Annotated in this window: 212 protein-coding genes, 1 pseudogene and 1 riboswitch (1 of these 214 running past the window's edge); of the genes and pseudogenes, 115 read left to right on the forward strand and 98 right to left on the reverse strand. The window is 68.5% G+C overall.

The window, feature by feature from the left end; translation table 11 throughout:
* The 3 genes from ACIQF0_RS34895 to ACIQF0_RS34905 form a co-directional block, all read left to right on the forward strand.
* Window positions 1-333 (forward strand): adenosylhomocysteinase (locus ACIQF0_RS34895; protein WP_401036823.1); only part of this gene is annotated, 333 nt, incomplete at its 5' end.
* 63 nt (window positions 334-396) lie between these two features.
* Complete coding sequence (locus ACIQF0_RS34900) at window positions 397-1005, forward strand: hypothetical protein (RefSeq protein WP_401036826.1); 609 nt, start codon at window positions 397-399, stop codon at window positions 1003-1005.
* A gap of 10 nt (window positions 1006-1015) precedes the next feature.
* Entirely contained in the window at window positions 1016-1477 is a 462-nt protein-coding gene (locus ACIQF0_RS34905; RefSeq protein WP_401036827.1) for a hypothetical protein, read from the forward strand.
* Here the strand turns inward: ACIQF0_RS34905 and ACIQF0_RS34910 are convergent.
* Both ACIQF0_RS34910 and ACIQF0_RS34915 read right to left on the reverse strand, forming a co-directional pair.
* Window positions 1467-1637, reverse strand: a complete 171-nt coding sequence (locus ACIQF0_RS34910; RefSeq protein WP_401036829.1) for a DUF397 domain-containing protein — start codon at window positions 1635-1637, stop codon at window positions 1467-1469. The two genes, ACIQF0_RS34905 and ACIQF0_RS34910, sit on opposite strands and share 11 nt — an antisense overlap.
* Window positions 1612-2466, reverse strand: coding sequence for a DUF5753 domain-containing protein (locus ACIQF0_RS34915; protein WP_401036831.1), 855 nt, complete (start codon window positions 2464-2466; stop codon window positions 1612-1614). The genes ACIQF0_RS34910 and ACIQF0_RS34915 overlap by 26 nt, the downstream gene beginning before the upstream one ends.
* A gap of 68 nt (window positions 2467-2534) precedes the next feature.
* Here ACIQF0_RS34915 and ACIQF0_RS34920 point away from each other — a divergent pair, with 68 nt between their 5' ends.
* Both ACIQF0_RS34920 and ACIQF0_RS34925 read left to right on the forward strand, forming a co-directional pair.
* Complete coding sequence (locus ACIQF0_RS34920; protein WP_401036833.1) at window positions 2535-2912, forward strand: hypothetical protein; 378 nt, start codon at window positions 2535-2537, stop codon at window positions 2910-2912.
* A gap of 21 nt (window positions 2913-2933) precedes the next feature.
* Window positions 2934-4976, forward strand: a complete 2043-nt coding sequence (locus ACIQF0_RS34925) for a hypothetical protein (protein WP_401036835.1) — start codon at window positions 2934-2936, stop codon at window positions 4974-4976.
* A 193-nt stretch (window positions 4977-5169) separates the two neighbouring features.
* Here the strand turns inward: ACIQF0_RS34925 and ACIQF0_RS34930 are convergent, their stop codons facing one another.
* Window positions 5170-6138 (reverse strand): hypothetical protein, encoded by a 969-nt coding sequence (locus tag ACIQF0_RS34930; RefSeq protein ID WP_360047207.1) that lies wholly within the window; start codon window positions 6136-6138, stop codon window positions 5170-5172.
* A 142-nt stretch (window positions 6139-6280) separates the two neighbouring features.
* Here ACIQF0_RS34930 and ACIQF0_RS34935 point away from each other — a divergent pair, with 142 nt between their 5' ends.
* From ACIQF0_RS34935 to ACIQF0_RS34955, 5 genes are all read left to right on the forward strand, one after another.
* Complete coding sequence (locus tag ACIQF0_RS34935) at window positions 6281-6925, forward strand: dTMP kinase (RefSeq protein WP_401036838.1); 645 nt, start codon at window positions 6281-6283, stop codon at window positions 6923-6925.
* Between the two features lie 76 nt (window positions 6926-7001).
* A complete protein-coding gene (locus ACIQF0_RS34940) occupies window positions 7002-7832 on the forward strand; it encodes an SAM-dependent methyltransferase (protein ID WP_401036841.1) in 831 nt (276 codons plus the stop codon).
* 185 nt (window positions 7833-8017) lie between these two features.
* A complete protein-coding gene (mtrA, locus tag ACIQF0_RS34945) occupies window positions 8018-8695 on the forward strand; it encodes an MtrAB system response regulator MtrA (protein ID WP_030471262.1) in 678 nt (225 codons plus the stop codon).
* Window positions 8696-8705: 10 nt separating this feature from the next.
* Entirely contained in the window at window positions 8706-10466 is a 1761-nt protein-coding gene (gene mtrB / locus ACIQF0_RS34950; RefSeq protein ID WP_401036844.1) for an MtrAB system histidine kinase MtrB, read from the forward strand.
* Entirely contained in the window at window positions 10463-12190 is a 1728-nt protein-coding gene (locus tag ACIQF0_RS34955; protein WP_401036847.1) for an LpqB family beta-propeller domain-containing protein, read from the forward strand. Before mtrB ends, ACIQF0_RS34955 begins: the two co-directional genes overlap by 4 nt.
* Window positions 12191-12351: 161 nt before the next feature.
* On the opposite strand, the gene ACIQF0_RS34960 is transcribed toward ACIQF0_RS34955, so the two are convergent.
* Window positions 12352-12969: a ComF family protein gene (locus ACIQF0_RS34960; RefSeq protein WP_401036850.1), complete on the reverse strand. Its 618-nt coding sequence runs from the start codon at window positions 12967-12969 to the stop codon at window positions 12352-12354.
* A 999-nt stretch (window positions 12970-13968) separates the two neighbouring features.
* Here ACIQF0_RS34960 and hpf point away from each other — a divergent pair.
* Together hpf and secA are read left to right on the forward strand one after the other, a co-directional pair.
* Window positions 13969-14634 (forward strand): ribosome hibernation-promoting factor, HPF/YfiA family, encoded by a 666-nt coding sequence (hpf, locus tag ACIQF0_RS34965; protein WP_360047213.1) that lies wholly within the window; start codon window positions 13969-13971, stop codon window positions 14632-14634.
* Window positions 14635-14994: 360 nt separating this feature from the next.
* Window positions 14995-17940 carry a preprotein translocase subunit SecA gene (gene secA / locus ACIQF0_RS34970; RefSeq protein WP_360047215.1) on the forward strand — a complete coding sequence of 982 codons (2946 nt, stop codon included), beginning with the start codon at window positions 14995-14997 and terminating at the stop codon, window positions 17938-17940.
* A 64-nt stretch (window positions 17941-18004) separates the two neighbouring features.
* Here the strand turns inward: secA and ACIQF0_RS34975 are convergent, their stop codons facing one another.
* Window positions 18005-18418, reverse strand: coding sequence for an Rv3235 family protein (locus tag ACIQF0_RS34975; RefSeq protein ID WP_401036854.1), 414 nt, complete (start codon window positions 18416-18418; stop codon window positions 18005-18007).
* Between the two features lie 67 nt (window positions 18419-18485).
* Between ACIQF0_RS34975 and ACIQF0_RS34980 the strand changes: the two genes are divergently transcribed.
* Both ACIQF0_RS34980 and ACIQF0_RS34985 read left to right on the forward strand, forming a co-directional pair.
* A complete protein-coding gene (locus ACIQF0_RS34980) occupies window positions 18486-18896 on the forward strand; it encodes an HAD-IA family hydrolase (protein ID WP_401036858.1) in 411 nt (136 codons plus the stop codon).
* A gap of 84 nt (window positions 18897-18980) precedes the next feature.
* Window positions 18981-19280 carry a hypothetical protein gene (locus ACIQF0_RS34985; RefSeq protein ID WP_360047218.1) on the forward strand — a complete coding sequence of 100 codons (300 nt, stop codon included), beginning with the start codon at window positions 18981-18983 and terminating at the stop codon, window positions 19278-19280.
* A gap of 5 nt (window positions 19281-19285) precedes the next feature.
* Here ACIQF0_RS34985 and ACIQF0_RS34990 read toward each other — a convergent pair whose 3' ends face one another.
* On the reverse strand, window positions 19286-20032 hold the full coding sequence (locus tag ACIQF0_RS34990; RefSeq protein WP_401036861.1) for a TrmH family RNA methyltransferase: 747 nt from the start codon (window positions 20030-20032) through the stop codon (window positions 19286-19288).
* Window positions 20033-20137: 105 nt separating this feature from the next.
* Between ACIQF0_RS34990 and ACIQF0_RS34995 the strand changes: the two genes are divergently transcribed.
* Genes ACIQF0_RS34995 through ACIQF0_RS35005 form a run of 3 tightly spaced genes read left to right on the forward strand, consistent with a single transcriptional unit; the run spans window position 20138 to window position 22693 of the window.
* Window positions 20138-20803 carry a phosphotransferase gene (locus ACIQF0_RS34995; protein ID WP_360047220.1) on the forward strand — a complete coding sequence of 222 codons (666 nt, stop codon included), beginning with the start codon at window positions 20138-20140 and terminating at the stop codon, window positions 20801-20803.
* 10 nt (window positions 20804-20813) lie between these two features.
* The gene (locus ACIQF0_RS35000; RefSeq protein WP_319975217.1) at window positions 20814-22205 is read left to right on the forward strand and encodes a wax ester/triacylglycerol synthase family O-acyltransferase; all 1392 of its coding nucleotides are present in this window, start codon (window positions 20814-20816) and stop codon (window positions 22203-22205) included.
* Window positions 22202-22693, forward strand: coding sequence for a DUF6912 family protein (locus ACIQF0_RS35005; protein WP_401036866.1), 492 nt, complete (start codon window positions 22202-22204; stop codon window positions 22691-22693). The genes ACIQF0_RS35000 and ACIQF0_RS35005 overlap by 4 nt, the downstream gene beginning before the upstream one ends.
* Here the strand turns inward: ACIQF0_RS35005 and ACIQF0_RS35010 are convergent.
* Together ACIQF0_RS35010 and ACIQF0_RS35015 are read right to left on the reverse strand one after the other, a co-directional pair.
* Window positions 22690-23517, reverse strand: a complete 828-nt coding sequence (locus ACIQF0_RS35010) for a GNAT family N-acetyltransferase (RefSeq protein ID WP_401036869.1) — start codon at window positions 23515-23517, stop codon at window positions 22690-22692. The two genes, ACIQF0_RS35005 and ACIQF0_RS35010, sit on opposite strands and share 4 nt — an antisense overlap.
* Window positions 23518-23519: 2 nt before the next feature.
* Complete coding sequence (locus tag ACIQF0_RS35015) at window positions 23520-23855, reverse strand: VOC family protein (RefSeq protein ID WP_401036872.1); 336 nt, start codon at window positions 23853-23855, stop codon at window positions 23520-23522.
* Between the two features lie 87 nt (window positions 23856-23942).
* Between ACIQF0_RS35015 and pruA the strand changes: the two genes are divergently transcribed.
* The gene (pruA, locus tag ACIQF0_RS35020; RefSeq protein ID WP_401036875.1) at window positions 23943-25571 is read left to right on the forward strand and encodes an L-glutamate gamma-semialdehyde dehydrogenase; all 1629 of its coding nucleotides are present in this window, start codon (window positions 23943-23945) and stop codon (window positions 25569-25571) included.
* A gap of 3 nt (window positions 25572-25574) precedes the next feature.
* Here the strand turns inward: pruA and ACIQF0_RS35025 are convergent, their stop codons facing one another.
* From ACIQF0_RS35025 to aroA, 5 genes are read right to left on the reverse strand one after another with little or no spacing between them, the layout of a single operon-like run.
* Window positions 25575-26048, reverse strand: a complete 474-nt coding sequence (locus tag ACIQF0_RS35025; protein ID WP_401036877.1) for a hypothetical protein — start codon at window positions 26046-26048, stop codon at window positions 25575-25577.
* Window positions 26045-26536, reverse strand: coding sequence for a hypothetical protein (locus ACIQF0_RS35030; protein ID WP_401036878.1), 492 nt, complete (start codon window positions 26534-26536; stop codon window positions 26045-26047). Before ACIQF0_RS35030 ends, ACIQF0_RS35025 begins: the two co-directional genes overlap by 4 nt.
* Before the next feature lie 14 nt (window positions 26537-26550).
* Window positions 26551-27084 carry a DUF3558 family protein gene (locus ACIQF0_RS35035; protein ID WP_401036880.1) on the reverse strand — a complete coding sequence of 178 codons (534 nt, stop codon included), beginning with the start codon at window positions 27082-27084 and terminating at the stop codon, window positions 26551-26553.
* 28 nt (window positions 27085-27112) lie between these two features.
* A complete protein-coding gene (rsgA, locus tag ACIQF0_RS35040; protein WP_360047228.1) occupies window positions 27113-28111 on the reverse strand; it encodes a ribosome small subunit-dependent GTPase A in 999 nt (332 codons plus the stop codon).
* 2 nt (window positions 28112-28113) lie between these two features.
* A complete protein-coding gene (aroA, locus tag ACIQF0_RS35045) occupies window positions 28114-29382 on the reverse strand; it encodes a 3-phosphoshikimate 1-carboxyvinyltransferase (RefSeq protein WP_401036882.1) in 1269 nt (422 codons plus the stop codon).
* A gap of 85 nt (window positions 29383-29467) precedes the next feature.
* Here aroA and ACIQF0_RS35050 point away from each other — a divergent pair, with 85 nt between their 5' ends.
* Both ACIQF0_RS35050 and ACIQF0_RS35055 read left to right on the forward strand, forming a co-directional pair.
* Window positions 29468-30157 carry an SOS response-associated peptidase gene (locus ACIQF0_RS35050; RefSeq protein ID WP_401036884.1) on the forward strand — a complete coding sequence of 230 codons (690 nt, stop codon included), beginning with the start codon at window positions 29468-29470 and terminating at the stop codon, window positions 30155-30157.
* The gene (locus ACIQF0_RS35055) at window positions 30154-30765 is read left to right on the forward strand and encodes an alpha/beta family hydrolase (RefSeq protein ID WP_401036886.1); all 612 of its coding nucleotides are present in this window, start codon (window positions 30154-30156) and stop codon (window positions 30763-30765) included. The genes ACIQF0_RS35050 and ACIQF0_RS35055 overlap by 4 nt, the downstream gene beginning before the upstream one ends.
* Here the strand turns inward: ACIQF0_RS35055 and ACIQF0_RS35060 are convergent.
* Window positions 30762-31619: a hypothetical protein gene (locus tag ACIQF0_RS35060; RefSeq protein WP_401036888.1), complete on the reverse strand. Its 858-nt coding sequence runs from the start codon at window positions 31617-31619 to the stop codon at window positions 30762-30764. The two genes, ACIQF0_RS35055 and ACIQF0_RS35060, sit on opposite strands and share 4 nt — an antisense overlap.
* Window positions 31620-31684: 65 nt before the next feature.
* On the opposite strand from ACIQF0_RS35060, the gene ACIQF0_RS35065 reads away from it, so the two are divergent.
* Window positions 31685-32227: a DinB family protein gene (locus tag ACIQF0_RS35065; RefSeq protein WP_401036891.1), complete on the forward strand. Its 543-nt coding sequence runs from the start codon at window positions 31685-31687 to the stop codon at window positions 32225-32227.
* Window positions 32228-32360: 133 nt separating this feature from the next.
* On the forward strand, window positions 32361-32870 hold the full coding sequence (locus tag ACIQF0_RS35070) for a hypothetical protein (RefSeq protein WP_401036893.1): 510 nt from the start codon (window positions 32361-32363) through the stop codon (window positions 32868-32870).
* Here the strand turns inward: ACIQF0_RS35070 and ybaK are convergent.
* Complete coding sequence (ybaK, locus tag ACIQF0_RS35075; RefSeq protein ID WP_360047235.1) at window positions 32867-33343, reverse strand: Cys-tRNA(Pro) deacylase; 477 nt, start codon at window positions 33341-33343, stop codon at window positions 32867-32869. The two genes, ACIQF0_RS35070 and ybaK, sit on opposite strands and share 4 nt — an antisense overlap.
* A gap of 50 nt (window positions 33344-33393) precedes the next feature.
* On the opposite strand from ybaK, the gene ACIQF0_RS35080 reads away from it, so the two are divergent.
* Complete coding sequence (locus ACIQF0_RS35080; protein WP_360047236.1) at window positions 33394-34068, forward strand: sigma-70 family RNA polymerase sigma factor; 675 nt, start codon at window positions 33394-33396, stop codon at window positions 34066-34068.
* Window positions 34065-34325 carry a mycothiol system anti-sigma-R factor gene (rsrA, locus tag ACIQF0_RS35085; protein ID WP_360047237.1) on the forward strand — a complete coding sequence of 87 codons (261 nt, stop codon included), beginning with the start codon at window positions 34065-34067 and terminating at the stop codon, window positions 34323-34325. The genes ACIQF0_RS35080 and rsrA overlap by 4 nt, the downstream gene beginning before the upstream one ends.
* A gap of 63 nt (window positions 34326-34388) precedes the next feature.
* On the opposite strand, the gene ACIQF0_RS35090 is transcribed toward rsrA, so the two are convergent.
* Complete coding sequence (locus ACIQF0_RS35090; protein ID WP_369809028.1) at window positions 34389-34463, reverse strand: 50S ribosomal protein bL37; 75 nt, start codon at window positions 34461-34463, stop codon at window positions 34389-34391.
* 54 nt (window positions 34464-34517) lie between these two features.
* On the opposite strand from ACIQF0_RS35090, the gene ACIQF0_RS35095 reads away from it, so the two are divergent.
* Complete coding sequence (locus ACIQF0_RS35095) at window positions 34518-35996, forward strand: histidine kinase N-terminal domain-containing protein (protein WP_360047297.1); 1479 nt, start codon at window positions 34518-34520, stop codon at window positions 35994-35996.
* 152 nt (window positions 35997-36148) lie between these two features.
* Here ACIQF0_RS35095 and ACIQF0_RS35100 read toward each other — a convergent pair whose 3' ends face one another.
* Together ACIQF0_RS35100 and ACIQF0_RS35105 are read right to left on the reverse strand one after the other, a co-directional pair.
* Window positions 36149-36403, reverse strand: coding sequence for a WhiB family transcriptional regulator (locus ACIQF0_RS35100; RefSeq protein ID WP_015104912.1), 255 nt, complete (start codon window positions 36401-36403; stop codon window positions 36149-36151).
* Window positions 36404-36650: 247 nt separating this feature from the next.
* Complete coding sequence (locus ACIQF0_RS35105; RefSeq protein WP_401036900.1) at window positions 36651-37586, reverse strand: diacylglycerol/lipid kinase family protein; 936 nt, start codon at window positions 37584-37586, stop codon at window positions 36651-36653.
* Between the two features lie 251 nt (window positions 37587-37837).
* Here ACIQF0_RS35105 and ACIQF0_RS35110 point away from each other — a divergent pair, with 251 nt between their 5' ends.
* The 3 genes from ACIQF0_RS35110 to ACIQF0_RS35120 all read left to right on the forward strand — a co-directional run bounded on the left by ACIQF0_RS35110 (window position 37838) and on the right by ACIQF0_RS35120 (window position 40009).
* Window positions 37838-38257: a hypothetical protein gene (locus tag ACIQF0_RS35110; RefSeq protein WP_360047239.1), complete on the forward strand. Its 420-nt coding sequence runs from the start codon at window positions 37838-37840 to the stop codon at window positions 38255-38257.
* 83 nt (window positions 38258-38340) lie between these two features.
* Entirely contained in the window at window positions 38341-39051 is a 711-nt protein-coding gene (locus ACIQF0_RS35115) for a S1 family peptidase (protein ID WP_401036903.1), read from the forward strand.
* A gap of 142 nt (window positions 39052-39193) precedes the next feature.
* On the forward strand, window positions 39194-40009 hold the full coding sequence (locus ACIQF0_RS35120) for an SAM-dependent methyltransferase (protein WP_401036905.1): 816 nt from the start codon (window positions 39194-39196) through the stop codon (window positions 40007-40009).
* On the opposite strand, the gene ACIQF0_RS35125 is transcribed toward ACIQF0_RS35120, so the two are convergent.
* Window positions 40006-41478 (reverse strand): glycoside hydrolase family 28 protein, encoded by a 1473-nt coding sequence (locus tag ACIQF0_RS35125; RefSeq protein WP_401036907.1) that lies wholly within the window; start codon window positions 41476-41478, stop codon window positions 40006-40008. The two genes, ACIQF0_RS35120 and ACIQF0_RS35125, sit on opposite strands and share 4 nt — an antisense overlap.
* Window positions 41479-41638: 160 nt before the next feature.
* On the opposite strand from ACIQF0_RS35125, the gene ACIQF0_RS35130 reads away from it, so the two are divergent.
* Window positions 41639-42181 (forward strand): hypothetical protein, encoded by a 543-nt coding sequence (locus tag ACIQF0_RS35130; protein WP_401036910.1) that lies wholly within the window; start codon window positions 41639-41641, stop codon window positions 42179-42181.
* A gap of 59 nt (window positions 42182-42240) precedes the next feature.
* Here the strand turns inward: ACIQF0_RS35130 and ACIQF0_RS35135 are convergent, their stop codons facing one another.
* The 3 genes from ACIQF0_RS35135 to ACIQF0_RS35145 form a co-directional block, all read right to left on the reverse strand.
* Complete coding sequence (locus tag ACIQF0_RS35135) at window positions 42241-42657, reverse strand: DUF5684 domain-containing protein (protein ID WP_360047244.1); 417 nt, start codon at window positions 42655-42657, stop codon at window positions 42241-42243.
* A gap of 126 nt (window positions 42658-42783) precedes the next feature.
* A complete protein-coding gene (locus tag ACIQF0_RS35140; protein WP_360047245.1) occupies window positions 42784-43257 on the reverse strand; it encodes a GNAT family N-acetyltransferase in 474 nt (157 codons plus the stop codon).
* Complete coding sequence (locus ACIQF0_RS35145) at window positions 43257-43853, reverse strand: histidine phosphatase family protein (RefSeq protein WP_401036913.1); 597 nt, start codon at window positions 43851-43853, stop codon at window positions 43257-43259. The genes ACIQF0_RS35140 and ACIQF0_RS35145 overlap by 1 nt, the downstream gene beginning before the upstream one ends.
* Before the next feature lie 68 nt (window positions 43854-43921).
* Between ACIQF0_RS35145 and ACIQF0_RS35150 the strand changes: the two genes are divergently transcribed.
* Together ACIQF0_RS35150 and ACIQF0_RS35155 are read left to right on the forward strand one after the other, a co-directional pair.
* Window positions 43922-44083 (forward strand): hypothetical protein, encoded by a 162-nt coding sequence (locus ACIQF0_RS35150; protein ID WP_360047247.1) that lies wholly within the window; start codon window positions 43922-43924, stop codon window positions 44081-44083.
* 186 nt (window positions 44084-44269) lie between these two features.
* Window positions 44270-46936, forward strand: coding sequence for an alpha/beta hydrolase family protein (locus ACIQF0_RS35155; RefSeq protein WP_401036915.1), 2667 nt, complete (start codon window positions 44270-44272; stop codon window positions 46934-46936).
* Here ACIQF0_RS35155 and ACIQF0_RS35160 read toward each other — a convergent pair.
* Window positions 46920-47795, reverse strand: coding sequence for a helix-turn-helix transcriptional regulator (locus tag ACIQF0_RS35160; RefSeq protein ID WP_401036917.1), 876 nt, complete (start codon window positions 47793-47795; stop codon window positions 46920-46922). The genes ACIQF0_RS35155 and ACIQF0_RS35160 overlap by 17 nt on opposite strands.
* Window positions 47796-47946: 151 nt before the next feature.
* Here ACIQF0_RS35160 and ACIQF0_RS35165 point away from each other — a divergent pair, with 151 nt between their 5' ends.
* Window positions 47947-48783: an oxidoreductase gene (locus ACIQF0_RS35165; RefSeq protein ID WP_401036920.1), complete on the forward strand. Its 837-nt coding sequence runs from the start codon at window positions 47947-47949 to the stop codon at window positions 48781-48783.
* 27 nt (window positions 48784-48810) lie between these two features.
* Here the strand turns inward: ACIQF0_RS35165 and ACIQF0_RS35170 are convergent, their stop codons facing one another.
* A complete protein-coding gene (locus tag ACIQF0_RS35170) occupies window positions 48811-49065 on the reverse strand; it encodes a hypothetical protein (RefSeq protein ID WP_401036923.1) in 255 nt (84 codons plus the stop codon).
* 174 nt (window positions 49066-49239) lie between these two features.
* Between ACIQF0_RS35170 and ACIQF0_RS35175 the strand changes: the two genes are divergently transcribed.
* The gene (locus ACIQF0_RS35175; RefSeq protein WP_401036925.1) at window positions 49240-49587 is read left to right on the forward strand and encodes a DUF4333 domain-containing protein; all 348 of its coding nucleotides are present in this window, start codon (window positions 49240-49242) and stop codon (window positions 49585-49587) included.
* Window positions 49588-49735: 148 nt separating this feature from the next.
* Here ACIQF0_RS35175 and sodN read toward each other — a convergent pair whose 3' ends face one another.
* Complete coding sequence (sodN, locus tag ACIQF0_RS35180; protein WP_093592081.1) at window positions 49736-50143, reverse strand: superoxide dismutase, Ni; 408 nt, start codon at window positions 50141-50143, stop codon at window positions 49736-49738.
* Between the two features lie 101 nt (window positions 50144-50244).
* On the opposite strand from sodN, the gene ACIQF0_RS35185 reads away from it, so the two are divergent.
* Window positions 50245-50520 (forward strand): S24 family peptidase, encoded by a 276-nt coding sequence (locus ACIQF0_RS35185; protein WP_401037549.1) that lies wholly within the window; start codon window positions 50245-50247, stop codon window positions 50518-50520.
* Here ACIQF0_RS35185 and ACIQF0_RS35190 read toward each other — a convergent pair.
* The gene (locus tag ACIQF0_RS35190) at window positions 50510-51109 is read right to left on the reverse strand and encodes a dTDP-4-dehydrorhamnose 3,5-epimerase family protein (protein ID WP_401036927.1); all 600 of its coding nucleotides are present in this window, start codon (window positions 51107-51109) and stop codon (window positions 50510-50512) included. The two genes, ACIQF0_RS35185 and ACIQF0_RS35190, sit on opposite strands and share 11 nt — an antisense overlap.
* A gap of 333 nt (window positions 51110-51442) precedes the next feature.
* On the opposite strand from ACIQF0_RS35190, the gene ACIQF0_RS35195 reads away from it, so the two are divergent.
* Both ACIQF0_RS35195 and ACIQF0_RS35200 read left to right on the forward strand, forming a co-directional pair.
* On the forward strand, window positions 51443-52639 hold the full coding sequence (locus ACIQF0_RS35195; RefSeq protein ID WP_401036930.1) for an NADP-dependent malic enzyme: 1197 nt from the start codon (window positions 51443-51445) through the stop codon (window positions 52637-52639).
* Window positions 52640-52864: 225 nt separating this feature from the next.
* Window positions 52865-56041, forward strand: coding sequence for an EAL domain-containing protein (locus ACIQF0_RS35200; protein WP_401036932.1), 3177 nt, complete (start codon window positions 52865-52867; stop codon window positions 56039-56041).
* On the opposite strand, the gene ACIQF0_RS35205 is transcribed toward ACIQF0_RS35200, so the two are convergent.
* Complete coding sequence (locus tag ACIQF0_RS35205) at window positions 56003-57553, reverse strand: bis-aminopropyl spermidine synthase family protein (RefSeq protein ID WP_401036934.1); 1551 nt, start codon at window positions 57551-57553, stop codon at window positions 56003-56005. The two genes, ACIQF0_RS35200 and ACIQF0_RS35205, sit on opposite strands and share 39 nt — an antisense overlap.
* 132 nt (window positions 57554-57685) lie before the next feature.
* On the opposite strand from ACIQF0_RS35205, the gene ACIQF0_RS35210 reads away from it, so the two are divergent.
* The 4 genes from ACIQF0_RS35210 to ACIQF0_RS35225 are packed head-to-tail and all read left to right on the forward strand — an operon-like array spanning window position 57686 to window position 60970.
* A complete protein-coding gene (locus tag ACIQF0_RS35210; RefSeq protein WP_360047257.1) occupies window positions 57686-58768 on the forward strand; it encodes an ABC transporter ATP-binding protein in 1083 nt (360 codons plus the stop codon).
* Entirely contained in the window at window positions 58765-59403 is a 639-nt protein-coding gene (locus ACIQF0_RS35215) for an ABC transporter permease (RefSeq protein WP_360047258.1), read from the forward strand. Before ACIQF0_RS35210 ends, ACIQF0_RS35215 begins: the two co-directional genes overlap by 4 nt.
* A gap of 5 nt (window positions 59404-59408) precedes the next feature.
* Window positions 59409-60074, forward strand: coding sequence for an ABC transporter permease (locus tag ACIQF0_RS35220; RefSeq protein ID WP_093592096.1), 666 nt, complete (start codon window positions 59409-59411; stop codon window positions 60072-60074).
* 29 nt (window positions 60075-60103) lie between these two features.
* Window positions 60104-60970 (forward strand): ABC transporter substrate-binding protein, encoded by an 867-nt coding sequence (locus ACIQF0_RS35225; RefSeq protein ID WP_360047259.1) that lies wholly within the window; start codon window positions 60104-60106, stop codon window positions 60968-60970.
* A gap of 54 nt (window positions 60971-61024) precedes the next feature.
* On the opposite strand, the gene ACIQF0_RS35230 is transcribed toward ACIQF0_RS35225, so the two are convergent.
* The 4 genes from ACIQF0_RS35230 to ACIQF0_RS35245 are packed head-to-tail and all read right to left on the reverse strand — an operon-like array spanning window position 61025 to window position 64112.
* Window positions 61025-61993, reverse strand: a complete 969-nt coding sequence (locus ACIQF0_RS35230; protein WP_401036938.1) for a GNAT family N-acetyltransferase — start codon at window positions 61991-61993, stop codon at window positions 61025-61027.
* Window positions 61994-62002: 9 nt separating this feature from the next.
* Window positions 62003-62845, reverse strand: a complete 843-nt coding sequence (locus ACIQF0_RS35235; RefSeq protein WP_401036941.1) for a haloalkane dehalogenase — start codon at window positions 62843-62845, stop codon at window positions 62003-62005.
* Window positions 62846-62855: 10 nt separating this feature from the next.
* Complete coding sequence (locus ACIQF0_RS35240; protein WP_401036943.1) at window positions 62856-63290, reverse strand: MarR family winged helix-turn-helix transcriptional regulator; 435 nt, start codon at window positions 63288-63290, stop codon at window positions 62856-62858.
* Window positions 63291-63326: 36 nt separating this feature from the next.
* Window positions 63327-64112, reverse strand: a complete 786-nt coding sequence (locus ACIQF0_RS35245; protein ID WP_401036946.1) for an IclR family transcriptional regulator — start codon at window positions 64110-64112, stop codon at window positions 63327-63329.
* Window positions 64113-64225: 113 nt separating this feature from the next.
* Here ACIQF0_RS35245 and ACIQF0_RS35250 point away from each other — a divergent pair, with 113 nt between their 5' ends.
* The 8 genes from ACIQF0_RS35250 to ACIQF0_RS35285 all read left to right on the forward strand — a co-directional run bounded on the left by ACIQF0_RS35250 (window position 64226) and on the right by ACIQF0_RS35285 (window position 73401).
* Window positions 64226-64753, forward strand: coding sequence for a SigE family RNA polymerase sigma factor (locus ACIQF0_RS35250; protein ID WP_093592114.1), 528 nt, complete (start codon window positions 64226-64228; stop codon window positions 64751-64753).
* Complete coding sequence (locus ACIQF0_RS35255; RefSeq protein WP_401036949.1) at window positions 64750-65661, forward strand: hypothetical protein; 912 nt, start codon at window positions 64750-64752, stop codon at window positions 65659-65661. The genes ACIQF0_RS35250 and ACIQF0_RS35255 overlap by 4 nt, the downstream gene beginning before the upstream one ends.
* 76 nt (window positions 65662-65737) lie before the next feature.
* Window positions 65738-67243 (forward strand): histidine ammonia-lyase, encoded by a 1506-nt coding sequence (hutH, locus tag ACIQF0_RS35260; RefSeq protein ID WP_401036952.1) that lies wholly within the window; start codon window positions 65738-65740, stop codon window positions 67241-67243.
* Window positions 67243-68883: a urocanate hydratase gene (gene hutU, locus ACIQF0_RS35265; protein ID WP_401036954.1), complete on the forward strand. Its 1641-nt coding sequence runs from the start codon at window positions 67243-67245 to the stop codon at window positions 68881-68883. The genes hutH and hutU overlap by 1 nt, the downstream gene beginning before the upstream one ends.
* Window positions 68883-70052, forward strand: a complete 1170-nt coding sequence (locus tag ACIQF0_RS35270) for an allantoate amidohydrolase (protein WP_401036956.1) — start codon at window positions 68883-68885, stop codon at window positions 70050-70052. Before hutU ends, ACIQF0_RS35270 begins: the two co-directional genes overlap by 1 nt.
* Window positions 70049-71323, forward strand: coding sequence for a formimidoylglutamate deiminase (locus ACIQF0_RS35275; RefSeq protein WP_401036959.1), 1275 nt, complete (start codon window positions 70049-70051; stop codon window positions 71321-71323). The genes ACIQF0_RS35270 and ACIQF0_RS35275 overlap by 4 nt, the downstream gene beginning before the upstream one ends.
* Entirely contained in the window at window positions 71320-72453 is a 1134-nt protein-coding gene (gene hutI / locus ACIQF0_RS35280; protein ID WP_360047269.1) for an imidazolonepropionase, read from the forward strand. The genes ACIQF0_RS35275 and hutI overlap by 4 nt, the downstream gene beginning before the upstream one ends.
* Window positions 72454-72519: 66 nt before the next feature.
* On the forward strand, window positions 72520-73401 hold the full coding sequence (locus tag ACIQF0_RS35285) for a hypothetical protein (RefSeq protein ID WP_360047270.1): 882 nt from the start codon (window positions 72520-72522) through the stop codon (window positions 73399-73401).
* A gap of 131 nt (window positions 73402-73532) precedes the next feature.
* Here ACIQF0_RS35285 and ACIQF0_RS35290 read toward each other — a convergent pair whose 3' ends face one another.
* On the reverse strand, window positions 73533-74705 hold the full coding sequence (locus ACIQF0_RS35290) for a S8 family peptidase (RefSeq protein WP_401036961.1): 1173 nt from the start codon (window positions 74703-74705) through the stop codon (window positions 73533-73535).
* A gap of 178 nt (window positions 74706-74883) precedes the next feature.
* Here ACIQF0_RS35290 and ACIQF0_RS35295 point away from each other — a divergent pair, with 178 nt between their 5' ends.
* Together ACIQF0_RS35295 and ACIQF0_RS35300 are read left to right on the forward strand one after the other, a co-directional pair.
* Window positions 74884-75768, forward strand: coding sequence for a hypothetical protein (locus tag ACIQF0_RS35295; RefSeq protein WP_401036963.1), 885 nt, complete (start codon window positions 74884-74886; stop codon window positions 75766-75768).
* A gap of 52 nt (window positions 75769-75820) precedes the next feature.
* Window positions 75821-76813, forward strand: coding sequence for an aldo/keto reductase (locus ACIQF0_RS35300; RefSeq protein WP_360047273.1), 993 nt, complete (start codon window positions 75821-75823; stop codon window positions 76811-76813).
* A gap of 35 nt (window positions 76814-76848) precedes the next feature.
* On the opposite strand, the gene ACIQF0_RS35305 is transcribed toward ACIQF0_RS35300, so the two are convergent.
* The 8 genes from ACIQF0_RS35305 to ACIQF0_RS35340 all read right to left on the reverse strand — a co-directional run bounded on the left by ACIQF0_RS35305 (window position 76849) and on the right by ACIQF0_RS35340 (window position 88501).
* Entirely contained in the window at window positions 76849-77028 is a 180-nt protein-coding gene (locus ACIQF0_RS35305; protein WP_030471325.1) for a DUF6104 family protein, read from the reverse strand.
* A 79-nt stretch (window positions 77029-77107) separates the two neighbouring features.
* Window positions 77108-80803 (reverse strand): multifunctional oxoglutarate decarboxylase/oxoglutarate dehydrogenase thiamine pyrophosphate-binding subunit/dihydrolipoyllysine-residue succinyltransferase subunit, encoded by a 3696-nt coding sequence (locus ACIQF0_RS35310; protein WP_360047275.1) that lies wholly within the window; start codon window positions 80801-80803, stop codon window positions 77108-77110.
* A gap of 305 nt (window positions 80804-81108) precedes the next feature.
* Window positions 81109-81927, reverse strand: a complete 819-nt coding sequence (locus tag ACIQF0_RS35315; protein WP_401036968.1) for a hypothetical protein — start codon at window positions 81925-81927, stop codon at window positions 81109-81111.
* A gap of 339 nt (window positions 81928-82266) precedes the next feature.
* The gene (locus ACIQF0_RS35320) at window positions 82267-86004 is read right to left on the reverse strand and encodes an ABC transporter ATP-binding protein (protein ID WP_401036970.1); all 3738 of its coding nucleotides are present in this window, start codon (window positions 86002-86004) and stop codon (window positions 82267-82269) included.
* A gap of 26 nt (window positions 86005-86030) precedes the next feature.
* Window positions 86031-86903, reverse strand: a complete 873-nt coding sequence (locus tag ACIQF0_RS35325) for a hypothetical protein (RefSeq protein WP_360047278.1) — start codon at window positions 86901-86903, stop codon at window positions 86031-86033.
* Complete coding sequence (locus tag ACIQF0_RS35330; protein ID WP_401036973.1) at window positions 86903-87859, reverse strand: ABC transporter ATP-binding protein; 957 nt, start codon at window positions 87857-87859, stop codon at window positions 86903-86905. The genes ACIQF0_RS35325 and ACIQF0_RS35330 overlap by 1 nt, the downstream gene beginning before the upstream one ends.
* A 22-nt stretch (window positions 87860-87881) precedes the next feature.
* Window positions 87882-88319, reverse strand: a complete 438-nt coding sequence (locus ACIQF0_RS35335; protein WP_360047280.1) for a hypothetical protein — start codon at window positions 88317-88319, stop codon at window positions 87882-87884.
* Window positions 88319-88501, reverse strand: coding sequence for a hypothetical protein (locus ACIQF0_RS35340; protein WP_045312139.1), 183 nt, complete (start codon window positions 88499-88501; stop codon window positions 88319-88321). The genes ACIQF0_RS35335 and ACIQF0_RS35340 overlap by 1 nt, the downstream gene beginning before the upstream one ends.
* Before the next feature lie 449 nt (window positions 88502-88950).
* On the opposite strand from ACIQF0_RS35340, the gene ACIQF0_RS35345 reads away from it, so the two are divergent.
* On the forward strand, window positions 88951-90399 hold the full coding sequence (locus ACIQF0_RS35345) for an MFS transporter (RefSeq protein ID WP_401036976.1): 1449 nt from the start codon (window positions 88951-88953) through the stop codon (window positions 90397-90399).
* Between the two features lie 9 nt (window positions 90400-90408).
* A complete protein-coding gene (locus ACIQF0_RS35350) occupies window positions 90409-91089 on the forward strand; it encodes a TetR/AcrR family transcriptional regulator (RefSeq protein ID WP_401036978.1) in 681 nt (226 codons plus the stop codon).
* Between the two features lie 54 nt (window positions 91090-91143).
* Here ACIQF0_RS35350 and ald read toward each other — a convergent pair whose 3' ends face one another.
* Window positions 91144-92256 (reverse strand): alanine dehydrogenase, encoded by a 1113-nt coding sequence (gene ald / locus ACIQF0_RS35355; RefSeq protein WP_401036981.1) that lies wholly within the window; start codon window positions 92254-92256, stop codon window positions 91144-91146.
* A 225-nt stretch (window positions 92257-92481) separates the two neighbouring features.
* A riboswitch (glycine riboswitch) is annotated at window positions 92482-92574 on the forward strand.
* A 64-nt stretch (window positions 92575-92638) separates the two neighbouring features.
* Between ald and gcvH the strand changes: the two genes are divergently transcribed.
* A complete protein-coding gene (gene gcvH, locus ACIQF0_RS35360) occupies window positions 92639-93022 on the forward strand; it encodes a glycine cleavage system protein GcvH (protein ID WP_401036983.1) in 384 nt (127 codons plus the stop codon).
* Window positions 93023-93050: 28 nt separating this feature from the next.
* A complete protein-coding gene (locus ACIQF0_RS35365; protein WP_401036986.1) occupies window positions 93051-94415 on the forward strand; it encodes an L-serine ammonia-lyase in 1365 nt (454 codons plus the stop codon).
* Here the strand turns inward: ACIQF0_RS35365 and ACIQF0_RS35370 are convergent.
* From ACIQF0_RS35370 to ACIQF0_RS35390, 5 genes are all read right to left on the reverse strand, one after another.
* Window positions 94402-95010 (reverse strand): hypothetical protein, encoded by a 609-nt coding sequence (locus ACIQF0_RS35370; protein WP_401036988.1) that lies wholly within the window; start codon window positions 95008-95010, stop codon window positions 94402-94404. The genes ACIQF0_RS35365 and ACIQF0_RS35370 overlap by 14 nt on opposite strands.
* A gap of 59 nt (window positions 95011-95069) precedes the next feature.
* Window positions 95070-95663, reverse strand: a complete 594-nt coding sequence (locus ACIQF0_RS35375; RefSeq protein WP_401036990.1) for a hypothetical protein — start codon at window positions 95661-95663, stop codon at window positions 95070-95072.
* 4 nt (window positions 95664-95667) lie between these two features.
* The gene (locus tag ACIQF0_RS35380; RefSeq protein WP_319975280.1) at window positions 95668-96021 is read right to left on the reverse strand and encodes a helix-turn-helix domain-containing protein; all 354 of its coding nucleotides are present in this window, start codon (window positions 96019-96021) and stop codon (window positions 95668-95670) included.
* A 76-nt stretch (window positions 96022-96097) separates the two neighbouring features.
* Window positions 96098-97687 carry a TROVE domain-containing protein gene (locus ACIQF0_RS35385; protein ID WP_401036992.1) on the reverse strand — a complete coding sequence of 530 codons (1590 nt, stop codon included), beginning with the start codon at window positions 97685-97687 and terminating at the stop codon, window positions 96098-96100.
* Window positions 97688-98177: 490 nt separating this feature from the next.
* On the reverse strand, window positions 98178-98828 hold the full coding sequence (locus ACIQF0_RS35390; RefSeq protein WP_319975282.1) for a VTT domain-containing protein: 651 nt from the start codon (window positions 98826-98828) through the stop codon (window positions 98178-98180).
* A 70-nt stretch (window positions 98829-98898) separates the two neighbouring features.
* On the opposite strand from ACIQF0_RS35390, the gene ACIQF0_RS35395 reads away from it, so the two are divergent.
* On the forward strand, window positions 98899-99303 hold the full coding sequence (locus ACIQF0_RS35395; RefSeq protein ID WP_093592189.1) for a hypothetical protein: 405 nt from the start codon (window positions 98899-98901) through the stop codon (window positions 99301-99303).
* Between the two features lie 12 nt (window positions 99304-99315).
* Here the strand turns inward: ACIQF0_RS35395 and ACIQF0_RS35400 are convergent, their stop codons facing one another.
* Window positions 99316-101190 (reverse strand): ABC1 kinase family protein, encoded by a 1875-nt coding sequence (locus tag ACIQF0_RS35400; protein WP_401036996.1) that lies wholly within the window; start codon window positions 101188-101190, stop codon window positions 99316-99318.
* Between the two features lie 105 nt (window positions 101191-101295).
* On the opposite strand from ACIQF0_RS35400, the gene ACIQF0_RS35405 reads away from it, so the two are divergent.
* Entirely contained in the window at window positions 101296-103563 is a 2268-nt protein-coding gene (locus ACIQF0_RS35405; RefSeq protein ID WP_401036999.1) for a glycosyl hydrolase family 95 catalytic domain-containing protein, read from the forward strand.
* 59 nt (window positions 103564-103622) lie between these two features.
* Here the strand turns inward: ACIQF0_RS35405 and ACIQF0_RS35410 are convergent, their stop codons facing one another.
* Both ACIQF0_RS35410 and ACIQF0_RS35415 read right to left on the reverse strand, forming a co-directional pair.
* The gene (locus ACIQF0_RS35410) at window positions 103623-104006 is read right to left on the reverse strand and encodes an SSI family serine proteinase inhibitor (RefSeq protein ID WP_360047291.1); all 384 of its coding nucleotides are present in this window, start codon (window positions 104004-104006) and stop codon (window positions 103623-103625) included.
* A gap of 87 nt (window positions 104007-104093) precedes the next feature.
* Window positions 104094-104963, reverse strand: a complete 870-nt coding sequence (locus ACIQF0_RS35415; protein WP_401037001.1) for an SGNH/GDSL hydrolase family protein — start codon at window positions 104961-104963, stop codon at window positions 104094-104096.
* 111 nt (window positions 104964-105074) lie between these two features.
* Between ACIQF0_RS35415 and ACIQF0_RS35420 the strand changes: the two genes are divergently transcribed.
* The gene (locus ACIQF0_RS35420; protein WP_401037004.1) at window positions 105075-106328 is read left to right on the forward strand and encodes an MFS transporter; all 1254 of its coding nucleotides are present in this window, start codon (window positions 105075-105077) and stop codon (window positions 106326-106328) included.
* Here ACIQF0_RS35420 and ACIQF0_RS35425 read toward each other — a convergent pair.
* Both ACIQF0_RS35425 and ACIQF0_RS35430 read right to left on the reverse strand, forming a co-directional pair.
* Window positions 106260-107111 carry a hypothetical protein gene (locus ACIQF0_RS35425; protein ID WP_401037006.1) on the reverse strand — a complete coding sequence of 284 codons (852 nt, stop codon included), beginning with the start codon at window positions 107109-107111 and terminating at the stop codon, window positions 106260-106262. The two genes, ACIQF0_RS35420 and ACIQF0_RS35425, sit on opposite strands and share 69 nt — an antisense overlap.
* Window positions 107108-108055 carry an SPFH domain-containing protein gene (locus ACIQF0_RS35430; RefSeq protein ID WP_401037009.1) on the reverse strand — a complete coding sequence of 316 codons (948 nt, stop codon included), beginning with the start codon at window positions 108053-108055 and terminating at the stop codon, window positions 107108-107110. The genes ACIQF0_RS35425 and ACIQF0_RS35430 overlap by 4 nt, the downstream gene beginning before the upstream one ends.
* Window positions 108056-108116: 61 nt before the next feature.
* Between ACIQF0_RS35430 and ACIQF0_RS35435 the strand changes: the two genes are divergently transcribed.
* Window positions 108117-108803, forward strand: coding sequence for an NUDIX domain-containing protein (locus ACIQF0_RS35435; RefSeq protein ID WP_401037011.1), 687 nt, complete (start codon window positions 108117-108119; stop codon window positions 108801-108803).
* A gap of 347 nt (window positions 108804-109150) precedes the next feature.
* Here ACIQF0_RS35435 and ACIQF0_RS35440 read toward each other — a convergent pair whose 3' ends face one another.
* Window positions 109151-110158 (reverse strand): Gfo/Idh/MocA family oxidoreductase, encoded by a 1008-nt coding sequence (locus tag ACIQF0_RS35440; RefSeq protein ID WP_401037014.1) that lies wholly within the window; start codon window positions 110156-110158, stop codon window positions 109151-109153.
* A gap of 191 nt (window positions 110159-110349) precedes the next feature.
* On the opposite strand from ACIQF0_RS35440, the gene ACIQF0_RS35445 reads away from it, so the two are divergent.
* The 3 genes from ACIQF0_RS35445 to ACIQF0_RS35455 all read left to right on the forward strand — a co-directional run bounded on the left by ACIQF0_RS35445 (window position 110350) and on the right by ACIQF0_RS35455 (window position 114131).
* The gene (locus tag ACIQF0_RS35445) at window positions 110350-111636 is read left to right on the forward strand and encodes a bifunctional o-acetylhomoserine/o-acetylserine sulfhydrylase (RefSeq protein WP_360043576.1); all 1287 of its coding nucleotides are present in this window, start codon (window positions 110350-110352) and stop codon (window positions 111634-111636) included.
* Window positions 111636-112646: a homoserine O-acetyltransferase gene (locus ACIQF0_RS35450; protein WP_401037018.1), complete on the forward strand. Its 1011-nt coding sequence runs from the start codon at window positions 111636-111638 to the stop codon at window positions 112644-112646. The genes ACIQF0_RS35445 and ACIQF0_RS35450 overlap by 1 nt, the downstream gene beginning before the upstream one ends.
* A 318-nt stretch (window positions 112647-112964) precedes the next feature.
* A complete protein-coding gene (locus ACIQF0_RS35455; protein WP_401037021.1) occupies window positions 112965-114131 on the forward strand; it encodes an RNA-guided endonuclease InsQ/TnpB family protein in 1167 nt (388 codons plus the stop codon).
* Between the two features lie 63 nt (window positions 114132-114194).
* Here the strand turns inward: ACIQF0_RS35455 and ACIQF0_RS35460 are convergent, their stop codons facing one another.
* Window positions 114195-114887 carry a TioE family transcriptional regulator gene (locus ACIQF0_RS35460; RefSeq protein ID WP_401037024.1) on the reverse strand — a complete coding sequence of 231 codons (693 nt, stop codon included), beginning with the start codon at window positions 114885-114887 and terminating at the stop codon, window positions 114195-114197.
* 79 nt (window positions 114888-114966) lie between these two features.
* Between ACIQF0_RS35460 and ACIQF0_RS35465 the strand changes: the two genes are divergently transcribed.
* Window positions 114967-116082 carry an erythromycin esterase family protein gene (locus ACIQF0_RS35465; RefSeq protein WP_401037026.1) on the forward strand — a complete coding sequence of 372 codons (1116 nt, stop codon included), beginning with the start codon at window positions 114967-114969 and terminating at the stop codon, window positions 116080-116082.
* Here the strand turns inward: ACIQF0_RS35465 and ACIQF0_RS35470 are convergent.
* On the reverse strand, window positions 116054-116560 hold the full coding sequence (locus ACIQF0_RS35470) for a hypothetical protein (protein ID WP_093592223.1): 507 nt from the start codon (window positions 116558-116560) through the stop codon (window positions 116054-116056). The genes ACIQF0_RS35465 and ACIQF0_RS35470 overlap by 29 nt on opposite strands.
* Before the next feature lie 120 nt (window positions 116561-116680).
* Between ACIQF0_RS35470 and ACIQF0_RS35475 the strand changes: the two genes are divergently transcribed.
* The 4 genes from ACIQF0_RS35475 (at window position 116681) to ACIQF0_RS35490 (ending at window position 120235) form a co-directional block, all read left to right on the forward strand.
* Window positions 116681-117799: a sensor histidine kinase gene (locus ACIQF0_RS35475; RefSeq protein WP_401037030.1), complete on the forward strand. Its 1119-nt coding sequence runs from the start codon at window positions 116681-116683 to the stop codon at window positions 117797-117799.
* The gene (locus ACIQF0_RS35480; protein WP_360043591.1) at window positions 117796-118449 is read left to right on the forward strand and encodes a response regulator transcription factor; all 654 of its coding nucleotides are present in this window, start codon (window positions 117796-117798) and stop codon (window positions 118447-118449) included. Before ACIQF0_RS35475 ends, ACIQF0_RS35480 begins: the two co-directional genes overlap by 4 nt.
* Window positions 118450-118511: 62 nt before the next feature.
* Window positions 118512-119216, forward strand: a complete 705-nt coding sequence (locus ACIQF0_RS35485; RefSeq protein ID WP_401037033.1) for an alpha/beta hydrolase — start codon at window positions 118512-118514, stop codon at window positions 119214-119216.
* A complete protein-coding gene (locus ACIQF0_RS35490; RefSeq protein ID WP_401037035.1) occupies window positions 119213-120235 on the forward strand; it encodes an acyltransferase family protein in 1023 nt (340 codons plus the stop codon). The genes ACIQF0_RS35485 and ACIQF0_RS35490 overlap by 4 nt, the downstream gene beginning before the upstream one ends.
* A gap of 1360 nt (window positions 120236-121595) precedes the next feature.
* Here ACIQF0_RS35490 and ACIQF0_RS35495 read toward each other — a convergent pair.
* Both ACIQF0_RS35495 and ACIQF0_RS35500 read right to left on the reverse strand, forming a co-directional pair.
* Window positions 121596-122057, reverse strand: a pseudogene (locus tag ACIQF0_RS35495) (hypothetical protein); the annotation flags it as partial.
* Window positions 122058-122106: 49 nt separating this feature from the next.
* The gene (locus ACIQF0_RS35500; protein WP_401037037.1) at window positions 122107-122679 is read right to left on the reverse strand and encodes a TetR/AcrR family transcriptional regulator; all 573 of its coding nucleotides are present in this window, start codon (window positions 122677-122679) and stop codon (window positions 122107-122109) included.
* Window positions 122680-122843: 164 nt separating this feature from the next.
* Here ACIQF0_RS35500 and ACIQF0_RS35505 point away from each other — a divergent pair, with 164 nt between their 5' ends.
* From ACIQF0_RS35505 to ACIQF0_RS35525, 5 genes are all read left to right on the forward strand, one after another.
* Window positions 122844-123629 carry an SGNH/GDSL hydrolase family protein gene (locus ACIQF0_RS35505; protein WP_401037039.1) on the forward strand — a complete coding sequence of 262 codons (786 nt, stop codon included), beginning with the start codon at window positions 122844-122846 and terminating at the stop codon, window positions 123627-123629.
* A 138-nt stretch (window positions 123630-123767) separates the two neighbouring features.
* Window positions 123768-125357: a carboxyl transferase domain-containing protein gene (locus ACIQF0_RS35510; protein ID WP_401037041.1), complete on the forward strand. Its 1590-nt coding sequence runs from the start codon at window positions 123768-123770 to the stop codon at window positions 125355-125357.
* Between the two features lie 2 nt (window positions 125358-125359).
* Window positions 125360-127273 (forward strand): acetyl/propionyl/methylcrotonyl-CoA carboxylase subunit alpha, encoded by a 1914-nt coding sequence (locus ACIQF0_RS35515; protein ID WP_401037044.1) that lies wholly within the window; start codon window positions 125360-125362, stop codon window positions 127271-127273.
* Between the two features lie 5 nt (window positions 127274-127278).
* The gene (locus ACIQF0_RS35520; protein ID WP_360043611.1) at window positions 127279-128430 is read left to right on the forward strand and encodes an acyl-CoA dehydrogenase family protein; all 1152 of its coding nucleotides are present in this window, start codon (window positions 127279-127281) and stop codon (window positions 128428-128430) included.
* A gap of 182 nt (window positions 128431-128612) precedes the next feature.
* Entirely contained in the window at window positions 128613-131339 is a 2727-nt protein-coding gene (locus ACIQF0_RS35525; RefSeq protein ID WP_401037047.1) for a hypothetical protein, read from the forward strand.
* On the opposite strand, the gene ACIQF0_RS35530 is transcribed toward ACIQF0_RS35525, so the two are convergent.
* Window positions 131336-132871, reverse strand: a complete 1536-nt coding sequence (locus ACIQF0_RS35530; protein WP_401037049.1) for an acyl-CoA dehydrogenase family protein — start codon at window positions 132869-132871, stop codon at window positions 131336-131338. The genes ACIQF0_RS35525 and ACIQF0_RS35530 overlap by 4 nt on opposite strands.
* Window positions 132872-132942: 71 nt before the next feature.
* Between ACIQF0_RS35530 and ACIQF0_RS35535 the strand changes: the two genes are divergently transcribed.
* Window positions 132943-134292 (forward strand): FAD-binding oxidoreductase, encoded by a 1350-nt coding sequence (locus ACIQF0_RS35535; RefSeq protein ID WP_396425555.1) that lies wholly within the window; start codon window positions 132943-132945, stop codon window positions 134290-134292.
* Complete coding sequence (locus tag ACIQF0_RS35540) at window positions 134293-135525, forward strand: class I SAM-dependent methyltransferase (protein WP_401037051.1); 1233 nt, start codon at window positions 134293-134295, stop codon at window positions 135523-135525.
* Window positions 135526-135576: 51 nt separating this feature from the next.
* On the opposite strand, the gene ACIQF0_RS35545 is transcribed toward ACIQF0_RS35540, so the two are convergent.
* From ACIQF0_RS35545 to ACIQF0_RS35560, 4 genes are all read right to left on the reverse strand, one after another.
* Window positions 135577-136407, reverse strand: a complete 831-nt coding sequence (locus ACIQF0_RS35545) for a S1C family serine protease (protein ID WP_401037053.1) — start codon at window positions 136405-136407, stop codon at window positions 135577-135579.
* Between the two features lie 66 nt (window positions 136408-136473).
* Window positions 136474-138507 (reverse strand): EAL domain-containing protein, encoded by a 2034-nt coding sequence (locus tag ACIQF0_RS35550; RefSeq protein WP_401037056.1) that lies wholly within the window; start codon window positions 138505-138507, stop codon window positions 136474-136476.
* A gap of 174 nt (window positions 138508-138681) precedes the next feature.
* Complete coding sequence (locus tag ACIQF0_RS35555; protein WP_360043627.1) at window positions 138682-139149, reverse strand: GNAT family N-acetyltransferase; 468 nt, start codon at window positions 139147-139149, stop codon at window positions 138682-138684.
* Entirely contained in the window at window positions 139146-140246 is a 1101-nt protein-coding gene (locus ACIQF0_RS35560) for an LLM class flavin-dependent oxidoreductase (protein ID WP_401037060.1), read from the reverse strand. Before ACIQF0_RS35560 ends, ACIQF0_RS35555 begins: the two co-directional genes overlap by 4 nt.
* 191 nt (window positions 140247-140437) lie before the next feature.
* On the opposite strand from ACIQF0_RS35560, the gene ACIQF0_RS35565 reads away from it, so the two are divergent.
* Entirely contained in the window at window positions 140438-142132 is a 1695-nt protein-coding gene (locus ACIQF0_RS35565; RefSeq protein ID WP_401037063.1) for an FAD/NAD(P)-binding protein, read from the forward strand.
* Here the strand turns inward: ACIQF0_RS35565 and ACIQF0_RS35570 are convergent.
* From ACIQF0_RS35570 to ACIQF0_RS35580, 3 genes are read right to left on the reverse strand one after another with little or no spacing between them, the layout of a single operon-like run.
* Window positions 142121-142588, reverse strand: a complete 468-nt coding sequence (locus ACIQF0_RS35570; protein WP_401037065.1) for a flavin reductase family protein — start codon at window positions 142586-142588, stop codon at window positions 142121-142123. The genes ACIQF0_RS35565 and ACIQF0_RS35570 overlap by 12 nt on opposite strands.
* Window positions 142585-143064 carry an NADPH-dependent FMN reductase gene (locus ACIQF0_RS35575; protein ID WP_401037068.1) on the reverse strand — a complete coding sequence of 160 codons (480 nt, stop codon included), beginning with the start codon at window positions 143062-143064 and terminating at the stop codon, window positions 142585-142587. Before ACIQF0_RS35575 ends, ACIQF0_RS35570 begins: the two co-directional genes overlap by 4 nt.
* Window positions 143065-143120: 56 nt before the next feature.
* Window positions 143121-144776: an FAD-binding dehydrogenase gene (locus ACIQF0_RS35580; protein ID WP_401037071.1), complete on the reverse strand. Its 1656-nt coding sequence runs from the start codon at window positions 144774-144776 to the stop codon at window positions 143121-143123.
* Between the two features lie 72 nt (window positions 144777-144848).
* On the opposite strand from ACIQF0_RS35580, the gene ACIQF0_RS35585 reads away from it, so the two are divergent.
* The gene (locus ACIQF0_RS35585; RefSeq protein WP_401037073.1) at window positions 144849-145268 is read left to right on the forward strand and encodes a cupin domain-containing protein; all 420 of its coding nucleotides are present in this window, start codon (window positions 144849-144851) and stop codon (window positions 145266-145268) included.
* A 289-nt stretch (window positions 145269-145557) separates the two neighbouring features.
* On the opposite strand, the gene ACIQF0_RS35590 is transcribed toward ACIQF0_RS35585, so the two are convergent.
* Window positions 145558-146244, reverse strand: a complete 687-nt coding sequence (locus tag ACIQF0_RS35590) for a hypothetical protein (protein ID WP_360043645.1) — start codon at window positions 146242-146244, stop codon at window positions 145558-145560.
* A 27-nt stretch (window positions 146245-146271) separates the two neighbouring features.
* Window positions 146272-148107, reverse strand: a complete 1836-nt coding sequence (locus ACIQF0_RS35595) for a tetratricopeptide repeat protein (RefSeq protein WP_401037077.1) — start codon at window positions 148105-148107, stop codon at window positions 146272-146274.
* An 88-nt stretch (window positions 148108-148195) separates the two neighbouring features.
* Here ACIQF0_RS35595 and ACIQF0_RS35600 point away from each other — a divergent pair, with 88 nt between their 5' ends.
* On the forward strand, window positions 148196-148690 hold the full coding sequence (locus ACIQF0_RS35600) for a hypothetical protein (RefSeq protein WP_401037080.1): 495 nt from the start codon (window positions 148196-148198) through the stop codon (window positions 148688-148690).
* Window positions 148691-148944: 254 nt separating this feature from the next.
* On the forward strand, window positions 148945-152178 hold the full coding sequence (locus ACIQF0_RS35605) for a S8 family serine peptidase (RefSeq protein ID WP_401037083.1): 3234 nt from the start codon (window positions 148945-148947) through the stop codon (window positions 152176-152178).
* A gap of 51 nt (window positions 152179-152229) precedes the next feature.
* Here the strand turns inward: ACIQF0_RS35605 and ACIQF0_RS35610 are convergent, their stop codons facing one another.
* Together ACIQF0_RS35610 and ACIQF0_RS35615 are read right to left on the reverse strand one after the other, a co-directional pair.
* The gene (locus ACIQF0_RS35610) at window positions 152230-152505 is read right to left on the reverse strand and encodes a hypothetical protein (protein WP_401037086.1); all 276 of its coding nucleotides are present in this window, start codon (window positions 152503-152505) and stop codon (window positions 152230-152232) included.
* 115 nt (window positions 152506-152620) lie between these two features.
* Complete coding sequence (locus ACIQF0_RS35615) at window positions 152621-153286, reverse strand: alpha/beta fold hydrolase (RefSeq protein WP_401037089.1); 666 nt, start codon at window positions 153284-153286, stop codon at window positions 152621-152623.
* Window positions 153287-153328: 42 nt separating this feature from the next.
* Here ACIQF0_RS35615 and ACIQF0_RS35620 point away from each other — a divergent pair, with 42 nt between their 5' ends.
* Window positions 153329-153679 (forward strand): MerR family transcriptional regulator, encoded by a 351-nt coding sequence (locus ACIQF0_RS35620; RefSeq protein ID WP_401037091.1) that lies wholly within the window; start codon window positions 153329-153331, stop codon window positions 153677-153679.
* On the opposite strand, the gene ACIQF0_RS35625 is transcribed toward ACIQF0_RS35620, so the two are convergent.
* Window positions 153669-154751 (reverse strand): mechanosensitive ion channel family protein, encoded by a 1083-nt coding sequence (locus tag ACIQF0_RS35625; RefSeq protein ID WP_401037094.1) that lies wholly within the window; start codon window positions 154749-154751, stop codon window positions 153669-153671. The two genes, ACIQF0_RS35620 and ACIQF0_RS35625, sit on opposite strands and share 11 nt — an antisense overlap.
* Before the next feature lie 125 nt (window positions 154752-154876).
* Between ACIQF0_RS35625 and ACIQF0_RS35630 the strand changes: the two genes are divergently transcribed.
* The 5 genes from ACIQF0_RS35630 (at window position 154877) to ACIQF0_RS35650 (ending at window position 158995) form a co-directional block, all read left to right on the forward strand.
* Window positions 154877-155113 (forward strand): hypothetical protein, encoded by a 237-nt coding sequence (locus tag ACIQF0_RS35630; protein WP_401037097.1) that lies wholly within the window; start codon window positions 154877-154879, stop codon window positions 155111-155113.
* 80 nt (window positions 155114-155193) lie between these two features.
* On the forward strand, window positions 155194-156198 hold the full coding sequence (locus tag ACIQF0_RS35635; protein ID WP_401037099.1) for an adenylate cyclase: 1005 nt from the start codon (window positions 155194-155196) through the stop codon (window positions 156196-156198).
* Between the two features lie 2 nt (window positions 156199-156200).
* Entirely contained in the window at window positions 156201-157181 is a 981-nt protein-coding gene (locus ACIQF0_RS35640) for a hypothetical protein (RefSeq protein WP_401037101.1), read from the forward strand.
* A gap of 1 nt (window position 157182) precedes the next feature.
* Complete coding sequence (locus ACIQF0_RS35645) at window positions 157183-158400, forward strand: adenylosuccinate synthetase (protein ID WP_401037103.1); 1218 nt, start codon at window positions 157183-157185, stop codon at window positions 158398-158400.
* Entirely contained in the window at window positions 158351-158995 is a 645-nt protein-coding gene (locus ACIQF0_RS35650) for an NUDIX hydrolase (protein ID WP_401037106.1), read from the forward strand. Before ACIQF0_RS35645 ends, ACIQF0_RS35650 begins: the two co-directional genes overlap by 50 nt.
* On the opposite strand, the gene ACIQF0_RS35655 is transcribed toward ACIQF0_RS35650, so the two are convergent.
* From ACIQF0_RS35655 to ACIQF0_RS35675, 5 genes are all read right to left on the reverse strand, one after another.
* Window positions 158970-160169, reverse strand: a complete 1200-nt coding sequence (locus ACIQF0_RS35655; RefSeq protein WP_401037108.1) for a M1 family metallopeptidase — start codon at window positions 160167-160169, stop codon at window positions 158970-158972. The genes ACIQF0_RS35650 and ACIQF0_RS35655 overlap by 26 nt on opposite strands.
* Window positions 160166-163903 carry a Pls/PosA family non-ribosomal peptide synthetase gene (locus ACIQF0_RS35660; protein ID WP_401037109.1) on the reverse strand — a complete coding sequence of 1246 codons (3738 nt, stop codon included), beginning with the start codon at window positions 163901-163903 and terminating at the stop codon, window positions 160166-160168. Before ACIQF0_RS35660 ends, ACIQF0_RS35655 begins: the two co-directional genes overlap by 4 nt.
* Before the next feature lie 100 nt (window positions 163904-164003).
* Window positions 164004-165806 (reverse strand): DUF4153 domain-containing protein, encoded by a 1803-nt coding sequence (locus ACIQF0_RS35665; protein ID WP_401037112.1) that lies wholly within the window; start codon window positions 165804-165806, stop codon window positions 164004-164006.
* A gap of 91 nt (window positions 165807-165897) precedes the next feature.
* Window positions 165898-166896: an ATP-binding protein gene (locus ACIQF0_RS35670; protein ID WP_401037115.1), complete on the reverse strand. Its 999-nt coding sequence runs from the start codon at window positions 166894-166896 to the stop codon at window positions 165898-165900.
* Window positions 166893-167582, reverse strand: coding sequence for a response regulator transcription factor (locus tag ACIQF0_RS35675; protein WP_401037118.1), 690 nt, complete (start codon window positions 167580-167582; stop codon window positions 166893-166895). The genes ACIQF0_RS35670 and ACIQF0_RS35675 overlap by 4 nt, the downstream gene beginning before the upstream one ends.
* A gap of 84 nt (window positions 167583-167666) precedes the next feature.
* Between ACIQF0_RS35675 and ACIQF0_RS35680 the strand changes: the two genes are divergently transcribed.
* Window positions 167667-169847: an ATP-dependent RecD-like DNA helicase gene (locus tag ACIQF0_RS35680; protein ID WP_401037120.1), complete on the forward strand. Its 2181-nt coding sequence runs from the start codon at window positions 167667-167669 to the stop codon at window positions 169845-169847.
* Here the strand turns inward: ACIQF0_RS35680 and ACIQF0_RS35685 are convergent.
* On the reverse strand, window positions 169822-170586 hold the full coding sequence (locus ACIQF0_RS35685) for an alpha/beta fold hydrolase (RefSeq protein WP_360043700.1): 765 nt from the start codon (window positions 170584-170586) through the stop codon (window positions 169822-169824). The genes ACIQF0_RS35680 and ACIQF0_RS35685 overlap by 26 nt on opposite strands.
* 370 nt (window positions 170587-170956) lie before the next feature.
* Between ACIQF0_RS35685 and ACIQF0_RS35690 the strand changes: the two genes are divergently transcribed.
* The 3 genes from ACIQF0_RS35690 to ACIQF0_RS35700 all read left to right on the forward strand — a co-directional run bounded on the left by ACIQF0_RS35690 (window position 170957) and on the right by ACIQF0_RS35700 (window position 174510).
* Window positions 170957-172234, forward strand: a complete 1278-nt coding sequence (locus ACIQF0_RS35690) for a M14 family zinc carboxypeptidase (protein WP_401037123.1) — start codon at window positions 170957-170959, stop codon at window positions 172232-172234.
* An 87-nt stretch (window positions 172235-172321) separates the two neighbouring features.
* Entirely contained in the window at window positions 172322-173443 is a 1122-nt protein-coding gene (locus ACIQF0_RS35695) for a serine hydrolase domain-containing protein (RefSeq protein WP_401037126.1), read from the forward strand.
* A gap of 2 nt (window positions 173444-173445) precedes the next feature.
* Entirely contained in the window at window positions 173446-174510 is a 1065-nt protein-coding gene (locus ACIQF0_RS35700) for a serine hydrolase domain-containing protein (RefSeq protein ID WP_401037127.1), read from the forward strand.
* A gap of 62 nt (window positions 174511-174572) precedes the next feature.
* Here the strand turns inward: ACIQF0_RS35700 and ACIQF0_RS35705 are convergent, their stop codons facing one another.
* Window positions 174573-176201, reverse strand: a complete 1629-nt coding sequence (locus ACIQF0_RS35705) for a glycosyl hydrolase family 18 protein (RefSeq protein WP_401037129.1) — start codon at window positions 176199-176201, stop codon at window positions 174573-174575.
* A 336-nt stretch (window positions 176202-176537) separates the two neighbouring features.
* On the opposite strand from ACIQF0_RS35705, the gene ribB reads away from it, so the two are divergent.
* Together ribB and ACIQF0_RS35715 are read left to right on the forward strand one after the other, a co-directional pair.
* Window positions 176538-177194, forward strand: a complete 657-nt coding sequence (gene ribB / locus ACIQF0_RS35710) for a 3,4-dihydroxy-2-butanone-4-phosphate synthase (protein ID WP_401037132.1) — start codon at window positions 176538-176540, stop codon at window positions 177192-177194.
* Entirely contained in the window at window positions 177191-177868 is a 678-nt protein-coding gene (locus ACIQF0_RS35715; RefSeq protein WP_360043717.1) for an HAD family phosphatase, read from the forward strand. The genes ribB and ACIQF0_RS35715 overlap by 4 nt, the downstream gene beginning before the upstream one ends.
* Here the strand turns inward: ACIQF0_RS35715 and ACIQF0_RS35720 are convergent.
* On the reverse strand, window positions 177858-180263 hold the full coding sequence (locus ACIQF0_RS35720) for a LuxR C-terminal-related transcriptional regulator (protein WP_360043720.1): 2406 nt from the start codon (window positions 180261-180263) through the stop codon (window positions 177858-177860). The genes ACIQF0_RS35715 and ACIQF0_RS35720 overlap by 11 nt on opposite strands.
* Window positions 180264-180467: 204 nt before the next feature.
* Here ACIQF0_RS35720 and ACIQF0_RS35725 point away from each other — a divergent pair, with 204 nt between their 5' ends.
* Both ACIQF0_RS35725 and ACIQF0_RS35730 read left to right on the forward strand, forming a co-directional pair.
* A complete protein-coding gene (locus tag ACIQF0_RS35725) occupies window positions 180468-181181 on the forward strand; it encodes a response regulator transcription factor (protein ID WP_360043723.1) in 714 nt (237 codons plus the stop codon).
* Window positions 181182-181311: 130 nt separating this feature from the next.
* Window positions 181312-182184 carry a DNA-3-methyladenine glycosylase family protein gene (locus tag ACIQF0_RS35730; RefSeq protein WP_401037135.1) on the forward strand — a complete coding sequence of 291 codons (873 nt, stop codon included), beginning with the start codon at window positions 181312-181314 and terminating at the stop codon, window positions 182182-182184.
* Here ACIQF0_RS35730 and ACIQF0_RS35735 read toward each other — a convergent pair.
* Together ACIQF0_RS35735 and ACIQF0_RS35740 are read right to left on the reverse strand one after the other, a co-directional pair.
* Window positions 182090-183037 carry a serine/threonine-protein kinase gene (locus tag ACIQF0_RS35735; RefSeq protein ID WP_401037137.1) on the reverse strand — a complete coding sequence of 316 codons (948 nt, stop codon included), beginning with the start codon at window positions 183035-183037 and terminating at the stop codon, window positions 182090-182092. The two genes, ACIQF0_RS35730 and ACIQF0_RS35735, sit on opposite strands and share 95 nt — an antisense overlap.
* 107 nt (window positions 183038-183144) lie before the next feature.
* A complete protein-coding gene (locus ACIQF0_RS35740; RefSeq protein ID WP_401037139.1) occupies window positions 183145-184527 on the reverse strand; it encodes an N-6 DNA methylase in 1383 nt (460 codons plus the stop codon).
* A gap of 52 nt (window positions 184528-184579) precedes the next feature.
* Between ACIQF0_RS35740 and ACIQF0_RS35745 the strand changes: the two genes are divergently transcribed.
* Together ACIQF0_RS35745 and ACIQF0_RS35750 are read left to right on the forward strand one after the other, a co-directional pair.
* Window positions 184580-185275 carry a PP2C family protein-serine/threonine phosphatase gene (locus tag ACIQF0_RS35745; protein WP_401037141.1) on the forward strand — a complete coding sequence of 232 codons (696 nt, stop codon included), beginning with the start codon at window positions 184580-184582 and terminating at the stop codon, window positions 185273-185275.
* A 22-nt stretch (window positions 185276-185297) separates the two neighbouring features.
* Window positions 185298-185915 carry a hypothetical protein gene (locus tag ACIQF0_RS35750; RefSeq protein ID WP_401037143.1) on the forward strand — a complete coding sequence of 206 codons (618 nt, stop codon included), beginning with the start codon at window positions 185298-185300 and terminating at the stop codon, window positions 185913-185915.
* Window positions 185916-185975: 60 nt separating this feature from the next.
* On the opposite strand, the gene ACIQF0_RS35755 is transcribed toward ACIQF0_RS35750, so the two are convergent.
* The 3 genes from ACIQF0_RS35755 to ACIQF0_RS35765 form a co-directional block, all read right to left on the reverse strand.
* Window positions 185976-187748, reverse strand: coding sequence for an alpha/beta hydrolase (locus ACIQF0_RS35755; RefSeq protein WP_360043735.1), 1773 nt, complete (start codon window positions 187746-187748; stop codon window positions 185976-185978).
* 176 nt (window positions 187749-187924) lie between these two features.
* Complete coding sequence (locus tag ACIQF0_RS35760; protein ID WP_401037145.1) at window positions 187925-188818, reverse strand: helix-turn-helix domain-containing protein; 894 nt, start codon at window positions 188816-188818, stop codon at window positions 187925-187927.
* A gap of 58 nt (window positions 188819-188876) precedes the next feature.
* A complete protein-coding gene (locus ACIQF0_RS35765; protein WP_401037146.1) occupies window positions 188877-189692 on the reverse strand; it encodes an oxidoreductase in 816 nt (271 codons plus the stop codon).
* A gap of 135 nt (window positions 189693-189827) precedes the next feature.
* Here ACIQF0_RS35765 and ACIQF0_RS35770 point away from each other — a divergent pair, with 135 nt between their 5' ends.
* The 3 genes from ACIQF0_RS35770 to ACIQF0_RS35780 are packed head-to-tail and all read left to right on the forward strand — an operon-like array spanning window position 189828 to window position 191443.
* Window positions 189828-190352: a TetR family transcriptional regulator gene (locus tag ACIQF0_RS35770; protein WP_401037148.1), complete on the forward strand. Its 525-nt coding sequence runs from the start codon at window positions 189828-189830 to the stop codon at window positions 190350-190352.
* Between the two features lie 45 nt (window positions 190353-190397).
* Complete coding sequence (locus ACIQF0_RS35775; protein WP_401037151.1) at window positions 190398-190580, forward strand: hypothetical protein; 183 nt, start codon at window positions 190398-190400, stop codon at window positions 190578-190580.
* Window positions 190580-191443 carry a 2OG-Fe(II) oxygenase gene (locus ACIQF0_RS35780; RefSeq protein WP_401037154.1) on the forward strand — a complete coding sequence of 288 codons (864 nt, stop codon included), beginning with the start codon at window positions 190580-190582 and terminating at the stop codon, window positions 191441-191443. Before ACIQF0_RS35775 ends, ACIQF0_RS35780 begins: the two co-directional genes overlap by 1 nt.
* Here the strand turns inward: ACIQF0_RS35780 and cobF are convergent, their stop codons facing one another.
* From cobF to ACIQF0_RS35815, 7 genes are all read right to left on the reverse strand, one after another.
* Window positions 191444-192187, reverse strand: a complete 744-nt coding sequence (cobF, locus tag ACIQF0_RS35785; protein WP_401037157.1) for a precorrin-6A synthase (deacetylating) — start codon at window positions 192185-192187, stop codon at window positions 191444-191446. It abuts the gene before it with no gap.
* A 9-nt stretch (window positions 192188-192196) separates the two neighbouring features.
* Window positions 192197-193417, reverse strand: coding sequence for a phenylacetate--CoA ligase family protein (locus tag ACIQF0_RS35790; RefSeq protein ID WP_401037159.1), 1221 nt, complete (start codon window positions 193415-193417; stop codon window positions 192197-192199).
* A 3-nt stretch (window positions 193418-193420) separates the two neighbouring features.
* Window positions 193421-195892, reverse strand: a complete 2472-nt coding sequence (locus ACIQF0_RS35795; protein ID WP_401037161.1) for an acyl-CoA reductase — start codon at window positions 195890-195892, stop codon at window positions 193421-193423.
* Window positions 195889-197025: a hypothetical protein gene (locus ACIQF0_RS35800; protein WP_401037163.1), complete on the reverse strand. Its 1137-nt coding sequence runs from the start codon at window positions 197023-197025 to the stop codon at window positions 195889-195891. Before ACIQF0_RS35800 ends, ACIQF0_RS35795 begins: the two co-directional genes overlap by 4 nt.
* Window positions 197022-198143 carry a GNAT family N-acetyltransferase gene (locus tag ACIQF0_RS35805; RefSeq protein WP_401037166.1) on the reverse strand — a complete coding sequence of 374 codons (1122 nt, stop codon included), beginning with the start codon at window positions 198141-198143 and terminating at the stop codon, window positions 197022-197024. The genes ACIQF0_RS35800 and ACIQF0_RS35805 overlap by 4 nt, the downstream gene beginning before the upstream one ends.
* Before the next feature lie 312 nt (window positions 198144-198455).
* Window positions 198456-199094, reverse strand: coding sequence for a peptidylprolyl isomerase (locus ACIQF0_RS35810; protein WP_401037169.1), 639 nt, complete (start codon window positions 199092-199094; stop codon window positions 198456-198458).
* A gap of 26 nt (window positions 199095-199120) precedes the next feature.
* Window positions 199121-199783, reverse strand: a complete 663-nt coding sequence (locus ACIQF0_RS35815; protein WP_401037171.1) for a DUF2306 domain-containing protein — start codon at window positions 199781-199783, stop codon at window positions 199121-199123.
* A 130-nt stretch (window positions 199784-199913) separates the two neighbouring features.
* Between ACIQF0_RS35815 and ACIQF0_RS35820 the strand changes: the two genes are divergently transcribed.
* The 4 genes from ACIQF0_RS35820 to ACIQF0_RS35835 all read left to right on the forward strand — a co-directional run bounded on the left by ACIQF0_RS35820 (window position 199914) and on the right by ACIQF0_RS35835 (window position 203017).
* Window positions 199914-200333 carry a DUF2690 domain-containing protein gene (locus ACIQF0_RS35820; protein WP_401037174.1) on the forward strand — a complete coding sequence of 140 codons (420 nt, stop codon included), beginning with the start codon at window positions 199914-199916 and terminating at the stop codon, window positions 200331-200333.
* Between the two features lie 68 nt (window positions 200334-200401).
* The gene (locus ACIQF0_RS35825; protein WP_401037177.1) at window positions 200402-200827 is read left to right on the forward strand and encodes a hypothetical protein; all 426 of its coding nucleotides are present in this window, start codon (window positions 200402-200404) and stop codon (window positions 200825-200827) included.
* A gap of 92 nt (window positions 200828-200919) precedes the next feature.
* The gene (locus tag ACIQF0_RS35830) at window positions 200920-201774 is read left to right on the forward strand and encodes a M23 family metallopeptidase (protein ID WP_401037180.1); all 855 of its coding nucleotides are present in this window, start codon (window positions 200920-200922) and stop codon (window positions 201772-201774) included.
* A gap of 34 nt (window positions 201775-201808) precedes the next feature.
* Window positions 201809-203017 carry a peptidase inhibitor family I36 protein gene (locus ACIQF0_RS35835; protein WP_401037182.1) on the forward strand — a complete coding sequence of 403 codons (1209 nt, stop codon included), beginning with the start codon at window positions 201809-201811 and terminating at the stop codon, window positions 203015-203017.
* Here the strand turns inward: ACIQF0_RS35835 and ACIQF0_RS35840 are convergent, their stop codons facing one another.
* Entirely contained in the window at window positions 203018-205687 is a 2670-nt protein-coding gene (locus ACIQF0_RS35840; RefSeq protein WP_401037184.1) for a BTAD domain-containing putative transcriptional regulator, read from the reverse strand.
* A 335-nt stretch (window positions 205688-206022) separates the two neighbouring features.
* Between ACIQF0_RS35840 and ACIQF0_RS35845 the strand changes: the two genes are divergently transcribed.
* From ACIQF0_RS35845 to ACIQF0_RS35855, 3 genes are read left to right on the forward strand one after another with little or no spacing between them, the layout of a single operon-like run.
* Complete coding sequence (locus tag ACIQF0_RS35845) at window positions 206023-208152, forward strand: diguanylate cyclase (RefSeq protein ID WP_360043787.1); 2130 nt, start codon at window positions 206023-206025, stop codon at window positions 208150-208152.
* Between the two features lie 27 nt (window positions 208153-208179).
* A complete protein-coding gene (locus tag ACIQF0_RS35850; protein WP_401037188.1) occupies window positions 208180-210153 on the forward strand; it encodes an amino acid transporter in 1974 nt (657 codons plus the stop codon).
* A 45-nt stretch (window positions 210154-210198) separates the two neighbouring features.
* Window positions 210199-211743, forward strand: coding sequence for a tannase/feruloyl esterase family alpha/beta hydrolase (locus ACIQF0_RS35855; RefSeq protein ID WP_401037189.1), 1545 nt, complete (start codon window positions 210199-210201; stop codon window positions 211741-211743).
* Here the strand turns inward: ACIQF0_RS35855 and pip are convergent.
* The 3 genes from pip to ACIQF0_RS35870 all read right to left on the reverse strand — a co-directional run bounded on the left by pip (window position 211740) and on the right by ACIQF0_RS35870 (window position 213865).
* Window positions 211740-212687: a prolyl aminopeptidase gene (gene pip / locus ACIQF0_RS35860; protein ID WP_401037191.1), complete on the reverse strand. Its 948-nt coding sequence runs from the start codon at window positions 212685-212687 to the stop codon at window positions 211740-211742. The two genes, ACIQF0_RS35855 and pip, sit on opposite strands and share 4 nt — an antisense overlap.
* A gap of 85 nt (window positions 212688-212772) precedes the next feature.
* Window positions 212773-213315 carry a DUF305 domain-containing protein gene (locus ACIQF0_RS35865; RefSeq protein ID WP_360043799.1) on the reverse strand — a complete coding sequence of 181 codons (543 nt, stop codon included), beginning with the start codon at window positions 213313-213315 and terminating at the stop codon, window positions 212773-212775.
* Between the two features lie 76 nt (window positions 213316-213391).
* Entirely contained in the window at window positions 213392-213865 is a 474-nt protein-coding gene (locus tag ACIQF0_RS35870) for a hypothetical protein (protein WP_401037195.1), read from the reverse strand.
* 283 nt (window positions 213866-214148) lie between these two features.
* On the opposite strand from ACIQF0_RS35870, the gene ACIQF0_RS35875 reads away from it, so the two are divergent.
* The gene (locus tag ACIQF0_RS35875; protein WP_401037198.1) at window positions 214149-214898 is read left to right on the forward strand and encodes a lytic polysaccharide monooxygenase; all 750 of its coding nucleotides are present in this window, start codon (window positions 214149-214151) and stop codon (window positions 214896-214898) included.
* A 4-nt stretch (window positions 214899-214902) separates the two neighbouring features.
* Complete coding sequence (locus ACIQF0_RS35880) at window positions 214903-215496, forward strand: DUF305 domain-containing protein (RefSeq protein ID WP_360043808.1); 594 nt, start codon at window positions 214903-214905, stop codon at window positions 215494-215496.
* Window positions 215497-215606: 110 nt separating this feature from the next.
* Here ACIQF0_RS35880 and ACIQF0_RS35885 read toward each other — a convergent pair whose 3' ends face one another.
* Together ACIQF0_RS35885 and ACIQF0_RS35890 are read right to left on the reverse strand one after the other, a co-directional pair.
* On the reverse strand, window positions 215607-218198 hold the full coding sequence (locus tag ACIQF0_RS35885; protein ID WP_401037201.1) for a BTAD domain-containing putative transcriptional regulator: 2592 nt from the start codon (window positions 218196-218198) through the stop codon (window positions 215607-215609).
* 4 nt (window positions 218199-218202) lie between these two features.
* Window positions 218203-218964, reverse strand: coding sequence for an AraC family transcriptional regulator (locus ACIQF0_RS35890; protein WP_401037204.1), 762 nt, complete (start codon window positions 218962-218964; stop codon window positions 218203-218205).
* A 50-nt stretch (window positions 218965-219014) separates the two neighbouring features.
* Between ACIQF0_RS35890 and ACIQF0_RS35895 the strand changes: the two genes are divergently transcribed.
* Genes ACIQF0_RS35895 through ACIQF0_RS35905 form a run of 3 tightly spaced genes read left to right on the forward strand, consistent with a single transcriptional unit; the run spans window position 219015 to window position 221250 of the window.
* Window positions 219015-219413, forward strand: a complete 399-nt coding sequence (locus ACIQF0_RS35895; RefSeq protein WP_401037207.1) for a DUF2000 family protein — start codon at window positions 219015-219017, stop codon at window positions 219411-219413.
* A gap of 24 nt (window positions 219414-219437) precedes the next feature.
* Window positions 219438-220025 carry a Pr6Pr family membrane protein gene (locus ACIQF0_RS35900; protein WP_401037210.1) on the forward strand — a complete coding sequence of 196 codons (588 nt, stop codon included), beginning with the start codon at window positions 219438-219440 and terminating at the stop codon, window positions 220023-220025.
* 19 nt (window positions 220026-220044) lie between these two features.
* Window positions 220045-221250 (forward strand): MFS transporter, encoded by a 1206-nt coding sequence (locus ACIQF0_RS35905; RefSeq protein ID WP_401037212.1) that lies wholly within the window; start codon window positions 220045-220047, stop codon window positions 221248-221250.
* Here ACIQF0_RS35905 and ACIQF0_RS35910 read toward each other — a convergent pair.
* Window positions 221160-221987 (reverse strand): alpha/beta fold hydrolase, encoded by an 828-nt coding sequence (locus ACIQF0_RS35910; protein WP_401037214.1) that lies wholly within the window; start codon window positions 221985-221987, stop codon window positions 221160-221162. The genes ACIQF0_RS35905 and ACIQF0_RS35910 overlap by 91 nt on opposite strands.
* On the reverse strand, window positions 221984-222667 hold the full coding sequence (locus ACIQF0_RS35915) for an SRPBCC domain-containing protein (RefSeq protein ID WP_401037217.1): 684 nt from the start codon (window positions 222665-222667) through the stop codon (window positions 221984-221986). Before ACIQF0_RS35915 ends, ACIQF0_RS35910 begins: the two co-directional genes overlap by 4 nt.
* A gap of 137 nt (window positions 222668-222804) precedes the next feature.
* On the opposite strand from ACIQF0_RS35915, the gene ACIQF0_RS35920 reads away from it, so the two are divergent.
* Window positions 222805-223389 carry a DUF998 domain-containing protein gene (locus ACIQF0_RS35920; RefSeq protein ID WP_401037219.1) on the forward strand — a complete coding sequence of 195 codons (585 nt, stop codon included), beginning with the start codon at window positions 222805-222807 and terminating at the stop codon, window positions 223387-223389.
* 58 nt (window positions 223390-223447) lie between these two features.
* Here ACIQF0_RS35920 and ACIQF0_RS35925 read toward each other — a convergent pair whose 3' ends face one another.
* Window positions 223448-223672, reverse strand: a complete 225-nt coding sequence (locus tag ACIQF0_RS35925) for a zinc-ribbon domain-containing protein (protein ID WP_360043835.1) — start codon at window positions 223670-223672, stop codon at window positions 223448-223450.
* 85 nt (window positions 223673-223757) lie between these two features.
* Between ACIQF0_RS35925 and ACIQF0_RS35930 the strand changes: the two genes are divergently transcribed.
* The 6 genes in view from ACIQF0_RS35930 to ACIQF0_RS35955 are tightly spaced (at most 37 nt apart) and all read left to right on the forward strand, a layout consistent with a single transcriptional unit that may run on beyond the window.
* Window positions 223758-224258, forward strand: a complete 501-nt coding sequence (locus ACIQF0_RS35930) for a GNAT family N-acetyltransferase (protein WP_360043838.1) — start codon at window positions 223758-223760, stop codon at window positions 224256-224258.
* Between the two features lie 37 nt (window positions 224259-224295).
* Complete coding sequence (locus tag ACIQF0_RS35935) at window positions 224296-224886, forward strand: nucleotidyltransferase family protein (RefSeq protein WP_401037221.1); 591 nt, start codon at window positions 224296-224298, stop codon at window positions 224884-224886.
* Window positions 224849-225097 carry a BON domain-containing protein gene (locus ACIQF0_RS35940; protein WP_093592439.1) on the forward strand — a complete coding sequence of 83 codons (249 nt, stop codon included), beginning with the start codon at window positions 224849-224851 and terminating at the stop codon, window positions 225095-225097. Before ACIQF0_RS35935 ends, ACIQF0_RS35940 begins: the two co-directional genes overlap by 38 nt.
* Window positions 225094-225816 (forward strand): metallophosphoesterase, encoded by a 723-nt coding sequence (locus tag ACIQF0_RS35945; RefSeq protein ID WP_360043843.1) that lies wholly within the window; start codon window positions 225094-225096, stop codon window positions 225814-225816. Before ACIQF0_RS35940 ends, ACIQF0_RS35945 begins: the two co-directional genes overlap by 4 nt.
* Complete coding sequence (locus tag ACIQF0_RS35950) at window positions 225813-227570, forward strand: thiamine pyrophosphate-requiring protein (protein WP_401037225.1); 1758 nt, start codon at window positions 225813-225815, stop codon at window positions 227568-227570. Before ACIQF0_RS35945 ends, ACIQF0_RS35950 begins: the two co-directional genes overlap by 4 nt.
* Window positions 227567-228221, forward strand: the 5' portion of a protein-coding gene (locus ACIQF0_RS35955; RefSeq protein ID WP_401037228.1) for a TIGR03557 family F420-dependent LLM class oxidoreductase. Its footprint extends 296 nt past the window's final position; 655 of the gene's 951 nt are visible here — the first part of the coding sequence; it begins with the start codon at window positions 227567-227569; its stop codon lies beyond the right edge, outside the window. Before ACIQF0_RS35950 ends, ACIQF0_RS35955 begins: the two co-directional genes overlap by 4 nt.

A 228221-nucleotide genomic window follows, 5' to 3' on the forward strand; every position in this document is an offset into this window, starting at 1 on the left:
CCGCAGGTCGACGAGTGGATCTTCCCGTCGGGCCGCACGATCATCGTGCTGTCCGAGGGCCGCCTGATGAACCTGGGCAACGCCACCGGCCACCCCTCGTTCGTCATGTCGAACTCCTTCTCCAACCAGGTGATCGCCCAGATCGAGCTGTTCACCAAGTTCAAGGAGTACGACAACGAGGTCTACCGCCTCCCGAAGGTGCTGGACGAGAAGGTCGCCCGCATCCACCTCGAGGCCCTGGGTGGCGAGCTGACCAAGCTCACCAAGGACCAGGCCGAGTACATCGACGTGGACGTCGAGGGCCCGTTCAAGGCGGACCACTACCGCTACTGATTTCTGCTCCGACGAGCCCTCGCCTTCACAGGCGGGGGCTCGTCGTCGTTGGAGGGAACGAAGTTGTTCGAACGCTTCACCGGCGCCTACCCGCTCGACGCGGGCGAGGCGTCGCCACCAGAGAACATCGCGCCTTTGCGTCAGGTCCCCGGTCTGGCCGAACTGGTCACGCTGGCCGCGGGACTCTCGTTCGGCAACGGCGTCCTCCGCGTGTTCACCGACGATGAGGCCCGCCGCGCACAGGGACTGGCGAACCTGATGTGGCCGGAGCGGGCACCGCAGATCCGCCCGTTCGCCCAGGACTGGACGGGCCGCCTGTACGCGCTCGACCTGCACCGCGGCGCGATGGTGCTCCTGATGGACCCCGCAACAGGCAACGTGTACTCCCTCGACGGCACGATCCCCGACCTGTTCGACGAGTACGTGCTCGAAGACCCGAACACCTTCCTCGCCCAGCACCTCTTCACCGGCTGGCGCGCCCTGCACCCGGAACGCGAAGCGCCCGGCACATTCGTGGGGTTCAAGCATCCGCTGTTCCTGGGCGGCGCGGAGACCGTGGAGAATCTGGAGGTGATCGACGAGGAGGTCTACTGGTCGATCCACGGACAGCTCTGGGCTCAGGTCAAGGACCTCCCGGAAGGCACGTCGATCAGCGGCGTCGAGATCAGCTAAGGATTGACCAGTGGGATTCTTCGGCACCTTTGCCTACGAGCACGGCTCCTGGAAGACGCTGTCCGAGGGCGAGCTTCCGCCGCTCGCGGAGCCGTTCCTGTGGATCGACATCCACGACAGCGACATCACCTCGGTCGTCTACGCCCCCGCCGGACCCGGCGCCGGCGTCGCCTACCTGGGCCTGACGCCGCGCACCTACTTCGAGAACCCCAACGCGTCCGACCCGACCGACGTCCTGCGCGAGGCCGCCGGACTGGCCGCGTGGTGGGCGCTGTCGAACTCCGGGGACGCTCCGGCCAAGCAGGCCGAACTCCTGGCGTTCCTCGCCGAGGACGAGGATCCGAACGGGTTCGAGTGGGACGAGTCGGAGGACGTCGACGAGATCGACGACGGAGAGGTGTTCGTCGAGGTCAAGACTCGGCGGTTCCTCGCGGCGCTCGACCTGCCCCTGCCCGATGGGCTCAGCGGATGAACGCCTGCCAGGCCTCGACGCTGAACTTCAGCTCGGGGCCCGCGGTGTTCTTGGAGTCACGCACGCGCACAGCCTGGGCGAACGCCACCTCGACGCAGTCACTCTCGACGGAGTCGCCGCCGCTGTAGCTGCTCTTACGCCAGATGCAGTTTCCGGCCACTGAGGTCCTCCCGCGATCGACTGGCGAGATCCGCCACCATCGACCGCGATTGTTCCTCATTCAGCGCGAGGGCATCCAGCCGCGCGAAGATCGACTTGCAGCGCTTGATGCCCAGGTCGTCCTGCACGAACACCATCGCGAGGTCGGACTCCGTGAAGGCCACGTCGCTGCGCTTCTCGTACTGCCAGTGCACGTAGTGAGCCAGCAGCACGCCCGCCGGACCGCTTGCCGCAGGCACGATCCGAATGGTGTGCGTGTGGAAAAGCAGCCTCATGAGCTGGTCTTCCATGACCTCATCACTGCCGACCTTCAGCCGCAGGGCGCTTTCGTGGATGTAGAAGGTGCAGTCCGGGCGGTTGTGCCGCCGCACGATCGCTTGCCGCTCCATCCGAAAGCGGATGGCGGCCTCGATCAGATCGGGAGTGAGAACGCCGCGAGCCTCATACAGCGCCCGTGCGTACTCCTCGGACTGGAGCAGACCTGGAATGTTCGCCAGGTCGTATGTGGTGATCTTGTCCGCCACCGACTCGGACATGGTCATCGTGCGCAGGTTGTCGGGCACCTGCACGAAGTAGAGGTCGAACGCTGAGCGGTACCGCCTCAGGAAGTCCTCGATGAAGTTCTGGGGCCGCCCGCACCTGCCCAGGTACTGGATGATGTCGATCTCGGTGGCGCGCACCTTGCCGTGCTCGATGTTCGAGACCTTGCCGGGGTCCCAACCGAGCATTCGGGCGATTCGCCGCCCGCGGAAGGTCGTGAAGCGCTCGCGCACCTGCCGCAGTTCATCGCCCAGGTCACGGCTGTATGGAGTGGACGGATCGCCGTTCATGAGAATCGACGTTAGGCGATGGAGGAAAAACAACAGCGTGCCCAAACGGGTGGAATTACGCTGCGACCGTGAACGAGTTCGGCTTCGCCTTCGAAGAGCACGACGCCGTTGTGCCGATGATCGACGGCACCCTGCTCACCGAGTGGGTCGACATCTTCGAGACGATCGAAGACATGGAACCCGCCGGTGAGATGTACGGCGGTCTCTCCAGGGACGACCGGGGCGCCAAGCCGTTCCAACCCGGCAAGAAGCCGCAACTGGTGCTCGGCTGCTCGTGTGGGCACGCGGACTGTTGGCCGCTCTACGCGCGCATCACCGAGGACAAGCACACGGTCGTCTGGGACGAGTTCAGCCAGCCTCGGCGCAAGGGTCGCGACTACAGCGCGTTCGGGCCGTTCCGGTTCGACCGGGCGCAGTACGGGAAAGTGCTGCTGGAACTCGGTTGACGTGCGGGTTTTACTGACGTGGTGCGGACGACCATCATCAAGAAGACCCTGCGCGTGCCGGCCTCGGACGGTGCGCCGGGTGACGGTGCCGCGGTCGCGAGGCAGTTGGACGCCGCGCTGATCAGTTCGGGTTTCAAGGCTTCGCGGGAGCTGCTGGAGCACGTCGGCGGGCTGGCCGGGGCCGAGGACTTCGCTGCGGAGATCGTGCGCGCGGTCAAGGAGCTCATCGGTGCGCGGGGGCAGCACAACCCGTACTTCAAGGAGTTTCCGCACAACGTGCCGGACACGCTCGCGTTCTGGTGGGAGTGTCTGCGGGACGCGTTGGAGCAGGGCGTCGCGCCGACGTCCAACCTTCTCGACCTGCCGAAGTACGGCCGGGTGCAGCACTCGTACGAGGAGATGCTGCGGGCGCACGACGAGCTGATCCCGTCGTTGAAGGACCGCATCACGATCGTGCACCTCGGTGGCACGCTCGACGACGAGGTGCGGCGTCTGTTCGAGGAACTCGCCTCGAGCCCGATTCCGTTGGCGGAGAACGACAGGGCGTTGCTCGGTGAGTTGGCCGTGCTTTGCGTCGACGCCGAAGTGGATGTTCCTGTTCGGGAGAACCGCGCGATCCTCAACGCCGCGCGGCTCGTCGCGCAGCGGCCGCTCCGGGACGTCGACACCGTCACCGACGTGCTGCGCCTTGCGGCCGAAGCGTCCGGGGGAGACGTCACGCTCAAGGAAGCGACGCGCTTTCGGTCGTTTCGCCGGCCTGAGCGCAGGGCGTTGCTCGGCGCGTTGAACGAGGTGGCGGAGAGCAAGCTCGGTGACGTCAACTCCAACCGTGAGGCGTGGAAGCGTCTTGGCGAGCGGTTGCACCCGCACGAGTACCCGTTCGAGCGCGCGCAGGACGTGTTCGCGGTGGCGCGTGGGGAGAAGGTCGCGCGGTCGTTCGCCGGGCAGGTCGAGATGGCGTTCGCCGAGAACGACACCGAGCGTGCCGTCGGCGTCCTGGCCAAGGCGCCGGGCATGTTGTTGCGGCAGCTCGACAGGCTGCTCCGACGTGGCGCGGAGAACCTCGCTGAGCACGTTGAAGTCGCCGTGCCCGAGGTGTCGAGCAGGGTCCTCATCTCGGTGCTGGAACACCTGTCGAACCGCACGACGCCGGACACCGCGCGGGTCTTCGCCAGCCGCGCCCGCAGGGTGTGGATCGCCGACGACGACCGCGAGGCGCTCGATCCCCACGCCGTCGAGGCGATCGTCGAGGTGGTCGAGAACGAGTTGATCCGCAGGCTGCCGGAGTACTCCGCGCTGGTCGTGGACGATGAGGTGCTCGACGTCGTGGTGCCGGTTTCCGGTACCGAGGAAGGCTTCGGCGTGCTTCCGCGCGGGTCGAAGCTCTGGTTCGGCGGCGACGTGCTGCGGTTCTTCGTGCACTGGCGGCAGCACGCCAAGCGGACCGACTACGACCTGTCCGCGGTGCTGCTCAACGAGAACTTCGAGTACAAGGGGCAGGTCTCGTGGACGAACCTCAAGCAGGCCGGTGCCTACTACTCGGGTGACCTCACGGACGCCTCGGACGGCGCGACGGAGTTCATCGACCTGCACCGCGACGCGATGAAGGCGAAGTACGTGGTGCCGCAGGTGAACATCTACTCGGGCGAGGGCTTCGACGAGGTCGCCGAGTCGATGTTCGGGTTCATGAGCCGCGACCTCGACCAGATGGGCAAGCCGTTCGAGCCGAGCACGGTTCGCACGCGTTCTTCCATGCGTGGCAAGGGAAAGGTCGCGCTGCCGGTGATGTTCGAACGGGAGGGCGACTCCTGGTTCGGCACGTGGCTGCACCTCTACCTGCGCGGTGCGTCGTGGGGCAACCGGGTCGAGGAGAACCGCGACGTCGTGAAGCTGATCGCGTCGGCGGCCTTGCGGCGCAAGTACTTCACCGTGGCGCGCCTGCGGGATCTGTTCGCGCGCAAAGGGTCTACAAAGGACGCTCGTGCGATCCGCATCGGGTTGACGCAGGACGAGACCGGAAGCGTCACGACCGTGGCAGAACTCGGGAAACTGCTGTCGGACTGACCCGTATCGCTGCTAACGTGGCAAACGCGAGGCCATGAGGGAGCTTCCTTCTAAATCCGGAACCGGTCTGGTCCTCGGACCGCCGGTCTTTAGCCCCCTCGCTTTCCTCGCGCTCACTCAGGGGACGTGTGTCCGCGGAACGCGCGGACCGCGTCGCTCGCAGTGTCCTCCGGGGACACCCCGGACCCCGGGCTCAGCTCCACTCGACGGCGATGCCCGCGATTCCCGGCCCGACGTCGCCGAAGTACGCGCTGACGACGCCGCCGAGCCCGCACACGAGCTCGTCGACGTCGACCGGCGTGGCGTCGGCGGAGGCCAGGAACTGCTTCATGCAGCGCGCGGGCATCGCTCGTCGGTGGAACGAGAGCTGCACGAGGTACGAGCCGCACGTGTCGCGGAACGTCCGGTGGTGGCCCGGCGTCGCGCTGCCGGTGTCGTCGGCGATCGTGAAGCTGAAGACGTGCTCCTCGCCCGCCGCGAGCCGCCGGTCGAACAGCATCTCCACGGCCAGGTTGCGGGAAGCGCTTTCCCGGCGCAGCCGCCCCTGCCGGCACCCTTCGCCGGATCTCACCAGCGCGTTCTCGATCAACGAGCCTTCGTCGCCGTGGTGCATCGCCAGGTACCGGTCCGGTCCCTGCCGCACCGCGCGCACGACCAGCCGTGTGGTGATCGAGCGCTGCTCGCGGTGCATGCCTATCTGGACGGTGTCGTGCACGGAGAGCACTTCGAGGTCGGCATTGCCTCGTGCCGCTTCCGGTACGGAGTCGAACGTCGCGAGCAACGGCGCGGGCTCCGGCCAGGTCGCGACAGGACGCGGCGCGTAGGTGTTCGCGTTGCGCGGGCCGATGAGGTCCAACAAGGACGATGGCGGCAGGCGCAGCACGGTCTCCAGTGCGCGCACCGTGCTGATGGCGCGGGGCACCTCGGGATGACGCAGGCCGCGTTGCCAGTACGAGAGTGTCGACTGGCCCACTTGGACACCCAGTTGCTCAAGATGAGCGCGCAGCCGTGCGAGCGAGAGGCCACGGTGGGCGATCGCCTCGCGCAAAGCGCGGTGGAACGGCCCGTAGCGCAGCGTCTCGGCGAGAGGGGTCGGTAAACCCCCGGTCGGGAGCCCGATCGGTTCGTCGACCGACCCGGCGTGCCCGGAATCCGCGGCCACCGCGGCACCTACCCTTCACACGCGCCGTGTGACTGTTCACCGTAGTCACTCGTTCTGGTGATCGAAAGCACGGATTTCGCCCGTGTGGGGGACGTGCTGCGGCCGTGTGAGTGGCTGGGACCGCTCCCGTTAGGGTTTTGCCGTGGGAAAGCTCGTAGTGATCGAAGGTCTGGACGGCGCCGGCAAGCGCACCCTCGCCAACGGATTGACCGAGGCGTTGGTCGCTCAGGGCAGGACCGTGGCCGGCCACGCGTTCCCGCGCTACGGCCAGAGCGTGCACGCGGACCTCGTCCGCGACGGCCTCTACGGCCGGCTCGGCGACCTCAGCGACTCGGTCTACGGGATGGCCGTCCTCTACGCACTGGACCGGCGCGGTGCGGCCGACCAGATCCGCAAGGACCTCGAAGAGCACGACGTCGTGCTGCTCGACCGGTACGTGGCGTCGAGTGCCGCGTACAGCGCCGCGCGCCTGCACCAGGACGAGCACGGCGAGTTCGTGCGGTGGGTGCGCGAGTTGGAGATCGACCGCTTCGGGCTCCCCGTTCCCGACCTCCACCTGCTGCTGCGCGTGCCCGTCGAGGTCGCGGCCGAGCGGGCGGCCAAGCGCGAACAGGACGACGACTCGCGGGCCCGCGACATTTACGAATCCGATGGCTCCCTGCAGGCCCGGTGCGGTGTCGTTTACGACGGATTGGCGAACATCGGCTGGCTCGCCCCGTGGCAAGTGGTCGACGGGCGGTCAAACGTGAACTTTCATTCGCTTCTGGAACCACTCTTCACTCCTTGAGTGGTCGCTCACGTGCGTACCGATTGACACGATCGAGTGCCCGGTACGTCACTCTGAGTGCATAGGAGATTGCAATTTGAAGCGTGTCCTGCAGCGCCCACCTGTCGGTGTCGCCCGGACGGCGGTCCTGATCGCCGCCGCCCGCGCCAACGAGCGACGTCAGCTCCGCCCGCTCTTCGACGACCCACTGGCCGCAGGACTCGTGGAGGCCGCCGGCTCCGCGAGCGACCTGAACGGCGTGCGCACCCTCGCGGGCGATCACTTCGTCCTGCGCACCCGGTACTTCGACGACGAGCTCCTCGCCTCGGCCGCCCCCCAGGTGGTGATCATGGCGGCGGGCCTCGACACAAGAGCGTTCCGGCTGCGGTGGCCACCGGGCACAACACTCTTCGAACTCGACCTGCCCGAGCTGATCGAGTTCAAGGAGGACGCGCTGCGCGACCAGCTCGCCCAGCCCGCCTGCGAACGCGTCGTCGTCCCGTGCGACCTGCGGGACGACTGGGCGACGGCACTCATACGTGCCGGGTTCGACCCGAAGAGGCCCACGGCGTGGTTGCTGGAGGGCCTCTTCATGTTTCTGCCGCCGGACGCCGGTGAGCAGATCCTGTACTGGGTGAGCGCGATGTCCGCCCGCGGCAGCACGCTCGCGCTCGAACACGTCAACCGCGCGTTCCGCGAGTTGCCGCAGATGAAGGCCGTGCATCAGCGGTTCGACGCGCTGGACGCCCGCTGGCATTCCGACGTGGAGGACCCCGTCGAGTGGCTCGGTGGCTACGGCTGGCACGCCACCGTGACGCACCAGGTCGACCTGGCCGCGCGCCACGACCGCGCGGTGCCGGCGATCACCGACCCGCGAAAAGTCGGTGACGCGCGCATCTGGTTGGCTTCGGCCGTTCGCACAACCTGAGAACACCTGGTAACAAAAGGTGATCCTCGCGCGGATACTCCCGCGACGAACAGGTCAAACGGGGCGAGGTGGGGTACGTGGAACGACAGTTCCGGCCGGTTACCGAACGAGCGCACATCGCCACCAGCAGCAACGGAACGTGGGCGGTGCGCGAACGTGCGACCGGGAGTGCGACGATGTTGAGCATGAAGGCACGCGTGCTCGTCGTCGATGACGACCCCGCCCTGGCGGAGATGCTGACGATCGTGTTGCGCGGGGAGGGCTTCGACACCGCGGTGGTCGCCGACGGTGCCCGTGCCCTGCCCGCGCTGCGCGAGCTCAAGCCCGACCTCGTGCTGCTCGACCTGATGTTGCCGGGAATGAACGGCATCGACGTCTGCAAGGCGATCAGGTCCGAGTCGGGCGTGCCGATCGTGATGCTCACGGCGAAGAGCGACACGGTCGACGTGGTGCTGGGTCTCGAGTCCGGCGCGGACGACTACGTCGTCAAGCCGTTCAAGCCCAAGGAGCTGGTGGCCCGCATCCGGGCTCGCCTGCGGCGCACCGAGGCCGAGCCGTCCGAGGTGCTGCAGATCGGCGACCTCACGATCGACGTCCCCGGCCACGAGGTGTTGCGCGAGGGCAGGCCGATCCAGCTCACGCCGCTGGAGTTCGACCTCCTCGTCGCGCTGGCCCGCAAGCCGCGCCAGGTGTTCACCCGCGAGGTGCTGCTCGAGCAGGTGTGGGGCTACCGCCACGCCGCCGACACGCGCCTGGTGAACGTCCACGTGCAGCGGCTGCGTTCCAAGGTCGAACGGGACCCGGAACACCCCGAGGTGGTGTTGACTGTCCGCGGTGTCGGGTACAAGGCCGGCCCTCCGTGACAGGTGGCGTATGAAGTTCGTTCGGCCGGCCATCGCGAAGGCGCAGTTCCTCGTCGAGGAAGCGCGTAAGCGATGGTCCGCGTTTGGTGACCTCTGGCGTCGTTCGCTGCAGCTGCGCGTCGTCGTGTCGACGCTCGCGCTCTCGTCGGCCGTGGTGTTCGTGCTGGGAATGGTGCTGCAGATGCAGATCACCAACCAGCTGCTGAACACCAAGGACGAGGCCGCGGTGCGCCAGGCCATGGCCTCGCGCAACCTGATCCAGTCCGATCTGGTCGGTCTGAATCCGGGGCCGGACAGCGTGCAGACGCGGTTCACCAGCGCGATCAACAAGCTCGCTGTCGGTGGCGCCGGTACGGACGCCACCACGGCGGGTGCCGGCGCGTTCGAACCGGTCCTGGCCGACGGGCTGGGTTCCGCCGGCGCCGGGCGAGTGCCTTCCGTCGGCAAGCTCGACGACGTGCCGCGCGGCCTGCGCGAGATGGTCGAGGACGGCGGTTCCGGCACCCAGATCCACACCGTGCAGCGCGACGGCGCGCAGACCACGTTGTTCGTCGTGGGCCTGCCGATCAGCACGTCCGCGCGGTCGATGCAGCTGTACCTGATCTTCCCGCTGACCGCCGAGCAGCGCACGGCCGAGGTCGTGCAGTCGACGCTCGCGGTCGGCGGCATCGTCCTGCTGGTCCTGCTCGCGCTCATCGCGAACCTGGTGACGCGCCAGGTGGTGCGGCCGGTGCGGCAGGCCGCCGAGGTCGCGGAACGGTTCGCGGACGGCACTTTGCACGAACGCATGCACGTCGTCGGTGAGGACGACGTGGCGCGCCTGGCCGAGTCGTTCAACGAGATGGCCGAGTCGATCCAGGCGCAGTTCAAGCAGCTGGAGGAGTTCGGCCAGCTGCAGCGCCGGTTCACCTCGGACGTCTCGCACGAGCTGCGCACGCCGTTGACGACGGTGCGCATGGCCGCGGACGTCCTGCACGCCTCGCGTGAACAGTTCCCCGCGGGGCTCGCCCGTTCCACCGAACTCCTGGTCGACGAGCTCGACCGGTTCGAGTCGCTGCTGGGCGACCTGCTGGAGATCTCCCGTCTGGACGCCGGCGTCGAGGAACTCACCGCCGACCAGGTCGACATCCGCGTGCTGGCGCGCCGGGCGCACGACTCGGTGCGCGCGATCTCGACGAGCGCCGGTTCGCCGGTGGTGCTGGACCTGCCGGACGACGAACTCGTCGCCGAGCTCGATTCCCGCCGCGTGGAACGGATTCTGCGCAACCTGCTCGCGAACGCCATCGACCACGGCGAGGGCCAGCCGGTCGAACTCACCATGCGCGGCAACGCCGACGCCGTCGCGATCACCGTGCGGGACCACGGCGTCGGCCTGCGCCAGGGTGAGGCCGACCTGGTGTTCAGCCGCTTCTGGCGCGCCGACCCGTCGCGCAACCGCCGCACCGGCGGCACCGGTCTCGGCCTGTCGATCTCGCTGGAGGACGCCCGGCTGCACGGCGGCTGGCTGGAGGCGTGGGGCGAGCCCGGCCACGGTGCCGTGTTCCGGTTGACGTTGCCCCGCAGACACGGCGAGGAACTGCGCGAGAGCCCGTTGCCGCTGGCGCCCGCGATCGCGCTGGAGCCCGTCCTGGTGGTGGAGGAGCCGATCGCCGACGACGAACCCGGTGAGATCGAGCTGCGGCCCGAGGAGATCACCTGGCAGCCCGCGGAGCCCGTCGACGGGACTCCCGCGGACAAGGCGTCGGACGAGGTTTCGGAGGAAGTGCGGTGAAGCGGCTGTCGTTGCTGGTGCTCGTCCTCGTGACCCTGACCGGGTGCGCCGCGATCCCGACGAACACCCAGCCGAAACCGATCGGGTCGAAGGACAGCAAGGCGTCCAACACCCCCGCCGCGCCCGAACCGCGCCAGAACATCGACCCGTTCATGCTCGTGCGCGACTTCTTGAACGCGACGGCGAACCCGGACAGCGACTACGCGGCGGCCCGCGCGTTCATGACGCCCGAGGCCAACAAGAACTGGGACACCAAGAACCCCACGATCATCGAGACCGGCTTCTCCACCGTGCCGACCTCGCAGGCGCCGCAGGACAAGACGCAGACCGTTCTCCTGCAGGGCAACTACGTCGGCCGGCTGGGCAGCGACAACGCGTTCGTGCCGCAGCTCGGCGAGTTCCGCATCCCGGTGAAGGTCGAGCGCACCAGCGACAACCAGTGGCGGATCTCCGAGCCGCCGCTCGGCGTGTACATGCCGCAGAACCTGTTCAACACCACCTACCGCCGGGTGACGCTGTACTTCTACAACCCCGAGTTCACCGTGCTGGTGCCGGATCCGCGCTACGTCGTGATCCCGCCGGCGACGAGCATCCCGACCCGCGTCACCGAGCTGCTGATCGCGGGCCCCGGTGACGCGGTGCGCGACACGCTGGTGAGCGCGCTCGGCACGGAGACCGAGAAGTTCTCGGACACCAAGGAGTCCGACGACGGCGCGTTGGAGGTGAACCTCACCAACGTGGGCAAGGACCTGACGCCGGAGAAGCGCAAGCAGATCGTGGCGCAGGTCGTGAAGTCGTACTCGGGTGTCACCTCGTCGCGGGTGCGCGTGCTCGTCGACGGCCAGCAGATCCTGCCGGACCAGCGCGACTACCGGCCGTCCGACGTGTCGGCGACCGCGGGTGAGGCGTTGCTGGCGCTGAACGCGAACCTCCAGGGCATGCTCGTGACGGACGGGTCGATCCGCTCCCTCACCGACGGCAACCCGATCAAGGGCCCCGCCGGCGCGGGTGCTTATGGCGCCGTGTCGGCCGCACAGTCCCTCGACGGCTCACGGCTGGCCGTCGTGTCGCGTGCGGGCGGCGGAATGCGTTTGCGCGTGGGTGAGCTGGAACAGGACCTGTCCGAAGTGGACCAGCGCGCGACCACGCTCTCCAGACCGACCTGGCAGCTCTCGACCGGCCAGGGCACCGAGGTCTGGACGGCCGTCGACGGCACCTCGGTGGCCCGCGTGACCCGCGCCGACAACGGCAGCTGGACCGCCAAGGGCGTCAACATCACCGACATCGTGCCGTTCGGCTCGATCAGCGAACTGCGCCTCTCCCGCGACGGCACGAGGGCCGCGCTGGTGATCGCCGGCAAGCTCTACATCGCGTCGGTGGTGCGCAACAACCAGGACGTGGCCCTGCGCTCACCCCGGCAACTGCAGCCGTCGATCCTGGACGGGTCCGTGCAGTCGATCGACTGGCTCTCCCAGGACGTGCTGGTGGTCTCCTCCTCTCTGCCCGCGTGGCCGGTCACGAAGGTCTACAGCGACGGCTACAAGATGGACCGCTACAGCCAGTCGAACCTCACCGTGCCGGTGGGTTCGGTGGCGGCGGCCGCGGCGCGTCAGGTGCAGGTGATCGATCCTTCCGGGCTGTGGTCGGCATCGGACATCACCGATGTGTGGAAGTCGAGCGCGATCCGGGTGCCGTCGGGCGCGCTGGTGTTCTACCCGGGCTGACCGGGCGGGTTTCGGGTTCGCGCGGTAGGGCTGACGTTGGCTGAGTTCGGGTGGCTGGGCTGATGCGGTCGTGTTTGCTGGATTGGGGGACTCGGTCCGGCCAGCGGCAGCGAACGCGACGAGTTGGTGCGCGTTCTCAAGGCGTGCGGAAGCGCGTCCCTCTACTGCCCTGGCCGCGGCGGCCGGGCCGAGGTCAGCACGAGAACCGCGTTCGTGCGCACGCCCGCCTGCCGTAAGGCGCGCACGCAAGCCGATGCCGTGGCGCCGGTGGTGATCACGTCGTCCAGCAGCACCGTGGTGCCCGGCGGCGACGGACCGCAGACCTCCACCCGGCCCGCGAGGTTGCGTCTGCGCGCGATCGCGGTCAGGCCCACGGAATCGGCCACGCCCGGCGCGAGGCGGAGGACCGGTGCGACGGTGGCGATGTCCGTCTCCCTGGCGATGCGGAGCATGTGGTCGCCGCCGCGGTCCCGTGCGGCGCTGCGGCGGGAGGGTGCGGGGATGAGCGTCCACGGTGGAGGGCCGATCGCGGTCAGGGTGACGGCCACGAGGGCGCCGAACCACGCTGCAAGGGCCCGTGCGCCGCGTTCCTTGAAGGCGAGCACCAGTTCCCTCGCGGAGCCGTGATAGGCCGCCAGCGTCCACACAGGCGGCCCCACACCGGGCACCTGGAGTCGTGCGGGCGGGCCGAAGCCGTCGAGACACGGGGAACAGCAAGGGGTGCCGGGGCGGCCGCAGCCGGAGCAGGCCATCGGCAGGAGCAGATCGAGAGCTGTCATGGGATCAGGATGGCGGCGGGGTCTGACAGAAAATCGTGGCCGGGACCGGGGAACCGCGAAATGAGATCCGGAACGGGGTCGGCGGGGACTTTCGGCACCGCCCACAAGGGTGAAGTTGCGGCGGCGATGTCGATCTCCGGCGCGGTCGTGGCGGACGAAAACCCCCAGCTCGGCGCGCGTTCTGTGACGACGTCCCAAGATCTTGTAACTCGTTTCGCCCCGTTTGTCCCAACCTCTGTTGAGCGGACGTTTCAGAACTGAGGAGTCCGCACCTCGCGGCGTTGATCAAGGCCTCGAGCGCGGCGGCGGTCACCTCCCCGGGTGACCCCGAGACGGGCCCGCCACACCCGCCGTTAGTTAACGATTATTCACGTATGGAGCTGACCAGCGGTTATTCATTGGAATGCCGGTACGTCCCGTCGCGATGGTGATCGACTGCCTTGTCCGGCATTGGGCGAAATCCGCCGTTCAGCCGGGCGTGACTGGCCCGTGATCGGGTATCGGGGCCCCTCAGTTCGCTTGGAAGAAGTGCGGCAGGCGTCCACGGAGTGGTTCGGAATCGATCTCTTCCAGGTTTCGGGAACATGACGCGGGGGTCGCCCGTTGGCTGGGTATGAGGCCGCGACTGGACCCGTTCGACGCAGCGAGACTGCCGTCGAGTGCCGGTCCGGCTGTGCGCCGTTCGGGTGAGCGAGGTGCGGTCGGGTTTGGTTCGGAGCACGCTCGGGAAACGCTTGGCAACGCACTGTCGTCGCGCTGCGTAGTCACCGAAAAATCTCGTTGTTCCCCCGGCAAGGGGGCTTACGCGACGGTGAATCCCAAGCTAACGTGCACCGCTATCAGCGTTCCCGGCCCGCGGGGAGGAGGCGAACAGCCCATGATCCTGGCGCCGTGAGAGCTGAGGGAGACGACCCTCTGCGACACATCTGCGATCCAAGATCGCCACGGCGCTTTAAAGCAGTCCAGCCATAGCTCGCAGCAAAGCGAGGGAGGTCGTGTATGGACATCGTCGTTAAGGGCCGCAACGTCGAGGTGCCCGAGCACTACAGGGTTCACGTCGCCGAAAAGCTGGCCCGGCTTGAGCGCTACGACCGCAAGGTCATCCGCTTCGACGTGGAGCTTTTCCACGAACCGAACCGCCGCCAGTCGAAGAACTGCCAGCGGGTCGAAATCACCGGCAAGGGACGTGGACCAGTGGTCCGTTCCGAAGCCTGCGCGGGTGACTTCTACGCCGCGCTCGATTCTGCGGTCGCGAAGCTCGAGAACCGTCTGCGTCGGTCACACGACCGCAGGCGCGTCCACCACGGGGCCCGCGCCCCGATCTCGGTGGCCGAAGCGACAAGCGGACTGGCTGACCAGTCCGCCGGCGAAAGCATGACGTCGCGCCGCGCCAAGACCGCGGTGCTCGACGCACCCGAGGCCGACTACGAGGGCATGGCGGAAGTGCCCACGCAGCGTTGGGACGACGGCCTCGATGACAAGTTGCCCGGACGCGTCGTACGCGAGAAGGAGCACGCCGCCAAACCGATGACCGTCGACCAGGCCCTCTACGAGATGGAACTGGTCGGACACGACTTCTACCTGTTCGCCGACACCGAGTGCGGACGCCCGAGTGTCGTCTACCGCCGGAAGGGATTCGACTACGGCGTGATCAGGCTGGCCTGACCGCCCACCCCGTTCCTTCGAACCGCCGCCGCCCCGCACCCCTCGCGTGCGGGGCGGCGGCGTGCGTCTACCGCCGGTCGGACTCATCTCGTGCCGTGACGTTCACCGTCAAGGTGAAATACGCCGGACCAGGAACCTTTACGCCGCCCTCATGCGTTCTCCACATCAGTAGCCGAGGTGGGGGCACCGGCGACAGGTGGCTTGGGAAGATCGCCGAAACGGCACCTGACCTGCGCAGACCAGGTCAGGCCAGTCAATCCGCCTGTGTCCGTGCACACATCTTGGCGACTTGCCTACGATGGGCAGGGGAAAGGCGTCCGACGTGGGCGCGCCGCGATACAGGTGATGAGGTCTATCCAGATGGTGCTGTCCCGACTGCTCCGCTCCGGCGAGGGCAAGATGCTCAAGCGCCTCCGCAACATCGCACAGCACATCAACCACCTGGAAGACGAGGTGGTGGACCTCTCCGACGCCGAGTTGCGGGGCAAGACCGAGGAGTTCCGGAAGCGCTACGCCGAGGGCGAGTCGCTGGACGAGCTGCTGCCGGAGACGTTCGCCGTGGCCCGCGAGGCCGCGAAGCGCACCCTCGGCCAGCGCCCCTACGACGTTCAGCTCATGGGTGGCGCGGCGCTGCACCTCGGTCAGATCTCCGAGATGCGCACGGGTGAGGGCAAGACGCTGACCTCGGTCATGCCCGTCTACCTCAACGCCATCGCCGGCAAGGGCGTCCACGTCATCACCACGAACGACTACCTGGCCAAGCGCGACGCGGACTGGATGGGCCGCGTTCACCGCTTCCTGGGCATGTCCGTCGGCGCGATCCTCTCCGAGATGACTCCGGAGCAGCGGCGCGCGTCGTACAACTCGGACATCACCTACGGCACGAACAACGAGTTCGGCTTCGACTACCTGCGCGACAACATGGCGTGGAGCCTGGACGAGTGCGTGCAGCGCGGCCACTACTTCGCGATCGTCGACGAGGTCGACTCGATCCTCATCGACGAGGCCCGCACGCCGCTGATCATCTCCGGCCCTGCCGAGCAGTCGGCCCGCTGGTACACGGAGTTCGCGCGGCTGGCCCCGCGGATGCGCGGCATCGACGTCACCCAGCTCTCCCAGAAGGACCGCATCGAGGTCATCGAGGAGAAGTCGAAGTCGTTCCACTACCAGTACGACGAGAAGAAGCGCACGGTCGCCGTCACCGAGCTCGGTGTGGAGTTCATCGAGGACCAGCTCGGCATCGAGAACCTGTACGAGGCGGCGAACACGCCGTTGGTGGGCTACCTGAACAACGCCCTCAAGGCCAAGGAGCTCTACAACCGCGACAAGGACTACATCCTCCGCAACGGTGAAGTCATGATCGTCGACGAGTTCACGGGTCGTGTGCTCTCCGGTCGCCGTTACAACGAGGGCATGCACCAGGCCATCGAGGCCAAGGAGAACGTCGAGATCAAGGCGGAGAACCAGACTCTCGCCACGATCACGCTGCAGAACTACTTCCGCCTGTACGAGAAGCTCGGCGGCATGACCGGTACCGCCGAGACCGAGGCGGCCGAGTTCCACCAGACCTACAAGCTGGGCGTCGTCCCGATCCCGACGAACCGCCCGCCGCAGCGCAAGGACCAGCCCGACCTCGTCTACAAGAGCGAGGAGGCGAAGTTCGAGGCCGTTGCCGACGACATCGCCGAGAAGCACGAGAACGGCCAGCCGGTCCTGATCGGCACGACGAGCGTCGAGCGCTCCGAGTACCTGTCGAAGCTGCTGGTGCGCAAGGGCATCCCGCACGAGGTGCTGAACGCGAAGCACCACGACCGCGAAGCGCTGATCATCGCGAAGGCGGGCCGCAAGGGCGCCGTCACCGTCGCGACGAACATGGCCGGTCGCGGTACGGACATCGTGCTGGGCGGCAACCCGGACATCATCGCCGACCACGAGCTGCGCGACCGCGGCCTCGACCCGGTGGAGACGCCGGAGGAGTACGAGGCCGAGTGGGCCAAGGTCGTCGAGGAACTGACGACCCAGGGCAAGGCCGAGGCCGACGAGGTCCGCGAGGCCGGCGGTCTCTACGTGCTCGGCACCGAGCGCCACGAGTCGCGCCGCATCGACAACCAGCTCCGCGGCCGCACCGGCCGTCAGGGCGACCCCGGTGAGTCGCGCTTCTACCTGTCCCTGCAGGACGAACTGATGCGCCGCTTCAACGCGTCCATGGTCGAGATGGTCATGACGCGCCTGAACGTGCCGGACGACGTGCCGATCGAGCACAAGATGGTCACCCGCGCGATCCGCAGCGCGCAGACCCAGGTCGAGCAGCAGAACTTCGAGATCCGCAAGAACGTCCTCAAGTACGACGAGGTCATGAACCGCCAGCGCACGGTGATCTACGCCGAGCGTCACCGCGTTCTCGCCGGTGAGGACCTGCGCGACCAGGTCGAGCACATGATCGTGAGCGTCGTCGAGGAGTACGTCAACGGCGCCACCGCCGACGGGTACGCCGAGGACTGGGACTTCGAGAAGCTCTGGACCGCCCTCAAGACCCTCTACCCGGTCTCGCTGGACGCGAAGGAGATCCTCGAGTCCGATGAGGACGTGACGCGCGAGTACCTGCGCGACCTCCTCGTCGAGGACGCGATGAACGCCTACCGCGCCCGCGAGGCCGACATCGACAGCCGGGTCGGCGAAGGCGCCATCCGCGAACTGGAGCGTCGCGTCCTGCTGTCCGTCCTGGACCGCAAGTGGCGTGAGCACCTGTACGAGATGGACTACTTGAAGGAGGGCATCGGCCTGCGCGCGATGGCGCAGCGCGACCCCCTCATCGAGTACCAGCGCGAGGGCTTCGAGATGTTCAACGCGATGCTCGACGCGTTGCGCGAGGAGACCGTCGGCTTCCTGTTCAACCTCCAGGTCGAGGCGGCCGAGCCGGAACCCGTCGCCGAGCCCCAGGTCCCCGTGGCCCTGGGCGCGGCCCCGCAGGCTCTCCCGCAGGTCTCCGGCAACGGCGGTGGCGGCGGTGCCCGCGCTCGTGCCCGCGCCGCGGCGGCCGCACAGGCGCAGGCGCAGCGGGAGCCCGAGGCTCCCGCCGGCCCGGCCATGGCCCAGCTGGCCAGCGGCAACGCGATCCCGCCCGCCCTGCGCGGCAAGGGTCTCGGTGGCCCCGGCCAGCAGAACCTGAACTACAGCGGCCCGGCCGAGGACGGCGGCGTCGAAGAGCACGCCGAGGCGAACGGCGCGGCCGGCCAGCAGGGCGGCACCCGCAAGGAGCGCCGCGAGGCGGCCCGTCAGGCGGCGAAGAACCAGCGCAAGCGCTGACCGCACCACCACCGCGTGGGCCGTGTTCCTCAGGGGACGCGGCCCACGCGGCTTTTCCGGACCCTCACTCCAGCACCGTGAACGAGGTGAACCGCCACCTCCCGTCCCGGTGCTCGGCCCGGCCGGCCACGGCCAGCACCCGCCCCTCCCTGCGCACGGTCACCGAGACCTCGGCCGCGAACCGGGACGGATGGCAGACCCTGGGCGCGCGAACCATCCGCGTGGTCCGAGGACGAATCAGCCCGCCCAGCCGTGCGGCCAGCACGGGCACCGCCACCTCCCGCAGCAGCCGGGTGGCACGCCGCCCGTCCAGCACCTCCAGCACGACCGCGACGAGCCGGGAGGCGTCGAAGGCGGGCGAGGGCGGTTCCGGCACCGGCACCCAGACGGGCTTGGGCCGCGGCCGGGGAATCACGAAGCCACCGGAGACTCCGACCGGGGGCTCGTAGGCGGGCAGGCGACGAACAACTGGGGGCATGCCGAACCTGGCGCGCCGACAACGACTTCAGGACACCGGGCACCCGAAAGTGGGTACCGTCCTCAAGGTGCTGAAAGCCCTGGTGCTCGACTACGGCGGCGTCCTGACCGACCCCGGCGAGGACAACCCCGCCGAACCTCCGCTGCTCACCGCGCTGCGCAGAGCGAAGGCGCACGGCCTCAAGACCGCGCTGCTGTCCAACGCGGACGGCTGGTGGCATCCGCCGACCGTCTACACCGGCCTGTTCGACGCCGCGATCGTCTCCGGCGAGGTCGGGCTCGCGAAGCCGGACACCGAGATCTACCTGCTCACGGCCCGGAAGCTGGGTCTCCAGCCGGAGGAGTGCGTCTTCGTGGACGACCTCGCGGTCAACATCCGCGGCGCCGCGGAGGCGGGCATGGTCGGCGTCCACCATCGGTCGACACGGTCCACCCTCGAGGAGCTGGAAATCCTGCTAGCGATCGCGCTCCGCGATTGAGGGTTCACCCCGCAGCGCATTGCCCCATATTCGGCAACGCACTACCGTCGATTTGGTCAGCAGTCGGAATGCTTAGGGGAGAAAATGCGAAGAATTGTCGCTTGTGTTGCAGTCGCCATTGCAGCCACGGCAATTGCATCACCCGCGCAGGCGCAGGAACGCGGTTGCTACGAGGATTACCTGCGAGACGGGCGCACCGTCGAGGTCTTCTGCGACGAGGGCAGGCCGGGCCGCTTCCGGGCCGTCGCGCACTGCACGAACGGCTTGGGCGTCTGGGACCAGTACGGGACGATCGGCCGGGTCAGGGGCGAGCCGTCGGTCGCGGCCTGCACGTCACTGCTGGGCTACCCGCGGGTCAACGGGTACCACGTCGACTGGCTCTGAGCGGGTCACTGGGCCCGGCGCACGAGTTCGAAGCAGAGCACGGCCGCCGCTGACGCGACATTCAGCGATTCCACGCCCGCCGCCATCGGAATCGAGAGCCACGACGTGATGTGCGGACGCACGTCGTCGGTGATTCCGGACGTTTCGCTGCCGAGCACGAATGCGGAGCGCGACGAAAAAGAGGCGGAATAAATCGTGTCGGACGCGTGGGAATCCAGCGCGTAAAGCGGAAAGCCGGACGCGCGCAACAAAGCCGAGGCCTCCGCCGAGGTGCCGCAGCGCAGCACGGGCGCTCGGAAAGCCACTCCGGCGGAGGCCTTCACCACGAGCGGGTCGATCGAGGCGACGCCCCGGCGCGGCACCACGATGCCGTCGATGCCCGCGGCGGTCGCGGTGCGCAGGATCATGCCGACGTTCGCGGGCGTGGTGATGCCGTCCAGCACCAGCACGGACTTCAGCCCGCCCTCTTCGAGTGCCAGCGCCAACGGCTTCATGCGCGGCGCCACGACGTCGGCGAGCACGCCCTGGTCCTGCTTGCCGTTGCCGGCCAGCACCTTCACGCGCTGCGCGGTCGCCCGCTGCACCTGGACCCCACGCATGCGGGCCGCGTCGATGATCTCGTGCGCGGCCGCGCCTCGGGCCGTGTCGGCGAGCACCACCTTGTCCACCGTGAGCGCCGGGTCGTCCAGCGCTTCCAGCACTGGCTTGCGGCCGTAGACGGTGACGAAGCGGTCCTTGGGCGAGATCTCCACTGGAAGAGAGTGCCAGAGCCCGGCACACGGGGCTCAAACGGGTGAAGAGCTCCACTAGAGCCGTTCGGCCCTTGTGTTTCGGATCATATCGATGATGATCGTCACATGACGGCAGGTATGCGCAGCGTCGCGCAACGTCAACATCTCGCGAGCGGTCAGGACTCGGATGTGTTCATCCGGTCGGACGGGCTGCTCGTCAAACGCACGCGCACCGGCCGTGACCTGCGGCGCGAGGCCGAGATGATGTCGTACCTGAGCGGCTTCGGCATCCCCGTGCCGCGCGTGCACGACGCCACCGCCGACGAACTCGTGATGCAGTACGTGCCCGGCCCGCGGATGTCCGAGGAGATCGGCCGCAAGCCGTGGCTCGCGGGCAGCCTCGGCGCGGAGCTCGCGGACCTGCACCACCGCCTCGACGTCATCCCGGCACCGGACTTCCTGAGCGGCGAGGGCAACCTCCTGCACCTCGACCTGCACCCCGGCAACGTCGTGCTCGGCCCGGAAGGGCCCGTAGTCCTGGACTGGGCGAGTGCGACCAAGGGTGACCGCAGGCTCGACGTCGCGCTGAGCTGGGTCTCGCTCGCCGTCGCCCACCTCGCACCGGTCATGAAGGTCACGCGCTGGCGGTTCCTGCGGTCGTTCATGGCCAACGTGGACCCGGAGGCGAAGAACGCGATCCCGGAGGCCGCGCGCATCCGGCTGGAGCGGCACGACCGTGATCCGCGCGAACGTGCCGCGCTTCAGAAGTTGATGGACCGCGAACGCCACTAGGCTGGGTGGTATGCCGGACCGACTGTCAGCGCTGGACGCCTCGTTCCTGTACCTGGAGGACTCCACGACGCCGATGCACGTCGGCGGCGTGGCGGTGTTCCGCCGGCCCAAGGCCGGTTTCGACTACGACAAGCTCGTCGACCTCATCGAGCAACGCCTCAGCCTCGTGCCGCGCTACCGGCAGAAGGTCGTGCAGGTCCCTGGACGCATCGCACGGCCTGTCTGGGTGGACGACCCGGACTTCGACGTCACCTACCACGTGCGCCGAAGTGCCCTGCCCAAGCCGGGCAACGAGACGCAGCTGGACGACCTGGTCGCGCGCCTGATGTCGCGCCCGCTCGACCACTCCCGCCCGCTGTGGGAGATCTACCTGGTCGAGGGCCTGGAGAAGAACCAGACCGCGGTCATCACCAAGACCCACCAGGCGATGATCGACGGCATCGCGTCGCTGGAGATCGGCCAGGTCATGCTGGACGTGTCGCCGACGCCGCGCACGAACGTCGAGAACCTCTGGATGCCGCAGCCGGAGCCCAGCTCGCTGCAGCTCGTGGCCGACGCCGTCACCGACATCGTGCAGCGCCCCGGCGAGCTCGTGGAGAACGTCCGCAGCGCGGCTCTCGACACCGTCAACACGGTCGAGAAGGTCTTCAACGCGTTCGGCGTGCTCGCGAGTGCCGTCCGCACCGTCGCGACGCCCGCGTCCGGCAGTCCGCTGAACGTCCGGATCACCTCGCCGCAGCGCCGGTTCGCCGTCGCCCGCGCCCAGCTCGACGACCTGCGCGCCATCCGCAAGCAGCACGGCGGCACCGTCAACGACGTGGTGCTCGCGGCGCTGAGCGGGGCCCTGCGCAACTGGCTGCTCAGCCGTGGCGAGAACGTCACCGGCAGCACCACGATCCGTGCGATGGCGCCGCTGTCCGTCCGCGAGGCCGACCCGGACTCGGGCAACAACGTGAGCGCCTACCTGGTCGATCTGCCGGTCGGCGAACCGAACCCGGTCGTGCGCCTGCACCACGTGAGCCACGCGATGCGCGCGCACCAGGAGTCCGGCCAGTCCGTCGCCGCCGACGCGCTGGTGAAGGTCTCCGGCTTCGCACCGCCTACGCTGCACGCACTCGGCGCACGCGCCGCCAGTTCGTTCAGCCGCCGGCTGTTCAACGTGATCGTCACCAACGTTCCCGGCCCGCAGGTTCCCCTGTACGCGGCAGGCGCGAGAATGACCGAGATCTTCCCGGTCGTCCCGCTCGCCAAGAACCAGGCGCTGGCCATCGGGGTGACGTCGTACGACGGCGGTGTTTACTTCGGGTTGAACGGCGACCGCGACGCCATGTCCGATGTGGACGTTCTCGCGACCATGGTCGAGGAGTCGGTGGAGGAACTGATGGGGACGGCGAGCGCATGAGGGTCTACATCCCGGCCACGGTGCCGATGCTGCGCGCGTTCGTCGACAGCGGCGAACTGGCTCCGGTCACCGGCACGGCCTTCGCGCTGACGCCGGCGCTGCGCGAGTCCTACGCGGCGGGCGACACCGAGGAGCTGGAGTACGCGGCCATGCTCGACGCCGCACGGGCTTCCCTGCGGCTGCTGGCCGCCGACGAGAAGGCGGAGCCGCGTCGTGCGGTGCTCGCGGTGGACATGGACGACGTGACGCTGCGTCCGGACCTCGACTTCTCGGTCGTGAAGGTCGGGGGTTCGTTCACGACGAAGGACGTCGCCGCCGTCCACCTCGACACCGCGGAGGCCGAGCAGGACGTGCGCGCGGCCGCGGACGTCATCGACGCCGCCGACCTCGGCGACCCGGACGCGGAGTTCGCTCTGGGCAGCGCCGAGGACCACGAACTGGCCTGGTACGCGGCGCAGGAACTCCCGTTCGTGCTGGAGCTGCTCTAGTCCCGGCGCTGGTCGTGCACCTCGGGCAGTGCTTCGAAACCGGCTGCCCGATAGGTGGCGACGGCGCCGACGTTCGAACTCGGCGTGCAGACGAGCGCGCTCGACGAGCCGAGTTCGCGCAACGCCGCCGCTCCGGCGATGGTGATCGCCGTGCCGAAACCTTTGCCGCGGTGATCGCGGTGCACGCCCATCGGTTCGATCAGCCCCGGCCTGCCAGGACCCGCCGACCAGACGGTGATCGCCGCCACCGCGACGCCCCGGTCGAACGCGACCAGGCTCCGGGCGTCGGCGTACGGCGAGCCGACCGCCATCGCGTGCCAGCGCTCCTCGGTGAACGTCGACTTCTCGAACGACGCCCGGATCACGGCCGCGTGCACATCGGCGTGGTCATGTCCGATGACCTCGATCGGCACATCGGGATCCAGCAGCTGGGCACCGAGACGAAGGCGCAGCGGCGTCCACGGCACGTCGGACTGCCAGCCGCGCTCGAACATCAGCTCCTGGAACCGCGTGCCCCGCGGGGACTCGACGTACACCGTCCCGGCGGGCAGGACACCGCGTTCGGGAGCGCAGACGTCGTCGGCCAGGCGCCGCGCCAGTTCCTCGTCCTGCCGGGCGTCCGGCGCGATCGTGAACCGCAGCAGGTCGGCGCCGTCCAGCAGCCCGACGGCGACGATCTGCCCGTCAGCACGCCAGATCCGGACCGCCGCGGCCGCCTCCTGGTTGCCGAAACGCCGATACCAGCCCAGATCTCCCGGATGGAGCTGGAACGGCAGGTCGTCGCGCTGCCACTCGCGCAGCGCCCGCACGGCCTCGTCGAACACGATCACATTCCTTCCGCGGGCTCCCACAGCTCGATCCGGTTGCCCTCGGGGTCGACGCACCACCCGAACCGGCCGAACTCCGAGTCCTCGGTGTCGGGCAGGACCTCGACGCCGCGCGCCTTCAGCTTCGCCATCAACGACACCAGGTCGTCCACGCGCAGGTTCAGCATCGTGCGCTGGTGGGGTTCGCCGATGTAGGGCGTGTCCTGGGCGAACAACGCCATCGTCGTGGTGCCCGGGAACTCGTTCGTCGCCGTGTCGAGCCAGTGGAAGGTGACGGTGCCCTTCTCGCTCATCGGCACGCCCAGGTTGTCGCGGTACCAGGCCGCTAAACGCACAGGGTCTCTTGAACGCAGGAAAACCCCGCCGATGCCAGTCACCCGCGCCACCCGACGGACCCTACTACCGCGTGCCACGATGGGGGAATGGACGCCGTCACGTCTGCACCCGAACCGGTCAACGAGCCCGTGCGCTCCTATGCACCCGGCAGCGCCGAACGGGCGAGTCTGCAGGCGCGCATCGCCGAGCTTGAAGGCACGTCGCACGAGCTGACGATGACCATCGGCGGTCAGCAGCGCATGGGCGGTGGCGACCACATCAACGTCGTTCAGCCGCACGACCACAAGCACGTTCTCGGTGTGACGGCGCAGGCCACGAACTCCGACGTCGCGGACGCCATGCGCGCCGCCCAGCACGCCGCGCCGGGGTGGCAGGAGCTGCCGTTCGACGAACGCGCTGCCGTGATGCTGCGGGCGGCCGACCTGCTCGCCGGTCCGTGGCGCGACACGCTCAACGCCGCCACGATCCTCGGCCAGTCGAAGTCCGTGCAGCAGGCCGAGATCGACGCGGCGTGCGAGCTGATCGACTTCCTGCGGTTCAACGTCCACTTCGGCCGACGGATCCTGCAGGAGCAGCCGATCTCGTCGCCGGGCGGGTGGAACCGGATGGACCACCGGCCGCTCGACGGGTTCGTCGTGGCGATCACGCCGTTCAACTTCACCGCCATCGCGGGAAACCTGCCGCTCGCGCCCGCCCTGATGGGCAACGCCGTGGTGTGGAAGCCGTCGCCGACGCAGCAGCTGGCCGCGCACTTCACCATGCGGCTGCTGGAGGAGGCCGGTCTGCCGCCGGGCGTGATCAACCTCGTCACCGGTGACGGCCAGGCGGTGAGCCAGGTGGCGTTGCGGGACAGGTTCTTCGCCGGCCTGCACTTCACCGGGTCCACGCGCACGTTCAAGGCGTTGTGGCAGACCATGGCGGGCAACCTCGACAACTACCGCGCCTACCCGCGCGTCGTCGGCGAGACCGGCGGCAAGGACTTCGTGCTGGCACACGCTTCCGCCGATCCTCGTGCGCTCGTCACGGGGCTGGTGCGCGGCGCTTTCGAGTACCAGGGCCAGAAGTGCTCCGCGGCCTCACGTGCGTACATCGCGCGTTCGTTGTGGGAGGGCGGCGTCCGCGAACAGCTGCTCGACATCACGAAGTCGTTGTCCTACGGCGATGTCACGGACCTGTCGGCTTTCGGTGGCGCCGTGATTGACCACCGCGCGTTCGCCAAGCACAAGGAAGCGTTGCTGATGGCGTCCGCGTCCACTTCGGTCGAGGTGCTGGCCGGCGGCTCGTGCGACGACTCGGTGGGCTACTTCGTCGACCCCGCGGTGCTGCTCGGCACCGACCCGCACCACGACATCTTCACCACGGAGTACTTCGGCCCGATCCTCGCCGTGCACGTCTACGAGGACGGGGACTTCCCGAAGATGATGGAGACCATCGACACCTCCACGCCGTACGCGCTGACCGGCGCCATCTTCGCGCGCGACCGAGTGGCCATCGACCAGGCACATCGCGCCCTGCGGTTCGCCGCGGGCAACTTCTACGTCAACGACAAGCCGACCGGGGCCGTCGTCGGGCAGCAGCCGTTCGGCGGGTCGCGCGGGTCCGGCACCAACGACAAGGCGGGCTCGATCTACAACCTGCAGCGGTGGACGAGCCCGCGCGCCATCAAGGAAACCCTGGTGCCGCCGACCGATCACCGGTATCCGCACATGGGGTAGCGGTCACTTCGGCAGCCGTCCGAAGGCCTTCGCCGCCAGTCCCTGCGTGACCTGCCCGACCACGTTGAGGTCGTGGCTGCGCTGCAGGACCTTCAGCCCGATGAGCTGCCCGTCCCGCACCTCGACGACGGCGTCGCACGTCACCTCGCCAGAGGAGTCGACGCACTTGCTGGTCACCGGGCGGTCGTCGCTCTCGCCGACCTGGCCGCCGTCGATCACGCCCCCGTAGCCGCCGTCGGACAACAGCTTCTGCGACTCGTCCGCGTACTTCGCGCTCAGCAGCGTCAGCCGCACGGTCAGCGAGTCGAACGGGAAGTCGCACGACCGGTCGGTCCTGGTGGGGGAGCCGCTGAGCTGCCCGGCGTCACCGGACGCGAGCAGCGCGCAGGGGTCGGCGTCCTCGAACTTCGGGCCGGACGGCTGCCCGGTCGAGCACGCGGTCAGGGCGAGGAGCAGTACCGGAACCAGTCGGATCATGAGAACAACCTTTGCACCACCGCGACGGACCGGGTGCGGGCGACCATCCCGATGTCGTAGTTCGGCGGGGTTCGCTCCGCGGTCAGCACCAGCACGCGGTCGGCGGCCAGTTCGGTCACGACGACACCCAGGCTCGTCTGCGGCACGCTGGAACGGTCGTGCGTCACGCCCCACCACGCCTTGTGGCCCTCGACCGTGAGCTCGGAGCCGTCGCGCACGCGGACCTTCGCCTGGTCCAGCGACTCGTTCTCGACGCTCATCCAGACGGACTGGCTCTCGATCGTCCACCGGCAGGTCGCCGGCTCGTTGAGCGGTTCCGGTGCCTTGGTGAACGGCTTCGCGAAGTCCGACTCGACGAGCAGCGTGCAGGCGTCGACCGTGGCCAGGTCACGCAGTTTCGGTGCGGGTGCGGGAGCGGGTGGTGGCGTGGGCGTCGAGCACGCGGTCAGCGCAACGAGCAGTGCCACAGCCCCCAGGCGTGTGTTCATGCGGGAAGTGTGACTCATGACGATTTCGGGAGACGGTCGAGCACGTACTGCACCAACGTGGTGCGGTGGCTCAGCAACCAGGCCTCGTTCGCACCGGGGGACTGCGTCCTGATGGTCAGCGTGCGCGCGTAGCCGACCGCTGCCCACACGCCGCAGTCCAGCGTCGAAGCGTCCGTGTCGCACGCGAACCACACGGTGTGCCCGTCGATCTCGCCCTGGTGGCCGCTCGGGTTGTTCCGCTTCGCCTCGTCGTACTCGAACTCCTCCAGTCCGACCTGGACGGTCAGCGGGCCCTTCGGATAACCGAAGGAGTACCTGCAGAACCTCGGGTTCTTCTCGTCGGGCGCGGGTGGAGCGGTGGCCGCGTTCAGGTACCAGTTGGCGCCGTCCGTCGGCAGCGCCTTGCACGCGTCGAACGCGGACACGTCGCGGGGCTTGTCGATGCGCGGTGACGTGGTCGGCACCGGCTTCGGCGGTGGTCCGGGGATCTCGGCCGTGCACGCGGTGAGGGCAGCGCACAGCACGGCGACCCCCAGAAGTCTCCTCATGGGGAGAGTGTGAACGACCGGCGCAACCTCAATCCGTGTAGTCGTCCATGCCGGCCCGGGACGCGAGCAGCCGCCGCAACGACGTGAGGCGGCCCGGCGCGTCCGGTACGAGTTCGTCCAGCATGCAGCCGGGATCCTCGGGCGAGCCCAGGTGACCGCAGCCGGGCGGGCACTCCTCGGCGGCCTCGGCGAAGTCCGGGAAGGCCTTCACGATGTCGTCCGGCGTGATGTGCGCGAGGCCGAACGAGCGGATGCCCGGCGTGTCCACGACCCAGCCGCCCTCCGGCAGGCGCAGTGCCACGGCCTGGGTGGAGGTGTGACGGCCCTTGCCGACGCCGGACACCACGCCCACCGCGCGGTTCGCGTCCGGCACGAGCTTGTTGACCAGAGTGGACTTGCCGACGCCGGAGTGGCCGATCAGGCACGACACCGTGTTCGCGAGCCTCGCGCGCAACGCGGCCGGTTCCTCGTCGGAGCGCGTCACGATCACCGGCACGTCGAGCTCGGTGTAGAGCGCCAGCAGCGAGTCCGGCGAGGCGAGGTCGGACTTCGTCAGGCACAGCACCGGTTCCAGGCCGCCCGCGTACGAGGCGACCAGGCACCGGTCGATGAAACCCGTGCGCGGCGGGGGATCCGCCAGCGCGACGACCATGATGAGCTGGGAGGCGTTCGCGACGACGACGCGTTCGAACGGGTCCGTGTCGTCCGCGGTCCGGCGCAGCACCGAGGTCCGTTCCCCGATGCGCACGATGCGGGCCAGCGTGTCCGGCAGGCCGGACGTGTCCCCGACGATGCCGACCTGGTCGCCGACCACCACGGGCTTGCGGCCCAGTTCGCGCGCACGCATCGCCGTGACGACGGCGCCGGACTCCATCGCGCACGTCCAGCGGCCGCGGTCCACGCCGATCACCATCGCGGTCTCGGCGTCGGCGTGTTCCGGCCTGATCTTGCTGCGCGGCCGCGTTCCCCTGCCGGGGCGCACGCGCACGTCGGACTCGTCGAGCTTGCGCCAGTCCTGCTTGGCCACTTCTACGCGCCCCCGGTGAGCATGGCGTTCCACATCCCTGGGAAGTCGGGAATCGTCTTGGTCGTGCTGCCGATGTCGTCGACCGACATGCCCGGTACGACCAGACCGATGATCGCGCCCGCGGTGGCCATCCGGTGGTCGGCGTAGGCCTTCCACACGCCACCGTGCAACGGCCGCGGGTCGATGATCAGGCCGTCCTCGGTCTCGGTCGCGTCGCCGCCCACCGCGTTGATCTCGTTGACGAGTGCGGCGATCCGATCGGTCTCGTGGCCGCGGATGTGCGCCACGCCCCGGATGGTCGTGCGGCCCTCGGCCACCGCGGCCAGTGCGGCGACGGTCGGCGTCAGTTCGCTCTCGTCGCGCAGGTCGATGTCCACACCGGACAGCTTCGCCGGTCCGCGCACGGTCAGGCCCTCGTCCGACACCTCGACCGCACAGCCCATGCGCTCCAGGATGCCGCGCACCGCGTCACCGGGCTGGGTCGTGGTGGAAGGCCAGTGCGGGATCGTCACCTCGCCGCCGGTCACCGCGGCCGCCGCCAGGAACACCGTCGCGTTCGACAGGTCCGGCTCCACGTGCCACGTGCGCGCGCCGATCACGCCGGGCTCGACGTGCCACACGTTCGGAACGCTGGTGTCGACCTGAACGCCGACCGAACGCAGCGTCTGGACCGTCATCTCGATGTGCGGCAACGAGGGCACGGGCTTGCCGTCGTGCCGGATCGTCACGCCCTTGTCGAAGCGGGCGGCGGACAGCAGCAGCCCGGACACGAACTGCGACGAACCCGACGCGTCGATCGTCACCTCGCCGCCTGGTACCGACCCCGTGCCGTGCAACGTGAACGGCAGTGCGTCGCCCTCGATCTCCACGCCCAGCGACCGCAACGCACCCAGCACGGTGCTCATCGGTCGCGTGCGGGCGTGCGGGTCGCCGTCGAACCGGATGCCGCCCTCGGCCAGCGCGGCGGCGGGCGGCAGGAAGCGCATGACCGTGCCCGCCAGACCGCAGTCGACGTCGGCCGGCCCGCGCAGCAGACCGGGCATGACGTCCCAGCCGCCGTCCTCGCGATCGGTGATCCCGACGCCGAGCGACGACAGCGCGGCGGTCATCAGCACCGTGTCGCGGCTGCGCAACGGCGCGTGGACCGTGGACGGCCCGTCGGCCAGTGCCGCGAGCACCAGAACGCGGTTCGTGATCGACTTCGAGCCGGGCACCGGCACCGTCGAGTGGACTGGGCCGGACGCGCTGGGGGCTGACCAGTGCTGAGTCATGCACAGATGATCCCGCATCCGTCCTGGGACAGTTCGCACTGGTGTGCGGGACGTGGGATTATCGCAACTTCGGAGGTGATCGGTTTTGTGCGGTAGGTACGCCTCCACCAAGGACCCGGCGTTGCTGGCGGCCGAGTTCGACGCGGTGGACGGGACCGGCGACGAGGCACCGGGGGCGGACTACAACGTCGCTCCCACCAAGCACGTCATGGCCGTGGTCGAGCGCAAGCCCGAGGACGAGGAGCTGGAACGCAGCATCCGCGTCATGCGCTGGGGTCTCGTCCCGCACTGGGCCAAGGACCTCTCCGGCGCGGCCAAGATGATCAACGCCCGCGCCGAGACCGTGCTGACCAAGCCCGCGTACAAGCAGTCGGCGATCAAGCGGCGCTGCATCATCCCCGCCGCCGGTTGGTACGAGTGGCAGCCGGCCGAGGGGCGCAAGCAGCCGTACTTCATGACGCTCGGGGACGACACGTCCCTGGCGATGGCGGGCCTGTGGTCCGTGTGGTGGAAGGACGACGTTCCGACCGTCACGTGCGCGGTGCTCACCACTGAGTCCATGGGTGCGTTGACCGAGGTGCACAACCGCATGCCGTTGCTGCTGCCTCAGGACCGCTGGTCGGCGTGGCTCGACCCGACGTCGCTGGACCCGTCCGAACTGCTGACCCCGGACCTGTCGATCGTCGAGGCACTGGAGTTGCGCCCGGTGTCGACCGATGTGAACAGCGTGAAGAACAACAACGCCTCCCTGATCGAACGCGCAGAGCTGCCGTGACCACGCTGTTGGTGGACACGCCGCACGGCCCCGCGAGGGCCTCACTGCACTGTGCCCACGAACCGCGTGCCGCTCTGCTTCTGGGTCACGGCGCCGGTGGCGGCGTCGAGGCCCCGGATCTGGTCGCCGCGTGCCGCGCCGCGAACTCCGTCGGCGTGCACGTGGCCTTGATCGAACAGCCCTACCGCGTCGCGGGCCGTCGTGCCCCGGCGCCGGCCGGTCAGCTCGACACCGCCTGGTTGTCCGTGGTCGAGGACCTGGGCGAACGCTGGTTCGACGGCCTGCCCCTGGTGTTCGGGGGCCGGTCGTCGGGCGCGCGCGTGGCCTGCCGCACCTCGGTCGAGGGCCAGGCGGTGGCGGTGCTGTGCCTGGCGTTCCCGGTGCACCCGCCGGGCAGGCCGGAGAAGTCCCGGATGGCCGAGCTGGACGGCGTCGAGGTCGCCACGCTGGTCGTGCAGGGCGAGAACGACCCGTTCGGCCAGCCGGAGGTGGCCAACCACCGCGAGGTCGTGCTGCTCAAGGGCGACCACTCGCTGAAGGCGTCCGTCGCGGACGTCGGCCGCTACGTCGGCGAGTGGATGGACCGGGTGCTGCGACCGCTCGACTAGCGGGCCATCCGGGTCCAGGTGTGCCTGCGACCCCGGACCGCGACCGAGTAGGCGTAGAGCAGCTCGGGGTCGCCCATGCCCGGCAGGAAGCAGTCGCCGATGTGGTGGGCGTCGACCCCGATCTCCTTGGCGGTGAGGGCCAGCTGCGGCACGACGTTGGTGTGCGAGCCCTCCTGCGACGTGCCGATCGCGCCCATGACGACCGCTCCGGCCTCGTGCACGGCCTGGACGGCGACGGCCGCGGCCTCCCTGGTGATGCCGGGCAGCGTGCCGGGGATGGGGAGGATCACCCCGTCGGCGCCCGCCTCGACGAGGGCGACGAGCTTCTGTGCGGTGATCGGTTCGGGATGGCCGGCGTGGTGCATCTTGCCGACCCAGAGCGCGGCCTGCGTGCGGATCTTCCCGGTGGCGGCGGCCATGCCGTCGAGCGAGCCGTCGGTGCTGGGGTTCGCGGTCAGCACGATGAGCGCGGCGCCGGCGTCGGCGAGCCTCTGAGCGTTGTCGTGAGTGGCTTTGCGCAGCTCGGGAACGGTTCCTGGCTCCAGGTTGACGCCGATCGGCCGTCCGATCCGCTCGGCCAGCGCGGTCAGGCTGGGCAGCTCGCCGAGGCCGGGGAAGCGGAACGTGGTGCCGTCCCAGACCCGGTCGATCATGTTGAGCACGATGACGTCGGCGCCGAACGCGGCCATCAGTTCGGCGTTGTGCACGCCGGTCTGCCCGTCGAACGACAACGCGGCGCGGTCGGCGAACACCTCGGCGACCATGGTCCTGCCCTCGGACGCCGCCACGGCGCGGGAGAGTTCCTGCCCGCGGAGCGCGGCGAGCCCGGTGCGGTCGAGGTCGAGGATGCGCACGTCTGCCTCCTGCTGTGGTCTAGACCATGTGGTGGCACTGTACGTCTTCGACTGAGATCACGCCCATGACCGACTTCGACGAGCAGGGCCGCCCCGAACCGCCGCTGGACGGCGACGAGCTCGCGACCCTGAACGGCTTCCTCGAGTTCCAGCGCGCCACCCTCGCGTGGAAGACCGCCAGCCTCACCGCCGAGCAGCTGGACCAGACCGCCGCCAAGTCCACGATGACCCTCGGCGGCCTGATCAAGCACATCGCGTACGTCGAGCAGCAGTGGTTCCACACCGTCCTGCACGACCGCGACCCGCTGGAGCCGTGGGCGAGCGTCGACTGGAAGGCCGACAACGACTGGGACTGGCACTCGGCGGCCCAGGACACCCCGGAGCAGCTCAACGCCCTCTGGCAGGACGAGGTCGCCCGCGCCCGCAAGGCCGTCGACGAGGCACTGAAGACCGGTGACCTCGGTCAGCTCTCCCAGCGCGCGCCGTGGCCGGACGGCCGCAAGGTGAGCCTGCGGTGGATCCTGACCCACATGGTCGAGGAATATTCACGGCACAACGGCCACGCCGATCTCATCAGGGAAGCAGTCGACGGTCAGACCGGCGAGTAGGGCGAGCTCTTCCGAATGGAGGAATTGGTCGGCCGAAAGTACGAAATCCGATGTTCGTGACAACCGACCGTATCTCCGAGTCGTCGATCAGTGTGTAAGGCGAACGCCTATCGAGACGAATTCGGGAGAACACGTGAGCCGTTTCCGCACGATCGCGACCGCAGCCGCATTGTCCGGCACTGCCGCATTGGCCGTCGTGGCGTCCTCTGCCGCTCAGGCCTCCGACCCGGCGGCGGCTCCGTGGTGCACCGGCGACGATCTGGCGATCCGCGTCGACGACATGCGCTCTCCGTCGGTCAAGGACAAGGCGCACGTGATCCGTTTCGTCGCCGCGGAGGGTGTCTCCTGCAGGATCGGTGGCACCGTGAGCAACCTGCGCTTCCTCGACTGGAAAGGCAACGACATCCACGCCGCCCTGAACGGAGGCCAACCTCCGTACAGCGAGACGCTGGTCGGCGGGGACAGCTATGCCGCCAAGTACGTGGCGTCGAACAGCGAGGGCCCCCAGCAGTTCCCCGCCTTCGTCCGCTTCAACCTGCCCGGCCAGGGCGAGCTGGGCGCTTTGGTCACCGTCGCGTGGCCGGCGTCCGGTATCGGTGCTGAATACGTCCGGAGCGGCGGCATCGTGGCGCCGGTCGGTTAAGCACTGATTCCGGCGACCACCGCATTGGTGAGTCGCACCAGGTCGGCAGGCGTGATCTCGACTTCGAGACCACGCCTGCCCGCGCTGCAGAAAACCGTCTCGAATTGCATCGCCGACTCGTCGAGCACGACCGGAAGGCGCTTTTTCTGGCCAAGAGGTGAAATACCCCCGGCGACATAACCCGTCGCGCGTTCGGCATCGGCGACGACCGCCATCTTCGCCTTCTTGCCCTTCAGCGCGGCGGCGAGGCCTTTCAGGTCGAGCTGCCCGGTCACCGGCACGACGCCGACCGCGAGCTTGCCGTCCACCTCGGCCACGAGCGTCTTGAAGACACGGCCCGGCACCAGCCCGAGCGCCTCGGCCGCCTCCAGCCCGTAGGACTCGTGCCTGGGGTCGTGCTCGTACGAGTGCAAGGTGTGCGCCACCCGCTGCTTGTCCAGCAGCGCTGTGGCGGGGGTCCCACGTCCGGCCATGCGGAATTACTACCAGCCCCTCCGTTGTTACCCAGAACGTGGCAACGAACATGCTTGAGCGGTCACGCGTAAAGTCAGTCCCGACCCAGAACCTGTGGGAAGGGAGCGCGGTGCCCGCCACCGGCACGACAGAGACGACGGCGGAGCGCGCTGCACGTTTCGAGCGCGACGCGATGCCCATGCTCGACCAGCTGTACTCGGCTGCCCTGCGCATGACGCGCAATCCGGCGGACGCCGAGGACCTGGTGCAGGAGACGTTCCTCAAGGCCTACTCGGCGTTCGCGTCCTTCTCGGAGGGCACGAACCTCAAGGCCTGGCTCTACCGAATCCTGACGAACACCTACATCAACGGCTACCGCAAGAAGCAGCGCCAGCCGATTCAGCAGCCGACCGAAGAGATCACGGACTGGCAGCTGGCGCAGGCGGAGAGCCACACCTCGTCCGGGCTGCGCAGCGCCGAGGTCGAGGCACTCGACAACCTGCCCGACAGCGACGTCAAGGAAGCATTGCAGCGGTTGCCGGAGGAGTTCCGGATCGCGGTCTACCTCGCCGATGTCGAAGGCTTCGCGTACAAGGAGATCGCAGACATCATGGGCACCCCGATCGGCACGGTGATGTCCCGGTTGCACCGGGGCCGTCGCCAGCTCCGCGACATGCTGGCGGACGTCGCCCGCGACCGTGGCTTCCTCCGAGGCGGCAACGGCAGCAACGGAGACGCGTCATGAACTGCGGCGAACCCCACGACACCGACTGCTCAGAGGTGCTGTCCGAGGTCTGGCTGTTCCTGGACCAGGAATGCGACCAGGGCCGGCGCGCGGCACTGCAGACGCACCTCGACGAGTGCCATCCGTGCCTCGAGCAGTTCGGGCTGGAGGAGCACCTCAAGGCGCTGCTCGCCCGCAAGTGTGGTGGGGACTACGCCCCCGCGGATCTGAAGGCGCGCATCCGCGCCACGATCGTGACGATCCGCACCGAGGACTGAAAGTCCTCCAGCAAGACAAAAGGCCCTGGTCACCGTGATGGTGTCCAGGGCCTTTCGCACGACTCAGGCGTTGGGGCGCTTGCCTCGGTTGGCGCCGCCCTTTTTGCGGTCGCGGCGCTTGCGAGCACGCTTCGACATGGGTGTCTCCTAGGATCAGAACTGCTTCACCCACCAGTTTCTCATGGAGGAGTTCTGAGCACGCTCACGGACCTCTTGGCCGAGCACACGAAGCTCTCCGGCGCCGCCGTCGACCACCTCCAGCTGGTCGTCGCGGAGTGGCAACTCCTCTCCGACCTGTCGTTCGCGGACTTCGTCATGTGGGTTCCGCTCGACGACGCCAAGTTCCTCTGCGTGGCCCAGGCCCGTCCCACGACGGCGCCGACGGCCCACCCAGAGGACGTCGTCGGCAGCGAGGTCGACACGGACGAGCACCCGCAGCTGCGCAGGGCCATCGACGAGTCGCGGATCTGCCGCGAGGAGGACCCGCGCTGGCACCTGGGCGTGCCGGTGCGGCGCGAGACCATCCCGGTGCGGCTGGGCACGCAGGTCATCGCGGTGCTGAGCCGCAGCACCAACCTGGCGGTGCCGCGCGTGCCGTCGCCGTTGGAGATCTCGTACCTCGGCAGTGCCGCCGACCTGTGCCAGATGATCGCGGACGGCACGTTCCCCGCGCCCGAACCCTCGCCGGACGTGCACACCAGTCCGCGCGTCGGCGACGGCCTGATCAGGCTCGACCCGTCCGGCGCGGTGGTGTTCGCGTCGCCGAACGCGCTGTCGGCGTACCACCGCATGGGGCACGCCTCGGACCTCGTCGGCGTGCACCTCGCACCGCTGACGCGCAGCCTGATCGGCGACCCGTTCGACGCCACCGAGGTCGCCCAGCGGATCAGGCAGGCGCTGGACGGCCAGCCGTCGATGCGCATGGAGGCCGAGTCACGGCGCGGTGCAGCGGTGCTGTTCCGTTCTTTGCCTCTAAGGCCACGCGGGCAGGCCGCGGGCGCCATCGTGCTGTGCCGCGACGTGACCGAGGTGCGCCGCCGTGACCGTGCGTTGATGTCGAAGGACGCCACGATTCGCGAGATCCACCACCGGGTGAAGAACAACCTGCAGACCGTCGCGGCCCTGCTGAGACTGCAAAGCCGCAGGCTGAGCAACCCGGAGGCGAAGGAGGCGCTCGCCGAGTCCGTTCGCCGTGTGACTTCCATCGCACTGGTTCACGAGACGTTGTCGATGTCCGTTGACGAGAGGGTCGACCTCGACGACGTGGTCGACAAGGTCATCCCGATGATGAGCGACGTGGCCGTCACGGAGACCCAGGTCAGCGTGCGTCGCGAGGGCGGGTTCGGCATCGTGCCGGCCGAAATCGCCACCCCGTTGGTGATGGTGCTGACCGAGCTCGTGCAGAACGCGTTCGAGCACGCCTACGCCCCTGGCCAGCGCGGAGAGGTCGTCGTGCACTCCGAGCGGTCCGCGAAGTGGCTCGACGTGACGATCACCGACGACGGCAAGGGCCTTCCGCAGGGTTTCTCCCTGGAACGCACCGATCGGCTGGGTCTGCAGATCGTTCGGACCCTCGTCGATTCCGAATTGAGAGGCTCATTGAGCTTGCGGCGACGGCCCCGAGGCGGTACTGAGGCGGTCCTGCGCGTGCCGCTCAGAGGGCGGCGCTAAACTAACGCCGTGCACACGTGACGGCCAGCCTCAGCGGTCTCACGTGGTCATGCGGGAGGGTGTGCAAACAAAGAAGCCCGACACCTGGCACGGTGTCGGGCTTCTCCTACAAAGATCAAACGCAGTATCAGCTTCTGCGGCGAACAGCCTGCTCAGGCGTTGCTGCGGGCGCGCGTGCGAGCGTTGCGGCGCTTGAGGGCGCGGCGCTCGTCTTCGCTCATCCCGCCCCAGACGCCGGCGTCCTGGCCGCTCTCGAGTGCCCAGGCGAGGCAGTCGGAGACGACGGGACAACGACGGCAGACGGTCTTCGCCTCGGCGATCTGAAGCAGCGCGGGACCACTGTTCCCAACGGGGAAGAACAGCTCGGGGTCCTCGTCGCGGCAGATCGCGCGGTGGCGCCAGTCCATTGGAACTACTCCTCAGCGATAGGCGCGCACAAGGGCACGCCGGTTGTCAGCGGTCGTTTTTGGGGTGCTTGTGAATGCTTTCACGAACGGCTGGGATGTCAAGGGGTAAGCACTGACCCGGTGAGTGAACTCACCCAAAAGATCGACAGCGTTCACCTGGGGTTTCACGCTCTGCTGTCACTCGACTGCAGTACATCCCGGGAAGGTACCGAGACGGTCACGAACCGATCACGGACTGTCAAGTTCCTTACAGGGCAACAGTCAACGCATCGGGAACCGCCCGGAACTCCACCGCGGTGGTCATCCCGAGGAAGTCTCCGTCAACCTGGAGGTTCGCGGGCTCCTCGCACTTCACTCTGACATAACCCACGTCGTCACGCCGAACGAGATTCCCGCCCTTCGGATTCCCCGTCGCGAGGATCTGGGCGATGTAGCGCCCGACCGTGGGTACCCGCATCGTCCGCAACGCACTCAAACCGAGGCCGCCGTCGAACGACGTGCTGGGGTTGAGCTGGATCGCCTTGTCGCCGAAGTACGTCCACGGGTCGGTGTTCGACACGAACACCATGCCGACGTGGTCGAACGGCGCCTCGTCCGGCACCTCGACGACGAAGTGCTGCGGCTTGCGCACGATCTGCGCGTACGCCTTGAGGGCGACCGACAGATATAGAGCGGGGCTGGCGTTGCGGCCCTTGGCGCGCTTGCGTTCCACACCCGCGACGACGTCCGCGTCGAGGCCCATGCCCGCGTTGAAGGTGAACCAGCGACCGCCTTCGATGACGTCCGCGAAGACCTGGCCGAGCCCGATGCGGCGCCGGGTGCCGTGCTCGATCGCCTGCAGAAGGACGTGCGTCGCCTCGACGGGGTCGCGCGGAATGCCGAGCGCGCCCGCGAAGACGTTGGCCGAACCGCCGGGCACGACGCCCAGCATCGGCTTCTCGGGACGGGGGCCGCCGCGCAGGATGCCGTTGACGACCTCGTTGACCGTGCCGTCGCCGCCGTGGGCGATGACCAGGTCGAATCCGTCCGCCGCCGCCTGGTGGGCGGCGTCCGCCGCGTGGCCGCGGTAGGAGGTCTCGACGACCTCCAGCTTCACGTCACTGGCCAGTGCGTGCGCCAACACGTCACGGCCCGCCGGCGTCGTTGTAGTCGCCTGCGGGTTCACCACGAGAAGAGCGCGCACTACTTGAGAGTAAGACAGTGCGTGACCGTCCGCGGCTCGCATGTCCTCCCTCAGGGTGGCTGCAGCCTCACGAAAGTGGCGTAAATCTCCTTTCCGTCAGCACCGCGTTCACCTCGCAGCCGAGTGCACCCCGGACGACCGCCGGCTCGCTGAAGGCCCCTTGATCTTCCCGCGCGGGACGTGCCGGGAGAGCCCTCCAACCGGGTGGCCTACGATCCGTGACCAGTACAGAACGTGAGGAAAGGTCTCCCGTGACCACTCAGACCCCGGCGCCGCCGCGCCCGGTGCGCATCGCGTCCGCGCTCACCTTCGTGCAGGGTCTGGGCGGTATCGCGCTGGCCGTAGCGCTCGTCATCCGGGTGATCGGGGGCTCGACGCCCGCGGGCCCGATCCTCGGCGCCGCCGGCGTGCTCGTGCTCTGGTTCGGCGGGGCGCTCTTCGCCACGGTCATGTTGTTCCGCGGTCACCACGGCGCCCGCACGCCCGTGATCGTCACGCAGCTGCTGTTGCTCGGCTGCGCCTGGTACGCCTACGGGCCTTCGGAGCAGCCCTTGCTCGGCTCGTTGGGCGGCATCTACTGCGTCGTGGTGCTGGTGTTCCTGTTCACCAACGACGGCCGCAAGTGGGCGATGGGCCTCGACGACGTATCGGAAGGCGACAAAGCCGACTAACGGAGGGTGGTCACGGTCACACGGCCGGGTGAAGCTGTGCGTGGTTGTTTAACCACTCCCTGCACTCACCGAGGTGACCAACCATGCGTGTTCTGACCGCGATCGCGGGCGCCTTCCTGGCGGCGCTCACCCTCGCCCCCGTGACGGCTTCGGCGGCGCCCGAAGACCCGAACATGTCGCCGATGATCATCGGCGGCGGCTACGCGTCCAACTTCCCGTACGCGGCCCGTCTGTTCGTCAACGGCCGTGAGAACTGCTCCGCGACCAAGATCGCCCCCACGTGGATCCTGACCGCCGAGCACTGCGTGGCCTCCTCCGGCACGTACACGTTCCGCGCGGGCAGCCTGGACCAGACCTCCGGCGGCCAGCTCGTCACCGGAAACCAGATCATCAAGCACCCGTCGGCCGACCTGGCGCTCGTGCGCGTCAGCACGTCGATGTCCGCGCCGTTCTCCCCGCTCGGCCAGACCGTCACGGTCGGCCAGACCGTGCAGCTCTACGGCTGGGGCGCCACCTGCACCAACCAGCCGGAGATCAACTGCCAGTCCCGCTACCTGAAGGTCGCGGACACGCAGGTGACGACCACCAACGGTCGTGACTACCGCGGTGGCCAGGCCATCAGCGTGCGTCGCATCAACGGCATCGCCGCTGGTGGGGACTCCGGTGGCCCGATGTTCGCGAACGGCCGCCAGGTCGGCGTCGCGTCCACCTCGGACCGCTCGAGCGTCTCGAACTACACCAGCATCAACAACACGAGCTACCGCAGCTGGATCCGCCAGTACGCGGGCGTGTGACACACCCTGATTGACCAGCGGTAACCCTGCGATGGCCCTCGGCTCCGGCCGGGGGCCATCACCCTGCGTGTTCACTAATGGTGGATGGACACGAACGGAGTAGCCAGTTACCGTGCCTCCAGCGTTCGCGCCGCTCGGGAGCATGGTGAGGTGCGCAGTGCAGGACGGCCCGCAGCGGGTGACGACAAACGGCGATTCCGAACGCCCGAACATGGCCCGCCTGTTCGACTACTACCTCGGTGGAGCGCACAACTTCGCGGTCGACCGCATGCTGGCCGAGGAGAGCATCAAGCAGTTCCCCGTCGCCGAGATCGCGCGCACGATCAGGTCCTTCTCCCGCCGCGTGGTGCGCCTGTGCGTCGAGGAGTGCGGCATCCGCCAGTTCCTCGACCTGGGCAGCGGCATCCCGACCGCCGGCAACGTCCACGAGGTCGCCCAGTCCCTCGACCCGTCGTGCAACGTCGTCTACGTCGACCACGACCCCGTGACCGTGGCCCACGCCCGCACCATGCTGCGCGACAACCTCAGCGCCGCCATCGTGCAGTCCGACATCTCCGACGTGGGCGCCGTGCTGCGTCACCCGGAGACACGCCGTCTCATCGACTTCACCCAGCCGACCGCCGTGCTGATGGTCGGCATCCTCCCGTACGTCCTCGACGAGCCCGCCGGTGTCGTCGCGCGCTACCGGGCCGCGCTGGCCGAGGGCAGCATCCTCGCTCTGACGCACCTCACGAAGGACGTGGAGCCGGAGTTGGTCGGCCGGCTGGTCGACCTCGCGGACCACATGGACTCCACGCTGGTGCCGCGGTCCAAACAGGACGTGGAGGAGTTCCTCTGCGGTCTGAAGCTGCTGGAACCCGGCCTGGTGCTCGCCGCCCACTGGCGGGCGGACGGCGAGCTTCCCGGTACCTCGGCCGCCGCCGACGCGTCGACGTACGGCGCCGTGGGGATGGTCTAGCCGGTCTTCGCTCGCAGCGCCTGACCGCTCGTGGTCGTGCTGTTGGTGACCGATGTTCCGCTGCTCTTGCGCCACTGCAGGTCGTTCGCGCCGGTGCTGCGCTCCACCTGCACGCCGTTCAGCGAGATGTTCTGCACGCTGTCGGTCGTGATGGCCGGGCGCCCGTCGTTCTTCTCGAACTCGACGGTGCTGTTCAGGAACTTCACGTCGGTCGCGTTGCGGAGCCAGAACCCGAACGCCGGCCGCACGCCGAAGATCCGCGGCGGGTACTCGCCGGACACCTCGGGCGGGCTCTTCGAGGCGTCGGACTCCTTGTGGTTGCCCGGAACCGTCAGCTTCACGTTCTCGAACGTCAGACCGGTGATCTTCGAGTCGGCCCGGCCGGAGACGGTCGAGGCGTACTCGGGGTCGCCGGGGATGTCGCGCGGCGCGGTCAGGTTCGTGCCGGTGATGTTGCGATACGTGATGTTGCGGATCTTGCCGGTGGGCGGGCTGTTCGGGCAGCGGCCGCGCTTGCCGACGTGCAGGTAGATCGGTGAGGCGGTCTTGGAGAGCTGGATGTTCTCGTAGAGGACGTCCTCGATGACCGCGCCGTCCATCGACACGATGCCGAGGCCGGCCTTCGAGGCACCGGTGACCTCGAGGTTGCGGAACTGGATGTTCCTGAAGCTGCCGCAGGTCTCCGAGCCGAACTGGATCGCGTTGTTCTCCGTCGACTGGATGGTGGAGTCGCGGACGACGTTGTTCTCGCTCAGGAACGTCTTCCCGGTGGCGTAGTCGCTCTTGAACGCCACGGCGTCGTCGCTGGAGATGACGGTGGAGTTCGACAGCTCGACGTTGGAGCTGTTGATGAAGTTGATGCCGTCGCGGTCGTCCGGGGTGTCGACGGTGATGCGGTCGAGCTTCATCCCGTTGCAGCCGTTGGTGATGATCGCGAAGTGACCGGCCTCCCTGAAGGTCACGTCGGTGATGTTCACGTTCCTGCAGAACTTGAGCGACAGCATCTTGTCGCCCTTGCCCGCGGGGATGTTCTCGCCGGTCTCCAGCTTGTTCGCGCCGTCGATGACGCCCTTGCCGGTGAAGCTGACGTTCTCGACGTTCTCGCCCCACAGCAGGGCGTTGCGGAAGTGGCTGTGCCCGAAGTCCTGGTACTTGGAGTTGGGGTTGGACTCCGGCGCGTCGATGCCGCTGCCGGACGCCACGATCCGTGCGCCCTGCTGGATGTTGATCGTGACGTTGCTCTTGAGGTGGATCGAGCGCGAGAGGTACGTGCCCGGCGGAATTTCGACGGTGCCGTTGCCGGCCGCGCTGGCCGCCGTGATGGCCTTGTCGATGGCGACCGAGTCGATCGCCTTGCCGTCGCCCTTCGCGCCGTAGTCCTTGACGTTGAAGCTCGCCGCTTTCGCCACGCCCACCGGTGCCACGACCACCGCTAGTGCGACGAACGCGCCGGTCAGTCGACGCTTCATCGTTGAGAGGTCCTTCCTCTTGTGTCGAGGGCGGCGGCTGCTCGGCGTGTGAAACGTTCTGAAAACGTTTTCACAAGGAATCGTAGTGAAGGCCGGACGTGAAGTACAGGGGTGGATTTCCGCGTGAGCAGCGCTTGTGCACGCCGGTAGCTTGGGTTTCATGGAGCACGCGGAGCCCGGAAGGTTGTTCCACTTTCCGGGTCTGCCTCAGGTCTTCGCCGAGTTCGGCCGCCCCGTTCTCGTGCTGGCGCGTCCTGAGGTGGGCTCGGTCTGCATGTTCGGCACCGGCGGCGTCGACGGAAAGCCGTGGACGCTGGACGCCGATTATCTGGATCAGGCCGGGTCCGGAACGGGGCGAGTGGCGCTCGTGCGCACCCATCGTCCGGTGGAGTCGCGGATGGTCGATCGTGACCCGGTCAGCTTGTTGCGCAGCGCCTTTTCGTACTTTCTCGCGAACGCGGCCGACGTGCGTTCCGCCGAGGACCACCGGCGAGTGGCGGACGAGGTCCGCGCCCTGGTGCGCGCCGCGGTGGCGCGACCGGCCGTGCTGCGGGTCGACGGCGTGTCCGTCGACTGCGTGGCGCTGGAGATCGGCGACCGTCAGGCGCTCGTGGTCGAGCACGGGGACGTCGTCGTGACGGTGGTGCTGGCAGCCGGAGCGGACGACGTCGAGCTCGTCACGGTGCCCGGTACCGCCGGATGAGCTGAAGGCCGGCCCGCGAAGTCCAGGGTGACTTCGCGAACCGGCCTTCGTGGTCTTGCTCAGCCCTTGTAGGCGCCCTGCGGGGTCGCCAGCGCGGCCGGGCCGCGGTACTGCGCGCCACCGAACGCGAGGATCGCGTAGCCGATGATGCTGAACAGCCACAGGCCGACGACACCGAAGACGGTGTCCTTGCCGAAGGACTTCGCGACGTCGATCGAGACGATCGCCAGGATGACGATGTTGACGATCGGGATCAGCAGCAGGATCAGCCACCAGCCCGGACGGCCCGCGACCTTCAGCAGGACGTAGATGTTGTAGATCGGGATGATCGCGGCCCAGCCCGGCTGACCAGCCTTGGTGAAGGTCTTCCAGAAGACGACGACGCCGAAGACGGCGAACGCCAGGTAGATGATCGTTCCGAAGACACCGATGCCGGTCGAGACGGCGGGGTCGATCGTAGTCGGGTCAGTACCCACGGTCTTTCCTTCTTTCCACGCTTACTTTGTGCCGGGGGATCGGCGAGCGGGGACGCTGCCAGCACAGCGCACCCGTCCTCAGTGGAATCCCCGTTTCGTGAGCGTTTCGAGACCTTCCGTCAACCTTCAGAGTGAAGAGCCGAGTTTGACCAGGGCCTCGTCCGCGACGCGCATGGTCGTCCACTCGTCCATCGGGATGGCGCCCAACGACTTGTAGAAGCCGATGCTCGGCTCGTTCCAGTTGAGCACCCACCACTGCAGACGGGTGTACCCCTTGGCGACGCACTCCCTGGCAAGCGCTTCCAGGAGTTGCTTGCCCAGGCCGTTGCCGCGCTGGTCCGGCGTGACGTAGAGGTCTTCGAGGTAGATGCCGTGGACGCCGTCCCACGTCGAGAAGTTGAGGAACCACAACGCGATCCCGACGACTCGACCGTCCACTTCGGCCACGTGACCGAACAGCGCGGGGTTCTCGCCGAACAGCGCGGTGTGCAGCTGTTCCGAGGTGAGGTGGCACTGCTCCGGCGCCTTCTCGTACAGCGCCAGCTCGTGCACCAGCCCCACGGCCGCGTCGACGTCACGCGGTTCCACCCGCCGGATCATCACACCTCCCAGGCAGGCACGTTGAGCCTGCGCACCTGCGGGTCGCCCCGCTCGTCGCCCAGCTGGCAGATGCCGGCCGGGTCCAGTCCGAAGTGGACGCCCTGGTCGGGCGCGAGGCCCAGCCACGCCGCGATCAGCACCCGGCTGAAGTGCCCGTGGCCGACCAGCACCACGTCACCGCCGGGAAGGATCTTGCGCACCTCGCCGAGCACCTTGCGGGCTCGCTCCTGCACCTCCGCGTGCGTTTCGCCGCCCGGCATGGGGTGCGACCAGACCGTCCAGCCGGGCACGCGCTCGCGGATCTGCGGCGTGGTGATGCCCTCGTAGTCGCCGTAGTTCCACTCGGCGAGGTCCTCGGTCGTCGCGTTGACCTCCAGCCCGGCCAGCGCGGCCGTTCTGGTGGCGCGCTGCCGCGGACTGGTCAGCACCAGCGCTGGTGCCTGGTCCGTGCCCCTCAGCCGGGCGAGCGTGGCGCCCGCGCGGCGTGCCTGCTGCTCGCCCTCAGGCGTCAGCTCGATGTCAGTGCGTCCCGTGTGCCTGCCGCTCTCGGACCACTCGGTCTGGCCGTGACGCAGCAGGTAGAGGTGGGTGCTCACCTGGTTGATCCTAAGGAGTGACGGGGAGCACGTTTGGAGTAGTACACCGTCGAGGTACCCCGACCGCCATGAGCGGCGAGCATCACGACCACGGCGCCCCCGACGAGGTCGACGCCCGGAAGATTCGCGAGGCCTTCGGGGTTCGCGTCGCACGCATCCGGGCGGAACTGACCTCGACGTGGAACAAGCTGAGTCAGAACGAGCGCGACAACGACGCCAGAGACCGATGACGTTTCGGCTGTCCTCGAAATGCGAACGCATTGCCGGATGAGGTAAAACACCCGGCTTTGGACTGAATGGCGTAATACTCCCGTCTGGTTGTCGTTTTGATTGGCGGATTCCGGGCGGAATCACGAGCCGTGTGCTGCGCGGCGTGGCTAGAACGGAGTGGATCGTCCTTTGAGGGGGACCCACTCATGCGTTCTGCAATCGCGCTTTTTCTACCTGTTCTGCTGGCCGCGGTTCTACCGGCGCTGCCCGCGTCGGCCGCGCCGGAACCACCTTCCACACCTGGCCTGACCGTCTCCGGTGACGAGATCCGGTGGACCACCGCCACGTCGATGCCGTTGCTCGACGCGGGTGTCGAGTTCTGGGAGGGAGACCGGTTCCTCGGTCGTGCCCAGGAGTCGGCCAACCTGCGGACCTACACGTTGAAGGCCGCTCTGAAGGACCCCTCCGCGTTCCAGGTGCGGTCGGCCGGGAAGCGGCTGGACGTGCCGGAGCCTCCGGCGGCCGGTCTGTCCGTGCCCGAACTGCCGGCGTTGCAGCCCGAGGCCGCCGTTGATCCGGGCACGCCGGGGCCGTACGCCACCAGCACCGGTGAGTACGCGCTCGACTCGATCAAGCTGCCCGAGTACGCGGCGCCGATCGAGATGGAGGGCGTCGTCGTCGCGCCCAAGGGAGCGCCCGGCAAGCGGCCGCTCGTGCTCTTCCTGCACGGCAGGCACTACACCTGCTACAGCAAGTCGGATCCGAACCGGATCGCGATGAACTGGCCGTGCCCCAGCGGGTTGACGGCCGTGCCGAGCCACAAGGGCTACCTGAAGGCGCAGCAGTTGCTGGCGTCGCAGGGATATCTGACGGTGTCGATCTCCGCCAACGGCATCAACGCCCAGGACGCGATGACCGCCGACGCGGGTGCGCAGGGTCGTTCGTCGCTGGTGCGCCACCACCTGGCGCAGTGGGCGGACTGGGCCTCCTCCGGTCGCGGTTCCGCGCCTGCCGCCGTGAAGTCCGCGCCGGCAGCCGACACGTCGAAGGTGCTGCTGGTGGGTCACTCCCGCGGTGGTGAGGGCGTCAACCGCGCCGCCACCGACAGCCTCACCCCGCCACCCGGCGACACGGGTTTCTCCGGTCCGGTGCGCTGGAACATCCGCGGTGACGTGCTGATCGGCCCCACGATCTTCGGCCACAACCCGGCGCCGGACGTGCCCTCGGTGACGTTCCTGCCCGGCTGCGACGGCGACGTGTCCGACCTGCAGGGCCAGATGTTCGTGGACCAGACGCGCGGCCTGAGCCGTGGCGACGCCGTGCACAGCGCCCTGTACATGATCGGCGCGAACCACAACTACTTCAACAGCGAGTGGACCCCCGGCCAGGCCGAGGCACCTGCGTCCGACGACTTCTGGCCCGGCCAGCAGCCGGACCCGCTGTGCACGCCCGGTACCGCCACCCGCCTGACCGCCGACCAGCAGCAGACCATGGGCGCCACCTACGTCGCGGCGTCCACGCGGCTGTTCCTCGGCCGTGACCAGTCCGTGCTGCCGCTGCTCGACGGCTCCGGCGTCCGCGCCCCGTCCGCCGATCCGGCCCGCGTTCTCTCGCACGCGATCGGCGCGGACCGCAAGTCGCTCGTCGTGCCGGACGGTGCCACCGGCGTGTCCGGTAGTGCCCGCGTCTGCCAGCAGACGTCCCGTGACGCCGCGGTCGGGTGCAGCACTTCGCGTTCGCCGCACTTCGTCGGCTTCCGCGGCGCGGTGGCGCAGCCCGAACGCCTTTCGGTCGCGTTCAAGTGGTCGGCCGCAGGTCAGGCCGGCGTCGTCACGCCTTCCGCGCCGGTGTCGCTGCACGGTTCGAGCGACCTGGCGTTGCGCCTGGCCGTTCCGCCGAACGCCGCGGCCTCCCGGTTCGGCGTCTCGGTGACCGACCACAATGGACTCAGGCACGCCCTTGGCAGTGTGTCTGTGACCGGGCTGCCCGGCTCGGACCGCACGAGCTCGTTGTGGGCTCAGGAAGTCCGCGTGCCGCTGCCCAAGGGCGTCGGCCGCATCGCTTCGCTGGAACTGGTTCCCGAGTCCGCGTCCGGCGAGGCGTGGCTGATCGACGCCTACGGCTGGGAGAAGGGCCTTGTCCCCGTGGTTCCCACGCGGCTGGCCCGGGTCGACGCCGCGGTCACGGCGGTCGACGAGGGCGACTCCGGCACGCAGACGCACAACATCGTCGTCACGGCGACCGGCAACGGCACCCGCGTGATCCGGCTCTTCTACACCGACCCGGCGACCAAACAGCCCACGACCAGGCTCGTGACGCTGAAGCCGGGCGAGAGCCGCGCCGAGGTGCCGGTGACCTACACCGGAAACACCAGGTGGAGCGGCGACGTCCGTTACCCGGTGTCTGTCCTGGCGATCTCCAACGCGGTGGTCGGCTCCGCGACCGGCGGACTGCTGGTGCGCAACGACGACCCCGCGCCCGAGGTGACGGTCACCCCCGTGGCCGGCAGCGTGGCGGAGGGCGGCACCCTGAAGTGGAGGCTGACCCTGTCCGAGGCCGTCGACTCACCGGTCGCGCTCTTCGGCACACCGGTCGCACCGGCCTCCGGCACCGAACTGTCCACAACGGACGTCAACGCCGAGTGGCTGCTCCGGAACTCGGGTGAGGAAGCGCTGCCCTCGCGACCGCTGTCGTCGACGCAGCTAGGGGTCTACGCCTTGATCCAGACGGGCGCGACCACGTTCGAGTTCGAGGTGCCGACCATCGCCGACACCGAGACCGAGGGTGAGGAGCAGGTCCGGCTGAAGTTCGAGGGGATCTCGCCCACCGGCACCGACTTCGAGGTGACGGGCAAGGTCACGGAGGCGGCGTGACGGACTGCGGGTGGTCGCTGCGGCGGCCACCCGCGTTCTCCGCCGTCCAGCTGTTCAGCAGGCGGAGCTTCTCCTCCGACGGCGAGCCGGTGTCGGCGCTGTAGATGACGACGGTCTGGCCCCCGGCGTCCGGCAGGCGCAGCGTCTGCCAGTTGAGCCGCAGGTCGCCGACGGCCTCGTGGAAGAAGCGCTTGACGCCGTGCTGGTGTTCGGAGAGCCGGTAGTCCGCCCACATGCCCGCGAACTCCTCCGAGCGCGTGCTCAGGTCGCCGACGATCCGCGACAGGGCCTCGTTGTCGCGGCCGGGGATGACCGAGGCGCGCAGCAGGGCGACGACGTCGGCGGCGATCTCGGACCAGTCGCGGTACACCACGCGGGCGCGGGGACTCAGGAACATCCACTTGGCCAGGTTGCGGTCCGCGGCCGGCATGGCCTCGAAGTCGTCCAGCAGCGCCTTGCCGGCGTGGTTGATGCCGAGCACCTCCAGATAGGGCCCGAGGATGACGGCGGGCACGTCGATGGCGCGGATCATGGACTGCAGCGCGGGCCTGGCTCTGAGCGTCGTGGCCGGGCGCGCCGCTTCGGGCTGCAGCAGCGAGGAGAAGTAGCGGCTCTCGACGTCGTCGAGCCGCAGCGCCCGCGCGACCGCCTCGGCCACCTGCTCGGACACGTTGCGAGCGCGGCCCTGTTCGAGCTTGACGTAGTAGTCGACGCTGACCCCGGCGAGGATCGCGACCTCCGCGCGGCGCAGCCCCTTGACCCGGCGAGGCGTGGTGGCGGCGGGCAGTCCCACCTCCTCCGGGGACAGTGCCGCGCGGCGCGAGGTGAGGAAGTCGCGCAGTTCGTCACCGATGGTCATGGCTTCGATTATGGCCGTCCTGTGGGAGGTCCGGCAGTTCCTGGGTGGTACTGCCAGAGCCACGACGAGGGGTACCAGTTTTCCCCTTCGAATCGGCGTTCTGCTGGGACGTAATGGAAAGCGTCAACTACGTCCCCGCAAGGAGAACATCGTGTCTGTCTGGTTTGTCACCGGTGCGTCGCGCGGCCTGGGTCTGGAGATCGTGAAGGCCGCGCTGACGCGGGGCGACTCGGTGGTGGCGACCGCCCGCGACCCGAAAGCGATCGAGCAGGCCTTGCCCGGCCACTCCGCGAACCTGCTCGCCCTGCCCCTGGACGTCACGGCCCAGGACCAGGCCGACGCGGCCGTGCAAGCCGCCATCGCGCGGTTCGGCGGCATCGACGTCCTGGTCAACAACGCCGGCCGCGGCCTCGTCGGCGCGGTGGAGGAGACCAGCGACGCCGAGGCCCGCGCGGTCTTCGACATCAACGTCTTCGGTCTGCTGACCGTCATCAGGGCCGTGGTCCCGGCCATGCGCGCCGCACGCCGCGGCCGAATCCTCAACATCAGCTCGACCGGCGGCGTGGTGGCCTGGGCGGGCTGGGGCGTCTACAGCGCGACGAAGTTCGCACTGGAAGGCATCACCGAGGCACTGCGCCTCGAACTGGCCCCTCTCGGCATCCAGGTCACCTCGGTGCAGCCAGGCCCGCTGCGCACCGACTTCCTCGCTTCGTCGTCCCTGGGGCAGGTGGAACGGGTCATCGACGACTACGCCTCCACCGGCGGCGCCTCCAGGGCGTGGGCCGGCGAGAACCACGGCCTGCAGGAGGGAGATCCGGTGAAGGCCGCGGCGGCTCTGCTGACCCTCGTCGACCTGGCCGAGATGCCGGCGCGGCTCCCGCTCGGCACCTCCACGCTGGCCGACATCCGCACCAAGCTCGCGGCCGTCGGCGCGGACCTGGAGGCGTGGCAGGACCTCTCCCGGTCGACCGACGTCGTCCCGGCCTGACGGCCGTGAGCTCTCCGCAGATGCCGCTCAGTGCTGGGCCCCGTGTTCGTGGGCCCAGGCTTCGGCTGACGCACGGTCTTCAGCTGGCGGAGAGTCCAGCAGACACTCACCGCACCGAGCGAAGAACACGCCGTCTTCTTCCCAGGCGTGCACCTGGCCGGGCTTCACCCAATCTGGCGACCAGTCCACCTCGAAGGCGTACAGGACACCGGAAGTGATGCCTTCCATCAGCCGTTCGATCGCGTCGTCGGCCAGGCCGAGCCCCAGCGCGTCGTTCGTCACCCTGAGCTCGGTTCTCACGTTGTCCTCCAACAGACGAGTCACGCGGGCATCACGTGCGCTGTCAGCGTCTTTCGCCATGCGCACATCCTGCCGCGCCCTCGCCCACGACGTCGTGAACGGTGTTTGTCCGATCGACCTCCGCCCTCGGACCTGATCGGCTATGAAATGGCCGTGATGAGTCGGAGCGCACAGTTCGCGGTGGCCGCGTCCGCCGTGGTGATCGCCATTTGTGCCGTCGTGCTGACGGCGAAGGTCCTGTCGTCCTCGGGGCTGCCGGTCGTGGCGCGGCAGGAGATGACGTTCAACAGCGCTGAGCTCGCCAATCGGGTGCAGCGGGTGCTGGGCGAACGGGGTGAGCTACCGGGGTCGAGCAGCCAGATGAGCTGCCCTGAGCACGTGGTGATCAGGTCGGGCAACGCGTTCGGGTGCTCGGTCGTGCACAACGAGAAGCTCAAGAACGTACGGGTCGTGGTGACCGGCGCGGAGGCGGGGACGCTCCAGATCGGGAAGCTGGAGGGCTAGCCCGAGCGCGTACGGCCGAATCGGCCGTCGGTCCACAGAGGACGAACGTGGGCCGCCTGGGGGCCGTTGAGCGACCCAGGAGACGACGAACGACGCTGACCTGCGAAAGCGATCTCGCGGGTCAGCGTCGTTCTGCAAGGCCGTGGGCTCAGCCCTGCTTGGTCTCCCAGAAGATCTTGTCGATCTGCGCGATCAGGTCGAGAAGCGCCTGACCCGAGGCCGGGTCCATGGACGCCTTCGTGCCGCCCGCGCCCGCGGCCTTGGTGGCGCGGTTGAACAGGTCGTGCAGCTCGGGGTACTTCTCGAAGTGAGGCGGCTTGAAGTAGTCCGTCCACAGCACCCACAGGTGGTGCTTGACGAGCTCGCTGCGCTGCTCCTTGATCAGGATGGCGCGCTCCCGGAACTCCGGGTCCTCGTTCGCCTGGTACTTCTCCTGGACCGCCTTGACCGACTCGGCCTCGATCCGGGCCTGGGCCGGGTCGTACACGCCGCAGGGGAGATCGCAGTGCGCGGTCGCCTCAACGCGTGGGCGGAGAATGCGCGACACGAGTCGCATCGTTCCTCCCAGAATGAAAAACAGTGGATGCTCCGACGGGGAGAACCCTACTCCGGCTGATCGAAGGGTGATCGTTGAGACCGCGTCTTTCCACCGTGCTCGTGCGGGGTCCGTCCATGGTGCCTGCCCTCAGGGACGAGGACGTCGTGCTGGTCAGGTGGGGTGTGAGGCCCAAGCCAGGGCAGGTCGTGCTCGTCACGTGGGCGAGTCGGCCCGGTCAGTTGTCGGTGAAGCGCGCCTCTCACGAAGTGGACGGCGGGTGGCACGTGGTGGGCGACAACCCGTACGCGAGCACGGACTCCGAGCACCTCGGACCTGCGGAGGTGCTCGGAGTCGTCAAAGCTCGACTATGGCCGAGGCCTGCTTTCAGGCTTTGAGCGACGCGTACAGGGCCAGGCAGTCGTCGTAGCGCGGCAGGACACCGGCCTCGTAGGCCTCGGCGAGGGTGGGGGCCGAGGTGTCCTTCTCCGACAGCAGGAACTCGAGCTCGCGCGGCCACGGGAGGTCGAGAGCGGGGTCGAGCGGCGTCAGGCCGTGTTCGCCGGACGGGTTGTAGACGGTGGAGCAGAGGTAGTTCATCGTCGTGTCGTCTTCCAGCGCGATCATGGCGTGGCCGAGGCCCTCCGCCAGGTAGACCGCGTTGCACTTCTCGGCGTTCACCAGCACGGCGTCCCACTGGCCGAACGTGGGGGAGCCGACGCGGATGTCCACGATCACGTCGATGAACGAGCCGCGCGGGCAGAAGACGTACTTCGCCTGGGACGGCGGGACGTCCGCGTAGTGGATGCCGCGGATCGTCCCCGCGCGGGAGACGCTGTGGTTGGTCTGGGCGACCCGGAGGGGGTGGCCGACCGCCTCGGTGAAGGCGGCCTCCTGGTACGGCGAGACGAACACGCCGCGGTCGTCGGGAAATGTCCGAGGGGTGAACTCGAACGCGCCGTCAATTTTCAGCGAACTCGCCTGCATGCCGTCACTCTAAGGCGTCAATCTTTCTTGACCGATCGGGTGCTTCCTGCCTGCAGAAACTGACCGGTCGGTGCAGAAAACCGGACGGACGTCTTGCTACATGCCCTCTGACCTGCGGAAAAAGTGTGATCCCCGCCGCAGACAGCGACGCGGGACCCTGCCACACTTCCCGTCACCCGCAACACTCGGGCACTTCTCCGACGCAACTCGTCGGAGGTCGTTGACCGAGTTTCCAGGCCCCGTGTACCCGGCGTGACAACGCTGGGCCGGTGCGCCGTTTGGTGATGAGCCCAGTTGGGGCCAATACGCCGCCCGCACCGCAGGAGGGACGCCGTGACAGCAGTGAACGAAGCCCGTACCGAGAACTCCGATCCGACGCAGTTGACGGACGAGGAGATCTTCACCGCGCACCTGGGCGGGAAGCTCGAGGTCGGCGCGACCGCCTCGCTCGCTGACCCGAAGGCGCTGTCGATCGCGTACACCCCTGGTGTCGCACGAGTGAGCAAGGCCATCGCGGAGGACGCGAGCCTCGCCGCGAAGTACACGTGGGCGCACCGCCTGGTCGTCGTCGTCAGCGACGGCACCGCGGTGCTCGGTCTCGGTGACATCGGCCCGAGCGCGTCGCTGCCCGTCATGGAGGGCAAGTCCGCGCTGTTCAAGACGTTCGGCGGCCTCGACTCCATCCCGCTCGTGCTCAACACGACGGACGTGGACGAGATCGTCGAGACGCTCGTCCGGCTCCGCCCGTCGTTCGGCGCGGTCAACCTGGAGGACGTCTCCGCGCCGCGCTGCTTCGAGCTGGAGCAGAAGCTGATCGAGGCGCTCGACTGCCCGGTCATGCACGACGACCAGCACGGCACGGCGGTCGTGTCGCTCGCCGCGCTCAACGGCGCGAACACGGTCCTCAGCAAGAACATCGGCGACCAGCGGGTGGTCATCTCCGGTGCGGGTGCCGCGGGCATCGCGATCGCCAAGATCCTCATCGCCGCCGGCGCCGGCGACATCACGCTGCTGGACTCGCGCGGCATCGTGCGCACGGGCCGGGCCGGTCTCAACCCCGTCAAGGAGGAGATCGCGGCGGTCACGAACTCCAGCAACCTCGACGGCGGCATCGACGTGGCCCTGCGCGGCGCCGACGTCTTCATCGGCGTGTCGTCCTCCAAGGTCTCCGAGGACCTCATCGCGAGCATGGCGAGCGACTCGATCGTCTTCGCGCTGTCGAACCCGGACCCCGAGGTGCACCCGGAGGTCGCCGCCCGCCACGCCGCGATCGTGGCGACCGGCCGCAGCGACTTCCCGAACCAGATCAACAACGTGCTCGCGTTCCCCGGCATTTTCCGCGGGGCTCTCGACTCGGGTGCGCGACGGATCACGGAAGGCATGAAACTCGCGGCCGCGGATGCCATTCTCGCCGTCGCGAAGGATGATTTGGGCCCAGACCGAATTGTTCCCTCGGCATTGGACCCGCGGGTCGGACCCGAGGTCGCGGCGGCTGTGGCCGTGGCGGCGAAGGCCGACGGAGTCGCCTGATCCGGCTCTTGTATTCGCCACTCATTTGCATCTTCACGGGTACCGGAACCACGACCGTGGCTTTTCGTTAACCCGTGCAGGGGTGGGCGATGACGCTCTGAAGCGCTACCGTCCCTCTCCTCGGGTGTTCACTCGAGGAGAGGGTTCGTGTTTGCCGCCGTTCGGGTGCCGTTGTCGTGCCCACCCGAATTGCCGCGGGCGGTGGATGCGGGAGAGGGTGGGCCGGTGCCCAAGTGGGTGGGACGCGCGACGGTGGTGAACGGCCGTGCACGGACGGCTGTCCCGACGTCCGGGAAACCTCCGATGACGCTGGACGGGCTGACCCTGCCCGACGCGCCGTCGTTGCTCGTGGACGCCAAGGGTGTCGTCATGCAGGCGAACCCCGCCGCCGTGGAGCTCGCGGCCGCGCAGGGAGCCGACGACCTCGTCGGGCACCCGCTCGGTGAGCTGCTCCTCGGCAACACCTCCGACCTGCGGCTGCTGCGCGTGGACGGCACCGAACTGCCGGTGCGCGTCGCCCGCCACGCCGTTCCGGGAACGGGCCTGCAGGCCGTCCTGCTGATCGACGTCTCCGACCTCGCCGCCGCCGCGGACGAACTGCGCGACGAACAACGCCGGCTGCGCAAGGTGCAGCGGGTCGCGGAGCTCGGCTCCTGGGAGTTCGACCCCGGGACCGGCCTGACCGTCTGGTCGGACACGCACTACGAACTGCTCGGCCTCGAACGCGGCGCCGTCGTGCCCGGTGCGCAGGCCGTTCTGGACGTCGTCCACCCGGACGACTACCACATGGTCGAGACGTACTGGCACGGTCGCGAGATCACCGGCGACCCGATCGACATCGAGTACCGGATCGTCCGCCCGGACGGCCAGCTGCGGTGGATCCGCGGGGTCGCCGAGGCGAGACTGGACGACGCCGGCAGCCTGGACAAGATCACCGGCTACATCCGCGACATCACCGAGGCCAAGCGCGCGGCCACCGACCTCGCCCAGGAACGGGCGCGGCTGCTGGAGGCGCAGCGCATCGCCCGCATCGGCAGCTGGGCGTACGAGACCGGCACACGCGCCGTGCACCGCAGCGAAGTGCTGATGGAGATGTTCGCCGAGCTCGGCATGACGCCGGACGAGGACCTGCTCAGCGGCGTGCACCCGGACGACCGCGAGGCCGTCAAGGCGTTGCGGCACCAGCTGCTGCACACCCAGGACAACGCGCCGGTCGAGGTGGAGGTCCGCAGCGAGGTCGGCGAGCGCGTCTACATGTGCCGGGCCCGCGCGGAGATCGCGCCGTCCGGCCGCATCGAGCGCTACCACGGCACCATCCAGGACGTCACCGAAGCGCGTGCCCTGGAACGTCAGATGCGCGAGGACCGCAGACGGCTGGCGGACGCGCAGCAGGCCGCGCGCCTCGGCATGTGGGAGTGGAACCCGAGCACCGGCGAGGTCGTCTGGTCGGACATGCTGCGCGAGCTCTTCGGCCTGCCCGCGGAACTCCCCGGCAGCTACCAGGCGTACCTGGACCTCGTGCACCCCGAGGACCGCGGCTGGGTCGACGACCTGTGCCGCCAGCTGGTGGTGGACGAGGTCGCGTCGCAGTTCGAGCACCGCGTGGTGCGCCCGGACGGCTCGCCGCGCATCTTCCGCTGCCACGGCATGATCGTCCACGACGCGCGCGGCAAGCAGCTGGCCGTCGGCACCGCCCAGGACGTCACCGAGCAACGGGCCGCCGAGGCGCGCATGAAGCGTTCCTCGCAGCGCTTCACCGACCTCGTGTCCGTGACGCCGGTCGGCATCGGCCTGTTCGACGAGGGCGAGCGGCTGGTCGACGCCAACGACGCGTTGTGCGACCTGCTCGGCATGGAGCTGGAGCAGCTGCGCGGCATGACCGCCGAACAGCTCACCCACCCCGAGGACACCTCACCAGGCCTGCAGTGGGCCGCCGAACGCACGCAGAAGATCCCGCAGCGCATCCTCGTCCGCCCGGACGGCGAGAAGGTCTACTGCGAGCTGCACATCGCCCTGTCCGTGCAGGACGACGGCCGCCGCTTCTGGCTGATCGTGTTCCTGGACATCACCGAGCGCCGCCGCGCCGCCGAGGCGTTGCGCCACCAGGCGACCCACGACGAGCTGACCGGCCTCCCGAACCGCGCGCTGGTGAAGGAGATCCTCGGCAAGCTGCTGGAGGGCCCCGGCCGTTCGAAGGTCGCCGTGTTCTTCTGCGACATCGACAACTTCAAGCGCGTCAACGACTCCCTCGGCCACGACGCCGGCGACGAGCTGCTGGTCGCTCTGGCACGACGGCTCGAAGGCGGCCTTCCTGACGGCTGCACCGCCGCCCGCCTGTCCGGCGACGAGTACGTGATCATCTGCGAGGACATCGACTCGGTCGGCGGCGTCGACGCCCTGGCCACCCGCGTCGCCTCGTTGCTGCGCACGGCCGTTCCGGTGCACGGCCAGCTCGTCCGCGTCTCGGCCTCGATCGGCGCCGCCGTCCCGAACGGCTCGCGCGCCAACGGTGCCGACCTGCTGCGGTTCGCCGACGCCGCGATGTTCGAGGCGAAGCGCGCCGGCGCCGGACGTGTCTCGCTGGCCTCGGCCGCGCTGATCGCGTCCGCCGACCGCCAGGTGCACCTCGAGGGCCAGCTGCGCGACGCGTTGCAGCACGACGGCCTCGTGCTGCACTACCAGCCCGTCGTCGGCGTCGACGGCGCCGTCCTGACCGCCGAGGCCCTGGTGCGCTGGCCGCACCCCGACCGCGGCATGCTCCCGCCGGACGTGTTCCTGCCGGTCGCCGAACAGGGCGACCTGATGCGCGAACTCGACCGCTGGGTGCTGCGGACGGCGTTGAAGGAGGCCGCGACCTGGCCCGCACCCGACGGCCGCCCGGTGTCGGTGGCCGTGAACCTCGCCGGCCTGGTGCCGGGCGATCCCGAGTTCGTCGACATCGTGTCGACCGCGATCATGGAGTCCGGCGTCCCGTGGGAACGCGTGGTGCTCGAACTGGTCGAGACGGCGTTCGTCGACCTGCCCTCCCGAGTCCGCCAGTCGATGGACGAACTCGTGAAGCGCGGCGTCCAGTTCGCCGTGGACGACTTCGGCACCGGCTACTCGTCACTGGCCCGCCTGAAGGACCTGCCTGCGCAGATCATCAAGGTGGACCGGCGCTTCGTTTCCGGCGTGGGCAACGACTCCTCGGACTTCGCCGTCGCCCGTGCCGTGGTGGACATGGCCCGGGCGATGGGGCGCAAGTGCGTCGCAGAGGGCGTGGAGACCGCTACCCAGTTCCACGTGCTGCGGGGCGTCGGGGTGGACGCGTACCAGGGCTGGTTGTTCTCGCGTCCGGTGCCGCCCAAGGAGTTCCGCGCGGTGCTAGCCCTCGGACCGCTCCACATACCCCGCGCTGGCTGAGATCTCCGGCAGCAGCGCCGCGATGCGGTGCTTCGGCAGGTCGATCAACCGCAGTTCGAGGTCGTCCTGGTCCGCTGGGGCGTTGTCGATGATCTCCGCGGCCTGCCGCTTGGTCAGCACGCCCTGCGACGCGGTGATCAGCGCTTCCCGCCAGACGTTGCGCAGCTTGCCGTGAGCCTTCATCAGGACCTCGCGCACCGTGCGCTCGCCCAGCGACAACGTTCCGGTGAGCACCTGATCGGCAACGACGATCGTCGTCTTGGCATCTGGGTTGTTGCGCAGGAACTTCAACTTGAACCGGGTCTGCACCAGCTCCTGCAGTTCCTTCTGCCCGGCCTCCGACGACACCGCCGGGTGGTTGTTCGGCACCAGGCAGGCCAGCCGGGCCGGCGACGAGGCCAGCAACGTGCGCAGCAGCCACGGCCCCGGGTCCGCCGACAGGTCGACGGCCAGCGACGCCGCGCCCTTCCCGACGGGCTCGGCCCACCCCGCGGAACGGGGCTTCGGCGGCGGCGAGGACTCCGGCCGCGGGGCCAGTTCCGACAGGGCGGCCAACGCCTCGGACGAAGGCCCTGACGACTCCACGGACTGCGCGCCGTGCGTGTAGATCCGCGTGCCGCCGGACACCGCGCGGCGGCCGGTGGGGCGGCACACGTACAGGTCCGCGGCGGACCCGATGGCCTGCGCGCCGTCGAAGCGGTGGAACGCGGGCAGGATGGCCTCGAAGACCAGGCCGAGCTTCTGCAGTTCCTGCTGGACCTTCAAACCCAGAGCAGGTGTCCGGTCGGAGAAGCCGTACGCCAGCAGCAGGCGGCCGGACGCGATGTCCTGCAACGCCTCGATGCCGCGGCCGGCGAACAGGCCCATGCCCTCCGGCGTGTAGGGCGGGTCGCTGAAGACCAGGTCGAAGGACTCGAGCGCGGCCGCGGGCAGGCCGAAACGCATGTCGCAGTGCAACGTCCGGATGTCGTGCCCGCGGGCCAGGGCCCGTGAGTCGATGAACTCCAGCAGGCGCTCGTCGAGGTCCACGACCGTGATCGACACGTTCGGATTGACAGCGGCGACGGCGAGTGAGGTCAGGTCGTGGTCACCCAGGCACAGCAGGCGTTTGCCCGTCAGGTCGTAGGTGGAGTTCAGCCACACCGCACGGTTCAGCGCCGTCTCTGCCGTCGCCTGCACATGGTCCAACGAGGACAAAGGCGACGGCACGTCCGCTATGTCCACGAGGATCTGGCGCAGCACGTCGGTGTGGTCGCGGACACCGGAAACACCGAACTCCGAGCGGTACGAGGCCACCAGACCGGGTGCGATGCGGTAACGATCGTCTGAAGATTCCGCGTCGTCGCCCAGGGCCTTGAGCAGGTCCTGAACGGTGCGGCGGGGAACCGCGGGCAGGCGCACGAGTTCAGCCAGCGGGTGCCAGTCCTCGCTGAGCAGGGACAACACTTCACGGAGCTTGCGGGCGTGCACGCCGCGCTCCGCCACCAACTGCCGAACCTGGTCGATCGTCACAAGCGCTAAACCATACGGCCTGTCACATCGTGGAACGCTGTGCCGGGGTACGCCGAACGAGTTAAGGTCTTTGGGATCTACATCCAGGGCGGCCCAATCGGGGTGGTCGTCACGACCGGAGGGATCCGAAGGGTGATCGAGTTCCGGGCCGTAACCAAGCGGTTCGAGGACGGGACCATCGCTGTCGACGAGCTCGACCTCACGGTCGAGGCGGGCACCATCACGGTGTTCGTCGGTCCTTCCGGCTGTGGCAAGACGACGTCGCTGCGCATGGTCAACCGCATGATCGATCCGACGTCGGGCACGATCCTGGTGGACGGCAAGGACGTCCTCACCGTGGATCCGCCCACGCTGCGGCGTGGCATCGGCTACGTCATCCAGCAGGCGGGGTTGTTCCCGCACCGGACCGTGCTCGACAACATCGCGACCGTCCCTCTTCTGTCCGGTTGGGACAAACGCAAGGCGCGCACGCGTGCGGCCGAGCTGCTCGAGATCGTCGGTCTCGACGCGAACTTCGGCAAGCGCTACCCGGCCCAGCTCTCCGGTGGCCAGCAGCAACGCGTGGGTGTCGCCCGCGCGCTCGCCGCGGATCCGCCGGTGTTGCTGATGGACGAGCCGTTCAGCGCTGTCGACCCAGTTGTGCGCGAGGACCTGCAGAACGAACTCCTTCGTCTGCAAGCGGAACTCGACAAGACGATCGTGTTCGTCACGCACGACATCGACGAGGCGTTGAAGCTCGGCGAGCGCGTCGCGGTGTTCCAGACGGGCGGGCACCTCGCGCAGTACGCGCGGCCTACCGAGCTGCTGGCCGCGCCCGCCAACGACTTCGTGGCCTCGTTCGTCGGACGTGACCGCGGCTACCGCACGCTCACGTTCCTGCACGCGGACGTGCCCGTGCACGCCGTCACCACGGCCAAGCTCGGCGAGCGGATCACGGTCAGCGACTGGACGCTCGTCGTGGACGAGGGGAACCGGCCCAAGGGCTGGCTGTCCGGTGTGGACGGTGAGGTCGAGGTCGCCGAGAAGGACCTGATCTCCGGTGGTTCGCTGTACGACGGCTCGACGTTGCGCGGCGCGCTCGACGCGGCGCTCAGCTCGCCGTCGGCGCTCGGTGTGGTCGTCGACGACGCCGGCGCGGTCACCGGTGTGGTCAAGGCCGACGACGTCATCAAGGCCCTCGCGAAGGCCCGCGCGGCGGGTGAGGTTCCGAAGTGACCTGGATTTTCGAGAACTGGGAAAGGTTCTGGGAAGTCACCGAGGTGCACCTGCGGCTCTCCGTCGTGCCGGTGCTGATCGGTTTCGTGCTCGCCATCCCGCTGGGGTGGTGGGCGAGCCGGTCGCAGACGGCGCGCGCGATCCTCTTCCCGTTCGCCAACATCCTGTTCACGATCCCGTCCATCGCGCTGATCGTGATCACGCCGGTGCTGCTCGGCGTGAAGATCCTGGACGAGATCAACGTCATCGTGCCGCTGGCGGTCTACACGCTCGCGCTGATGATCAGGTCGGTCGCGGACGCGCTGTCCGCGGTGCCGGGCAACGTCGTCGCCGCGGCGAACGCGATGGGGTTCCGGCCGCTGCGCCGTTTCCTCACCGTCGACTTCCCGCTGGCGTTGCCGGTCACGATCGCGGGTCTGCGGGTCGCGACCATGTCGAACATCAGCATGGTGAGCGTCGGCGCCCTCGTCGGATTGGGCGGCTACGGTCAGCTCTTCACCGAGGGCTATCAGACCGACCACACCGAGAAGGTCCTCGCGGGTCTCATCGGGACGGTCGTGCTGGCGGTGCTCGCGGACGCCCTGCTGTTGCTGATCGGACGGCTGCTCACGCCGTGGGCACGGGCGGGGAGGTGAGCTGAATGGGTGGCTGGCTCTTCGATCCCGCGCACTGGTCCGGCACGACCGGGATTCCGGTGCGGTTGGCCGAACACCTCGGCTACACGCTGCTGACGTTGCTCATCGCCGCGGTCATCGCGATCCCGCTGGGCGCGTTCGTCGGTCACACCGGCAAGGGCGGGTTCGTGATCGTCGGACTCTCCAACGCTCTGCGGGCGTTGCCGACCACGGCGGTGCTGATCCTCGTCGTGCTGTGGGCGGGTCTGGGTGACTTCCCGGTGTACGTCGCGCTGGTGCTGCTCGCGATCCCGCCGATCATGGCGGGCACGTACGCGGGCGTCCGCGCGGTCGACCCGGTGACCGTCGACGCCGCACGGGGTGTCGGCATGCGCGAGTCGGGTGTGCTGCTCCAGGTGGAGATCCCGAACGCGCTTCCGTTGATCTACGGCGGTTTCCGCGGCGCCGCGCTGCAAGTGGTCGCGACCGCCACCATCGCCGCCTACACGGGCGCCGGTGGACTGGGCAGGCTCGTCTTCGACGGCCTCGCCCTGCAGGAGTTCGGACAGATGCTCGCCGGCGCGGTGCTCGTGGCACTGCTCGCCGTTCTCGTCGACCTGGGGTTCGCCGGCCTGCAACGGCTGACGGTCTCGCCAGGGCTGCGTCCAGTGGGAACCGGAGGAAAGAGATGAAGCGCATCGCGACAGCCGTCGCTGCGGTCATGCTTCTGTCTGCGTGCGGTGGCGATCCGCTGACCGGAGACGGCAAGACCGACCCGGCCCCGACGGACACCATCGTCGTGGGCTCCGCGAACTTCCCGGAGTCGCGACTGCTCTCGGAGATCTACGCGGAAGCGTTGTCCGCCAAGGGCGTCAAGGTCTCGAAGAAGCCGAACATCGGCAACCGGGAGCTGTACTTCAAGGGCGTGCAGGACGGCTCGATCGACCTGATCCCCGAGTACACCGGCGTGCTTCTCAAGCACGTCAACAAGGAAGCGCCCGAGGTCGGCTCGGACGAGGTCTACGCGGCGCTGAAGAAGGCGCTGCCGGCGGGCCTCATCGTGCTCGACAAGTCCTCCGCCGAGGACAAGGACGCCGTCGTAGTCACCAAGCAGATCGCTGCCCAGTACAGCCTGAAGTCGATCGACGACCTCGTGCCGTACTGCAAGGACCTGGTCTTCGGCGGCCCGCCGGAGTTCCAGAACCGCCCGGACGGCCTGCCGGGCCTCAAGGCCAAGTACGCATGTGAGTTCAAGGAGTTCAAGGCCCTCGACGTCGGCGGCCCGCTGACCGTCGCCGGCCTGAAGGACAACACGGTGCAGGCGGCCGACCTGTTCACGACGGACGCGGCCATCAAGGCCAACGAGTTCGTGGTGCTGGAAGACCCGAAGAACGTCTTCGCCGCGCAGAACGTGCTGCCGCTCATCAACGAGAAGAAGGCGTCGCAGCAGGTTCGCGACACCCTCAACGCCATCGCGAAGAAGCTCGACACGAAGACGCTGCTGGAGCTGAACCAGAAGCTGTCGTCGCCGGACAAGCCGGAGCCGGAGAAGGTCGCCAAGGAGTGGCTCGCCTCGGCGGGCATCTGACCTGGACGAACTGAGCGGGGCGGGCACCTTCGGGTGTCCGCCCCGCTGTCGTTGCTAGAGGTTCAGGTCGGCGACGCGGGCGCTCAGGTCGACGGTGGTGCTCTGATCGGTGAAGCCGAGCGAGTGGTTGACGCGCAGCATGTGTTCGTTGGTGCTGCTGGTGGTGGTCGTGATGCGTTCGACGCCGGGCAGGTCGCGGAGCATGATCGCCTTGATCAACCTGCCCAGCCCTTTCCCTCGGTGTGCGGGCAGCACGACCGTGTGCCGCTGGTCGCCGAGGGCCGGCCTGCTGGGTTGCCGGTGCAGCACGGTCACTCCGGCGGGTTCGTCTCCGTGCAGCACCAGCACGACCCACATGTCGGTCCCGCCGGCCGCGAACGCCGCTTCCTCCTGGCGGAGGCTCTCCGGTGTGTAGTGCGGCTGCACCAGGGTGCTGTCGCCGAACGGCGCGTCCTTGAACGCGTTGAGCGCGTCGGCGTAGGCGCCGACGAACTCCTCCGGCGTCCTGCCCTCCCAGCGGACCACCCGGTAGCCGGCGGGGATCTCGCCCGGATCAGGCAGCGGATCGGTGAGCACCAGTTGCTGTCTGGTCATCGCGTTGACAGCGCGGAAGCCGCGGGCGAGCGCCCACCGTTCCCCTTCCGAGTGCTGCGGGATCCACCCGGCCTCCAGAACGTCCGCGGCCGCTTCCCGCGCGCCTGCCTGGAACAACGCCGTGCCGATGCCCTGGTTGCGCCACCGGGGATCCACCACGACCAGCCCGGCGGCGTGGCCCGCGTTGTGGACCTCCGGTACGAATCCCTCCAGGACCCCGACGGTCTGCCCGTCCTGCCGTGCGACCAGATAGCGTGCCTGGCCCCAGTGCACGTCCGGGATGCGCTTCTTCTTCAGCCAGGTGGCGAAGTCCAGCGGTTCGTCCTCCGGCGTCGTGACTCGCCTCCAGGCAGCCAGGATGTCGTAGGCGGCGCGCAGGTCGTCGTCCGGCGCCTGTGTCAGGTCGAGTGTTTCGACAGTTACCCCCATGCGACCGATCTAAGCAAGATCGTGCTGCTTCGCCCAGGCCGCGATCGCCGCTGCGATCTCCTTCGGCCGGTCCTCCTGCGCGTGATGCCCGGCTTCCCCGCACGCGACGACCTCCAGCGCGGCGATGTTCTCCTGACACCAGGCCGTCAGCGCCGGCCCGATGGCCAGCGTCGGAGAATTCTCGAAGGTCAGCAACAGCTTCGGCACCGGTGACGCACCCAGCCACTCGCCGTAGGCCTCCATGCGGGGGATCAGGGCGGCAGGCTCGCCGTCGACCGGAAGCTGCCGCACCCACGCCAGCAGCGGGCGGCGGCTCTCCCGGTCGGGGTAGGGCGCCAGGTACGCCGCCATGTCCTCGTCCGGGACCGGGTTCAGCACCCCGCCGGTGAACGCTTGGCGCACGAGGGTGTCCTGGTCCAGCACCAGTTCCTCGCCCAGACCAGGGGTGCGCAGCCTGCGCGTGCGTTCGCGGGCGGCAGGTTGCAGTTCGTCGCTGCGCAACGGCTTCAGCATCGGCTCGAAGAAGGCGATGCCCGCGACGCGCGAAGGGTGCCGGGCCGCCCAGTCGAACGCGAGCGTGCCGCCCCAGTCGTGGCCGACCAGGACCACGCGGTCCAGGCCGAGCTCGTCGAACCACGCGTCCAGGTAGCGCGCGTGGTCGGCGAACGAGTAGTCGATGGGCGGCTTGCCGGATCTGCCCATGCCGATCAGGTCCGGCGCGAGTCCTCCCAGTTCGGGCAGGACGTTCCGCCAGATGTGCGACGAGGCGGGATTGCCGTGCAGGAACACGAACGGCGCGGAACCGGACTCCAGGTGGTGGATGGTCGAGTCGAGGACGGGGACGACGGGCATCGGAAGGCTCCTAGTCGAGTGGGACGTCGAGCAGTGCCGTCAGTTCGCGGGAGAGCGCCTCGGTGCGGTCGCCGGAGCGTCCGCCCAGGGGCTCCAGGAGCCGGTCCAGCAGTGACCGGACGACCTCGATGGCGGGCTCGACCGTCGAGTGGCCGTGTGGGGTCAGGGCGAGCCGGACGGTCCGGGTGTCGACGGTGTCGCGGGTGCGGGCGATGAAGCCCGAGGTCTCCAGGGCGCGCGCCAGCTTCGAGACGTACAGCGGTTCGAGACCGGTGTGGTCGGCCAGTTCGCGTTGCGACGGCCGGTCGAGCGCGACCAACGACGACAGCACCACGTACTGGGCGTGCGTCAGCCCGAGGGGGTGCAACGCGCGGTCAACGGCCGTCCGCCACTTCATCGCCAAACGCCACACGAGGTGCCCAGGCGTCGGTCCCGCACTGCTCATGACAGATACGGTACATGGCTACTATGTACATGGCTACTAACCCGAAGCCACGTGCCCGCCGATCCGGACCGTCAGTTCCTCGGCCGCCTTGCGGACCTCTTTGGCCAGGTCGGGCCAGGTGGAGCCGCACGGCGTGTCGCACAGGTGCCGGAACGTCAGCGTGATGGCCGCGATCGGCCGCTCGCCGTGGTCGAACACCGGCGCGGCCACCGAGGCGAACCCGGCGGTCACGAACCCGTCCTCGACCGACCAGCCCTGACGGCGTTCGAGCGTCAGCAACCGGCGCAGCGCCGGCAGGTTGTGCGGGCCCCTGCCGGTCCGGTCGACGAACGCGGCTACGGACGGCAGCAGCGCCCTGACCTGCGCGGGAGGCAGGTGGGCCAGCATTGCGCGGCCGGAGGCGGTCAGGTGGGCGGGCAGCCGGACGCCGACGTCGGACACGATCGACTGCGGCTGCCTGGGCTGCTCGCGCACGAGGTAGAGGGCCTCGGCGCCGTGCAGGACGCCCAGATGCGCGACCTTCTCCATCCGGTCGGCGAGCTTGCGCAGCAACGGGCGGGCCAGGCGTTCCAGCGGGTCGTGCCGCAGGTACGCGGAGCCGAGTTCGAACGCCGCGACGCCCAGGCCGTAGCGCTTCTCCTCGGGGAAGTGCGTCGCGAAACCGGCCTCGGTCAGCTCCGACAGCAGGTGATAGGTCGTTGACCTGGGCAGATTCAGCTCGCGCGCCACCGACGCCGCGGAGACGGGCCCCGGTCTGCCCGCCAGCAGCCGGAGGACCGCCAACCCTCGCCGCAGCGCGGGAACGTCACTGCTGCTGCCCACAAAAGTGATTTTCCCACGTGATGCAGCCCACGCCGTTACTACATCAGGGCACACTCAACAGAACACGCCCGGGGAGCGTTGGAGGGGCGTGACGGTTTTGAAGGGGGTCGGGATTGACACCGAGTTTCGATGACTTCGTGGCAGAACAGGTGACCCCGTTGCTGCGCTATGCCACCGTGCTCACGTGCGACCCGCACCTGGCCCAGGACGTGGTCCAGGAAGTCCTGCTGCGTGCGCAGCAGAAATGGGATCGCATCGGTTCAGTCGACCTCCCCAACGCCTACGTCAAGCGCATGGTGACCAACGAGTACCTCTCGTGGCGCAGGCGCAGGGCCGCCAAGGACGTCGCTCTCTGCATGACGACGCTGGAGTCCGTCACCCCGCCCGTCGCGGACAAGACGCACCACTACGACGAGCGGGAAGCAATGTTGCAGCGGATCGCGAAGCTGCCCCGCAAACAGCGGGCCGCCGTCGTGCTCCGCTACTACGAGAACTACGAGGACTCGGAGATCGCACAGATGCTCGGTTGTGCCGAGGGAACCGTGCGCAGCCACATCTCGCGTGCGCTGGCCACACTCCGCCTGGACCACACGCCGGAGCCCGCTGGTGTCGGGTTGCGGCTCGGGGAGGGCCTGTCGTGAACGACACCGAACAGCTGATCAAGGATGCGCTCGGCCAGCTCGCCGAACGCACCCCGCATCCGGGGCCGACGCTGAACGCCCTGCGGCGCAAGCGGAAGAGGCAGCGGAACAACGTCTTCCTGATCGCCACGGCCGGCATGGCCGCGGTCGTCGTCCTGATCTTCGCGGGTGTCATCGCCAGCGACAGGTACACGCCGCCGAACCCGAACGACGCCGCCGCCGCGCTCGTGCAGGACAACGGCAAGGGCGTCGTGTTCAAGTACGCACCGCACTGGTTGCCGTCCGGGTTCGTCGAGAGCCTTCGCGCCACGAACGCGGCGCCCACCAGGGTGTGGGGTCCCGCGGGCGCTACGCCCTACAGCAATCCGAGCCTCGTGATCAGAGCGCTCAGCGGGATGCCGGACACCCACGGGTGGGAGTCGGCCAAAGTCCGCGGCCTGGAGGCGTGGGTGCAGGTCAGGGGCGACGCCGCAACCGTCGCCTGGAAGGCGCAGGACGTCCTGGAGGTGACCATGAGCGGGGTGAGCGACGCACGTGAGGTCGCTCTGCGCGTGGCCGAGTCGGTGCGAGCCGACGCCAAGATCACCCACGAGCCGCCGTTCAAGCTCGAAGGCAGGTACGCCGAGGTCGTGCGCGGCACCGCGCCGGACAAGTGGCACTCGTCGCTGGGCAGGAACTCGATCTCCGTGCAGGTGGCGACGGACAGGCCGGAGCTGCCCGCGCCGAACGAGGCGGTGACCGTGCGCGGCAAGCAGGGCGTGCGCAACGGCAACACCGTGGCGGTCCAGGACGGCGGCCTGTGGATCTCGGCGACCTCCAGCGCCTGGTCCGACGAGCTGATCGAGCTGGTGAACAAGGTCGAGATCGTCGGCCGGCCGGACACGGGCTGGATCGGCAAGGGCCTCTAGGGGCCTGTCTGGAGTCCCAGACACCATCGGGCGCTCCGGGGTCGCTGACTCGGCTCCGGAGCGCTGTGATGTCTCCATGCGACAACCGGTGGAGCTGGGTCCGAAGCCTCTGACCCTCGAGGACGTTCATGCCGTCGCCCGCGACGGCGCCCCGGTGGAGATCACCGCGGCGGCCCGTGAGGCGGTCACCGCCGCCCGTGGCCACATCGAACAGCTCGCCACGGCCGAACGCCCCACCTACGGCGTCTCGACCGGGTTCGGCGCGCTCGCCGTCCGGCACATCCCGCCGGACCGCCGTGCCCAGCTGCAGCGGTCGCTGATCCGCTCGCACGCCGCCGGTTCCGGTCCCGAGGTCGAGCGGGAGGTCGTGCGGGCGTTAATGCTGCTGCGCCTGCGCACGCTCTCGACCGGCCACACCGGCGTCCGGCTGTCCACTGTGGACGCCATGGCTGGGATGCTGAACGCCGGCATCACCCCGATCGTGCAGGAGTACGGCTCGCTGGGCTGTTCCGGCGACCTCGCGCCTCTCTCCGCCAACGCGCTCGCCCTGATGGGCGAGGGCATGGTCCGCAACTCCCGCGACGAGCTCGTGCCCGCCGCCGAGGCACTCGCCGAAGCGGGCATCGAACCGGTGCAGCTGGCCGAGAAGGAAGGCCTCGCGCTGATCAACGGCACCGACGGCATGCTCGGCATGCTGTCGCTGGCGATCGCCGACTTCACCAGGCTGCTGGACATCGCGGACCTCACCGCCGCGATGAGCGTCGAGGCCCTGCTGGGCACCGACCGCGTCTTCGAGCCCGAACTGCACGCGCTGCGCCCGCACCCCGGCCAGAACGTCAGCGCCGCGCGGATGCTCGCGTTCCTGAAGAACTCCGAGATCGTCGCCTCGCACCGCGGCCCGGACTGCACCCGCGTGCAGGACGCGTACTCGCTGCGCTGCTCGCCGCAGGTGCACGGTGCCGCCCGCGACACGGTCGCCTACGCGGCCACGGTGGCGGACCGCGAGCTGTCGTCGGTGATCGACAACCCCGTCGTGCTGGCGGACGGCCGCGTCGAGTCCAACGGCAACTTCCACGGCGCCCCGGTCGCCTACGTGCTGGACTTCCTGGCCATCCCGCTCGCGGACGTCGCCTCGATCGCCGAGCGCCGCACCGACCGGATGCTCGACGTCTCGCGGTCGCACGGCCTGCCGCCGTTCCTCGCCGACGACCCCGGCGTCGACTCCGGTCACATGATCGCCCAGTACACGCAGGCGGCGATCGTGTCCGAGCTCAAGCGCCTGGCCGTGCCGGCGTCGGTCGACTCGATCCCGTCCTCCGCGATGCAGGAGGACCACGTGTCGATGGGCTGGTCCGCCGCTCGCAAGCTGCGCAAGGCCGTCGACGGTCTCACGACCGTGCTGGCCATCGAACTGCTCACCGCCGCACGGGCTCTCGACCTGCGCGCGCCCCTCAAGCCCGCCCCCGCGACGGCCGCCGCCGTGGCGAAGTTGCGCGAGACCGTCCTGGGTCCTGGTCCCGACCGCCACCTCGCCCCCGAGATCGCCGCCGCCGAGGCCCTGATTCGAAGTGGAGCCCTGTAATGGTTGTTCGCGCTGACCGCGGCACCGAGCTGACCGCGAAGAACTGGTCCACCGAGGCCGCGCTGCGGATGTTCCACAACAACCTCGACCCGGACGTCGCCGAACGTCCCGAGGACCTCGTCGTCTACGGCGGCACCGGCAAGGCCGCGCGCGACTGGCCGTCGTTCGACGCCATCACCCGCGAGCTCAAGAACCTGGAAGCCGACGAGACCCTGCTCGTGCAGTCGGGCCGTCCGGTCGGTGTCATGCGCACGAACGAGTGGGCGCCGCGCGTGCTCATCGCGAACTCGAACCTCGTGCCGGACTGGGCGAACTGGCCGGAGTTCCGCCGCCTGGAGGCCGAGGGCCTCACGATGTACGGGCAGATGACCGCCGGTTCGTGGATCTACATCGGCACCCAGGGCATCCTGCAGGGCACGTTCGAGACGTTCGCCGCCGTCGCCACCAAGCGCTTCAACGGCACGCTGCGTGGAACGCTCACGGTCACAGCGGGCCTCGGCGGCATGGGCGGCGCGCAGCCGCTCGCCGTGACGATGAACGAGGGCGTCGCGCTCTGCATCGAGGTCGACCCGCACCGCGCCCAGCGCCGCCTGGAGACCCGCTACCTCGACGAGGTGGCCGCGGACCTGGACTCGGCGATCGAGCGCGTGCTGGCCGCGAAGGCCGCCGGTGAGGCCGTTTCCGTTGGTGTCGTGGGCAATGCGGCGGAGATCCTGCCCGAGCTGCTGCGCCGCGAGGTCGCGATCGACATCGTCACGGACCAGACGTCGGCGCACGACCCGTTGGCGTACCTGCCTGTCGGTGTCTCGCTGGAGGAGTGGCAGGACTACGCCGCCGCGAAGCCGGAGGAGTTCACCGAGCGCGCCCGCAAGTCCATGGCCGCGCACGTCGAGGCCATGGTCGGGTTCATGGACCGCGGCGCCGAGGTGTTCGACTACGGCAACTCGATCCGCGGTGAGGCCCAGCTCGGCGGCTACGAGCGCGCGTTCGCGTTCCCCGGCTTCGTGCCCGCCTACATCCGCCCGTTGTTCTGCGAGGGCAAGGGCCCGTTCCGCTGGGCGGCGCTGTCCGGCGACCCGGCCGACATCGCCAAGACCGACGCCGCGATCCTGGAGCTGTTCCCGGAGAACGAGCAGCTGCACCGGTGGATCAAGATGGCGGGGGAGCGCGTCGAGTTCCAGGGCCTGCCCGCCCGCATCTGCTGGCTCGGCTACGGCGAACGGCACCTCGCGGGCCTCAAGTTCAACGAGATGGTGGCGTCCGGCGAGCTGTCCGCGCCGATCGTCATCGGCCGCGACCACCTCGACTGCGGCTCGGTGGCCTCCCCGTACCGCGAGACCGAGGCGATGGCTGACGGTTCCGACGCGATCGCGGACTGGCCGCTGCTCAACGCCCTGGTCAACACGGCCTCCGGCGCCACCTGGGTGTCGATCCACCACGGCGGCGGCGTCGGCATCGGCCGCTCGATCCACGCCGGTCAGGTGACGGTCGCGGACGGCACCGAGCTCGCGGCGCGGAAGATCGAGCGCGTGCTGACCAACGACCCCGGCATGGGCGTCATCCGGCACGTGGACGCCGGGTACGACGAGGCGAAGACGGTGGCAGCGGACAAAGGCGTCCGCATTCCGATGGAGGGCTGATGCTCGACCAGATCGCGGACGTCGGCAAGGACCTGAAGCGCGGTGGCTACTCGCGCCACGGTTACAACAAGCCTGAACTCGAGCTGCGGCACTGGTTCGTCGAGCAGGCGGTCCGGCGCGGTCTCAACGTGGAGACCGACCAGAACGGCAACCTCTGGGCGTGGTGGGGCGAGCGCGGCGACAACGCGCTCATCACCGGCAGCCATCTGGACTCGGTGCCCGGTGGCGGGGCGTTCGACGGCCCGCTGGGGGTGACGTCGGCTCTGGAGGCCGTGGATCTCCTGCAGGCCAAGGGGTTCACGCCCGCGCGGCCGTTCGCGATCACGGTCTTCGCCGAGGAGGAGGGCGGCCGGTTCGGCGTCGCGTGCCTCGGTTCGCGGTTGCTGACCGGTGCCATCTCGCCGGAGAAGGCGTTGGCGCTCAAGGATCCCGACGGCATCACGCTGGCCGAGGCCATGAAGGCCGCGGGGTACGACCCCGAACTGGCCGGCCGCGATGAACGGGCGCTCAAGCGCATCGGCCAGTTCGTCGAGCTGCACGTCGAACAGGGCCGTGGCCTCACGGTTCCGGTCGGCGTGGCGAGCAGCATCCTCGCGCACGGCCGGTGGCGCTTCACGTTCTCCGGCGAGGGCAACCACGCCGGCGCGACGTTGATCGAAGATCGCCGCGACCCGATGCTTCCGGCGTCCCAACTCGTCCTCGCCGCCAGGAAGGCGGCCAGGGGTGGCGGGCGTGCCACCGTGGGAAGGCTCGTCCCCAACCCCGGTGGCACCAACGTCATCGCGTCCACCGTGGACGTCTGGCTGGACGCGCGGGACAGCGACGACGCGCGCACTCGTGCGATGGTCGCGGAGATCTCCGAGGCGGCGCACCAGGCCGCCAAGGAGGAAGGCTGCGAGTTGAGGATCACCGAGGAGTCGTACGGCGACACGGTGTACTTCGACTCCGCGTTGCGGGACGACATCGCGGGCGCGCTCGGTGGCGTTCCGGCGCTGCCGACCGGTGCCGGCCACGACGCGGGCATCCTCGCCGGGCACGTGCCGACCGCGATGTTGTTCGTGCGCAACCCGACCGGCGTGAGCCACGCGCCGGAGGAGTTCGCCGAGCAGGCCGACGTCGACGAGGGCGTCAAGGCGCTGGCCGCGACCATCGAACACCTCGGCTCATGAACTTCTGGTGCGAGCGAGCCTGGTTGCCCACCGGGCTCGCCGACCGCGTGCTGGTCAGGGTCGAGAACGGCGTGATCGCGAGCGTGTCCGCAGTGGACACCATTCCGCTGGGCGTTCGCCGCCTGCACGGTGTCGTCGTGCCGGGCTTCGCGAACGCCCATTCGCACGCGTTCCACCGGGCTCTCCGCGGCCGCACGCACGACGGCGGCGGCACGTTCTGGACGTGGCGCGAGGGCATGTACGCGCTGGCCTCCAAGCTGACCCCGCAGTCGTACTACCGCCTGGCTCGCGCGGTCTACGGCGAGATGGTGCTCGCGGGTGTGTCGGCGGTGGGCGAGTTCCACTACGTCCACGACAGGTCGAACGAGTTCGGGTACGCGTTGCGGGAAGCGGCTTCCGACGCCGGGATCCGGCTGACGTTGCTCGACACCTGTTACCTCGCGGGTGGCATCGACCAGCCCGTCAACGAGGTGCAGCAACGCTTCTCCGACGGCACCGCCGAGGCGTGGGCGTCCAGGGTCGGCGAGCTGAAGCCCGACGGCGTGATGCGCGTCGGAGCGGCGATCCACTCGGTCCGTGCGGTCCCGCGAGCCGAGCTTTCCGTGGTGGCGCAGGCCTTTCCGGACGCGCCGCTGCACGTTCACCTCTCCGAGCAGCCCGCCGAGAACGAGGCCTGCCTCGCGGCTTACGGCCTCACGCCGACCGGACTCCTGCACGAGGCCGGCGCGTTGTCGCCACGAACGACTGCCGTGCACGCCACGCACCTGACGGCCGAGGACATCGCGCTGCTGGGCAACTCCGGCACCGGCGCGTGCTTCTGCCCGACGACCGAGGCGGACCTGGCCGACGGCATCGGCCCTGCCCGCGAACTGGCCGACGCGGGCAGCCCGTTGTCGCTGGGCAGCGACCAGCACGCGGTGATCGACCCGCTGCTGGAAACCAGGGCCCTGGAGCACAACGAACGCCTCCGCACCGGTCAGCGAGGCCGCTTCTCGCCGGCCGAACTGCTCGACACCGCCACCCGCCACTCCGCGCTCGGCTGGGACGGTGGACGCATCGAGGTCGGCGCGCCCTGCGACCTCGTGGCGATCAGCTGCTCGACGCCGCGCACCGCGGGTTCGTTGCCGCAGCAGGTTCTCCTGTCCGCGACGGCGTCCGATGTGGACACCGTGGTGGTCGGCGGCCGCGTGGTCGCCGCGGGCGGAGTGCACGAGACTCTGGGAGACGTCGGCAGGCTGCTGACGGACGCGATCGAGGAGCTGTGGGCATGAGCGTGCTGATCACCGGCATCGGTGAGCTGACCACGAACACCGAGGTCAGCGGCGACGCGCTGGTCGTCGACGGCGCGGAGATCGCCTGGGTCGGAAACGCGGGCGACGCCCCGGCGGCCGACGAAAGGGTCGACGTCGAGGGTCGCGCGGTGCTGCCGGGCTGGGTCGACAGCCACACCCACCTGGTCTTCGCGGGCGACCGCACCGCCGAGTTCGGCGCGCGCATGGCCGGCAAGCCGTACACCGCGGGCGGCATCGCCGTGACCGTCAACGCGACCCGTGCCGCGACCGACGAGGAACTGGCCGCGGTGGTGCGCAAGCACATCGCCGAAGCCTTGCGTCAGGGCACGACGTTCGTCGAGACCAAGACCGGCTACGGCCTCAACGTGGCCGACGAGGTGCGGTCGGCGCGCATCGCGGCTGAGCACGCCGACGAGGTCACGTTCCTCGGCGCCCACCTGGTGCCGCCCGGCGAGGACGCGGACGAGTACGTCGAGCTGGTCCGCGGCGAGATGCTCGACGCCGTCGCACCCCTCGTGCGCTGGGCGGACGTGTTCTGCGAGAAGGGCGCCTTCGACTACGACCAGTCGAAGGCGGTGCTCGTCGCGGCCCAGGAGAAGGGCCTGGGCCTGCGGGTTCACGGCAACCAGCTCGGTGAGGGCCCCGGCGTGCGGCTGGCCGTGGAACTCGGCGCCGCCTCGGTAGACCACTGCACGTATTTGTCGGCTGCCGACGTCGACGCGCTGGCGTCGTCGGACACCGTCGCCACGCTGCTCCCGGCGTGCGACCTGTCGACCCGCCAGTCGCTGCCGCCCGCCCGCGCCCTGCTGGACGCCGGTGCCACGGTCGCGCTCGCCAGCAACTGCAACCCCGGCTCGTCGTACACGTCGTCGATGGCGTTCTGCGTGACGACAGCGGTCCTGCAGATGCGGATGAGCGTCGAGGAAGCGGTCTGGGCGGCGACGGCGGGAGGCGCGCAGGCGTTGCGCCGGGACGACGTCGGGGTCATCAGGCCTGGTGCGCGGGCTGATCTCCACGTGCTGGACGCGCCCTCGATCACGCATCTGGCGTACCGCCCGGGCGTCCCGTTGACGCACTCCGTGTGGCGTCGGGGCGTACGAGCCATTTGAGACCGGCGTCTCATTACCCTCCGTGTGGGCCTATTGGCGGAAGGTGCGGGGCCGTACGGTGTCCCCGTGGTGGATTTCGCGGAGGCCCTGACGAAAGCCGTCGACAACAGCGGCCTCAGTCTCGAACGCATCCAGCACCACCTCGCCGCGCGCGGCATGCAGGTGAGCATCTCGACCCTGAGCTACTGGCGCCGCGGCCGCAGCCGGCCGGAACGTCCCGAGTCGCTGAAGGTCGTCGCCGCGCTGGAGGAACTCCTCGACCTCGGCGAGGGCTTCCTGACCGACCGGCTGGGCGACAAGCGGCCGCGCGGGCGCTGGGTGGACCAGTCACTGTCCCTTGAGGACATGTGGGACTCGCGGGCCACCGACCTCGGTGAGGTCATGTCGCGGATCGACCGGCTGCAGCCGACGGCGACGACCTACCTGAGCGTGCAGGACCGTCAGGTGATCGGGCCGGACCGCCGTGAGGTCTCGAACCACTGCACCGGCGTGGTCCAGGCGCTGGAGGACGGCGTCGACAGGTTCCTCGCGATCCAGCTGGCCGATGCCACGGACCTCGGTGTCCCGTCGATCGAGGCGGGGCCGCCGTGCCGGCTCGGGAGGGTGCGCAGCGAGGACTCCACCGGGTTCCTCGTCGCGGAGATCCTCTTCGACCGGATGCTCAGGGCGGGCGAGACGGCTCTCGTCGACTACACGGTCCGGATGAGACCCGGTGCGGACAGCGAGGTCTGCGACCGGCGGTTCCTGCGTCCGGTGAACGAGTACACGCTGCAGATCGACTTCCACCCGGACGCGGTGCCGGCGCGCTGCTTCCAGTTCGCCAGGCCTTCGCTGCACGAGCCGGAGACCGCTCTGAACGACCTGTGGATCGGGACGACGGCATCGACGCACATCCACGTGCGGAACTCGAAGCCCGGAATCTATGGAGTGCGGTGGGAGTGGGAGTAGCCGCTACTCCCACTCCCACCGCAAGCGCCCCCCAGTTGAGATGATGCTTCGGCCGAGCCGCATTCGGCCGTGGGCATCGAGGGCGCCCAGGATGGCCGTCGCCGCCGCAGGGAGGCGACGACGGCAGGTACCTAGACCTTCAGCAACAGGTTCGGGGAACCCGTCTTGATGTCGGTCAGCTTGTTCGGCGTTGCCGCTCCGACCAGGGCGGTGCGCACCTGGGCGGGCGTCGCGGACGGGTTCGCGCTCAGGTAGAGCGCAGCCGCTCCGGCGACGTGCGGGGAGGCCATCGACGTGCCGCCCATCGAACGCGTGCCGGTGTCGTTGTTGTGGGATGCACTCACGATGTCGCTGCCCGGTGCCCAGATGTCGAGGCACTTGCCGTAGTTCGACGAGCCGGCGCTCCAGATCGAACGCTTGTCCGCGCGGTCCGACGCTCCGACCGTGATCGCCTCCGGCGTGCGGGCCGGGGTGAAGCTGCACGCGTCCTGGCCGCTGTTGCCGCCCGCCAGCACGTAGGTGAAGCCCGCGCTGATCGAGCGCTTGACGGCGTTCTCCAGCGAGGCGTTCGTGCCGCTGCCACCGAGGCTCATGTTGACGACGGCGGGCTTCTTGCCGTTGGCCGTCACCCAGTCGATGCCGCGGATGATGCCGTCCCACGCACCGCTGCCGTTGCAGTCGAGCACGCGGACGCCGACGAGCTTGGCCTTCTTCGCGACGCCGTAGGTCTTGCCCGCGACCGTTCCGGCGACGTGCGTGCCGTGGCCCTGGCAGTCCTGTGCGACGGCGTCGTTGTCGATGAAGTCGTAACCGTCGGAAGCGCGGCCCTCGAATTCGGAATGCGTTTTCCTGATTCCGGTGTCAAGAACGTACGCCGTCACGTTCGACGCGGTGTTCGGGTACGTGTAGGACTGGTTGAGCGGCAGATTCGCCTGGTCGATCCTGTCCAGACCCCAGACCGGGTTCGACTGCGTGGCCTGGATCGTGGCGAACGTGTTGCGCTCGACGAATTGCACGTCCGGGTCGGCCGCGAGCCTGCGTGCCTGTCGTTCGGACATTCCGGTGACCGAGAACCCGTTCAGCGCGGCGCTGTAGGTGTGCTTGACATTGCCCTGGTAGCGGGACGCCAACGCGCTGGCAGGGGTGCGCGCGCCGTCCTTCAGCACCACGATGTAGCTGCCCTCGACCGCCTGTGCGCCCGCACCGGGGAGCACTGCTTCTTCGGCGATCGCGGTAGGCGTCCACATCGCCGTGGAAGCGATGCCCAATGCCGCCGCGAAGGCGATGTGACGCCGAAGTGCCATGGGGTTCCTCCTGGCAGGGAATGAACTGGGGAACACCAAGAAACTAACGCGAGTTGTGCTTCGGATAACAGGTTCGAAACTTCAGTTCTCAATACTGTCAAAACTGTGGCGATACCGTTTTCAAGCACTCGCCGTGCTTGGGCGGGCCGGATTTGATCACTGGCCGTAGTATTCGGTGGTGGCGGAATTCGGTGACGCTCTGACGCGGGCCGTGGAGGCGAGCGGCCTCAGTCTGGAGCGGATCCAGCGCCACCTGGAGTCACGCGGCGTCCAGGTGAGCCTGTCGACGCTCTCGTACTGGCGCCGAGGCCGCAGCCGTCCAGAACGCCCGGAGTCGTTGCACGCCGTCGCCGTGCTCGAAGAGGTCCTGCGGCTGGAGCCCGGCACGCTGACCGGGCAACTCGGCGACCGGCGCCCGCGCGGCAGGTGGACCGAGCGCGTCGCCGCACTGGAGGGGATCTGGCAGGAGGCCGCCCTCGACCTGGGCCGCGCCATCACCCGCGTCGACCACCTCACCGCCGCGCCGGCGAAGTACCTCGTCGTGCGGGACCTGACGGTGATCGGTGCGGACCGCCGTGAGGTCGAGATGCGGTCCAGCGCGGTGATCGAGGCGTTCGAGGACGGCGTCGACCGGATCCTCGTCTCGAAGACCGCCGACGACACCGACCACTCACCGGGCGAGATCATCGCTTCGAAGTCGTGCCGCATCGGCCGCGTGCGCCGCGACGAGGTGAACAAGCTGGTCGTCGCCGAGGTCATCCTCGACCGCGTGCTGCGGTCGGGCGACACCGCCCTGGTGGACCTGCGGATGACCGCGGACCCCGGTGCGGACAGCGTCTCGGCGGATCGCACGTTCGTCCGCGCACTGCGCGAGTACGTGCTGGAGGTCGAGTTCCACCCGGACGCGGTTCCCGTGCGGTGCAACAGCTTCTACCGAACTGAGCCGGGCGCGCCGGACGTGGACACCGGCGAACTCTGGATCGGCACCACCGCCTCCGCCCACATCGTGGTGCACGAGGCCCAGGCCGGTTACGTCTACGGCATCAAGTGGGAATGGGAGTAGCTGGAGCAACTCCACGTGGCACACGGGCTGTTCGCGAGGCAGGGTAAGAGCCATGGAGTACACGAACCTCGGTCGCAGCGGCCTGTCCGTCTCCCGCCTGTGCCTCGGCACGATGAACTTCGGTCCCGAGACCTCCGAGGCCGACAGCCACGCGATCATGGATCGCGCCCACGAGCACGGCCTGAACTTCTTCGACACGGCCAACGTCTACGGCTGGAAGAAGGGCGAGGGCGTCACCGAGAACATCATCGGCAACTGGTTCGCGAAGGGCGGCACCCGCCGCGAGCGGACCGTCATCGCCACCAAGCTCTACGGCAGCATGGGCGACTGGCCGAACGAGACCAAGCTGTCGGCGCTGAACATCCGCCGCGCCGCGGACGCGTCCCTGAAGCGCCTGCAGACCGACTACATCGACCTCTACCAAATGCACCACGTCGACCGCGAAACGCCGTGGGACGAGATCTGGGAAGCCTTCTCCGTGCTGCGCCAGCAGGGCAAGGTCATCTACTTCGGCTCGTCGAACTTCGCCGGCTGGCACATCGCCCAGGCGCAGGAGGCCGCGCGCACCCGCGGGTTCCTCGGCCTGGTGTCCGAGCAGTCGATCTACAACCTGATGACGCGCTGGGTCGAGCTGGAGGTCCTGCCGGCCGCTCGGCACTACGGCCTCGGCGTGATCCCGTGGTCGCCGCTGCACGGCGGACTTCTGGGCGGTGTGTTGCGCAAGCAGCGCGAGGGTGGGGCTTCCCGGTCCTCGTCCGGGCGTTCCGCGGACGCGCTGGAGAAGTACCGCGACACGATCGACGCCTACGAGAAGCTCTGCGCGGAGATCGGGGAGGACCCGGCCAACGTCGGTCTTGCCTGGCTGCTGCACCAGGACGGCGTGACCGCGCCGATCATCGGGCCGCGCACCGCCGAGCAGCTCGACAACTCGTTGCGTGCCGCGGAGTTGAAGCTGGACGCGGAGGTGTTGGGGAAGCTCGACGAGCTGTTCCCGGCGCCGGCGCCGAACGGGTCGAAGCCGGCCCCGGAGGCCTACGCCTGGTAGGTCGCTCGGATCAGCCGAGGCCGTCGGGCAGCCGCTCAGTCCTCGAAGTCGTCGTCATCGCGCGCCAGGAACGTGGCGAAGCGCTCGATGGGCGTCTCGAAGTCCGGGTTGGCGTCGACGAACTCGCGGAGCTTGTCGGCGAGCCAGGCGAAGGTGACCTCCTCCTCGCCGCGCCGCTTCTCCAGCTCTTCGATGCCGCGATCGGTGTGGTACATGGCAGAACTCCTGTGAGGGCTTAGAAAACGAGCCGCCGGACCCCAAGGGAATCCGGCGGCTCGTTCGTTCAGGACTGGCTTACTCGAACGCGCGGGTGATGATCTCGCGCTGCTCGACCTCGTGCACCTTGCTCGAGCCGGCCGACGGGGCGGCCATCGGGCGGCGCGACACCCGGCGGATGACGCCGAGGTGCTCCGGCAGCAGTTCCGGCAGGGCCAGGCCGTAGAACGGCCAGGCGCCCTGGTTCGCCGGCTCCTCCTGGACCCAGCGGACGTCCTTCGCGTTCGGGTAGCGCTCCAGGGTCTCGGTCAGCTTGCGGGCCGGGACCGGGTAGAGCTGCTCGACGCGCACGATCGCCACGTCGCCGCCGCCGCGCTTCTCGCGCTCGGCGTGCAGCTCGTAGGAGATCTTGCCGCTGCACAGCAGGACCTTCGTGACCGCGTTCGGGTCCTTGATCGTCGGGTCGTCCATCACCGAGTGGAAGCGGTCGTTGATGAACTCGTCCGTGCCGGACACCGCGGCCTTGAGGCGCAGCATCGACTTCGGCGTGAACACGATCAGCGGCCGGTCGACGCCGTCGAGGGCGTGGCGACGCAGCAGGTGGAAGTAGTTCGCCGGGGTCGACGGCACCGCGACGGTCATGGAGCCCTCGGCGCACAGCTGCAGCCAGCGCTCGATGCGGCCCGACGTGTGGTCGGGGCCCTGGCCCTCGTGGCCGTGCGGCAGCAGGATCACGACGTCGGAACGCTGACCCCACTTCGCCTCACCGGACGAGATGAACTCGTCGATGATCGGCTGGGCGCCGTTGACGAAGTCGCCGAACTGCGCCTCCCACAGCACCAGCGCCTGCGGGTTCGCCACCGAGTAGCCGTACTCGAAGCCGACCGCCGCGAACTCCGACAGCACCGAGTCGTAGACCATGAACTTGCCCTGGTCGTCCGACAGGTGCTGCAGCGGCGTGTACTCGTCGCCGCTCTTGCGGTCGATCAGGGTCGCGTGGCGCTGCACGAACGTGCCGCGGCGCGAGTCCTGGCCGGCCAGGCGGATGTTGCGGCCCTCGATCGCGAGCGAGCCGAACGCGAGCAGCTCCGCGAACGCCCAGTCGATGCCGCCTTCGCGCGCCATCTTCGCGCGGCGCTCGAGCACCGGCTTGACGCGGGCGTGCGGCGTGAAGCCCTCCGGCAGGTTCACGTGCGAGTCGGCGATGTGCTCCAGCGTCTCGCGGGAGATGCCCGTGGGCAGCTTCGCCGGGATCTGCTGCTCGGCCTCCACGGACGGGCTGACCGTCACGGGGTGCTTCTCGAGCTCGCGGACCTCGTTGAAGACGTGCTCCAGCTGGCTGGAGAAGTCCTGCAGCGCCTTCTCGGCCTCTTCGACGGTGATGTCGCCGCGGCCGATCAGGGACTCGGTGTAGGTCTTGCGCACCGAGCGCTTCTGGTCGATCACGTCGTACATCGCCGGCTGCGTCATCGAGGGGTCGTCGCCCTCGTTGTGGCCGCGGCGGCGGTAGCAGACCATGTCGATCACGACGTCCTTGGCGAACGCCTGGCGGTACTCGACGGCCAGCTTCGCGACCCAGTAGCAGGCCTCGGGGTCGTCGCCGTTCACGTGGAAGACCGGCGAGCCGATCATCTTCGCGACGTCGGTCGAGTACTTCGAGGACCGCGAGTTCTCCGGCGCGGTGGTGAAGCCGACCTGGTTGTTCACGACGATGTGGACCGTGCCACCGGTGCGGTAACCGCGGACCAGCGCCAGGTTCAGCGTCTCGGCCACGACACCCTGACCGGCGAACGCCGCGTCACCGTGCATGGCGACCGGCAGCACCGGGAAGAAGTCGCCGCCCTTGTCGAGCAGGTCCTGCTTGGCGCGCACGATGCCCTCGAGCACCGGGTCGACCGCTTCGAGGTGCGACGGGTTCGCCGTCAGCGACACCTTGGTCTCGCCGTCGCCGAACATGCGGAAGTACTTGCCCTCGGCACCGAGGTGGTACTTCACGTCGCCGGAGCCGTGCGCCTGACCGGGGTCGAGGTTGCCCTCGAACTCGCGGAAGATCTGCGAGATCGGCTTGCCGACGATGTTCGCGAGCACGTTCAGGCGGCCGCGGTGCGGCATGCCGATGACGACCTCGTCGAGCTCGTGCTCGGCGGCCTTGTCGAGCACCGCGTCGAGCAGCGGGATGACGGTCTCGCCGCCCTCCAGCGAGAAGCGCTTCTGGCCGACGTACTTCGTCTGCAGGAACGTCTCGAACGCCTCGGCGGCGTTCAGCTTGCTGAGGATGTACTTCTGCACGGTGGCCGGCGGCTTCTCGTGCGGAACCTCGACGCGCTCCTGGATCCAGCGGCGCTCTTCGGGCTCCAGGATGTGCATGTACTCGACGCCGACGGTGCGGCAGTACGAGTTGCGCAGCACACCGAGGATGTCGCGGAGCTTCATCCGCTCCTTGCCGGCGAAGCCGCCGACCGGGAACTCGCGGTCGAGGTCCCACAGCGTCAGGCCGTGGCTGAGCACGTCCAGGTCCGCGTGGGAGCGCTGGCGGTAGTTCAGCGGGTCCGTGTCGGCCATCAGGTGGCCGCGCGTGCGGAACGCGTCGATCAGCTCGATGACGCGCGCGGTCTTGTCGACGGCGCCCTCGGGGATGTCGGCGACCCAGCGGATCGGCTCGTACGGCAGCCGCAGCGACGCGAAGATGTCGTCGTAGAAGCCGTCCTCGCCCAGCAGCAGCTGGTGCACGCGCTTGAGGAACTCGCCCGACTCCGCGCCCTGGATGATGCGGTGGTCGTACGTGGAGGTCAGCGTGATGATCTTGCTGACGCCCATGTCGGTGAGGGCCTGCTCGCTGGTGCCCTGGAAGTGCGCGGGGTACTCCATGGCGCCGACGCCGATGATCGCGCCCTGACCGGCCTGCAGCCGCGGCACCGAGTGGTTCGTGCCGATCGTGCCGGGGTTGGTCAGCGAGATCGTGGTGCCGGAGAAGTCGTCCGCGGTCAGCGAGCCGCCGCGGGCCTTGCGGATCAGGTCCTCGTAGGCCTGCCAGAACTGCGTGAACGTCATGTTCTCGCAGCCCTTGACCGACGCGACGACCAGCGTGCGGCTGCCGTCCTTGGCCGGCAGGTCGATCGCCAGGCCGAAGTTGACGTGCTCCGGCGTGACGACGAACGGCTTGCCGTCGACCTCGGCGTAGTGCCGGTTCATGTTCGGGAACGCCTGCAGCGCCCGGACCACCGCGTAGCCGATGACGTGCGTGAAGGAGACCTTCCCGCCGCGCGTCCGCTTCAGGTGGTTGTTGATGACGATGCGGTTGTCGGCCAGCAGCTTCGCGGGCACGGCACGCACGCTGGTCGCGGTCGGAACGGTGAGCGACAGCTCCATGTTCTTCGCGATCGCGGCGGAGGCACCGCGCAACTGCTTCTGCTCGGGCTGCGTGCTCGGCTTGACCGGCGCGGCCTTCGCGGCCTGCTGCGGCGCGGGCTTGCCGGTCGACGGCAACGTGGCCGCCGGCTTCGGCTGCGACTGCGCGGCAGGCTTGGGTGCGGCGGCGGGCGCGGGCTTGCCGTTGTCGGCCGCCGGCGGCGTCACGGTCGCGGTCGTGGTGGCCGTGGAGCCACCCGCGCTGGCCGTGGCGGCGCTGCCGTTACCGCCTGCGCGCTTGTAGTCGGCAAAGAAGTCGTGCCACGCCGGGTCTACCGATGACGGGTCCGCGAGGAACTGCTCGTACATCTCCTCGACGAGCCATTCGTTCGGCCCGAACTGTGACGCAGGACTGCTGCTGGACACGGCTGTCGCTCGCCTCTATCCATCTCGCTCTTGGTGTTGACTCATGCGGTAGTCAGGTTAGTCCCCCTGGCACGGGCCTTCACACGCTGGAGGCACATGGCAAGGAGTGCTCTGTCACAGGATCGATCAGGACGGCCCTGGCGTCACCCGCAGTTGAGCAGTTCTTGATGTGCGTCTCACTACGTCTCCTCTCTTTCGAGCAATGCTCACTGAGCTGTTGGACGGGCATACGCACCGAGTGCGGTGATCAGTTCACGATAGGTACAAGGTGCCCGCTCTGCGGATTGATCTTGCCCGCGGTCTGTTCAGGTCAGTGAACGCCTGATCGAGGCCGTGAACGCCGCGGTGAAGGCGGCTCTGGTCTCGTCTGATGTCCGGTCCAGGGACAGGTACGGGTTCAGGTCTTCCAGCTCGACCAGGAGCAGGTCACCGTCCTGGGTCCGGCAGGCGTCGACGCGCTGGACGCCGTGGCCGAGGTCGTTCCAGTCGATGAATCGCTGCGCGAATTCCAGGTCTTCCGGCGCAGGCGCGTACCGGGTGAGTTCCCAGCGCTGGGCCGGGTCCGGCGCGTGCAGTGCGTACTGGAAGTCGTGGTCCACGAAGTAGAACGAAACCTCGTACCGAAAATCGATCTTGGGCTGGATGAGCAGGCCGCCGGTTTTGCCGGGGACCTCGTCGCGGCCGACGAATTCCAGACCGTGCGAGTCGGCGCCGGCTTTGGGCTTCACGACATAAGTGGCGGCCTCGGGGAGACGGTCCAGCGCGTCCGGGTGGTCGATCGTGGGGATGACCGGGTAGCCCTGCTCGGTCAGGTCGACCAGGTACTGCTTGCCCGCCATGTCGGCCTTGCCGGTCAGCGGGTTGTAGACGCGCTTGCCGGTGGCTTGCGCCTGTTCCCGGAAGTGCTCGTAGGCGGTGAGGTAGTCGATCACCGGGCCGCTGTTGCGGACGACGACCGCGTCGAAGTTCGCCATCACGGCCGCGGCGTCCTCCGGGTGGCAGACGGCCACGTCGAAGTGCTGTCTGAGGTGCGAGGTCAGGTAGATGTCCTCGTCGCAGTAGCGGCGGCCTCTGGCCGGGTAGGCGAGGTTGGAGACGTAGAGGATCGAGGGGCGGGTGGGCATGGTTTGGGCTCCTTTGACCTCGCCGGCCTGGGGGTTGGGTTCTACGTCATGGGCCGGGGTGGGGACGAGGGTTCCTGGTGGGGGCTGGGGCGAGAGCGGGGGTTCGCGCTGGTGGAGCTGCCGAAGTTCGTGTGGGTGGACGCCATGAGCGGTCCCACCCGTGGGTGTTCCAGGCGCCCGCGTCCCACGTGCCTGCGGTCCCGGCGCCTGGGGTGTAGCGGCTCGCGGTGACCGTGGCCGGTGGTGACTGTTGCCTTGGCGGACAGGGTTGCCCGCCCTCGGCTTCGTCGTTCCCCGCCTCGGTGACCGCGCCCGCTCGCCCGGCGGGCGAGCCCGTGTTCAGGCGGCTTCCGGGGTTTCGCCGTGGCGCCAGAGGCGGGCATAGGTGCCGTTGGCCGATAAGAGGTCGGCGTGGGTGCCCTGTTCGATGATCTTGCCGTTCGCCAGGACGACGATTCGGTCGGCCTTGGCCGCCGTCGCCAAGCGGTGGGCCACCACGAAGGTGGTTCTGGCTCCTGCCAGGTGGTCGCTGGCCGCGAGCACCGCCGACTCCGTGGCGGGGTCGAGGGCGGCGGTCGCCTCGTCGAGGAGCAGCAGGTCCGGGTTGACGAGTTCGGCTCTGGCCAGTGCGACGAGCTGGCGTTGGCCCGCGGAGAGGTGGTTGCCGCGTTCGCCTACCGGTTGGTGGAAGCCGTTCTGGAGCGTGGCGACCATCGGGAGGGCGCCGACAGCTTCGGTGGCCTGCTGGATCTCCTGTTCGGTGGCAGTGGGGCGGCCGTAGGCGACGTTCTCGGCCAGGTCGCCGCCGAACAGGTGGGCTTCCTGCGGGACCACGCCCAGGCGTTGGCGGTACGCGGAGAGGTCGTAGGTGCGGACGTCCACGCCGTCCACCAGGACCGCGCCCGTCGTGGCGTCGTAGAAGCGGGCGATGAGTTTGACGAGGGTGGACTTGCCCGCGCCCGTCTCGCCCACCAGGGCCACGGTTTCGCCCGGCGTCACGTGGAGGGACACGTTGTCCAGCGCCGGGGTGTCGGCGCCCGCGTAGGTGAAGGAGACGTCGCGCAGCTCCACCTCGCCCCGCAGGCGCGGTGGGACCGGGATCGGGGCCGACGGCGGTTCGACCGTGCTCGGCGTGCGCAGGAGGTCGCCGATCCTGCGCAGGCCCACCCTGGCCTGCTGGTAGCCGTCGAAGACACCGGAGAGCTGCTGGATCGGGCTGAAGAACAGACCGAGGTAGAGCAGGAACGCCAGCAGGACGCCCGGAGTCAGCGTGCCCGTCGCCACGCGATGGGCTCCCACGGCCAGAACCACTGCCTGGGCCACGCCGGAAAGCATTGCCACGAAAGGGAAGTACGTGGCGATGTAGCGCTGGGCCCGCAGGCGGGTGCGGCGGTAGGCGTCGCTGCGTTCGGCAAAGGCCTCCGCCGAACGGCGTTCCCGCGTGTAGGCCTGGGAGACGCGCAGGCCCGAGACGTTCTCCTGGAGGTCGGCGTTGACCGCGCTGACTCGTTCGCGGGCTTCCGCGTACGCCGTGGACGAGAGGCGTTGGAAGAGCACCGTGGCGACGGCCAGGATCGGCAGCACCGACAGGGCGATCAGGGCCAGCGACGCGTCGGTCAACACCAGCGCCGCAGTGATGCCGACGACGGTGATCAGGCTGATCACGGCGGTGACCAGGCCGGTCTGCAGGAACGTCGAGAGGGCGTCGACGTCCGTCGTCATCCTCGTCATGATGCGGCCGGCCATCTCGCGCTCGTAGTAGTCGAGGCCGAGGCGTTGCAGGTGGGCGTAGCTGCGGACGCGCAGCAGGTAGAGCAGGCGTTCGCCCAGGCGGGCGGCGAAGATCGTGCTGCTCGCCGTGGTCAGCCAGCCGACCAGGACCAGGCCGACGCCCAGGACGACGGCCTGCCACAACGACGACTCGGCGCCGCCCACGACACCGCCGTCGATGCCCAGGCGCACCAGCGACGGCATGCCCATGCCGACCAGCGCGTCCAGCACCACCAGGGCGCCCACGCCGCCCAGGGCCCAGCGGACCGGGCGCAGCAGGCGGGCGAGGCGGAAGGCGGGATCGGGGGCCCGCGGGTCTTCTCCGTGCAGCACCGGGATCTCGGTGGCGGGTGGGAGCTTCCGGACCTGGGCCAGCAGTTCCGGGGTGGGCGGGCCGCCGGCCAGCGCGGACATCCCGCCGCCGGCACCGCCCCCGCCGCCGCCACGGCGGCTGGAGGAGGCGGGAGACGAGGTCCTGGCCTCGGCGATCAGGCGTTCGTCGAGGTCTTCCTGCGACAGCGCCGGCCACAGCTCACCGGCCCGGACCGGCGCGGCGGACTCGATCGCATCACCGGGGCCCGCCAGCAGGTCGCGGTAGAGGGCACAGCGCGCGAGCAGTTCGGCGTGCGTGCCGATGTCGATCACGCGGCCCGCGTCGAGGACCGCGATCCGGTCGGCCAGCGACAGGGTGGAACGCCGGTGCGCCACCAGCAACGTCGTGCGGTGCGCCGTCACCGAGGCCAGCGTCGCGTGGATCGCCGCCTCGGTCGCGTTGTCCACGGCGGACGTCGCGTCGTCCAGCACGAGGATGCGCGGGTCGGAGAGCAGCGCACGGGCCAGAGCCACGCGTTGGCGCTGGCCGCCGGACAACGTGAGGCCGCGCTCGCCGACGACCGTGTCGTAGCCGAGCGGCAGGGCCTGGATGAAGTCGTGGGCCTCCGCGGCCTTCGCGGCGCGTTCGACCTCGGCACGAGAAGCGTCCGGGCGGCCGTACGCGATGTTCGAGAACACCGTGTCGGAGAAGAGGAAAGCCTCCTCGAACACCACGCCGACGGTGCCGCGCAACGACTCCAGCTTCAACGTCCGCACGTCCGCGCCGCCGACCCGCACGGCACCCGCGTGCACGTCGTAGAAACGGGGCAGCAGCAAGGAGACCGTCGACTTGCCGGAACCCGACGTGCCGACCAGCGCCAGCGTCTCGCCCGGCTCCACGGAGATCGAGAAGTCCTGCAACACCGGCTCGCTGCGGGCGTACCCGAACGTCACGCCGGAGAACGAGATCCCGAGCGGCCCGTCCGGAACCTCGCCGGGGCCGTCCGTCACGTCCGGCTGCGAGTCGATCAGCTCGTAGACCCGCTCCACCCCGGCGCGGGCGAGCTGCGCGGACACCATCAGGCTCGACAGCAGCCGCGTCGGCCCGACGAGATTCGCCACGTACGTCGTGAAGGCCAGGAACGTGCCCAGCGTGACCTGGCCGTGCAACGCGAGCCAGCCGCCCAGACCCAGCACCGCGACCTGGCCGAGCAACGGCAGCGCGGTCACGGTCGCGAGCGGCTTCGACGACAGCCGGGCGGCCCGCATCCGTTCCGCGAACAGGGATTTGGCGTGCTTCTCCAGCCGGGCGACCTCGCGCGCCTCCTGGCCGAAGCCCTTCACCACGCGGACACCGGTGACGGTCTCCTCGACGTGCTGCGCCAGATCCGCGGCCCGCTGCTGCGCCGACCAGGTGGCGGGGAACAGCGTCAGCCGGGTGCGTCCCGCGAGCCACGCCACCAGCGGCAGCACGATCACCGCGATGATCGTCAAAGGCACGGACAGGTAGATCATCGCCGCCAGCGCGGCCACCGCGAACACCACCGTGCCCACGGCCAGCGGCGCCATCATCAGCAGCGACTGCACCAGCTGCAGGTCGGTGATCGAGCGCGACACGATCTGCCCGGTCCGCAGCTCGTCCTGCTTCGCGCCGTCGAGCCGCTGCACCGCCGAGAACACGCCGAGCCTCAGGTCGTGCTGCACGCCCAGCGCCAGCCGCCCGCCCAGATAGCGCCGCAGGAACGCCGACCCGAACGTGAGCACCTCGAGGACGATCAGCGCCACCATGAGCGGCCACAGCCGATCGGTGCGGCCCACCGTCGAGTCGTCGATCGCGGTCTTGAGCAGCAACGGCCCCGCCGCCTGCAGACCCACGCCGACGACCGCGGCGACCACCGACAGCACCACCAGGCGGGGGTGCTGCCAGCACGCTGCGGTCAGTCGGCGGATCCAGCCCTTTGTCACGGGACCCACAGTACGTTCGGGGTCCGACATAAAAGTGTGACGTCAGAAACCGCAGGTCAGGTGATGTCCTTGGACTGCGTGACCGCCCAGCCGCCCGCGAAGACGATCCCGGACCAGGCGAGGAACACGAGGCCCGACCACCACCAGTCGAGCGCCCCGCCGGCACCGGCGATCGCGCGCAGCACGTCCTCGATCTCCGGTGGCACCACGCCCGCCGACGACAGGAACAGGTCGACCGAGACCGACCCGGTGAGCCCGTTGATCGACCCGTTCGGCAGGAAGCCGATGACGGCCGGCACCTCCAGGTACGCGAGCACGAAGTGCAGCACGTTCTCGATCACCAGGAAGTACAGCAGCAGCAACACGATCGTCCCCGCGACGTTCGGGATGAGCGCGCCCACGCCGACGCCGAACATCGTCATCAGGATCGACGACAGCACGCAGACCAGCGTCAGCATCGCCCAGCCACCGGCGTCCGGCAGCTGCCCCGACTCGCTGGTGAGCACCACGCCGATGCCGAGGAACAGCATGATCGCGAGGCCGTAGATCGCGCCCCACAACACGTACACCAGCATCTTCGCCAGCATCGAGTGCATCCGCGACGGCGCGGTGAGGAACGTCGTCGTGATCGTCCGGCGGTTGATCTCACCCGAGATCGCCATCGCACCGAAGATCATCGGGAAGATCGTGGAGATGTTGATCGCCCGCGCCATGCCGAACAGCGAGATCTTCCACTGGTCCGGCGTGACCCCGAGGAAGTCGGACACCTCGTCCACGTCGCTCGACGACGCGAAGTCCACGAAGAACTGTCCCAGCAGACCGGTCGCGAGCCCCCAGCCGAGCGCCAGCACCGCGGTGGGGATCAGCAGACCCCACCACAGGCCGGTCGTCGTCGTCTTGCGGAGCTCCGCCTGTACGAGGTTGCCCATCAGGCCCAACCACCCTGCTGTTGCTGCTGATACGGCGCCGGCGCGTGCCCGGCGTACTGGCCACTGGTGAGCTGGAAGAACAACCGCTCCAGGTCGACCTGCTCCTCCTGGATGCCGTAGATCGACACGCCGGCCTTCAACGCGCAGTCCGCCACGTACTTGGAGTCCACACCGGACACCGCGAGCCTGCCGTCCGGCAGCTGCTCGATCACCTGCACGCCTTCGGCGCGAAGAGCGTTCGCGAGCGCGTTGATGTCCGACGGCTGCACGAGAACGCGCCGTTGCTGCGACTGCCGCAACTGGTCCAGCGGCCCGTAGAACATCGTCTGCCCGCGCGAGATGATCACGACCTGGTCGACGGTCTGCTCGACCTCCGCCAGCAGGTGGCTGGAGATCAGCACCGTGCGACCCATGCGCGCGTACGACTGCAGGAACGTCCGCAGCCACGCGATGCCCTCGGGGTCGAGCCCGTTCGCCGGTTCGTCCAGCACGAGCACCTGCGGATCGCCGAGCAACGCCGTGGCCAGCGCCAGTCTCTGCTTCATGCCGAGCGAGAACCCGCCCACCTTGCGGTCGGAGGCGGTGCCCAGGCCGACCAGGCCGAGGACCTGGTCGGCCTGCGCGTCCGGCACGCCGATGGCCGACGCGTACACGCGCAGGTGGTTGCGGGCGGAGCGGGCGGGGTGGAACCCCTGCGCCTCCAGCACCGCGCCCACCACGCGGCCGGGCCGGCCGAGTTGGTGGAACGGTCGTCCGTTGATCGTCGCCGTGCCGCTCGTCGGCTTGACGAGACCCAGCAACATTCGCAGGGTCGTCGTCTTGCCGGCGCCGTTCGGGCCGAGGAAGCCCGTCACGCTGCCGGGGGACACGGTGAAGCTCAGGTTCTGCACCGCGGTCACTGAACCGAACTGCTTGGAGAGGTTCTGGACCGCGATGAGGCCGCTGCCGTCATGCATGCGGCCCATCCTGCCTGAAACGTCAGTCCGGCAAGGCGTGCTTGGGCCGAGACACGACGGGCGCGCGGTGCACGACCGACGGATCGTCGCGGAAGATCGGCAGTTCGGTGGTCATCTCGGCCGGAGTCTCCTCCGGCAGTTCAATGACACCTGATCGAGTGAAAGGGTTGCGCAACGGCCGGCGCCGCTCGCGGTGAGGCAGGCCCTCGCCGATCAGGTGCTGGTGCGCCATGTTCCAGATCTGGCACGGCCACCGGCGCCGGCGCAGCCAGCCGGGACAGGCCTTGCACCGGCCGTCCTCGTCGGGCTGGTGCACGGTCAGCAACAGCCGCCAGCCGTCCGCCAGGCGGTGGATCTCCGCACGGGCCAACGGAACCAGCGCCTCCGCTTCTCCGTGCTCTGCGACTTTGTCCAGCAGTGCCAGGCGTTGCAGCACCGCGTCGCGGAGGGTCTCGTCCATCACATCTTCGCCGTGGCCTGGTCGAGCAAAGAGCCCAGCCGACGCGTCTGAGTGGCGGACATCACAGCGGTCTCGCCAGGAGGCGTGACCAGCAGAACCCGGTCGTTCTCCACCAGAACGGTCATCGATCTGTCCCGACCGAACGGGTCGTGGCAGTGGATCCATCCCTGTGGTTCAGCCATGGAATCTCCCTTCGAGGGACACCCGACTCCGTCTTCATCGGCCGAACCCCCTGCTCGCCGCACCGGGAAACACCGAATTCACTCGTTTGCTGGACGGGCAGGACGCGGCCAGTGGTCCACTCGGGGAAACTTTTGGGTCGCGTTTCGGTGGGGGTGCTGGGCGCGCCTGCCCGAAGCCCGCTATATTTGGTCACGGCGGCCCCGCTCCCAGTGACCCCCAGGCTGGTTGAGCGCGGCCGCCCTTTACGTGGCGGGCTCCGGTGCTCATTGGTCTTCGACCAATTTCGCCGGAGCCCGCAGTGCTTGTCGGGGGACACCCCCGCGCCCCCGGGTCTTTCTCCCTCTTCCTTTTCCTTCGGATGTACTTCGCGCACGCTCTGCGCGAAATCCGTTGCGCCCCGCCCTCTCGTACGCTGTAAGTTCCTCGTACACCGTAAGGGGGAGGAACGATGACTTCGACGACCGAGAAGGTGGGGGTGCACCCGCACCCCCAACGCTGGGCCGTGCTCGGCGTGCTCTGTCTGTCCGTGATGGTCGTGGTGCTGGACAACACCGTGCTCAACGTGGCGATCCCGTCCATCTCGACGGGTTTGGACGCGAGCACCGCGGACATCCAGTGGATGATCAACGCCTACTCGCTGGCCTTGGCGGGCCTGCTGCTCACGACCGGATCGCTGAGCGACCGGTTCGGCCGCAAGCGCGCGCTTCTGGTGGGCCTGGCGCTGTTCGGCACCGGTAGCGCGGTCGCCGCCTACGCGGGCTCGTCCGAGGCGTTGATCGCGGCCCGCGGCTTCATGGGGATCGGCGCCGCGGTGCTGATGCCCGGCACGCTCGCCGTGCTGATGCAGTTGTTCGACGACAAGGAACGCCCCAAGGCCATCGGCATCTGGGCCGCCGTCACGAGTCTCGGCTTCGCGGCGGGGCCGGTGATCGGTGGCGCGCTGATCAAGCACTTCTGGTGGGGCTCGGTGTTCCTCATCAACGTGCCGGTGGCGATCCTCGCGATCGCGGCCGTCGCGCTGCTCGTGCCGGAGTCCAAGGACCCGACCGTGCGCAAACCGGACGTGCTCGGCTCGATCCTGTCGATCATCGGCATGGTGTCGATCGTCTACGCGGTGATCGAGGTGCCGGAGCACGGGTTCGGCTCGGCCGAGTTCGGCGTCCCCGTGGCGATCGGGCTCATCACCATGACCGGATTCGCGTTGTGGGAACGGCACACCGCCGATCCGATGCTCGATCTCGGGTTCTTCCGGAACCGCCGCTTCACCGGCGCGGTGGCGTCGGGCGTGCTCGCGGCGTTCGGCATGGCGGGCTCGCTCTTCCTGCTGACGCAACACCTTCAGGGCGTGCTCGGCTACAGCCCGTTGGAGGCGGGTGTGCGGGTGGCGCCGATGGCGATCGCGTTGCTCGTCACCAGCAACACGTTGGGACAGCTCGTGATGAAGCTCGGCACGGGCAGGGCGATGCTGCTGGGCATGACGATCGTCGCGGGCGGCGTGGCGCTGCTGTCGATCGGCACGACCTACCCGCCGACGCTGGCCGGGCTGATCCTCATCGGCGTGGGTGTCGGTGTGTCCCAACCGGTTGCGGTCAACGCGCTGATGGGCTCGATCCCGCCGGAACGCGCCGGAATCGCGTCCGGGCTGTCCGGCACGCTGACGGAGCTGGGTTCCTCGTTCGGCATCGCCGTACTGGGCGCGCTGCTGTCGGCACGGTTCGTGGCGTCGTTGCCGGACGGTGTACCAGGGCGGTCGCTCAGTGAGGCCTTGCACAGCGGTGCGGACATCACGGTCGTGCGCGAGGCGTTCTCCAACGGCATGAGCGTGAGTCTCGTGATCGGGGCGATCGCCGTGTTCCTGGGAGGTGTTGTGGCCAGCGTGCTGCTGCGGCGTGCTTAGGATCGGCCTGTGGAGAGCGTGTGGTTCGGCAAGCCCAGGCCCAGCAGCGGTCAGCCCCTCGGCCTGAGCCGGGAGGCGATCGTCCGCAAGGCGCTGGAGATGCTGGACCGGGACGGCATGCAGAAGCTGTCCATGCGCAAGCTCGCGGCGGAACTGGGCGCGGCGCCCATGTCGCTGTACTGGCACGTGCCGACCAAGGACGCGCTGATCGAGCTCTGCCTGGACGAGATCTACGGCGAGTTCCCGCTGCCGGGCCCCGAGGACGACTGGGAGACGGCTGTGCGCGCGATGATGCACGCGATGCGTCATCTCGCGCACAAGCACCCGTGGTGGGTCAGGGGCATCGGCGAGTTCAACAGCATCGGCCCGAAGGCCGTGGCGATGAGCGACGCGATGTTCGAACCGATGACGCGGGCAGGTCTGTCCCTGCCCGCGGCGGCGCGGTCGATCTCGACGATCTCCAGTTTCGCCATCGGGTACGCGATCGCCGAGGTCAACTTCGTGGCGCGCGGTGGGATGGACTCGCCGCCGCCGGACCTGCCGAAGATCGCGGACCTGTACCGGGAGAAGCACCCGAACTACGTGAGGATGCTGGACGAACCGGAGCTGTGGTCGTTGGAGGGACAGTTCGAGTTCGGACTGGACTGCGTGATCGACGGCATCAAGGCGCGCGTCGAGGCGCTCAGATAGGCGAAACCCCCGCAGCGATTGACGCGTGCGGGGGCCTCATTCATTCAGTTGGTCTTAGACGACGGTCTCCAGCGGCGTGTGCGCGAGGCCGGTCGCCTCGGCCACCGGGCCGTTGGTCAGCAGGCCGGCGTGGACGTTCAGGCCCAAGGCGAGCGAACGGTCGTCCTTGAGCGCCTTCTCCCAGCCCTTGTCGGCCAGCGCGACCGCGTACGGCAGCGTCACGTTGGTCAGCGCGTAGGTCGAGGTGCGCGGGACGGCGCCCGGCATGTTCGCCACGCAGTAGAACACCGAGTTGTGGACCTCGTAGGTCGGCTCGGCGTGCGTGGTGGCGCGGGAGTCCTCGAAGCAACCGCCCTGGTCGATGGCGATGTCGACGAGCACCGAACCCGGCTTCATGTCCGCGACCAGCGCGTTCGACACGAGCTTCGGGGCGGCGGCACCGGGGACGAGCACGGCGCCGATGACCAGGTCGGCCTCGCGGACGGCCTGCTCGATGGCGAACGAGTTCGAGGCGAGCGTGCGCAGGCGGCCCTGGAACTGGGCGTCGATCTGACGCAGGCGGTCGACGTTGGTGTCGAGGATCTGCACGTCCGCGCCCATGCCGACGGCGATGGTGGCGGCGTTGACGCCGGCCACGCCACCGCCGATGACGACCACGCGGGCCGGGGCGACACCGGGGACGCCGCCGGGCAGCACGCCGCGGCCACCGGAGGGCTTCATCAGCGAGAACGCGCCGACCTGCGGAGCCAGCCGGCCCGCGACCTCGGACATCGGGGCGAGCAGCGGCAGCGAGCGGTTCGGCAGCTGCACGGTCTCGTAGGCGATGGCCGTGGTGCCGGACGCCAGCAGCGCCTCGGTCAGCGGCCGGTCGGCGGCGAGGTGCAGGTACGTGAAGAGGGTCTGACCGGCGCGCAGACGCGGGTACTCCTCGGCGATCGGCTCCTTGACCTTGAGAACCAGGTCACCTTCCGCCCACACGTCGTCGGCGGTCGGGAGGATCTTGGCGCCCGCGGCGAGGTACTCCTCGTCGGTGATGGCGGAACCGAGACCGGCGCCCTGCTCGACGTACACGTCGTGGCCGCGGCTGGTCAGTTCGTGCGCACCGGCAGGCGTGAGAGCGACGCGGTACTCGTGGTTCTTGATCTCGCGAGGAACTGCGATCCGCACGATGACTCCTCCGTTCGGTGGGCCGACATCTCATAATGTGGGCCAGTCGGAAGGTCATGTCACTGTGCGGATCGCACTATCCGGTAACCCTCTGGTTGTTCATCTAGGACAGAGCGACCTGAGCCTCGTTCGCGTTCCACTCGACCGTCCCGCGTTGACACTCGGCGGGGGACGCACATAGCGTTCGCGCCGAGAACTGAACACCGGCCGCGGCGCGCAAGCGTCAGAACCCGAGTGGGAGAGACCTCGACGAACCGGTCGGGGCGCCGAAGGGGCAAGCTCCCGCACACTCTCAGGCAGCAAGACCGCTCGGGGTAGGCAACTCTGCACGGCGGAGGGGGCGCAAGTTTCCTGACCCGTCACAGCCAGAGGAGTCGCTGCCGTGGAGTTCCCCGAGAACCTGCTCTACACCGCCGAGCACGAGTGGGTCGACTGGACGCCGGGCACCCAGGACCCGCTGACCTGCGGAATCACCGAGTACGCCGCGGACGCGCTCGGCGACATCGTCTTCGTCCAGCTGCCCGACGTCGGTGCCAAGGTCGTCACCAACGCGGTCTGTGGCGAGTTGGAGTCCACCAAGTCCGTCAGCGACCTGTTCTCGCCCGTCACCGGTGAGGTGATCGAGGTCAACAGCGCCGTCGTGGACGACCCGGCGGTCGTGAACAGCGACCCGTACGGCGCCGGCTGGCTGTTCAAGGTCCGCGTCGAGTCGGCCGAGAACCTCCTCACGGCGGCCAAGTACGCCGAACTCACCAAGTCTGACTGACCGCTCCACCACCACGAGGGACTGATCAGTGGCGATCAGCGTTTTCGACCTGTTCTCCGTCGGCATCGGACCGTCCAGTTCACACACGGTCGGCCCGATGCGCGCGGCCGCGATGTTCGTCGAGAAGCTCGGCGCACGGGTGTCCGAAGTGGACCGCGTGCACGTCGAGCTGTTCGGCTCGCTCGGTGCGACCGGCCACGGCCACGGCAGCCCCAAGGCCGTGTTCCTGGGGCTGGAAGGTAACCATCCGGAAGAAGTCGATCCCACGGCCGCGGCCCACCGCGTCGAGGAGATCGTCTCCGGCAAACGGCTCAAGCTCGGCGGCGCGCACGAGATCGACTTCGTGCACGACCGCGACCTCGTCATGCACCGCCGCAAGTCACTCCCGTTGCACCCCAACGGGATGAGCTTCGAGGCGTTCGCGGGCGGCAAGTCGGTCGAGCACGCCGTCTACTACTCGATCGGCGGCGGGTTCGTCGTCGACGAGAACGCGTCGGGCACCGACCGCATCAAGCCGGACTCGACGCCGTTGGCCCATCCGTTCCTGACCGGCGACGAACTGCTCGCGCGCTGCCGCGAGACCGGCCTGTCGATCAGCGAGATCATGATGGCCAACGAGCTGTCGTGGCGCACCGAAGCCGAGGTCCGCCAAGGACTTCTGCACATCTGGCACGTCATGCAGGAGTGCGTCGAACGCGGCTGCAACGAGCACGGTGTCCTGCCCGGCGGCCTGAAGGTCCGCCGCCGCGCCGCCGAGATGCGCAAGACGCTGGAGAAGGAGCACTTCGTCACCGACCCGCTGCGGGTCATGGACTGGGTGACGCTCTTCGCGCTGGCCGTCAACGAGGAGAACGCGGCAGGCGGCCGTGTCGTCACCGCGCCGACCAACGGCGCGGCCGGCATCGTCCCGGCGGTCCTGCACTACTACACGAAGTTCGTGCCGGGAGCCTCCGACGACGGCGTGGTCCGGTTCCTGCTGACGGCCGGTGCGATCGGCGTGCTGTTCAAGGAGAACGCGTCGATCTCCGGCGCCGAGGTCGGCTGCCAGGGCGAGGTCGGCTCGGCCTGCTCGATGGCCGCCGGTGGCCTCGCCGAGGTGCTCGGCGGCACCCCCGAGCAGGTCGAGAACGCCGCCGAGATCGCCATGGAGCACAACCTCGGCCTCACGTGCGACCCGATCGGCGGTCTGGTGCAGATCCCGTGCATCGAACGCAACGCCGTCGCGTCGATCAAGGCCATCACGGCTGTGCGCATGGCTTTGCGCGGCGACGGCTCTCATTTCGTGTCGCTCGACAAGGTCATCAAGACCATGCGGGACACCGGCAAGGACATGTCGGTGAAGTACAAGGAGACAGCTCGCGGCGGACTCGCCGTGAACGTCATCGAGTGCTGAACTCCTCCGCGAACCAGTCGATCTGCAGGTACACGTCCTGCGCGGCCTCGCTGTCCATTTCGGACAGTCGGTCGCGCAGGGCGGGGCGGAACAGCCACTCCCGCATCTCCTCGCCGGGCGTGGGGTCCTCCCAGTCGAGCGTGTAGCCGTAGTCACCCTCGGTGGTGCACTGGACGGCGGACGCCCAGCTCCCGGCGAGGTACGTGACCACCTCGTCGGGGAACGTGTCGACCAAACGCAGCCACGGGGTCAGGCTCTCGTCCAGACGCGCGGCGGCCTGGAACAACGCCTCCAGCGCCGGCCAGCGCTCCTCGTCCCCGGCCGCACGCCGCAGGGCGTCGGTCAGCTGCGCACGGAGCGCTGCTCGCTCGTCCTCCGGCCAGGTGAGGGGCCTCGCCAGCATCATTCCCTCGGCGAGCGCGATGTTCGGGTCGTCCTCGAGCACTTGGACCACCCGGTACGCGAGTCGCCGCCAGGCATTCCTGTACTCGTCCTCGTCGAAGCAGCCTGACTGATGCCAGGCGAAGTTCTGCAGGAGGTCGTCCGAAACCAGTTCGGGATCCCCGTCGAGCAGCATCAGATCTGCCTCGGTCAAGACGCGTCCACAACACTTCACGCACTCAGCCTAAGCAGCTGCGGCAAGCGAAATAGGCGTCATCCGAGCGCGTCGATCTGCATCACCGCGTACTGCGCGACCTCGACGTCCATTCCGGACAGACGGTCGCGCAGTGCGGGGGTGAGCAGCCAGTCCCGGAGTGGCTCAGCCGGGTCGTCCCAGCGCAACCAGCCCCCGTCGCACGGGGTGCCGCCGCTCAGGAAGTCGTACGACCACTTGTGAGCGAGCTCCGCGACGGCGGCGTCAGGAAGTCCGTCGACGACGGGCAGCCACGGGGTCAGGTCCTCGTCCATCTGCGCGGCGGCTTGGACCAGCTCGTCCAGGTCAGCGCTGTCCGCCGAGCGGACGATGATCCCGGTGAGCGCCGCCCGCAGCGCGATGCGCTCGTCCTCCGGCCAGGCGGGCAGATTGGCCCACGTCAGACCCTGGGTTAGCCGGCTGTCCGGGTCCCGTTCCAGCAGATCGAGCACCCTGGGCGCGAGCCGTCGCCAGGCGAGCCAGTACTCGTCCGGCTCGAAGTGGTCCTCGACCTCCCAGGCGAACTGCCACACGACGGGGTCGGGCACCAGCGCGGGATCGCCGTCGAGCAGTTCCAGCTCGGCCGAGGTCCAGCAGAGTCCGCAGCCCTTCACGTGCTCAGCGGGCGTCGTAGGCGGCCTGCGCGGCCAGCACCTCGGGCATGCGGCCCTCCAGCAGGTGGATCAACGACAGCAGCCGCTCGGCCGTGTCGCGGCCCAGCGGCGTGAGGCTGTAGTCGACGCGCGGCGGGTTCGTGTTCTGGGCTTCCCGGTGCACGAGGCCGTCGCGCTCCAGTGCCTGCAACGTCTGCGACAGCATCTTCTCGCTGACCCCGTCGACGCGGCGGCGCAGCTCGTTGAACCGCAGTTGCCCGTCGGCGAGCGCGGTCAGCGTCAGGCTGCCCCACCTGCCGGTGATGTGCTCCAGCGTGGGACGCGACGGGCACGCTTTCGCGAACACGTTGTAGTCCATGGCAGCATCATAACTGGTCAAAACGCTAACTGAAAGTAAGTGTGAGAGCTCTCCGCGTCAGGAGAGCTCTCACGCCTCAGAACGGCCAGGTGGCGTTCTGACCTGCTTCGAGCAACGGCACCATCCGAAAAGTCGCGTCCGTCAGGCCGCCGAACTCGTGGCGGTTGGCCTTGCCGGTGGCGTACGCGGCGTTCCGGTACCCGCCGAGGTTGAACCCGTAGATCGGCACGTGCCGCGGCACGACGTCCGAGACGCCCTGCCCGTAGTACCCGGACATCGTCTGCATGTCCGAGATGACGAACACGCGGTCGTGGCCCCGGTAGGTGCGCTTCAACGACCCGACGATGTCGGTGCCGTGCCCGACCTCGCCGATCCGCTTGAGGAACCGGTCGACCTCGCGGATCACCGAAGCGCCCCGCGCGATGTCGTGCCGGAACGTGCCGTCCGCGAACCCGACGACGTCGACCTGCTCGCCCTTCGCGCCCAGCGCGACGCCGAAGACCGCCGCGGCCTTGGCCGGGGTGACCTTCGACCGAGCCGAGATCGTGCCGCCCGTCATCGACGCCGAGGTGTCGATCAGGATCAGCGACCGGCCCGCCAGGGCGGGCAGGTTCGACAGCGACGCCTGCAGCGCCTGGTCCAGGGCGTGGCCCCAGCGCAGGCTCGGCGCCGCCTCGTACGCGGACAGGAAGCGGAACGGGAACTGCCGCGAACGCGCGACCTGGCCGGGGTCGGCCAGACGTGCCGCGACGGCTGCCGCTGCCTCGTCGGACATGCCGGCCTCGTCGAAGTTGCGCAGGTTCCGAAGCAGAGCCATGTAGCCCATCGACGGCGCCAGCGCCTCCCACACCTCACGGGTCAGCGGTCCCTGCAGCCACCCGGCCACGGACTCCCACGTCATCCCCGCCTGGCGCAGCACGTCGACCGCGTCAGGGCGCTGGAACAGCGAACGGCGCTGCTCGACCGGCCACGCCATCAGCTCACGCCGTGCCGCGATCACGCGCAGCTCGGCGGGAACGTCCGCCTCCGCGGAACGGCGGCGGTCCAGCACGTACTGGAAGAGCGCGCCCTGCCACGGAGCGCTGGCCGAGGGGTGGGCGAGGTTCAGCACGTCGGCCATCCGGAACCCACGGGCGTCGCTGTCCCACTTGAGGACCGCGCGCTCGTTGTAGAGGCGCCCGACGGCATCGGCGATGCCGCGCTTGATCGGCTTCGGCACGCGCCGGCCGTTCGTGCCGGTCCAGTAGGCCAGGAGTTCGCCCGGCTCGTCGGCGCGCTGCAGCACGGAGTCCACGACGGCGCGGTTGGTGACGCCCGCGCTGGACTCGGACACGAGCCGTGCCAGCACGAACTCGGCCGCGCCCACGAGCGACGCCGTGCGCATGTTCGCCTCGCTGCGCAGCCACGTGAGCAGGCGCGCGGTCCACTCGGGATCCGACAGCGCCGCCTCGTGGACGAGCTGGGCGAAGCGGTTGTCGCGCCGGCCACCGGACTCGTAGAAGGTGTCCTCGCCGCCCATGTTCGACACGGCGAGCAGGAACAGCTCGGACTTCGTGTCGCGGGCGTAGCCGTCGCCACCCTCGTAGGTGTGGCCGGTCGGTTCCGGCGCCGTGGCGACCGGGCTGGTGCCCGCCGGACGTGCGCGGAAGATGTTGAACTTCGCCATCGGCTCTTTCCCCCTCGGAAAAAACAAAGGGGAGCCCACAAACCCCACACGTGTCCGAGATCAAAGTCGCGGAAGGTACGTTGCTGCTCTGCCAGTTGAGCTACAGCCGGTTTCCCGTCTGGCGGGACTCGAACCCGCAACCCGCCCATTAAAAGTGGAAGTAACCCTCTGCTTCGCACCGGACACGTGTGAAGTTGTGCGCTCCCGAGATCAAACGCGCCCACGGTCGGGTTTCATGTCAAGTGAAGTAACCGTGGACTTTCGCACCGGGTGCGATTTCTATAAAACCACACCGTGCCAGTGATTTAATTCCGGCAGATGTGGAGTTGTTGGACGCCCGAGATCAAGTCGCGGAGGGTGACGTGCCCACCGAGGTGGGCGAAGACCGGCCGAGACCGGCTTCAGGGGTCGAACCTGAGAATCACCAGAAGTAACCCTCCGCTGCGCACCGGGCGCACACTCATACAACCACGCCGCGCAAAGGGTTTTCCTAAGGCGCCGCCTTCACGAGCCGGCGCAGCAGGTAGAAGAGGCCGACCGTCAGCAGGAACCCGACGGCGCTGATCATCACGATCTGCTCGACCGTGTCAGCCTTCGACCCCGCGAACACGTAGGCGGCGCAAATGGGGATGGTGCCGATGAGGGTGAACGACATGAACTGGCGGAACGACACCCTGGACACCCCCGCGGACACCGACACGGTCTCCGCCATCATCGGAATGCCGCGTGCCACTCCGAAGAACCAGGGACCGAACTGACGGCCCCATCGCCGCATCTCGGTCAGCTCCTCGATGGTGACCACCCGGCGCACCAGCCACGGGCCCGCGAACCGCCCCAGGGCGTACCCTGCGGCAGAGGAACCCAGGGATCCGATGATCGCGAGTGCCAGTCCGAAGGGCAGGCCGAGTGCCGTTCCCGCCAGCACGATGAGCGGAGTGGACGGCACGGGCAGCAGCACGTCCACGACGAGCAGGGCGAAGATCGCCGCCGCCGCCCACACCGGGTCGATGCCGCGCACCCACGACACGACCCCTTCGAAGTCGATGAGGTCCAGTGCCTCGAACACGATCCAGCTCAGCAGGACGAAGCCGAGCACGACGGCCGGTATCCACTTCCACCGAACGCCCGTCTCATAACTCATCGGGTGATGGTCGCCCACGTCGATCCGCCGGACAATCCGCCAGTGGCGCAGGTTCCGCGAAGGGACACACATGAGTGACGATCTCGTGCCTTTTCTGGGGCACTGGGTGCTCGACCCGGCACGCTCCGCGTACACCGGCGGCAATCCTCCCCGGAGCGGCCACCACGACCTGAGGCTGGAGGGCGACCGGCTGATCGTGAGCATCGAGGGCGTGCTGGGGTCCGGTGACCCCATCCGCACCGGGTACACATTGGACCTGTGGCACGACACGCCGATGAGCGTCGGCAAGGTCGACCGAGTGCGCACGGTCGTGGAGCCCAGAAGGTTCTGCACGATCGCCTACGCGGGCGCGCAAGCGGTTGCGCGCTCGTGGCGGATCCTCGGCCACCTCAACGAGATGACGATCGTCCAGTCCGCACCCGACCAGTTCGGCGTGTGGCGCGACGACGTTTCGGTCTACCGCAGGCAGTTCTAGGAACCCAGAGGATCAACGGGGTCTGAACACCGTGACGACCACGCGCAAACCCAGCAGCACGCTGATGATCAGCAGGTTGTAGCCGAACACCTGGTACAGCCCGATGCCCGCGGAGACCTCGGGCCCGCCGGCCGAGCCGAGCAGCAACACCGCCATCACACCGGCGGTCGCGCCCAGCACGGTCAGCATGACCTGGTGCAACAGGCTGGTGATGAACGATCGGTCGCGTTCGTCCGCGAACAGCCTCATCGACATGCTCAGCCGGCCCTGCTCCATCGCCCCGGTGATCCGGTCGATCCGCCGCGGCAACCGGCGCAGCATCGGCAGCACGGCCTGCAGTTCCTCGGTCATGGTCCGCTTCACCGACTCCGGCGTGAGCCGTTCGGAGATCTGCTCGGCGGCGAACGACCGCGACTCCACGACGATGTTGAAGCCCGGCGCGAGCACCGCCAGCGTGCCCTCCAGCGTCGCCAGGGCCCGGAACACCGCCGCGATCTCCGGCGGGATGCTCAACCCGAACCGCGACACGATCAGGAACAGGTCGCCGAACATCTCCACTTCCGGTCGCATGCCCGCGCCCAGGTGCCGGGCCATGAACTGGCCGAGCGCGCGCTCCAGCCGTTGCTCGTCGATGTCCTCCGGCCGTGAGGTCAGCTCCAGCAACGCGTCCGTGAGGCTCGCCGGGTCGCTGCGGTCGATGGCGAGCAGCAGCCGTTGCAACGCCGAGCGCAGCGCGGAGTCGATCCGTCCGACCGAGCCGAAGTCGAGCAGGCCGAGGCGTCCGTCGGCCAGCAGCAGCACGTTGCCGGGGTGCGGGTCGGCGTGGAAGACGCCGTCCAGCATCACCTGACGCAGCACGAACCGCAGCAGCGTCCGCGCGAGCCCCACGTCCTCCGAGGCGCCGCGCAACGGCACGCCGTCGAGCCGGTCCATGACGAGCACCCTGGACGTCGACAGGTGGACGTGAGGCAGTCCTACGGACGAGTCCGACGCCGCCGCCACGGCCGTGATGTTGCGTGCCTCGATCTTGAAGTCGAGCTCCTCGCGCAACGCCGCCGCGAACCCCGCCGCCAGGTCGCGGACGCCCAGCGCGGCACCCCACCGCGTGCGCTGCAGCGTCTCGGCGAGGCGGGCGACGATGTCCAGATCGCCTTCTGCCGTTGCCCGGACGTCCGGCCGTTGCACCTTCACGACCACCTCGGCGCCGGACTTCAGCACGGCTCGGTGCACCTGCGCGATCGAGGCCGCTGCCAGGGGTTCCGGATCGACCTCCTGGAACGCGTCGAGCCCGACCTCGGCGTCGAGCACGGCCCTGACCTGCTCCCACTTCGCCGCCGGCACCTTGTCCTGCAGCAGGCTCAGCTCGTCGACGAAGTCCTGCGGCAACAGGTCCGCGCGCGTCGACAGCACCTGCCCGAGCTTCACGAACGTCACGCCGGCGTCCTGCAACGCGAGCCGCAGCGACCGCGCGAGTCCCGTGGATGTCCGCTCGCGGCCGCGCAGGTAGGGCCCCAGGCCGTGCCGGAACGCGATCTTGGTGATCCGCGAGTACCGCCGGGTCCGCGCGATCCGGCGCCGCGCCATGCCCCACCACTCGGTGGGCGGCGGGATCGAGCCGGTCGGCACGATGATCTCCGCGAACGCCAGCACGCCGATCACCGCGAGGATCGACAGTCCCAGTTGGAGCGTCACCAGCCCCGCGGACGGCTCCGCGCTGGTCTCACCGAAGGCGCTCGACGCGATCGAGATCGAGAGCAGGCACGCCAGCGCCGTGCGGATCAGGCCGATGCGCAGGCCGAGGATGCGCCGCGCGGCCAGGGACATGCCCAGGACCAGCAGCAGGAACGTGATCGGGAAGCCGATCGTGTAGACGAGGAAGTCCCCCATGATCGAAGCCTAGGGCCTCTTGACTGAGACCGTAGGAGTCACGAAAGATCCGATGAATCGCCGCCCGCGTTGATCTGACCGCACAGCGAAGTGAGGTGCTCTGCAGTGGTCGAACTCAACCGGCGCACGGTGCTCGGAGGCGCTCTAGCAGGGGTGGCGGGTAGCGCGCTGCTCTCGACGGGCGCATCGGCGGGTGATGCGTTCAGCTGGAAGGACTTCATCGGGTCATCCGATCTCATCTGGAAGAAGATGCCCGCGACCTGGTTCGAGGGCCCGTTCCTCGGCAACGGCTACCTCGGCTCCGGCATCTACGCCGAGCCCGGCGCCAACGCCATCAGGTTCAACGTCCAGCACTCCCAGGTGCAGGACCACCGGCCGGAGTTCGGGGCGCTGTTCGGCCTCGCCCGGCTGCCCATCGGTTACTTCACGCTCGAACCCGCCGGCGCGATCACCGGCGTCGACCTGCGGCTGGACCTGTGGAACGCCGAACTGACCGGCACGATCACCACGGCCGCCGGAAGTCTTCGGGTGCGCGCGTTCATCCACACCCGGCGCGACCTCTACGCGATCGACGTCCAGGCCAGCGAGGGCGAGCGCGCGTTCCGGTGGGTCTTCCACCCGCTCAAGGCGATCAGCCCGCGCACCGACCCGAAGTGGGGCCGCCCGGCACCGGCCGGGTTCACCGACAACCCGCCCGTGCAGCTCACCAGAGCAGGTGACGTGCAGCTGGCCGTGCAGCCGTTGAACGCGGGCGGCGAGCACGTGACGGCGTGGCGCGAGGTCACTCGCGGCACGCGGCGAACGCTCTTCACGAGCGTCGCCTGGTCGCATCCGGCGAAAACGGCGGTGCGCACGGCGATCGCGAACGTCCGGTGCGGCTCGATCGACGGGCTCGCGGTCGAGCACCGGTTGTGGTGGCACGACTTCTACCGCAAGAGCTTCCTGTCCATTCCGGACAAGCGGCTGGAGGCGTTCTACTGGATCCAGCTCTACAAGTTCGCGTCGGCGGCGCGGAAGGAGGCGCCCGCGATCGCGACCTGCGGGCCGTGGCTCGAGAACACGCCGTGGCCCAACACCTGGTGGAACCTCAACGTGCAGCTGGAGTACTGGCTGATCCACGGTTCCAACCACGTCGAGTTCGACGCCGTCACCTACTCCGTCGACAGATACCGCGACGCGCTCGTGGAACAGGTGCCTGCCGAGTACCGGCACGACTCCGCCGGCATCCCGCGCACGACCGACACCGTGCTGAACAACGGCGCGGGCATCGGCAACTCCGGTTACGGCGTGGGCATTCCCGGCAAGGACGTGCCGACGCCCGAGGTCGGCAACCTGACCTGGACGCTGCACAACGTCTGGCTCACCTACCGGCACACGATGGACGACCGCGTGCTGCGGGGCGTGCTGTTCCCGTTGCTGCGCAGGGCGATCAACTACTACTTCCACTTCCTGGCCAAGGGCTCGGACGGGAAGTGGCACCTGCCGATCACGTTCTCGCCCGAGTACGGGGTGAACGCACCGGACTGCACCTACGACCTCGCGTTGATCCGGTGGGGCTGCCGGACGTTGCTCGAGTCCGCGAAGTCGTTGCGCGTCAACGATCCGCTGATCCCGCGGTGGCAGGACACGCTGACGAACCTCACGCCGTACCCGGTGGACGCCAACGGATACATGATCGGCGCGGGGGTGCCGTTCGCGAAGTCGCACCGGCACTACTCGCACCTGCTGCAGATCTATCCGCTGTACGAGGTGACCTGGGAGGGTCCTGGGGCACGGCAGCTCATCGAGACGTCGTTGAACCACTGGATCAGCTTCGAAGGCGCGTTGCAGGGCTACACGTTCACGGGAGCGGCGTCGATCAGCGCGCAGATGTCGCGCGGGGACAAGGCCGACTTCTACCTCGGTGAGCTGATGCGGCGGTACATCAAGCCGAACACGATGTACCAGGAGTCCGGTCCGGTCATCGAAACGCCGTTGAGCGCCGTGCAGTCGATGTACGACATGCTCTGCCAGAGCTGGGGAGGCGTGATCCGCGTGTTTCCCGCGGTGCCGTGGCCGGACATCTCGCTCGACAACTTCCGGACGCAGGGCGCGTTCCTGCTCTCGGCGTCACGGCAGAACGGGGTGACGCGGTGGATCAAGCTGCGCAGTGAGGCCGGCGCGCCTTGCGTTGTGCGCACGGACGTCAAGGATCCGGTCGTGCGTGATTCTCGTGGTCGGCCGAAGCGGTTTTCGGTGCTGGACAACGGAGATCTGCGCGTCGATCTGCGGCGCGGTGAGGAAGCGGTCATCCACCGTGCCGGGGACGAGCCTGACCTGAAGGTTGGACCGGTGGGCGGATCACCGGTGCCTTCATGGGGTTTACCTGGTTAGGGCGCAGCCGGTGCCCCGTCGCGACGGCGGTGCGGCGGGACACCGGCGAACGCGGTCTTTTAGAAGTCGAACACCTTGGCGGTGTTCACGCGCATGACGCACGGGTTCGAGAAGGTCTCCTCGAAGTCGACCTTCTTGCCGCGCCACGTGCCGTGCAGCTTCGCCTTCGTCGGGTTCAGCTCCATCGTGCACAGGGCCTCGGCCTGCGGCAGCTTCGTGAAGTCGCCGCTGACGGGGGCGAGGTCGTCGCACGCGGTCTTGGCGTTCTTGTGCGGCCCGCTGGCGGGGTCGCAGTTCAGCAGGGTGTTGTCGAACGAGCCCATCTCCTGCTGCACGGAGAGGATCAGGGTCGATTCCGGCAGCAGAGGCGCCGCGGTCGCCGTCGCGGGGATGGCCGGAGCGGCGAGCGCGAGACAGGCAAACAAAATTCGGTTCCTGGCCATGCCACCACTCTGGCGCGGCCAGGAACCGAAATTCCATTCAACCGAGCGGTAACACCAGATCGTGTAAACCGCCGAAAGAGCGTGCAACTAGACGCCGGTGAGTTCCGTCCCGGCGAGAGCGGCGGCCACCTGCTTACCCACCGCAGCCATGCCCTTGGCGTTCGGGTGAACGGGGAACGCGAGGCTCGTCGGGATGATGCCCTCGACCCACTTGTCCCACGGCGCCGCACACGTATCGCGACCGGTGCTGATGTCGTAGGGGTTCACGAAAGTGGCACCGGCGGCTTTCGCCTGTGCGCCCAGCATTCCGTTGAGCTGCTGCTGGACGTTGTCGAGGTACGGCACGTCGCCGCGGGAGATCGGCACGACCGGCCAGCAGCCACCCGACGGCGGCAGGATCCGCAGGTAGCCGACGACCACGATCTTCGCCTTCGGGCTGCGCTGCTTGATGCCCGCGAGCACGGCGGCCACCTTGGCGGAGGTGGCGTCGACGCGCTGGCCGAGCGAGTCGCCGTAGGTCGCCTTGCAGGGCGAGCCGTGCGGGTCGGCCAGGCTCTTGCCGGCGCAGGTCAGGATGATGTCGGAGAAGCCGATGTCGTTGCCGCCGATGGACACCGTGACGAGGTCCGTGTCGGCCTTGAGGGCGGAGAACTGCGGCACGGACTGGCCGGGGATGCCGCTTTGGACGCCCGCCATGTCCTTGGTCTGCGCGCCACCGCAGGAGATGTCGGTGAAGTTCGCGACGCCGAGCTTCTTCGCGAGGACGGACGGGTAGTTCTGAGTGGACTTGAAGCAGCTCAGCGGGTCGAGCCGCTGCAGCGGGATGAACGGTCCGGAGACGAACGAATCTCCGAGCGAGACGTAGTTCCGGTACTTCGGGGCGGCGCTGGCGTGCGGGGCCAGCAATGCCGCTATCAGGGCCGTGAGCAGGGAAACAACAGTCACTCGGCGCGTCATTGCTACCTCGTTACTGAAGAGTAGGAACGTAGGACGAAGGGTGACCGGACCATTGCGCAGTGTCAATCCCTCGACCAGGCTGGAACGATGACGGGGGTACGCAAAGTAGCTGTGGCATCAGCGGTTGGTAACACGATCGAGCTGTACGACTTCCTGCTCTACGGCACGGCGTCGGCGCTGGTGTTCGACAAGATCTTCTTCCCGCAGTTCGACTCGCGCGTCGGTGTGCTGCTCGCGTTCGCCACGTTCGGCGCGGGCTTCTTCGCCCGGCCGCTGGGCGGCGCGGTGATCGGGCACCTCGGCGACCGGATCGGCCGCCGTTCGATGCTCGTGATCACCCTTTCGGTCACGGGGGTGTCGACGGCGTTGATCGGCCTGCTGCCGACCTACGCCCAGGTGGGCATCTTCGCGCCGTTGCTGCTGGTGCTGTTGCGGCTCGTCCAGGGGTTCTTCATGGGCGGCGAACAGGGTGGCGCGTCCCTGATGGCCGTCGAGCACGCGCCGCCGGGGCGATGGGGCTGGTACGGGAGCTGGGTGTTCATCGGGTCGCCGGTCGGGCTCGTGCTGGCGAACCTCGCGATGTACCTGTCCTCGAAGGCTTCCGGGCCGGACTTCCTGTCGTGGGGCTGGAGGTTGCCGTTCCTGTTCTCGATCGTGCTGGTCGGGATCGGCCTCTACATCCGGCTGCGCGTCTCGGAGTCGCCGCAGTTCGCGCGGGTGGAGAAGTCGCGGTTGCCGATCGCGGAGGTGCTGCGGGACCGGTGGCGCGTGGTGCTGCTGGGCGCCGGGGTGAACCTCGGGTTCACGATCTTCATCTACGTGCTGAGCGTGTTCATGATCGGGTACGGGCGCACGGCGTTGAAGATCTCCGCGGACGATCTGCTGATCGCCACCGTGGTGGGGTCGGTGGCGCAGGTCGTCGCTGTGCCTGCGTTCGCGCTGTTGTCCGATCGGGTCGGACGGTTGCCGGTGATGTTCGGCGGGGCGATCTTCCAGGCCGCGTTCGCGTTTCCGTTGTTCTGGCTGACGGACTCCGGCTGGTTCACGTTCGCGATGGTGCTCGGGTTCGTCGGGTCGGCGGCGTTGTTCGGGCCGTCCGCTGCCTATTTCGCCGAGCTGTTCCGGACTCGGGTGCGGTACAGCGGGGTGGCGTTGAGCTTCCAGCTCGGTGCTGTGCTGGGTGGTGGGCTGGCGCCGTTGGTGGCGCAGTCGTTGCTGCGCACCGGGACCTGGGCCATCGCGCTGTACCTGGTTGCCGGTGCGGTGTTGTCCGGGGTCTGTCTGCTGGTGATCGGGTCAGCGCACGAGGCGGAGCCGGCGGGTGGCGAGTCCGATGCTCAGCCGTTGGCCCCAGCCCAGTCGTAGCGCGTCGCTCTCGATGCCGTCGCCGAACGCCACCAGGCCGTCCGATTCGACGTCGATGTCCAGTGGTGCGTCGGTGATTTCGCCTTCGGTGTGGGTGATGCCGGTGCTGGGGGACGGCCACGCTTCCCTGACGAACCAGACGAGCTTGCGCTCGGTCGGCGTGGGGAGGGCCAGCGGGCTCTTTCGTTCGCGGTGGGCCGAGCTGCACCAGCCCGTTGCTCCGGTGCCGCTGCCCACGAGGATGCCGGACGAGGCCTGGCGTTCGTCGTGGATGCGGTAGCGGCTGGTCTGGTGGCTCGGGTGGCCGACGTAGATCTCGTTGAGCGCGTAGAGGGTCTGGCCGTCGTCCGACCTGGCTTCGACCATCGTGCGGTCTTCGGTGTCGGTGGTGTTGTGCAGGAGTTCGGCGGCTTCGTGCGGGGCGTGCTGGGCCAGCACGCCCCGTTCCGGGTTGATGCCGATCACGGGCTGGCCGTCGAGGTACTTGGCGACGTTCGCGACCAGGCCGTCCTGGCCGACGATGACGACTACGTCCTCGGGCGCGAACAGGAACCGCGACAGGTCTTCCCGCTCGACGACGCCGCGGCGCCAGTCGAGCGGGATGGCGGCGCTGACGTCTCCCAACGCCCTGCGGGCCTGCTGGTCACGGTCCACCACCTCGTCGAGAGTTCTGTTGCGGGACTTGAGGAAGAACTCGACCTGTCCTCTCGTCCCGTGTCGTGCCAGCAACTCTGTCAGCTCGGTGCGCCTGTGCACCAGCACAATTCGCGGGGCGAGGCTCATCGGGCCAGTCTCTGCAGGATGGGCTGGAGCATGTCCGGGGTCAGGGTGATGCTGCCGATCTCCGGGAGGTTGCCGGCCAGTTCCTTCGCCGCCAGGGCGTAGAGGGTTTCTCGCGGGATCTCCTTGTACGCGTCCAGCCTGGCCTTCTCGCCTGCGGCTTCGGCTTCGGCCAGTTTGCGGATGCCGTCCGCCTTGGCGTCGTCCGCCACTCGGCTCGCCCTAGCGTGGTCTTCTGCCTTCTTCAGTGCGTTCGCGCCTCGCTGGACGACCAGGAGTTCTTCTCGCTTCGCCAGCTCGATCTGGTTCTGGAGTTCGTTCTCGCTGATCGAGCGCTCGCGTTCGACCGCCATGGCACGGCGTTCGTAGGTGGCCTTGTCGGCCTCCTGCTGGACCTTCTCCCTGACCGTGGTCTGGAGGGCCTTCTCCATGTCCGCGTCCGGGCGGATGGCGACCACGCGGATGTCGATGATCTCCAGGCCGATGTGGTCCGCGGTCAGGTTCTCCTGGATCTCCTGTTTGACGCGTGCCACGCCGGTCTTGATGGCGGTGTCCAGTGGCAGGGTGCCCAGGATTTTCAGAGCGTGTTGCTGGGTGCTCTCGGTGAGGGTGTTGGCGATCTGGCTCAGCGGGTCCTGGCGCCAGACTCCCGTGTCCGGGTCGATCGAGAAGTCGATCCTGTTCGTTGCCGTTTCCGGGTTCGTGCAGCGGTAGGTGACGGTCAGCTGGACCGTCACGTCCTGGTAGTCGTTCGTTCTGGCGTGGAAGAGCATGGGGAGTTCCCGGTCGTCCACCGGGACTTCGCTGAGGACTGCCGATCTCGGGCGGAACCAGAAGCTCAGGCCGGTGCCCTCGTGGATCAGCTTGCCCTTGCTCACGTGTCGGATGTGGACGGTGGGGGCGCCCCTGAGGTGGCGGAGTCCGGGGTAGGTGCTGATGTCGGCCACGGTTGGGGCTCCTCATTCGTCGGCTTGTCGTCGATCTGACGATAAGCCTATACTTCGTGGGGTGTACACGCCAAGTGATTTCCCTCCCTTTGCTGTCACGGTCGACCTGGTGGTGTTGACCGTTCGGGGGGATGCGTTGTGTGCCCTGCTGGTTCGGCGTGGGGAGGCGCCTTATCGGGGGCGGTGGGCGTTGCCTGGCGGGTTCGTGTTGCCGGCCGAGTCCGTGGATGCCGCGGCTGGGCGGGAGTTGGCTGAGGAGACTGGGGTGTCCGGGCTGCATCTTGAGCAGTTGGGGACCTATGGGGAGCCTCTTCGGGATCCTCGGATGCGCGTGGTCTCGGTGGCCTACCTGGCGTTGGCGCCTGACCTGCCGGTGCCTGTGGCCGGGACTGATGCTGCTGCTGCGTCTTGGGTTCCGGTGTCCGAGGTTTCGTCGTTGGCTTTTGATCATGAGCGGATCTTGGGGGATGGGGTGGAGAGGGCCCGGGCCAAGTTGGAGTACACGGCGTTGGGGACTGCGTTTTGTGGGGAGGAGTTCACCGTTGCCGAGTTGAGGAGGGTCTACGAGATCGTTTGGGGGGTTTCGTTGGATCCTCGGAACTTTCATCGGAAGGTCACGGGGGTGGATGGGTTGCTTACGCCTACCGGGGAGAGCACCTCGCGGGACGGGGGGCGGCCGGCTGCCTTGTTTCGGCGTGGGGTGGTTGAGGTGTTGTATCCGCCGTTGGTTCGTTCGCCTGTTGCGTAGGTGGTTGCGTTGCTTTCGGCGTGTGGCGGCTGATTCCTGGGGCTCCGCCCCAGACCCCGCCAATCTGATCAAAAGCCGGGGTCTACGCCACACGCGGGTAGATGGCACGCCTGTTGCTTTGGGCGGAGTTGCGTTGCGTTGTGGGGCGCGTTGGTGGGGTGGCTTCGTCACGAGCCGAGCCAAGAGCGGGCCACAGCCAGGAAGGGATGTCAACTCGACGAAAAGCGTGTCGAGTTGACATCCCTTCCTGGCTGCAGCAAGAGCTGTGGCACGACTCGTGACGAAGCCACCCCACCCGGACCGCACGGTAAGGACGGCTCGCCTTCGGCATCGCGAGCGGGCGGGTGTTAGAGGCGGACTGCGTCCCCCGTGACGGCGGAGTGCTTGGCTGCCTCGATTACCTCTAGGCCCGCCACTGCGTCTTGTGGTGACACTGGGGCTATGCCTGCGGCTACTGAGGCGTAGAAGTTCTGGTAGGCGCCTGGCTCTGTGCGGTAGGGCTCGTTGGCCAGCGTTCCCCAGGCTTCCTCCGGCTCTTCGCCCCAACCTGGGCCCGCTGGGGTGTCGCCTGCCTTCAGGCGGTCTTCCTGGGGGTCCATGCCGTACTTGACGTAGGCGGCGTCGTGGCCCAGTACGCGGAAGCGGGGGCCCAGGTCTGCTGCCAGGGCGCTCATCCAGAGGTGGGAGCGGACGCCTCCCTCGTGGGTCAGGGAGAGGAAGACGTCGTCGTCTGCCTTGGCGCCTGGGCGCACGGTCTTGATTTCCGCGTAGACCGTCGTTGGGCGGCCGAAGAGGGCCACCGACTGGTCTACGAGGTGCGTGCCCAGGTCGAAGAGGATGCTGCCCAGGTCTGCTGGGTCGCCTGATTCCTTCCACGAGGACTTGATCTCTGGGCGGTAGCGCTCGAAGCGGGACTCGAACTTGTGGACCGCGCCCAGAGCCCGTTCCGAGAGGAGCTTCTGGACTGTCAGGAAGTCGCCGTCCCAGCGGCGGTTGTGGAACGGGGAGAGCATCAGGCCCTTGGAGTAGGCGATTGAGGCCAGGGCTCTTGCTTCTGCTGCCGAGCCTGCGAAGGGCTTGTCGACCACCACGTTCAGGCCGTGTTCCAGGACCTGGCGGGCGTGGGTCGCGTGGAAGCGGTTCGGGGTGGTGATGACCACCAGGTCGAAGTTGCCTGACCAGACTTCGTCCAGAGAGGACAGCAGGCTGGCCGACGGGTAGCGGGCCGCTACCTCTGCTTGGCGGCTCGGGTTGGAGGTGACGACGGCGGAGAGTTCCAGGCCTTCCGTTGCCTCGATGAACGGGGCGTGGAAGGCCGCCCCACCTAGTCCGTAGCCGACCAGAGCTGTGCGCATGACGATCAGCCTAAGCGTTCCCACCAGATGGACGGGGTGTCGCAAGCCTGGACGGACCCCTACCTTCGGTCACCATGACCGTGCTGCTCGTGAGCCGACGCCACGTTGACTACGTGCGTGTCACCAGCATGGCCTGTCGCAGCTCCCGTTGATCTGAGCCCACTCTTCAACGAACGTTCTGGAGCACAGCCATGTCCTGGTCCTTTGAGACGACGCAGATCCACGCGGGCGCCGCGCCCGATCCGGCCACTGGCGCTCGTGCCACGCCGATCTACCAGACCACCTCCTACGTGTTCAGGGACACGCAGCACGGTGCGGACTTGTTCGCTCTTGCTGAGCCCGGGAACATCTACACGCGCATCAACAACCCCACGCAGGACGTGCTGGAGCAGCGTGTTGCCGCTCTTGAGGGTGGTGTCGCCGCTGTTGCCTTCGCCTCTGGTCAGGCGGCTGAGACCGCTGCGATCCTGAACCTCGCCCGGGCCGGGGACCACCTGGTTTCCAGTGCGTCGTTGTACGGCGGGACGTACAACCTGTTCCACTACACGTTGCCGAAGCTCGGCATCGAAGTGTCGTTTGTGGACGACCCGGACGACCTCGACGCCTGGCAGGCGGCCGTGCGGCCGAACACCAAGTTGTTCTTCGCCGAGTCGCTGGCCAACCCGCGCAGTCACGTGCTCGACATCGAGGGTGTCGCCGGGGTCGCGCACGCCAACGACGTGCCGTTGTTCGTCGACAACACGGTGCCCACGCCGTATCTGCTCCGGCCGTTGGACCACGGGGCTGACATCGTGATCCACTCCGCGACCAAGTACCTCGGGGGTCATGGCACGGCCATCGCCGGTGTCGTCGTCGATGGCGGGAAGTTCGAGTACGGCGCGGAGAAGTTCCCCGACTTCCACGAGCCCGACCCCAGCTACAACGGGCTGCAGTACTGGCCGGTGCTCGGGCACGGGGCGTTCGCGGCGAAGTTGCGGGTGCAGGGGCTGCGGGACACGGGAGCGGCCATCGCGCCGTTGACGAGCTTCCTGGTGATTCAGGGGATTGAGACGTTGTCGCTGCGCATCGAGCGGCACGTGGAGAACGCGCAAGCGCTTGCCGAGTGGTTGGAAGGGCGGGACGAGGTCGAGAAGGTCCACTACGCGGGCCTGGCGTCGTCGCCGTTCCACGCTGCCGCGCAGAAGTACCTGCCGAAGGGCGCGGGTGCGGTCGTGAGCTTCGAGCTGAGGGGCGGGGTGCAGGCCGGGCGGGCGTTCGTCGACGGGACGAGCCTGTTCAGCCAGCTGGTGAACATCGGGGACGTGCGGTCGTTGATCGTGCACCCGGCGTCCACCACGCACAGTCAGTTGACGCCCGAGGAGCAGCTCGTCACGGGTGTCACGCCTGGGCTGGTGCGGTTGTCGGTCGGGCTGGAAGGGCTGGAGGACCTCAAGGCGGACCTCGAGGCGGGCTTCACCGCGGCGAAGTCCGAGTTGTAGTGAGCGGCTGGCGCTTCGGTGACCCCAACGGCCGGCGGAAGTGGTTCAGCCACGCCGCGCCGTTCGCGGGACTGCCGGGTTTCCAGCTCGCGTACGAGACGTGGGGGACCTTGAACGCCGAGGCCTCCAACGCGGTGCTCGTGCTCCACGCCCTCACCGGTGACAGCCACGTCGCCGGGGGCGTGGAGCCGGGTCACCCCACGCCGGGCTGGTGGGACTCCCTGGTGGGTAAGGGAAAGCCGCTCGACGCGTTCTTCGTCGTCGCGCCGAACGTGCTGGGAGGCTGCCAGGGCAGTACCGGGCCCTGGCAGTACCCCGGATTCCCCGACATCACCATTCGCGACCAGGTCGCGGCCGAGGTGCACCTCGCGGACTACCTCGGCATCGGACAGTGGGCCGCGGTGCTCGGCGGGTCGATGGGTGGCATGCGGGCTGTTGAGTGGGCGGTCAGTGCCCCTGATCGGGTGAAGTCCTTGCTGTTGCTGGCCACGACGGCGCAGGCTTCGGCCGAGCAGATCGCACTGGCGTCCGCTCAACTGCACGCGATCAAAGCCGATCCCTTGGAGGGACTGGGGGTCGCGCGGCGGATCGCGCACATCAGCTATCGCAGCGAGCAGGAGCTCCAGGCCCGGTTCGGGCGGGAGAAGCAGGAGGACGGGCGGTTCGAGGTCGAGTCCTATTTGGACCACCACGCGGCGAAGCTCACCAGGAGGTTCGACGCGGACAGCTACGTGACCCTGACCGACGCGATGAACTCGCACGACGTCGGGCGTGGGCGAGGTGGCGTTCGAGCTGCGCTGGCCAAGATCACGGCACGCACGATCGTCGCCGGGGTGGACTCGGATCGGCTGTATCCGTTGGCGCAGCAGAGAGAGCTGGCGGCGGGCATCCCGGGGGCCGACGGACTGCGGGTGATCAGCTCGCCGTACGGGCACGACGCGTTCCTGATCGAGAGCGAGCAGGTCGGCGCGCTCGTCACGGAACTGGTGCCCGTGCGTTCAGCAATCTAGTCGCGGGAACCCCGGCCCTTCAGTGGCGGGAGGAATGCGATCTGTGGTTCCGCGCCGCGAGCACATGTTTGGGCGTTGCTGGTTCTCGATGTACTGCTTGATCTCCGGTGGGGCTCCGCCGCAGGAGGTAGCGAAGTCGACACTCATGCTGCGCATGATCTGTTCGCGCCGGGCAAGGGTCTTGTAGGTGAACGGACCGCGCTGCTACTTGGGGGTGAAGACCGAGTGTGCGTGCAGGCTGTGGGCGATCCTGCGGCACTTGCGAATGTCCGGTTTCGGCCCCATTGAGGTGGCCCAGACCGATGTACGGTCTCGTTCGTGAAGGTCGTGGTGCAGGTGAAGTTGCTGCTGGACGCCGAGCAGGCGTCCAGGTTGGCGGCAACCCTGCACGGCTGCAACGAGTCTGCGGACTGGGTGTCGCGGATCGCGTTCGAGCACGGGGTGTTCCGTGAGTACGCGTTGCGTGCGCATGCCTATGCGGAGTTGAAGGCCCGTGGTCTGGGTGCGCAGGCCGCCCAGCACGTGATCAAGAAGGTCGCAGACGCCTACACCGCGCTGCACGCGACCATCCGGGCCGGGAACCTGGGCATGTCTGGCTCGAAGCGCCGGGTGAAGGCCGGGTCGAAGCCGGTCGCGTTCCGGCCGGGTGCGGCGCAGCCGTTCGACGATCGGTGTCTGTCGTGGAATCACGACGCGGGCACCGTGTCGATCTGGACCACGGCGGGCAGGATGAAGGACGTGCGGTTCGCGGGTTCTCCAGACCAACTCAAGACCTTGCGTGAGTATCGCAAGGGTGAGAGTGATCTGGTGCACCGCGATGGCATGTGGTTGCTGATCGCGACCTGTGAGGTGCCCGAGGAACCACTGTTCGAGCCGGTCGACTGGCTCGGCGTGGATCGGGGCATCGTGAACCTCGCGACCACCAGCGACGCGGACAACTTCCAGGGCCGCGGATTGAGTCGTTACCGACGCTGGCATGCGCGCGTGCGTGCCGAGTTGCAGGCCAGGCGAACGAAGTCAGCGGCCCGGCGGCTCAAGAAACGAGCGCGTCGCGAGCAGCAGCACGCGACGCACGTCAACCACAAGATCGCCAAGCAACTGGTGGCTGTTGCCGAACGCACCGGTCGCGGGATCGCGCTCGAAGACTTGAGCGGTATCCGCGACCGGGTCACGGTTTCCCGGCACCAGCGAGCCACCCACAGCTCCTGGCCGTTCCATCAGCTTGAAGCGCACGTCCGGTACAAAGCTCGCCGCGCCGGCGTGCCAGTGCTAGTCGTGGACGCGCGCTACACCTCGCAGATGTGCCCGCGCTGCAGGTACACGTCTCGTTCCAACCGTCCCAGCAGGGACGCCTTCTGCTGTCGTCGGTGCGGTCTCGCTGGACCCGCCGACGTCGTCGCCGCCGTGAACGTCCGAAACCGGGCACGGTCGGCGTGGGTACACGTCAACGCACCCGAACCCGCTACCGCACAATTGACGGGTTGATGCGGCCCGCACGCCACACCCAGTGGCGCACGGAGAACGCGACTCGGCTTGAAGGTTCGAGCATCACGCTCGACCCCTCAGGGCCGAGAAGTTGACGTACTCGTTGAGCCGTGCGGAAGCGGCGAGCATCGCCAGGCCCTGCTTGGTGAGGCGGCGGCGCCAGTCGGTCAGGGCGGCACCCAGCGTGTCGGTGCCGCCTGCCGTGCGGATCTGGTCGACCACCAAAGCGATGCGCGCCAACGGGTAGCCACCGCGCCGCAGCAGGTGGGCCAGCTCGGCGTCGCGGACGTCCTCGGCCCGGAACACGCGATAGCCGGTGGATTCACGTGACGGGACGAGGATTCCGGCCTCCTCCCACGCCCGCAGCGTCGCCGGGGTCACGTCGAGGCGCCTGGCAAGTTCGCCGATCGTGCGGGGCTCCAGGACCGGTTCGAAGTCGGTCAGGTCCTGCACCGCCCGGCTGACCGAGTCGAGGGTCTGGCGGTCGCGCAGCAGCTGTTCGTGGCCGCGGTCGATCCACAAGAGCACGTCGTCCAGTGAGCCGGTGTGGAGCGCGTTCATGATCTGGCCTGCGCGAGCGTGCCCGAAGGCCGGGATCAGGGCGATGAACGTGCGCAGCGCGGCCGCGTGGACCTCGGTGTAGAGGCGGTAGCCGGACGGGGTGCGCTCGGCGGGCGGGAGGAACCCGGACTCCTCGTAGTTGCGCACCGCCTGGGTCGAGAGGCCGTGTTCGCGGGCGAGGTCAGCTGGACGCACGGTTGAGACTTTAGCGGCGAAGGCCGAGAAGATTTGAGCCAAAGTCTCAACGGAGCTTTCAATGTTACGGTTGAGCCACATGAGCCAGGACATTCGCGAGTTCATCAGCCCCTTCACCGAGCTCCTGGGGTTCGGCGAGCCGACGCACCTCGAACACGCCCACACGTGGATCCGCAACGAGCTGTTCGAGCAGCTCGCGGGCCTGGGCTTCCGCTCGATCGCCCTGGAGACCTGCCGGATCAGGGGCCTGAGCGTGAACGACTACGTGCACGGCGGGCCCGGTGACCTCGACACGATCATGAAGGAAGGCTTCTCCCACACGTTCGGGGAGAACTGGCCGGCCAACCGCGAGCTCGTGCAGTGGATGCGCGAGTACAACGCGGACAAAGCACCCGAGGAACGGCTGTCGTTCCACGGCTTCGACTTCCAGACCGAGACGACCAGCGCGCCCAGCCCGCGTCCCTACCTCGAACACGCCCGCGACTACCTGGGCGAGGACGTCGACCTCACGATCGACGACGAGAAGTGGAGCCGCGACGAGGCGGTGCTGGACCTGACCCAGTCGCCGGGACAGTCCGAAGAGGCGGTCAGGCTGCGTGAGATCGGCACCGGGATGCTCATGCGGCTGCACGAGCAGAGGTCCACTGACGAGGCGTGGGCGCGCGCGGAGACGTATCTGACGGCCGGGCTGAGCCTGCTCCAGTACCACCGGGAGTGTGCGGAGCCGAACCCGTTGGGCGTGCGCCTCAACCGGCTGTGCCAGATGCGGGACGGCGTGATGGCGCGGAACCTGCTGGAGATCCGGCGTGCCGAAGCCGCGAACGGGCCGACGTTCGTGTTCGCGCACAACGCCCACCTGCAGCGCACCAACTCCTCGATGGAGATGGCCGGTGAACGGATCGAGTGGTTCTCGGCGGGTGCGCTCGTGGCGCCGATCCTCGGTGACCAGTACACGGTCATCGGCGGCACGCTCGGCCGCAACGACTCGTTCGGACTGGGCGAACCGGACAAAGCAACCCTCGAAGGCCAGTTGCAGAACCGGTTCACGACCTGGGGGATCACGAAGGACAAGCCGGCGGGTCCGTCCCGCACCGACACGAGGCTGGAGATGGGCTACTTCCCGCTCGACCAGCACCTCATGGACGGTGTGGACGCTCTGCTGCACATCAAGGTTGGTCGTCCAGTGACGCGGTGATCCACGGCGCGACAGGCAGTTCGCGCGTCTCGCACTCGATCGCCAGCTTCAGGGTCCACCGCAGGGCTTGTAAGACCACGGTCGCGAGCTCCTGCGGCTGGCCGTTGGCCAGGGCGATCTCGATCTGCTCCGAGGCCGCGTCCTGGTCGCCGTGCACCTCGGCCAGCAACGCGCGGATCGCGGTGCGGACGGGCGGGTCGGCGTCGTCGATCTGGACCTCGTTGCCCTCCTCGTCGAAGACCTGCATCTTGACCGGAGTGGCGCCGCCGGAACCGAGCGCGCTGACCATGCTGCTGCACTCGGCGAACAGCAGGAGCACCAGCTCACGGATCTCCTCGTTGCCCTCGGGAGACCCGCTGAGGTACCCGGTCACGAGGTCCACCGCCACAGCGTCTTCCCCGGCCCTGGCCGCGGCCAGCGCCTCACCGGCGACGGCCGTCAGCCGTGACCAGCGATCTGGATCCTGTGGTGGTCTCACAGGTACTGCCTACCGCGCGGTGTCACGCATTCGCAATGCCCCATCTTGATCAGAGTGCTACCGGGGTATGTCACTCCGCAGGTCAATGTGGGGATCAACGCATCCACCTAGCATCGGGTGGTGTTCCGCACGCCGTACCGAACCGTCTTAGGTCCCGATCGCACCCGAGTGCTCGCCAAGCTGCTCGGGCGGTGGCGCGTCCCGGTGCACGCCGCACTGATCATCTACGCTGTCGTGTGGGCGATCGTCGCCAGCGCCGGTTACGTGCGCCAGGCGGACTCGGACGGCTGGTGGGTCGTCATCTTCCTGGTGACGGTCGGGCCGTACGTGCTGCTGATCTGGTCGCCGCTCTACGCCTGGCGGCTCGCGGTGCCCGGCTTCTACCTCGTCAGCCTCCTGTGGGCCGGTGAGGGTGCCGGGGCCTTCCAGTACTGGACGGCGGTGCCGCTGTTCGTCGCGGTCGCGGCGTTCTACTCGCGCGGGATCGTCATCGCGGCCACGGTGATCACCGGCGCGCTCATCATCGCCTCCGAGCCGCAGGCCGCGGACATGGCGCTCTTCGTGCCCATCGTCGGTACGGCGGTCTACCTGTTCGGTGCGCGCGGCAGAGCGGAACGCGAACTCGAGGAAGAACGCGATGCCAAGGCGGCTTTGGAGGAACGCGCCCGCATCGCACGCGAGATGCACGACGTCGTGGCGCACCACATGTCGTTGGTGGTGGTCAGGTGCGAGACCGCGCCCTACCGCCTCAAAGGACTGAACGAGGACGCGGTGAAGGAGTTCGCCGAGGTCGGTGAGGCGGCGCGGGAGGCCATCACCGACATGCAACGGCTGCTGGGCGTGCTGCGGTCGAACGGTCAGGAGCTGGAACGCGAGCCGCAACCGGGCATCAGCCGCATCCCCGAACTCGTGCGGCCGGGCGACGAGGCCGAGATCGACGTGGACGACGTGCCGGAGGCGGTCGGCCTGACCGCGTACCGGGTCGTGCAGGAGGCGCTCACGAACGCCACCAGGCACGCGCCCGGCTCGAGGGCGTCCGTCCACGTGCACAAGGAGGACGGCCGGCTCGACGTGCTGGTGACCAACACCGCGGGGGGACCGTCGACGGGCGGCGGCAGCGGGCAGGGGCTGGTGGGCATGCGGGAACGTGTCGCCGTGCACGGTGGCACGCTGACCGTGAAGTCGACCGAGGACGGCGGGTTCATGGTCCGGGCGAGGATTCCGTTGGGGGACAAGTGATCAGGGTGGTCGTGGTCGACGACCAGGAGATGGTCCGCGAGGGCTTCTCCGCGCTGCTCGACGCGCAGGACGACATCGAGGTGATCGGCGCGGCGGGCAACGGCGTGCAGGGTGTCGCGTTGGCGCGGACGGTCAGACCGGACGTCGTGTTGATGGACATCCGCATGCCCGAGATGGACGGACTTACGGCCACGCGGTTGTTGCTGGACGGGTCGCAGGAGCTGAAAGTGCTGGTGCTGACCACGTTCGACCTCGACGACTACGTCTACGAGGCGTTGCAGGCCGGTGCGAGCGGGTTCCTGCTCAAGCACGCGCCGGCCCGTGAGCTGCTCAACGCCGTCCGCGTGGTGGCCGCGGGGGAAGCGCTGCTGGCACCGTCGATCACCAAGCGGTTGATCGAGGACTTCGTGCGGTCACGGCGTTCCGACCGCGTCCGGCCCGCGCAGCTGGGAGTGCTGACCGAACGCGAGACCGAGATCCTCGTGCTGGTCGCGCAGGGCCTGTCGAACACCGAGATCGCCGCGCATCTGGTGCTGGCCGAGCAGACCGTCAAGACGCACGTGAGTCGCGTGCTCACCAAACTGGGACTCCGCGACCGCGCCCAGGCCGTCATCGCGGCTTACGAGAGCGGGCTCGTCATACCGGGGTAGCAACGGAAAAGCGGCACGTCAGCGTGACGATTCGAGGGTCGTGGTCTTCCTAGTTTCGGTCCATGCGCCGAGCCGTCCTGTTCCTCCTGCTGATCGCCCTCCCGTCGGTCGCGCCGTCGATCGCCCAGTGGCGCACCGACGTCGCCCGCCGGGTCGCGATCGTCGGTGACCTGAGCACCGCACGCGACGTCGTGATCGTCGTGCCGGGGTCCGACGTGGACGTCGACAGGTTCGACCGCACGGTCGGACGGATGGCGGCCAACCTGTACGCGCAGGCCCACCGCGGCGACCTCGCGGTGATCGCGTGGCTCGGCTATCGGACGCCGCAGGGGCTCGGGGTGGACGCGGTGACGGGCTCGCTGGCCCGGCAGGGAGCTGTCGCGCTCGTCGACTTCGTGCGGGCGTTGCAGACCAACGCGCGCATCCACGTCTACGGCCACAGCTACGGGTCGGTCGTCGTCGGACTCGCGGCACACGACCTGGACGTGACGGACATCGTGTTCACCGGAAGTCCTGGTGTGCGGGCGAAATCCGTGGCAGAGCTGGGGACGCGCGCGAAGGTGTGGGCGGTGCGGTCGAGTGGCGACTGGATGCGGTTCGTGCCCAACGCCCGGCTGTTCGACCTCGGGCACGGAACGGATCCGGCTTCGGACGGCTTCGGTGCGACCGTGCTGCGGTTCGAGGGCGGTGAACACGACACCTACTACGAACCGGGCAGCGAGACGCTGGGCGCGCTCGTCCGGATCGCTTCGGGGGAGAAGCTGTGAGGAATCCGTTCATCGACGCCGTGCGGGCGCTGGCCGTCGTCGCGGTCGTGCTCGGCCACTGGCTGGTGACTTCGCTGGTGGACACGCCAACCGGCATGTACATCGACAGTCCGTTGAAGCACTTGTCCTCGCTCACCCCGGTTTCCTGGGTGCTGCAAGCGCTCGGCCTGTTCTTCTTCGTGGGCGGCTACGCCGCCGCGCACTCGAAGACGTCGTTTCTCGTCAGGCTGAAGCAGCTCGCCCTGCCGACGTCGCTGATGCTCGGCTGCTGGGCCGCCGTCCTCTTCGGACTGGTCCTGCGCGGCGTCGACCAGGGCACGGCCTGGAACATCGGGTTCCTGGTCACGACGCCGCTCTGGTTCCTCGGCGTCTACCTGGTGCTGCTGGCGTTGAAACCGTTGGTGCGCAGGCTGGACGAGTACTCGTGGGGTGTGCTCGTTCCGGTCGTGCTGGTGCTGGTGGTGCCGTACGCGGTGTGGTGGGCGGCCTGGCAGCTCGGCTATTCGTTGGCGCGCAGGAGGATTCCCGGTCCGCCATTGCTGGTGCTCGGCGTCGTCGGCTATGCGTTGCTGACGACGTTCGGCGGCTATCCGTTGTCGGCGGTGGGAATTCCCGGCGAGGCCGTCTCGAACCTGAACCCGCCGAACTACGCGACGCTCGCGCTGGCGTTCGCGCAGATCGGCCTGGTGCTCACGATCGCGCCGCTGCTGACCAGGCTCGGCACGACGAAACCCGTGGCGTGGCTGAACAAGCGCGCGTTGGGGATCTTCCTCGCGCACCAGAGCGCGCTGATCACCGTGACGCTGACGCTCAGCGCGTGGGGGCCGTTGCCGGGGCTCCAGCAGCCACCAGATCATCCTGGCTGGGTGTGGCAGCGGTTGCTGTGGCTGCCGGTGTGCGCGGCCGTGACCTGGGGATGGCTCCGAGCACTGCGAGGCCGATCGCCACGGCGTGCAGCACCACCACCGGCTGAGCCGGATCCAGTGCCAGCATCGGCGGAACGCACGCCAGCGCGGTGAGCAGCCACGGCAGGCGGGTGTCGCAGCTGCCGGTGCGGGCCGTGTGGATCAGGTACCAGCCGAGCAGCAGGTGGATGAGGTTCTGCAGCGGGTCCACCGGCAGCAGCACCAGCATCCCGTCGCCGAGGAACCCGCTCACCACGAACCCGAGCACGCCGAGCGTCCCGAACGACACGCCCATCGCCGTCGCGAGCCGGGTGCGGTGCGACTCGTGCTGGAGCTGCGGCAGCCGGACCAGGCGCCGTTCGAACCGGTGGAACAGCAGGATGAGCGGCACCAGACCCAGCACCAGCCAGATCGGCGCCTGCGTCAGCCCGAGCAACCCGACCAGCGCGCCGACCCCGGCCAGGTACGCGAGGTAGACCGTCATCGGTGCGCGGCGGGCGAAGTCCACGACGTGCCACGACCGGCCGTCGAGCCACGAGGTGAGCCGGTCGCGCGCGAGCAGCGCCAGGCACACCTGCGCCACGCCGAGCACCATCGTCGAGCGCGGGTAGTCGCTGAAGAACACCAGGGCGGGCACCGTGACGGCGCCCAGCGCGGCCAAAGTCCGGCGCGACAGGTTCGTCAGCGTGCCGTCGGCGTAGAAGAAACCGATCTGCTGCATCAGCAACGCGCCGACGATCAGGTTCGCGTACCCACCCGTCTTCCAGTCCATCGACGTGCGCGCGACCTCCACGGTGAGCGTCACGAGCATGAGCACGAACGGCGCGGTGCGGCGGAAGTGCTGGTGCAGCCACGCGGCGGCCGGCGTCGCGGCCACGGCGAGCAGGTAGACCCCGACGAACCACAACGGATGCGTGATCAGCCGGCTGTACGCGTCGACCTCGACGTCCATCAGGTTCAGCGCGGCGAACAGCACCACCCACAGCAACACGAACGCGAGCACCGGCCGCAGCAGCCACGACGTCCGGCTCGACACCCAGCAACCGAAACCGCCCTGATGCGCCTGCCAGCTGCGCAGGTTCGCGTGCCCGCCCGCGAAGAAGAACAACGGCACCGCCTGCAACGCCCACAGCCACGACGTGCCGGACCCTCTCAGGTGCGCGAGCGTCGCCACGGTCTCGCCGAGCACGAGCAACGCCAGGCTGAAGAGCCGCAGGAACGTCGCGTACCGGTCCTGTTCGGCGTGCTTGAGCACCAGCGGCAACGAGTTGGCGGCCGGATCCTCACGACGGCGCCCGTGCAGCCGCGCGAGCAGCAGGAACACCACGACCGCACTGCCGAACGCCCACGCCACCACGGGTTCGTGGCCCGGCGGCCCCCACCGCTGCCGCCACGAGTTGAACTTCAGCCCCAGCGCGTAGGTCTCGGCCACCACGTGACAGGTCTGTTCGGCGCCGCGCGGGTTCAGCCGGCACTGCGCGTGCAGGTCGATCGTGAGCCTGTCGTCCAGCGCCTTGCGCGCGCCCTGCCCGAGCGGATCGCCCTTGTGCTCGGCATAGCGCAACAGGTCGTAGCCCAGGTCGTGCGCGCGGCACCCGGTGCTGAAGTCCCACTCCGTGTCACCGGCCGGACCCGAGCACCCGCCGCCCGCGTCGACGACCCGCAGCGTCCCGTCCGGCGCTGTCACGGTCTTGGGATCGCGTCCCATCTCGCGCGCGAAGTCGCTCGGCAGGTTGACGTACGGATCGTGGGTGGCCGACGGCGACACGAACGCGTCGACGGCGTTGGCCGCGGCGATCACGTCGGCGCTCGGTGGAACCGCGTTGTCGCCGGTCGCCGGGCGTGAGGCGATCACCCCGCAGACGAACACCGCGAGCGTGATCACCGTGAACCGGAACCAGGCCGGAAGTCGGAGGAGGAGTTTGCGCGCACTCATCGTCGCGCCAGGTTACGGATAGGTCTCGGCTGATCGCCAGTCCGCCAGGTCAGGAACGTACGACGGCGGGCGTGAGCGAGGCGAGCGCCATCCGGGACAGCAGCGAGGCCATCTGGTCGCGGTCGAGGTGGGCGCTGTGCGGGGTGGAGTTGATGAGCCCGAACACGGCGTGCGCGGCGGCGCGGGCGGTCGGTTCGTCGAAATCGGGAACGGTGCGGCGGATCGTCTCGACCCACACCTCGACGTACCGGCGTTGTAAGGCACGCACGCGCCGGCGGTCCGGATCCGTGAGGTTCGCGAGATTGCGCATCTGCACGGTGATGAGCGCCGGGTCGTCCAGCGCGAAGTCGACGTGCCAGCCGATGAGGTCCCGCAGCGCCTCGTCGGCGTTCGATGCGGCGTCCACCCGTGACTGGCCGCCGTCGAGCAGTCGTTCGGAGATCGACGTCAGCATCTCGCCGAGCATCGCGTCCTTGCTGCGGAAGTGCCGGTATAGCGCCGGGCCGGAGATGCCCACGGCCGCACCGATGTCGTCGATGCCCACGCCGTGGAAGCCGTGGCGCGCGAAGAGTTCGGCCGCGGCGTTGAGGATCTGGTCCCGACGTGAGGGTTTCTCGACCACGGAAGGAGGTTAGCAGCCGTTCACATCGTCGTCCGATGGGTGGAATTCGCGCAGGTACAAGCCCTGAATGTTGACTATTGACGAATACTTCACACAGGCCTTACCCGTGAGTAACCATTGACGTGCAATGCATCACACCCCTGCGGCCCCTTCGGGAGTCTTCGATGCGTCCTGCTCACTTCATCGCCTCAGTGGTCACCGCCGCCGCGGCGGTCATCGCGCTCGCCAACCCTGCGAGCGCAGCCCCCGTCAACTACGTCGCGCTGGGCGATTCCTACGCCTCCGGGCTCGGGACCGGCAGTTATGACGGTGCGAGCGGCAGCTGCAAGCGCGGTCCGCTCGCGTATCCGGCGCTCTGGGCGGCCGCGACAGCGCCCGCGACGTTCAAGTCCGTGGCCTGTTCCGGCGCGCGAACAGGCGACGTCATCACCCAGGCCAACAACCTCACGGCGGCCACGAACCTGGTCACCGTGCAGGTCGGCGGCAACGACGCCGGCTTCACCGACGTCATCACCACGTGCACCTTCGGCTCGGACCAGGACTGCACCAACCGGGTGAACCAGGCCAAGACCTACGCCGCGAACACGCTTCCCGGCCTGCTCACCAACGTCTACAACACGATCAAGTCGAAGTCCCCGTCGGCACGCGTGGTCGTGCTCGGCTACCCGCGCATCTACAAGGTGCCTGGCTCCTGCAACGTCGGCCTGAGTGACACCAAGCGGGCCGCGATCAACTCCGGCTCCGACGCGTTGCACGCCACCATCGGCGCACGGGCGGCGGCGGCCGGGTTCAGCTACGTCGACGTGCGCGGGGCGTTCACCGGGCACGAGATCTGCTCGTCGAGCTGGTGGCTCAACAGCCTGAGCTGGCCGGTCGAGGAGTCGTACCACCCGAACCGGGCAGGGCACCAGAGCGGCTACCTGCCCGCTCTGCGGTCGGTCATCGGGTAGCGTTTTCCGGAACGTGAGAGTGCCTGAAAGGCTGCTTGACCTGCGTTCGGGTCACTCTCAAGGCGTTCCTGTGGACCGCTAGGTGAGCGGGCGTTAACATGGCCTTGTTAACGCCCGCTAACCTGAGGTCTGGGGAGCATGGACGCACCTGTCCTGCGCAGCGCAGCCGAGCCGTCGGACCGCTACGCCAAGGAGCACACCGCGCTCGTCGACGAGCTGCGCGGCAAGCTCGCCACCGCCGCGCTCGGCGGTCCGGAGAAGGCACGTCAGCGGCACGTCGACCGCGGCAAGTTGCTGCCGCGCGAGCGCGTGGACACGCTGGTCGACCCCGGTTCGCCGTTCCTGGAGCTGTCGCCGCTGGCCGCCAACGGCATGTACGGCGACGAGGCACCGGCCGCGGGCATCATCACCGGCGTTGGGCGGGTCTCCGGCCGTGAGTGCGTGATCGTCGCGAACGACGCCACGGTCAAGGGCGGCACCTACTACCCGATCACGGTCAAGAAGCACCTGCGCGCGCAGGAAGTGGCGCTGCAGAACAACCTTCCGTGCGTCTACCTCGTCGACTCCGGCGGCGCGTTCCTGCCGAAGCAGGACGACGTGTTCCCGGACCGCGAGCACTTCGGCCGGATCTTCTACAACCAGGCCACGATGTCGGCGCGCGGGATTCCGCAGATCGCCGCCGTGCTCGGGTCGTGCACCGCCGGCGGCGCGTACGTGCCGGCGATGAGCGACGAAGCGATCATCGTCAGGAACCAGGGCACGATCTTCCTCGGCGGCCCGCCGCTGGTGAAGGCCGCGACCGGTGAAGTCGTTTCGGCTGAGGACCTCGGCGGCGGCGACCTGCACTCGCGGACCTCCGGCGTCACCGACCACCTGGCGGAGAACGACGCCCACGCGCTGCGGATGGTCCGTTCGATCATCTCGACCCTGGGCCCGCGCGCGCAGCGTCCGTGGGACGTCGCGCCCGTCGAGGCGCCGGTGGTCACGGACGATCTCTACGGCGTGGTGCCAACGGATTCCCGGACGCCCTACGACGTGCGCGAGGTGATCGCGCGGATCGTCGACGGCTCGAAGTTCCAGGAGTTCAAGAAGGAGTACGGGCAGACGCTCGTCACCGGCTTCGCGCGCATCCACGGCCACCCGGTCGGGATCATCGCCAACAACGGCATCCTGTTCGGCGAGTCGGCCGTGAAGGGCGCGCACTTCATCCAGTTGTGCGACAAGCGGTCCATCCCGCTGGTCTTCCTGCAGAACATCACCGGCTTCATGGTCGGCCGCGAGTACGAGGCGGGCGGCATCGCCAAGCACGGCGCCAAGATGGTGACGGCGGTGGCCTGCGCGCGCGTCCCGAAGTTCACCGTGATCATCGGCGGCAGCTTCGGCGCCGGCAACTACTCGATGTGCGGCCGGGCGTACTCGCCGCGCTTCCTGTGGATGTGGCCCAACGCCCGCATCTCGGTGATGGGCGGGGAGCAGGCGGCCTCGGTTCTCGCGACGGTGCGCCGCGACCAGCTCGGTGACGAGTGGTCCGCGGACGACGAGGAGGCGTTCAAGGCGCCGATCCGCCAGCAGTACGAGGACCAGGGCAACCCGTACTACTCGACCGCGCGGCTCTGGGACGACGGTGTGATCGACCCGCGCGACACCCGCACGGTGCTGGGACTTGCCTTGTCCAGTGCGGCGAACGCCCCCATCGACGATGTTTCCTACGGCGTCTTCCGGATGTGATCATGTTCGACAGCGTTCTGGTGGCGAACCGCGGGGAGATCGCGGTCAGGGTGATCCGCGCGTTGCGGTCGCTCGGGATTCGTTCCGTCGCCGTGTACTCCGACGCGGACGCCGAGGCGTTGCACGTCCGGCTGGCCGACGAGGCCGTGCGGATCGGGCCCGCCGCGGCCCGCGAGAGCTACCTGTCCATCGAGAAGATCGTTCAGGCCGCCGTTTCCACCGGCGCGCAGGCGATTCACCCCGGTTACGGGTTCCTCGCCGAGAACACGGCGTTCGCGGCGGCCTGTGACGCGGCGGGGATCGTGTTCGTCGGACCGCCGGCGTCGGCGATCGACGCGATGGGTGACAAGATCCGCGCGAAGCTGACGGTGTCGGCGGCGGGCGTTCCCGTCGTGCCGGGCCGCACTCGCGCGGGCATGTCCGACGACGAGATCGTCGAAGCGGCCCTGGAGATCGGTTTTCCGGTGCTGCTCAAGCCTTCCGCGGGCGGTGGCGGCAAGGGCATGCGGCTGGTGCACGAGGAATCGGCGCTGCGCGAGGCGATCGAGTCGGCCCGGCGGGAGGCGCGCGGGTCGTTCGGTGACGACACGCTGCTCATCGAGCGGTTCATCACGAACCCGCGCCACATCGAGATCCAGGTCCTCGGCGACGCGCACGGCAACGTGATCCACCTCGGTGAGCGCGAGTGCAGCCTGCAGCGGCGGCACCAGAAGATCATCGAAGAGGCACCTTCGCCGTTCCTCACGGCCGAGATGCGCGAGGCCATGGGTTCCGCCGCGGTCGACGCGGCGAAGTCCGTCGGGTACGTCGGCGCGGGCACCGTCGAGTTCATCGTGGACGGTACTTCGGGCGACTACTTCTTCATGGAGATGAACACCCGGCTGCAGGTCGAGCACCCGGTGACCGAGATGGTCACGGGCGTCGACCTCGTCGAGTGGCAGCTCCGCGTCGCGTCCGGCGAGGTGCTGGACGTCGCCGTCGAACTGAACGGCCACTCGGTCGAGGCGCGCGTCTACGCCGAGGACCCGTCGCGCGGCTTCCTGCCGACCGGCGGCCGCGTGCTGGCGTTGAGCGAGCCGACCGACGTCCGCGTGGATTCCGGTCTGTACGAAGGACTTGTCGTCGGCTCGGACTACGACCCGATGCTCGCCAAGGTCATCGCGCACGGCCGCACCCGCGAGGAAGCGTTGCGACGCCTGGATCACGCGCTCGGCCGGATGGTGCTGCTGGGCGTCACGACGAACATCCCGTTCCTGCGGGCGCTTCTGCGTGATCCCGATGTTCGCGCGGGCGCGCTGGACACGGGCCTGGTCGAACGCAAGCTGGACGAGCTGACCTCCGCCGAGATCCCGGACGAGGTCTACGTGGCGGCCGGCCTGGAACGTTCGCTGCAACCGCACGGCGAGGACCCGTGGGACCAGCTGGGCGGCTGGCGCGTCGGTGAGCACGCCTGGACGACCTGGCGGATCAACGACGTCGACGTGCGCGTGCGTGGCGAAGAAGTCGTTGTGGGAGCGGGAGAACCGGTTCGAGCGAGGGCTCGCCGCGAAGGCGCCGACCTGCTCGTCGGCTCGCGCCGCTACTCGATGGCTCGCGACGGCGACGTGCTGTGGCTGGGCCACGACGGCGCCTCCTGGGCGTTGGTCGAGGCCGAGTTCCTGGTCGGAGCCGCCGACGGTGCCGCGGCCTCCGGTGGCCCGGTGAAGTCGCCGATGCCCGGCACCGTGCTGGTGGTTCGAGCCCGGCAGGGCGAGGAAGTGACCGCCGGTCAAGCGTTGTTCGTGGTCGAGGCCATGAAGATGGAGCACACCGTGACCGCACCGGTCGACGGCGTGCTGGCGGAAGTGAACGTGCAAGCAGGCCAGCAGGTCTCACTGGACCAGGTACTGGCCCTCGTCGTCTCTCACGAGGAGTGACAGCAATGTTGGACTTCAGGCTCCCGAGCGAGTACGAGGACCTGCGCAAGACCGTCGAGGAGTTCGCGCGCGACGAGGTGGCCCCGGTCATCGGCGACTACTACGAGCGTTGCGAGTTCCCGTACCCGATCGTCGCGAAGATGGGGCAGATGGGCCTGCTGGGCCTGCCGTTCCCCGAGGAGCACGGCGGCATGGGCGGCGACTACTTCGCCCTGTGCATCACGCTGGAGGAGCTCGCGCGCGTCGACTCGTCGGTCGCGATCACGGTGGAGGCGGCGACCTCGCTGGGCGCCATGCCCATCTACCGCTTCGGCACCGACGAGCAGAAGGCCGAGTGGCTGCCTTCGCTGACGTCCGGCGAGAAGCTCGGCGCGTTCGGCCTCACCGAACCGGGCTCCGGCTCCGACGCGGGTGCTTTGGCCACCACCGCACGCCTCGACGGCGACGAGTGGGTCATCAACGGCACCAAGGCTTTCATCACGAACTCCGGCACGGACATCACCGGCCTGGTCACGGTCGCCGCGGTCACGGGCACCCAGCCCGACGGCCGCAAGGAGATCTCCTCGATCATCGTCCCGTCCGGCACCCCGGGCTTCACGGTGTCGAAGAAGTACTCGAAGGTCGGCTGGAGCGCCTCGGACACCCGCGAACTGTCCTTCCAGGACTGCCGCGTGCCCGCCGCGAACCTGCTCGGCACCCGAGGCCGCGGTTTCGCCCAGTTCCTGCGCACGCTGGACGAGGGCCGCGTCGCGATCGCCGCGCTGTCGGTCGGCCTGGCGCAGGGCTGCGTGGACGAGTCGGTCCGCTACGCCCACGAGCGCGAGGCGTTCGGCGCGAAGATCGGCACGTACCAGGCGATCCAGTTCAAGATCGCCGAGATGGAGGCCCGCGTGCACACCGCACGGCTGGCCTACTACGAGGCCGCGTCCCGGATGCTGCGCGGCGAGCCGTTCAAGAAGCAGGCGGCCATCGCGAAGCTGGTCTCGTCCGAGGCGGCGATGGACAACGCCCGCGACGCCACGCAGATCTTCGGCGGCTACGGCTTCATGAACGAGTACCCGGTCGGGCGGTTCTACCGGGACGCGAAGATCCTGGAGATCGGCGAGGGCACCTCCGAGGTGCAGAAGATGCTGATCGCCCGCGAACTGGGCCTCTAGCGAGGTGACCCGGCCCGTTGGCGGGCGTGTTCACGCTCAGCAGGGCGCCTCGCTGGTCCATTCCGGCTGAATAACTTCAAAGCACCAGTTCCAAACGGTCTGTCCGGCTACCGTCGCTTGCCTTCCGCACGAGTGTGAGGGTGCAGATGACAGGTAGCCGGACAGAGCCCGTTTTCCCGGGTTTGCGAGATCTGCTCGGAGTCATTCACGGTCTTTGCGACCGGCCGGGGTTCTTCTACCGGAGCAAGACCGAGGAAGTGGTCGGTGACCAGCCACTTCCGTTGCTCTACCTGGAGAGCGAAGCCAGTCCGACGCCATTCCTGCACGCCCTCGAACACAAGCTCGACGAGGGACGTCCGGCAATTCCGCACGCCTATGTCGACGTGTCCGCGGTACGCGCTGAAGTGGACAAGAGATGGCCACCGGAAGCGCGGGAGACCCAGCCGCTGCTGCCGTTGCTGGACGTGCTGAGTCATCGGCTGTCGGAGGTCCACGTCGGCAGTGAGCGGCTGACGCGGTTCGACCACTACCGGCTCGTCGACTGGCTCACGAGCAAGCGGCTGCCGCGCAAGCCGGGGCGCGACGACCGGGCGAGCGTCATCGAGCTGCTGCGGCAGTGGACCGGCAAGAGCGGCGAGGACGGCGAGGCGCTCAACCGGGCCGTCGACGCGTTCATCCCGAACCTCGTCACGAGGCTGGGGCTCGGGCTGGTCGCCTGGGTCGGCAGCAAGGCGGGGTTCCGCTGGCTCGGCAAGCGGGTGCCTGGCCTCGCGCGCGAGTCGAAGTGGTTCATGCGCGGGCAGAACTTCGCGCTGCCCAACCACTCCATCGAGTTCCTCGGGTTCGCCGAACGGCTCACGCTGGGCAGGCGCGAGTCGGAGAACACCGAGCAGATCAAGCTGCTGCTCGTGCACGCGTTCCTGGAGGACCTGCGGATCTCCTACCGGCGCCGCCGCCGGTTCGTGCCGCGCAGGGCCGGGTTCCGCCGCACCGCCTACATCCCCGTGCTGCTCGACGGCGTAACGAAGGAGAACGGCGGCTGGGAGCTGCTGGAGCTGATCAACGACGTCCGCAACGAGACCGGCGAGCTGGACCCGTTGCTGGTGATCGCGGCCAGTTCGGTGCAGCCGGCGCTGTCGCAGCGGCTCGGGACCACGCCGGTCGCGCCGGACGAGACCGCGGACGCGCTGGCGACGTGGCGGGAGGAGCTGCCGCGCAAACGGCAGATGCTCGCGCCGGACGCCCGCTACCTCATGATCAGGCTGCCGTTCCCGAGCGAGGACAAGAAGAAGTGGAAGGGCGCGCCCGCGTTCACCGCGGCGCCGGCGCGCTGGCTCGCGAAGTCGCGGCGGCTGGAGGCGATCATCGCGGCGGTGGTCCTGGTGCTGCTGGTGCCGGGGTTCGTGGCGGTGCAGAACAACGTCAAGGCCAACTGCTCGATCGTCGGTTCCGCGATCTCACCCGGTGTGTCGACGCGGCTGATGGAGGTGGCGGGCAACGTCGAGTGCCTCGGGTACAGCGACAACAGCAGCCAGGTGTTCGGCTCGAACGAACGGCTGCGGTGGACCCAGCAGGCGGTCTTCGCGCAGAACGGCGAGGCGGAACGGCTGCACGACTCGGAGCCCGCGCGGCCGCTCGTCTCCCTGCTCTACTTCTCCAGCCTCACCCACAAGGACAGCAACCCCGACGCCGACCACTCCAGGGCGGAGGAGCTGGAGGGCATGCTGCTCAAGCAACGGCAGCAGAACGACAGGTCGAGCTCGGGACCGCTGCTGCGCGTCGTGGTCGCGAACGGCGGCGGGAAGATGGGGCGCGCGGACGACGTGCTGTCGGGGATGCTGATCCCGTTGCTGGAGAAGGACCCGAGCATCATCGGCGTGGTCGGGCTCGACCGCAGCGTCGAGCAGACCCAGAAGGTCATCAGCGCGCTCGGGTCGCTCGGCGTGCCGACCATCGGCACCACGCTGACCGAGGCGTCGCTGCCGAAGCTCTCGACGACGTACTTCCAGCTCATCCCCGGCAACGTCCGCCAGGCCGACCTCGTCAGGAGGTACGCGCAGCACGTCGGCGCGACCAAGGTGACGATCCGCCACCCGAGACTCGGCGGGACGGACGTCTACCTCGACAACCTGGTCAACGAGCTGGGGAAGGAGCTGGCCGGGCAGAAGGTGCCGTACGAGGCGCACGAGTGGGTGAACAGCCCGCAGGAGGTGCCGTCGCAGTGCGTCGAGGACCACTCCAGCGAACTGGTGTTCTTCGCGGGCCGTGAGGAGCACTTCGGCGAGTTCCTGCAGGCGGTCGGCAAGGACTGCTACGACAAGAACCGCCTGCCGCGCATCCTGGCGGACGACGCGATCATCCGGTTCATCGCGCAGAAGGCCAGCCGCACGCGTGACTCGCTGGCCGGCATGCGCGTGTCGTACGTGAGCATGGCCGGGCTCGTCGTGCTCGCCGGCAAGTCCTGCGTGGAGGGCAGACCCGACCAGAAGGTGCGCGGCGGCCTGCCGTTGGACGCCTTCTGCGCCGGCTACAGCAGGCTGGCCCAGGAGATCCAGGATTCGGGGCTGCCACCGGAGGACAGACCCGCCAAGCCGTGGCCCGGCGAGCACATGGCGGTCGCCTACGACGCGGCAGGACTCTTCCTCGACGCGGTGGGCAACGCCCAGGCCCGGCTGTACGGCCGCGCCCCGCACCGCGGCGCGATCGGCGGGGAGCTGCGCGAACTGGAGTACTTCGGCGCGACGGGACGCACGAACTTCAAGGCGTCCAGGGTCGGTGAGACGCGGAACTTCACGATCCTGGAGATCGCGAACATCCACGACTTCGAGCAGCAGCCCACGTGCGTGTTCCTGACGGGCGACCTCTACGGGCCGGACTCGCCGCGCCAGGACAACGGTTGCCCTGCCTAGACCTTGGGCACGACCCGGTCGATGATCGAGGCGAAGTCGGTGGACCTGGGGAGCGTGCCGAACGCGACTCCCCAGTCCCCGCCCAGCCGTGAGCCGAGGAACGCGTCCGCGACGGCCGGGTGCCCGTGCTTGACCAGCAGGGCGCCCTGCAGGATCAGCGCCATCTTCTCCACGACCCGGCGCGCCTGCGACTCGTCCACATCGGACAGCGCGACGCCGAGCTCGTTCAACGCCCTGTCGACGCGCTGGTCGACCCCGCTGACGGCGGCGAGGAACTCCTGCACCGACTCGGGTTCCTTCTTCATCGCCCGCAGGACGTCCAGCGCGGCGACGTTGCCGGAGCCCTCCCAGATCGACATCAGCGGCGACTCGCGGAACAGCCGCGGCATGCCGCTGTCCTCGATGTACCCGTTGCCGCCCAGGCACTCCAGCGCCTCGGCGGCGTGCACCGGGCCGCGTTTGCACACCCAGTACTTGGTGACCGCGAGCGCGAGCCGCGGCCGCTCCTGGGCCAGCCACATCGCGGTGGTGGTCGCCGCCTCGGACTCGATCGCGAGGTCCGCCAGCACGTTGCGCATGGCGGGCTGGTCGATCAGGTAGTTCCCGAACGCCTTGCGGTGCGCGGCGTGGTGCGCGGCCTGCCGGATCCCGAGCCGCATGCCCGCCGCGGTGCCGAGAACGCAGTCCAGCCGGGTCGTGTTGACCATCTCGATGATCGTCCGCACACCGCGGCCCTCGTCGCCGATCCGGTGCGCGAACGCCTCGTCGTACTCGATCTCGGCGGACGCGTTGGACTTGTTGCCCAGCTTGTCCTTCAGGCGCTGCAGGAAGAACCGGTTGCGCGTGCCGTCCGGGAGCACCCGCGGCACCAGGAAGCAGGTCAGCCCGCCGGGCGCCTGCGCGAGCGTCAGGAACACGTCCGACATGGGCGCCGACGTGAACCACTTGTGCCCGGTCAGCAGGTAGCCGTCGGTCACCGGCTTGGCGACGGTGGTGTTCGCGCGGACGTCCGAGCCGCCCTGCTTCTCGGTCATGGACATGCCGGCGATCAGGCCCTGCTTGCCCAGCGGTGCCCTGAGTCCGAAGTCGTAGTTCCGGGCGGTGAGAAGGGGTTCGTAGATTTCGGCCAGTTCCGGCGCGACGCGCAAAGCGGGCACCGCCGCGTAAGTCATCGAAATCGGGCATCCGTGGCCGGCCTCGACCTGGGACCACGCGTAGAACTTGGCTGCCCTGTTGAGATGCTCACCGTCGACATAGGCGTGCAATCCGTGCGAAACGGCCACGTTCATCAGTTCGTGCCAGGCCGGGTGGAACTCGACCTCGTCGATCCGGTTCCCGTACCGGTCGTGGGTGTGCAGGACCGGGGGATGGGCGTTCGCCAGCCTGCCGTGCTCCTGCCACTCCTGGCTGCCCGCGAGCCTGCCCAGTTCGTGCAGTTCGGGGCTGTCGACCCAGCTCAGCAGGGCCGGGTCGGCCGCGACGTCGTGACCGCTCAGCGGCGGCACCTGGTTGGTCACCTCGTGCGTAGCCATGCCTCGCACGCTACTACTCGCGAGTAACTTTGGGCAGGGTGTGTCGAAAGATCGCTGGCCCATTCGGGCTTTTGGGCGCGACAACGACGCTGACGAGGAATAACGTCGTTCTGGTGAGGGACCATGGGCACAGCTCGGCCGTGGCTGCGCTGAGCGCGCAGTACGCCGCGATGCGCGAAGGTGCGCCAGTGCGGCTCGCGAAGAAGACGTCGAACCTCTTCCGCTTCCGGGCCGATCAGGCCGGCGGGCTCGACGTCGGCAGGTTCGATCAGGTCCTGTCAGTGGACCCGGTCGGACGCACCGCACAGGTGCAGGGCATGACCACCTACGAGAACCTCGTCGCCGCGACACTTCCCCACGGCCTGATGCCGTTAGTGGTGCCGCAGCTCAAAACCATCACCATCGGCGGTGCCGTGGCGGGTCTCGGCATCGAGTCCACGTCCTTCCGCAACGGGCTGCCGCACGAGTCCGTGCGGGAGCTGGAGATCCTCACCGGCGACGGCGAGGTGGTCGTCGTCAAACCGGACGACGACCTGTTCCGCGCGTTCCCCAACTCCTACGGGACGCTCGGCTACGCGCTGCGGCTGGAGATCGAGCTGGAGCCCGTGCGGCAGTACGTGCGGCTGCGGCACATGCCGTTCGGGTCGTTCGAGGAGTGCGCCGCCGTCATAGAGGAGGTCTGCGCGGACGGCTCTGCGGACTTCGTCGACGGCACGGTCTTCTCACGGGGTGAGATGTACCTGACGTTGGGGCACTACGCCGACATCGCGCCGTACACGTCCGACTACACCGGCAACCAGATCTACTACCGGTCCATCCAGAAACGCCGCACGGACCACCTCACGATCCACGACTACCTGTGGCGCTGGGACACCGACTGGTTCTGGTGCTCGCGGGCGTTCGGCGCGCAGAACCCGGTCGTCCGTCGCATGTGGCCGAAGCGCTACCTGCGTTCGGACGTGTACCGGCGGCTGGTCGCCAAGCACCGGCAGTTGCGGCCGCGGGTGGACGTCGAGCCGGTGATCCAGGACGTGGAGATCCCCGTCGCGGGGCTCGCCGAGTTCCTCGACTTCTTCGACCGCGAGATCGGCATCACGCCGGTGTGGCTGTGCCCGGTTCGCCTGCGCGACACCACGGCCTGGCCGCTCTACCCGATGGACAAGGACACGCTGTACGTCAACGTCGGGTTCTGGTCGGAGGTCCCGGTCCGCCCGGGAGAGAAGATGGGTGACCGCAACCGGCTGATCGAGCGCGAGGTGGCTCGGCTGGGCGGCCACAAGTCGCTGTACTCGGACTCGTACTACACCGAGGACGAGTTCTGGCGGCACTACAACGGTTCGCACTACCGGTCCGTGAAGAGCCGGTACGACCAGACGAACCGCTTGCCTGATCTGTACGCCAAGTGTGTCAGGGGACGATGAATGCGGTTGGCCTCCATTTTCCAGCGCATCACAGGTGGCAGCGACGTTCGCTTCCAGGCCTACGACGGCAGTACCGCCGGGCCTGCCGCGGCCTCGGTGTCCATCGACATCAAAACACCGGAAGCCTTGTCCTACCTGGCTTCCGCGCCGGGTGAACTGGGCCTGGCCCGCGCCTACGTGACGGGTCACCTGGAGATCCTCGGCGACGTGCACGCCGGTCTCGCGCAGCTCTCCGAGTTCTCCCTGCGGGAGCTCCCGGTGCTGCAACGGCTGGAGCTGCTGCGGTTCCTGGGTCGGATCCGGTTCTCGCACAAGGTCTCGCCGCCGCCACAGGAGACCCGGCTGCACGGCCTGCGTCACTCGAAGGCCCGCGACTCGCAGGCCATCGCGCACCACTACGACGTCTCGAACCAGTTCTACGAGTGGATCCTCGGCCCGTCGATGGCCTACACCTGCGCGGTGTACCCGTCGCTGGAGTCCACTTTGGAACAGGCCCAGTTCGCCAAGCACGACCTGGTGGCGCGCAAGCTGGGACTCAAGCCCGGCATGAAACTGCTCGACGTCGGCTGCGGCTGGGGCGGCATGGTCATGCACGCGGCCCGCGAGTACGGGGTGCGCGCGATCGGCGTGACGCTCTCCCGCAACCAGGCGGAGTGGGCGCAGAAGGCGATCGTCGAGGCCGGGTTGTCGGACCTGGCCGAGGTGCGGCACCTCGACTACCGGGACGTGCGCGAGACCGGTTTCGACGCGGTGTCGTCCATCGGCCTCACCGAGCACATCGGCAAGGCCAAGCTGCCGGCGTACTTCTCTTCGCTGTACCGGAAGCTGAAGCCCGGCGGCCGTCTGCTCAACCACTGCATCACCAGGCCGAACAACAAGGAGCGGGCGCTGTCCGGTCCGTTCATCGACAGGTACGTGTTCCCGGACGGCGAGCTCGTCGGCCCCGGACACCTCGTGTCGCTGATGCACGACACCGGGTTCGAGGTGCGGCACGAGGAGAACATCCGCGAGCACTACGCACTGACCCTGGCCGCGTGGAGCCGCAACCTCGACGCGCACTGGGACGAGGCCGTCGAGGACGTCGGCGAGGCCAGGGCCCGCGTGTGGCGGCTGTACCTGGCGGCGTCCCGGCTCGGGTTCGAACGCAACAACATCCAGCTGCACCAGGTGCTCGGGGTGAGACTGGACGGGACGACGTCGCACATGCCGTTGCGCCCGGACTGGCTGTCCTAGGACGGACTGAGGGCCGCGGCTTCGTGCCGCGGCCCTGGTTCTGGGGGAGTTCTAGCTGAGCTGGCCCACGATCTGCTTGGCCGTGTTGGACGGGATCGCGAACCCGATGCCCACGCTCCCGGCCTCACCGCTGCTCGACGCCGGCGAGTAGATCGCCGAGTTGATCCCGATCAGCTCACCGGCCGCGTTCACCAGCGCACCACCGGAGTTGCCGGGGTTGATCGACGCGTCGGTCTGGATCGCCTGGTACGACACGGGCTGCGAGCGGCGGGTCTCGCCGGGCACGCTCACCTTGCGGTCCAGGGCCGAGACGATTCCGGTCGTCACGGTGCCCTGCAGGCCGGACGGCGAGCCGATGGCCATCACCGCGTCACCGACCTTCACCGAGCCGGAGTCCGCCCACTTGATCGGCGTCAGCCCCGAGGCCCCGGAGACCTGCAGCACGGCGAGGTCCGAGGTGGCGTCGGCGTTCACGACGGTGGCGGGAAGTTCCTTGCCGTCGTTGAACTTCACGGTGATCTGGCCGCCCGCGGCCGCCACGACGTGGTTGTTGGTGAGGATCTTGCCGTCCGCCGAGAGGATCACGCCGGAGCCGAGGCCGTTGCCGACGTTGACCTGCACCACGGAGGGCAGCACGTCCGAGGCGACGGCGCTCCAGTCCAGTGTGGACGTGTTGGAGATCGTCTGCGCGGAGACGGAAGTGGAGGTGGGGGTGGAGTCCGGCGAGGCGATCACCGCTCCGGTGACGCCGCCGAACAGGCCCGCGACGAGTGCCGCGGCCGTCAGCATCGGGGCCGTTCGGCGCCAGAACTTCGGGGCGACGACGACGGGCTGCGGTTCCACCAGTGACCCGCTCATCGCGGGGAAGCTCTGCTCGGTCATGACTCCACGATGGACCCCCATCATGTGAGCCAGCTGTGCCGAAACCCTGGAAAACCCTGATAAGAACTAGCTGAGAAGAAGCGCGGAGACCTCGGCGGCCGACAGCGGCGGGCCGAAGTGCGCGCCCTGCCCGCCCGTCACGCCCAGCTCGGCCAACCGCGAGGCCTCGGTCTCGGTGCGGACGTCCTCCGCGTACAGCGGCAGCCGCAGGATCGACGCCCACGTCAGCAACGTCACCGACGCGCTCTCCTCCACGCGGTTCGCACCCTCGTCCAGGCCGTGCACCACGGAGCCGGTGAACTTCACGCCGGTCAACGGCAGCCGGCGCAACCGGTCGACGCCGACGTTGCCGCCGTTCACCTGGTCGAGCACCAGGCCGACGCCGCGTTCGGCGAGGATCGTGAGCTCCTCGAGCTGGTCGTCGTTCAGCAACGCCGGCAGGTGCTCGTGCAGTTCGAAGCGCAGCAACGACGCGGGCAGGCCGGTGCGATCCAGCACGCGGGCGACCTCGGCGACGAGTTCGGGTTCCTGGCACAGCCGCGGCGGCAGGTCGATCGACAGGGCGGGCATCCGCGCGCCCAGCGCCCGGTGCCAGTCGCTCGCGTGCCGGCACGCGTCGTCCAGCGCCCAGTGCACGAGGCGGACGATCATGCCGTTGTTCGACGACTGGTCGAGGAACGAGTCCGGGCACAGCACGCCGCGTTCGGGGTGGTCCCACGCGATCTTGGCTTCCAGCGCGAGCACCGAGCCGTCGGCCAGGGAGTGGACCGGCACGTAGTCGACGCGGAACTGGCCCTCCTCCAGTGCACCGGGGATGGAGGCCGCGAGCGCGTACCGCTCCTTGTCGTGCACGTCCCGTTCGCGGTCGTACAACGCCCACTGCGCCTTGCCGTCGCGCTTGGCCCAGCCGACCGTGACGTCCGCCGCGCGCAGCAGGTCCGCCGCGTCACCGCCGCGCGCCGCCCGCGCCACGACGCCGACGCTGGTCGTCACGCCGACGCCGTGCGCGCCGAACCAGATCGGCTCCTCCAGGCGTGCCGTGAAGTCCTCGACCAGGGCGACGACGCTCCGCACGTCCTGCGGGTCCTTGATCAGGACGCCGAACTCGTCCTCGCCGATGCGCGCGATCTTGGCGATCTCCTCGGAGAACACCGCCCGCAGGTGCGTCGCGACGTGCATCAGCACCCGGTTGCCCGCCTCGTGCCCGAACGCGTCGTTCACGCCGCGGAACCCGTCGATGTCGACCTGCACGAGCGCGAGCGTGTCCGGGCCCTTCGACCCGGTGGCGCCCTCGAGCCAGCCGAGGAACTGAGCGCGGTTCGGCAGGCCCGTCTGCATGTCGTTGAGGCTCTGCCGCACGAGCTGCGTCTGCAGCGCGCGCATCTCGTTCATGTTCTCGATCATCGTGACGAGGTACGGCGGCGCGTCGTCGCCCTCGCGCACCATCGAGATCGCCATGTGCGTCTGGATGGTCTCGCCGTCGCTGCGGACCATCCGCTTCTCGACCCGGATGTTGTCGAAGTCCGACGCGATCAGCTGCTTCGTCATCTCCCGCAGCCCGGCCCTGTCGTCCGGGTGCACGAGGTCGCGGCCGCTCATCCTGCGCACCTCGTCGTGCCGGTAGTCGAGCATCGCCAGCAACGCCTCGTTGACGTCGATGATCTCGCCCTTGAGGCCGCTCACGACGATTCCGAACGCCGAGCTCTCGAAGATCGCCCGGAACTTCGCCTCGCTCGCCCTGACCGCGCCCTCGGCCCGGCGCATCGTGGTGATCGCGGCCGTGCGGCTGAGCTCCTGCTGGTCGAGCGTGCGGTCGCGCAGGCCCTCCGCGTACCCGGCGGCGAGCGCGGCCAGCTGGGGTTGCGTGACGGGGATGTGGTCACCGAGGCACGTGAGCGTCTGCTCCAGCGTCGCCGAGGAGATGAAGTCGTGCTCGACCATGGACCGGCCGACCCGCCGTGCCTCGCCCACCCCGCCACTGAGCAACTGCTCGACGTAGGCGCCGAGCAGTTCCTCGAGCTTCTCGCGCGTGAAGTTCGCGACGAGGGTGTTGGAGATCGCCGCCGCCCAGGCAACGGCGGGCTCTCGGCTGTCGACCATGTTCATTCAGCTCAGGTGGCCATTCGGAATCGGTCGAACGGGTGACAACCCACGCGGTCGAACCACCGGGTGTGGGTCCAACCGACAAGCTTACTGATCACTCAGAACCTGTCCAACGGAACCCTGAATCCCGGTCGAGATACAGCAGTTAGGCCACGAATTCACTCGTTTGAACTAATGAATCACCTTGCTGAAGGCCAGCGGGCCAATTGTCAGAGGGTCTGTATCAACGTCGAACAACGGTGTGTAACCGGTCGCCAGGTACAACCCTTTCGCCTCCGGCTGGCGAGGCCCCGTGGTCAGGTAGATCCTGGTGTACCCAAACGTTCGTGCCTCGTTCTCCAGTTCCACGAGCACGCGGCGCGCCAATCCACGCCTGCGGTGCTGTGAATGCGTCCAGATCCGTTTCAGCTCGGCGGTTTCGGCGTCGAACCTCTTGAACGCGCCACCCGCGACGGCCACTCCGGCTTCCATCAGCAGCAGGAACTGTCCGTTCGGCGGCTCGAACACATCCGCCGGTCGTTGCATCTCCTCTGCGCCCATCGGACCGTAGCGAGAGGTGTATTCGTACGTGAGTTCTTCCACTAATGGCGCCGCGTCCGGATCCGATTGCCGGACGCGGCGGACTTCGAGCGTCGTCATGCGGCGTTGGCCCGGTCCCGCTTCGCGACCTCCTCGCGCACGATGGGAATCACGTACCGGCCGAAGTCGATCGCGTCGTCGAGCAGGTCGTAACCACGCGCGGACAGGATGTCGACACCGAGGTCGTAGTAGTCCAGCAACGCCTGCGCGACGGTCTCCGGAGTGCCGACCAACGCGTTGGAGTTGCCCGCGCCACCGGTCGCCTTCGCCGTCGGCGTCCACAAAGCACGATCGAATCGCTCACCGCGTTCCGCGACGGCCAGAAGTCGTTGCGAGCCGGTGTTCTCCGGGTTGGTCAGCGAATGCCGGCGGCTCAGCGGCCCGTTCGCCTTCCGCGCCTCGATCCGGTCGACCGTCCGGTGTGCCTTCTCCCAGGCCAGTTCCTCGGTCGGTGCGATGATCGGCCGGAACGCGACCTGGATCCTCGGCACGTCCGTGCGGCCCGCGTCCCTGGCCGCCTGCTTGACCGACTCGATCTGCTGCGCGGTCTCGGCCAGCGGCTCGCCCCACAGGCAGAAGATGTCGGCCTCCGCGCCCCCTGCCGCGTACGCCGCGGGGGAGGAGCCGCCGAACGACACGTTCGGGCGCGGCTGCTGCACCGGGAACACGTCGCTCACGAAGTCCGCGAAGTGGTAGTGCTCGCCGTCGTGGTCGAACGCGGACCTGCTGGTCCAGGCCTTCTTGACGATCTGGATGTACTCGCGGGTGCGGCTGTAGCGCTGGTCCTTGGTGAGGTAGTCGCCCTCGCGCTGCTGCTCGTGGTCGGTGCCGCCGGTGATGAAGTGCACGGTCAGCCGGCCGTCGCTGATCTGGTCGAGCGTCGCGAACGTCTTGGCGGCGAACGTCGGGTAGGACACGTTCGGCCGGTGCGCCAGCAGGATCTGCAGCCTGTCGAGCTTGCTGGCGAGGTAGGCGGCCGCCGCGGAGGGTTCCGGCGCGCCCGATCCGTACGCGAACAGCACGCGGTCCCACCCGTGCTCCTCGTGCGCCCTGGCGAGCCTGAGCGTGTAGTCCTTGTCGAACGCGCCGCTTCCCGACCGCGGCGTCGTCTCCGAGCCGTCGTTCGTGGCGGCGATCCCGAGAAACTCAACTGGCATGACCGATTCCCCAGAGCTGTTGGTGGGATTGGGGCGCGTTGAGGGAGGCGCCCTTCGAGTGCACACCCGGATCTCGTTCGCCGCAACGACGTCCACAGAGCGGGATTTGCTTGCACGCGCGGGGTACTGTGGTGGTGTTCGCGTTGAGGGGCGCGGCTCGTTCTTCGTTGCCCTCCAACGGAAAGACGCGCATGCGCTCACTCGTCGTCATCGGTGGCGGCCCCCGTGCCGCCGGTCTGCTGGAACGCATCGCCGCCCAGTCGCCCACGCTGCCCCTGGCCGTGCACGTCGTCGACCCGCACCCGCCCGGAGCGGGCCGGGTGTGGCGGCACGCCCAATCCCCGTTGCTGCGCATGAACTCCATGGCCGAGGACGTCACCGTCTTCACGGACGACTCCTTTGACGGCCTGGGGCCGATTCGTCCCGGTCCGTCGCTGGCGGAGTGGACCGACATCGACCCGACGTCGTTCCCGTCCCGTCAGGTGCAGAGCACCTACCTGGCGTGGTTCTTCGACCACGTGAGGAAATCTCTGCCTCCGAACATCTCTGTGACCGTGCATCAGGCGACGGCGCTGAAGGTCGTCGGCAACTGGGTGTGGCTCGACAACGGCGAGTCCCTGAACGCCGACGTGCTGGTGCTCGCGCTGGGGCATCTCGACGCCGAACCCGAACCCGAGCACCGCAAGCTCGCCGAGCACGCGGCGGAGAACGACCTGATCTACGTGCCGCCGCTGTACTCGGCCGACGCGGACCTGTCGGCGGTGCGGGGCGATGTCGTGCTGCGCGGGTTCGGGCTCGCGTTCATCGACCTCATGGTGTTGCTGACCGAGGGTCGCGGCGGCCGTTACGTGCGCGGTCCAGAAGGGCTTTCGTACGTGCCTTCCGGCGCCGAGCCGACGCTGTACGTCGGTTCGCGGCGGGGCGTGCCCTACCACTCGAAGACCGGCTACCGGTTGCAGGGACGGCGTCCCACGTTGCCGAACTTCTTCGTCGCGGACGCCTTGAAGGGGCGGGAACTCGACTTCCGGGACGACGTGTGGCCGTTGATGGCCAAGGAGATCGCCTGGGGCCACTACCACGAGCTCTTCACCGGACATCCCGGTCTGGTGCGGATGCCGTTCGTCGAGTTCGCCACGTCGTTCGCCGCTTTGCCCTGGTACAGCGAGGAAATGCGCGAGCTGGAAGTGCTCGCCGTGCCCGATCCGGCCGACCGCGTCGACTTCGAACGGCTCGACCGCCCGCTGGCCGGCGTCACGTTCGCGTCGGCCGAGGAGTTCCAGGAGCACCTGCGCGCGTACGTCGAGGCGGACGTGGCCCGGCGCTCGGATCCGCGGCACAGCGCCGATCTGGGGGCGTTCCTGGCCCTGCTGTCGGTCTACGGCCAGCTGGCGGGCCTCATGCCGTTCGACGGCTGGTGGCACGGCTACTTCAGCTACCTGGCCTCCGGGCCGCCGCCGGACCGGCTGGAGGAGCTGCTGGCGTTGTCGCGCGCGGGAATCGTGCGGTTCCTCGGTGCCGACATGTGGGTGGACGCCGTGGAGGACGCCTTCGTGGCCGGCAGTGCGACGACGCCGGACGTGGTGCGCGCCAACGGTTTGATCGAGGCCCGTCTGCCCACGCATTCGTTGTCGCGCACGGCGGATCCGGTGCTGCGGTCGTTGCGCGCGGTCGGGGACGTCTCCGAGGACGCCGCCGGGCTGGTCCGGGTGTCGCCGGTGGGCCGCCTGATCAACGAACGCGGCGAGGAGGATCCCGTCCGGTTCGCCGTCGGCCCGTACACGACCGGGAAGGCGTTCGCGGCCTTCGCGCGACCGAAGACGAACGCCCCGGCGTTCCGTCAGAACGACGTGATCGCCAGGGCGTTGCTGGAGCAGCTAGGCGACTGAGGTGTAGCGCCCCTGGTGCCGCACCAGGGGCGCGGCGATGTCGGTGTGCGTGATGTCGAGGGGCTCGCCGACGAGCGCGATGTGGTCGCCCACCGCGATCCGCCGCGACGTCCGGCAGCGCAGCCGCACGGGAGCGTCCAGCAGCAACGGCACGCCGTCGTCGTCGGGCTGCCAGCGCGTGCCCGGACCGAACCGGTCGACGCCCTTCGTCGCGAACAGGTCCGCCAGCCCGGTCTGCGCGGCGTGCAGCAGGTGCACGGCGAACAGGGGCGCGGTCCGCAGCACCGGCCACACCGAGGCGCCCTCGCCGATCCAGACGACGACCAGCGGCGGTTCGAACGAGACCGAGGTGAACGAGGAGACCGTGGTGCCGACCGGGCCCCCCTGGCCGGTGGCCGTGACGATCGTGACGGCCTGGGCGTGGTGCTTCAACGCGTTGCGCAGCTGTTCCTTCATCGCAGCACCTTCAGGGCGTCCAGGTCGAAGTCGGTGGCGTCGGCGGGAAGCGAGGCCTCGTTGAGGAACAAGGCTTGTGGCACCAACGCACCCAGCTCGGCCAGCACCGGCCGCAGGTGCACCTCGACGGCCAGCGCGTGCTTGTCCGACGCGGCGATCTGGAGCGGTACGACGACCTTGCCCTTCAACCACCCCGGCGGCGCCTGGTCCAGCACGGCCTTGAGCAGGCCGGTGTACGCGGCCTTGTACGTCGGCGTCGCCACCACCAGCACGTCGGCCTGGCCGAGCGTCGCCAGTGCGGCCTTGATCGTGTCCGGTTCGGTGAAGACGGCGGGTGCCAGCTCCGCCGCCTCGATGACAGGCCCGTCGACGGGCACGCCCAGCGTCGAGGCGAGGGCCTCGCGCAGGGCCAGGGCCGCCTGCAGCGTGCGCGAGGCGGGCCGCGGGTTGCCGACCAGAACACCGATCTGCGTCATGCCTTCAGCACAGCCGCAAGCCGGGGGACCGTCAACCCGCGTCCACCACGCGAGAACTACTTGACGGCCTCCGCCGCCGAACGCCCGGCGACCCGTCCCGAGAACAGGCATCCGCCGAGGAACGTGCCCTCCAGCGCGCGGTACCCGTGCACGCCACCGCCACCGAACCCGGCGGCCTCACCGGCGGCGTACAGGCCCGGCAGCACCTCGCCGGACGTGTCGAGCACCCGCGACGACAGGTCGGTGTGCAGGCCGCCCAGCGTCTTGCGGGTCAGCACCGACAGCCGCACGGCGATCAGCGGACCGGCCTTGGGGTCGAGCAGCCGGTGCGGCTCGACGACCCGGATCAGCTTGTCGGTCAGGAAGTTGCGGGTCTGGCGGATCGCGTTGATCTGCATGTCCTTGCTCAGACCCGCGGTGACCTGGCGGTCGCGTTCGACGATCGTCTTCTCCAGCGCGGCCGCGTCGATCCTGCTGTCCCCGGTCAGCGCGTTCATGCCACGAGCGAGGTCGGCGACCGTGCCGGCCTGGATGAACTCCTTGGACTTCTGCGCGAACGCCTCGACGGGCGCGACGGCACCTGGCAGCGCGCGCTTGAGGACGGCCTTCGTGTCCTTACCGGTCAGGTCCGGGTTCTGCTCGGAGCCCGACAGCGCGAACTCCTTGCCGATGATCCTCTTGTTCAGCACGAACCACGAGTGCTCGTGCCCGTTCGAGGTGATGTGCTGCAACGACCCCAGCGCGTCGAAACCGGGGAACAGCGGGATCGGCAACCGCTTGCCGTCGGCGTCGAGCCACAGCGGCGACGGGCCGGGCAGGATGCGGATGCCGTGCCGCGACCACACCGGCGCGTAGTTCGCGATGCCCTCGGGGTAGTGCCACATGCGGTCTTCGTTGATGATCGCGCCGCCGGCCTTCGCCGTGATCTCCATCATCGAGCCGTCCACGAAGTCCGGCACACCGGCCAGCATGAACTTCGGCGGCTTGCCCATCCGCTCCGGCCAGTTCTTGCGCACCAGGTCGTGGTTCCCGCCGATGCCACCGGACGTGACGATCACGGCCTGCGCCTTGAGCGAGAAGTCGCCGACGACGTTGCGCGAGCTGGGTTCGGCCCGCTGGACGGACGACGGCTCCAGCACGTCGCCGGAAACGCCGTCGCACACGCCGTTGGTGACGTTGACGCTCGTGACCTTGTGGCGGAACTTCAGCGTCACGAGTCCTTTCGCGACACCCTCGCGCACCCGGCGCTCGAACGGTTCGACGATGCCCGGACCGGTGCCCCACGTGACGTGGAAGCGCGGCACCGAGTTGCCGTGCCCGTCCGCCAGGTAGCCGCCGCGCTCCGCCCACTGCACGAACGGGAACCAGCGCACCCCCATGTTGTGCAGCCAGGAGCGCTTCTCGCCGGAAGCGAAGTCCACATAGGCCTGTGCCCACAGTCGTGGCCAGTGGTCGCTCTCCCGGTCGAACGCCGCCGAACCCATCCAGTCCTGCAGCGCCAGGTCGTGCGAGTCCTTGACCCGGAGCCTGCGCTGCTCGGGGGTGTCCACCAGGAACAGCCCGCCGAACGACCACCAGGCCTGGCCGCCGAGCGACGCTTCCGGCTCCTGGTCGAGGAGAATGACCTTGCGACCCGCGTCCGCGAGCTCTGCGGTCGCGACGAGACCTGCGAGGCCCGCGCCGACGACGATGACATCCGCGTCATGTGCCATCGGGCGAGTCTAGATCTACCCCAGGTCACGCACGAGACCTGAGTCAATTTCACTTTTTGGGGGATGTTGAGGATGAGCTTCCGACCGGCCTCTGAGGTGGGCTTCACCACTCCGACCACGCGTTTTGTCGCGCCGGGCTCCGTCACGAACGGCGAGTTCGGCCTGTTCGAGTGGCGCATGGAGGCCCACCAGCCCGGCGCGCGGCCGCATTTCCACAAGACGTTCTCCGAGTCGTTCTACGTGCTCGAAGGCGAGATCACGCTGCTCGACGGCGACGAGTGGATCAAGGGCGGCGAGGGTGACTTCCTCTACGTGCCGGCTGATCGACCGCACGCGTTCCGCAACGACAGCGACGCTCCCGTGCGGATGCTGATCCTGTTCTCGCCGGGGATCGCCCGCGAGAACTTCTTCCTGGAGGTCCGCGACGCGAAGGGACTCTCGCCCGAGGAGCTCGTCGCGTTCTACGAGAGCCACGACCAGTACAACCTCTGAATTCGGCTGAGGGTGCCGTCGACCGCCACTACCGGTGAGGGGGGTTTACCGGAGTGCCGGTCGACGGCGGGTTGACCGCGGCGCGAGCACGCATCGCCTGCGGAAGGGCTTTTCCGACCTGGGGGTGTCGGATCGCCCTGGCGCGCAGCTCGAGCGCCGACGGCCAACCACATTGTTGAACGTACAACCGGACCGCTGTGTTCCGGTCGGCTTTCACTGTGACCAGGCTCAATTCCTTCAGCTCGTCTTCAGGTTCTGAACGGGTCAGACGCAGCTGGTGATCACCTGCTCACGAAAGGTCGTTGAGCTTGCGTTCTGCCGCCTTGCGAGCCTTCTCGGAGGCCGACGTGACCCGCTTGGCGTCCTCCAGCCGTTCCGCCGCCCGGTCGAACGCCCGCTGGGCCGCCAGCTGGTCGGCCTGAGCCTCGCCCAGAGCCTGCTCGGCCTCGTCCAGCACCTGCTGCGCCTCGGCCCGCTTGCGCTCCTGCCGTTCACGCCGCTTGCGGGCCAGCGCGTCCTCGCCGTCCTGCGCCGGCTCGGGCGTGGGCAGCGCGAACCCGAACCCCGAGTACTCCAGCCCCTTGGTCAGGTGGCCGTTGCGCACCTGCTCGGCGGATTCGGGATCGGCCATCGCGGCGGTCAGGGTGTTGCGCACCTGCGTGACGGCGTCGTCCGCGAGCGGTCCCGTCAGCTCCAGCGTGCGGTAGACGAGAGCCTCCATGAGCTCCTTGCGCTTGCGGCCGAGCTCCCGCATGGTCAGCTGCGCCGTGGAGAGCCCCAGGGCCTCCTCCAGGCCCTCAGGAGCGTCCCTGACGAGCTTGTTGACGGCCCAGGCGCCCACGGTCGGCCTGCGCAGCTCGGCGATGGCCTTCGCGAGGTCCTTGTCGTCGGCCTGCTTGGCCGCGGCGTTGCGGGCCGCGGTGAAGTCCTTCGGAGGCAGGCCGTAGAGCTCGTCGGCGACCGGCTTCAGGTCCATGCGCGCAAAATAGCGCCTGACCGCCGGTCAGGCGTCCCGAATGATCTGGAGCGAGTTCTGAGCCGCGGTGACGATCAGGTGATCCGGCCCGAACAGCTCGATGCCGATGGTCCGCACGACCAGGAGCAGGCTTCTCGCCAGTTCGACTTCGCCGCACGCGTGGAGCGCCACCCCGAGCTTGCCGGCGGCGAGCAAGGTGTTCGGATGATCAGGGCCTGCCGTGCGCCGATACGTGTCCCACACGTGTTCGCACACCCTTCGCTGCTCGGCGGAGCGGCCGAGTGCCCCGAACGCGTCGCTGAGCAGCGACTGCGTGTAGAGCGCTTCCGGCCTCACGGCGAGGGACCGTTCGAGCACGATCACCGCCTGCTCCGCACGTCCGGCGCTCGTGTAGGCGTAACCGAGGTCGTCCAGGGCGCCGAACTGCTCGGTGCCGCCGAGCGGCTCGTCCCGCCACGGTTCGAGCACGGAGACGGCCTCTTCGGCCCGGCCGATCCTCAGGCAGTACTGGCCGAGGACCCTGGCCGAGAGGAGCGTGCCGGGATGGCCGGCGCCGTGCACCTCACGGCTGGTCTCGAGGTCGATCCGCAACTCGGCCAGCAGGTCGTCGAGCCCGCTCGGCGTGCAGGTCGCGGCGACCCTGCGGGCGGTCAGGAGCAGCTCCCGGTCATCGCCGAACCGTGCGACGCACTCCGCGTACACCTCCTCCGCGATCGCACCGGCCTGGGCGAATCCCCCGGTGCTTCCCAGGAAGCTCGCTTCCCACATCCGCAGGCGCAGCACGGGCTTCGACACGGGCCGGCCACTGGCGCCGGCCCACAGCGCCTCGATCTGCCGCACGAGTTCGTCGCCACCGAACTCGACGTGACCGAGGAGCAGTTTCGCGGCGAGCTCGGTCCCGTCGTCCAGATCGCGGACCACCCGCTGCACCAGTCGATGCACGAGCACGGACGAGTCACCGGCGAACTCCACCAGCGACGCCTCGTGCAGTGCCACCAACTCGTCGTCGAAGGAGTCGCCGAGCAGCTGCCTGGACACGCCGTCCGGCGACAGCACCGACAGGATCCGGACGAGTTCGCTGCCCTGGAACGGTTCCAGGGCCATCAGGATCGCGGTGGCGGCGCCGAGCGGGTACGGGTCGCCGTCGCGCCGGCTGAGGTACTTCTCCGCCGGGAACTTCCGGAAGTTCTGCAGGTACTTCGCGAAATCCCACCGGGCAGCTCTGATCCGTGCCGCCGCCTGTGCGAGCGCCAACGGCAGATGCCCGAGTTCTGCGGCGAGTTCGGCGGCGTCACCGTCCAGTCCGGTGGCTTCGCGCAGGAACCGTGACGCGTCCTGCGGCGCGAAGACGTCCACCGGCACCTCACGCCCGAGCTGCGACCCGCGCACGGTGCTGGTGATCAGCACCTGGCAGGCGCCGACGGACGGCAGGTGCGGCCGGACCGCGTCCAGTGACACCACGTTGTCGAACACGAGCAGCGCGTTCCCGGACCGCGTCTGCAGGTGGTTGCGCACTCTCGCCGCCGCGATGTCGGCGCTGTCCTCCGGCCGGTACAGCCCGAGCCGGTCGGCCAGTTCGACCATCCCAGCGGTGATCTGGCCTGGCGTTTCCGCCCCGATCCACGCCACCAGCCAGCCGGCCGAAACCCGTTGCCGCGCATGAGCAGCTGCCAGCTGCGTCTTCCCGACCCCGCGCTGTCCCGTGACAACGCACACGGGCGCACTCAACAAATTCCGCGCGGCAGGCGTCTGGAAGTTAGGTGGTTCGTGCGGGATCAGGCCCGTGACCACCTGGTCGGCAGGCACGGCGGGCAGACCGCGGTATTCCGCCCGCACCGGCATCCGACCGTCCTGGTTTCGCACCGAACAATGCTAGGCCCCGCAATCGGGTAAACAGGATGGAGACATGCACACCAGGTGGAGATGGTTCCTGTTCGGCCTCGGCGCAGCCGTGGCCGCGATCGGTCCGCTCGCAGCCAAGGACGGCCCCTGGTACGCGTACGTCTTCGGCGGCCTGTGGTTCCTCATGGGCGCGACTGTCGCGTGGCGCACCTTCAGCATGGGCACGAAGCTCACGGCCGAAGGCATCACGTCGAACGGGCTCGACCGCCAGAGCACCGTCGAGTGGTGCGACGTCCAGGGGTTCGAGCCGAAGCGCAGCCGGAACCTGATCTTCTTTCACACCATCACGCCCGCGGCACAACTCCGCCGCGGCACGCACGTGCTGACCGAGCTGAGCCTGCTCTCGATCAAAAAGGACTCGGTGCCCGAACGGACCGCCAAGCAAGTGACGGAACTGCGGCAGGCTCTGGCCAAGCATCGCGCAAACTGCCCGGAGTGCGGAGCACAGCCGAAAGCGCTCGTGACCGGGCAGGGGATGGTGGCTCGCCTGCGGTCCCGATTGCGCTCGCTAATGGGCGGAAATAGCGATCAGTCCATCGCCTGATCGCGGGATCCTGTTACACGCCAACGTCGTTCACCGTTGACACAGCCTTGACATTCCCCTCCATCAGCTCTTGACTGGAGAGTGGTTGCTCGTTCCACGGCAGAAAAGAAACGCGCAGCACTAAAAGGCCGCCCGTTCAAGCCGCTGAACAGTCCAATGTGGATCTAACAATTACTCCGGTCCGACGATTGCCCCTCGTGAGGCGAAGAGATGTGCTTCGGAGCACTCTTTACCCCACGAAGGGCACATGCGCCGTGAAGAACTGGAGACGCCGCACCGGAACGGTCTTGCTGACCGCGGTGCTGGGCACTACCGGGTTCGGCTTCGCCGCCACCCCCGCCATCGCGCAGAACGCGTCACAGCAGCCTGCCGCTGACAAGCAGCTGGACAAGACCGACCGCGCGCTCGTCGAGGAGGCCGCCCGCGAGGGCAAGCCGACCGTCGACCTGCTGGTCGCCGCGGAGGACGGCAAGACCGACGCCGCGGTCAACGACCTCAAGGCGCTCGGCGCCACGGTCCAGAAGACCGAGAAGGACGTCGACTACGTCAAGGTGACCATTCCGCGCGAGAACGCGGAGAAGGCCGCCAAGCTGGCCTCGGTCAGCACCGTGGACGTCGACGGCCTCGTCGCCCTCGACAACCCGCGTCCCGAGGGCATGGAGAGCCCGGCCCCGCAGAAGGCGCCGGACTCGAAGACCCCGCGCACCAACCCGTACATGCCGACGCAGGACACGCAGGCGGCGCAGTTCGCCACCGCGCACCCGAAGTGGGACGGCCGCGGCACCACGATCGCGATCATCGACTCCGGCATCGACCTGGACACGCCTGCCCTGCAGACGACCAGCACCGGTGAGCGCAAGATTGTCGACTGGTACAACGCGAACGCCACGAACTCCGGCGACGGCACCTGGGTCACCATGACCAAGACCGGTCGCGTCGGCAAGTTCACCGACAGCGGCCGCGAGTGGACCGCGCCGGCGACCGGTGGCCCGTACTCGTTCGGCCTCTTCCGCGAGACCGCGGGCGACCTGAACCTCGCCAACAGCGAGACCGGCGGCGACATCAACCGCGACGGTGACCGCACGGACGCGTTCGGCGTCCTCCAGGACATCACGACGAAGGAAGTCTTCGTCGACACCGATGGTGACGGCAACTTCACCAACAACAAGCGCATGATCGACTACAAGGTCAAGCAGGACAGCGGTTTCTTCGGAACCGACAACCCCGCGACCCCCGTCGCCGAGCGCGTCGCGTTCGTCGTGCAGACCGACCGGTCGATCTACGACAACGCGGGCACGCCGTACGTCAACCTCGGCATCGCGGGCGCCGCGCACGGCACGCACGTCGCCGGCATCACCTCGGCCCACAAGCTGTTCGACGGCAAGATGGCCGGTGCCGCCCCCGGTGCGAAGCTGATGGCCATCAAGGCCTGCCTCTCCACGCCGTCCTGCACCAGCTCCGGTCTCATCGACGGTGTCCTCTACGCCGCGCGCAACGGCGCCGACGTCGTGAACATCTCCATCGGTGGCCTCCCGGCGCTCAACGACGGCAACAACGCCCGTGCGGAGCTCTACAACCGCACGATCAACGAGTACAACGTCCAGCTGTTCATCTCGGCCGGCAACTCCGGCGCGGGCTCGAACACCGTCGGTGACCCGTCGGTCGCCACGGACGCGGTGAGCGTCGGCTCGTACATCACCAAGGAGACCTGGCTCTCCAACTACGGCTCGAAGACCGCGCAGAAGCAGAACCTGCACGGCTTCTCGTCGCGCGGCCCGGCCGAGGACGGCGGCTTCAAGCCGAACATCATCGCGCCCGGTTCGGCGATCTCCACCACGCCGCGCTGGCAGCCCGGTGGCCCGGTGGCGGGCACCTACGCCCTCCCGCCCGGCTACTCGCAGTTCAACGGCACCTCGATGGCCGCCCCGCAGGCGACCGGTGCCGCCGCGCTGCTCGTGAGCGCGTTCAAGGCCACGCACAACGGCACGAAGCCGACCAGCGCCGAGCTGCGCTACGCGATCCAGCGCAGCGCGAACTACGTCGCCGACCTCGGTGCCTACGAGCAGGGCGCGGGCCTCTTCAACACCAACGCCGCGTGGACGTTGCTGGACAAGCACTCCGTGCCGGACAAGGTCACCACGTCCGTCGCGGTCAACACCGTCCTCAGTGGCCTGCTGGCCACCCCGAACGTCGGTGTCGGCATCCACGACCGTGAAGGCGTGACCGCGGGCCAGGAGTACACCCGCACCTACACGCTGACGCGCACCACGGGCCACGACGACGAGACGTACAACGTTTCGTGGAAGGGCAACGACGGCACGTTCACGGCGCCCAAGAAGGTCGAACTGCCGCTGAACAAGCCCGTCCAGTTCGCCGTCAAGGTCAAGGCCAAGACCGCCGGCGCCCACAGCGCCGTCCTGCAGCTCGACAACCCGGAGACCCCCGGTGTTGACGCGCAGACCCTGAACGCGGTGTTCGCGGCGGAGAACTTCAACGCCGCCAACAAGTTCTCGGTCACGAAGTCCGGCAAGATCGCGCGCAACCAGTCGACCAGCCTCTTCGTGAACGTGCCCAAGGGCACGAGCGCGCTGAAGGTCGACCTGGCCGGCGGCGGTGCCGAGGCCGGCAAGGGCCAGGTCCGCTTCCTGCGCTACACCCCGCAGGGCATCGGCTTCGACTCCAACACCTCGACCAACTGCTACAACCCGGACGCGGGCGCCGGTTGTGCCGGTGGCACCCCCACCAGCCGCACGGTCGCGAACCCGATGGCCGGTGTGTGGGAGATCGTGATCGAGGCGCGCCGCACCTCCGACGCCGACGAGGCGCCGTACTCGGTGACCGCGTCCGTGCTCGGCACGTCGGTCAGCCCGAACCCGGACACCATCGCGTCCGCGACGCTGGGCACGCCGATCGAGCGCACCTACACCGTGACGAACACGCAGGCCAGCTTCAACGGCCGGCTCGCGGCGCAGCCCGCCTTGGGCAGCGCGAAGCAGGCTCGTCCGACGATCGCGAACCTGGAGTCCCAGCAGTACCAGATCGCGGTCGGCGCGGGCGCCACGCGGCTCACCGCCACGATCGGCAACCCCGCCGACCAGGGCGCTGACCTCGACCTGTCCGTCTACAACTGCACGACGGGCTCGTGCGTGCTCGCCGGTCAGTCGGCGGACGCGGACTCCGAGGAGTCGGTGACGATCGCCAACCCGGCGGCCGGCAACTGGCTCGTCGTGGTGGACGGCTACGCGGTGCCCGCGGGCACCACGGCGTTCGACTACTTCGACGTCTACACCTCGGCCGGTCTCGGCACGCTGACCGTGACGGACAGCAACGCCGACCGCGCCGCCGGTGCGACGTGGAACGCGACGGGCGTCATCACGCCGCAGGGCCAGCCCGGTGCCGACCGCGTGCTGCGCGGTGAGCTCGAGGTCCGCACCGACGAGAACGTCGTCGTCGGCGGCGGTGCCGTGATCATCCAGTCCGTCAGCTAGTAGCTCGTAGCAACACAGAAAGCCCCAGGGTCCACGAGATCCTGGGGCTTTCTACGGTTCAGGGAGCTTGTTGTTCAGCGGCTCGTCCACGTCCACTTTGGACACGCCGACGATCAGATACGCGTCTTCCACCTTGTCGACCGGCATCTCGGCGCGCAGGTAGCCGATTCTGGGATCCCGCGACTCGACGGTCGCGCCCAGCCTCTGCAGTGCCTGCTCGACCTCCTCGTCGCGTCCCGGCTGCACGGAGATCATCAGTGGCACTGTGAGGTGGCCGTCGCGTTTCGCCTGCTCGATCCGGATCCTGTCCGGTTTCGCTGAAGACACGGTCGGCACCTCCGCCAAGGGCACGGCTGGAGACCCGTTCGTACCACAGCTTCCGAGAGCCAGCGCGCAGAACGCGACGGCGAGCGGTCTTCTCATGTGGTTAGGACGTAACGCCTCACGAGAGTGGTTGCATGGCTTTCGACAAGAGTTCCGGATGCGTCACGTGAGCCACGTGACCTGCGCCTTCCAGCGTGATCAGGGTGCCGCCGGTGTCCTTGACGATCTCGCGCGCGGCCGGTCCGAAGAGGTGGTCGGTGCGTTCGCCGACGATCACCGTGACCGGAATCGACAACTTCGGCGGCTCGTAGCGGTAGCCGACGACCGCCCTGAGTTCGTGCAGTGTCGTGTCGAGCATGTCCTGCGCCTTGAGCCAGCCTTCCGGGTCGGTGTCGCGGAACGGGGCCTCGCCCGCGATCCGAACGGCCATGATCTCCAGTGCGAGGTCCCGGTCACCCCGGCCCAGTGCGTCCTCGAAGTCCCGCACCGCCTGTGCGTCCAGGCCGATCGCGGGCTCGTACAGCACGAGCGCCTTGAGATCCGCGCGTTCCTGCGCCGCCAGCAGCGCGATGACGCCGCCATAGCTGTGCCCGATCAGGGTCGGCCGCTCGTGCCGGTCGAGCACCGCGTGCAGGTCGTCGATCTCGGTGCGCAGGCCGTAGCCGCTCGGCAACGGCACTCCGTTGCGCCCGCGCCGTTCCGGCACCTCCGTGGGGCCCAGCAGGGCTTTCATCTGGTCCCAGTCCTCTGCCGTGCCCTGTGCTCCGTGCAAGATCACGTTCATGCGGCCGACCGTAGGGCTTGACATCAGTGTCAAGGTCAAGGCGTGTTGATCGGTGAACTGGCCGCCGAGTGCGGCGTCTCCGCCCGCTCGGTCCGCCACTACGAGAAGTGCGGCCTGCTGACCTCGGAACGCTCGCCCAACGGCTACCGCGTGTACTCGCCGGCCGACGTCGAGACCGTGCGGCGCATCAAGGCGCTGCTCAACGTGGGCCTGCCCGTCGCGACCATCGCACTGCTGCTCCCGTGCGTCCTGGACGCCTCACCGCGCCTGGACCCGTGCGCGGACCTGCTGGCGACCCTGCGAGCCGAGGTGGCCCGCCTGGACACCCGGGCCGCCGAGATCGACCGATGCCGCGGCCTGATCGCGGGCATCCTCGAACGATCTACCCCTTAGGTCCCGCAAACGCTTGCTCCCGCAACGCCCCGTCCACGCTCTCCCCGAACACCCGAGCGTCCGTGTGCTGGTCACCCGCGGGCTGAGCCTTCTTGACCCCGGTCACGGCCTTCGTCCTGACCTGCGGCAACGCGCTGCCGTGCTGCCGCTGCACCCAATCCACCAGATGCTCGCGAGTCAGACAGCGCAAGTCCCACAGCTTCCCGGCATCAGCGGCGCTGACCAGCGCCCGCAACCGCACGAACCCCTGCGTGGCCTGCGTGACCTGGAGAACGGACACCCGCCCGTCCCACAGATCGCTGCCCTCCAGCATCGACCGCATCTCCTGCCGCATCGCCTCGACCGGCACCGTCCAGTCCAGATCGAGCTCCACGGTCCCGAGCAACGCCGACTGCGTGCGAGTCCAGTTCTCAAAGGGCGTCTTGAGGAAGTACGAGGTGGGCAGCACCAGCCGCCGGTCGTCCCACAGGTGCAGCACCACGTACGTCAGCGTGACGTCCTCGACCCGCCCCCACTCACCTTCGACGACCACGACGTCATCGAGCCGCACCGCGTCACTGAACGCGATCTGCAACCCCGAGATCAGGTTGCCCAGCAACGACTGCGCGGAAAACGCCGCCACAGCACCGATAACAGCGGCAGAGGCCAGCACGGTCGACCCGACCGCCCGCGCACCGGGAAACGTCATCAGGATCGCCCCGACCGCCAGCACCCCGATGACCACCAGAACCAGCCGCCGCACCAGCGTGATCTGCGTGTGCACCCGCCGCGCGTGCCGGTTGTCCGTGACATCGGTGCGAATCCGCGACAGCGAGACGTCCACCAGCGTGCTGATCAACGCGGCCAGCAACCAGGCCCCGGCCAGGATCAACGCGATTCCCAAGGCGTGCAACGCGAACGGCGCGTTCACGGGGTAGACGCTCAGGCTTATCTGCGCGGCCAGCACCACCCCGAAGGCCTGACCGGGCCGGTACATCTTGCCGCTGTGGGTGAAGCGGCGGACCAGGCGGTGGATCACTTCCACCACCAGTAGTGCGAAGGCGATCGAGCAGCCCATGACAACGAACAGCAAACCGTTCCTCCTCCCGTATCGGGGCCGGGTACCCGGCGGCCGGGGAGGGGAACACCATGAAACGCCTCACGGAACGCCTACCGTGAGTGCCGCTTCTTGTTTCCTGTGAGGATGGTGTCTCCGTCATGACGATCTCTGACTTCGCGTACCTGTGGGAGTCGCCACGCGGCCGGTACTTCCTGGTCGGATCGCCTGATGACGAGTACGGGTACTTGATCTGGGATTCGGTTACCAGGACCGCCCTCCTGATCGAGGACGACGACATGGATGAGGAGGTCACGGCGCTGATGGAGCGGCACGGTGTTCCGGTAGCGGCGCGCATCGTTGATGTGCCGGGATGGGACGAGGGTTCGGAGTCGTAGACAGCGCCTGACCGGCATTGGCTGAGTCACATCGACCGGGCACCATTGCGTTCCGAGTTTGAGTCTGCAAGACTCAAACCATGTTCACGACACCGGAGGCGCTGGAACTGGTGGAGCGCGCCACGACGGCCGAAGCGCTGTTCGGGCCCCGCACGACCGACCCGGACCTGCGCAAACAGGCAAAACGCCGGTACCGCGCGCTGGCTTCGGTCCTGCACCCCGACGTGGTCGGACCGGGCAACACGCGGGCGCACCGGGCGTCGGCGAACCTGACCCGCCTGCACCACGAGTGGACCCACAGCACGAGTGTCGAACTAAAGACGAGGACCGGGGTCTACCGCATCGGCGAGCCGTTCGCGGTCGGCAGCATCGCCAACCTGTACGAGGCGGACGGGCCGTACGTCGTGAAGGTGGTGCGCAACCCGGCGCTCAACCCGTTGCTGCACGGCGAATGGCAGGCCCTGCGCGCACTGGAACGCTTTACTGACCGCAATCAGTGGCTGCGGCCGTTCTACCCGCGGCTGCTCGACACGTCCGGCGAAGTCGCCAAGGGCTCAAGGGCATTCACGGTGCTGGACCCGCTCATTGACGGGTTCGTGACGCTCGCGGACGTGAAGCGCGCGTACCCGCACGGGCTGGACGGGCGCGACTACGCGTGGATGCATCGTAGGCTTCTCAAGGCATTGGCTGGCGCGCATCAGATCGGGCTGGTGCACGGGGCTGTCACTGCCGAGAACGTCATGGTGCACCCGGAACAGCACGGGATCGTGCTGGCCGGCTGGTCGTTCGCCGTCGAGTCCAACCAGAAACTGCTCGCGACCAGCAAGACGATCAGCTACCCGCCGGAAGTCGGAGCGGGAGAACCGGTGACGGCCGCGACGGACGTCCACATGGCACACACACTGATGCTCGATCTGCTGAACCACAACGAACATCGGCAACGAGCCTTCGCGAGAGGCTGCCTGCAGGAACTACCGGCACGCAGGCCCGACGCCGCCGACCTCATCGGCGAGTACGACGACCTGCTCGAAGAACTGTACGGACCAAGGGTTTTCCGCCCGTTCGCACTTCCAAAGGGAGAATGACCATGGGACACGGCAAGTGGGATGACAACGCCTACGCGGCAGCCAAGACCTTCCGTGCTGCCAAGGGGATCGCGGACTTCGGCTACACCGCCTCGATCAAGGGGAATCCCGCGTCGAGCTGGAAGGCGGCGCCGAGCCTCGACCCGCTCAACGTCGAGTACCGCGAGTGCCGCGACTCGCCCGACCACGCCGACTCGACACCGATCGCGGTGCTGTTCGACGTGACCGGGTCGATGGGTGCGGTGCCGCGGATCATGCAGGGCAAGCTCGGCAAGTTGCACGGGCTGTTGCAGCGCAAGGGATATCTCGCCGACCCGCAGCTGATGTTCGGCGGGATCGGGGACGCGGACAGCGATCGCGTTCCGCTGCAGGTCGGTCAGTTCGAGTCGGACAACCGCATGGACGAGCAGTTGCGGGACATCTTCCTCGAAGGCAACGGTGGTGGGCAGAAGAGCGAGTCGTACGAGTTGGCCGCGTACTTCGTCGCACAGCACGTGGTCACCGACGCGTGGCAGAAGCGCGGCAGGAAGGGCTATCTGTTCATCATCGGCGACGAGCTGAACAAGCCGCGGCTGGAAGCCAAGCACATCCGCCGGATCATCGGGGACGACGTCAAGCAGGACATCGATCCCGTGTCGGTGTACCGCGAGCTCGCCCGCAAGTGGCACGTGTACTTCATCCTGCCCAACCAGTCGTCGTACTTCAACGACGACTCGATCGGCGAGCACTGGCGGACGATCCTCGGGCAGAACTTCCTCAAGCTCGACGATCCCGGTGCGGTGTGCGAGCTGATCGCCGCGACGATCGGCATGGAGGAACGCGTGGTGGACCTCGACCAGGCGCTGGTCGATCTGGCCGAGATCGGGTCGGTCGCGGAGAGCAAGGCCGTCGGCAAGGCGCTGGTCGCCGTCGGCGGCGCGGCACGCTCGATCACCGCCGCGCCGCTCGGCATCGACGGTCCTGACGACGTGGCGCTGAGCTGACATGAACGACCACGTGATCGTCGTCGGCCTCGGGTTCGGCGACGAGGGCAAGGGGGCCACCGTCGACGCGCTGTGCGCCGACGGGTCGGTGTCGGCGGTCGTGCGGTTCAACGGGGGAGCGCAGGCCGCGCACAACGTGGTCGTCGACGGGCGGCACCACACGTTCAGCCAGTTCGGGTCCGGCACGCTCGCGGGCGTGCCGACCTGGCTCTCCCGCCACGTGCTCGTCGAACCGATCGCGCTGGCGACCGAGTCACGGGAACTGGAGGCGCTCGGCGTCGCCGACCCGCTCTCGCTGATGTCGATCGACGCGCAGGCGCTGCTCACCACCCCGTTTCACGTGGCCGCGAACCGGGCCCGCGAGAACGCCAGGGGCAAGGATCGCCACGGCTCGTGCGGCAAGGGAATCGGGGAGACCGTCTGGTACGGGCTGCTGGAGGGGGCGACCAGGGGAGTGGTCGTCGAGGGGCAGGAGGTCATCGGCGAACCGGGTTCAGCCCCGGCCGTCGGTGACTGCCTCGACCCCACCACGTTGCGGCGCAAGCTGGACGCGCTCGCCAGGTTCTACGAGCCGTTGATCGGCGACGTCATCAGCGTGGACGAACTGGTCATGCTCTACCGCTCGTTCGCGGACGCCGTCCGGATCACGACCGATGACTTCGGACGACTCGCGGACACCGGAAGGCTCGTTTTCGAGGGCGCACAAGGCGTTCTCCTGGACGAGACCTACGGCTTCCACCCGCACACGACCTGGTCCACCACCACGCCACGCAACGCGAAAGCGCTGCTCGGCGGCCGAAAAGCCCGCGTCATCGGCGTGACCAGGACCTACCAGACACGGCACGGCGCGGGCCCGCTGCCGACCGAGGACCAGGCCGTCCTCGACCGGTTCCCCGAGGCCCACAACGGCACCGGGGAGTTCCAGGGCGCGTGGCGGGCCGGCCACCTGGACGCGAACCTGTTGCGCTACTCCGTCGATTGCTGTGGGGGTATCGACGGCTTGGCCGTGACACATCTGGACGCTCGTGGCCTGAGGGTGGCCACGGGTGAGGGCCTGGACGACCTGCCCGATCCCGTGGCTTACCTGGAGGAGTTGCTCGATGTCGACGTGCTCGTCACCGGCGCGGGGCCGGCCAGGGCGGACTACGTGGTGCGGGACAATCCACGACATGATCGAGTCGACGTTGGTGTCGGTGGACGTGATCGTGCTCCGGTTTGATCCCGAAGCACGTGCGGTGCTCGTGGGGGTGGCGTCGCGCGCGCAGGCGCCGTTCGCAGGCGAGTTGGCACTGCCCGGCGTGCTGCTGGGCAGGGGTGAGCGGCTGCGCGACGCGACCACGAGGGCCGTCACGGGCAAACTGGGCCTCGCCGGGGAGTCCGTGACGGCGACCGGTCAGCTCGCCACGTTCGACGAGCCTTCCCGTGACCCGCGCGGCCCGACGTTGTCGATCGCGCTGTGGGCCACGGTGACCAGGCCGACCGGTGACGTGGCGGTCTGGAGCCGGTTCGACGCCGTGCCCGCGCTGGCCTTCGACCACGACCGGATCGTCGCCGACTGCCGGCCGTTGCTGGCGGACAAGCTCTGGCGGGACGTGCCGTTCACCGCGGGTCTGCTCGGACCCGAGTTCACGACGGCGCAGGCGCTCGACGTGACCGAGTCCCTGACCGGCGACCGGCCCTACCCCGCCAACCTGGGCCGCACGATGGATCGCGTGCCCGGCCTCGAACGCACCAGCCAGCACGCGTCGGCGCTGCCCAAGGGAGGCCGTCCGCCGCTGGTGTGGAGGTTCAGCGCAGGGGGAGCTCAGGCTTGAAGAGCCAGCGGGTGAGCAGGTCCCGGTGCCCGGCGAGCGCGAGGAAGTCCTCGGTCGTCACCGCGCCGTGCCGGTTGCGGGCACACCACTCCCGCAGCAACGCGAAGAACGAGTCGTCGCCCATCTCGCGCCGCAGGACGTGCAACGTCAAAGCCCCGCGCTGGTAGACCCGGTCGTCGAACCAGTCGGCACGCGGTGGCCGTCCGATCACGAGGTTCTGCGGCAACCGTCGCAGCAGATCCCGTGCGCCGGCAGCACAAGCGTCGGCGGAACGGCGACCGGACGCCTCGGACCACAACCATTCCGAGTAGCAGGCGAAGCCCTCGTTCAGCCAGATGTGCTCCCACGCGGCGATCCCGACCGAGTTGCCGAACCACTGGTGCGCCAGTTCGTGCGCCACCAGCCGTTCCGAACCCCGGCGCCCGTCGACGTGGTTGGCGCCGAACGTCGAAAGCCCTTGAGCCTCAACGGGAACGTCCAGCGCGTCATCGGTCACCACGACCGAGTAACGCGCGAACGGGTAAGGCCCGAACAGCGACGAGAACAGCTCGATCATGGCTTTCTGCCGGCCGAAGTCGTGCGCGACGAGCCTGCGCAACCGGGCCGGTGCCCACACGTCCGGCAGCGCCTCGACGTACTGTCCGATCTGGACGGTCGCGAGATAGGTCGCCATCGGCGCGGCCATCGAGTACGTCCACCGCGTGGTGCTGCCGGAGACCTTGCCGTCCACCAGAACTCCGTTGCACACCACCGTGTACGGCGAGGGCGCGACCACTTCCAGGTGGTACGAGGCCTTGGAGGACGGCTCGTCGAGGCACGGGAACCACGACGGCGCACCGATCGGCTGCGACGCCACGATCGAGCCGTCGGTGAGCTGGTCCCAGCCCAGGTCGCCCCACTCCGGCGTCGAGACCGGCACGGGCGTGCCCGAGTACCGGACCTCGACCGTGAAGGCTCCGCGCACGGCCGCGCGGATGTTCAGCACACCGCCCGCATGTCCGTATCGCGCCGGCTTGCCGTTCACCAGCACCTTCGAGATCCGCAGTGGACCGAAGGACAGCGAGAACGACGACAGCGAGGTGCAGGAAGCCTGCAGCACCGCGCGCCCGGACAGGCGCGCGGAGTGCGGCTTGTAGTCAAGCTCTAGTGCGTAATGATGTACGGAGAAGCTCATGTCCACGCGGAGATCGGGTTGCCCAGCCAACGGGTTCCCGACGGTACATCCTCTCCGCGCATGACGAGCGAGGCGGGTCCGATCGTGGTGTGAGCGCCGACGGACGCGCCGGGAAGCACGATGCCGTGCGGACCCAAAGTAGCGCCCGCCGCGAGGGAAACCCTGTCCATGCGCAGGATCCGGTCGTGGAACAGGTGCGTCTGCACGACGCAGCCGCGGTTCACCGACGCGCCGGCACCCAGCGACACCAGGTCCGCCTCGGGCAGCCAGTACGACTCGCACCACACGCCACGGCCGACCGACGCGCCCAGCGAGCGCAGCCACAGGTTCATCAGCGGCGTGCCACCGGAGAACCCGATCAGCCACGGCACCGCGAGCACCTCGACGAACGTGTCCGCGAGCTCGTTGCGCCACACGAAAGCCGACCACAGCGGGTACTCACGCACCTTGAAGCGGCCCACGAGCGTCCACTTGGCGACGACGGCGACCAGGCACGCGGCCACACCGGCGCCCAGCAGCACGACGCCGGACGACCAGAGTCCGAACTCCTTCAACGCGAACAGCACCAGCACGACGAGAGCCACGTTCAGCATCACCGGGACGAACCGGCACAGCTCGACCAGCGCCCGCGCCCACATCAACCGCTTGGGCGGGTTGAACGTGCGCGACTGGTCCGACACCTCGGCGGCGCGCGGCAGCTTCATCGGCGGCATGCCCAGGTACGACGACCCGGCCTTGGCCCGCTTCGGAGCCGCCGACAGCACGCCGACGAGCCCGCCCTTCGGCACGTTGCGGCCAGGCGCGGTCATGCCCGAATTGCCCAGGAACGCCCGCTTGCCCACACGGGCCGTGGCGATCCGCAGCCAGCCACCGCCGAGCTCGTACGTCGCGACCATCGTGTCGTCGGCCAGGAACGCCCCGTCGCCCACGCGGGTCATCTTCGGCAGCGCGACCACGGTGGACGCCTCGACGTTGCGGCCGACCTTCATGCCGAGCAGCCGCAGCCACACCGGCGTGAACAGCGACGCGTACAGCGGGAACAGGGCCGTGCGCGCGTTGTTCATCAACCGCTCGGTCGTCCACGCCGCCCACGCCACACGGCTGTGCACGGCGTAGTAGCCCTCACGCATGCCGATGCCCAGCAGACGCACGGCGACCAGCACGATCAGCGCGTACGAGCCGAACCAGATCGCGGAGGCGACCGGCACGTCCCACAGCGCCGAAGTCAGGGAAACGGGCCTGCGCAGCACGTAGAGCAGGGCCGGAGCGGCCGCCAGCAGCGGCAGCACGGCCAGCAGGCCGGACGAGACGCCGTACATCATGTTCCAGAAGCGCGACCGCGTGGGACGACGCGACGGGAACGAGCGCGACGCCTTGCCCTCACGGGTGGCGGGCACGCCTGACCAGCGCTGACCGGTCGGCACGGACCTGACGACACCCGAACCGGGCGCCACCTCGGCCTTCTTGCCGATCCGCGCGCCGGGGAACAGCGTGCTGCGCGCACCGACGGTCGCGCCGGCGCCGATCCGGATGCGGCCGATCCGCAGCCTGTCGCCGTCCAGCCACCAGCCGGACAGGTCGACCTCGGGTTCGACGGCGGCGCCGCGCCCGACCTTCAGCATGCCGGTGACCGGCGGCAACGAGTGCAGGTCGACGCCGGGGCCGATCTTCGCGCCCAACGCCCGCGCGTAGTGCGTGACCCAGGAGCCGGAAAGCTCGGTGGCGCGCGACATCTGCGCCAGCATCTCGGCGGTCCACAGTCGCAGGTGCACGGAACCGCCGCGCGGGTACTCGCCGGGCTTCACGCCGCGCAGCAGCAACCGCGCGCCGCCGGCGGAGATCGCCAGCCGTCCGGCGGGGCTCAGGAACACCACGAATCCCGCGGCGACCCACCACCACGACACGGAGGTCCAGCCCAGCACGTTCGACAACGCCGTCAGCCCCACGACCCAGCGCGCGCCGGAGATCGTGAGCAGCGGGATCATCAGCAGCGTCTGCACGACGCCGGTCCAGCGCGGCGTCGGCGCGACCTCGCGCACCTCAGCGGTGGAGCCGTACGACTCCAGGCGGCGGGCCAGCTTGTACAGCGTCGGGTTCTGGTAGACGTCCTGCACCGATGTGCTCGGGTACCGCGTGCGGATCATCGAGACGAGCTGCGCGGCGCCCAGCGAGCTACCGCCGGACGAGAAGAAGTTCGCGCCTTCGGAGGCCGGTCCGGAGCCGAGCACGGCGGCCCACTGCTCCGCGAGCCAGCCTTCGAGACCGGAGAACACCACGCCCGCGGTGTCCATCGACGCCAGCGGCCACGGCAGCGCGGCGCGGTCGACCTTGCCGGACGTGCGCGTCGGCAGCGTCTCGACGACGGCGATCAACGGGACGAGCGCGGCAGGCAGTTCGCCGCGCAACTGCTCGACGGCGGCGTCCTGGTCGAACTCGCCGTCGACCACCACGTAGCCGACGAGGATCTGGTTGCCGCCACGGGTCGTGCGCACGGCAGCGGCGGCACCGGCGATACCGGGCAGCGCGGCCAGCGCCGCGTCCACCTCGCCGAGCTCGATCCGGCGGCCGCCGAGCTTGATCTGCTCGTCCGCGCGGCCGAGGAAGACGAGGCCTTCCGGCTCGGCGCGGACCATGTCACCGCTGCGGTACGCGCGGTCCCAGCCCATCGAGGGCAGCGGCGCGTACTTCTCCGCGTCCTTGGCCTCGTCCAGGTAGCGAGCGAGGCCGACGCCGCCGATCACCAGTTCGCCGGACTCGCCCATCGGCACGACCTCACCGGCCGCGTCGACGACGACGAGTTCCCAGCCGTCGAGCGGCAGGCCGATGCGCACGGGGCCGGTGCCGTCCATCCGCGCGGCGCAGGCGACGACGGTCGCTTCCGTCGGCCCGTAGGTGTTCCAGACCTCGCGGCCGTCCACGGCGAGCCGCTCGGCCAGTTCCGGCGGGCAGGCCTCGCCGCCGAAGATCAGCAGCCGCACGTCGTCCAGCGCCTCGACGGGCCACAGCGCGGCCAGCGTCGGAACCGTGGACACGACGGTGATCTCCTGCTCGACCAGCCACGGGCCCAGGTCCATGCCGGTGCGCACCAGCGAGCGCGGCGCGGGCACCAGGCAGGCGCCGTAACGCCACGCGAGCCACATCTCCTCGCAGGAGGCGTCGAACGCGACGGAGAGCCCGGCGAGAACGCGGTCCTCCGGCCCGATCGGCTCGTCCCGCAGGAACAGCCGCGCCTCGGCGTCCACGAACGCGGCGGCGTTGCGGTGCGTCACGGCGACGCCCTTGGGCTTACCGGTCGAACCGGACGTGAAGATGATCCACGCGTCGTTGTCCAGACCGGGTTCGCCGGGCACGCCGAGCGTGGTGCCGTGCGGCACAAGGGATCGGCCCTCGCCGAGCACGGCACTCACTTGTGCCTCACCGAAAACGAGTTCGGCGCGCTCGTCGGGGTCCTCGAAGTCGACGGGCACGTAGGCCGCGCCGGCGGCGAGGGTCGCCAGGATCGAGACGTAGAGGTCGACGGTCCCGGACGGCACGCGAACGCCGACCCGGTCGCCGACCCCGACGCCTTCCGCGTTGAGCTTTTCGGACAGTTCCTGAACTTCGGTGATCAGTGCGCGGTACGTCAGCGCGGTGGTGCCGTCGTCGACGGCCAGCGCGTTCGGGTGCTTCTCGGCACTCGCGCGCAGGATGTCCAGGAGGGTGCGCGGTGTGGGCGCCTCGCCTGCGGTGAACATCGATCGAAGGACAACGGGTTCAGCCGCGATCGTCACGTCAGCGTCACTTCTCACCCTCTCGGCAACTGGTAGCTGAGCAACTTTACAGTGTTGTAACCATTTACCTCTCGCCGGAGTACGCGTCCTCACAGGTGACCTCAGTCACCGCAACACTTTCGAGTGACTTCTTTGCGTTGTGGCGGGCCAGGTTCCACTCCCGCCAGTCCTGCTCGACGGTGCGATTCTTCATCCACCGCAAGGCACACGAGCGTTCGTGCGCGGGCAACCGGACCAACGCCGGCACCGCGTCCTCGGACAACTGCGACAGGTAGTACGTGTCGATCTTCTGCGTCGCCTCGAACCGCGACACGTTGTAGTCGGCGACCACCCGTTCGGGGTTCATCGCCACCACCGCGAGGAAGAAGGCCGTGCCGGTACCGACGATCGCCTTCGGCAACCAGTTGGCGCGCAACGAGATCCCGCTCGCGATCACCATCAGGTACACCACCGCCAGCCACACCTCGCAGGACGCGACGAGCAGCCGCAACACCGTCCACCCGTACGCCTGCTGGTAGAACCACATGCGGCTCAAGGCACTCGCCACGATGACCAGTGTCAGAACAGCCAGTGAACCGAGCAACACCCGCAGCCACAACTGTTCCCGCGCCGTCTTCTTCACGGCGAACCGGGCGACACCGGCGATTACGCCGAGCGTGAGAATGGTGACCCACAGCAGCTGCCAGAAGCCGGTCCGCGCGTACTCGGCGAACGTCACGCCCGCCGTCTTCATCACGTAGGCCTCGCCACCGAACAGAACCGCGAGCTGCGTCCCCACGAACCCGGTGAACAGCAACACGAGCACGCCGACCGGCAGCCCGTAGTCCTTGAGCCGCAACGTCCCGGGCTTGCCCTCGGCGTCCTCGTTGATCTGCGGAGGCGCCGCCACGAGGTAGCAGGCCCCCAGAGCACCAAGCGCCGCAACGACTCCGTAGAACGCCTTCTGCACGTAGGCGCCGATTTCGAGGTCCGGCACCAGGCCTTCGAGGAAGTCGTTGAACCCCTTGTCCGCCCCGGCCAGCAACGACCCGAACACCAGCAACAACACCAACGCCACACCAACGGACACGAACGGCCGGATCCCGACCGGCCCCGCCCTGCGGAACCCCTTGGCCACCCACGGAATGGACCGCAGCCCGCCCAGCCCCACGCCCACAGCGCCGAACACGAGCCCCTTGACCGTCTTGCCGCCGGCCATCGCGATCGACCCGCACAACATCGACGCCATCAGGCTGAGCGGGAACACCCACTCCGCGGCTCGCAGGAAGCCCATCGCGAGGAACGCCAGCGCACCGGCCAGCCATAGCGCGCGCTCTACGGTGGGCTTGCCCGCGTAGAACAGCACCCCGCCGACGCCCGCCAGCCCGGCGAGGAACCAGCCGATGCCGTTGTTCGGCACGGCGAGGAACGCACCGGCCAGGCCCGCGATCAGGCCCGCGACCAGGGCTTTGCTGGGCGCGCCGGTCGTGGGTGGACGCCACCAGGGCAGGAACGGCAGGCCCGGGGTGGCCATGGCGGCCGTTGCGGCGGGGTAGCGGGGCGGGCCCTGCCACGGGGAGGGCGGGGGCAGGGTGGCGGTGACGACCTGCGCGGGCTGGGTGGGCGGAGTGGGCTGGGCAGCCTCGGCAGGCTTCTCGCTCACCGGCCGCGCCGCCTCGCCGGAACTCCTGCCCGCCGGCCGCGCTGCCTCGGCCTCCTGCCCAGCCTCCTCAGGCTCCGGCGAGCCCCCAGCACCCGCCGGCTCCCCACCCCCGGCGACGGGCCGATACCCGACCTTCCGGATGTTCCGATACTTCGGCCGCCGAGCGGCCTTCTCCCCAGGCGTCTCGGACGAGTCAGCCGAAGGCGTCGAGTCAGAGTCAGTCATGTCTCTCTCCCAAGCCCGGAAACGGGCGTGCTTCACCGTCACACCGCCCAGCGGTGCGAACGAGGTCAGGCGAAAAGTCAGCTGGAAAGCGTCAGCGAGGCAAAGTCACCCGGATGCACGACCCGGGATCCACCACGGCGATCGTCCCGCCGTGCAGGTCCACCACCCACCGGGCGATGGCGAGCCCGAGCCCGGTCCCGCCACCGCCCGCCCTCTCCCCTCGGGTGAACCTCTCGAAGATCCGCGACCGCTCGGCCGGCGCGATCCCCGGCCCTTCGTCCCGAACCTCCAGCACCACAGAACTCGAAGAGCAATGACCCGAAACGGACACCAACCCCCCGGTGGGTCCGTGCCGGGCAGCGTTGTCCACCAGGTTCACCAACACCTGGTGCAACCGCTCCCCATCAGCGAAAACAGTAAGATCCCCGGCAACGTCGATCGAGAACGAGGCAGCGGGGGCCGCCACCGCGGCCTCGGCCACCACATCAGCCACCAGGGACGACACCGACAACGTCTCCCGCTTCAGCGACAGCACCCCGGCATCGATCTTCGACAGGTCCAGCAACTCGGTCACGAGCCGGCCCAGCCGTTCGGTCTGCGCCAACGCGGTCCGCATCGTCGCGGCATCGGCCGACGCCACCCCGTCGACCACGTTCTCCAACACCGCCTGCAGGGCGGAGATCGGTGTCCGCAGCTCATGCGACACGTTCGCGATCAACTCCCGCCGCTGCTGGTCGGCGGCGGCGAGGTCGGCGGCCATCACCGTGAACGCCTCGGCGAGCTGCCCGACCTCGTCAGAAGACGTCGCGCGGACCGACCGCGAGTAGTCCCCGGAAGCCATCGACCGAGCGGCGGAAGTCATCTCCCGCAACGGCGAAGTCATGCCGTGCGCGAGCAACTGCGAGGTCAGCAGCCCCAGCACAAGAGCGATCAGCGTCGTCCGAGGCGGCAACCACCCGGTCACGTAACGGAAGTACGCGAACGACACACACCCGGACACCACGATCACGATCCCGAGCTTGAGCTTGATCGACCGCACCGAGTCCAACGGACGCGGCAACAGGTCCAGCAGATCCAGCAACCGCTTCACGAAGACACCTTCCGCTGAGGTATCTCCAGCGCGTACCCCACCCCGTGCACGGTCCGGATCAGGTCGGCGCCGAGCTTGCGCCGCAACGCCTTCACGTGCGAGTCGACCGTCCGCGACGACGCCCCCTCGTGCCACCCGCAAGCCTCCGCCAGCAACCGCTCCCTGGCCTGCACGGCGGACGGCCGCTCAGCGAGGAACACCAGCAGGTCGTACTCGGTGGGCGTCAGATGAGCCTCGACCCCGGAACGGGACACCCGCCGCGAGGACAGGTCGATCAGCAGATCCCCGAGCTCCAGCGACTGCGACGACACCGCCCGCGACACCCGGCGAAGCAGCACGTGCACCCGTGCCGCCAGTTCGCGCATCGAGAACGGCTTCGTCAGGTAGTCGTCGGCCCCCACGGCGAGCCCGACCAGCAGATCGGTCTCGTCCCCCCGCGCGGTCAGCATCAGCACCGGCACCGAACGCGACGCCTGGATCCGCCGGCACACCTCGAGCCCGTCGAACCCCGGCAGCATCACGTCCAGAACCACCAGGTCAGGCACGAAGGACGCGGCCATCGCCACTCCAGAGGGCCCGTCATGAGCCACCGCCACCACGAAGCCCTCCGCACGCAGCCGCACGGCCACGGACTCGGCGATCGTGATGTCGTCCTCCACGACGAGCACCCTGCGCTGACCTGTCATGCCGGCGACTTTATGGGTATGTCGTGGAGGACGCCGGGACAAGTTGTGAAGATCGTGTGCAGACCCGAGATGTAGGTTCGCACCATGAACGTCCTCGAAGCGGTCCTGGAGAGGATCACGTACGCCAACGAGGACAACGGCTACACCGTCGCCAAGGTCGACACCGGCCGAGGTGACCTGGTCACGGTCGTCGGCGCGCTGCTCGGCGCGCAGCCCGGCGAGTCGATCCGCATGCGCGGCACCTGGGGCTCGCACCCGCAGTACGGCAAGCAGTTCCTCGTTGACGACTACACGACGATCCTGCCCGCGACGATCCAGGGCATCCGCCGCTACCTCGGCTCCGGCCTGATCAAGGGCATCGGCCCGGTGCTCGCGGACAAGATCGTCACCCACTTCGGCGTCGACGCCCTGGACGTCATCGAGAACGAGCCGCACAGACTCATCGAGGTCCCGAAGCTCGGCCCGAAGCGCACCAAGCTCATCGCGGACGCGTGGGAGGAGCAGAAGGCCATCAAGGAGGTCATGGTCTTCCTGCAGGGCGTCGGCGTCTCCACGAGCCTCGCCGTCCGCGTCTACAAGCAGTACGCGGACAAGGCCATCGACGTCGTGAAGAACGAGCCGTACCGCCTGGCCAGCGACGTCTGGGGGATCGGCTTCAAGACCGCCGACGTCATCGCGAAGGCCGTCGGCATCCCGCACGACAGCCCGCAACGCGTGAAAGCCGGCCTGCAGTTCACGCTCTCCGAGGCCACCACGAACGGCAACTGCTACCTGCCGGAACAGGCCCTGATCGCCGAGGCCATCAAGATCCTCCAGGTCGACACCGGCCTGGTCATCGACTGCCTCGCCGAACTGGTCGAGGAAGAGGGCGTCGTCAGGGAGGAACTGCCGGACGACGAGATCGCCGTCTACCTGATCCCGTTCCACCGCGCGGAGATCTCGATGGCCGCGCAGCTCAAACGCCTGCTGCACGCCGACAGCGACCGCATGCCGAGCTTCGCCACCGTGAACTGGGACAAGGCCCTCGCCTGGCTGGGCACCGACCTCGAAGAACACCAGTCGGCGGCGGTGAAGCTCGCCCTCACGCAGAAGGTCGCCGTGCTGACCGGCGGCCCCGGCTGCGGCAAGAGCTTCACGGTCCGCTCGATCGTCCGGCTGGCCAAGGCGAAGGGGGCCAAGATCGTCCTGGCCGCCCCCACCGGACGTGCCGCGAAGCGCCTCACCGAGCTGACCGGCCACGAGGCCCGCACCGTCCACCGCCTGCTCGAACTCAAGCCCGGCGGCGACGCGGCGTTCGACCGCGACCGCCCGCTCGACGCCGACCTCGTGGTCGTGGACGAGGCCTCGATGCTGGACCTGTTGCTGGCCAACAAACTCGTGAAGGCCGTCCCGCCCGGCGCCCACCTGCTGCTCGTGGGCGACGTCGACCAGCTGCCGTCCGTCGGCGCGGGCGAGGTGCTCAGGGACGTGCTGGCGCAGGGAAGCCCGATCCCGAACGTCCGCCTGACGCACATCTTCCGCCAGGCCCAGGAGTCCGGCGTCGTCACGAACGCCCACCGCATCAACAGCGGTGACTACCCGGTCGTCCAGGGAATGCCGGACTTCTTCCTGTTCAGCACCGACGAGGCCGAGGAAGCCGCGACGCTGACCGTCGACGTCGTCGCGAACCGCATCCCGCGCAAGTTCCGCCTCGACCCGCGCAGGGACATCCAGGTGCTCGCCCCGATGCACCGCGGCCCGGCCGGCGCGGGCGCGCTCAACACCGTGCTCCAGGAGGCCCTGACGCCGTCGAAGGACGGCCTGCCGGAGAAACGCTTCGGCGGCAGGGTGTTCAAGCTCGGCGACAAGGTCACCCAGATCCGCAACAACTACGACAAGGGCAAGAACGGCGTGTTCAACGGCACCCTCGGCGTCGTCATCGCGCTGGACCCGGTCGAGCAGAAGCTGACCATCCGCACCGACGAGGACGAGGAAGTCGACTACGAGTTCTCCGAGTTGGACGAGCTCAGTCACGCCTACGCCATGACCATCCACCGCTCACAGGGCAGCGAGTACCCGTGCGTGGTCATCCCGATCACGACCAGCGCGTGGATGATGCTGCAACGCAACCTGCTCTACACCGCCGTCACGCGCGCGAAGAAGCTCGTGGTGCTCGTGGGCAGCAAACGAGCCATCGGCCAGGCTGTGCGAACGGTGGGGGCGGGCCGCCGCCACACGGCATTGGCCCACCGCCTCCGCACTACACAGACGTCAGGTAGTCGGTGATCAGCCGCGCCCACGGCATCGCGGACTCCAGCGCGATCGCGTGACCGCAGGCGATGTCGGAGTACTTCGATCCGGGGACGAGGTCCGAGACCTCCTTGCCCAGCTCCCGCGACAGCAGCTGGTCACCGGACGCGCCGATCACCAGCGTCGGCTGCGTGATCTGCGGCAACAGGTCGGTCAGGTCGATCTTCAGGATCAGGTCGACGTGCGCGGGGGAGCCCGTCGGCACGCTGGCGCCGATCAGCTCGGCGAAGCCCTCCGCCTGCGCGGGCGTGAGCCGGGCCAGGTACTCCCTGCTGCACATCACCGAAAGGATGAACCTCGACAGCACCGAGCGGGACCCGTCGAGCAGCGACTTCCACTCGTCGATCTTGGCCTTGGTCGCGGCGTCGATCTTCGTGAACGGAGCGCTCAGGACCAGCCCGCGCACCCGGTCCGGATGCCGCACGGCCGCCGTGGCGGCGACCGCGCAGCCCATCGAGTAGCCGGACACGAAGAACGACTCGTGCCCGGCCTTGACCGCGACGTCCACCAGGTCGTCGGCGAGCTTCTCCAGGTCGAGAGCCCCCGAGGCCTTCGGTGAACCGCCAGAGCCCGGCAGGTCCGGCGCGATGACGGTGAAGTACTGGGTCAGGGTTCCGAGGATCGGTCCGTAGTTGGCCTGGATGCTGCCGCCCGCGCCGTGCACGAGCAGGAGAGCCGGGCCGGTGCCCTTGACGACGGTGGACAGGCCGGTCATGGGGAACCCCCGAGTTTTGTCAGTCCATGCTGCGGACGATGGTCGGCTCCAGCCCCTCGTCGTCGTCCGCGAGAGAACCGCGCCAGGGGAAGTCCAGAAGGGAGATCTCAGCGACACCGTCGTTGTACAGATGATCCATGGCTTGCGCTCCCGTTTCTTCCGGTGGCTGGGTGTCTGCGAACCTCGCTGTTCGTCGAGTCGGTTTCGGCCGTGAAAGCACAATAACCGCTGCGATGCTGGGTGAAATCCTATTGATTTTCGTCACAGCGCGCCAAGTGGGCGCTTTCTCCGTCCCAAGAACCGGACGGTAATCATCCGGTCGGTCGAACGGACTGGCGGTGATCAGCGGAACGGTCGATCATCGTTGATCATGAGGACCGCCGTCGCCCTGTTCGCCTGCCTGGCCCTGTTGCTGAGTCCCGCGCCGGCGCCCGCGGAAGGTCCACAAGCGACATACGTGCTGCGTGTGCCGGCGCCCAAGGGTGATTCTGCCCAACGGTTGTTGCGCCTCGGTTACGACGTGTTGGAACAGCGTGACGGCGACGACCTGTTCGTCGTCGGCGACCCGCGGACCTCGCAGAAGCTCCGCGCGGACGGCTTCCCGTCCACGGTCGAGACGGCGATGCCCCCGTCCCAACGGTCGCCGCGCTCCCTCGCGGACACGACTTATTACGGCGGCTATCGCACCATCACCGCGCAGTTCGCTCACCTGGACGAAGTCGCTCAGGCGCACCCCGATCTCGCCACGGTCGTCGACTACGGCGACTCCTGGCGCAAGACCCAGGGCGGCGGCGGACATGACCTGAAAGCCCTCTGCATAACGCGGAAAAGCGCAGGTGACTGCGCATTGTCGCCTACCGCTCCGAAGCCGCGCCTGTTCGTGATGGGCCAGCTCCACGCACGTGAAATCACCACCGGCGACATGGCGTGGCGTTTCATCGACGACCTGGTCGGCTCGGATCTCACCGCGATGCTCTCCGACCTGGAGGTCTGGGTCGTCCCGATCGCCAACCCGGACGGCGTCGAGATCGTGGAGTCCGGCGGCGACTCGCCCGTCCTGCAGCGCAAGAACGCCAACGGCACCTGCACCTCGGGCTCCCGCGGCGTGGACCTCAACCGCAACGCCGGCTCGCACTGGGGCGAGGTCGGCTCGTCCACGAACAAGTGCAGCGAGACCTACCGCGGCACGCGCGCAGACTCAGAGGTCGAGGTCCAGGCCCTGGAATCGCTGTGGCGCAAGCTCTACCGCGACACCCGCGCACCCGGCGACACCGCGGCCGCCTCCGCCGACACCACCGGCGCCGTGATCTCCATGCACAGCTACGGCGACTACGTGCTCTTCCCGTGGGGCTGGAGCACGCAGAAGACCGGCAACGACGCGGCCCTGCGCAAGATGGCGGACGAGCAGGCCGCGCTGTCCGGCTTCACCGCGGGCCAGCCGGGCGAGGTCCTCTACAACGCGTCCGGCGCGACCGACGACTGGGTGTACGACGACCTGGGCGTGCCGAGTTTCGTCTGGGAGATCGGCGCCAGTTCCGGCAGGTGCGGTGGCTTCCTGCCGCCGTTTTCGTGCCAGAAGGACGTGCATTGGCCGAAAGTGCGTCCCATGTTCGTTTCGGCCATGAAAGCAGCAAAACAACCGTACTGACGCTGAACGGAGCAGGGGACACCCCTAGGGCACCCGTACGACTGAAGGTGGATGCGGGCTGACGCCGCACCTCGACATGGTGTGAGCATGGGGATTCGATTGGTAGCCACAGTCACCGCGACGAGCCTGCTGGCGCTGACCACCGCGGGCATCGCGTCGGCGGACACGGCGTCGGCGGACACGTCGTCGGCGGACACGTCGAGCGTCGACCGCAAGGTCGTCCAGCAGGCCTTGGACCAGATCACGCAGAGCGGAGCGGCTCTGGGCGTGCAGGCCAGGGTCACGGACGGGCGGCAGCGCTTCACCGCCAGTTCCGGCAAGGCCGAACTGGACGGCAACCGGCCGGTGCCGGAGAACGGCAGGTTCCGCGTCGGCAGCATCACCAAGACGTTCGTGTCGACGGTGACGCTGCAACTCGCCGGTGAGGGGAAGGTCGACCTGGACGCGCCGGTCGTCCGCTACCTGCCCGGCCTGATCGACGGCCGCATCACCGTGCGCCAGGTCCTGCAGCACACGAGCGGACTCTTCAACTACACCAACGCGTTGCCGCTCAACCCGGACGAGTTCGAGCAGATCCGCTACAAGAGCTGGACGCCGCAGGAGCTTCTCGCGGTCTCGACGTCCAAGCCGCTCGACTTCGAACCCGGCACGCAGTGGAGCTACTCCAACACCAACTACGTCGTCGCCGGACTGCTGGTCGAGAAGATCACCGGCAAGCCGTACGAGAAGGCCGTCGAGCAGCGGATCCTGAAGCCGTTGCACCTCAACGACACCGAGCTGCCCGGCGACAAGGCCGGCATCAGCGGCCCGCACGCGCGCGCCTACTACACCGTCAAGGGCCAGCCGACCGAGATCACCCGCATGAACCCGTCGGTCGCCTGGGCCGCCGGTGAGATGATCTCCACGACCCGCGACCTGGACACGTTCATCACGGCGTTGTCGAGCGGCAAGCTGCTCAAGCCCGCACAGCAGCAGGAGATCAGCAAGACCACGGCCGTGAGTCCCGAGTACGGCCTCGGCCTCCAGGTCGAGACCCTGCCGTGCGGCACCAAGGTGTGGGGCCACGGCGGCGGCATCCCCGGCTACTCGTCGCAGCTGCTGACGACGCCGGACAGCAAGAAGCGCTTCGAGCTCAACGCCACCAGCGGCCCCACCGAGGGCAACCCCGGTGACGCCTTCAACAAGCTCCTCACCGAGGTCTTCTGCTGATCATGAGACTGGTAGCCGCACTCACCGCTGCCACCCTGCTCGCCACGGCCGGTGTCGCCTCAGCGGCACCGGCCCGGCAGGGGGCCGTGCAGGAGATCATCGACCAGCTCACGAAGTCCGGTGGCGCACTGGGCATCCAGGCGCGGATCAACGGGCGTGACACCGTCCGTTCCGGCGTCGCCGAGTTGGGCTCTCGCAAACCCGTGCCGCACAACGGGACCTTCCGCATCGGCAGCGTCACGAAGCCGTTCGTGTCGACCGTGGTGCTGCAACTCGCGGGGGAGGGGAAGCTCGAACTGGACGCGCCGGTGTCGCGCCACCTGGCCGGCCTGGTCGACGACCGCATCACCGTCCGCCAGCTGTTGCAGCACACCAGCGGCCTCTACAACTACACGGACGCCTTGCCGCTCGACCCCGCGGGCTTCCCGTCGGTCCGCTTCAAGAGCTGGACGCCGCAGGAGCTTCTCGCGGTCTCGACGTCCAAGCCGCTCGACTTCGAACCCGGCACGCAATGGAGCTACTCCAACACCAACTACGTCGTCGCCGGACTGCTCGTCGAGAAGATCACCGGCAGGCCGTTCCAGCAGGCGGTCGAGCAGCGGATCCTGAAGCCGTTGCGGCTCAACGACACCGTGCTGCCGAGGAACTCGGTTGAGGTGCCGGGCCCGCACGCGCACGGCTACTACCCCGATGCGTCGGGCAAGCCCGTGGACGTCACACGGCTCAACCCGTCGTGGGGCTGGGCGGCGGGGGAGATGATCTCGACGACCCGCGACCTGGACACGTTCCTGACAGCACTGCTGGCCGGGAAGATGCTCAAACCCTTGCAGCAGAAGGAACTGACGAAGACTTCGGTGGTGAGCCCCGACTACGGCCTGGGCCTCGCGGTCGCGTCCTTGCCCTGCGGCACGACGATCTACGGCCACGACGGCCAGATCCACGGCTACGGGACGATGATGGTCGGCACGCCGAACGGCAAGCGCCTCGAACTGTCGCTCACCGAGGCGGCCGACGGCGCGAGCCCTGGTGACGGCTACCGCAGACTGCTGGACCAGGTGTTCTGCTGATTTTCGGGCAAAACAAAAGGGGAGCTGAGTTGACCCAGCTCCCCTCCCGGCGTTTAGAAGAACTAGTTGAGACCGCTCTTCATCGCTTTGACGAGCTCACCGTTCGAGGTGTCTCCGGACATCTCCCAGAAGAAGGCGCCACCGAGACCCTGGGTCTTCGCGTAACCCATCTTGCCGGTGATGGTGGACGGGGTGTCGTAGCTCCACCACTGGTCACCACACTTGGCGTAAGCGGTACCCGCGACCGTGCCCGTTGCGGGGCACTGCGTCTTGAGCACGTTGTAGTTCTGGTTGCCCGGCTCGATGCCCGGCGCGGGGCCGGTCGCCGTGCCGCCAGGAGCGTCCTGCGTCACGCCGGACCAGCCGCGGCCGTAGAAGCCGATGCCGAGCAGGAGCTTGCTGGACGGAACGCCCTTGCCCTTCAGCTTCTGGATCGCCGCGTCCGAGTAGAAGCCGGCGGTCGGGATGCCGTTGTAGGACGTCAGCGGGGAGTGCGGAGCCGTGGGGCCCTGCGCCGCCCAGGAACCGAAGTAGTCGTACGTCATGACGTTGTACCAGTTGACGTACTGCGCCGCGCCACTGTAGTTGGCAGCGTCGATCTTGCCGCCGTTGGTGCCGTCAGCCGTGATCGCCGAGGTGACGAGGTAGTTCTGACCGAACTTGTCGCGCAGCGCCTTCATCAACCGCGGGTACGCCTCCGTGCCGCTGGCGTCACAGCTCAAGCCACAGGCGTTGGGGTACTCCCAGTCGATGTCGATGCCGTCGAACAGGCTCGCCCAACGCGGGTCCTCGAGCAGGTTGTAGCAGGAGTTCGCGAAGTCGCGCGCGGTGTTTTCGTCCCGAGCGGCGGCACCGAAGCCACCGGACCAGGTCCAGCCACCGAAGGAGTAGAGGATCTTGATGTGCGGGTACTTCTTCTTCAGCTTGATCAGCTGGTTGAAGGCACCGCGCACCGGCGCGTCCCACACGTCAGCGACGCCGTCGACCGACTCGGCCGCCGTGTACGACTTCTCGATCGCCGGGAACGACTCACCGATGACGCACTGCCCGTTCGTCACGTTGCCGAACGAGTAGTTGATGTGCGTGATGTTGGCTGCCGTGCCGGACGTGTCGATGTTCTTCGGCAGGTAGTTGCGCGCGGGGTAGGTGCCCCACTCGGTGAAGTAGCCGAGGTTGATCTTGCCACCGGGCTGCGGACCACCGGTCGTGGTCGTCGTAGTGGTGGTCGTGGTGGTGGTAGTCGTCGTGGTCGACGTCGTGGTGGTGGTCGTCGGGTTGGTCCCGCCGGCCTCACACGAGCCACCGTTGAGCTTGCAGTTGGTCGGCGCACCGAACGCGCCGGTGTAGGAGCCGTTGAAGCCGAAGCTCGCCGACCCGCCGACACCGATGCTGCCGTTCCAGGTGTTCTTGACCGTGACGGTCTGGCCGCTCGTCGTGTACGAGCCGTCCCACAGCGAGGTGACCTTGTGGTTGGCGGGGAGCGTGAACTCGACGGTCCACGACGTCAGGGCCGCCGCGCTGTTGTTCTTGATCGTGTACTTGCCCTCGAAGCCAGTTCCCCAGTCAGAACCCTTGGAGAACGTGGCGGAAACGCCACCGGCGCCGCTAGCAGCGGGCACGACGACGATTCCGAGGACCATCGCGGCGACAGCCGCGAAGAGAGCAGCTAGATGCCATCGGAACTTGGACATCGGTCTCCTCAGTCGCAGGGGGTACCGGAACGATGTGGTTTAGACCACTCGAAGGTCAAGGTCTAGACCTCTGCCGTCACTCGAATGGAGCAGTCCGAAAACGGTTTAGGTGCCCTGGATGTCCGGTCTCTGTCTAGTTGGTTAACCATTGGCGGGGTTCCGAGACGAACTCGCTTCGCACCTGACTTCGTTCCATGCCAAAGTGTTTCTCCGCTGCCGCATCGATCCAGACGGGCGCGACGACCTGCTCGCCACAGTCGGCGCGAAGTTCGCACCTTCGGGTCAAACCGACTGGTCCGCCGAGCGTCACCCCCGCCCGTTCCCAACGATGAGGACGTGAACCTCACCGTTCCTGAACAGGCAAAACGCACACCCCGCCTCGATGCGGTCCAGGCTGCCGTCGCCGACCTGCGCGCAGGCCGCCCGGTGATCGTCGTCGATGACGAGGACCGCGAGAACGAAGGCGACCTGATCATGGCCGCCGAGCACGCCACCCCGCAGGCGCTGGCGTTCTACGTGCGGCACACGAGTGGCCTGATCTGCGCGCCGGTGGCCCCCGAGGTGGCCGACCGGATGCGCCTGCCGTTGATGGTCCAGGACAACGAGGACCCCGAAGGCACGGCCTACACGGTCTCCGTCGACGCCAAGAGCGGCATCGAGTCCGGCATCTCCGCCGCCGACCGCGCCCGCACCCTGCGCGTCCTCGCCGATCCGGCGAGCACCCCGCAGGACGTCCGCCGGCCCGGCCACGTGTTTCCATTGCGTGCCAGGGCAGGCGGGCTCACCGAACGGCGCGGGCACACCGAGGCCGCCGTCGAACTGATGCGGCTGGCCGGGTTCGCACCGGTCGCGGTGATCAGCGAGGTCTGCGACGAGGACGGCAGTGTCGCGCGGTTGCCGCAGCTCAGGGCGTTCGCGGACCAGAACGGGCTGAAGCTCGTGTCCATCGAGCAGCTCGCGGCGTTCGTACCGGAGGGCGTGGTGACGCGATGACGCTGCTGGCGACCGTCTTCGACCTCGACGAGACCCTCGTCGACAGCGCCGCGACGTGGAACCAGGTGATCGGCGCCGTCGCGGCCCGCCACGACCACCACTGGACCTCCACCGACTGGACGGCGATCCAGGGCACGAGCACGGCGAACTGGAGTGCCTACCTCGCCGAACGGTGCCACGGCCTCACACCGGAGCGTGCGGCGTCGGAGTGTGTGGACGGCATGGTGGACGCGATCGCGCGCGGCACGTTCGGGATGCTGCCCGGCGCGGCCGAGCTTGTCGCCCTGGCCGCCGAGCTCGGGCCGGTCGGGCTGGTGTCGGCGTCGCCGCGGCGATACGTCAGGGCCGCCGCGTCGGCGTCCGGACTGCGCAGGCACGTCGAGGCGATCGTGACGGGCGACGACGTCCAGAACGGCAAGCCCGCGCCCGACCCGTACCTGCTCGCGGCGCGCAAGCTCGGCCTCGACCCCGTGAACGTCCTCGCGATCGAGGACTCGGCGTCGGGCATCCGCTCCGCGCACGCGGCGGGGATGACCGTGCTCGCGATTCCCAACGCCACCGCGGCTCGTGACGCCGACGTGCTGAAGCTGGCAGCCTGCACGGCGTCCGACGCCCGTGTCGCGGCCAAGGAGATCTGCCGGCTGTGGGTGAACGTGTACGCGCTCAGCCGATAGCGCGTTCCGCACCCCAGGCCGCGATGTCCTCGCGGCTCTGCAGCCCGAGCTTGTCGCGCAGGCGCTGCAGCCGCGAGGCCACCGTCCGCAGCGACACGTTCAGCCGGTTCGCGATCTGCTGGTTCGTCAGTCCCGTGGCGAGCAACGCGATCACGCGCCGTTCGTGGTCGTCCAGCGAGTCGAACGCGGCCTCCGTGCGATCGAGCCACACCTCGTCCTGGATGAACGCCTCGGTCTCCGCGGCGGTCAACGGCGTAGAGGCCGCCTCTGCGCGCGCGACGGACAGCATCAGCCGTGCGGTGCGCATGGCCACGGCGACCTTCTCCGCCCAGAACGGGTTCGGCACCACGCCGACAGACCGCCTGAGCGCGCGTCCCGTTGCTTCGATCCGTAGCGCGCGCTCAGCCTGACCACGCGTCACGGCGACCACGGCGAGGCCTTCCAGGGCGTCCGGGGCGGTCAACGGGTTGATGCCGTCCATCCGCAACGCCTCCTGGAAGGCGTGCGTGGCCTCGTCCAGGTCGCCCTGCACCAACGCGACGGCGCCGCGTGTGGTCAGTGCGGAGGCAATGCGCGCAGGCATGCCCGACGCGCGCGAGATCGGCAACGCCTTCATGACGTTCTTCTCGGCGCGTTCGTGCTTGCCCAACGACAACGCCGTGCGCGCGAGGTCCACCAAGCACGCCGCGCGGGCGAGAGGCTCGCCCAGCAGTTCCGCGACCCGCAGGCACTCGGTGCTGTTCGCGTTCGACGCCTCCCACTCGCCGGACGACTGCTGCACCGCCGCCAGCGTGCTGCGACAGCTCATCGCCAAGGCCGTCGCGCTGGCCGGCACCAGCCGCGACGCCTCGCTGGAGAGTTCGACGGCCTCGTCGTGGTCGCCCTGCTCGGCCGCGAACCGCGCGGCGTGGTTGAGGGCCACGCACCGGTAGTCGTCCCTTGTGGACGGTCGCCGCAGTGCGTCCCGCAGCAGCACGCGCGCCTGGCCGAGCCGTCCGCGCCGGGCCGCGCAGTCGGCCAGTGAAGAAGTCAGCAGCAACAACCGTTCGTCACCACGATCCGCCGCCCACTCGACCGTGCCGAGCAGGCTGTCGACGTGGTTGTCGAGCTTGAGCTGCACGTCAGCGGGCACCGACAGCGGCGCGGTGATCAGCACGTCCGACAGGTCGGTGAACCAGCGGGCCAGCGCCTCGTAGGCCATGTCGAGCTCGCCGGCCGCCAGCAGTTTCTCCCTGGCGTGCAACCGAACCGACTCCAGCTGCCGGAACCGGGTCGTGCCGGGCACGGCCGTCAGCAACGACTTCGCCTGCAGCCGGGACAGCACGTCCAGCACGGGTTCCGCGGAGCGTTCCGACGAACAGACCTCGGTGGCCGCGGCCAGGTCGAAGCCGCCGTCGAACACCGAGAGCCGCCGCAACGCGAACTGCTCGTCCGGTTGCAGCAGCTGGTAGCTCCAGTCGATGGCCTCACGCAACGAACTCTGGCGCGACGGCGACTTGCGGCAGCCCAGCGTCAGCAGTTCCAGCGGCTCGTCCATGCGGTCGCAGATGTCCGCGACCGGCAACACCTGCACCCACCGCGCGGCCAGTTCGATCGCGAGCGGCATGCCCTCGAGCCGTGCGCACAACAACGCGACCGCGGCGGTGTTGTCGACGGTCAGCCGGAAGTCGGGCTTGCGTTCGCGGGCCCGGTCCACGAAGAGCTTCACGGCCTCGGAACGCGGCGCCGCCGTCGTGACCAGGTCTCGATCCGTTGAGGGAACAGGTAAGCCCTCGACGTGGAAGCTGACCTCGCCGGTGATCCACAGGGCTTCGCGCGACGTCGCGAGCACCCGCACGCCGGGACAGCGGTTCAGCAGCGTGTCGGTGAGTTCGGCGCACGTGTCGAGGAGGTGTTCGCAGTTGTCGAGGACTACGACCGCCTTCATGTTCTTCAGCGTCTCGACCACGGTGTCGCGCAACGGTTCGTCGGTCTCCGCGGCCACTCCGAGCGCGTCGGCGAGGGCCGGCACGACGTCTCGGGAAGCGGTGATCTCGCCCAGCGCGACGAGCAGGACCCGGTCCGTTCGCCCACGCCGCAGCCGTCCCGCGGCCTCCAGCGCGAGCCTCGTCTTGCCCGCACCCGCACTGCCCACGAGTGTAACGAGACGATGCCTGCGCAACAGCTGGTCGAGTTTCGACAGCTCTTGCTGACGGCCGATGAACGTGTCACGCGCCGCGGGCAGGTTCGAGAGGACGCGCAGGTTCTGCCTGGTGGGAGGCGTTGTCGTGGAAACGGTGGCACGGCGGCGATACGCCCGTTGGCGGCATGCGTTGGAGCAATAGGACCTGCGTTGCTCGGAGGTGGCGGGAGGCATCGTTCCGTCGCACAGTGCGCAACGTCCGTTGCTGCTCATGAGTCCCTCTCCTCAAGCCGTAACGGCCGGCTGTTCCTGTCTCGGTCTGATGTTCGCGCAGGTCGTAAGTGGTGGGCCGTTATGTGCAACCCGTTACGCCTCCGTGCGCGCGAGACGGTTCGCAACCTGCTCGTTATGCCTGCCTTCCTGAGTTCCTCGTTCGGGAACAAACTGGAGACTGGTCCGGTCTGACAGGGAGTGCGCATGACGTTGACGACGAGCACCTCGTGGGCGAGCGCAGGTCTGCAACTGGTGGACAAGCCGCGCACGATCACCGTTGGCATCGCTGACGACGAGGTTCTGATCCGCACGGGAGTCCGCGGTGTGCTGGAGCGTTCCGGCAACGTCGTCGTGGTCGGTGAAGCCGGTGACGGCGGCGGCGCGCTCGAACTCGCGCGGCGCCAACGCCCGCAGGTGCTGCTGATGGACGCGTCCATGCCCGGCATGGAAGGCCTCGCGGCGGTGCGGATGGTGCGCAGGCACGTGCCCGGTACCCAGGTGATCATGCTCTGCACCCGGCAGACCGAGGAGATGCTCTTCCCCGCGTTGCGGGCCGGCGCGGCGGGATTCCTGTTCAAGAGCGGCGAACCCGACGCGTTGGTGAGTGCCGTGCGTGCCGTCGCAGCAGGAGAAGCGATCCTCTCGCCGTCCGCGACGCGTGCGTTGATCGACCACTTCACCGGCGCCGACTCGGAACGCCGTGACGCCGCGCGCAGCCGCATCGGCCTGCTCACTCGACGCGAGCAGGAAGTGCTGGTGTATCTGGCGCAGGGCATGGCGAACGCGCGCATCGCTAGGCTCATGTACCTCTCGGAAGGGGCGATCAAGGCCCACGTCAGCCGACTGCTGACGAAACTTCGGTGCGACAACCGCGTCCAAGCCGCTCTCATCGCACGCGACGCCGCCCTTCCATGCTGAATCTGACAACTGCTGCCACGGCGCGACAGCCAGCCTAGCCACGGAATTTCGCGCCGCGAAGCAGGTCACCCGGTTGGCCCCGTCCAGAATGATGTCGCTTTCCCGCCAGCGTCTCGCTTGGAATGGCGCCATGCTGGTGGACATGCAGCTCGACACGTTCTCGGAACACTTGCACTTTCAAGCACCTCTGTGTCCCGACAACCTGTTCGGCCACCTCATCGCCACCGCCGTGCCCGGCGTGGAGGAGTGGCGCGATGGTGTCTACCGGCGAACCTTGCGACTTCCTTGCGGATTCGGGATCGCCGCATTGCAGCCGTTCCCCGAGCACGTCGCCTGCACGCTGGAACTGTCCGATTCTCGCGATTTGGCTAGTGCTCTAGACCTTTGCCGGTTTCTGCTGGACCTCGACGCCGATCCATTGGTGGTCGATGCTGCGTTGTCCGCGGATCCGCTTTTGGCGCCGCTGGTTTCCGCCGCACCCGGCCGCCGTGTGCCGCGCACGGCGGACGGCGCGGAGTTCGCCATTCGCGCCGTGCTGGGCCAGCAAGTGTCAACGAAGGCCGCGCGCACGCACGCCGCACGCCTGGTCGCCGCTCATGGAACGCCGGTCGGCGACCTGTTCCTGTTCCCGCTGTCGTTCGACGTCGGCGAGCTGGCCATGCCCGAGTCCCGCCGCCGCACGATGGCCGCGTTGCTCGGGGCACTCGAGTCCGGTTTGGACCTGTCACCCGGCGCGGACCGAACCGTTGCGCGCGAATGGCTTTCCTCGCTGCCCGGATTCGGCCCGTGGACCGTCGAGTCGATCCTGATGCGCTCCTTGGGCGATCCCGACGCGTTCCTGCCGACCGACCTCGGCATCCGGTTGGCCGCGGAAGCCCTGGGCCTGCCGTCGACGCCGGCGGCGCTGATCAGGCGTTCGGAGGCGTGGCGACCGTGGCGGGCGTACGCGGTGCAGCACCTGTGGGCGACCGGTGATCACGAGGTGAACCGAATCCCGGCCTGACCTGCACGCTGGAGTACATCGCCGTCGACCCGTCCCGCACGAACCCTGGCAACGCCGGCGGATCCTGCGCGAACCCTTGCAGGTCCTCGAAAACCTCCAGCGCCGTCGCGGGCCGCCCGCCGGGGGCCTTGGCCAGCAACCGCTGCACCACCGGGTCGAGCGCGCCGGGCAGCCGCGGCGGCGGCTCCTTGACGTGCTTGTCGAACACCGCGTACGCCGTCGGCCCGGTGAAGAGTTGCTCGCCCGTCAGCATCTCGTGCAGCACGCACCCCAGCGCGTACAGGTCGCTGCGCGGCTCGGCGATCCCGCGCTGAATCTGCTCCGGCGCCATGTACGAGGGCGTGCCGAGGATCTGGCCGGCCCGGCTGAACGGCGCGACGTCACTCTCCCGCAGCAGCGCGAGCCCGAAGTCCAGCACCTTCACCGCGCCGTCCGGGCACAGCATCAGGTTGGTGGGCTTGAGATCGCGGTGGCAGATGCCGCGTTCGTGCGCGGCGGCGAGGACCGCGGCGGTCTGCGCGGCGATGTTCGCGGCCCACGCCTGGGGCAGCGGGCCGAACTCGCCGACCAGGTCGGCGACCGTGACGCCGTCGACGAACTGCATGACCTGGAACAGGCGCTGCTCGTACGTCCCGAAGTCGTACAGGACGGGCACTCCGGGGTGCTCCAGCTTGGCGACGATCCTCGCTTCGCGCGCGAACCGTTGCGCCACCTCGTCATCGCTGCCGGGCAGGCGCAGCAGCTTGACCGCGACCCGGCGATCCAGGCGCAGGTCCCGCCCCTTGTGCACGGCACCCATGCCACCCCGCCCCAGCGGCAGGTCGTCGATCTCGTAGCGGTCGGCGATCAGCACCCGGGAAGCCTAACTGCCGTCGCCTGTTCGCTGACCCCGCGCTTCCTCGTACGCGAGGCGACCGTAACAGCGTTTCAGGACGTCCCAATCGGGTGAATCTGCCGGAATCACGCCGGACCGACCTGTCCGCTCAGGAGTCCATTGTAGCCCAAACGGACCAGCGCGGCGGCCTCTTCCAGACCTGCTTCCAGTGCCTTGAGCTGCGCGAACGCCTGTCCGTACCGCCGCTGTTCGGCCAGCGGGAGCGACGGGACCTGGGTGCGGCGCACGTCGAGGCGGGTCGAGCCGGTCGGCGTCCTGGCGAACGCGGCACGCAGCACGCCCTCGAGGAAGTCGGGGTCTACCTTGCGCGGATCGATCTCGTACGTCGCGCCGGTCGGGGACGTGACGACGTGCTTGCCGGGGGCCGCGCGGACCAGCTCGCCGATCGTCGTCATCGGAGGAGAGGCCTGTTCTCGCAGTTCGGGCAACGAGGTCAGCGCGAACGTCGGTTGCGCGGCGAGGTAGGCGGACGCGTCGGTGCCGTTGCGGCGCGACGGACTGAGGTCGACGTCGTCGTCCAGCAGGTCGATGACCCGTGTGTTCGGGTCGAGCGGGCCGGGCGCCTCCAGCAGTGCGATGTGTTCTGGCGCGCGGCCGATCGGGTTGCGCAGCAGCCACAGATCGCGTCCCGGCTGCACGGTCATCACGGCGCGCAGGGCGCCGGCGCGCAGCAGGTTGCCGCGAATCCGCTTGCCGGGCCTGCGGGACGCCGCCGCCGACGGCAGCAGCACCGCGACCAGCCCTCCAGGTTTCGTCAGCGACAGGCAGTGCTGCAACCACGCCAGCTCGGGTTCGCCACGTGGTGGCAGCCCGTAGGTCCAGCGGGCGTCGCCCACCAGTTCCTCGTGGCCCCACGCCCGGTCGTGCCACGGCGGATCGCACACCACCGCGTCGGCCTTCTCCTGGACGCCGTTGTGCCGCAACGAGTCGCCGGTGTAGATCTGCGCGTGCGGCATTCGGCGGCGCGCGATCACCGCCGAGACGGGATCGAGCTCCTGCCCGATCTTGTTCCGGGCCTTGGAAGCCTTCAGCAAACTCCCCGTTCCGCACGCCGGATCGATCACCGTGTCACCGTCGGTCGTGGCCAGCACGACCTCGATGACCTCGGACGGAGTGGGATTCAGCAGTCGCGAGTGGGCTTCGAGGTAGCGCTCGTGCAGGAACTCGAACGTCTGCGCGTCGGCCTCGACCGCGGCCAGCGCCTCGCCGAGCTTCAGGTCGTCCGCGGTCCGCAGTTGGGTCCACAGCCGCTCGGCCGGTGAGACACGGAACGGTTTCCCGTTGCGCCGAAGCCATGACTCCACGTCGCGCAGCAGGTACAACGGACTTGAGGCAGTCCCGCCGACCGGCGACGGGAAGTCCTCGAACCGCCGCCGCCAGTTCGACACCGCCGCCCGCCCCACATCAGCGAGGCGCGCGATGTCACCGGCGTTGACCGTCTCATCCATGTTCACAACCGTATTGCTTGTGAACTCACTTCACAACTGGTGTACTGGAGACATGACACACGAGCTGCGCATCGCCGTGGCGACCGATCCTGGGCTCGTTCGCGAGCACAACGAGGACTCGGTCTACGTCCGCGCGGACCTGCAGGCCGTGGCGGACGGCATGGGCGGCCACGAGCACGGCGAAGTGGCCAGCGCGCTCGCGGTGAACGTCCTGGCGAGCTGGCAGGGCGACCTGGGCCCGGCGGTCTCGGAGATCGCGCGCAGACTCGACGCCGAGACCCCCCAGGGCGCCGGCACCACTCTCACCGCCATCCGCTGGGAGGGCCTCGCCTTCCAGCTGGCGCACATCGGCGACTCCCGCGCGTACCTGCTCAGGGAAGGCGAGCTCCGCCAGATCTCCCACGACCACACCATGGTGCAGGCCCTGGTGGACGCGGGCCGCATGACGCCGGAGGAGGCGCTCGTCCATCCGCGCCGCGCCTACGTGTTGCGCGCCTTGCAGTCCGGCAACTCGCACGACCCGGACCTGACGTGGCACCAGGCCAAGGTCGAGGACCGCTACCTGTTGTGCAGCGACGGCCTGACGGACTACACGGACATCGACGACGTCCACGAGATCCTGCTGTCCACTGAGGACGGAACGGACGCGGCCTGGCAGCTGATCGCGCTGGCCAACGGCAACGGTGGCCCGGACAACATCACCTGCGTGATCATCGACGTGATCCGCAAAAAGTGGTGGCAGCGCTAGCGAATCCCGCTACGGTCGCGCTGTGACGAGTGGTGGGGACCTGGGGATCGCGGCCGCACGCCGCCTGGCCGAGTTGAACTGCTGTGACATCGAGCCGGGACTGACCGACGCGGAGTTCGCCCGCATCGAGGCCGAACACGAATTCGAGTTCGCCGACGACCATCGCGCGTTCCTCGCGGCGGGGTTGCCGGTGAACACTCCCTTCATGTCGGAAGCAGGGGTCTTCCACACCTGGGATCAGGCGTGGCCCGAGTGGCGCGGCGAGCCGGACGATCTCCACCGGCGACTCGGCGAGCCGCTCAAGGGCGTGTTGTGGGAGGTCGAGTCCGGCGAGCACTGGAACCCGGCCTGGGGCGAGGAGCCGGACACGACTGAAGAAGCGGTGGCGGTGGCGCGACTCCTGACGGAGGACGTGCCCAGGCTGATCCCGGTCTACCGGCACAGGTTCCTGCCCGCGGGGCGAGGCACGTCCGGGCATCCGGTTCTGTCCGTGCACGGAACGGACATCATCTGCTACGGCAGCGACCTGATCGACTACGTCAGCCGGGAGTTCGGGCCGGGCAGGCCTGTGTTTCCGGACGACTGGGCTCCGCGGCCCACCGTGCCGTTCTGGAGCGACTACCTGAACAACCGTTGGTAGTCCCGCGCGTGGAAACGGCCCCCGGCGCATCGCGCCGAGGGCCGCAGCTCTAAACGGGTGTTACAGGTTGGCCGGCATGCCCGACTCGTCGGCCGCCGCCGTCGAGGAACCGCTCAGCAGGTCCTTGACGATCTTGTTGGCTTCCTTCACGGCCGGCGTGATCATCTTGATCTTCACCTTGCCGTTGGTGAGCTTGCCGCCGACGTCGAACGTCTTGTCCTCGCCCGGCAGCGGAAGCGCCTGGCAGCCCGTGAACTGCTTGCGCGGGGTGGCGCCGGTCTGGAAGTAGAAGACGATCGGGTCGTCGACGCAGTCCGTGTTGTACGGGAACAGGCCGTGCGAGCCCTCGTTGTCGACGCTGATCAGCTTGGCGTTCGGCAGCGCCTTCGCCGTGGCGAGACCACCCTCGTACGCGGTGGCGGCGTCCAGTTCGGACTGCGCGACCAGCAGACGCGGGAAGGTCTTCTTGTCCGGCTTCGGCATCGAGTTCTTCGTCTGCCAGTAGGCGCACAGCGGCGTGCTCATGAACGGCGCGATGAACGGCGCGTTCACGGTCAGGTCGGCCAGCCAGTAGTTCCAGTAGTGCAGGTTCTGGTTCCACTGACCGTCCTGGCAGCGGATCGCCTCGAACGTCGCGTCCCAGGTCTCGACCTCGGCGGCGGCGGTCGTGGCCTTCGCCGCGACGCGCTCCTTCTTGGCGATCGCGTTGAGCGCGTTGCTCTTGCCCTTGGCGATGAACGCCTTGTTCTCGGCCGAAAGGCCAGGCGTCGCCAGCATCTTCGCGACGAGCTGCTCGACCTTCGCCGAGTCGGTGGCGGCCGGAGCCGGGTCACCGATCACCGCGGCCACCGCGGAAGCGGCGGTCGGGTACTGGGTGGTGTCGTACATGGACGGGATCACGAACCACGCGACGAACAGCTGACCCAGGAACTCGCGGGTGCCGCCGGCCTTCTCCCAGTTGCGGCGGATCTCCATCGGGTCGGTGCCCTGGCCGTAGGTGGCGTTGTTGCGCGCCATGTAGGGCAGCAGCGCCTCCTGGAACTGGCGGTCGCGGGTGCGCGGCTGCAGGTCCCAGGTGTTCTCCAGCGTCGACTGCGAGGCGTCGACGGCCGAGTCGAGCAGGAAGCGGTGCGCCTTGCTCGGGAACGTGGCGGCGTACCAGGTGCCGAGCCACGTGCCGTAGGAGTAGCCGATGTAGCTCATCTTCTTCTCGCCGAGCACGACGCGGATGAAGTCCATGTCGTAGGTGGTCTGCTCGGTGGTGATGAACTGGGTCAGCGGGTTCTCGAGGCAGCCGTCGACCTTGGCCTTGTTCAGCACGTTGACGTCAGTGCTGTTCGGGACGGTGTAGCTGCAGGTGAGCGGCGTGGAGAGGCCGACGCCGCGCGGGTCGAAGCCGATGAAGTCGTACTGGCCGGCGAGGACCGGGGTGCGCAGGGCCATCGCCGCGCCCCACGGCAGGCCGGAGCCGCCGGGGCCACCGGGGTTGACCAGCGCGATGCCCTGACGGCTGGTGCCCTTGTACGCGGTCTCGGTCTTGGAGACGCGGATGCCGATCGTGTTGCCGTCGGCCGGGTTGTGCCAGTCGCGCGGGACCTGGATGGTCGCGCAGGCGAGGCCCTTGACGGTCTTGAACTTCTCGACGGTCTCCGGAGCGACGCCGGGGAAGGTGCACTCCTCCCAGGTGACCTTCTGGGTGGCGAGCGCGCCCGCGAGCTTCTGCGTGTCCGGGTCCTGCTTGGCAGCCGCGCCGGCCGCCGGCGTGAGCACCATGCTCGTCGCGATCAGTGCCCCTGTCAGCGCGGCGATGCCGCCTCTGAAGTACTTCCTCACTGGTGGATCCCTTCCTGCCCCCGCACGGCCGGGTGAGGCCGCGCTTGCAACAGAGGAGAAAGGAAAAACGCTCGTTTAACACTCCTGGGTGATGGCAGAAAGTCGCCATGTCTGGAAACCGTCACCAATCGTGTTCACGGAGTGATGAAGATCAGTGTCTCAATTACCTTGAGTGACTAAAGCCAACCCCGCCGTGACGCCTGCACGCCGAGCTGGAACCGGGTCTGCGCACCCAGCAACTGCTGCAGCCGGCTCACCCGGCGGTGCACCGTGCGCTCGCTGATCCCGAGTTCCCGTGCGATCGACTCGTCCGTCAGACCAGCGCTGAGCAGTGCCATCAGCCTCCGGGTCGCGGTGGTCGGTTCCTCCCGGGTGACCTCGTGGCCGCCAGGCGTGATCGACACCGCCATCCGCCAGAACGCCTCGAACAACTCGATGAGCGCGCTCAGTAGCACGGACGGGTGAATGAGCAGTGCCACCACGTTCCCGCCGGTGACCGTCGGCACCGCGATCAACGCACGGTCCGAATCGGCGATCACGAGCTTGAGCGGCACCCCGGGAAACGTCCGCGCCTGCTCGCCCACGGCGATGCTCTCCTGCACCGACGCGAACCCTCGCTCGGTCTGCAACAGCGCCGACTCGTACACGACCCGATAGCCGACGCCGCGGGCCAGCGCCGGAGGCTGTGCGGGACTCGCCTCCGGCTGCGGGCTCAGGTACGAACCGGGGTCTAGCGCCCGGATCTCCGACTTCGCCTGGCTCTGCATCTCCTCGAACGCGCTGATCACCTCGGCCGCGTCCTGGAGCACCTCGACGAAGTCGACCTCTTTCGCGCCACGCGCGGCGTAGGCGGCGGCCAGGAACTCAGCGGTCTCCCTGGCCCTGACGGCCGCGGCCTCGTGCCCGGACGCGATCGCGGCCAGTGCCGAGCGCGGCGGCCGCACGCCGTCGTTCCTGACCAGCCCGAGCCGTTCGAGTTCCGCGCGCGCCGCAGCGGACTGCGCGCTGTCGTCTCCGCGCAGCATCGCCAGGTAGAGCTTCTCGGCCTCCGGCGACAGCCCCTCGTGCACACGACTCCCCTCGGTGGTTCTGAACCGAAGGTACCTGCTCAGACGGGAGGAACCCGGCTTAGGCGAACCGGCGCATCGCACCGAGGAACAGGGCGTCGAACGCCCGGTCGGACAACACCCTGCGCGCGAACAGGATCGGCCGCGCCCCGAACCCCGCCGCGTACCTCGTGCGCGGCCTGCGGGCCTGGGCGGCCTTCACGATGACGTCCGCGATGACCTTCGGCTCGCTGCCGCGATCCATCTGCGAGAAGAACCCGGACAACTGCTTGACCTGGCCCGCGTAGGCACCGCCGCCGGACGTCTTCTGCAGGTTCTCGACCGCGATCCCACCCCACTCGGTCTTGATCCCGCCGGGCTGGATGACCACGACGTCGATCCCGAACGGCTTCAGCTCGAGCCGCAGCGAGTCGCTCAGTCCCTCCACCGCGAACTTCGTCGAGTGGTACCAGGCCCCGAGCGGCTCGTAGATCCGCCCGCCGATCGACGAGACGTTGACGATCCGCCCGCGCCCGGCCTCCCGCATGTGCGGCGACACCAGCTGAACCAGCCGCGCCAGCCCGAACACGTTGACCTCGAACTGGTACCGCGCCTCGTCCAGCGGCACGTCCTCGACCGCGCCGTACGACCCGTAGCCGGCGTTGTTCACGAGCACGTCGATCCGCCCGGCCTCGGCGATGATCTTCTTGATTCCGTCGATCATCGACTCGTCACTGGTGACGTCCATCTCCAGCACCCGGATGCCCTGCGCGGCGAGCCCCTCCATCCGCTGCACCCGACGGGCCGCCGCGTACACCGTGTAACCGGCTTTGTGCAGCTCAACCGCGGTGGACTCGCCGATCCCCGACGAGGCACCCGTGACCAGTGCGACCTTCATGACGTTCTCCTGACTAACCGGTTGGCTGGACTAACTAACTGTTTGGTTGCTAGAACCAGGCAACCACGTCCGAGGCAGACTGTCAACTAACTGGTTAGTTGCTACTACCAACTGGTTAGTTAAGATGGAGGTGTGGTGAGGGACAAGGAAGCGACCAAGGCCAAGTTGCTCGACGCGGCGCTCGAGGAGTTCTCCCAGTACGGGATCGCCGGGGCGCGGGTCGACCGCATCGCGGCGACGGCCGGCTGCAACAAGGCGATGATCTACGCCTACTTCGGCAGCAAGGAGGGCCTGTTCGACGAGCTGCTGAAGATCCAGGTCGACCGCATGATCCAGGAGGTCCCGATCACGCCGGAGGACCTGCCCGGCTACGCGGGCCGGCTGTTCGAGGCGTACCTGGAGCGGCCGCAGTTGCTCAGGCTCGTGGCCTACCACCGCTTGGAGAACGGCTTCAGCGAAGTTCCGAAGGCTGAAGCAGAGGCCTACATGCACAAGATCGAGGCCGTCGCACAGGCTCAGATGGAGGGCAGGATCTCGGCGGCGTTCAACGCCACGAACCTGCTCGACCTGGTCGTGCACATGTCGATCCTCGCGTTCAGCACCCCGAACGCGACCCGTGAACTCGTCGAACGCTCCGTGCGGCGGCTGATCGCCGAGTAGGGTCGAGGTCAGGAACGCGGGAAACCACTACTGGGGGTGGGGAACGTGCGCAAGATTCTGATCGCGGGTTCGGTGATCGTCGCGACGGCCGTGACCGGCGGCGCCGCGCAGGCGCAAGAAGCACCGGACGGCAACGACGTCCTGATCGCACCGCAGGGCAACGACGTTCTCATCGCGCCGGACGGCAACGACGTCCTGATGCGGCCGGACGGCAACGACACGCTCTGATGCTCACGCCAGGAGACCGGGCGCCGCTGTTCGCGATCAAGAACGCCGACGGCGGCTACTGGTTCAGCGAGGAGGCGGGGAAACCGGTCGTCGTGTCCTTTGTGGACGAGCTGGACGAACATCTGCAGCAGAGCGACAACCTCGTCTGGGTCGTGCGGAAGCCGTGCGATCCGCCCGAAGGCGTCACGGTCGTCCTCGACGACGGCCAGATCGCGGCGAAGTACGGCATCGGCAACGCTTCGGTGCTGCTCGACGCCAACCTCAGGGTCGAGGCGATCGTCCGGCGGGGCGAGCCGATCCCGGACGTGCCCGACACCGACCTCGCCGCGCCGGTCCTGAGGGTTCCGCGCGTGCTGGAGCCGGAGTTCTGCGACGAACTGACCCGGCACTACGACCGGACCGGCGGCACCGACAGCGGCTTCATGCGCACGGACCACGGACGCACGGAGATCGTGCACGACCACGGCCACAAGCGCCGCCAGGACCTCACACTCGAAGACCCGTTCCGCGCGGAACTGAAAGCGCGCGTCGAACGAAGGCTGCTCCCGGAGATCCAGCGGGCGTTCCAGTTCACGGCCACCCGCGTCGAACGCTGGATCATCGCCTGCTACGAAGCCGAGACCGGCGGCCACTTCCAGGCCCACCGCGACAACACCACGCAGGCCACCGCCCACCGCAGGTTCGCCGTCACGATCAACCTCGGCGACGACTTCGAGGGCGGCGAACTCAGGTTCCCGGAGTACGGCAGCAGGACCTACCGGGCGAACAAGGGCGAAGCACTGGTGTTCTCGTGCTCACTGCTGCACGAGGTCACCCGAGTCACCCGAGGCCGCCGGTACTGCACGCTGCCGTTCCTGCACTGATCAGGGCCTGCGCAGCAGGTAGGTGTCCATGATCCAGCCCTTGCGCTCGCGGGCCTCCGAGCGAACCCGGCGGATCTCCGCGGCCACGTCCCCGACCCGCCCCGACACCAGGATCTCGTCCGGCATCCCGAGGTAGGCGCCCCAGTAGATCCACGTGTCCGGGTCCACGCCCTCGAAGGAGTACGACGCGTCCAGCATCACGGCCACGTCGTCCACATCGGACGGCCACCCGGCGGCGAGGCGGCGGCCGGTCGTGATCTGCACCGGCTTGCCGACCTGGTTCAGCGACACGCGGTGTCCGGCCGTCAGCGCCGCCACCGACGTCACGCCGGGGATGACCTCCACCGCGAACGACTCGCCGCGGGCCAGCAGGTCGTCGAGGATCGCCAGCGTCGAGTCGTAGAGGGACGGGTCGCCCCACACCAGGAACGCCCCGACCTCGTCCTCGCCCAGGTCTGCGAGCAGCCCCAGGACGACGTCCGCGCGGTCCCGGCGCCAGGCGTCGATCGTCGCCTTGTAGTCGGCGGGGTTGCGGTCGCGTTCCGGATCCCGGCCCTCGACCCAGCGGTACGGCCGCGTCACGTGCGCCTCCAGGATCGACGCGCGCAGGTCGACGAGCTCCTGCTTCACGGACCCCTTGTCCAGCACGAAGTACACGTCGACCGTCTGCAACGCCTTGACGGCCTGCACCGTCAGGTGGTCGGGATTGCCCGCGCCGATACCGATGACCAGGATCTTTCGCACCGCCACACCCTAGACGGGGCGTTCGTCGACGAGCCGGACGGTCTTCCCGCTGCGGGGGTTGACCTCCAGCGCCGCGACCCACTCGACGGCCAGCGGCGCCACGGTTCCGCGGCCGGCCTGCAGTTCGAACCGCGGGCTGATCACGTGCACCTCGTCCCGGACGGCCTCGAAGTCCTGCGGCTCTCCGGCGATCCGCAGCACCAGCTGGTCCCGCGCGTCCACGCGGCGGATCACGACCTGCACGCCGTTGTGCACGACGCCGGCGCGGTCGACGGCGGCCCGCAGGTGGTCGAGGTGCAGCGTCACGGGGCCGACCCGCGCGCCCTCGTCGGCGCGGCCGAGCAGCCGGAAGATGCCGTCCTCCACGTCGACCCACTCGGCCAGGTCGCCGACCGGGTAGCGGATCATCGGCTGCAGCCGCCGGGTGAGGTCGGTCTGCAGCAACCGTCCCGGCCGGCCGGGCTCGGTGATCAGCCTGCCGGTCTCGACGTCGACGATCTCCAGCACGGAGCTGTCCACGAAGGAGCGGAACACCCGCGGGTCGTCCGAGCCGAGCACCGCCGTGCCGATGATCCCGCCGTCCACGCTGCCGTAGACGAACGACCGGAACTCGGCTCCGGGAAAGGCGGAGGACAGCAACGCGCGCTGGTCGTCGTACAGGGCCTCCCCGCTGAACAGGATCAGCCGCACCAAAGGCAGTGAGCCGACAGAGCCCACGACGTGCGACGCCAGCCGGCACAACGTCGTCGGGAAGCCCGCGACGACGGTGGCGTCGAAGTCCTGCATGGTGGTCAGCGTGAACTCGACCGGCGCGCTGCCGGTGATCGGCAGCTGGACCAGGTCGATCGGCGATCGTTGCAGGGAGTTCAGCGCGAAGATGAAACTGGAGTACAGCTCACCGGCCGCGAAGAGGTTCGCGATCCGGTCGCCGTGCCGCAGTCCCGCCGCGGGCAGCGTCTCCGCGTACGCGCGGCACATCGCGTCCCACTCCTCGCTGGTGTAGAAGGAGACGCGAGGCGCCTTGGTGGTGCCGCCGGTCTTGAAGATCAGGCCGTCGGTGTGCGCGCGGGTCAGCACCTGGTTGTGGCGGATGGTGTTCGCGGCCCAGAACGCGGCCTGGTCGATCACCGGCAGCTCGGACAACGGCGTCGAGGAGTCGTAGCCGTCGTACATCTCCTTGTAGAACGGGGAGTGCGTGCGGGCGTAGCAGATGAGGTCGAGCACGGACATCGTTCACACACTCCTGCTGCTGCGCTGGTCGACGACCGCGATCAACTTGCCGCTGCTCTTCGTCCGCAGGAAGTCCGCCAGCGGAACGTTCTCCACCCGCACGGTCAGCAAAGAGTCCTGTTCAACGGCCTCGGCGACTTCGGAATAGCGGGACAGCAACGTGACGTGGGTCGCCGCGGGCTCGGGCGCGCGATCGCGTTCCATCCGCACGACGAGTTCCTCGCCTTGAGCGTCCTCGTTCAGCTCGATCTGCAACGCGCCGGCGTAGCTGTGCTCGTCCTCCAGGATCGTGAGGAACCGCCGGTAGTTCAACGTCTGCGCGGCGGCCCGGAACACGTCACCGGTGCGCCCCAGCAGTTCGAACCGCGGCGTCTGGCGGCCGCACTCGCAGTCGCCGGGGACCCAGCGGCCGAGGTCGCCGATCTCGTAGCGCTCCAGCCGCTGGCCACGCCGCGTGTGCGTGGTGAAGACCAGCCGGCCGGGCTCGCCGAACGAGACGGGCCGGTCCGCCTCGGGATCGAGGATCTCCAGCGTGTGCAGGCCGGTGAACAGGTGGTGCACCTTGCCGGACGAGGCCTGGCACTGGTAGCCGACCGGGCCCGCGTCGACGGTCGCGTAGGCCGCCGAGCGGATCACCTCGACGCCGAACTCGTCGCGCAGCCGGGCGATGGCCTGCGCGCCGAAGTGCTCGCCCGCGTAGAAGATCTTGCGGATGCCGCCGTACTCCTTCAGCATCGAGCCGTGCTCGGCGAAGAGCCGCTGCACGAACGAAGGCGCGGTCAGCAGCGTGTCGACGCGGTTGTCCACAATGGCCTGGGCGATCGCGTCGAGCTGGCCCCACTCGCCGCCCATCGGGAACTGCACGGCGTTCATCCGCTCCAGCGCGGAGAAGAAGCTGACGAAGCTCGCGTACATGTGCCCGTTGAAGAACAGGTTCATGATCCGGTCGCGGCGCGGGTCGAGGCCGGTGGCGAGCAACGCCTCGGCGCCGACCCACATCTGCTCGTCCCAGTCCGCCCAGGTGTACGCGGACAGCTTGGGTGCCCCGGAGCTACCGCCGCTGCGGAAGTACACATCCGCTGGACGGTCCTGCAGCGTCTCGAAGTCCGACTTCGGCGTCACCGGCACCGAAGGCACCGGGAGCTGGCGCGACTCGGCCAGGTCGTCCAGCGAGGCGTCCGCGGCGAACCTGTCGTCGAGCTGCACCGACACCCGGTTGCTGTAGCGCTGCAACGCGTAGACGCCGTCGTGCGGCTCGCCGCTGTAGCCGCCGAGCATCGAGCCCGGTGTGGTGATCCGCTGCACGCCGACCGACACGAACGACCGCGCCAGGGCAGCGGTGTCGGGGCGGTCCGCCGCGAGACCGACGGTCTGCAGGTAGCGGCGCATCGGCCGGAGCACGGAGGTGATCTGCTTGCGAGGCAGGGGCTTCACCCACACCGTGCGGTACAGCGGCGAGGTGCGCAGCGCGGAACGGACGTCCGCCAGCACGCGCCAGTGCTCGCCGGTGTGCACCTTGGTGAGCTTGAGGTGCTCTTCGAGCTGCGTGACGACGACGGTGTTCGTGATCTCCGCCCACTCGGCCTGCGACGGTTCCCGGGTCGGCGGGCCGGTCAGCTCCAGCACGGACGCGAACCGCTCGGCGAACGCGAAGACCTCCGCCGGGTCCTCGGTGTCGAGGTAGATCACCTGCGGGCTGGAGCACGCCTGCTGCTCCAGCTGGCACACGTCCGCCGCCAGCGCGTGCAGGGTGTCCACATCGGACCACGAGTCACTGGTCAGGTAGGCGAACGACAGCTTCGGGCCCCAGTCGATCACCCGCGTGCCGGGCCTGACCAGCTCGGTGACGCCGGTGATCGCCTCCTCGCCACCCCAGACCGCGACGGCGTCGGCGGCGCCGAGCACACGCGACATCCAGTCGGTGCGCGAAGAGGAGAAGTGCAGCACGACGAGCCGCGCGGCGATCTGGCCCGTCTGGTCGTGCGCTGCCAGTGCGGCGAGCACCTCGGCGGTGAAGCCCGAGTCGTCCGACGCGACCTTGATGACGTTGAGGTTGCCGGAGAGCAGGCCCTCGACGGCGCTCAGGACGCCCGCGGCCGGTGCGTTGCCCGCCGTCACGTGGGCGAGCAGGCCGAGCGGCACCCAGGCCTCGTAGACGGGCGTGCGGAAGTCGAAGCGGACCATCCGCGCCGGGTCGAGGTTGCCGAGTTCGCGCTTGAGCTTGCGTTCCAACGAAACACGGCTCAGCGCGTGCCGCAACGCGTCCAGCGTCTCGTCGATCTCCACCTCGTCGAGGCCCCACGAGACCAGCGACGCGCGGTGCTGTCCGAGGTCCAGCTTCTCGGCGGCGGCGAGCACGACGAGCGGGTTCAGGCGCGGCCCGGTGATGATCTGCTGGGTGAGGTCGTCCACCGTGTCGAGCCGCTGCGCGACCGCGTCGTCGTCGATCCACTCACCCTGCCAGAGGTGCCTCATGCCTTGCCCTTCAGGAGTTCTGCTGCGGCGATCGCGCAGGATCGGTTGCGGGAGACGCCGGCGCGGCCGAGGATCTCGAACCACGGGGTCTCGTTGCCGCAACCGCACTCCTCAGGTGCGTGCAGTGCGGCCAGGTCACCCATCAGCACGCTCTGCGCGGGCGCGGAGGTGATGTACGGGGACACGAACTGGATGTAGCCGGACTCGCCGTACGGCAACGGTTCCAGCGTCCGGACGTCCCGGACGATCGCACGTGACCACGTCGGCACGTGCAGGTTGTGGCGCGAACATTCGACGTACGGCACCGAGTGCTCGACGGAGCCGTAGCTGTCGCGGATCCGCGCGTCCGGGATGCCGAGCATGTCCGTGACCTTCGAACGCAGCTCGGACTTGGAGATCTGCTTGTCCGCGTTGCCCTTCCAGCCACCGCCGAACCACACCATCGAGCGCTCGTCGAGCCGCAACGGTTCCACGCCCATCGCGCGCATGCGGTCGATGGTGAAGCTCAGGAACGCCGGGAACCCGAAGATCCGCACGGGCTTGCCGCTGTCCGCGAACCGCCGCAGGGCGCGGATGCTGCCGAACGCGTCGAACTCGTGCCCGGTGCCGGTGTGCGCGAGGCCGTAGTCGACGGACTCCACGGGCGCGAAGTCGGTCATGAACTGGCCGGTGAACGAGCTGCCCAGCTTCACGTTCGGCGTCGGCTGGTTCAGGTTGATCAGGTAGTGCACCGGCTCGGCGTCGATGAACCCGTTGTGGTCGTAGATCCGCGCGACCATCCGCTGGCCCGCCCGGAGAGTCCAGGCGTCCCAGAACATCTGCGACTTCTGCCCGGTCGTGCCGGACGAGGTGGCGTGCACGACGACCTCGTCGCGCGGCACCGACAGCACCTCGTGCATCTTGAAGAAGTTGGCGTGCACGAAAGGTTGTTCGGTGATGTCGCGCAGCGGCTTGCCGTTCCACAGGCTGCGGAAGAACTCGTTGCGCTGGGCGTGCCAGCGGTTCGACTCGTTCATGGCTTCCAGGAACAGGTCCGGGTCGCTGTGGTCGTACGGCGCCGCGATGTCGCACAGCGCCTGGACGGCGCCCAGCGAGGGATCCGGCACCGTTGCCGGTCCGAGGTGCGGGTTCATGCTCGAAAGACTCCGTTGGTGTTGAGGAACTTCTGCGTCCACAGCTCGATGTACTGCTCGGTGAAGGGCCGGAACGCCTCGTCGATCGCGAGGCCGCGGAAGTCCGGCGGTTGCGGCGTGTGCACCATGACCACGTAGTCGTGGTAGACCTCGCCGTCCTTGCGCATCGCCGGGTACAGCGCCACCGGCAGGAAACCGAAGGCCAGCAACGCACTCAGCTCGTCGAACTCGTGCAACGGCACCAGCGTCTCGACGTGCGGGGCGCCCAGACCGGCCAGCGTGTCGATCACGCCACCGAGGTGCGGGAGCAGTGCCTGGGGACTGGGGGTGGCACCGAAGATCGTGCAGTAACCGTCGTGCCGGTTGAGGTGCCCGTAGATCTGGTACTCGCCGCGCTCGTCGGCCAGCAGCACGTTCGGCTTGTGCAACGGGTAGAACCGCCGCGCCGGGTCGTTGATCGTGAGCTCGAAGTGCCGCTGCACGAACTGCGGCGCCTCGATGACCTCCAGCCGCGACACCTCACCGGCGCCGAAAGCGGTGTCCTCGACGAACTCCGGCAGCGACGGCATCGTCGCGCGGGTGGCCATGACGAGCTTCCGCAGGCTTGCCGGCACCTTGTGCACCTCGGCCCGCTGCTCCAGCACGCCGTCGCGATGCCTGGCCAGCAACGTCATCGTCTCGCGTTTGGCGTGCTTGAACAGGTTCGGGACGAGCCCGAGCGGGTGGAACCCGTTGCGCAGACACACTCTCTGCGGTGCGAGGTGGATCGTCCGCGCGGTGCCGTACACCGAGTCGACCTCGCCGCTCGCGAGCATGCGGTCGGTGATCTGCCCGACGGCGTGGTGAGCGATGCCCCCGCCCTGCGCCTCCGGGTCCACGACCAGCCCGGCGATCTTGCCGAGACGGTCCGCGCTCTCGACGTGCCCGGTGATCGAGGCGACGACCTGGCCGTCGCGGCGCCACACCAGCCACGTGGTGTGCGGGGCTTCGATCTCGGCCGCCATGACGTCGGGGTCGGTGCCCATCGCGATGGGGTAGTTCGCGCCGTGAGCCCGCCGGTAGAGCCTGAGCAGATCGTCGACGTCGTCGAGTCGAGCCGGCTCGAACTCGGGTGCCACTCCTGTGCCTCCTCAAATAACCGAAAATCAGGCTACTGGCTGGTACAGCCGCCATTCAGGTGACGGAAGCGCGGGAGCTGCGGAATTGATTCCTGAGGGCGAGCGGGATCACATCGATTATCAAATCGCCCTTAATTGTCGATGGTTCATCCGGGTTAATATGCGCTGGTAGACGCTGTGACGGAGATCGCGTACCGGATTTTCGCCTTTCCGAAACATGTCAACACGAGACGCTCTCGTGGCGCTATTCCGGCGCCAAACGCAAAGTAGTCGCCGTTTCAACGAAACGGCGACTACTCGGAAAATCAGCAACTAGTGGGCGAGCACGTGCAGGATCCTCACCGGCTTCTTCGGCAGGCCGTCCAGCAGACCGTCCGGCTGCGGCACGATCCCGGCCTTCACGATCCGGTCGAGCGTGTCCATGCCATAGGTGACGTGGCCCATGACCGTGTAGTTCGGCGCGATGTTGGCGAACGAGTGCACGATGAAGAACTCGCTGCCGTTCGTGCCCGGCCCCTGGTTCCCGTACGCGATCGTGCCGCGAGGGTAGGTCTCCTTGCCCGTCACCTCGTCGGCGAACCGGTAGCCGGGCCCGCCCTCCTCGGCGCGGTAGATGTCGCCGCACTGCAGCACGCCCAGGCGCGTGGTGTCGGTCAGCCGCCAGCACTGCGACATCGTGTAGAACCAGCTCCGCGCCAGGTGGGCGAAGTTCTCCACGCCGCACGGGGCGTTGGCGCGGTCGAGGTCCGCGACGACCACGCCGTAGTTCGTCACGATGGTGACCTTCACCGTGCCGCGGGCGGGCACGACGGCGCTGGGCGGCTGGACCGGGCGTGCGGCCGGGTTGTCCGGCGTCGGGATGAACTCGCAGCGCGCCGTGGGCGTGGCCGGCGCGGCGGACGCGACCGGGGCGAGGACGACCATCATCAGGACAGCGAGCAGTAGCCTCATGACTGCCGACCGTAGCCGCCCGAGCATCAGACGGGAACGGTTTCACGCTGCTCAACCGGGGCCTGCCGGCGCTTCGGCTTGCGTTCCAGCCACCACTGCGAAAGCAGCAGCGGGATCGTCCACCCGGCCCACGTCGAGATCCCGGCGACCTCGGACGGCAGGTCCGCCTCCGGCAGCCCGTCGCCCAGCCAGAGGAACACCAGCAAGCCCCAGATCCTGTTCGTGATGATCGAGACGGTCAGCGCGAAGCTGCGGATCATCCACTTGCGGTGGTCGCGGAACTGACGCTGCCGCGCCGCACGCCACGCCAGCCACGTGAACGTCAACCACAGCACCGCCAGCAGCACGCTGCTGACCATCGCCACCGGGCCGTACGGCGTCATGTAGCCGATGACCAGGCCGGACAGACCGGCGGGCAACACTCCGGCAAACACGTACACACGGCCGATGCGGCGGTGCCACGTGGGAAAGCGGCCACGGAACCACGGCCAGATCTGCACCACGCACGTGAGGATGGCGATCGACGCGCAGACGACGTGCACGACGAGCAAGGGGTAGTGCGGTCCCCAGTCCGACTGCACGCGTGCCTGCAGCCGATCACCGGTCAAGTAGGGCGGCAGCGAGAACGCCACGAAGGCCACCACCACGAACGCCAACGGTCCCACCCAGGGCTTGCGCAACCACGTCATGGCGCCACCATGGCGATCTCCGCTGACCGATCGCGCACCGCTCGCTGACGTGCCCTTCTGACACCGCGCTGACATCTGACGGGGTGTAGCTGTCAGATCGCTGTGAGCGCTGCTCAGCAGTGTCAGCGCCATGAAGTCGACAGCCCTGATCGCCGCGGCCGCGTTCACGCTCCTCATGGCGCCGGACGCGCAGGCGGCGTCCTGCAGCGGGCGTGGATGCAACGACAAGGACCCGGTGTCCGCCGGTTGCGCAAGCGGTTCCACGACGGCTGACACCGCGCCCATGTACACGGGCGGCACCGCGGAGCTGCGCTGGTCACCTGGTTGCAGGACGAACTGGGTGCGGATCTCGAACTACTCGGGCGGCGACTCGGCTCTGCGCATCACCGTGTGGTCCGGCAGCGACCACGTCGGCTTCGTCGCGGCGGGAACGCCGGGAAACCACTGGGGAAACATGGTCCACGCGCCCGGCTGCGCCCGTGGCGAGGTGCTCTACGTCGACTCGAACGGCGTGCACCGCACCGCCCGTCTCGCGTCGAGCGCTTGCTGAGGGGGCGCGCCGTGACCGGCTACATCACCGACTGACCTTCCGCACCTGGCAAAGATCGAGGGAGAAGCATGTTCATCAGGATCGCCAGCACCGTGGGCACCGCGGCGCTCGTCATGGGCGCGCTGCTCGGGATCGCGTCGCCGGCGAACGCCGAGACGAACCCGAGCTGCGGCTCGGTCACGCAGATCGGCAGCACCGCGTACATCAAGTCGGGTGGCACGACGATCGCGTCGGTGAAGCAGTTCAAGGGCTGCAACAAGAACTGGGCCTACACCTACGTGTGGGAGGGCTTCCGCAACTCGCACAGCGGCAACTGGTGGGCCTGCTCCGGCGTCTCCACCAGCTCCGGCCTCGCTGACTTCAAGTGCGGCGGGAACCACCAGAAGGAGGTCTGGTCCTCCGGTGCCAACACGCTGACCCAGTGCACCAAGGGCTACGGCGAGCTCAGCTGGTCCGGCGGTGAGGGTTCCGCGGCGACTGACCAGCGCTGCTGATCAGTCGCAGGACCGCTCTTAGGCCGATTTTTACTGCCGTGGCACATCGTGATCCAAGTTCCGTCGAATGTTCGGGTTAACGAGGGGAAGTCATGAACGTCAAGAGGATCATCTCAGGGGTCGCAGGCCTCGCGATCGGTATGGGCGTGCTGGTGCTCGGTGGGCCGCAGGCCAGCGCCGCCACCAACTTCGAGCTGCCGTTCCCGTGTGGACAGACGTGGTCGGGACAGACCAGGACCAACCACAGCCCGCAGCTGGCGCTCGACCTGAACCGCAGCGCGGACGAGGGTGACGCGGTCGTGGCGTCCGCGTCCGGCACGGTCAGCAAGGTCCGCAACGAGGGCAGCACGAGCTACGGCCGCTGGATCGAGATCGACCACGGCAGTGGCTGGACCACGCGCTACGCCCACCTCTCCGCACAGCGGGTGTCGGTCGGCCAGAACGTCTCGCAGGGCCAGACCATCGGCAATGTCGGCAACACCGGCGGCTCGACCGGCGCGCACCTGCACTTCGAGCAGCTGCTGAACGGCACGCCGCAGAAGATCAAGCTGTCCGGGACGACGGTTCTGTACTACGGCACCAAGAACTACAAGTCGAACAACAAGTGCGGCGGCGGTGGCACCACCAACCCGTACACCCCCGAAGAGGCCTGCGGCGACGGCTACAAGGTCATCGACGGCGCGAACGTGACCGGTGCCCGCGTGTCGCTGCTCTACAACGCGGCCAACGGTTACAACTGCGTGGTCACGATCAAGACCACCAAGATCGGCGCCGCGTCGGACGTCGGCGCGTTCCTCGAGGTCCAGGGCGATGCCCGCACGACCGACCGCGACGACTACGGCTACTACGCCGGCCCGGTCAAGAAGAAGGCCCCCGGCAAGTGCGTCAAGTGGGGCGGCATGGTCGGTTCTTCCAGCTACACCAGCGGTTTCGAGCACTGCGGCTGATTTTCTCCGGGTTCCTTAAGTAGAAGGGCTCACGGTGTTAAGAAGACTGACCTTCGTAGCGCTCGCAGGTGCGCTGCTCAGCGTGTTGTTCGGCACGGCTCCGGCGAACGCGGCGACGGCCCGCAACGGAGTCTGCGAGGCAGGGGAGTTCTGCCTCTACTTCAACAGCGACCAGCAGGGTTCGGTGTCGGACTTCGACACGTCGATCTCCGACTACGGCGACAGCCAACCGTCCTGCTACGACTTCAAGAGTGCGGGCAACGGCCAGGGCGTCTGCGTGAAGAACAACGCGGCCGCCGTCTGGAATCGCATGGGCAGCACGGTCACCGTGTTCTTCAACAGCGGGTACGGCGGCACCAGCCAGGCCATCGGGGCCGGTGCCAAGGCGAACCTCAAGGCAGGGTTGAAGAACGAGAACGCGTCGCACCGGATCGGATCGCCGGCCGAGGCTCGTGACGGCGTCTGCAACGACGACGAGTTCTGCCTGTACTACAACAGCGACCAGGACGGTTCGGTCTCCGACTTCGAGACCTCGGTCGCGAACTACGGTGACAGCCAGCCGAGCTGCTACGAGTTCAAGGGTTCCGGCAACGGTCAGGGCGTGTGCGTGAAGAACAACGCCGCGTCGGTCTGGAACCGCACCAGCAAGCCCGTCACCGTGTACTTCAACAGCAACTACGGTGGCACGAACCAGACGATCGCGGCGGGCGGCAAGGCCAACCTCAAGGCGGGCCTGAAGAACGAGAACGCCTCCCACCGCATCGGCGACAGCGGCGGCGGCGACCCGGACCCCGACCCGGGCGACCCCGGTCCCTACCCGACGCCGCCGGAGAACACGAACCCGTCGCAGGCGGTTCGCGCTCCGAACGCCTCTGCCCGCACGGCGTTCGTGCGCACGCAGATCGCGGACCTGACCGGTGAGCGTCAGTGCTACGTGGGCGATTACCGTCCGGGCGAGTCCTCGACGAGCAACCACAACACCGGCAACGCGCTCGACTGCACCATCTCGAACGCGATCGGCCAGTACCCCAACGCCTCGCAGGAGGCGCAGGGCTGGAAGCTCGCGAACTGGCTGAAGCAGCACGCGGTCCGGCTCGACGTCCGCTACGTGATCTGGGACGGCAAGATCTGGAGCGTGGCCCGTGCGTCCGAAGGCTGGCGCACCTACACCGCGGGCAGCGGTGTGACGGGTGGTCACTACGACCACGTCCACGTCTCGATGCAGAACCCTTACGGCGACTGATCAGCTGATCAGGCTGTCCAACAGGTTGTCCCGACGCAGACCGGGTGTGCCGAGCAGTTCGGCCGCCCGGTCCGCGTGCTTTTCCAGCCCTGCCTTGGCGAGCACGAGACGGGCGACACCCTCGCCGTAACGGTCCCCGCGAGCGCTCGTGATCTCCAGGCAGCGTTCAGCGTCCTTTGTGGCCGGTTCAGGTCTCCCCGCGGCCAGCAGCACTTCCGCACGGCACAGCAGCGCCTGCCACTCGTCGTTGTGCTCGCCCGTCACGCGGCACAGCTCGATGCACTCGCTCAGCGCGGCCTCGGCCTCGGCCAGCCGCCCGAGCTTGAACAGCGCCTGCCCCTGCGACGCCAGCGCGTAGGCAGTGCCGGCCTCGTCCGCGTGCTCACGGGCGTGCCCGAGGCTCTGCACGGCGGCGTCGAGCGCCTGGTCGTACCGTCCGGCCACCTGGTGCACCTGGGCCAGCGCGGACAACGGGACCCGTTGCGCGCCGGCCGGTCCGTGCTCCTCGGTGAGCTTGATCGCCTGCGCCAGGGTCTCCGCGGCCTGCTCCAGCTCACCCAGTTCCCGCTGGATCGTGCCGATGCCGGCGAGCGCGCGGCCCTGCCCGAACGGGTCGTCGGCGCGCGCCTCCAGCACCTCTTCCAGCTGCGCGCGGGCGGTCTCGAACGAGCCGATCCTGCGGTTCGCGGCCGACCGCACCAGAAGCGCCGTCTGCAACGCGGCCGAGCTTCCGACGGTGCGGGCGGCCTGGTCCGCGATCTGGCCCAGCTCGACCAGCTCCGCGACTCTGTCCTGTTTGAACAGATGCGGGTAGAGCATGTGCGCGATCGCCAGGGAGTGGTCGGCCAGTGCCGGTTCCGCCACCGCCGAACGCGCTGCCGCCAGCAGGTTCTCGGCCTCGTCGGTCAGCCACCGCAACGGCTCGTCGAGATCGCCGGCAGCGGCGTACCCCAGCGCGCCGTAAGCGTGCGGCCGCAGCTTCTTCAAGGCAGCGGCAAGGGTTTCGCGGTAGTGCGTGAGCGCACGGGCGAGAGCGTCGTGCCTCTCGTCGTTCACCTGCTCGGCGCCGAACAACCGCAGCAGGTCGTGCACCCGGTACCGCTCCGGCCCACAGGGCTCCACGAGTTTGGCGTCCACCAACGGATCCAGCGCGCGGTCCACGTCGTCCTGGCCGAGCAGCGCCTGGGCCACCGACTCGCTGACGGAAGGCACGTTCAGGCAGCACAGCAGGGTGAACGCCCTGGTCGAGCCGGCGTTCAGGCCCTCGAAGCCCAGCTGGAAGCTCGACCGGACACCCAGGTCGTCGAAGTGCAGCTCGTCCAGCCGATGACGCTGGTCCGCGAGCCGTTTCGCCAGCGTCGCGGTCGTCCAGTCCGGCCGGGACCGCAGCCGTGCGGCCGCGATCGTGAGGGCGAGCGGCAGGTAGTCGCAGGCCTTCGCGACCTGCTCCGCCGCCGGGCTGTCGTCTCCCAGCAACCGCAGCGCGTCGTCCCGCGGCAACGGGTCGAGCCGCACGTGCCGGGCGCTCAGCGTGGCCAGCATCCGGCGGCTGGTGATCAGCACGGCGGAACCCGGTTCGCCGGGCAGCAGCGGGCCCACTTGAGCCGCGTCCACCGCGTTGTCCAGCAGCACCAGCACTTTGCGCCGGGCCAGCGTCGACCGGTACAGCGCGGCCGCCTCGGACGGGTCCGTCGGCACGGCCAGCGGCGGGGTGCCCAAAGCGCGCAGGAACCGCCTGATCACCTCGGCGGGGGAGAGCGGCGAACGACCCGGTGTGGCGCCGTGCAGGTCCACGTACAACTGTCCGTCCGGGAAACGTTCGGCCATCGCGTGCGCCGCGGCGGTGGCGAGCGCGCTCTTGCCCTGACCGCCCGGTCCGTGCACGGCGATCACGGTGTCCGGGGCCTCGGTGATCAGTTCGATCTCCGCCCGGCGCCCCACGAACGGGTCGGGTCTGGCGGGCAGTTCGCGCGGCACGGCCGGGATGTCGCCCTGCAGGATCGCGGCGTGCAGATCCTTGAGCTCCTGGCCGGGATCGAGCCCGAGTTCCTCCGCCAGGAGCCGGCGGCCCTCGTCGTACGTCCTGAGCGCGTCCGCCTGCCGTCCGCTGCGGTGCAGGGCCACCATGAGCGCTCCGCGCAGCCGTTCCCTGGTCGGGTGCGCGGCGACGTACCCGGTCAGCTCTCCGATGATCTCGTGGTGCCGGCCGTCCTTGATCGCGCGGTCGGCGCGGCGCTCGACCACCCCGAGCCGCTCTTCCTCCAGCTGGTTCGCGAGCTGGGTGTTCGTGGTCAGCTCGGCCAGCGCCGGTCCGCGCCAATGCGCCAGCGCCTCGTCGGGGTCCTGGGCGTCGCGGAAGAGCTGCAGGTCGAGCGACCGGTCGGGGACGTCGAGCCGATAGCCCTGCCGCGACCACTCCAGCGACACGCCGGGAAGGTCCTTCAGGGCTCTCCTGAGCTGCGAGACGTGCACCTGCACGGCCTTGCGCGCGCTGGCGGGCGGATCGCCGTCCCAGAGGACCGACATGAGGTGGTCGACGCTGACGGTCTGACCGGTGTGCAGGAGCAGCAGCACCAGGACCTGTCTCGGCTGGCCAGCGGGAATGCGGACGTCCCGCCGCCCGTGTGTGACCAGCAGCGGTCCCAGCACCCCGAACCGAACGCCGTCCACGGCTCTCACGATAGTCCGTTGATCGCCGCTCTCACCCCGCCCAGAACGAGCAACGGTCAACGACGAAGGTCGCTTACCGACCAACGGGTCGGAAATATCGGTGGTACGAGGTGCGTGAATCACGGCCAAGCAGCGAAAAGTCGTGCGAAAATCGATCGGGGACCACCCGCGGGCACGGATCGTCGACACCCGAGATCAACGCGGAAAGCAGAACCGTGATTTGCGGTAGCGTCGTATTAGTGGGTCACCTCATTGGAGTAACGACGGTGCCGCGATCATCCCAAGTCGGGCATCATCACGTGGCTCGACCAAAGTCGTAGAACGAGGGGTCTCGTGTGACCATCTTCCGTACCGGCCACACCGGGGCGTGGTGGATGTACCTGGTGGCAGGTCACCTGCTGCTGGGTGTCTACTACCTGATTCCGGTCAGTCCCGCGGGGACAACGGGGCAAACGGTACGGGTGGTGCTCTACTGCACGATCAGCGCGTCGGCCGCGATCGCGACATTCGCCGGTGTCAAGCGCAACCGCCCCCAATGGCGGCGGCCATGGGTGTTCCTCGCACTCAGCCAGGTCGTTTACGCGATCGCCGACCTCACGTTCTACGCATCGCACTACATCTTCGAGTACACGGTTTACCCGTCGTACGCGGACATCTTCTACCTGGGCCATTACCCGTTGATGGTGGCGGGTGTGATCCTGCTGATCCGCCGCCGCACCCCGGGACTCGACCTGCCGAGCCTGCTCGACGCCGCCGTCCTCGCGGTCGTCGCGGGCATGGCGTCCTGGCTCTACGTGATCGGCCCGCAGGCCCGTCTCACCTCACCGGTCCTGGTGAAGATCGCCTCGCTCGGCTACCCGATGATGGACCTGGCGCTGTTCGTGGTGGCGCTGCGACTGATCTTCGGGGCAGGACCTCGGCCGCGCGCGTTCGTCCTGCTGACGGCCAACCTGCTGGGCATCCTGACCGCGGACACCATCTACGTGCTGCAGCGCCTCGACGGCAGCTACCACGCGGGCAACTTCCTCGACGCCATCTGGTTGTCGGCGAACCTGTGCATGGGCGCGGCGGCGTTGCACCCGACGATGGCGCGGCTCGTCGACCGGGCGCACGTCAAGGACGTCGGCCTGAGCCGCGGCCGGATCATCGCGCTGTGCTCGGCCGCCCTCGCCGCGCCGGTGCTGATGCTGGTGCACGACGTCGGCCAGTCGTCGCAGGACGTCCTGGTGATCGCCGCGGGCAGCGCGCTGCTGTCGCTGCTCATCATCGCGAGGCTCGCGGGGCTCGTCGCGGACCAGCGCAAACTCGCGATCACCGACAGCCTCACCGGCCTGCACACGCGCCGGTTCTTCGAAGCCCAGCTGCCGTTGGAGATCTCCCGCGCCCGGCGCAACGACGGGTCGGTCGCGGTGTTCATCATCGACGTCGACCGCTTCAAGTCCATCAACGACAACTACGGCCATCCCGCCGGCGACGACGTGCTGATGGAGGTCGCGGCCCGGCTGCGCGCGGCTTCCCGATCCGGTGAAGTCCTCGCTCGTTACGGTGGCGAGGAATTCGCGCTGCTCGTCCCGGAAGCAGGCCCCGGCCGGTTGTCCGTGATCGCGAACCGGTTGCGCGAACGCGTCGCGGAAAAGCCGATCCCGGTCAACTCGGGCAACGACGACATCCCGTTGTCCGTCACGGTGTCGGTCGGCTCGGCGAGCTTTCCGACGCACGGCGACGGTCCCGACGACATCGTCGTGATCGCGGACCGCGCTTTGTACGCGGCGAAAGCGGCGGGTCGCAACAGGATCGCGGTGGGCCCGGAGCCGTTGCCCGCGGTCGACCCGGACACCGACGGCGCGATGGCGGAGTTCCTCTGTCAGGTCGCGGACCGGGTGGACGGCTGGCTGCACCGCTACGACCACAGCCGTTCGGTGTCGCGCTGGGCCGGTGTGGCGGCGGGGGAGTTCGGGCTGGACGCGCCGACGACGAGGGTCGCGCAGCTCGCCGGTCGCCTGCACGACATCGGCAAGGTCATCATTCCCGAGGTCGTGCTGACCAAGCCCGGCGCGCTGTCCGAAGAGGAATGGCGGCTGCTGCGCCAGCACCCCGACTTCGGCTACCGGCTCGCCAGGATGGTGCCGGGGTTCGCGGGCGTGGCGCACGTGATCAGGCAGCAGCACGAACGCTACGACGGCGCCGGCTATCCGGACGGGCTGCGCGGCGCGGACATCCGTGCGGAAGCAAGGATCCTGTCCGTCTGCGTGGCGTGGGCCGCGATGCGGTCGAATCGTCCACATCAGACCGCACTGGACGAGAACCGGGCACGACGGGAACTCTGGGCAGGCCGGGGCGAACAGTTCGATCCGGACGTAGTGGACATGTTCCTCGACCTGCACACCCAGGGCAGCATCGGAATGTTGCGTCCGTCCGGTTTGTCCGTTCAGGAGGCGGGTTTTCCGGCGGAGTTCAGGCCTTGATCAACTGACGATGGCATGCTTCGCGCCATGAGCACGGAGTTCGCCATCCCCGCCGAGGTCCCGAGTCCGGAACGACCGGCGCCGCCTGGCGGGCCGGTGGGCAGGTGGCTGCTCGCGGACCGCGTGGCGCCGTCCGGTCCGGAGAGCCACGAGTCGCACGCCAAACCGCACCCGTGGTGGAAGGTCATGACGCTCACCGGCGTCGACTACTTCTCCACCCTGTCGTACCTGCCCGGCATCGCCGCTCTGGCCGCCGGCGCGTTGTCCCCGCTGGCGACGCTGCTCATCGTGGCGCTGACGCTGCTCGGCATGCTGCCGATGTACCGGCGGGTGGCGCGGGAGAGCCCGAACGGCCAGGGCTCCGTGGCGATGCTGGAGGACCTGCTGCCGTTCTGGCGCGGCAAGATCTTCGTGCTGGTGCTGCTGGGGTTCGTGGCGACGTCGTGGATCATCACGATCACGCTGTCGGCGGCCGACGCCTCGGTGCACGCGCTGGAGAACCCGTACGTGCCGGAGTCGCTGCACGGCGCCGAGCTCTGGCTGACGATCGTGCTGCTGCTGATCCTCGGCGGCGTGTTCCTGATGGGCTTCAGCGAGGCCGTGGGCGTCGCGATCCCGTTGGTCGCGGTGTTCCTCGCCCTGAACGCCGTGCTGGCCGTGGTGGGGCTCGTGGACGTCTTCGCGACGCCGGACGCGCTTGATCGCTGGATCTCGGCTCTGGGCTCGCACGGTGGCGGGGTCTTCGGCGTCATCGGGCCGGCGGTTCTGGCGTTTCCGTTGCTGGTGCTCGGTCTGTCCGGCTTCGAGACCGGCGTGAGCATGATGCCGCTGGTCGCGGCGGACGGGAAGACGCCGGAGGAGCGCCTGGAGAGCCGGGTGCGCAACACCCGCAAGCTGCTGACGACCGCCGCGTTGATCATGTCCGTCTACCTGGTCGCGACGTCGTTCATCACCACCGTGCTGGTGCCGCAGGAGAAGTTCGCGCCCGGTGGTCCCGCGAACGGCCGTGCGCTGGCGTATCTCGCGCACGAACTGCTCGGCGAGGCGTTCGGCACGGTCTACGACATCAGCAGCATCCTGATCCTGTGGTTCGCCGGCGCCTCGGCGATGGCGGGTCTGATCAACATCGTGCCGCGTTATCTGCCCTCGTACGGCATGGCGCCGGAGTGGGGACGCGCCGTTCGTCCCGTCGTGATCGTCTACACGGTCATCTGCATCATCATCACGATCATCTTCAACGCCGACGTGAACGCGCAGGCCGGCGCCTACGCCACCGGCATCCTGGCGATGATGGTCTCCGGCTCGTTCGCCGTGACGGTGTCCGCGTGGCGCAAGGGGCAGCGGGGCGCGGGGATCGGCTTCACCGTGCTGACGCTGGTGCTGCTGTACGCGTTGGTGGAGAACGTGATCGAGAAGCCGGACGGCATCACGATCTCGTTCGGCTTCATCCTCGGCATCGTGGTGATCTCACTGGTGTCGCGGATCTCCCGCACGACCGAGCTGCGCGTCGACAAGATCAAGTTCGACGAGGACGCGCGGAGGTTCATCACCGACACGATCGAGAACGACGGGCGCATCACGTTGATCGCGAACCGCCGCCAGGCCGGTGACAAGGCGGAGTACGACGAGAAGGAGTCCGAGCAGCGCGGCATGAACCCGGTGCCGGGCTCGGCGGACGTGATGTTCCTGGAGATCGACATCGTCGACCCGTCGGCGTTCAGCAACGTGCTGTGCGTGACCGGCGTCGAGGTGGACGGGCATCGCGTTCTGCGTGCCTCCGCTCCTGCCGCGCCGAACGCGATCGCGGCGATCCTGCTGGCGTTGCGCGACTCGACCGGCGTGATCCCGCACGCGCACTTCGAGTGGTCGGAGGGAAACCCGCTGGGGCACCTCTTCCGCTACCTGATCCTCGGCCGCGGCGATACGCCTCCGGTGGTACGGGAAATCATCCGCTCGGCTGAATCGGATCCGACTCGACGGCCACGCGTGCACGTCGGTTAGCTGGAAGACTCCCCCTGTACGTCCGACTACAGGGGGAAGGACGCCATGTCGCGCAAGTTGTTGGTAGCACTCATAGTTCTGGGAACGGCGGTGTCGGGGATCGCTCCCGCCGCCGCCGATTCCGCTTTCCGGCCAGTACGATCATGCGCTGACCTGGTCCGTTCGTTCGACGTTCCGGACGCTCGCACCCAGGTCACGTCGGCCGCGGTTGTCGCCGGTGCCACGGAGTTCTGCGACGTCCGCGGCACGATCTCACCGAACATCGGCTTCCAGCTGAAGCTGCCGACCCGTGGCTACCAGGGCCGCTACCTCCAGTACGGCTGTGGCGGATTCTGTGGAATCACCCGCGATCCGGCCTTTCCCGCCGGCTGCGGTCCCGCTTTCGGTGACGCCGCGGTGGCGGCCACGGACGACGGTCATCAGGTCTCGCTGGAGAACCCGTTCGACGCGACCTGGGCCGCCAACGACCAGAAGGCCCGCGACGACTACTTCTTCCGCGCGCCCCACGCGTTATCGAAGGTGTCCAAGCACATCATTTCGGTGTTCTACGGCAAGGCGCCGGTGAAGTCGTACTTCAACGGGTGCTCCAACGGCGGGCGCGAGGGCCTGCTGCTGGCCCAGCGCTACCCGCGTGACTTCGACGGCATCATCGCGGCCGCGCCCGCCGGGTACTACGGCGCGCTGATCGGCTACCAGGCGTGGATCGCGCGCAACACCATCCCGAACGACAAGATCTTCGTGCTGCACAACGCGGTCATGGCGGCCTGCGACGGACTGGACGGCCTGGTGGACGGCCAGATCGACGACCCGCGCCTGTGCGAGTTCGATCCGGGAACGCTCGCGGGCCAGTTGACCGACGACGAGATCGCCCGCGTCCGCCGTCTCTACGCCGGACCGGCAGACCAGGGCGTGCGGCTCTACCCCGGCGGTCAGCCGTACGGCTCGGAGATCTCGTGGACCTTCTGGCTCAACCCGTCGCCCGGCCTGGGCAGGGGAGTCGCCGCGGAACTGGCGGACAACGGCCTGAAGCACCTCCTCTACCCGATCGGCAAGCCGCACTCGTCACTCGAGTCCTTCGAGTTCACCACGCGCGAGTTCCGGCGCCTGGTGCCCGAGACCGTGAAGGCGAACGCCCTGTCGCTGGACCTGCGCGCGTTCCAGCGCGCCGGCGGCAAGTTGCTCATCTGGCACGGCGCGGGAGACCAGGGCATCCCGTTCGAGAGCACGCTCGACTACTGGCAGCGGCTGACCGGCGGCAGGAACCCGTCCTGGGCAAGGCTCTTCGTCGTGCCGTCGATGTGGCACTGCGACGGCGGCGACACCCTCACCACCTTCGACCCGTTCCGCGCGCTCGTGTCGTGGGTCGAGGGCGGCCAGGCGCCGTCCCGGATCATCGCCGAAGGCCGTGACCAGGATGGCAACGTCGTGCGCACTCGTCCGGTGTTCCCGTATCCGTTGCGCGCCAAGTACGACGGAACGGGCTCGGTGGACGACGAGGCGAACTTCGTTGCCGCACCCGGGTTCGGGTTCAGGGACCGCATCCGCTGGGCCGGTGAGGACCTCTACCGGTCCGGGCCCGTCGCGCCCTAGCGGAACTTCTGGATGGCAGCGGTGATGGCACGGTCCATGCTGCTGCCATTCATGATCTCGTGGCCGGCGTCGTTCAGGATGACCAGTTCGGCGTCGGGCCACCTCTTCGCCACCTCCCACGCGGTGTGCAGCGGTCCGCCGAAGTCGTTGCGGCCGTGGATGAGCACACCGGGGATGCCCTTGAGCCTGTCCAGGTTGTCGAGGATGTGGTTCGGCTCGATGAACGCCTCGTTGCCCCAGTAGTGGGTCACGGTTCGTGCGAGCCGGTAGCGCGTGACGGGGTCGGCGTACCTCGTGCCCTCGAAGTCGTTGTCGCCGCCCGTGATCGTGGACAGGTCCCACTTGCTCCAGTCCCAGGCAGCCCTCTCCCTGACTGCCGGGTCGGGTGAGTTGAGGAGCCTGTTGTAGGCCAGGGCCAGGTTGCCGTCGCGGTCTTCCTCCGGGACGCCGTCGCGGAAGGCGTCGAAGTAGTCGGGGAAGAACATGCCGAGGCCGCGGGTGATCCACGCGTGCTCCTCGGGGCGGGAGGTGGTCACCGCCGGGATGATGATCTCGCTGACCCTGGTGGGGTGCTGGATGGCGTAGGCGAGGATCAGGGTGGAACCCCAGGAACCGCCGGCCAGCAGCCACTTCTCGATGCCGAGGTGCTCACGGAGCTTCTCGGCGTCGTCGATCAGGTGCTGGGTGGTGTTGTGCTCCATGCTGGTCGCGGGGTCCGCGACGGACGGGGTGCTCCGGCCGCAGCCGCGCTGGTCCCAGAGGATCAGGTTCCAGTGGTCCGGGTCGAAGTCCTCGCGCCAGCGGGGATGTGAGCCGGATCCTGGGCCGCCGTGGAACACGCACGCCGGTTTGCCGTCCGGATTGCCGCTGGCCTCCCAGTGCACGAGCTGGCCGTCGCCGACGTCGAGCATGCCCTGGGCGTAGGGCTCCACCTGTGGGTGCATGGCGGCGAGGCTAGTGAGGAGACGCCGACACGCCCACTGCGTTTCGCAGCGGACGTGTGATTGGCGTACCGGTCCTGGTGCGGTGTCAGGACTTCTGCTTGGCGCTGATCTGGTCCAGCACCTCGGACTGCGACACGATGATCTTGCCCGCCAGCGCCTTCGAGCCGATGTGCTCGCCCTTGGCCTGCGCGTTCTTCGCCATGTCCACGCCACTGCGGAGGTGACGGGAGAGGGTGGCGAGGAAGAGGTCGTCGTACTGCTTGCCGGTGGCGGACTTCAGCGCCTCGACGTCCTTGACGGTCATCATGCCCGCCATCTTGTGCGTGGCGTTGGCGTCGTCGCCGGGCACCTGGATGTTCCAGCTGCGCAGGTAGGTGGCCATCTGCTCGATCTCGCCCGACTCGGCGTTGGCGATCTTGTCGGCCACGTTGATGACGAACTCGTCCTTGGACTTCGTCATGGCGACCTTGGCGATCTCGATCGTCTGGCGGTGGTGCGGGATCATCTGCAACGAGAACGTCGCGTCCGCCTCGTTGGCCGCCGGTTCGCCGGAGTTGCCGCCGCCGACCGATGAACAGCCCGTCAGCGCAAGCAGCCCTAGCACGATGATGAGCAGACGCGCTCGCATGAAGCCTCCCGTCTCGCGGTTCCCTGACGAGGGATACGGGTGGCCGAAGTGTCCGGTTCAGCGAAAGTTTCGGAACCTAAGTGGTTCGGTGCAGTTCGAGTGCGGCCAGCACGCCCTGGACCACGTCGGGATGGCCCAGCGGAAGCGGTGCCCGCGTGTCGCCGGCATGGGCGATGACGTGGGCGAACGGCGCGGTCACCGCTACCTCGGGGTCGACCAGCAGGACCGAGCGGACGAGGTCCGGATGGGCGGCCACCAGTTCGATGACGTCGGCCGCGATCGGTCCGCTGGCGACCACGTCGAGCACGGTCCTGGTGTCGTCCCTGTGCCTGGTCAGCACGGTGTCCACTGTGGACTTCCAGGTCGGCGCCGCGGGAACCCGCAGCCACACCACCCGCAGGTAGTCGGTCAGTGGTCGCCAGGTCGCGGGAATCTCGTTGTGGACCGCTTCTCCGGCTGGATCGATCACGAGGACCGTGGGGGCACCCGCGGGTCCGTCGGCGACAACGCCGGGGCCGGCCGCCCTGCTGGGCTCGTCGAATTCGCGCATGTCGTGGGGTTACCCAGTGGGCGGGAGTTCGTACCAGTGGACCGACTGGTCTGATCCGGTGACCCGAATGGCGGAGCGATAGGACCACTTGCTTGCGTGGACTTGTTGGTGTGCACCATTTTTCGTTCGCGTCCGGTGGTTACTTGACCACTTTCTGAACACCGGTTTATGGTCTAGACCACAGACCGAAACTGGATCGGCGAGCGCATCTGAGGCGCTCCCGGTTCCCGCCCCCTGCCTACGGGTCCATCCCGTCTGGGAACGATCCAAGGAGTTCGGACGAATGAAAATCATGCGTAAAGCGGTGCTGCTCATGGCCGCTGTCCCTGCCATCGTCCTCATCACGCCGGTCGGTTCGGCGAGCGCACACGGTTACGTGTCGTCGCCGGCCAGCCGTTCGGCGCAGTGCGCCAGGGGCGACGTCTCCGTCGACCTGTGCGGTCAGGCGAAGTACGAGCCGCAGAGCGCCGAGGGCCCCAAGGGCCTGAAGAACTGCAGCGGCGCGAACGGCGCGTTCGCGCCGCTCGACAACGACGGGCTGCCCTGGAAGGTCACCAACACCGGCCAGACCCTGTCTCTGACCTGGACCTTCACCGCCCGGCACGCCACGCGCGACTACGAGTACTTCATCGGCGGCACGCGCGTCGGTTACGTCGCCGGCAACAACCAGCAGCCGAACAACCCGACCACGCACACGATCAACCTCGGCGGGTTCTCCGGTCGCCAGAAGCTCTACGCCATCTGGAACATCGGCGACACGGTGAACGCGTTCTACTCGTGCATCGACCTCAACATCAACGGTGGCGGCACGACCCCGCCGCCCACCACCACGACCACCACGCCTCCTCCCACCACCACGACGAGCACGACCACGCAGCAACCGCCCGCCGGTGGCACGTGGGCGCCGAACACGTCGTACGCGGTCGGCTCCACCGTCACCTACGGCGGCTCGACCTACCGCTGCCGTCAGGCGCACACCTCGCTGACCGGCTGGGAACCGCCGAACGTGGCGGCGCTGTGGGAGAAGATCTGATCCGATGAAGCGCCTGGTGATCGCGGTCGCGGTCCTGGCGCTGGCGGGGTGCGGCGGAGAGGCGATCGTGCCGGAGGGCCAAGGGGCTCACGGGCACGGCGCGTCTTCCGCCGCACCACCCGTTCCGGGTGCCAGCGCGAGGTTCAACGACGCGGACGTGATGTTCGTGCAGATGATGGTGGACCACCTGCAGCTCGGCATCAGCCTTTCGCAGGTGGGCCTGGCGAAGGCGACCAAACCGGAGGCGAAGGACCTCGCGAGCGCGATCGACGTGACCCAGCGCGAGGAACTCACGATGCTCAAGTCGTGGCTGAAGCTCTGGGACAAGCCGGAAGGCGACGGTGCCAACCTGCACGCCGCCCACGGTGGTCAGCCGCTGCTCGACGACAAGGTCATCAACGAGACCAAGGACAAGAGCGGAGCGGAGTTCGACCTCAACTTCCTCAACCTGATGGCCGGGCATCAGGGTGCCGCGGTGGAGATGGCCCTCACCGAGAAGAAGGACGGCATGAACCCGGAGACCACGGCCTATGCGGAACGGGTGATGACCACTCGGCAGGGCCAGGTCGCGCAGATGCTGAAGGTTCTCGGCGGATAGTGGCTTGGCGCGGAAGGTTGCCGGGGGAATTCGCGGTCAGACGGGGGCACCGCGTGGTGCCCTGCTGAGCGTGAATCACCTCGCCGACGTTCCGCGTCACGCCACTGGACTCAACGGCCGCGCGTCAGTTCGCTGAGCGCGGCCTCGACCTGTTCCTTCGCCGCCTTGTGCATCCACCCGAACCCGAGTTCCCGCTGCGCTGTCAGCAGCAACTCCTCGGCCAGCGCCGGATCGCCCCGGCGCTGGGCGATCTTGGCGAGCCCGGCGTTCGCGAGCGCCCGCGTGGCGGACAGGCCCGCCTGCGTCGCCATCGCCAGCGCCTGGTGGTAGTCGCGTTCCGCCTGGGCCTCGTCGATGTCGAGCAACCGGTCGGCCCGCCGTCCCCGCAGCTCGGCGAGTTCCTCCTGCGCACCCAGTTCGGCGACGGCGCGCAGCGCCTGGTCCGTCAGCGCGAGGGCCTCGGCCGGGTCCTCGGTCAACGTGGCCAGCACGTCCAGGACCTGGGCCGAGCCCCAGCGTTCGCCCAGTTCCTGGAACAGCCGCAACGCCTCGCGGGACTGCTGGATCGCCAGCGGGCGGTCGCCGCGCACGGTCCAGCCGGTGTAGGAGTTGCTGAAGCCGATCAGGCCCTTGATCCAGGGGTCCTCGCTGCTCTCGATCTCGTCCTGCAACGCGGTGCGCGGCGCGGACGGGTCGGGCGGGCCGGCGAGCATCGCCCACGCGATGAGCACGAACGGCTGCCTGATCGGGCCGCGCAACTCGACGAACTTCTCCTGCACGCGTTCCGGATCGGCCAGTGCCAGCAGGATCGCGTATTCCTCTGTGGACTGTTCGGGCACCCGCGCCAGCAACTTCTGGGCCGCGCCCTGGACCTCCGTGCGGCTGCCCTTCACGTACCAGTACCAGGCCAGGTCGCTGACGAGCCGCAACGCCTGCTCCGGCGCGAACGAGGTGGTCCATTCCAGGGCCTGCACCAGGTTCGCGTGCTCGGCCGTGAGCCGGGTGAACCACCGCACCTGATCCCGTTGGCGCAGCTCGGGATCCGCGCGGCGGGCCAGTTCCTGGAAGTACGCGGCGTGCTCGGCGTCGACGCGCTTGTGCTGCGAGCAGAACTCGCGGATGGTCTCCAGCATCCGGTACCGGCCGTCGGTCGCCTCCACCAACGACTTGTCCACCAACGCGTCCAGCACCTCGATGTCGTGCCGGCAGACCTCCTCGACGGCCTCCAGGGTCGCCCCGCCGCTGAACGTGGCCAGGCACGCGGCCAGGTCGCGTTCGTCCTGCGACAGCAGGTCCCAGGACCACTCGACGACCGCGCGCAGGGTCTGGTGGCGGGGTGCTGCGGCGCGGTTCCCCTTGGTGAGCAGGCGGAATCGGTCGTTCAGGCGGTCGGAGATCTCCTCGGTGGTCAGCGTGCGGGTGCGTGCCGCGGCCAGTTCGATCGCCAGCGGCAGGCCGTCCAGTTCCCGGCAGATGTCGATGGTGTGCTGATCGCGCACGAACGCGGGGTTGACCAGGCGGGCGCGGTCGGCGAACAGCGCCACGCTCTGCTCGGGGTCCAGCGGCGGCACCGGGCACAGCGTCTCGCCGGTGATGCCGAGCGCCTCCCTGCTGGTGGCGAGGATGCGCAACGACGGGCACGTGCTGAGCAGGTGCCCGGCCAGCTGGGCGGCCTGCACGATCACGTGCTCGCAGTTGTCCAGGATCAGCAACGTGTCGCGTTCGCGCAGGGCCAGCGTCAGGCGGTCTTCGGGCTCCAGCACGGTTTCCTTGAGCCCCAACGCCTGCAGGGCCGCCGCCGCGACGTCCTTGACCGGCGCCAGGTCCACGAAGATCGCGCCGGGACCGGCGGCCTGCAGCGCGAGCCTGGTCTTGCCCGCGCCGCCAGGACCGGTGAGGGTGATGAGACGGGACGAGAGCGCGGCGATCCGCGCGAGTTCCTCCTGCCTGCCAACGAAGTTGGTGAGCTGGGCCGGCAGTTCTCGGTGGGTCTGGCCGCGCAGGACCTGCAGGTGCACTGCGCGCAGTTCGGGGGACGGGTCGGTGCCCAGTTCGTCGGCCAGCACGGCGCGCGCGTCCTCGAACGCCTGCAACGCCTCGGCCTGGCGGCCCTGCTGGTTCAGCGCCTGCATCAGGTAGCCGCGCAGGCGTTCGTCCAACGGGTTCTGCCGCACCAGGTCCTGGATCTCCTGAACGTCCGCCTTGCCGAGCCGGATCCGTGCGGCGATCAGCGAACCCGAGGCGGCGGAGCGTTGCTCTTCCAGGCGAGTCGCGTGGTCCGCCAGCGGAACGTCGGCGAGCGCGGGACCGCGCCAGAGCTGAAGTGCTTCGGACAAAAGGGATTCCGCCGCCTGCGAGTCGCCCTGCTCCAACGCCTGCCGGCCCTCTGTCGCCAGCGCGACGAACCGGTGCGCGTCGACCTGGGAGGCGGGCAGCGCCAGGCGATAGCCGGCCGGGTGGAACTCGATCAGCGACGTGTCCCCGAGCGCCCGGCGCAAGCGCGAGACCTGGCCCTGCAAGGCATTCGCGGCGTCGGATGGCGGTTCGGAGCCGTAGAGCTCGTCGACCAACCGGTCAAGCGGGACGATTTCCCCCACCCGGATCGCGAGCAGCGCCAGCAGGGTGCGCGGCCGTGGGCCACCCACCGCGATCTTGCCGTCGGGAGAGTGCGCTTCAACTGGCCCGAGGATGCCGATGTGCACGGTGTCAGCGTACGAAGCGTCCGGGACTCGTACCCAGCACACGGCGAAAGTGGCGTGTGAGGTGCGACTGGTCGTGGAACCCGGCCAGCACCGCCACCTCCGCCGCCGGCCGTCCCTCGATGAGATAGCCGCGGGCGAGATCCACCCGGCGCCCGGTCAGGTAGCGGTGCGGCGGCAGCCCGAACCGGCGGCTGAACGCCCGCACCAGGTTGGTCGGGCTCGTCTGCAACTCCCGCGCGGCCTCGTTCAGGGTCATCCCGTCCGGCAGTGAGGCGTCCAGCAGTTGCCGCAACCGGTCGGCGAGCGTCGGATCCGCGTGCACGACGGGCGCGGTGCCGGCGAAGTGGTGCGTGAGGCGTTCGGTGATCAACGCCAGCCTGCTCGCCGCCTCGAACGGCTCGTCCAGCGTCAGGTGCAGCTGGTGGATGCGTTGGCGCAGCAGTGGATCGGGCAGCATCGGTGTGTCGACGGCCTTGCCGATCAGATCGGACGGCAGCACCGAGTCGTCCAGGTACAGCACGCGCTTGTGGAACCCGGTCGGGTGCGCGGACCGGCCGTCGTGCGGCACGTGCGGTGGCAACAGCGTGACGCCGTCCACGAGCGCGCCGTGCTCGTGACGGTCCAGTTCGTACCGAACGGCGCCGGTGTCGAGCACCATCAACGTCCACGCGTCGTGCGTGTGCGCGGGGTAGACGTGCGTGGTGAAGGAGGCGTGGAAGACCTCCTTGATGCCTTCCACGTCCGGCCGCCAAGCCGTGACGCTCATGTCAAAAACGTACAAGACCGCACGGCCGGGTGCCCGCGATCGTGGAGTCCATGTTCGACACCAAGATCGCTGTGCTGCTGCGGGACGACCTGGCCGGCTGGCAGGCGCTGAACGTGACCGCGTTCCTCGTCAGCGCGCTGCCCGCGGAACTCAGGGGCGAGCCCTACGTCGATGCCGACGACGTGCACTACCTGCCGATGTTCGGCCAGCCCGTCGTGGTGCTCCAGGGGGACCAGGGCCTGCTGAAGAAGGCCCACGAACGCGCCCTCAACCGCAGTCAGCCGATGAGCATCTTCACCGCGGACCTGTTCGCGACCGGCAACGACGAGGACAACCGCGCGGCCGTGCGCAAGGTGCACACCCAGGACCTCGACCTGGTCGGCATCGCGGTGCACGGCCAGAAGAACGCCGTGGACAAGATCCTCAAGGGCGCCCGGATGCACCCCTGACCAAACCGCGTTCTAATTCTGAGCGTGATCAAGCTGCTCCGGATGGCCGTGTTCCTGCTGGTGCTTTCGGCAGAGGTGTACCTGGTGGTCGTGCTGGGCGACAGGTTCCAGCCGGCCAACCACTTCAGCTACTTCACGGTGCTGTCGAACCTGTTCGCGGCCGTGGTGGCGCTGCTCGGCGCGTTCAGGGCGGTGTCGCCGCAGATCCGGGGCGCTGCCGTGCTCTACATGGCCACCACCGGACTCGTGTACTCGTTCCTGCTGCAGGGCATCGACGTGCAGACCCCGGCCTATGCGAACTGGGTGCTCCACATCATCGTGCCGATCCTCGTCGCGGTGGAGTGGCTGCTCGCGCCCGAGAAGACCCGGCGGTGGTGGATCTGGCTGTCCTTCCCGCTCGCCTACCTGGTGTACACGCTGGTCAGGGGCCCGATTGTGGGCTGGTACCCCTACCCGTTCATGGATCCCCGTCGGAACGGCTACGCCGATGTGCTCCTGACCTGCGTGTTCGTCGCCGCGGTCTTCATCGTGCTGGCCTTTGCCGTGTCGTGGGTGGGGACCAAATTGGCCCAGAAACGCAGCGTCTCCTTGTCCCACGACCAGGGCCAATAACCGTCCTACGGTCTAAGACATGACCAGGCGACTCGCATACGCGCAGCTGACGAACTCGATCGGCGACGGCGGATTCCTCGTCGTCTCCGCCCTCTACTTCACCCAGATCGTGGGCCTGAGCGCGGCGCGGGTCGGCCTCGCGCTGACCCTCGCCTGGGGCGTCGGAGCCGTCGCGGGCGTCGCGCTGGGACATCTCGCCGACCGCCTGGGCCCGCGCACCACGGCCGTCGTGCTGGCGTCCGCCACCGCCGCCAGCATCGCGATCCTGCTCCTCACCCGGAACTTCGCCGCGTTCGTGCTGGTCATGTGCCTGTACGCGAGCTTCCAGAGCGGCTTGCAGGCGTCCAGGCAGGCACTCCTCGCGGGCCTCACCACCCCGGAGGAACGCACCCGAGCGCGGGCGCGGATCCAGTCGACGGCCAACGCGGGCATCGCGATCGGTGCGGCGGCGGGCGGGTTCGCACTGCACCTGGGCAGCGAGGTCGCGTACACGGCCGTGTTCGTGCTCGACGTGGTCGCGTTCCTCATCGCGGCCATCGTCCTGAGCACGCTGCCGGAGACCGTGATGACCAGGGCGAAGGGCAAGTTCGACGTCCTCAAGGACCGTCCGTACGCGCTGATCACGCTGATCAACGCCGTGATGCTGCTCTACATGCCGCTGCTGAGCCTGATCATCCCGTTGTGGATCGTGCAGCGGACCGAGGCGCCGACGTGGCTCGCGGCCGGGTTGCTGATCCTCAACACCGCGGCGGTCGTGCTGTTCCAGGTTCGGATCGCCCGGCGCGCCACCGGCCTCACCGAGGCCTCGAAGCTCGTGAAGCACTCCGGGCTGATCATGTTCGCGTCCTGCGCGGTCTTCGCCACCACGGCGTTCAGCGTCGGCGCCTGGCCGGTGGCGGCGCTGCTCATCGCGGCCGCCGCACTGCAGGTGCTCGGCGAGATGATGCTCGCCTCCGGCGCGTGGGAGATCAGCTTCGCCCTTGCGCCCGCCGACCGGCAGGGCCAGTACCAGGGCTTCTTCGCGACCGGAACGGCCGTCGCGCGCATGGTCGGCCCGGCCCTGCTCACCACCGTCGTGCTCGGCTGGGGAGCACTCGGGTGGCTCGCGGTCGGCGGGCTGTTCGTCGTGGCGGGTTACGCGATGGGACCGGCGGTGCGCTGGGCCCGGGAGAAGAACTCCACGAGTTCCGGCGCCATGACCGACGACTTGTACATGTGCGTCTGACCGGGCAGCGTCCGGTACTCCGCGTCCGCCCCGAGCACTTCCGAGACGTTCTTCATGGCGTTGCGGAGGTACTCGGGGCTCTTGCCGCCGTCCATCGCGAGGGTCGGCACCTTCACCGTCCAGCGGTCGGCCGGCAGCTTCGAACCGCGGCCGTCGTCGCCGAGGATCGTGAGGTCCCACGGCAGCGTGTGCGCGACGAGCTTGAGCTTCTTCCACACCGGGGTCAGCTTCATGATCGCGACACCGAAGCCGGGCGTGCCGACCATCTTCATGAACGCCGAGAGCATGCCGGAGCGGTCGTCGCGGGCCAGCATGTCGTTCATCTGCCGCACGATGTCCGCGGGCCGCGGCTTGTAGGTGTCGTCCACGACGAACGGCGCCTCGTAGATCGCGAGCCGCGAGATGCCCGGCAGTCGTGACGCCGCTTCGAGGGCCAGCACCGCGCCCGACGAGACGCCGAAGACGAACGCGCTGCCGCCGGCCTCCCTGATCACGGCGTCGATGTCCTCGACCTCGCGCTCCACCGACCACGGCGTCGCGCCGTCACCGGTCTCGCCGCGGCCGCGCCGGTCGTAGGTGTAGACCGTGAAGTTCTTGTCCAGCACCGACGCGAGCTCGGTGGTCGGGCCGAACATGCGGTGGCACATCGCGCCGTCCACGATGATCAGCGCGGGCCCGGAGCCGGTGATCGAGTAGGCGACCTCGGTGCCGTCGGCGGAAGTCGTGAAGCGCGTCATTTCTGCTCTCCCAAGGTGGTGTCGAGGAAGTCCTGCCAGTCCTGTTCGGACTCGTCGCCCTCGAAGACGTTGTGTGCGGCGATGACCGGGCCGAAGAACCCGCGCATGAACCGGTACATGCCCTTGTCGGTGCGCAGCGCGAGAGTGTGGGCGTTGCGGTGGAACTCGACGGCGTCCGGGAGCTTCTCGGCCAGAGCCTCGTCGAGCTTCTTCCAGGCCTCGTCCCAGTCCGTGATCATCGGCCCGAAGACCGTGAGCGGACGGGCCGTGCGGCCGGGGAAGTGCGTCAGGTACTCGAGCAGCGTGCGCCGGAACAGTGCTCCGCCCAGGGTCATCGCCTCGAACTCGTCGGCCCAGTCGTCGCCGGGCAGGAAGCCGCTCGTGACCATCCGCAGCACGGTGCTGCTGTGCTCGCGGCCCTCGACGAGGAACTCGTAGGCGACGAACCGGCCGTCGGGCGCCTTGCCGCTGTCGTACGCGAAGTGCCGCCCCGGTTCGGCCGCGGTGACCGCGCTCGTCGGCTCGTACCCGCCGAAGGCCATCTTGACCTGGCCGTTCGCGACCTCGTTGCGACCCATGAACCACGAGTCGATGCCCGGCCCCGTCGCGATGGCCGTCCAGACGTCCTCGACTGACGCCGGCACCTCTAGATCGTCGGTGCTCGTGAACTCGTGGCCCATCGGTTCTCCCTGTCCTGGTTCGTGGATGGTCTCATCCTGCTCCCGACGATTCTCTTCGTCAAGACAGCGAGACTCGTCTTGACAAAAAATATTGTCGGTGGTTCCGTTCTCGCCACACCGAACCTCTGGAGGAACCCATGTCCCGCATCGCCTGTGGCGTCGTCGCCGGTCCGCTCTACCTCGTCGCCGGGTACGCCCAGGCGTTCACCCGCGAGGGCTTCGACCTCTCGCGGCACCCGTTCAGCATGCTCAGCCTCGGCCCGCTGGGCTGGATCCAGATCGCGAACTTCATCGTCAGCGGCGCGTTGTTCCTGGTCGCGGCCACGGGCATGGCGAAGCACACGAGATGGGGAGCGCGGCTCATCGGCCTGATGGGGGCGGGGATGATCCTCGGCGGGGTGTTCGTCGCCGATCCGGCCATGGGCTTCCCCGCCGGAGCGCCGGACGGGCCACCCGCCTCGTTGTCCTGGCACGGCGCCCTGCACGCGGTCGCGTTCGGGCTCGCGATGATCGGCTGGATCGGGGCGTGCTTCGTGTTCGCGCGTAGGCTCGGTGGATGGCTGGCGGTGATGAGCGGCCTGACGGGCGTGCTCCTGGTGGTGCCGATGGCGTTCCTGGGCAACCCCGGCGGGACGGTGCTGCTCTACGTGGTCGCGACGATCGGCTGGGTCTGGACCTCGCTCGTGTCCCTGAGGCTGAACCGGCCTGCCTTCTCGAGCTGATCTGCCCGGAGTGCGGGCGCGTCACCACCGACGAGCACGCGCCCGGCTGCGCCGCCTGTCAGACCAGCTGATGGGCGTGCATCTTGCTGATGTCGTAGGAGACTCCGCAGAACGTGCACTGCAACCCGTACCTGCTGCTGATGGTGAACAGCGGGATGAAGAAGATCGTCGGCTTCGTGTAGCGCCGGAACAGGTTGTGCGCCGACTGCTGGTGGCAGTGCCCGCACACCAGCGACAGCATGCGCAGCTGCTCGATCGTCGTGCGCCAGCCGAAAATGACCATCTGCTCTCCTCGTCCCGGATGTCCTTTTGACGTGTGAGAGCCCCTCTGAGTTGCAGTGGGCCCGCGGAATTCAGAAGGTGGACAGGTGGACACCCTGCTGCGGCCCTGGACCCCGGAAGACGCGCCGATCATCCTGGCCGCGTCCGGCGAACCGATGATGGACCGTCAGTTCACGGCCCTGATCGACTCGTTGCCCGCCGCCGAGGAGTGGATCGCGCTGCTCACGTCCCGCCGGACCGACGACACCGCGTACTCGTTCGCCGTGCTGCACGAGGGCGTGCCGGTGGGCAACGTCGCCGTGTCGAGCGTCGAGCGCCGTCACCTGACCGGGTGGGTCTCCTACTGGATGCGGGAGGAGGCGCGGGGCAAGGGACTGGCGACCAGGGCGTGCCGCGCGGTCAGCGAGTTCGCCTTCTCCGAACTCGGTCTGTTCCGGCTGGAGATCGCGCATCGCCTGGACAACCCTGCTTCCTGCCGCGTCGCGACGGGCGCCGGCTACGCGGTGGAAGGCGTCGAACGGGCCCGGTTGCTCTACGACGGCATTCGCTACGACACCGAGACGCACGCACGGCTCGCCACGGACTGAGGTTCACGCCGCGCCCCGGCGGGGTAGCCGGGAGTGCATGAGCGGACTGCAGGACGAACTGCTGCGGACGTTGGTCAAGGTCGCCAACGCCTTGCGCAGCGCGGAGATCCCCTTTGCGCTGACAGGCGGTTGCGCGGGGTACGCGCGCGGAGGGCCGGCGAGCGAACACGACGTCGATCTCCTCGTGCGCCCGGAGGACGCCGCGGAAGCCGTGCGCGTGCTGGTGAAGCGCGGGCTGCGCGCCGCGGAGCCACCGGAGGACTGGCTGCTCAAGGTCTACGACGGTGATTCGTTGGTGGACCTGCTCTTCCGGCCGAACGAACGCCTCGTCACCGACGAGATCCTCGCGATGGCCGAGGAGATGCCGGTCGGGTCGGTGATGCTGCCGGTCATGCCGGCGACGTTCGTGCTGAGCAGCAAGCTGCTCGTGCTGGACGGGCATCGCTGCGACTTCAGCGAGCTGTTGCCGTTCGCCCGCGCGCTGCGGGAGCAGATCGACTGGGATCAGGTTCGCGAGGAGACCGAGGAATCTCCTTACGCCGAAGCGTTCCTCATGCTCATCGAACGCCTGGACATCATCGGGAGAGACCATGAGTTCCGAGCAGTACCTGGCAGCAAATCTGCGTAGGGCGGTGGCCGAGGACCCGCGCACCGCCGAACTCGGCGTCCGGGTCACCGTGCGCGGTGACCACGTGATGCTCTCCGGAGACGTGGCGTGCGCGGACCGCCGTGCGGCGCTGGAGGAGGTCCTGCACGAGGCCGCCCCCGAACTGACGATCTTCAACGACGTGCGCGTGACACCTGCGGGCGAACCGGAGGGTGAGGAGGACCTGCGATGATCCGAGTCGCCGCCGTCGGGGACATCCACCTCGGCGAGGACATGCGCGGGCATCTCAGGCCGGCGCTCGAGAAGGTCGGTGAGCACGCCGACGTCCTGCTGCTCGCCGGTGACCTGACCCGGCACGGCACGGTCGTCGAGGCCGCCGTCGTCGCCGACGAGTTCGCGGACCTGCCGGTGCCCGTCGTCGCGGTGCTGGGCAACCACGACCACCACGACGACAAACCGCTCGAAGTCACCAAGACTTTGCAGGACAAGGGCATCCACGTGCTGGAGGGCACGACCTTCACCCATCGCGCGAACGGCTGCTCGATCGGCATCGCGGGCGTGAAGGGGTTCGGCGGCGGGTTCGCCGGCAAGTGCGGCAGCGCGTTCGGCGAGCGCGAGATGAAGGCGTTCATCCAGCACACCTGCGAGATCGCGGAGAACCTGGAGGGCGCACTGTCCGAACTGGACACCGACATCAAGGTCGCGCTGACGCACTACGCGCCGGTGCCGGACACGTTGCGCGGCGAACCGCCGGAGATCTACCCGTTCCTCGGCTCGTACCTGCTCGGCGAGGCCATCGACGCCACCGGCACGGATCTCGCCGTGCACGGCCACGCGCACTTCGGCACCGAGCAGGGCATGACGCCGGGCGGTGTGCGGGTGCGCAACGTCGCGCAGCCGATCATCCGCTCCGCCTACACGGTGTACGTGCTGGAAGGGACTTCTTCATGACCGTCGGGGACTTCATCGTCCAACGCCTGCGCGACTGGGGTGTCAAGCAGGTGTTCGCCTATCCCGGCGACGGCATCAACGGGATCGTGGCCGCGTTCGGCAAGGCGGACAACGATCCGAAGTTCATCCAGACCCGTCACGAGGAGATGGCCGCGTTCGCTGCCGTGGGCTTCGCGAAGTTCAGCGGTGACGTGGGTGTCTGTCTCGCGACTTCCGGACCCGGCGCGATCCACCTGCTCAACGGTCTGTACGACGCGAAGCTCGACCACGTGCCGGTCGTCGCGATCGTCGGCCAGACCGCCTGCACCGCGCAGGGCGGCAGTTACCAGCAGGAAGTCGACCTGCACTCGTTGTTCCGCGACGTCGCTTCGTTCCTGGTCGACGTGACGGTGCCCGAGCAACTGCCCAACGCGCTGGACCGGGCGATGCGCACGGCCGCCGCCGATCGCGCGCCCGCCGTGCTGATCATCCCGAACGACGTGCAGGAGCAGGAGTACGCCGCGCCCAAGCACGAGTTCAAGTACATCCCGTCGAGCCCGCCGTCCCGTCCCGCGTCGACCGTCGTGCCTGCCGACGACGAGGTGCAACGCGCTGCCGACGTGCTGAACAGCGGCGAGAAGGTCGCGATCCTGATCGGGCAAGGTGCTCGCGAAGCGTCCGACGAGGTGCGCGCGACCGCCGAGGTGCTGGGTGCCGGCATCGCGAAGGCGTTGCTGGGCAAGGACGTGCTGCCCGACGACCTGCCGTACGTGACCGGATCGATCGGGCTGCTCGGCACCCGGCCGTCGTACGAGATGATGCGCGACTGCGACCGGTTGCTGATCATCGGATCGAACTTCCCGTACTCCCAGTTCCTGCCGAAGTTCGGTGCCGCCAGAGGCGTGCAGATCGACCTCGACGGCCGCGCGATCGGCATGCGCTACCCGACCGAGGTCAACCTCGTCGGCGACGCGGGAGCGACGTTGCGCGCGCTGATCCCGTTGCTGGAGCGCAAGGACGACCGCTCGTGGCGCGAGACGATCGAGGCGAACGTCGAGCGCTGGTGGGAGGTCGTGGAACGGCAGGCGCAGGTGCCGGCCGATCCCGTCAACCCGATGCGGATCGTCTCCGAGCTCTCGAAACGCCTGCCGCACAACGCGATCGTCACCGCGGACTCCGGCTCGGCGACGAACTGGTACGCGCGGCTGCTCAAGATCCGGGGCAACGTGCGGTCGTCGCTGTCCGGCACGCTGGCCACGATGGGCTGCGCGGTCCCGTACGCGATCGGTGCCTCCTTCGCCCAGCCCAACCGGCCGTTGATCGCGTTGGTCGGCGACGGCGCGATGCAGATGAACGGCATGGCGGAGTTGCTGACGCTGAAGCGGTACGGCATCCGTTGCGTCGTCTGCGTGTTCCACAACAACGACCTCAACCAGGTCACGTGGGAGCTGCGCGCGATGGGCGGCGCACCGAAGTTCGAGGAGTCGCAGACACTTCCGGACATCTCGTACGCCGCCTTCGCGCGGTCGATCGGCCTGCAGGGCATCGAGGTCAACGACCCGGCGCAGCTCAGCACCGCCTGGGAGACGGCGCTCGCGTTCGACGGCTCGACCGTGCTCGACGTGCGCTGCGACCCGAACGTGCCGCCGATCCCGCCGCACGCGACGTTCGAACAGCTCAAGGACATGACCGAGGCCGTGCTGCGCGGCGACCCCGACGCGTGGGACCTGATGACGCGCGGGCTCAAGACCAAGATCCAGGAGTTGTTGCCGTGATCACGGGCTATTTCCTTTCCTCGGAAGAACACGGACCGCGTGAGCTGGTCCGGAACGCTCGAATGGCACAGGAGCACGGCTTCGAGTCGTTGTGGATCTCGGACCACTTCCACCCGTGGAACGACGAACAGGGCCAGTCGCCGTTCGTCTGGGGCACGATCGGCGCGTTGTCCGAGGCCGTCACCCTGCCGATCACCACGGCCGTGACCTGCCCGATCGTCCGCATCCACCCGGCCGTCATCGCGCAGGCCGCCGCCACCGCGGCGGTGCAGACCGAGGGCCGGTTCGTGCTCGGCGTCGGCAGCGGCGAGGCGCTGAACGAACACGTGCTGGGCGACCGCTGGCCGTCCGCCGACGTGCGGCTCGAGATGCTGGAGGAGGCGATCGGCCTCATCCGCACGCTGCACCAAGGCGACGAGGTCACCCACCACGGCAAGCACTACACCGTCGAGAACGCCCGCCTCTACACCGTGCCGGAACGCCCGGTGCCGATCTACGTCTCCGCGTTCGGCCCCAAGGCGGTCCGGCTCGCGGCGCGCTGCGGCGACGGCTACGTGTGCGTCGGCCCGGCCGGTGACCTGGTGCAGGAGTACCGCGTCGAGGGTGGACGCGGACCGGCGCAGAGCGGGATGAAGGTCTGCTACGCCGAGT

The sequence above is a fragment of the Lentzea sp. NPDC092896 genome (assembly GCF_044754905.1).
Taxonomy (GTDB): domain Bacteria; phylum Actinomycetota; class Actinomycetes; order Mycobacteriales; family Pseudonocardiaceae; genus Lentzea.

Bases quoted from the DNA above. Each gene is read 5' to 3' on its own strand.
- ACIQF0_RS34915 (WP_401036831.1), bottom strand. From the start codon at position 2,466: ATGAACGGCGATCCGTCCACTCCATACAGCCGTGACCTGGGCGATGAA.
- mtrA (WP_030471262.1), top strand. From the start codon at position 8,018: ATGAAGGCACGCGTGCTCGTCGTCGATGACGACCCCGCCCTGGCGGAG.
- mtrB (WP_401036844.1), top strand. From the start codon at position 8,706: ATGAAGTTCGTTCGGCCGGCCATCGCGAAGGCGCAGTTCCTCGTCGAG.
- ACIQF0_RS34960 (WP_401036850.1), bottom strand. From the start codon at position 12,969: ATGACAGCTCTCGATCTGCTCCTGCCGATGGCCTGCTCCGGCTGCGGC.
- hpf (WP_360047213.1), top strand. From the start codon at position 13,969: ATGGACATCGTCGTTAAGGGCCGCAACGTCGAGGTGCCCGAGCACTAC.
- secA (WP_360047215.1), top strand. From the start codon at position 14,995: ATGGTGCTGTCCCGACTGCTCCGCTCCGGCGAGGGCAAGATGCTCAAG.
- ACIQF0_RS34975 (WP_401036854.1), bottom strand. From the start codon at position 18,418: ATGCCCCCAGTTGTTCGTCGCCTGCCCGCCTACGAGCCCCCGGTCGGA.
- ACIQF0_RS34985 (WP_360047218.1), top strand. From the start codon at position 18,981: ATGCGAAGAATTGTCGCTTGTGTTGCAGTCGCCATTGCAGCCACGGCA.
- ACIQF0_RS34995 (WP_360047220.1), top strand. From the start codon at position 20,138: ATGACGGCAGGTATGCGCAGCGTCGCGCAACGTCAACATCTCGCGAGC.
- ACIQF0_RS35000 (WP_319975217.1), top strand. From the start codon at position 20,814: ATGCCGGACCGACTGTCAGCGCTGGACGCCTCGTTCCTGTACCTGGAG.
- ACIQF0_RS35005 (WP_401036866.1), top strand. From the start codon at position 22,202: ATGAGGGTCTACATCCCGGCCACGGTGCCGATGCTGCGCGCGTTCGTC.
- pruA (WP_401036875.1), top strand. From the start codon at position 23,943: ATGGACGCCGTCACGTCTGCACCCGAACCGGTCAACGAGCCCGTGCGC.
- ACIQF0_RS35025 (WP_401036877.1), bottom strand. From the start codon at position 26,048: ATGATCCGACTGGTTCCGGTACTGCTCCTCGCCCTGACCGCGTGCTCG.
- ACIQF0_RS35030 (WP_401036878.1), bottom strand. From the start codon at position 26,536: ATGAACACACGCCTGGGGGCTGTGGCACTGCTCGTTGCGCTGACCGCG.
- ACIQF0_RS35035 (WP_401036880.1), bottom strand. From the start codon at position 27,084: ATGAGGAGACTTCTGGGGGTCGCCGTGCTGTGCGCTGCCCTCACCGCG.
- aroA (WP_401036882.1), bottom strand. From the start codon at position 29,382: ATGACTCAGCACTGGTCAGCCCCCAGCGCGTCCGGCCCAGTCCACTCG.
- ACIQF0_RS35065 (WP_401036891.1), top strand. From the start codon at position 31,685: ATGACCGACTTCGACGAGCAGGGCCGCCCCGAACCGCCGCTGGACGGC.
- ybaK (WP_360047235.1), bottom strand. From the start codon at position 33,343: ATGGCCGGACGTGGGACCCCCGCCACAGCGCTGCTGGACAAGCAGCGG.
- ACIQF0_RS35080 (WP_360047236.1), top strand. From the start codon at position 33,394: ATGCTTGAGCGGTCACGCGTAAAGTCAGTCCCGACCCAGAACCTGTGG.
- rsrA (WP_360047237.1), top strand. From the start codon at position 34,065: ATGAACTGCGGCGAACCCCACGACACCGACTGCTCAGAGGTGCTGTCC.
- ACIQF0_RS35100 (WP_015104912.1), bottom strand. From the start codon at position 36,403: ATGGACTGGCGCCACCGCGCGATCTGCCGCGACGAGGACCCCGAGCTG.
- ACIQF0_RS35115 (WP_401036903.1), top strand. From the start codon at position 38,341: ATGCGTGTTCTGACCGCGATCGCGGGCGCCTTCCTGGCGGCGCTCACC.
- ACIQF0_RS35120 (WP_401036905.1), top strand. From the start codon at position 39,194: ATGGTGAGGTGCGCAGTGCAGGACGGCCCGCAGCGGGTGACGACAAAC.
- ACIQF0_RS35125 (WP_401036907.1), bottom strand. From the start codon at position 41,478: ATGAAGCGTCGACTGACCGGCGCGTTCGTCGCACTAGCGGTGGTCGTG.
- ACIQF0_RS35130 (WP_401036910.1), top strand. From the start codon at position 41,639: ATGGAGCACGCGGAGCCCGGAAGGTTGTTCCACTTTCCGGGTCTGCCT.
- ACIQF0_RS35140 (WP_360047245.1), bottom strand. From the start codon at position 43,257: ATGATCCGGCGGGTGGAACCGCGTGACGTCGACGCGGCCGTGGGGCTG.
- ACIQF0_RS35150 (WP_360047247.1), top strand. From the start codon at position 43,922: ATGAGCGGCGAGCATCACGACCACGGCGCCCCCGACGAGGTCGACGCC.
- ACIQF0_RS35155 (WP_401036915.1), top strand. From the start codon at position 44,270: ATGCGTTCTGCAATCGCGCTTTTTCTACCTGTTCTGCTGGCCGCGGTT.
- ACIQF0_RS35160 (WP_401036917.1), bottom strand. From the start codon at position 47,795: ATGACCATCGGTGACGAACTGCGCGACTTCCTCACCTCGCGCCGCGCG.
- ACIQF0_RS35175 (WP_401036925.1), top strand. From the start codon at position 49,240: ATGAGTCGGAGCGCACAGTTCGCGGTGGCCGCGTCCGCCGTGGTGATC.
- sodN (WP_093592081.1), bottom strand. From the start codon at position 50,143: ATGCGACTCGTGTCGCGCATTCTCCGCCCACGCGTTGAGGCGACCGCG.
- ACIQF0_RS35190 (WP_401036927.1), bottom strand. From the start codon at position 51,109: ATGCAGGCGAGTTCGCTGAAAATTGACGGCGCGTTCGAGTTCACCCCT.
- ACIQF0_RS35220 (WP_093592096.1), top strand. From the start codon at position 59,409: ATGGGTGGCTGGCTCTTCGATCCCGCGCACTGGTCCGGCACGACCGGG.
- ACIQF0_RS35225 (WP_360047259.1), top strand. From the start codon at position 60,104: ATGCTTCTGTCTGCGTGCGGTGGCGATCCGCTGACCGGAGACGGCAAG.
- ACIQF0_RS35230 (WP_401036938.1), bottom strand. From the start codon at position 61,993: ATGGGGGTAACTGTCGAAACACTCGACCTGACACAGGCGCCGGACGAC.
- ACIQF0_RS35235 (WP_401036941.1), bottom strand. From the start codon at position 62,845: ATGCCCGTCGTCCCCGTCCTCGACTCGACCATCCACCACCTGGAGTCC.
- ACIQF0_RS35240 (WP_401036943.1), bottom strand. From the start codon at position 63,290: ATGAGCAGTGCGGGACCGACGCCTGGGCACCTCGTGTGGCGTTTGGCG.
- hutH (WP_401036952.1), top strand. From the start codon at position 65,738: ATGCGACAACCGGTGGAGCTGGGTCCGAAGCCTCTGACCCTCGAGGAC.
- hutU (WP_401036954.1), top strand. From the start codon at position 67,243: ATGGTTGTTCGCGCTGACCGCGGCACCGAGCTGACCGCGAAGAACTGG.
- ACIQF0_RS35270 (WP_401036956.1), top strand. From the start codon at position 68,883: ATGCTCGACCAGATCGCGGACGTCGGCAAGGACCTGAAGCGCGGTGGC.
- ACIQF0_RS35275 (WP_401036959.1), top strand. From the start codon at position 70,049: ATGAACTTCTGGTGCGAGCGAGCCTGGTTGCCCACCGGGCTCGCCGAC.
- hutI (WP_360047269.1), top strand. From the start codon at position 71,320: ATGAGCGTGCTGATCACCGGCATCGGTGAGCTGACCACGAACACCGAG.
- ACIQF0_RS35290 (WP_401036961.1), bottom strand. From the start codon at position 74,705: ATGGCACTTCGGCGTCACATCGCCTTCGCGGCGGCATTGGGCATCGCT.
- ACIQF0_RS35300 (WP_360047273.1), top strand. From the start codon at position 75,821: ATGGAGTACACGAACCTCGGTCGCAGCGGCCTGTCCGTCTCCCGCCTG.
- ACIQF0_RS35305 (WP_030471325.1), bottom strand. From the start codon at position 77,028: ATGTACCACACCGATCGCGGCATCGAAGAGCTGGAGAAGCGGCGCGGC.
- ACIQF0_RS35315 (WP_401036968.1), bottom strand. From the start codon at position 81,927: ATGCCCACCCGCCCCTCGATCCTCTACGTCTCCAACCTCGCCTACCCG.
- ACIQF0_RS35320 (WP_401036970.1), bottom strand. From the start codon at position 86,004: ATGTCGGACCCCGAACGTACTGTGGGTCCCGTGACAAAGGGCTGGATC.
- ACIQF0_RS35325 (WP_360047278.1), bottom strand. From the start codon at position 86,903: ATGGGCAACCTCGTACAGGCGGAGCTCCGCAAGACGACGACGACCGGC.
- ACIQF0_RS35330 (WP_401036973.1), bottom strand. From the start codon at position 87,859: ATGCATGACGGCAGCGGCCTCATCGCGGTCCAGAACCTCTCCAAGCAG.
- ACIQF0_RS35335 (WP_360047280.1), bottom strand. From the start codon at position 88,319: ATGGACGAGACCCTCCGCGACGCGGTGCTGCAACGCCTGGCACTGCTG.
- ACIQF0_RS35340 (WP_045312139.1), bottom strand. From the start codon at position 88,501: ATGGCTGAACCACAGGGATGGATCCACTGCCACGACCCGTTCGGTCGG.
- ACIQF0_RS35345 (WP_401036976.1), top strand. From the start codon at position 88,951: ATGACTTCGACGACCGAGAAGGTGGGGGTGCACCCGCACCCCCAACGC.
- ACIQF0_RS35380 (WP_319975280.1), bottom strand. From the start codon at position 96,021: ATGGACTACAACGTGTTCGCGAAAGCGTGCCCGTCGCGTCCCACGCTG.
- ACIQF0_RS35385 (WP_401036992.1), bottom strand. From the start codon at position 97,687: ATGGCGAAGTTCAACATCTTCCGCGCACGTCCGGCGGGCACCAGCCCG.
- ACIQF0_RS35390 (WP_319975282.1), bottom strand. From the start codon at position 98,828: ATGAGTTATGAGACGGGCGTTCGGTGGAAGTGGATACCGGCCGTCGTG.
- ACIQF0_RS35395 (WP_093592189.1), top strand. From the start codon at position 98,899: ATGAGTGACGATCTCGTGCCTTTTCTGGGGCACTGGGTGCTCGACCCG.
- ACIQF0_RS35400 (WP_401036996.1), bottom strand. From the start codon at position 101,190: ATGGGGGACTTCCTCGTCTACACGATCGGCTTCCCGATCACGTTCCTG.
- ACIQF0_RS35410 (WP_360047291.1), bottom strand. From the start codon at position 104,006: ATGGCCAGGAACCGAATTTTGTTTGCCTGTCTCGCGCTCGCCGCTCCG.
- ACIQF0_RS35415 (WP_401037001.1), bottom strand. From the start codon at position 104,963: ATGACGCGCCGAGTGACTGTTGTTTCCCTGCTCACGGCCCTGATAGCG.
- ACIQF0_RS35425 (WP_401037006.1), bottom strand. From the start codon at position 107,111: ATGAGCCTCGCCCCGCGAATTGTGCTGGTGCACAGGCGCACCGAGCTG.
- ACIQF0_RS35440 (WP_401037014.1), bottom strand. From the start codon at position 110,158: ATGCGCACAGCTCTGGTCGGCTACGGACTAGGTGGGGCGGCCTTCCAC.
- ACIQF0_RS35445 (WP_360043576.1), top strand. From the start codon at position 110,350: ATGTCCTGGTCCTTTGAGACGACGCAGATCCACGCGGGCGCCGCGCCC.
- ACIQF0_RS35465 (WP_401037026.1), top strand. From the start codon at position 114,967: ATGAGCCAGGACATTCGCGAGTTCATCAGCCCCTTCACCGAGCTCCTG.
- ACIQF0_RS35485 (WP_401037033.1), top strand. From the start codon at position 118,512: ATGCGCCGAGCCGTCCTGTTCCTCCTGCTGATCGCCCTCCCGTCGGTC.
- ACIQF0_RS35505 (WP_401037039.1), top strand. From the start codon at position 122,844: ATGCGTCCTGCTCACTTCATCGCCTCAGTGGTCACCGCCGCCGCGGCG.
- ACIQF0_RS35510 (WP_401037041.1), top strand. From the start codon at position 123,768: ATGGACGCACCTGTCCTGCGCAGCGCAGCCGAGCCGTCGGACCGCTAC.
- ACIQF0_RS35515 (WP_401037044.1), top strand. From the start codon at position 125,360: ATGTTCGACAGCGTTCTGGTGGCGAACCGCGGGGAGATCGCGGTCAGG.
- ACIQF0_RS35520 (WP_360043611.1), top strand. From the start codon at position 127,279: ATGTTGGACTTCAGGCTCCCGAGCGAGTACGAGGACCTGCGCAAGACC.
- ACIQF0_RS35530 (WP_401037049.1), bottom strand. From the start codon at position 132,871: ATGGCTACGCACGAGGTGACCAACCAGGTGCCGCCGCTGAGCGGTCAC.
- ACIQF0_RS35540 (WP_401037051.1), top strand. From the start codon at position 134,293: ATGCGGTTGGCCTCCATTTTCCAGCGCATCACAGGTGGCAGCGACGTT.
- ACIQF0_RS35545 (WP_401037053.1), bottom strand. From the start codon at position 136,407: ATGACCGAGCAGAGCTTCCCCGCGATGAGCGGGTCACTGGTGGAACCG.
- ACIQF0_RS35550 (WP_401037056.1), bottom strand. From the start codon at position 138,507: ATGGTCGACAGCCGAGAGCCCGCCGTTGCCTGGGCGGCGGCGATCTCC.
- ACIQF0_RS35555 (WP_360043627.1), bottom strand. From the start codon at position 139,149: ATGACGACGCTCGAAGTCCGCCGCGTCCGGCAATCGGATCCGGACGCG.
- ACIQF0_RS35560 (WP_401037060.1), bottom strand. From the start codon at position 140,246: ATGCCAGTTGAGTTTCTCGGGATCGCCGCCACGAACGACGGCTCGGAG.
- ACIQF0_RS35565 (WP_401037063.1), top strand. From the start codon at position 140,438: ATGCGCTCACTCGTCGTCATCGGTGGCGGCCCCCGTGCCGCCGGTCTG.
- ACIQF0_RS35570 (WP_401037065.1), bottom strand. From the start codon at position 142,588: ATGAAGGAACAGCTGCGCAACGCGTTGAAGCACCACGCCCAGGCCGTC.
- ACIQF0_RS35575 (WP_401037068.1), bottom strand. From the start codon at position 143,064: ATGACGCAGATCGGTGTTCTGGTCGGCAACCCGCGGCCCGCCTCGCGC.
- ACIQF0_RS35580 (WP_401037071.1), bottom strand. From the start codon at position 144,776: ATGGCACATGACGCGGATGTCATCGTCGTCGGCGCGGGCCTCGCAGGT.
- ACIQF0_RS35585 (WP_401037073.1), top strand. From the start codon at position 144,849: ATGAGCTTCCGACCGGCCTCTGAGGTGGGCTTCACCACTCCGACCACG.
- ACIQF0_RS35590 (WP_360043645.1), bottom strand. From the start codon at position 146,244: ATGGACCTGAAGCCGGTCGCCGACGAGCTCTACGGCCTGCCTCCGAAG.
- ACIQF0_RS35615 (WP_401037089.1), bottom strand. From the start codon at position 153,286: ATGAACGTGATCTTGCACGGAGCACAGGGCACGGCAGAGGACTGGGAC.
- ACIQF0_RS35630 (WP_401037097.1), top strand. From the start codon at position 154,877: ATGACGATCTCTGACTTCGCGTACCTGTGGGAGTCGCCACGCGGCCGG.
- ACIQF0_RS35635 (WP_401037099.1), top strand. From the start codon at position 155,194: ATGTTCACGACACCGGAGGCGCTGGAACTGGTGGAGCGCGCCACGACG.
- ACIQF0_RS35640 (WP_401037101.1), top strand. From the start codon at position 156,201: ATGGGACACGGCAAGTGGGATGACAACGCCTACGCGGCAGCCAAGACC.
- ACIQF0_RS35645 (WP_401037103.1), top strand. From the start codon at position 157,183: ATGAACGACCACGTGATCGTCGTCGGCCTCGGGTTCGGCGACGAGGGC.
- ACIQF0_RS35650 (WP_401037106.1), top strand. From the start codon at position 158,351: ATGATCGAGTCGACGTTGGTGTCGGTGGACGTGATCGTGCTCCGGTTT.
- ACIQF0_RS35655 (WP_401037108.1), bottom strand. From the start codon at position 160,169: ATGAGCTTCTCCGTACATCATTACGCACTAGAGCTTGACTACAAGCCG.
- ACIQF0_RS35660 (WP_401037109.1), bottom strand. From the start codon at position 163,903: ATGTTCACCGCAGGCGAGGCGCCCACACCGCGCACCCTCCTGGACATC.
- ACIQF0_RS35665 (WP_401037112.1), bottom strand. From the start codon at position 165,806: ATGACTGACTCTGACTCGACGCCTTCGGCTGACTCGTCCGAGACGCCT.
- ACIQF0_RS35675 (WP_401037118.1), bottom strand. From the start codon at position 167,582: ATGACAGGTCAGCGCAGGGTGCTCGTCGTGGAGGACGACATCACGATC.
- ACIQF0_RS35680 (WP_401037120.1), top strand. From the start codon at position 167,667: ATGAACGTCCTCGAAGCGGTCCTGGAGAGGATCACGTACGCCAACGAG.
- ACIQF0_RS35685 (WP_360043700.1), bottom strand. From the start codon at position 170,586: ATGACCGGCCTGTCCACCGTCGTCAAGGGCACCGGCCCGGCTCTCCTG.
- ACIQF0_RS35690 (WP_401037123.1), top strand. From the start codon at position 170,957: ATGAGGACCGCCGTCGCCCTGTTCGCCTGCCTGGCCCTGTTGCTGAGT.
- ACIQF0_RS35695 (WP_401037126.1), top strand. From the start codon at position 172,322: ATGGGGATTCGATTGGTAGCCACAGTCACCGCGACGAGCCTGCTGGCG.
- ACIQF0_RS35700 (WP_401037127.1), top strand. From the start codon at position 173,446: ATGAGACTGGTAGCCGCACTCACCGCTGCCACCCTGCTCGCCACGGCC.
- ACIQF0_RS35705 (WP_401037129.1), bottom strand. From the start codon at position 176,201: ATGTCCAAGTTCCGATGGCATCTAGCTGCTCTCTTCGCGGCTGTCGCC.
- ACIQF0_RS35715 (WP_360043717.1), top strand. From the start codon at position 177,191: ATGACGCTGCTGGCGACCGTCTTCGACCTCGACGAGACCCTCGTCGAC.
- ACIQF0_RS35720 (WP_360043720.1), bottom strand. From the start codon at position 180,263: ATGAGCAGCAACGGACGTTGCGCACTGTGCGACGGAACGATGCCTCCC.
- ACIQF0_RS35725 (WP_360043723.1), top strand. From the start codon at position 180,468: ATGACGTTGACGACGAGCACCTCGTGGGCGAGCGCAGGTCTGCAACTG.
- ACIQF0_RS35730 (WP_401037135.1), top strand. From the start codon at position 181,312: ATGCTGGTGGACATGCAGCTCGACACGTTCTCGGAACACTTGCACTTT.
- ACIQF0_RS35740 (WP_401037139.1), bottom strand. From the start codon at position 184,527: ATGGATGAGACGGTCAACGCCGGTGACATCGCGCGCCTCGCTGATGTG.
- ACIQF0_RS35745 (WP_401037141.1), top strand. From the start codon at position 184,580: ATGACACACGAGCTGCGCATCGCCGTGGCGACCGATCCTGGGCTCGTT.
- ACIQF0_RS35765 (WP_401037146.1), bottom strand. From the start codon at position 189,692: ATGAAGGTCGCACTGGTCACGGGTGCCTCGTCGGGGATCGGCGAGTCC.
- ACIQF0_RS35780 (WP_401037154.1), top strand. From the start codon at position 190,580: ATGCTCACGCCAGGAGACCGGGCGCCGCTGTTCGCGATCAAGAACGCC.
- ACIQF0_RS35790 (WP_401037159.1), bottom strand. From the start codon at position 193,417: ATGTCCGTGCTCGACCTCATCTGCTACGCCCGCACGCACTCCCCGTTC.
- ACIQF0_RS35795 (WP_401037161.1), bottom strand. From the start codon at position 195,892: ATGAGGCACCTCTGGCAGGGTGAGTGGATCGACGACGACGCGGTCGCG.
- ACIQF0_RS35800 (WP_401037163.1), bottom strand. From the start codon at position 197,025: ATGAACCCGCACCTCGGACCGGCAACGGTGCCGGATCCCTCGCTGGGC.
- ACIQF0_RS35810 (WP_401037169.1), bottom strand. From the start codon at position 199,094: ATGAGGCTACTGCTCGCTGTCCTGATGATGGTCGTCCTCGCCCCGGTC.
- ACIQF0_RS35815 (WP_401037171.1), bottom strand. From the start codon at position 199,783: ATGACGTGGTTGCGCAAGCCCTGGGTGGGACCGTTGGCGTTCGTGGTG.
- ACIQF0_RS35820 (WP_401037174.1), top strand. From the start codon at position 199,914: ATGAAGTCGACAGCCCTGATCGCCGCGGCCGCGTTCACGCTCCTCATG.
- ACIQF0_RS35825 (WP_401037177.1), top strand. From the start codon at position 200,402: ATGTTCATCAGGATCGCCAGCACCGTGGGCACCGCGGCGCTCGTCATG.
- ACIQF0_RS35830 (WP_401037180.1), top strand. From the start codon at position 200,920: ATGAACGTCAAGAGGATCATCTCAGGGGTCGCAGGCCTCGCGATCGGT.
- ACIQF0_RS35850 (WP_401037188.1), top strand. From the start codon at position 208,180: ATGAGCACGGAGTTCGCCATCCCCGCCGAGGTCCCGAGTCCGGAACGA.
- ACIQF0_RS35855 (WP_401037189.1), top strand. From the start codon at position 210,199: ATGTCGCGCAAGTTGTTGGTAGCACTCATAGTTCTGGGAACGGCGGTG.
- pip (WP_401037191.1), bottom strand. From the start codon at position 212,687: ATGCACCCACAGGTGGAGCCCTACGCCCAGGGCATGCTCGACGTCGGC.
- ACIQF0_RS35865 (WP_360043799.1), bottom strand. From the start codon at position 213,315: ATGCGAGCGCGTCTGCTCATCATCGTGCTAGGGCTGCTTGCGCTGACG.
- ACIQF0_RS35870 (WP_401037195.1), bottom strand. From the start codon at position 213,865: ATGCGCGAATTCGACGAGCCCAGCAGGGCGGCCGGCCCCGGCGTTGTC.
- ACIQF0_RS35875 (WP_401037198.1), top strand. From the start codon at position 214,149: ATGAAAATCATGCGTAAAGCGGTGCTGCTCATGGCCGCTGTCCCTGCC.
- ACIQF0_RS35880 (WP_360043808.1), top strand. From the start codon at position 214,903: ATGAAGCGCCTGGTGATCGCGGTCGCGGTCCTGGCGCTGGCGGGGTGC.
- ACIQF0_RS35890 (WP_401037204.1), bottom strand. From the start codon at position 218,964: ATGAGCGTCACGGCTTGGCGGCCGGACGTGGAAGGCATCAAGGAGGTC.
- ACIQF0_RS35895 (WP_401037207.1), top strand. From the start codon at position 219,015: ATGTTCGACACCAAGATCGCTGTGCTGCTGCGGGACGACCTGGCCGGC.
- ACIQF0_RS35905 (WP_401037212.1), top strand. From the start codon at position 220,045: ATGACCAGGCGACTCGCATACGCGCAGCTGACGAACTCGATCGGCGAC.
- ACIQF0_RS35910 (WP_401037214.1), bottom strand. From the start codon at position 221,987: ATGACGCGCTTCACGACTTCCGCCGACGGCACCGAGGTCGCCTACTCG.
- ACIQF0_RS35915 (WP_401037217.1), bottom strand. From the start codon at position 222,667: ATGGGCCACGAGTTCACGAGCACCGACGATCTAGAGGTGCCGGCGTCA.
- ACIQF0_RS35920 (WP_401037219.1), top strand. From the start codon at position 222,805: ATGTCCCGCATCGCCTGTGGCGTCGTCGCCGGTCCGCTCTACCTCGTC.
- ACIQF0_RS35925 (WP_360043835.1), bottom strand. From the start codon at position 223,672: ATGGTCATTTTCGGCTGGCGCACGACGATCGAGCAGCTGCGCATGCTG.
- ACIQF0_RS35935 (WP_401037221.1), top strand. From the start codon at position 224,296: ATGAGCGGACTGCAGGACGAACTGCTGCGGACGTTGGTCAAGGTCGCC.
- ACIQF0_RS35940 (WP_093592439.1), top strand. From the start codon at position 224,849: ATGAGTTCCGAGCAGTACCTGGCAGCAAATCTGCGTAGGGCGGTGGCC.
- ACIQF0_RS35945 (WP_360043843.1), top strand. From the start codon at position 225,094: ATGATCCGAGTCGCCGCCGTCGGGGACATCCACCTCGGCGAGGACATG.
- ACIQF0_RS35950 (WP_401037225.1), top strand. From the start codon at position 225,813: ATGACCGTCGGGGACTTCATCGTCCAACGCCTGCGCGACTGGGGTGTC.